Raw genomic sequence first — 221,668 nt, forward strand, 5'->3', positions numbered from 1 at the left:
GAGGTCCAGGAGGAAGTTCTGTCCCAGCGCCTTGCGGGCGTCGAGCCCGTGACGCTGGATGACGTCGCGAAGCGGCGGCAGGCCATCGAGTGCAGCCATCAGCGGCGGCTCTCGGCATTGCGGCCCAGCTGGGCACCGAGCTTCAGCGCGGCGACGAGGCTGTGCTCGCGGGCAATGCCCTTGCCGGCAATGCCGAAGGCCGTGCCGTGATCGGGCGACGTGCGCACGAAGGGCAGGCCAAGCGTGACATTGACGGAATCGTCGAAGCCGAGTGCCTTGGCCGGGATCAGTGCCTGGTCGTGATACATGCAGACGGCGACGTCGTAGCGGGCGCGGGCCTCGTCATGGAACATCGTATCGGCGGGCAGGGGGCCAATGGCATCGATGCCCTCGGCGCGCAACTGCTGCACCGCCGGATGGATAATGTCCTCGTCTTCGCGGCCCATCGTGCCGCTTTCGCCCGCATGTGGATTGAGACCGGCGACGGCGAGCCGAGGCTGGGCGATCCCGAAGCGCGCGATCAGGTCGGCATTGGCAATACGGCAGGTCTCGACGATCAGGGCACCAGTCAGCGCCTGCGGCACGTCCTTGATCGGGATATGGATGGTGACGGGAATGGCTCGCAGCTTCGGCCCGGCAAGCATCATGACCGGCGTCATGGCCTTACCCGTCGCGCGTGCTGCGAGATCGGCAAGAAACTCGGTATGTCCAGGGAATTTGAAGCCCGCCTCGTAAAGCACCGACTTCGCGATCGGGTTCGTCACGACCGCAAGCGCTTCGCCCTTGTGGGTCAGCGCGACCGCGGTCTCGATCGCGGCGATCGTTCCGGCGGCCGTCGCCACATGCGGTTCACCGGCAGCGACTTCAACGCCGGCCGCTATCGGCAGGACCGGCAGAGCTTCGGCAAAGATCTCGCTGGCCGTGTTGGCATCCGCGTGGCGGATCGGCACGGTAACATCGAGCTGACGGGCACGCACGGCGAGCACATCGGGATCGCCGATGAAGAAGAACGGCGCGAGACCGAGCTCGCGGCGGCGCAGCCACGCCATCAGCGTGATATCCGGGCCGACCCCTGCCGGGTCACCCTGCGTTAGCGCCAGTGGCCGCGAGAAGGGGACTGCCATGGCGATCAGCGATAGATGATCTGCGCCTTGGAGCGCAGTTCGTCGAGGTACTTCTTGGAATTCTCGTCGTTAGGCGCTTCCTTGTTGGCCTTCGCCTTGTCGATATCTTCCTGGCGGAACACCATCTCGGCGGCCGTATCGTCGGAAACCTGGCGCTGGCTGCAGATCGCCAGATACTCGACGCCCTTGTCAGTCACGCGGGTTGCTGTCGTGTTGCCCTTGGCCTGCTCGACCAGCGGCTTCCAGTCGGCCGGTAGCTGCGGCGCCAGCATGCGGCCGAGATCACGGATGGAAACGTCACGCATGGTCGCGGCAAAGACCTTCGCCTGATCACAGCCCGGATACTTCGACCGGGATGCTTCCGCTTCGCTCTTGCGCTTGGCGGTAATGCCCTTCTTCGACTGCGGCACCACGAAGATGACCTGTTGCAGCATATACTCGGTGGTCTCCGGCTTCTGCTTGTTGTTCTCCATCATGCGCGAGACGAGATCGCTGCTCGACATGCGGCCGGCGGAGCCGAAGCGCGCGTTGACGACGCGCGGCCAGCTCATCTGCACGGCGATGAACTGCTTGAAATGGTCGGCGCCAACGCCGGCGCGGGTCAGAATGTCGGTCAATTGCGCAACGGTCAGCTTGTTGCCCTGCGCAAAACGGGCGAAGGAAGCATCGACGTCGTCCTTGGAGACAGACATGCGCACGCGGGCGACTTCCTGGCGCTTCAGCGCTTCGTCGACCAGCGATTCCTGGGCACTCTTCGCATCTGCCTTTTGATGCTGAAGCTTCAGGAAGGCCACACGCTTGGCAACGTCACCGGAGGTGATCGCCGTGCCGTTGACAACGGCCTTGACCTCGCTTGCGGCAAAGGCCGGCTGAAACGCGGCAGCCGCGATGCACATCGCAGCGCCTGCAAGGATTGCCGTAACCGTTCTTCTGGCGCCAATCATCTATCGACCCTTCCCTAGACGACACAGTCTATGCGCGCCTATTTCCTTCCATCGAGACCACAGGACGTCATTTCCAGCGAAATGATGCTTTCCTATGCCTCAGATAATTGCTGACGGCAATGTCCTGCAAAAGTCTTGCGGCGAAAGAAAGGCTCTCTTTCTTTCGCCGCCGCTCTTCAAGCTTAGTTGTTGTAGATCTTCTTGTCCGGATCGTCGAAGTTGCCGACGTTGATGTCGCCCAGTGTGCGGAACGTCAACTTGGCGCCGATCGTCCAGTCGCTCGCCGACTCGTCGCTCAGGTCGCGCTTGTCGGTATAGGCGATCGTGAAGATCGTGCACTCATCCTCGTAGGAGAGGCCGATGCTCTTCCGGGCAATGACGTCGTTATTCAGATCCCAGGCGATGCCGCCGAAGATGGACCAGTAATCTTTGAACTTGACCGACGCCTTCGTCTGGATTTCGTCCGCATCCTCCGAGAGGCCGTAGTCCGGCTGTTTGCTGATATGGGTATATATCAGCTGGCTCTGGAAGGTATCATTCTGGAAGCCTGCGGTGAAATCACCGCGGCGGAACGACAGGTCCTTCTCGTCGAGACGGTAGGACGCTGCGAGAGCCAGGCCCTGAGGCGTCTCGATGCCGCCAAGGCCGACATAGTCGGAGCGCGACGTCTCAAGACCGGATTCGGCACCTGCATTGACGAGGTCGGCGGTTGCGAAGGAGTTGTCGCCGGCGAGCTGGAAGGACTGGCCGAAGATACCGTGCAGCTTGTAGCCGCTGTCGAATGTGCCCGTGTACTGGAAGCCGATATTGGCGCGCGTGCCACCCTCGATACGGTCATAACCAGAGAACTTGTCACGATCGAACAGGTTGGTCGCGTCGAAGACAAAGCTCTGCGCATCTTCGTTCGGCAAGGCGCCTGCGAGCGGCTCGTCGGGGCGCGCATAAACCTGCGCAATCGGTTCGATCACATGCGAGCTGTTCGAAGTCGTGATCAGGAACGGATAACGGACTTCGAGGCCAGCGGTCACCATGCCTCTAGTTGCTGCGTCGCCGTTGTCGAAGTCACCATTGTAGACAGACGTCCCGCTGATCGAGTTCGGGTCGTCGACATTGAGTGAGAAGGCATCACCGCGCGCAGCAAGCAGCGGCGTGATCAGCACACCCGCAGGCGTCACAAACGTTCGCTTCCATTCCAACTCGCCGCTGAGGCGCGTGGTCTGTCCCTTCAGCGAGAACCTGTCGTCACCAAGCGGATTGTCGAAGAAGCTGTCATGCGTCCGCGAGATATTGGTCAGATTGACGTCGAGTGACAGTTCACCACCTGCAAGCGGCTGCGGCGCGACATAGTGGTAGTCCATCGCCGGATAGACGATTGCCTGCTGCTTCTCGGACTCGCTCGTCGCGTCAGCATCTTGCACGTCAAAATAGAAAGACCGAAGATCAAAGTAGTTACGCTTACCCAATCCAGTTAAGTAAACTTGATTGGTGTGCGTCGTCTGATCGTAGCCCTTCAGCTCATAGGTGCGCGAGAAATTGTTGTCGGACTGGTACATGACGTCCCAGCCGAAGGTCCAACGCGGATTGATCTTGAACTCGGCCTGTGACGCGATCATGCCACGTTCGTCACGTTGGTCGCTTGTGTCCGCTGTGAACCGCTCGGGGTTCATCTGATTGATTCCGGCCATCCGAAGCGTATGCGTGCCGTTTTCGAACCGTTGGCGGAACTCGGCATCGAGCAAGAAGCCCTGCTCCGTATAACCGGTACCCGTCACCGTAGCATCCATGCTCGGGGAGAATACATAATAGTAGGGAACGGAAAGACCAAATCCGAGATTCTGCGACGTGCTCATCGTCGGGAACAGGAAACCCGACTTGCGCTTCACGGTGTTATCGGGGACTTCGATCCACGGAATGTAAGCGATCGGCGTGCCGAGCAGCTCGAAGCGAGCCTTCTCCAGGCGAATCGTATGCTTCTCGCCGTTCTGGATGACGCGCTCGGCCTTGACCTGCCAGAATGGCGGCTTTTCAGGGTTTTCGGCGCAGGGTAAGCAGGCCGTATAGACGCCCTTGTTCAGGATCATCTGCGTGCCGCCGACGCGCTCACCGCTTTCGGCGACGATGCGCGTATTGTCCGCTGTCTCGATACGGAGCGCGTTGATGAAGCCGTTCGCAAAATCGTCGGTAACGTCGAGCTTGTCGGAATACATCCGGTTGCCATCGGGACTGATCATCTCGATGTTGCCGAGCGCCATCATCCGGCCGGTCTTCTGATTGTATTCGACGCGCTGCGCCACCAGCTTGTAGCCGGCGTAATTGATCTGAACGCCACCCGTGACGGAAACGATCTGCTGGTCCTTGTTATAGACCAGTTCGTTTGCCGAAAGCACCAGCTTCTGGCCCTCTTGGACCTTCGGCTGCAGCTTCTGGATAGCTGGATTTTCCTGTGCAAAGACTTCTGGAATGCTGCCGGAATAGCTGAGCAGAGTCGCACCTGCGAGCAGGGCAACCAACTGTTTACTAAAAGTCTTGCGGTCGCCTGCCGCCACTAGCCATCCTCCTGATGAAGCAGAATCGTTGCGCCGAGTGCCAGCGCGACGACTACCGGAATCCAGGCCGCCACGAAAGGCGGCACAACTCCGCTGCTTCCAAATGCTTTTACAAGCACGGTCAGCACATAAAGCACGAAGCCTGAGAGGATGCCACCCAGAATCACGGACCTCGATTGGTTGAACCGGCTAAATTTCAGGGACACTGTTGCAGCAATGAGAGTCATCGCTACGAGAAGCAGCGGCTGCGACAGCAGTGAGTGGAATTGCGTCTCCAGCGCCTTGGTCGGAACACCGAAGGATTTCGCAATTTCAATTCGATTAGAAAGATCAAAAAAAGCAATGGTTTCAGGTGGAGTCAGGCGCTCCCTGACGAAATCCTGCTTCAAATTGGTACGCAGTTGTACCGTATCCTTGCGCTGGACGACTTCGCCGGGGCGGCGCTCCGTCACATCCTTAAGAAGCCAGTAACCATCTTCCAACTTTGCCGACTTCGCATCCTGGCGCAGGATCACCCGGCCATCCGAATCGAAGTGGATAAGCACCGCGTCCGTCAGCAGCGTGCCGTTCTCAAGGATCGTCTGCGCGCCAATGATAACGTCGTCCTGGCCGCTGATCTGACGAATCCACGGGATCTGCGATGCCTTGTTGGCAAGCTTGTCCTGGCCGCGCCAATCGGTCTCGACGAGCGCGGCCTGGCGCTGGCCCCAAGCGGCAATCGGGTTGATGACCGTGACCGTCAAAGCGCCGAGCAGCAAGGCGCCGACAACGAAGGGCGTCATGAACTGCCAGACGGAAATGCCTGCCGCGCGGGTGACGACCAGTTCGTATTTCCGGTTGAGCCCTATCAGCACGGTCATGCCAACAAAGAGGGCGATGAACGGGATCGTCTGCTGCAAAAGAAGTGGCAGACGAACCACCGTCATCAACAGGCCGCTCGCAACCGTGTAGCCGGGAAGGCCGGACATTCGGGTGGCAGTCTCGCTGAAGTCAATCAGGAAGACGATGCTGATGATTCCGAGGAAGAACCAGACCGTCGTCACCATGTAGCGGCGGAACAAGTAACGTCCAAGCGTGCCGAAGATCATGCGGCACCTCCGGATTTTCCATTTTTGCGTGGGCCGAGGTGGCTGCTCACAAAACGCGAAATCGCTGAAAGGCGATCGCCGATTGCCGTCGGAACGAGCTGCCGGTGGAAATTGAGAAGGACAATCGAAACCAGAGAAGCAACAACAGGGATGCCGTAAAGGAGCATAATGTAAACTGGACGGGTATCGATCTCATTGGCGACGTAGAAAGATGCCCAGCGAAGAGCAAAGGCGATCCCGAGCGCCGAAATCATCGGGTGGAGGCGCGCTTCGCGATGCGAGCGTGCGTCGCCGGCAATCACAAGTGAAATTAGAGCAAAGACGAAAGGCAGCGTCCAGTCCGTCAGGCGCCGATGCAGCTCGGCGGTGTAACTGCCTGGTTTCGCAATGTAATCCTTATCCGTCGGGTCGGGGTTCAAAAGGAACGCCAGATCGCGGTCGCTGGCACGCAGCGTCGCCTCGCCACGGTTTTCCGTCAGGTCCGACAGGTCGAAGGAATAGGAATCGAAGCGGATGATCGAGACGTTGCCGTCGCGCGTCTTTCTCTGAACTTCGCCATCCTTCATGAGCAGCGATGTGCCACTTTGATCGACCGCGCCTTCGCGCGCATAATAGATCATGTCGAAAGCCGGATCGCGCTCATCGACGACGAAGAGCCCGCGCAGCACGCGGCCTGCAAGACGTTCGGATATCTGAACGTAGAGGCCGTCGTCGATCTTGCGGAAGTTCTTTTCCTCGATGACGGTCGAGAGCAGGTCGGCATAGGTCGCGGCGACCATTGCGCGTACGCCAGTCTTTGCCTTCGGCTCCACGACGTTGTCGACCAAGAAGGAGAAGACGCTGATGACGGCCGCAAGCAGCAGGATCGGGCGCACCAGGATGCTGCGCTTGGCCCCGGCAGCGTCGATGACGGTCAGTTCGGAATCGTTGTTCATCGTCGTCAGCGTCTGAGTGATGCCGATGACGAGAGCGAAGGGCAGGACGATCGGAATGATCGACGGCAGGATCAGCGTTGCCAGCATCGCGAACGATCCGACGGATTGCCCGCTGTCGGTCACGAGATTGACGCGCTGCAGCACCTGAGTCGTCCAGATGATCGCAAGCACTGGCAGCAGCGCTACGAAAAACATCTGGCCGACGCGCCGCAATATGTAGATCTCGAGAAGTTTCATGCCTGCCCTTGAACGATCCGCCGGGCAAACGCCCCGCAGCGGATTCCATCTACGATGTTTGTTTCGCTTTTGCGACCGGTCCGGCTCAAAAATTCATTCAAATTTCAGAATTTTTTGGGCGGTGTGACGAATCTGTGAACGCGTAGAGACCGGCAAAGACGACGACCGCGAGCAGCCAGCCGAGGATGATGTCGGAAAGGAAATGGCCGCCGAAAGCGAGCCGCATCATGGGTGTCAGCAGCGACACCGCGACAACTGGCAGGAAAAGCCCGGTTCTCGCCGGCTGCGGAATGAATACCAGCAGACAGAGAAGCCAGCCGGCACTCGCCGCTTCGCCCGAGATGAACGAACAGTTGCTGACGCACTTGCCCGCGAAGGATCCGGCCTGGACGAAGTCCATCATGCCGCCGAATTCGGTGACGGAAACCGGGCGAGGGCGGCCCCAATGTTCCTTCAGGATCAGATTGACGATCAGGCCCGGGCCGATCAGCAGCGAGCCGAGCGCGACCTTAAGATTGCGTGCCCGGACCGCGTTGAACGTTGCTCCATGCTGCGTGTAGCAGGCGATCAGGAAGCCGAGCTGAACGATCGCCACCACGTAGGGCAGCCGGAAGAAGATGACGCGGAGATTTTTGAGGAACCAGTTGCCGGCCAGCGTGAAGGAGCCGCAGACATCGCCGGCAAGCGCGGTGGCGTCGCAGGTCGCGGGCGTGAAGAAGTAGTGCGAGGTCGCCAGATCGATCCCGGGAAAGGCGTAGAAGATGACGAGCAGCAGCCACCACAGGCAGAAGAGCCCGACGAAAATATCCGCAGCGGTCGGCGGAAAGCTGATTCTCCAGCCGGAAATATAGGTCTTGAGGGCTGCAATCACTGTCGATGTCTTCCGTTGGCCTGGCCTTCCCGCGGCGCGCTGGCTTTCTGCCCCGGCGGCGCGGATTTGTCCATGGCCCGGCGATCACGTCTTGTTTTCGGACATGAAACCCGGAATGATCGCCGCCGGAGAGGATTCCGCTGCGAATCCCAAGGAGAAGACATGTCTGTTAAATTTGATATTTCATTCGCGAAATCCGCCAAGATTAGCGGCGGCCTTACCGTTCTCTTGAAGGCCGGCGACGGCGAGCTTGCGGCTGGCGCAGAAATTGCCGACCCCGCGGGCGTCATTGCCAAGGCATCCAAGATCGCGAAGTTTTCCGCCAAGGCGATGTCGGCGCTCGATCTCGTCGCCCCCGAAGGCTCCCCCGCGGACCGCCTCTTCGTCATCGGTCTCGGCAAGCCGCAGGATTTGGTTGCGCATGACTGGCTGAAGCTCGGCGGTATCGCTGCCGGCAAGATCAAGGGCGCCGACAAGGCGACGATCTTCATCGATGCGCCGGGTGCGGCGATCGACGCTAAGGCTGCCTCCGGCTTTGCGCTCGGCATGCTGATGCGCGCCTACGCTTTCGATAATTACAAGACCAAGAAATCCGACGAGGACGACAAGGCGAATGGCAAGTCGGCCAAGGTGACGATCGTCACTGCCGATGCCTCCGGCGCCAAGAAGGCGCTGGCCGATGCCGAAGCCGTCGCCGAGGGCGTCAATCTCGCCCGCGATCTCGTCAACGAGCCGCCGAATGTGCTTGGCCCGGTCGAATTTGCCGCCAAGGCAAAGGAGCTTGAGAAGCTCGGCGTCGAAGTGGAAATCCTGACGGAACGCGAAATGAAGCGGCTCGGCATGGGGGCGCTGCTCGGTGTTGCCCAGGGTTCCGTCCGGCCGCCGCGTCTGGCTATCATGCATTGGAAGGGCGGCAAGGCGAAGGACCGGCCGATCGCCTTCATCGGCAAGGGCGTCGTCTTCGATACCGGCGGCATCTCGATCAAGCCGGCCGCCGGCATGGAAGACATGAAGGGCGATATGGGCGGCGCCGCAGCCGTGACCGGTCTCATGCATGTGCTCGCCGCCCGCAAGGCGGAGGTCAATGCCGTCGGCATCATCGGTCTTGTGGAAAACATGCCCGATGGCAACGCGCAGCGCCCCGGCGATATCGTCACCTCGATGTCCGGCCAGACGATCGAGATCATCAACACCGATGCCGAAGGCCGCCTCGTGCTCTGCGATGCGCTCTGGTATTGCAACGACCGCTTCAAGCCGCGCTTCATGATCAACCTGGCAACGCTGACCGGCGCCATCATGGTCGCGCTCGGCAATGTCCATGCCGGTCTGTTCTCGAACGACGACACGCTATCGGCGCAGCTGACGTCCGCCGGTCTCGCCACCAACGAGAAGCTCTGGCGCATGCCGCTCGGCCGCGATTACGACAAGATGATTGACTCGAAATTCGCCGACATGAAGAACACCGGCGGCCGCTATGCCGGTTCGATCACCGCGGCGCATTTCCTGAAGCGCTTCGTGCAGGAAACGCCCTGGGCGCATCTCGATATCGCCGGCACCGCGCTCGGCTCGCCGCAGGACGAGATCAACCAGTCCTGGGGCTCTGGTTTCGGCGTGCGCCTGCTTGATCAGCTCGTGCGCGACCATTACGAGGCCTGATCCCGGGCTGGAATGCAGGCATGACCGAAGTCCTTTTCTACCATCTGACGGAATCCAAGCTGGAGGACGCGTTGCCGCCGCTCGTCGACAAGAGCGTCGAACGCGGCTGGCGCGTTGCCATCCAGATGAAGGAGCCGGCAAGACGGGATGCGCTCGACACCCATCTCTGGACCTATAGGGACGACAGTTTCCTGCCGCACGGCACCGACGAGAGCGAACTGGCTGGCGATCAGCCGGTTCTGCTCACCGTCACCGGCGGTAACGCCAACCAGGCGACCGTCCGCTTCATCGTCGATGGCGCCGAACCACCGCAAGCCGATGCCTATGAGCGCATCGTCTTCATGTTCGACGGTTACGATCCGGAACAGCTGGAAGGCGCCCGCGCGCAATGGAAGAAGCTGAAGGGCGAGGGCCATAACCTCACCTATTGGCAGCAGACGCCCGAGGGGCGCTGGGAGAAGAAGGCCTAAGCCTTCAAACTAGGCACGTTCAGCCATCCCGCTTGAACGTCCACTTCACAACGTAGTCGCCGTTGCGCTTGAGTTTCGTCTTGGTCTTCAGCCGCACCGGGCCGCCGAGGGCGGCTTCGGCTTTTTCGAAGACCTGGCGGGCTTCGGCCATGGCAGCGTGGTAGGCGCTGTTGTCGCGCTTCGGGGTCTCGGCGACTTCCTTGAGGAGGGCGGTCAGTTCCGGTTTGTCTTCGGCCATCTCCGCCCTCGCTTCAGGTTGGGGATGCGGCGCCGGGCACCGCATCGTCCTTGTGATCAATCGTGGAAGGCTTCCACGAACTTGCGCTTGCCGAGCATGAAGGCATCGGCAACGTGGCGCAGCGGCGCCAGGTCAACGTCGGACTTGCCGGTCTTGATGATCTCGGCGAAGCGGCGGTAGAGCGACGGATATTCTTCTTCCGGTGCCGAGAACTTCAGCTCGCCGTTGACAGAAAGCTTGGAGCCGCCTTCGGCCAGTTCCATCGTGCCAGCTGCCGTCTCGGCGATGATGTCCCAGCTCTGTTTGCCGGTCTGGCGCCAGTCGAATTCGCCATGGACGGTCATTGCGCCGGCATCGCGGAAATGCAGGTCGGCCGCGATCGGGGCGTCGCGGTTCTCCGGGAATTCAAGCGTGGCACCGGTCAGGAAGATGGCGCGCGGCAGGATGTGGGTGACGATCGACAGGGCGTTGATGCCGGGATCGAAGACGCCGAGGCCGCCGGCCTGCCAGATCCAGTCCTGGTTCGGATGCCAGTGGCGCACGTCTTCCTTCCAGATGACGTGAACCTTCTTGATCTCGGTCTTCGAAAGGAAATCCCTGGCTGCCTCGACGGCCGCGGCATAGCGCGAATGCCAGCTGGCAAACAGCGAGACGCCCTTGGCGGCGGCCAGCGCTTCGAGATCGGCCACTTCGCTCAGCGTCGCGCCTGGCGGCTTTTCAAGAAACACGTGCTTGCCAGCCGAAAGGGCCTTGTAGGCGGCTTCATAGCGGTATTGCGGCGGCATGCAGAGCGAAACGGCGTTGATCTCGGGAACCGCTTCGAGCATCGCCTCGATCGTCGTGAAGCTCTGGATGCCCTCCACCGTGCCGTGGCGGCTCGCTGTTGCGACGAGCTTGTAATCGGCATTCTTGTCGATGGAAGGAAGATGCTGGTCGCGGACGATCTTGCCGACGCCGACGATGGCGAGGTTGATGGGGGACATGACGGGTGTTCGCTCCGGTGTGCTCAAAAGTATGATTTATTGGGCGCCTGTTTTAACAGAACTCTACAGCCGGGCAAGCCGTCATGTCACCTTCAGAGTGAGGCCATTTCGACGGCTTTGGCGTCCTTTTTGAACTTCAGCGTCACCACCTTGTAGCCCTCGGCTTCGAGACGGGCGAGGAGGGCGGGCAGCATGGCGGCGGTGCGCTTGTGGATGTCGTGCATCAGGATGATACCACGGCCGCGCTGGCGCAGCCGGTTCATGGCGCGATCGGCCACCTGGTCCGGCGTGGAGTTGAAATAGTCCTTGGTGTCGACATCGACATCCATGACGATCATCTCGCGCGCCGCGACGGCCGAGCGCAGCTTGCGGCTGTCGGCGAGGTAGGGGAAGCGGAAGAAGTTGACGTCGGTGCCGGTCGCCTTGGTCACGGCAGCTTCGCCGCGGGCGATCTCCGCTATCGCCATGTCGAAGGACAGGGTGTTCAGGTTCGGGTGCTTGTAGGTGTGGCTGCCGATCGTGTTGCCTTCCATGGCGACGCGCCGCGCCAGTTCCGGATGCAGCGCCGCCATTTCGCCGACCATCATGAAGGCGCCCTTGACGCCGAAGCGGTCGAGCGTTGCGAGCACCCGGTCGGTACGGCCGGGGATCGGGCCGTCGTCGAAGGAGAGCACGACTTCCTTCGGCTCCAGCTTCAAATCCTTGAGCGATGAAACGGTCAGCGCCCGGCCGGCAAGATGATGCGTCTCGCCGAAAGCGAGATTGGCGGGCTTGGGAAAGCCCGTGGTGCTCTCCTCGGTCTTGATCGAAGACGTCTTGATCGTCTTGTCGGGGGCAGGCTGCTTGGTTGTCTGGCAGCCGCAAAGGGCAAGCGCGAGAACGACACTCGAAAGAAGGGCGATACGGGACATGAAAGGGGCTCAACAAATCAGTAATGAATGTTGAGACAACCTTTCGAATTATGGTTAACGATCGGTTTAAATCGGATGTCCGGCCGTTAACTTGTGCCCTTCTGCCGCAGCCTTTTCCGGGCGCTTGTGGCTATCCTGCCATAGCCTCTTCGTATTCAGCCGAAAGCTCCAGCCATTGCTCTTCGGCAGCGGAAAGTTTTGCTGCCGCTTCGCCGCGCTGCTTGGCCTTCTCGGCTGCCTTGGCCGGCGCCTTCTCGTAGAGAACCGGATCTGCAAGTTCCGCATCAAGCGCCTGAATCTGTTTCTCCAGCTTGCCCGTCAAGGATTCGATTTCGTTGATCTTTTTCTTGAGCGGCGCCAGCGAGGCGCGCTTGTCGGCATTCAGCTTGCGCTGCTCGGCCTTGCTCGCCGGGTCGTCGGCACTCTGGACCTTCTCGTCCTTCTTCCTGCCCGAGGAAACGATCAGGTCACGATACTCGTCCATGTCGCCGTCGAAATTGGAGACCGTGCCGTTATTGACCAGCCACAGCCGGTCGACGGTCGCCTCGATCAGGTGACGGTCGTGCGAGATCAGGATGACGGCGCCGTCATAATCGTTCAGCGCCTCGATCAGCGCCCGGCGGCTGTCGATATCGAGATGGTTGGTCGGTTCGTCGAGGATCAGGAGGTTCGGCGCATGGAAGGCGGCAAGGCCCATCAGCAGGCGCGCCTTCTCGCCACCGGAAAGGTCCTTGGCGGCCGTCGCCATCTTTTCGGTCGCAAGGCCCATCTGAGCGACGCGGGCGCGCACCTTGGCCTCGGGTTCGGTCGGCATCAGGCGGCGCACATGCTCCACCGGGGTCTCGTTTGGCACGAGATCGTCGAGCTGATGCTGGGCGAAGAAGCCGATCTTCAGATTAGAGGCGATCCGCAAGTCGCCGCTCTCGGCGTTCAGGCGCCCGGCAATGAACTTCGCGAAGGTCGACTTGCCGTTGCCGTTGGAGCCGAGGAGGGCGATGCGGTCGTCATTGTCGATGCGCAGCGTGATGTTCTTCAAGATCGGCTTGCCCGGCTCATAGCCGACGGCGCCGCCCTGGATCGCGACGATCGGCGAGGCCGGTTGCTTCTCGGGTTCGGGGAAGGTGATCGGTTGGACGTGATCCTCGATGACGGCGGCAACAGTTCCCATGCGCTCCAGCGCCTTGACGCGCGACTGCGCCTGGCGGGCCTTGGAGGCCTTGGCCTTGAAGCGGTCGATGAAGCTCTGCAGGTGCTTGCGCGCCGCATCGTTCTTCGCCTTCGCCTTCATCTGCAATTCGTCGGCTTCGGCCTTCTGGCGCTCGAACTGGTCGTAGCCGCCGCGATAGAAGGTCAGCTTCTTCTGGTCGAGATGGACGATCGAATTGACCGCGTTGTTCAGCATGTCGCGGTCGTGGCTGATGACGATGACCGTATGCGGGTAGCGGCGCACGTAATCCTCGAGCCACATCGTGCCTTCGAGGTCGAGATAGTTGGTCGGCTCGTCGAGCAGCAGGAGATCAGGCTCGGCAAACAGCACCGAGGCGAGCGCCACGCGCATGCGCCAGCCACCCGAGAAGGAGGAGGCAGGCCGCAGCTGGGCTTCCTGGCTGAAGCCGAGGCCGGCGAGAATGCTGGCGGCGCGGGCTTCGGCCGAATGCGCATCGATATCGACGAGCCGCGTCTGGATCTCGGCGATGCGATGCGCATCGGTCGCCGTTTCCGCTTCCTTGAGAAGCGAAGCGCGCTCCTTGTCGGCCGAGAGCACGATTTCGATCAGCGACTGCTCCGTCGCCGGCGCTTCCTGCGCCACCTGGCCGATCCGCGCATTCTTCGGGATCGAGACGCTGCCGGTCTCGGCGCCGAGATCGCCGGTGATGATGCGGAAAAGCGTCGACTTGCCCGCGCCATTCCGCCCGACAAGGCCTGCCTTGGTACCCGCCGGAAGCGTCACGCTGGCATGGTCGAGGAGAAGGCGCCCGGCAATGCGGGCAGAGATTTCGGTAATCGTGATCATGCCCGGCGTTTTGGCCGAAACGGCGGATCAAGGCAAGGCCGTCGCGCGCTTTCGCAAATGCTCGGGCAGAAGTTGCAGTCGTTCGCCGAAATCGCCGCGTCTGCAACTTCTGAAGAGTATTTTCTAATAGTCTCTGCGTGATCGTAAGAACATGTTCGGTAATAAATGCTTAAATCTGAATGTATATATTTCGAATATTGAATTCATGACGTTTGAAGCTGCTATGCATTCTGATCAAGCAGAGATAAGCGGCGGAAAGATATTGATCTATTTCATCATATTTTTCTGCCTTTTCCTTTCCGTGGCTGCCATGCCATCGGGGCGTTTCGTCGTCGTGGTCACCGAACCCGGCGAGCCCGCCGGTCATGTCATCGATGTCATCGGCACGGCCGGTGGCTCCTTCGTCGCTCCGGGCGCATTTTCCTGGATCGCCATCGCCTATTCCGATGCCGATAATTTCCCCGCGCGCCTGAGACGTTCCGGTGCGCTCTTCGTACTCAACCATGCTCTGGCGGTGGGTTGCCTGCAAAAGGAGAGTTGAATGAATTCGCTTGAGAAATTGCGCAATATGGTCGGCCCCTATGTCGTCGGCCTGCTATGGGTGAATGCGCTTCTGACGGCGCTGCACCAGATCGTCGCCGCCGAACAATTCCAGGCGATGCCTGTGATCGCGCAGTTCCTCGTCGCTGCGCTGGCGACCGCCAACTGGGCGAAGGACCGTACCGGCGCCAATACCCGGATCATCAGCTCGATCGCCCATGCCGTCAGCGTCTCGATCCTCGTCTATGCCTTCGAAGGCTCGGGACTGCAGATCGACATCCACATGTATTTCTTCGCGTCGCTGGCGATCTGCGCGGCCTGGATCGATTGGAAGGCGGTCGTGGCCTACGCCGGCGTCGTCGCGCTGCATCACGTCTTGCTCTATGTCCTGGCGCCGCTCGCCGTCTTCCCGGGCGCCTCCGGTTTCGATCGCGTCATCCTCCACGCCGTCGTTCTCGTGCTTCAGGCCGGTGCATTGATCGGCCTGACGCGGGCTGTGACGCTTTCCTTCTCTTCCGCCGATGCCGGTATCGCTGCGGCTCAGGCCGCGCAGACCGCCGAACGCGACATGAGCGCCAAGGCGCGCGAGGCAGATCGGATGGCGGATCAGGAGCGCCATCAGCGCGAGGCCGAAAAGCAGCACGAGCGCGCCGCGATCGACTTCGCCGTCAAGACCTTGCATGGTGCGCTGAGCGAGCTTTCCTCCGGTAACCTGCAAGTTCGCATCGGCGAGCGGCTGGCCGGCGATCTCGACAATCTGCGCGCCCATTTCAACCAGTCGGTCGAAAACCTGCAGAGCGCCGTCGCCCAGGCAACCGATGCAACGGTGACCGTGCGCAGCGGCGCCGGTCAGATCAGTGATGCGGCGCGCGACCTCTCCGTCCGCACGGAGCGGCAGGCGGTAGCCATCCAGGAAACCGTCACGGCGCTGGAGAGCGTCGAGAATGCCGTGCGCCATTCGAGCGCGACGGCCGATCAGGTGGGCGTTCTCGTCTCCCGCGCCCGCAGCGGTGCGGAGCACTCCGGCGAGATCGTCACCAGCGCCGTCGATGCCATGGGCCGGATCGAAAACAGCGCCCGCGAGATCAACCAGATCATCGGCGTCATCGACGAGATCGCCTTCCAGACCAATCTCCTGGCGCTGAATGCCGGGGTCGAGGCTGCGCGCGCCGGCGAGGCAGGCAAGGGTTTTGCGGTGGTGGCGCAGGAAGTGCGCGAGCTCGCCCAGCGCTCTGCGACTGCCGCCAAGGAGATCAAGCAGCTCATCACCGCCTCGAGCGGCCACGTCCGCAGCGGCGTCACGCTCGTCGATCAGGCGGGCGAGGCATTGAACAAGATCGCTGCCGAGGTCACCGAGATCAGCTCGCATGTCACCACGATCGTCACCGGCGCCCGTGAACAGGCGACCGGCCTGCGCGACATCAGCTCCGCCATCGCGCAGATCGACAGCAGCACGCAGCAGAATTCGGCAATGGTCGAGGAGACCTCCGCAGCGACGGCAGCACTTTCCCGCGAAGCCGACACGCTTGAGCAGTTGATGTCCGGCTTCCGCACCGGCGGGGCGAGCTGGAGGGCGGGCGCGTCGCTGAAGGTCGCCTAAGGCCTCAGCGACCGAAAGCCTGGATCGGCTGGCGGCGGTTGGATTGGGCGGCGAGCAATGCAACGCGGGCATTGGCCTGGAGCTGCGTGCCGGTCGCCGCATCGCCGCTGAGCGCGATGCCGATCGAGATCGTCAGCTTGCCTGGATCGGATTTGTCCGACGTCGCAAAGACCATGTTCTCTTCGACCGACTGGCGCAGGCGGTCGGCGATGGCGATTGCATCGCGCATGCCGACATTGGCAAACAGGAAGGCGAATTCGTCGCCTTCGACACGCGAGACGAAGTCGTTCTTCTTGATCGATTTGCGGAACAGGTTGCCGAGCTTCTTCATCAGCTTGTTGCCGGCCTGCACGCCGTATTTGGCATTCAGCTGGCGGAAGTCGTCGATATCGATCATGAGAAGCGCACTGCCTGCGGCATCCTCGCCCTCGTAGAGATCGCCGATCGTCTTGGCGAGCGCGATGCGGTTCGGCAGGCCGGTCAGCGGGTCAGTGACGGAAGCGGCCTGGGCGGCGGCGACGCCGCGCTCCAGGGTCTCGATCCGCTCGACATCGGAAAGGAGCTTGGCTTCGAGTTCGGTCTCGGCGGCGAGCACCGATGCCAGCGACGAGGCGAGATATTCCATCTCGCTCATGAAGCCGTCGAGGTCTTGTTCGGAATTGCCGGAGAGCGACTGCAGCAGCGTTTCGGCGGCGCGTGCAAAGGCATATTTCTGCTTCAGCCCGTCCGAGAGACGATCGGCCGCCTCGCGCAGCAGCTTGCTGGCCTCGGTGCCGGCCGTTTCGGCGGCAAGGCCGCAATGGCTGACGAGCCGGTATTTGAGGCCGAGCTCATCGAGCCGGGCTTGCGCCGGATGGCTGCCAAGCGCGGAGATATCGGTGGCGAGTGCCGTGTTGCGGCCGCAGACGGCTTCATGCAGCAGCTCGTAGTTCCGCGGCAGGCCCGCAATGTTTAGCCGTGCCATATGCTCGGCGATCTTCTGGGCATCGTTCTGCGGGGCAGGGCGGGCGCCCTCGCGCTGTGCTGCATTCCTGGTTGTGTTCTGCATCACCGTTCCTCGCACCTTCGACACTGCTTTAGCCGCGGCTTATCTTCCCGCTATGCGCTGCAGATTTTAAAATAGCTTGAATTTTCAGTATCTCCGGCTTGGCGCGGCCTGAAAGGCGCAAATGCGGTTAATGCAACCTTGAAGCGGCGCTCACCAAAGACGATGGCGCCCATCAGATTTCGTCATTTGATTGCGGCGCCGCTTTGCCGTGAAATGCGCCCGTCATTCATGAGAGGATCGCCATGACGCTTGCGCTCTATTCGCTCTGCGGCGCCAATCCGCAGCACTTCTTTTCTCCGCATTGCTGGAAGGCGGTGATGGCGCTGGCGCATAAGGGCCTGGCTTTTGAGGAGATCCCGACGACCTATGCCGGTATCGCAAAAATCCGGCTTCTCGCCGACCCTGCCGGTGCTCGACGATAACGGCCACCTCGTCACCGACAGCTTCGCGATCGCCCTCTATCTGGAGGAAGCCTATCCCGATCGCCCCTCGCTGTTTGGCGGCGAGGGCGGCAAGGCGCTGTCACGCATGGTCGAGGGCTATTCGCAGATGGTGATCCACACGGCGATCATGCGCATGGCGCTGATGGATATCCATGGCGCGCTCGACGAGGGCGACAAGGCCTATTTCCGTGAAAGCCGCGAGCAGCGGCTCGGACGGACGCTGGAGGATGTGGTGGCGAACCGCGCCGCCGAAGAGGCAGCCTTCGCCGCCAAGCTGGAGCCGATGCGCCACATGCTGAAGTTCCAGCCGTTCATCGGCGGCGAGAGCCCGCTCTTTGCCGACTACATCGTCTTCGGCGCGCTGCAATGGCTCCGGGTCACCGCGGGGCTTTCGATGCTGGCAGCTGACGATCCGGTTGTCGCATGGCTCGATCGCTGCCTCGATCTTCACGAAAGCCGGGGGCGCACTGTGACAGCGGCGTGAAATTGCCTCATCCCCCTTGTTTTCGGGGCGGCGGGCGGGTAAAGACCGCCCACTTTTCCCGCTAAACCAGAGGATTTGACCCAATGGCGATTGAACGCACCTTTTCGATGATCAAGCCTGATGCAACGAAGCGCAACCTCACGGGCGCTATCACCAAGATGCTCGAAGACGCCGGCCTGCGCGTCGTCGCATCCAAGCGCGTCTGGATGAGCAAGCGCGAAGCTGAAGGCTTCTACGCCGTTCACAAGGAACGCCCCTTCTTCGGCGAACTCGTTGAAGGCATGACCTCGGGCCCGACCATCGTTCAGGTTCTGGAAGGCGAAGGCGCCATCCTGAAGAACCGCGAAATCATGGGCGCAACCAACCCGGCAAACGCTGACGAAGGCACGATCCGCAAGGTTCACGCTCTCTCGATCGGCGAAAACTCGGTTCACGGCTCGGACGCTCCTGAAACCGCTGCCCAGGAAATCAAGTACTGGTTCTCCGACACCGAAATCGTCGGCTGAATCGGAATGTCAGCCTGAGGGCTGAAGTGATTGAAATGACTCTTGAAGCCGGGGTTTTGCCCCGGCTTTTTGTTTGGGCGCTGTTAGGCGTTGGCGTGTGCGGCCCCCTCATCCGCCCTACGGGCACCTTTGTAACTTCCCTTTATCCGCTATCGAGGCTGTAATGCCTATCGCGGTGGCGGATGGAAGACCGATGCACCTTTGGGACACCAAGCCCGTGGGAGAGCCTGGGTCTCCGTCCGCCGTTCCATTGAACCCGAACAGTCGCCAGGGCCGCTTGCGCAGGCAAAGCCCGCTTAGGCAAGGATGGGATCCGATGGAGACGATAGTAGGCATCGATGTTTCGAAAGACCGGCTCGACGTGGCGGTGCTTCCGCAGGGCGAGGCTTTTGCGGTGGACAACGACGATGCCGGCATTGGCGAGCTGACCGGCCGACTGAAGGCGATCGGGGCCGATGCGATCGCGCTTGAGGCGACTGGCGGGTTCGAGACGCAAGCTGTGGCCGGACTGTCATCGGCAGGCCTGACGGTGCTCGTCGTCAATCCGGCGCAGGTGCGTGCCTATGCCAATGCCATTGGCCGCAAGGCCAAGACCGACCCGATCGATGCGGCCGTCATTGCCGCCTTCGTGCTGGCGACCAAGCCCGAGATCCGGCCTCTGCGCGATGCCGAGACGCAGGCTCTTTCGGAACTCGTCGCCCGCAGGCGCCAGATCGTGCAGATGATCGTTGCCGAGGAGAACCGGCTGCGTATGGTGTTGGCAAGACAGGCGCAGAAAAGCATCAAGCGCTTGCTTTCGGCCTTGCGGCGCGAACTCGAAAGCCTTGATGCCGATCTCGACGACCATATCCGCAAGTCGCCGATATGGCGGGTGCGCGAGAGCCTGCTGGTCTCCGTGCCGGGCGTCGGGTCGACAACGGCCCGTACGCTGCTGGCCGAACTGCCGGAGCTCGGCAGCCTCGACCGGCGCCAGATCGCCTCACTGGCAGGACTGGCGCCCTGGACGCGGCAGTCGGGCAAATGGAAGGGCAAGAGCTTCATCGGCGGCGGCAGAGGCAAGGTGCGCGCCGTTCTGTTCATGGCCGCCCTCGTCGCAAGCCGTCACAACCCAGGTCTCAAGGCCTTCCGCGACCGGCTCGTCGCCGCGGGCAAGCCGAAGATCGTCGCCATCGTCGCAACCATGCGAAAGCTCCTCACCATCCTCAACGCTATCATCCGGGACGCAAAACCATGGCAAAACGCTTGACGCCAAAGACAGTCGCTCTCCCCAAGGGGAGAAGGGAGGTGCCGCACCGTTTCGTTTCCCCTTCTCCCCAGCGGGGAGAAGGTGCCCGTAGGGCGGATGAGGGGGCTCCGAGCAGAGCGTTTGATATTTAACGTGGCTACTTACGCCGTCGGACACTTGTCCGTATTCGAATAATCCACCGTCCCGTCAGCCTTAAACACCTCGGGATTCTTATTGTAGAACGGCCCGACCACCAGCGGCTTGCTCGGCAGCATCGCCGCCTGGTCGACATCGGAGACGAATTGTGTCTGCAATTCCTGCAGTGTCTTGCCGTCGGCGGAGACCAGCTTGATCTTGGCGCTATAGGGCTTGTCCTTGCGCACGCAATGGATCGCCGGGCTCTGCAGGGTGATCTTGTCCCAGGCGGGGAAGATTTTCTCCTGCAGGGTGATCGGATCGCCGCCCGCCGGGTTTTCGAACTCGGCGATCGCCACGGCGCCATCGGGGATCGGCGAGGTCTTGCGCAGCGTCACCAGATAGGTGGCCGTCGCCACGCGGTAGTTGAAGACGAACATGTGGCCGGTCACTTCGACCATCTTTTCCATCTCGCGCTGGCAGCCTGCGATCAGCAGGGCCGAGAAGCCGAGCGCGGCAATCGCCTTGATCTTCATGGCATCTCCTCCTTCTTGCGCCGGTAATGGCGGTTGGCCTTTGCCCGGTTGCCGCAGACCGCCATATCGCACCAGGCGCGGCTCCTGTTCTTGCTGCGGTCGATGAACAGCCAGCCGCAGTTCCGGCATATCTTCATTCTGTCAGGATCCGGCATGGCGATCAGCCTCAGCGCCGAATGCGCCGTCGCCGCATCGAGGCCATCCGGCCGCGCCCCGCGCAGCGCCGATGCGATCCGCTCCAGAAGATCGGCCAGCATCGCATCATCGGCTTCGCCAAGCACCCGCTGGCGGAAATAGCGGTCAACAGCCTCGCGAAGGCCGAGAAAGGCCGGCCGGTTCTCTTGATGGACCGGCAGGACATCGCCGAACAGCGCCCGTTCGGCGCAGAATTCCGTCGCAGCAGCCGGAAAGGCGTCGAGTTGCGCTGTCGAGGCGAAACGGTCGATGCTGCGCTCGGCATCATGGCGCAGAATGACGCTGTTGGCGACATCGAGCGCCAGGGCGCCACCGGAAAAGCGATGCGGGGTCCAGGTAAAGCTCATCCTGAAAATATAACTGGTAAAACGTATTTTGCCAGTTATTATTTTAGGCGATATGGAGCATGTGAATGGGATATCTGCTGCAGCAACTGGCCAATGCCGTGCCGCTCGCCGCGCTCTATGCGGCGCTCGCCTTCGGCTATTCGCTGGCCTTCGGCGTCACCAAGCGGGCCGATATCACCTATGGCGCGATGTTCGCCTTCGCCGGCCAGATCCTGCTGCTCTTCACCGATTTCGCCTATAACAAGCTGTGGCTGGTGCTGCCCGCCGCATTGGCGATCGGCATCGGCCTGTCCTTCGTCTATTCGCTGCTCACAGGCTTCTGGATCGGCCGCAGCATCATGCGGCCGCTGGTGCGCCGCTCCGCCAACACGGTCATCGTCGCCGCACTCGGCGTCACCATCCTGTTGATGGAAACGGCAAGGCTCGCCTCGCAAACCCGCGAGCTCTGGCTGCCGCCCTTGCTGAACACCACGGTCGTGCTTTGGAGCGACGCCTCCTTCAAGGTGACGCTGACGCTGATGCAGCTCGTCAATGCCGGCCTGATGATCGCGCTGATCGGGGCGGGAGCACTGATCCTGCGCTATACCCGCCTCGGCCGCATCTGGCGGGCCGTCACCGACGATCCGCTGGCCGCCGAACTTTGCGGCACGAGCTCCGGCCGCGTCTTCCTGCTCGCCTATGTCGCATCGATCTTCTTCGCCACCTGCTGCGGCATCCTCACGACCTTCTATTACGGCACGATGGATTTCGGCGCCGGCCTGCTCTTCGGCCTGAAGGTGCTGATGATCTCGGCCGCCGGCGGCTATTCCGATCCGCTGAAATCAGCGGGCGGGGCGGCGGGTGTCGGCCTCGCGGAAACGCTCTGGACGGCCTACGGTTCGTTCCTCTGGCGCGACTTCGCGGTCTTCTCGCTGCTGGTCTTCTTGCTGGTGATGAGCCGGCGCGAACGGGCGATACCTTAAAAGGTTCTGCTCATTTCCACTTGTCGCGGGCGCTGTCGTCGCTGTCCTTGGCGGCGATCCAGTCGCCGCTCTTGCCGTCCTTGGCGTGTTCCTTCTTCCAGAAGGGCGCTGACGTTTTCAGGTAATCCATGACGAAATTGGCGCCGTCGAAGGCCGCCTGCCGATGCGGGGCGGCGGCGATCACCAGCACGATATTCTCGCCAGCGGCGATCTTGCCGTAGCGGTGGATGGCGGTGAGGCCCTTGAGCTTGAAGCGCTCGATGGCGAGATTGGCGATCCTGAGCATCTCGGCTTCCGCCATGCCCGGGTAGTGCTCGAGCTCCAGCGCCGAAAGCGTCCCGCCTTCGTCGCGGCAGAGGCCGGTGAAGGTGACGATGGCGCCGATGCCGGGTTTGCCCCTGGAGAGGAGGGCGGTTTCGGCCTGCAGGTCGAAGTCGTCGCACTGGACGCGGATGGTGAGGGTCATAGGCGGCACCTCGCGGAGGCGGAGAGGTTTTGCCGTGCTAGCCCCCCTCTGGCCTGCCGGCCATCTCCCCCACAGGTGGGGAGATCACAAGTGGCGTGCTCCCAGGACCACTCCGGCATTTGCGAATGTTGAGATTTTGTAGCGAAGCCGGTGCGCCCAGCCAATCTCCCCACCCGTGGGGGAGATGCCCGGCAGGCCAGAGGGGGGCGGACTGGCGCGGCGCTCACCGTCTCACCCACCCGTCATCGGCGGAAAAATCCCGATCTCGCGGGCGTTCCCGATCGGCTCGTCGTGCTCCACATGCTCCTGATCGAGCGCCACCCGAATGACGTTCTCATATTGAAGCGCTGTCTCATACTCTTCGCCCAAGCCCTTCAGATGACTCAGAAGATCGGAGACTGTGACGACGGAGGCGGGCAGCGAAATCTCTTCCTCGCTCTTGCCGATCCGCTCGCGCACCCAGGCGAAGTAGACGAGGCGTGTCATCACTCTTCGTCCACGATGTGCTTGAGGCCGGCGCGGAAATAGTCGTAGCCGGTATAGATCGTCAGCAGCGCGGCGATCCAGAGAAGGCCGATGCCGATCTGCGTTGTGTAGGGCAGGACGGCATCACCGGCGGGGCCGGCGAGCAGGAAGGCGATGGCGACGAGCTGCACCGTCGTCTTCCACTTGGCGATCCGCGTCACGGGAACGCTGACCTTCAGCGCCGCCAGATATTCGCGCAGGCCCGAGACCAGTATTTCACGGCAGAGGATGATGATCGCCGCCCAGATCGACCAGCCGGCAATCGTGCCGTCGGCGGCAACGAGCAGCAGGATCGAGGCGACCAGAAGCTTGTCGGCGATCGGATCGAGCATGCGGCCGATATTCGAGGTCTGGTTCCAGATGCGCGCCAGATAACCGTCGAGGAAGTCGGTCACCGAGGCGATCACGAAGATCCAGAAGGCGACCCAGCGGGCGAGGTCGGAGCTCTGCAGCCGCCCCTCGACGAAGAAGCAGAGCACGATCAGCGGCACCGCAAGAATGCGTCCGTAGGTCAGCAGGTTCGGGATATTGTATGCGCGCGATGCCATGAAACTGTTCTCTGAAACGATGTGCCCGTAGATGACGGCTTTGGTCCTCAACCGTCAATATTCTTTCTGCTTTTCGCTTCCTTTTGCGTGGAATTTGCGACCGCCGCCGCCTATTTCGCGGCGTCGTCGTGAAAATGATTATAGACCGTCTTCGCCACCGTCTCCGAAATGCCCTCGACGGCCATCAGATCGGAGAGAGCAGCGCGCGAGACGGCCTTCGCCGTGCCGAAATGCTGCAGAAGCGCGCGCTTGCGCGACGGCCCGATGCCGCCGATCTCGTCGAGCGGGTTCTTGACCATCTCCTTCTTGCGCCGCGCCCTATGCGAGCCGATCGCGAAGCGGTGTGCCTCGTCGCGCATCCGCTGGATGAAGTAGAGCACCGGATCGCGCGGCGGCAGCGTGAAGCTTTCCTTGCCGGGCGGGAAGAAGCGCTCGCGGCCTGCATCGCGGTCGACGCCCTTGGCGACGCCGATGGCGATGACGCTGTCGGTAATGCCGAGTTCGGCGAGAATGCCGCGCACCGCCGTCATCTGTCCCTGGCCGCCATCGATCAGGATGACGTCGGGCCAGGCCGGGAAGGGCATGTCGGCGGCATCCGTGTCGGCTGCGACAGCGGGCTGCGAGCGGTCGGGAATGCCTTCTTCCTTGATCAGCCGCTGGAACCGCCGCGTCATCACTTCCTTCATCATCCCGAAGTCGTCGCCGGGAGTGATGTCGGTCGATTTGATGTTGAACTTGCGGTACTGGCCCTTCACGAAGCCTTCCGGCCCTGCGACCACCATGCCGCCGACGGCATTGGTGCCCATGATGTGCGAGTTGTCGTAGATTTCGATGCGCTGCGGCGTGTAGGGCAGGGCGAACGTATCCTTGAAGCCGTCGAGCAGGCGCGACTGCGACGCCGTCTCGGCAAGCTTGCGGCCATGCGCCTCGCGAGCGTTGCCGACGACGTGATCGACGAGATCGCGCTTTTCGCCACGCTGCGGCACGAGGATCGACACCTTATGCCCGGCCTTTTCGCCGAGGGCCGCGGCCAGCAGCTCCATTTCCTCGACGGTCTCCGAGAGCATGATCTGCTTCGGCACGGGCTTGTCGTCGTAGAACTGCGCCAGGAAGGCATTCAGCACTTCGGCGCCCGTCAGCTGCGGATCGGCCTTCGGGAAATAGGCGCGGTTGCCCCAGTTCTGCCCGGTGCGGAAGAAGAACACCTGGATACAGGAAACGCCGCCCTCGTGATGGATGGCGAAAACGTCTGCCTCTTCGACACCTGCCGGATTGATGCCCTGATAGCTGGAGACATGCGACAGCGAGGCGAGGCGGTCGCGATAGACCGCGGCCCGCTCGAAATCGAGATCCTCTGCGGCGGCATTCATGGCTTCCGCCATATGCGCCTTCACCTTCTGGCTCTTGCCGGACAGGAAATCCTTGGCTTCCTGCACCAGCTCGCCATAGCCGGCGTCGCTGACCTCATGCGTGCACGGGCCGGAACAGCGCTTGATCTGGTAGAGCAGACAGGGGCGGGTGCGCGTCTCGAAGACGCTGTCGGTGCAGGTGCGGATCAGGAAGGCGCGCTGCAGCGAATTGATCGTGCGCCCGACGGCCCCGGCAGAGGCGAAGGGGCCAAAATAATCGCCCTTGCGGGCGCGGGCGCCGCGATGCTTGAAGATCGCGGGCGCCCGGTGGTCGTCGGTGATCAGGATATAGGGAAACGACTTGTCGTCGCGCAGCAGCACATTAAAGCGCGGCCGCAAGCGCTTGATCAGATTCGCTTCGAGCAGCAGCGCTTCCGTTTCGGTGCGCGTCGTGACGAATTCCATGTTGGCAGTCAGCCGCACCATCTGGGCGATGCGGTTCGAATGCACCCGGCCCATGGCATAGTTGCTGACGCGCTTCTTCAGGCTGCGCGCCTTGCCGACATAGAGTACGTCGCCATCGGCATTGAACATGCGATAGACGCCCGGACTGTTCGGCAGCCGCTTGACGAATTCGGCGATCAGATCCTGGCCAACCAGCCCTGTTTCGTTGACCCCGCCTTCGTTCCAGTCGATCCCGGCCGAAATCGGCGCGGCGGAAGCATCGCCTTCCACCTCGATATCGTCTTCATTCTCGTCGGCTTCATCATAAAGAACACCGCCATCCGGCAGCTTCTTGGCATTCATTCCTTGATCTCCAGCACATCCGGCGTCTGCCACGCGAGATGCTGGCCGCCGTCGAGTGCAATCATCTGACCCGTGATCGAAGGCGTTTCGAACAGAAAACGAATCGTTCGCCCAAATTCCTCCAATTCGGGGCCTCTCTTCAAGATAAGAGCTGCGACCTGCGCTTGGAAGTCTTCTTGCAGCTGCCTTTCGCTCGGCATCGAGGGGCCTGGCCCGATCGCGTTGACGCGGATGCGCGGCGCCAGCGCCTGCGCCATCGTCTGCGTCGCCGTCCACAGAGCCGATTTCGACAGCGTATAGGAATAGAAGCTCGGCCGCAGCGCCCAGACGCGCTGGTCGATGATGTTGACGATCAGCCCGTCGGCGCCATCCGGTAGCTGCTCGGCGAATTTGGCGGCGAGAATCGACGGCGCGCGGAGATGCACGGCGAAATGCTCGTCCCAGATTGCGGCGTCGAATTTGCGCAGCGAATCTTCGGCGAAAATCGAGGCATTGTTGACGAGCAGATCGAGCGATCCGAGCTCCGCAGAAGCCTTTTCGATCAGGCTTGCCGTCTCATTTATTTTTGTAAGATCGCCCTGGACCACAATCGCCCGCGCACCGCTCTGCCGCAATTCGGCCACAAAGCGATCGGCTTCAGCGAGCGAACCATTCGCATGGACTGCGACCGAAAAGCCGTTATCCGCCAAATCCTTGGCAATCGCCCGGCCTATTCTTCTGGCGGCACCGGTTACCAGTGCGGCCTTAAGTCTTTTCCCGCTCAAAAGCTTGCCTTCGTCATCAATGAATCTAAGTGCTTCCTATATAGGGGCGGGCGAAGAGTAGATAAATAGGTGAACGCAATTGCGTTCCAGGCCGATTTATTCTATGTATTATTTGAGAATAGATTTTCGTAAAATAAGTATTGTGAATTTAACCATTCATTATGGTTAACAAATAGTCTGTTGCGCTATAGCAACATCGAATTTCAGCCACCCCGCCGCCACAATCATTTCACAATTTGGCTCTTTCAAATCCGCAATTGGGCTCCACTTTCACCCTCGATCCGAGAGGGACATCTAGTAATTGCTCGCGAATGCTTCGGTGTAAAACAGTTGACGAAGAGCGCGGGACTGAAAGGAGACAAGTATGCGTACACTCATTGCTAGCCTGATGGCTTCTGCCTTCGTCGTAGCCGGCTTCACCGCTGCAAATGCTGCCGATGCAGTTGACCAGGTCCCGGAAGCTCCGGTAGCCCAGAACGAGCCGGTTACCCCGGCAGGTAACTGGGAAGGCTTCTACCTCGGCGGTGCAGGCACCTACAACATGGGTGACTTCAACAGCAGCCGCGACGGCTACGCCCTCGGTGGTCAGCTCTACACGGGCTACAACTGGCAGGCTGGTCAGATCGTTTACGGTGTTGAAGCCGACCTCGGTTATTCCGGCCTCGACCATTCGGCTGGCGGCGTTACCGAAAAGAACCGTTTCAACGGCTCCGTTCGCGGCCGCGTTGGCTACGACCTGAACCCCTTCCTGCTGTACGGCACGGCTGGTCTTGCTGCGACCAACAACAAGGTTAGCGCCGGCGGCGATTCTGACGACAAGACCTCCTACGGCTACACCGTCGGCGTCGGCGCAGAAGCTTTCGTCACGAACAACATCACCGCTCGCGTCGAATATCGCTTCAGCGATTACCAGAACAAGAACTACGACACCGGCATCGGCAGCGTTTCGCGCGGCTATGACGAGCAGAGCGTCAAGGTCGGTATCGGCGTGAAGTTCTGATCGGTTTCCGGTCAAAGAAAAAGCCCGGCTTCGAGCCGGGCTTTTTTTATTGTTGCGGTTTGAGATCGGGATAGGCGGGGAACTTCTTCTCGAAATCCCGGATCCAACCGATCAGCTCGGAATGATCCGCTTCCCACTGGCCCTTGAAGCGCAGGTCGAGATAGCCGATTGCGGCAGCGAGCGCGAAATGGCCGCCGTGCAGCTTCTTGCCGAGTTTCGGCGGATGGGCGCTGATATGGTTGAGGCCGCTGACGGCCTTCTTCCACTGCCGGTCGATCCAGGGCTGATGCACCTTTTCCTCGTCCCGGAAACGCCGTTCATAGACGATCGCCAGCAGGCAGTCGCAGATGCCGTCGCAAAGCGCTTCCAAAATCTCGGCCTCGGTGCGCTTGCCGTTCTTGTCGGGATAGAGCTTCTTTTTCTTCAGCCGGTGGAAATAGTGCATGATGGCGATGCTGTCGAAAACCGATGCGCCATCGTCGGTCAAAAGGGTAGGGATCTTGCCCAGCGGATTGTTGTCGACGAGGATCGCCGGGCCGGCATTGGTATCGACGCGGATTTCCGTGACATCGAGCTCGAGATAGCGCGCCGCCATGCGGACTTTGCTCGAATAGGGTGAGGTCGTTGCGCAGAGGAGCTTCATCATACACCTATGGAAATGCGTTGGCGCGGCGGACTATTCCGCACGCCGCCGTCATGGTCAATCGGGGCGATGGCCAGTCGTCGTTGGGCAGGCGTCAATCGTCCCGCGCGGCCTTCTCTTCGCCGCGCAGCCAGAAGGCCCGGTGCGATGCGTAGCGGTCCTGGGCCATGATGTCCTTGAGGGCAGGGAGCATCCGGTGCAACTCGTCCTTCAGCGTGAAGGGCGGGTTGACGATGATCAGCCCGGAGCCCGTCAGGCCGGTGATGCCCCGGTCGCTGCGCACGCTGAGTTCGGCGCAGAGGATCTTCGGAATGCCGGTCGCCTGCAGCGCCTCGTGGAATTCCTTGATGGGAGCCCCCTTCTTCAGCGGATACCACAGGCAATAGGTCCCGCCCGGAAAACGGCGGTAGCCCTTCACCAGTCCGTCCACGAGCCGCTCATATTCGCCATCCTCCTCGAATGGCGGGTCGACCAGCACCATCCCGCGCTTTTCCTTCGGCGGCAGATGCGCACCGAGCGACAGCCAGCCGTCGAGCTCGGTGACACGCACATGGTGGTCGCCTTCGAAGAGGCGATGCAGCCGCACGAAATCTTCCGGATGCAGCTCCATGGCCGATAGCCGGTCCTGCGGGCGGAAGAGCATCCGGGAAAGCTTCGGCGAACCCGGATAGTAGCGGATGCCGCCTTCAGGATTCAGTTCGCGAACCGCCGAGAGATAGGGCTCAAGCAGATCGGCCACCTGCGGATCGAGATCGGCCTCCATCAGCTTGCCGATGCCCGTCTGCCATTCGCCGGTCTTCTGCGCTTCCTCGGAGGAGAGGTCGTAGAGGCCGATGCCGCCATGCGTATCGAGCACGCGGAAGGCGGCGTCCTTCTTCTGCAGATAGCGGATCAGCCGTGCCTGCACCGCATGCTTCAGCACATCGGCAAAATTGCCCGCATGATAGATATGGCGGTAGTTCATCGTTGCTGATGCCTGTTATGAATTCGCCTGATCGGCGCAATTTCCGGCTTTTGGCCGCTTTCCGCTTCGCATATAGAAATCATATGAACATTGCGACCCCCATTCACGCGAAATCCCGGGTCGGGCACACCGCCTGTCCGCACGACTGTCCCTCCACCTGCGCGCTGGAGGTCGATATCACCGATGACGGCCGGATCGGCCGCGTGCGCGGGGCAGGCGACCACAGCTATACGTCGGGCGTCATCTGCGCCAAGGTCGCCCGCTACGCCGAGCGCCTCTATCACCCTGACAGACTGATGCATCCGCTGCGCCGCAAGGGCGCCAAGGGTGCGGGCAACTGGCAGCAGATTTCCTGGGACGACGCGCTGGATGAAATCGCCGAAGCTTTCGTCAAGGCGGAAGCCAAGGACGGCAGTGAAGCGATCTGGCCGTATTTCTACGCCGGCACCATGGGCTGGGTGCAACGCGACTCGATCGAGCGCCTGCGTCATGCCAAGCGCTATTCCGGCTTCTTCTCGTCGATCTGCACCAACCCGGCCTGGACCGGATTCACGATGGCGACCGGCACGCTGCGTGGCCCCGACCCGCGCGAGATGGCGCGCACAGATTGCGTCGTCATCTGGGGCACCAACGCCGTCGCCACGCAGGTCAATGTCATGACCCACGCGATCAAAGCCCGCAAGGAACGCGGCGCGAAGATCGTCGTCATCGATATCTACGACAACCCGACGATGAAGCAGGCAGACATGGCGCTGATCGTCAAGCCCGGCACCGATGCGGCACTTGCCTGCGCCGTCATGCACGTCGCCTTCCGCGACGGCTATGCCGACCGCGAATATATGGCGAAATTTGCCGACGATCCCGCCGGTCTCGAAGCGCATCTGAAGACCAGGACGCCGGAATGGGCGGCCGGGATCACCGGGCTTTCCGTCGCCGAGATCGAGGATTTCGCCAAACTCGTCGGCACCACGAAGAAGAGCTATTTCCGCCTCGGCTACGGCTTCACCCGCCAGCGCAACGGCGCGGTCGCCATGCATGCGGCCGCCTCGATCGCCACCGTTCTCGGCTCCTGGCAATATGAGGGCGGCGGGGCCTTCCATTCGAACAGCGATATCTTCCGCATGAACAATGCGGAGCTCACCGGCAAGTCGATGAAGGATCCTGACATCAGGATGATCGACCAGTCGCAGATCGGCCGGGCGCTGACCGGCGATGCAGTGGCGCTTCGCCATCGCGGTCCGGTTACTGCGATGCTGATCCAGAACACCAATCCGGTGAACATCGCCCCCGAGCAGCGGCTGGTGAAGCAGGGCTTTGCCCGCGACAACCTCTTCGTCGCCGTCCACGAACAGTTCATGACCGATACCGCCGAGATGGCCGATATCGTCATCCCGGCCACGATGTTCGTCGAGCACGACGATATCTACCGCGCCGGCGGGCAGAACCACATTCTGCTCGGCCCCAAGCTCGTCGAGCCGCCGGAAACCGTTCGTACCAATCTCTTCGTCATCGAAGAGCTCGCCAAGCGCCTCGGCGTCGCCGACCGACCGGGCTTTGGCTTTACGGCGCGCGAAATGGTCGACCGTGTCTTGAAGGACAGCAATCTGCCGGATTACGACTATTTCCTCGAAAACAAGTGGTTCGACCGCCAGCCGGAATTCGACGACGCGCATTTCCTGAACGGCTTTGCCCATGCCGACCGCAAGTTCCACTTCCGCCCGGACTGGGTGAACGGTGCCGCGCCCAACAAGCCACCTGAAGTCCTCGGCGCCTTCGGCCCGCATGAGCAGCTGCCTGCTTTCCCGGATCAGGTGGATGTCATCGAGCTCGCCGATGCCGACCATCCGTTCCGCCTCGCCACGTCTCCAGCCCGCAACTTCCTGAATTCGAGCTTCGCCGAGACGAAGACCTCGCGCCAGAAGGAGGGCCGCCCGGAACTGATGGTCAATCCGGCCGATGCCGAAGCGAACGGCATCGAGAGCGGCGATCTCGTCCACATCGGCAATACCAGAGGCGACCTGCGCATCCATGTGAAGATCACCGAGGAAGTGAAGCCCGGCGTTCTCATCGCCGAGGGCCTGTGGCCGAACAAGGCGCATGTCGACGGCGAGGGGATCAACGTGCTCACCGGCGCCGATCCCGTCGCGCCCTATGGCGGTGCCGCCGTCCACGACAACAAGGTCTGGCTACGCAAGGACGCCGCATGACGAAATTCGAGAAGGCTGGCGCCAAAATCGTCAGCGAAACCGTGCTCTCGCGAGGCTGGACCAAGCTCAGCGCCTACAAGATCGACTATACCGATTCCGAAGGCGTCACTCACCGGCTCGACCGCGAGGTATATCACCGGACCCCGGCCGCAACGATCCTGCTCTACGATGCCAAACGCGGCACCGTCGTGCTCGTGCGCCAATATCGCCTGCCGCCCGATCTGCACGGCGAGATGCCCTTCATGTTCGAGACGCCCGCCGGCCTGCTCGACGGCGACGAACCCGAAGCCGCCATCCGCCGCGAGGCGATGGAGGAAACCGGCTTCCGCATCCGCGACGTCCGCTTCCTGTTCAAGGCCTACAGCTCCCCCGGCTCCAACGCCGAAATCGTCCACTTCTTCGCCGCCGAGGTCGATACCGCGGATCGCGTTTCAAACGGCGGCGGACTGGCCGAGGAGCATGAGGATATCGAAGTGCTGGAGGTGGCGTTCGACGACGCGCTCGCCATGATCGGCAACGGCGACATCCGGGACATGAAGACGATCATCCTGCTGCAATGGGCGGCGATGAACAAAGGGATCTGGCGCTAACCCGAAAATAGCCGCGCGCCACGGTGTTTTCACGCGCTTGTCACGAATCCGGCCTATGCGCTGCGGTTTGTCTTCCCGCCTTGCCCCAACAGGAGAAAAATCATGTGGCTCAGTAATTTCACGCTCGTCCTTCCCGGTGAAATCGTGAGCCACGGCTCGGTGCGTGTCGAGGATGGCGTCATCGCCGAAATCCGTGACGCGCCGGTCGCCGGTGCGGCGATCGATGGCGGTGGGCGCTTCCTGATGCCGGGTTTCGTCGATCTGCATGGCGACATGATCGAGCGCGAGATTGCGCCGCGCCCAAATGCGATGATGCCGATCGATTTCGGTATTCACGAGCTCGACAAGAAGCTCGCCGCAGCCGGCGTGACGACAGCCTATGCGGCGATCTCCTTTGCGACCGAGAGCGTCTACGGCCATGTCCGTTCGCTGGCGACCACCTCTGCCGTCATCGAGGGCATCAACCGTCTGCGCAATTCGCTGCTGATCGATCACAAGGTTCATGCCCGCTATGAGATCACCAATGTCGGCGCCGCCGCCACGCTGGAAAAGCTGCTCGTTGCCGATCAGGTCGACATGGTCTCGCTGACCGACCACACGCCGGGGCAGGGCCAGTACAACAATATCGAAGCCTATGTCGCGAGCATTTCCGAGCGCCGCGCGATCACCAAGGACATGGCGTTGGAAATCGTCCAGAAGCGCATCGCCATGCGCGAGGATCCGGCGATCGACGCCAAGCTTCGCGAGATCGTCGCGCTGTCGCTGCAGCACAAGCTGTCGCTCGCCTCGCATGATGACGACAGCGCCGAGAAGGTTGCCGAGATGCATGATCTCGGCGTGACGATCAGCGAATTCCCGGTCACGCTGCCGGCCGCCGAAGAAGCCCGCCGCCGTGGCCTCTGGACGCTGATGGGCGCGCCGAACGCGCTGCGCGGCCAGTCGATGTCCGGCAATCTCAGCGCCCTCGATGCCGCCAAGGCCGGTCTTCTCTCCGTCATCGCCGCCGACTACCATCCGGCCGCCTTCGTCCCCGGCATCTTCAAGATCGCCGACGCGATGGACGGCAACCTGCCGGCCGCCGTTGCCATGGCGACGTCGAATGCCGCCCGCTCGGCCGGATTGCTGGACCGCGGCGAGATCGCCCTCGGTCAGCGCGCCGATCTGGTGGCGGTCGAGAAGGGCGACGTGCACCGCATCCGTGCGACGTTCCGGGCCGGGCGGTTCGTGTATAGCGACGGTACGCTTCACCCTTTTGAGGCGATCGCGGCCTGAGGGGTAGCAGGCCAGGGGGCAGCCACTTGCGAGGCTGATTAGTTTTGCCGAGCATGCCCCCCTCGCGCTCCCTCATTCCTGTGCTTGTCACAGGAATCCAGTGCACCCCAGTCCTGGGGCGCGGGAAACGTCTTCCTACATGCATGAGTCATTCACCGCACAGACGCGCGGTGGCTGGATTCCTGTGACAAGCACAGGAATGAGGGAGAGTGGGGGAGCCTCGGCGCAAACTGGCAGCCGTGCGTTAAAGGCGGGACAAAGCCTCCGCCAATCAAATCAGCGAAATAACCCGATCAGTCCCCGCCGCAGCGCCGGCACTGGTCCCGACTGCCTTGCCGCCTTCCATCCGCACCTTGCCCTCGGCAAATAGCCTGAGCGCCTGCGGATAGAGCTGATGCTCGACCGTGAGTACGCGTCCGGCCAGCGTATCGGCCGTATCGCCCGAGAGCACCGGTACTGCCGCCTGGCCGATGACCGGGCCTTCGTCCATGCCTTCGGTGACGAAATGCACGGTGCAGCCTGCGATCCGCATGCCGGCGTCGATGGCGCGCTGGTGGGTGTGCAGGCCGGGGAAGAGGGGGAGCAGCGAAGGGTGGATGTTGATCATCCGTCCCTCGTAGCGCTGGATGAAGGTCGCGCTCAGCAGGCGCATGTAGCCGGCGAGGCAGAGGATGTCGGGCGAGAGCGTATCGAGCGCTTCGAAGATCGCCGCCTCATGGGCTTCTTTGCTGGCATAGTCCTTGCGCACGAAGGCAAAGGCCGGGATGCCTTCGGCGGCCGCCTTGGCGAGGCCGCCGGCATCCGCCTTGTCCGAGATCACGCCGACGATCTCCGCCGGGAAGTCTGCGGCTTTCGCGGCGGCGACAAGCGCTAGCATGTTGGAGCCGCCGCCCGAGATGAAGACGACGACGCGTTTGCGCGGCGTGCTCATAGGGCGAGCGTACCCTGATACTGCGTGCCGGTCGCGCCTTCCGCGCGGGCGATCATCCGGCCGAGCACGACGATCTTCTCGCCTTCGGCCTCGAGCGCCTTGGTCACGGCTTCGACATTCTCGGCCGAAACGACGGCGATCATGCCGATGCCGCAGTTGAAGGTGCGCAGCATCTCCTTGGCTTCGACGCCGCCGGTCTTCGCAAGCCAGGAGAATACGGCCGGAACCTTGACGGCCGACAGGTCGATCTCGGCGGCCAGATGCTTCGGCAGCACGCGCGGAATGTTTTCAGGGAAACCACCGCCGGTGATGTGGGCGAGCGCCTTGATCGCCTTGGTCTCGCGGATCGCCTTCAGGAGCGGCTTCACATAGATGCGGGTCGGCGTCAGCAGCGCTTCGCCGAGTTTCTTGCCCTCTGCAAAGGGTGCCGGAGCATCCCAGCCGAGGCCGGAGAGTTCGACGATCTTGCGCACCAGCGAGAAACCGTTCGAGTGAACGCCGGAAGAAGCGAGGCCGAGAATGACGTCGCCTTCGGCAATGTCGCCGGCCGGAAGCAGTTCGCCGCGCTCGGCAGCGCCGACGGCAAAGCCCGCAAGGTCGTAGTCGCCGGAGGAATACATGCCGGGCATTTCAGCGGTCTCGCCGCCGATCAGCGCGCAACCCGCATCGCGGCAGCCCGCGGCAATGCCTTCGACGATCGCCGCGCCCTGGTTCGGGTCGAGCTTGCCGGTGGCGAAATAGTCGAGGAAGAACAGCGGTTCGGCGCCCTGGACAACGAGGTCGTTGACGCACATGGCAACGAGGTCGATGCCGACAGTATCGTGATAATCCGCGTCGATGGCGATCTTCAGCTTGGTGCCGACGCCGTCATTGGCGGCAACCAGAACCGGGTCCTTGAAGCCTGCTGCCTTGAGGTCGAAGAGGCCGCCGAAGCCGCCGATTTCGCCATCTGCGCCCGGGCGGCGCGTCGAACGCACGGCAGGCTTGATCTTCTCCACCATCAGGTTGCCGGCATCGATATCGACGCCTGCATCGCTATAGGTCAGGCCGTTTTTTCCAGACTGGCTCATGCTGCTCTCCGGTGGTTTTTGCACGTGCGGACAATATGGGGACAAGCGACCCCGTCACATGCCGGTCGCAATTGCATGAGAGTGCGCTTTATGCAAGGCGGTGCACAGAGAAAAGCCCCAATTTCCCGCTCTTTCAAGGTCTGCGAATGGGATTTCTCCAGGCAGGGTTGACCATCTTCCGGGCTGCATCCTATGTGCTTTGAATGCGTTCGCGGCCAAAATCGCGTCGCGGGCGGGACAACACGGGGTAATCGATGCCAAATCAGGTCAGCGGGACAAGTCTGAAGCGCCAGGTCTTCTTCTGGCTCGGCGTGCTCGCATTCTTCATCCTGTTCCTGCTCGTCTTCAGCTCCATCCTGCTGCCGTTCCTGGCCGGAATGGCGATTGCCTATTTCCTCGATCCGGTCGCCGACCGGCTGCAGCGTATCGGCCTCAGCCGGATGATGGCGACGATCGTCATTCTCGTCTGCTTCGTGCTGGTCATCGTCATCGCGCTGATGACGCTGATCCCGATTCTGGCGAGCCAGTTCACCGATTTCGCCGGCAAGTTCCCGGGCTATATCGATCAGCTGCAGCAGTTCATCACCACCTCGCAGAATTCGCTGCTGCCGGAATGGATCAAGAGCCAGCTCGGCACGATCAAGAACAACTTCTCGGAAATCCTCTCGCAGGGCGTCGGTTTCCTGACCGGCCTCTTCGCGCAGATCTGGAGCTCCGGCCTTGCCGTCGTCAACCTGATCTCGTTGCTGATCGTCACACCCGTCGTCGCCTTCTACATGCTGCTCGACTGGGACCGCATGGTGGCGCAGATCGACCGCTATATCCCGCGTGATTATGTTGCCAATGTTCACCAGATCGCCCGCGAGATCGATCAGGCGATCGCCGGCTTCATCCGCGGGCAGGGCTCGCTCTGCCTCATCCTCGGCATCTACTATGCCGCCGGTCTGTCGCTGGTCGGCCTCAATTTCGGGCTGCTGATCGGTCTCTTCGCCGGCATGATCAGCTTCATTCCCTATGTCGGCTCGATGCTCGGCCTGCTGATCGCCGTTGGCGTTGCCATCGTGCAGTTCTGGCCCGATTACATCTGGGTCGGCGCCGTGCTCGCGGTCTTCTTCAGCGGCCAGTTCCTCGAAGGCAATATTCTGCAGCCGAAGCTCGTTGGCCATAGCGTCGGCCTGCACCCGGTCTGGCTGATGTTCGCGCTCTTCGCGTTCGGCGCTCTCTTCGGCTTCGTCGGCCTGCTGATCGCGGTGCCTGCGGCCGCTGCCGTAGGCGTTCTTGTCCGCTTTGCCCTGTCGCGCTACCTTGAGAGCGATCTTTATGCGGGTCAGTCGAAATCCGTTGCCCGCAAGAGCAAAGCCGAATCCAAATGAACGATGCAAAGCGCAAGGCCGGAGAGCAGCTTCCGCTGGTCTTTACCCATGATGCCGCGACCGGCCGTGACGATCTCCTGATCTCCGACCGTCTGAGCGCTGCCGTCACCATCGTCGATGCCTGGCCGCAATGGCCGTCGCCGGTGGTGATCCTGGCGGGTCCAGTCGGCTCCGGCAAGTCGCATCTCGCCAGTATCTGGAAGGAGCATAGCGGCGCACAGAGCATCCATCCGAAGTCCGGCTCCAACGCCGCAGTCGCTGCCGCTGCCGGTCCCGTCCTCTTCGAGGATGTCGACCGCGAAGGCTTCGATGACACGGCGCTCTTTCACGTCATCAACAGCGTGCGCGAGAACGGCCACAGCCTGATGATGACGAGCCGCCTCTGGCCGATGTCCTGGCCGGTCGAGCTTCCCGACCTGCGCTCGCGCCTGAAAGCTGCCACCGTCGTCGAGATCGGCGAGCCGGACGAGGAGCTGTTGTCGCAGGTGATCGTCAAGCTCTTCTCTGACCGGCAGCTTAATATAGATGACAAACTGGTGTTCTATATCGTCAACCGGATGGAACGCTCGCTGAATGCCGCCCAGACGATCGTCGAGCGGCTCGACCGGCTCGCCTGGTCGCGCGGCACGAAGATCACCCGGGCAATGGCGGCCGAAGTATTGAATGAATTGGGAAATTCCGGCCCGGTCGATTGACTGTCACAGTTCTGTCGTGAAACTGATATAATTCGCGATGGCGAATAAATGGGGACGGATCGGCCTATGGACAGTGCAGTTGCGGAGCATCAGGAACCGAAGCCGGAAGCGTCCTCCGCCCTCCCTCCACTTGCAGAATTGCTGCAGAGCCCCGAGCGCTTCATCAACCGGGAATTTTCCTGGCTGCAGTTCAATCGCCGCGTTCTCGAGGAGACGCTGAACACAGAGCATCCGCTGCTTGAGCGTGTCCGCTTCCTGTCGATCTCGGCTGCCAACCTCGACGAATTCTTCATGGTGCGCGTCGCCGGCCTTGAGGCCCAGGTGCGCCAGAACATCGCCGTGCGCACGCCCGACGGCAAGACGCCGGCCGAGCAGCTCGATGCCATCCTGCAGGAGATCGACAATCTGCAGATGGAGCAGCAGGCATCGCTTGCCGTGCTCCAGCAGTATCTGGCCCGCGAGGACATCCTGATCGTCCGCCCGGGCGCATTGAGCGATACCGACCGCCAGTGGCTGGCGACCGAGTTCGAGCAGGCGATCTTCCCGGTCCTGACGCCGCTGTCGATCGACCCGGCCCATCCGTTCCCGTTCATCCCGAACCTCGGCTTCTCGATCGGCCTGCAGCTCGCCAGCAAGCATGGCCGCGAGCCGATGACGGCGCTCTTGCGCCTGCCGCCGGCGCTCGACCGTTTCGTGCGCCTGCCCGACGACGGCAACACGATCCGCTACATCACGCTCGAGGACGTCGCCAACATCTTCATCCACCGGCTCTATCCGGGCTATGAGGTGCAGGGTTCAGGTACGTTCCGCATCATCCGCGACAGCGATATCGAAGTCGAAGAAGAAGCCGAAGATCTCGTGCGCTTCTTCGAAACGGCGCTGAAGCGCCGCCGCCGCGGCAAGGTGATCCGCATCGAGACCGATTCCGAAATGCCGGCTTCGCTGCGCCATTTCGTCGTCCAGGCGCTCAGCGTTCCCGAAAACCGTATCGCCGTTCTACCGGGTCTGCTGGCGCTGAACACGCTGTCGGAGATCACCAAGGCGCCGCGCGACGATCTGCGGTTTCCGCCCTACAATGCGCGATTTCCCGAACGTGTCCGCGAGCATGCAGGCGACTGCTTCGCCGCCATCCGCGAAAAGGACATGGTGGTTCACCACCCCTATGAATCCTTCGACGTGGTGGTCCAGTTCCTTCTCCAGGCTGCGCGCGATCCTGACGTTCTGGCGATAAAGCAGACGCTTTACCGCACCTCCAACGACAGCCCGATCGTCCGTGCGCTGATCGATGCGGCCGAATCCGGCAAATCGGTGACGGCGCTGGTCGAGCTCAAGGCGCGTTTCGACGAAGAGGCGAACATCCGCTGGGCGCGCGATCTCGAGCGCGCCGGCGTGCAGGTCGTTTTCGGCTTCATCGAACTGAAGACCCATTCCAAGATGTCGCTGGTGGTGCGCCGCGAGGAGGGCAAGCTACGCAGCTACTGCCATCTCGGCACCGGCAACTATCACCCGATCACTGCGAAGATCTACACCGACCTGTCCTTCTTCACCTGCAACCCTGTCATCGCCCATGACATGGCGAATATCTTCAACTTCATCACCGGCTATGGCGAGCCGGAAGAAAGCATGAAGCTGGCGGTCTCGCCCTATACGCTGCGCTCGCGCATCCTGCGTCACATCGACGAAGAGATCATGCATGCGAAGAACGGCGCGCCGGCGGCGATCTGGATGAAGATGAACGCGCTCGTCGACCCCGAGATCATCGACGCGCTCTATACGGCGAGCCATGCCGGCGTGGAGATCGATCTGGTCGTGCGCGGCATCTGCTGCCTGCGCCCGCAGGTGCCTGGCCTGTCGGAGAATATCCGCGTCAAGTCGATCGTTGGCCGCTTCCTGGAACACAGCCGCATCTTCTGCTTCGGCAACGGTTATGGCCTGCCGTCGGACAAGGCGCTCGTCTATATCGGCTCGGCCGACATGATGCCGCGCAACCTCGACCGCCGCGTCGAGACGCTGGTGCCGCTGACCAATCCGACGGTCAAGGAGCAGGTTCTGTCCCAGATCATGCTGGGCAATATCATTGACAATCAGCAAAGCTACGAGATATTGCCCGACGGAACGTCCAGGCGCATGGAGGTGCGCAAGGGCGAGGAGCCGTTCAACGCGCAGCAGTATTTCATGACCAACCCCAGCCTTTCCGGCCGCGGTGAAGCCCTGAAATCCAGTGCGCCCAAGCTGATTGCCGGTCTGCTTTCCGGCCGGACCAAGAGATAACTGGACCTGCATGGTTGAATCAGAAGCCCAGGGGCGCCTGCCAGGGATTGCCCCGGTCTCCGTCGTCGATATCGGGTCGAACTCGATCCGCGTAGTCATCTATGAAGGTATGTCGCGCTCGCCTGCGATCCTTTTCAACGAAAAGGTTCTGTGTGGCCTCGGCAAGGGCATCGCGCTGACCGGCAAGATGGACGAGGACAGCGTCAACCGGGCGCTGACAGCTCTCCACCGTTTCAAGGCCCTGTCCGATCAGGCCCGCGCCGCGACCATGTATGTGCTCGCGACCGCTGCCGCACGCGAAGCCTCCAACGGCCCGGATTTCATCCACAAGGCCGAGACCATCCTGAAGCGCAAGGTGCGCGTGCTCTCGGGCGAGGAAGAAGCAAAGTTCTCTGCCCTCGGCATCGTCAGCGGCTTCTTCCATCCGGATGGTATCGCCGGCGACCTCGGCGGCGGCTCGCTCGAGCTCATCGATATCAGGGAGCGCGAGATCGGCACCGGCATCACGCTGCCGCTCGGCGGTCTGCGCCTGTCGGAGTATGCCGGCGGCTCGCTCGACAAGGCCCGCAGCTTTGCCCGCAAGCATGTACGCAGCGCCACGAAGATCCTGGGGAAGGGCACCGGCCGCACCTTCTATGCCGTCGGCGGCACCTGGCGAAACATCGCCAAGCTGCACATGGAGATGACCCAGTATCCGCTGCACATGATGCAGGGCTACGAGGTCACGCTCGACAGCATGATGCAGTTTCTCGATCAGGTCGAAGTCGCAAGAGACAGCAAAGACCCTGCCTTCCAGGCGGTCTCCAAGCATCGCCGCGCACTGCTTCCCTTCGGCGCTGTCGCCATGAAGGAAGTGCTGAGCGCCATGAAGCCCTCGATCATTTCCTTCTCGGCGCAGGGCGTTCGCGAAGGTTATCTCTATTCGCTGCTGTCGGAAGGCGAACGCCGCGCCGATCCGTTGCTGGCCGCGGCCGGTGAGCTGGCGATCCTGCGTGCCCGTTCGCCCGAGCATGCGCGCGAACTGGCCGAATGGACCGGCCGGATGATGCCCTGCTTCGGTATCGCCGAGACCGAGGAAGAATCCCGCTACCGCCAGGCTGCCTGCCTGCTCGCCGATATCAGCTGGCGCGCGCACCCCGATTACCGCGGCCTGCAGGCGCTGAACCTGATTGCCCACTCGTCCTTCGTCGGCATCAGCCACCCCGGCCGCGCCTTCATCGCGCTGACCAATTACTACCGCTTCGAGGGTCTGCATGACGACGGTTCCACGGCGCCGCTCGCGACCATCGCCGGCCCGCAATTCGTCGACCGCGCCAAGTTGCTGGGCGGCATGCTGCGCGTCGTCTACCTGTTCTCGGCATCGATGCCGGGCTTGGTGAAGAACCTGCATTTCCGCAAGTCGGCGCAGCCCGATATCGACATCGAGCTCGTCGTGCCGCACGAATACCACGACTTCACCGGCGAACGCCTCGACGGCCGCCTGCAGCAGCTTGCGAAGCTCACCAACAAGCGCCTCGCCTTCGTTTTCGAATAAGTCTCAGGGAATGCGGTCTTCCGGCCGCATTCCCATTTACCTCCGCTAGGCGGCGTTCTGCGGGAACAGCGCCTTGCGCGTTTCCTCGTCGAGCGTGTGCTTGAACGTATGCTCCTGCTTCAGCAGCAGGGCGCGCTGGACGGCGGGCCGCTCCGCCATCGTCTGCATGAAGCGGGCAACGTTGGGATAGTCGTCCAAGCCTTTTTCGCCGAAGACATAGCCGGCAGACGCCGCCCAGCCCCACAGCGCCATGTCGGCAATGCTGTATTCGGCTCCCGCCAGCCAGGCGGATGCGCCGAGGCGCTGGTCGAGCACCCGGTAGTGACGCTCCAGCTCCTTCACGTAGCGGTTCTTCGCATAGGGAATATCCTCCGGCGCATAGTGCAGGAAGTGGATCGCCTGTCCCGAGAACGGCGAGAGGCCGGTCGCCACCAGCTGCAGCCAGGACAGCATCGCCGCCTTCTCGACGGCTCCGACAGGGATGAAGCGCCCATGCTTCCCGGCGAGATAGAGCAGGATGGCGTGGGAATCGAAGACCGTCACGCCGTCATCGCGGAGGGCAGGGACCTTGCCATTGGGATTGATCTTCAGGAACTCGGGCGCGTGCTGCTCGCCCTTGAAGATATCGATCGGGTGAACCTTGAAGGCGAGGTCGAGTTCGTGCAGCAGCACCGCCACCTTCATCGAGTTCGGTGTCGCGTGAAAATAGAAATCAAGCATCGGCTATATCCTTTGTCGCGGCCTTCGCGAGGGGAAGGCGTGCCGAGACCATGCCGATGCGTGAGTATGTTGACCAATCGATCCTGTGGATCGCACCTAGCGCGCCGGTCGATATCTCCGCCCGTTGCTGCGTTCAGCTCTTGGCTGGCCGTGAGGCGCTCATCACCATCTTCCTGAGCCAGCTATGCGCCGGATCGGCGCGCATGCGCGGGTGCCAGAACAGATTGATGCTGAACGGCGAGAGCGCCACCGGCGGCTCGAACAGATCGAGCGTATCGGTGAAGCGCTTCAGGAAGCGAAGCGGCAATGTGCAGATGCAGTCGGTGCTCGCCAGCACCAGCGGCGCCATCGCATAGCTCTGCACCGATACGGACACTCGCCGCTCGCGGCCGGTCTCGGCCAGCGCATTGTCGATCATGCCGGTGAAATGCCCGCCGCTGGTGGAGATCAACAGGTGGTCGAGGGCACAGAATTCGTCGAGCGTCAGCTCCCGCATGCCCCTGGGATGACCGCGCCTCTGGGCGGTCATGAACTTCTCTTCGAAGAGCGTGCTCGATATCAGCTCATTCGATCCGTCTTCCGCCGCGCCGACGAAGAGATCGATTTCGCCCTGTTCCAGCAGCCCGGCGATCTTCGATTTGTCCGGCAGGGTGAAGGCGATCCTGACCTCGGGCGCATGCGCCTTGATCAGCGGAATGAAATCGGGCGCCAGGATGGCTGCGGGATTATCGGTCGCGGCGATCCGGAAAACCCGCTTGCTCGTTGCCGGATCGAAGAGATGGGCGGTGTTGACGAAATCCTCGAAGCGCTCCAGCAGCCGGGTGAGTTCCGGCTGAAGGGCGACGGCATGAGGCGTCGGCGTCATTCCGCGGCCGGAGACGGAGGGGATGAACAGCGGATCGTTGAGCAGATGCCGGAGCCGGTTCAGGCGGGCGGAGAGGGCGGACTGGCTGATGTTCAGCCGCGCCGCCGCCCGCGTGACATTCGGCTCCTTCAGAAGCATGTCGAATGTCATCAGCAGGCTGGCATCGAAATCGGAAATTCGCTGGCTCAACGGCGCTTTCCCCTATCTGGAGCTGAACTCATTACATGAGCTCGCCACTTGGTCATAGCGCTGTCTCGGCAACGGCGGCCTTGCGCAGCCGCTGCGACAGGAAGTCGATGCACAGCCGGACCTTCGCCGCCGCCAGACGGCTGTGAGGGAAGACGACGTGGATCGGCGCTGCCGCGAGCCTCGCCTCCGGCAGCACGATTTCGAGTTTGCCGCTATCGATATCGTCGCGCACGTCCCAGATCGATTTCAGCACCAGCCCGGCACCGGCCAGCGCCCAGCGATGCGCGAGCTCGCCATTGTTCGTCGTCAGCTTGGACCGGACATTGGCGCTGCGCCCGTCGGCGAAGACCCAGTGCGTGTTGGGCGGCTCGCCGAAGGCGATGACGTCATGGCCGGGCAGGTCGTCGATCGCGGTCGGTCGCCCGCGGCGGTCGAGATAGGTGGGGGAGGCGCAGATGACGCGGCGGTTCGGGGCGATCTGCCGGGCGATCAGGCTGGAATCCGAAAGCGCCCCAAAGCGGACGGCAAGATCGTAGCCTTCCTCGACGATATTGACGACGCCGTCATCGGTATCGAGATGCACCAGAAGCTCCGGATGCGCCTCCTGGAATTCCTTGAGGATCGGCGCCAGCCAGCGGCAGCCGAAGGCAAAGGTCGACGTGACCTTGAGAAGCCCGCTTGCCGTATCGCGGCCGCTCGACGCCTCCGTTTCGGCATCGTCGATCTCGGCGAGGATCTGCACGCAGCGTTCGTAGAAGCGCGCCCCTTCCTCCGTCAGCGCCAGCGAGCGGGTCGTCCGGTTGACCAGCCGCACGCCGAGCCTCTCCTCAAGCCGAGACAGCTTGCGGCTGACGACGGTCAGCGAAAAGTTCAGCTCGCGTGCCGCCGCGGAGAGGCTTCGCGCCTGCACGACGCGCACGAAGACCAGCATGTCGAGAAAATTGTCGCTCATATTCTTGCTAATATCGCAAGAGACAGTCGACGACAATCTCCGTTCCGGCAAGAGAGGCGCCGGACTATTGTCCCCTCATCGAAACGGCGGCACGGTTGCCGCAAAGAGGAGAGCAGCAGATGACATCCCTTGCAAATCAACGCGTTCTCGTGGTCGGCGGCAGTTCCGGTATCGGTCTGGCCGTTGCAGAGCAGGCGGCAGCCGCAGGTGCCGCAGTCACGATCGCATCCCGCTCGGCAGACAAGCTTGCCGAAGCCGCCAGCCGGATCGGGCAGGGCGTACGCACCGCCGCCATCAACACCGCCGATGAGGCTGGGATCGACGCCTTCTTCACGGCAAACGAAGCATGGGACCACATCGTCATCTCCGCGGCGCAGACGCCCTCCGGCCCGGTGCGCAAGCTTTCGCTCGACGACGCCAAGCGCGCCATGGAGAGCAAGTTCTGGGGCGCCTATCGCATCGCCCGGGCAGCAAAGCTTGCCGAACGCGGCTCGCTGACCTTCATTTCCGGCTTCCTGAGCGAGCGCCCCTCGGCATCTTCTGTGCTCCAGGGCGCCATCAATGCGGCGCTGGAATCGCTGGCTCGGGGCCTCGCGCTCGAACTCTCCCCGGCGCGTGTCAACACCGTCTCGCCAGGTCTGATCGATACGCCGCTCTGGTCGAAGATGGACGAGATGAACCGCAACGCGATGTTCGAGCGTGTCGCGGGCTCATTGCCGGCAAAGACGGTGGGCAAGCCTTCCGATATCGCCAATGCCGTCTTGTTCCTGATGACGACGCCTTTCGCAACCGGCTCGACCGTCCGCGTCGATGGCGGTGGCGTGATCGGGTGATGCCATGCTCATCGATCACGTTACGCTACGCACTGCCGATCTGGAGGCGACCAGGCGTTTTCTCGAAGACCTGCTCGGCCTGACCACGGGAAGCCGACCCGATTTCGGCTTCCCCGGCTACTGGCTCTATAGCGGCGGCGAACCTGTCGTTCACCTGATCCCCGGTGGCGGCGCCGCCGTTGGCCGCAATGCGGAGACGATCGACCATGTCGGCTTCCGGCTGGAAGGCTATGACGCCTATCGCCGGAAGCTCGACACCGCAGCCATACCCTATTCCACCATGGATCTGCCGGATCTCGGCGAGCGCCGGCTCTTCGTCCGCACGCCGGGCGGCATCCTCCTTGAGCTCGTCTTCCGCGAAGGCGAAGCGGTCAACTGAATGGAGCAGGGCTTGCCGCAGCCTGCGGCCGGGTGTACATCATCCCGGTCGCGAAAAGCGGCTGCTTCCCTTGATCCGCCATCGGCGTGAGTAAACAGGTGGACGAATTGTCGTCCAGGCGGCCGAGTACAAGTCAGCCATGCCCGCTATGCGCATGGTTCGGCCAGCGTTTCCCAAACCTGTAATGCCTGACCTCGTCAGGCCCCAATCGCAAGCTCCCGGCGTGCGCGCCGCGCGTTTGCGTCGATAGGATCGCGCCATGAACAAACCGCTTGTTGTCATACTCACTGCCATTGTCCTCGATGCCGTCGGCATTGGCCTCATCTTCCCCATTCTCCCCTCGCTGCTGCAGGAGGTCACCCATGCCGATAAGGTGGCCCAGTATATCGGCATCATGACCGCGCTTTATGCCGCCATGCAGTTCGTCTTTGCGCCCGTTCTCGGCGCGCTCAGCGACCGGCTCGGCCGCCGCCCCGTTCTGCTGATCTCGCTTGGCGGCGCGGCCATCAACTATCTGGTGCTCGCCTTCGCGCCCAATCTCTGGCTGCTGCTGATCGGCCGTGCCATTGCCGGGCTGACCAGCGCCAATGTTTCCGTCGCCACCGCCTACGTGACCGATATCTCGCCGCCCGAGATGCGCGCCAGACGCTTCGGCCTGCTGAACGCCATGTTCGGCATCGGTTTCATCATCGGCCCCGTCCTTGGCGGCGCGCTCGGGGACTATTGGCTGCGGCTGCCCTTCATCGCCGCGGCAGTGCTGAACGCTGCCAATCTCCTGCTGGCATTCGCCGTGCTGCCGGAAACGCGCAAGCCGAGCCGCGAGAGGATCGATCTTGCCGCGCTCAATCCGTTGCGGCCGCTGCGCTGGATCTTCTCGATGAAGAGCCTGTTGCCGGTGATCCTGATCTTCTTTGTCTTCAGCGGCACCGGCGAAGCCTACGGCACCTGCTGGGCGCTATGGGGCAGCGATGCCTTCCACTGGAACGGCCTCTGGATCGGGCTTTCGCTCGGCACCTTCGGCATCTGCCAGACCTTGTCGCAGGCTTTCCTGCCAGGGCCCGCCGTCAAGCTGCTCGGCGAGCGCACGGCCATCCTCACCGGCGTCGGCGCCGTCTGCATCGCGCTTGCCGTCATGGCCTTTGCGACCGAGGGCTGGATGATCTTTGCGATCATGCCGCTCTTTGCCCTCGGCGGCATCGGTGTTCCCGCGCTGCAGTCACTGGCGACCCGCCAGGTCGGCGAAGACCAGCAGGGCCAGTTCCAGGGCGTGCTCGCCTCCGTCGTCAGCCTTGCCTCGATCATCGCGCCGCTCGGCTTTTCGAGCTTCTATTTCGCCGTGCGCGATGCCTGGCCGGGCGCCGTCTGGCTCTCGGTTGTCGCGCTCTATGCGATCGGCATTCCGCTGGTTCTCGGCCTGAAGCTCGCCAAGCGCGAGCCGATGCCCGCCTGACACGGCCGGCAGAAGGCGGACAGAGAGCCCGCCTTCTGCTAGGCTCCTTCACTGAAACGGAAGGAGGACACCGTTGGAAAAGCCGAAACTGCTGGCGGGCGGCAACCCGCAGATACCGAAGGGGGAGGGCGACGCTCCGGTCCAGGCCTATATCGACGCCGTGCCCGGCTGGAAGCAGGAGGTCTGCCGCAATATCGATCGGCTGGTGCAGCAGGCCCTTCCCGGCGTGCGCAAGGCGGTCAAATGGAACTCGCCGCTTTATGGGGCAGGCGAGAAGACCTGGTTTCTCGGTCTCCACTGCTTCGAGAAATACGTGAAGGTCTCGTTCTTCCAGGGCGGCTTGCTCGATCCCATCCCGCCCGGACAATCGAAACAGGCCGAGGTCCGCTATCTCGATATCCGCGAGACAGACGCGATGGATGAGGCGCAGTTTGCCGCATGGATCAGGCAGGCGGCGGCATTGCCGGGCGTCAAGATGTGACGCCGCGCGATCACCGCCGCAGACCGCTTTTCCGCGTCCCGTCGTAGAAGCCCGGCGGCTTCTTGCGCACCCAGGCGACGAATTTCAGGATGGCCGGATGTTCCAACAGCTGCGGGATCGTCGGATAGGATTTCTCCAGCTCCGCTTCCGAGAACAGCGCATGGATCTGGCGGTGGCAGATGCGGTGCAGCACCTGCGTCTCACGCCCGCCGCGGCTCTTCGGCACCAGATGATGCTCGTCACGCTGATCCTCCGGCACGACGCGCCCGCAGAGCGGACAGATCGCCGGCGCCGGGGCCTCGTACCAGGACTTCACCTCGCGATCGCGCTTCCTTGCCATGAGGATACCCTTGAGCCGGCGGGCAAGGTATCGCCCGGGAGGGGCTCTGTCATCACATGGATCGCGTGGAGATGCGGGTTCGATACCCCAGACGCGCAAAGGGAGCGCCCGGCCGTGACCGGACGCTCCCCGTTTTTGCGACCCGGATCCGGCGCTTACTTGGCGTTCAGGAAGTCGCCGACTTCGAGCAGGCTGAACTCGTTGTTGTCAGCCTTGTCGACGGCGCGGCCTGCCGAGAAGGGCAGGTTGTTGTCGTTGCCGATGATGATATGCGTGGCATCGACGCGATCGACATTCTCGATCGTCACGAACGGCATGTCATAGACGCCATCCTTGCTGCCGGCCTTCTTCTTGTTGTCGGGGTCCTTGATGTTGAGCAGGTCGATGTAGCCGATCTTGCGGACGGCCTTGCCTGCGTTGGCATCGTTGAACTCGATCTTGTAGACGCGCTTCAGCTCGGCCGGAGCCTCGAAGCAATCCGGCTTCGGCTGCTTCGGATCGGCGCAGGCCTTGTCCTTCGTGCCGGCGCCGTTGTCGCGTTCGATGACGAGCGCGGTCGTTTCGTCCAGCATGTTGAAGTCGCCGATCGAGGCACCCTTGTCTTCGAACGGGTAGAACCAGCTGCGGCCGGTCCACTTCTTCGAGGCGACGTCGAACTCGATGACGCGGATCGCCGTGTGGCCGTCAACCGTCTCCATCTTGCCGTCGTCCTGATAGAGCGCGCCTTCGAGCAGGCCGTAAAGCTTGCTGCCATCCTTCGACATCGCCAGTCCCTCGAAGCCGCCGGAGCGCTTCAGGTTGAAGACCGGGTTCTTGCCGACCGGCGTGCCCGGCAGCTGGATCAGCGCGTTGTCGGGCGAGATGACCGGCTTGCCGTCGACGGTCGTCGGGATGACGTCGGTGAGCGCGCCCTTGGTGTCGAACTTCAGAAGGTAGGGGCCGAACTCGTCGCCGAGCCAGAAGCCGTCGGCGACCGGCTGCACGGATTCGATGTCGAAATCGGCGCCGGTCAGGTAGCGCTTGTCCGAGCCTTCCATGACGATCGGGAAGGGGGCGATCTTGTTGGGATCGGAGAGGAACAGGTTCTCGACGACGTCAGCCTTGTTCGTCGCCCAGTCGAACTTCATCCGGTGCAGGAAGAGCATCGAGTCCGGCGAGGTGAACTTCGAGCCGAAGCCGTTGTCCGAGAGGGTCCAGAAGGTGCCGTCGGGCATCGTCTTGATGCCGGAGAAGCCCTGGATCGGCTGGCCGTCGAACGGCAGCTTGATATCGGTCACGCGGGCGCCGTCCTTGCCCGGCACGGTGCCGAGCGCCTCGGTGCGCTTGCGATCCGGCGTGGTGAACTTGCCGGAATGCTTGAGAAATTCAGGGGCATCGGCAGGCGCCGGTGTCATCGTGTTGGCAGGCAGGATCGCCTGTCCAGCAAGAGTGGCGGTAAATTCCTGCTGGTCGGCCGAAGCGGACGTCGCAATCAAAAGAAACAAGGAAACGGAAGCGAAAAGAGCTTTTTTCATGGAGACCCCCAAAAAATGAAGTGGCGGTCCCGATTAGCAGCCGATCTATGTCGCCGAATTGACGGTTGAGTGAAGCTTTGGTGACTGTGCAGAGGCCGGAATGGCCTGGGCGAGCGCCATGACGCCAAGCCCCTGGCCGCGGCCCTTCAGCGCGTGCATGCCGAGATCCTCGGCATTGACGAAGTCGGGCAGCGTCATCCGGTTGGCGAGTTCGCTGGAAATGAGGATCGGCCGGTTCAGCGTCTTGCAGAGCGATTCAAGCCGTGAGGTCGTGTTCACCGTGTCGCCGAAATAGGTGATCTTGTGGTGATCGACGCCGATTTCCGCAGTGATGACGAAACCGCCGTGGAGCGCTGCGCGCAACCGCGGCACCTGCCCATACTGCTTCAGCCAGCTTGGCGCCTCTTTCTCGATCGCGTTCAGGATATCGAAGACGCAGCGCACGCAGCGGCCATTCTTCATGCCGCGCGCAAGCGGCCAGGTGATGATGGCGGAATCGCCGACGTAATCGTCGATCGTGCCCCTGTTGCGGCGCACCGGTTCGGCAAAGGCGGCAAACAGCGAATTCAACATCTGCTGGGCACGCAGGTCGCCATGCTTCTCGGCGAAGGGCGTGGAATCGACGAGATCGACGAACAGGAAGATGCGCTCCTCGCTGACCGGATTGCGGTAGCGGCTGGTCAGCATCGCCAGGAACACGTCTCGCCCAAGCAACTCGCGCACCCGCACGACGAAGATGATCGCCGCGCAGACGACGAGCGCATACATGAAGACGTTGAACGGCAGGATGGTGGCCTCGATCCACGAGGTCGGCTGGATGGCGCCAACGGCGCGCAGGAGAACGCCGGCAACGGCAAAGCCGGCGCTCATCAGCACTTCGTAGATGAAAAGCTGCGCCAGGAAATAGGTGAATGTCGGCAGCTTCTGGATACGCCGCGATAGCCCGCGCAGGATCGCCTTGCGCTCGAAAGCGAGGATCGGCATGCCTATGAACAGCGCAAAGGTGGCGCCGATGAACGGCCGGCTGTCACCGTAAAACAGGACGTCGTAGAGCACGCCGCTGCCAGCCATGACCAGCGTCAAAAGCAGCCAGTTCTGGACTGGAGAAATTTCCCGCATGCGCCATCGCCTTGATTTGCCTGATAGTGTCCGGCCATGTAGGCGCCGGTCAAGGCATTTCGAAGGCAGGTAATTTAGAGAAGGACGGTATCGACCTTCCGGCCTGCAAAGCGCAGCGCGATTTCGCCCTTGATGAGCTGCAGGGCAGGCTCGCCGAAGAGCTCCCGGCGCCAGCCATGCAGCGCCGAAACCTCGGCCTTCTCGCCTTCGGCAGCAATCTTGTCGAGGTCCTCGCTATTGGCGATGACCTTCGGCGCGACGCCATGCTTTTCGGAGATCAGCTTCAGCAGGACCTTCAGCAGTTCGACGGCAGCAGCGGCACCCTCAGGCGCCTGCGTGTGGCGCGGCACATGCGGCATGTCGGCCTTCGGCAGCGCCAGCGCTTCGTTGACGGCTTCGAGGACGGCCGCGCCCGAGGAGGATCGCTCCCAGCCCTTCGGGATGGTTCTCAAGCGGCCAAGCGCCTCGGTGTCCTTCGGTTGCTGCTGGGCGATCTCATAGATCGCGTCGTCCTTCAGCACACGCGAACGCGGCACGTTGCGGGCACGGGCCTCGCGTTCACGCCAGGCGGCAACATATTTCAGGATCGCCAGCTCCTGCGGCTTGCGCAGGCGCATCTTCAGGCGCTGCCAGGCATCGTCAGGGTGGAGATCATAGGTCTCGCGCGCTTCGAGGATATCCATTTCCTCGGAAAGCCAGGAGGAGCGTCCTTCGCGGGCGAGCTCGTCCTTGAGATAGAGATAGACATCGCGCAGATGCGTGACGTCGGCCAGCGCATAATCGAGCTGCTTTTCGGAGAGCGGCCGGCGGCTCCAGTCGGTGAAGCGCGACGACTTGTCGATCTGAACGCCCTTGGTGCGGCTGACGAGCTGGTCGTAGGAGACGCTGTCGCCGAAGCCGCAGACCATGGCGGCGACCTGCGTGTCGAAGATCGGATGCGGGATCAGCCCGCCACGGTTGAAGATGATTTCGATATCCTGCCGCGCGGCGTGAAAAACCTTGAGAACGGCGGTGTTCGCCATCAACTCGAAGAATGGCGTCAGATCGATGCCCTTCGCCAACGGATCGACGATGACTTCTGTCGTCGGGCTTGCCATCTGGATCAGGCAGAGCTCCGGCCAGAAGGTCGTTTCACGCAGAAACTCGGTGTCGATCGTGATGAAGTCAGACTTGGCCAGCTCTTTGCACGCGGCCGCCAAATCGGCGGTGGTTTCGATCATATCAATTCATTCACAAGGAAAAAGGTCGGTTAACCTTCCTTCTCCTTTCGAAGAGATATGTCAATACGTTGAACCGGTGCGTGTTGCGCAGAAGCCGCTATTTGCCGGGACGCATTTCATCCTTGCCGCGCTTGTTGCGCGTGGCATAGAGCGCAATGAGGCCGAAGATCAGCCCGCCTACAGGCATGATCAGAAAATTGATGAACTGATCAGTTGTCATTTCTCAATCCTCTCAGTGTGCCTCTTGCCGTCAAATGTAATGCACCCGAGGCCAGAAGACAAATAACGGCGATCATTCGGATGGTTGTCGAGGTCGTCCCGGTTGCGCCGAGGCTTGCAATCGTCGGAGCAAAGGAGCCGACCGCGAAGACGGCAATGGCAATGCCATTGAGGAAGGTCGCGGTAAGTTTGGTTCGCTCGTTTTCTACAAGGCTCATGCTGGATTGCTCGAAAGGTGTCTCTTACACCTTGATACAATCTATGCGCTCATCACGCAATCGCCCTAGGCAACCCTGACGTAGCTCGTCATCCCCGTCTTCTGATGCTCGATGATATGGCAATGCAGCAGCCAGTCGCCGGGATTATCGGCGACGAAGGCAAGCTGCACCTTTTCATCGGGCTGGATCAGGTAGGTGTCGGACACCACGGGCATGACCTCGCGCGTTGAGGACGAGATGACCTTGAAGCTCATGCCGTGCAGATGGATCGGGTGCAGGTGAGGGGTGACGTTTTCAAGCTGGAAGATATAGCTCTTGCCCTGCTTGAGTTCGGCGAGCGGCGCCGTCGGATCGGGGGTGTCGCCCGGCCACGGCACCTTGTTGATGGCCCAGAAGCTGTAGCCCAGCGTGCCGCAGATGCTGTCGACGGGTGCGTTCTCGGCGGTGGCGCTCAGCACCAGCGGGATCTTCTCCGCCGAGGAAAGATCGGCTTCCGGCACCGGATTGGCGGCGAGTGCTGCGAGATCGGCGACATCGCGCTTCAGCGACTGGCCGGTGGCGCGCAGCTTCGCGAGCGTCTTCGGCGTCGTGCCGCGGATGTCTTCGAGCGTCGCGACCGCGCCTTCGTTGTCGGGCATGCGCACGGCAAGGTCCAGACGCTGGCCGGGGCCAAGCTGTAGGAGATCGAGCGGGAAACGCTTTGGCACCGGATTGCCGTCAATGGCTATGACGGTGGCTTCGCCGCCGTCCATCTTCAAGGAATAGATGCGGGTGACATCGGTGATCGCGATGCGCAGCCGCACCAGCCCGCCGGCCGGCGCGTCATATTGCGGCTCCTGGTGCCAGTTGGCGGTGCGCACCGTGCCGTAGGTGCCGGTTTTCGCCGCATCGCGCGGCCGGAAGGGGGCGATGAACTGCCCGTCGCCGCCAAGCCGCCAGTCGCGCAGATTGAGCACCACTTCCGCATCGAAAGCAGGATCGGCCGCGTCCTCGACGACGATGACGCCGGTCATGCCGTGACCCATCTGCGTCAGCGTGTTGCAATGCGGGTGATACCAGAAGGTACCGGCATCCGGCGGCGTGAAATTATAGTCGAAGCTGTCGTTGGTGTAGACGTAGGGCTGCGTCATGAACGGCACGCCGTCCATCCTGTTGTCGATGCGCAGCCCGTGCCAGTGGATCGTCGTCGGTTCGTCGAGGGTGTTCGCCAGCTGCGCCGCATAGGGCTTGCCGCGCTGCATTCGCAGCACCGGCGGCACGCCCTGGTCGCCCCACGTCATGATATCCCGGGTCGGCCCGAATTCCGTCAGTACGGCCTCGGTCTTGACCGCCTTCAACAGCTGCGGCTCGGGTGCTGCTTCCGCAAAGCCGAACTTCCCGGCAACGCCGATCCCGACACCGTAAGCACCGGCAACGGCTGAGGCTTTGAGCAGATTTCGGCGGGTGAGGAGGGGCATGCGAGGCTCCGGCAGCTGATATGCGCCATCTTTAAAGTTGACTGGCGGTTTCATCAATAAGCAAATACCGGCCAAACTGCCGCAGTGGCGCGGGCATCGCCGGCCGTAATAAACCGCCGTGAAACGGGCCCGCTCTCGCGCCAAGTCTTGACAAATCAGACCGTCCATGCGCTTGTCCGCCCGATTTTCTTGTCGGCGCTTGAGGGTGGAAATTTGCCCTTGCAGCCGTCTCAGCAGACATCGGGAATAGAGATTATGCATCGCTACCGCAGCCACACCTGTGCCGCCCTCCGCAAGTCGGACGTCGGCTCGACCGTCCGGATTTCCGGTTGGGTTCACCGCGTTCGTGACCATGGCGGCGTTCTCTTCATCGATCTTCGCGACCATTACGGCATTACTCAGGTCGTCGCCGATCCGGATTCTCCGGCCTTCAAGACCGCCGAAGCCGTTCGCGGCGAGTGGGTCATCCGTATCGATGGTCTCGTCAAGGCCCGTACCGAAGACACCGTCAACAAGAACATGGCGACCGGCGAGATCGAACTCTACGCTCAGGAAATCGAAGTTCTGGCCGCTGCCAAGGAACTGCCGCTGCCGATCTTCGGCGAGCCCGATTATCCTGAAGACGTTCGCCTCAAGTACCGCTTCCTCGACCTGCGCCGCGATACGCTGCACAAGAACATCGTCAAGCGTACGCAGATCATCTCGGATATCCGCAACCGCATGGCATCGGCCGGCTTCGGCGAATACACGACGCCGATCCTGACGGCATCCTCGCCGGAAGGCGCGCGCGACTTCCTCGTGCCGTCGCGTATCCATCCCGGCACCTTCTTCGCGCTGCCGCAGGCGCCGCAGCAGTACAAGCAGCTCTTGATGGTCGCCGGTTTCGACCGCTACTTCCAGATCGCGCCGTGCTTCCGCGATGAAGATCCGCGTGCCGACCGCCTGCCGGGCGAATTCTACCAGCTCGACGTCGAGATGAGCTTCGTCACCCAGGAAGACGTCTGGGATACGATGGCTCCGATCATCACCAACGTGTTCGAGCAGTTTGCCGAAGGCAAGCCGGTCACCAAGGAATGGCCGCGCATTCCTTACGACGTTGCAATCCGCAAGTATGGTTCCGACAAGCCGGACCTGCGCAACCCGATCGAGATGCAGGCCGTCACCGAACATTTTGACGGCTCCGGCTTCAAGGTCTTCGCCGGCATGATCGCCGCAAACCCGAAGGTCGAAGTCTGGGCGATCCCGGCCAAAACCGGCGGTAGCCGCGCATTCTGCGACCGCATGAACGCCTGGGCGCAGTCGTTGGGACAGCCGGGTCTCGGCTACATCTTCTGGAAGGAAGAGGACGGCAAGGTTGCCGGTTCCGGCCCGCTCGCCAAGAATATCGGCGAAGAGCGCACCGAAGCCCTGCGCATTCAGCTCGGCCTTGAAGCAGGCGACGCCGCCTTCTTCGTCGCCGGCGAACCGGCAAAGTTCTACAAGTTCGCAGGCGAAGCCCGCACCAAGGCCGGTGAAGACCTTAACCTCGTCGATCGCGACCGGTTCGAGCTGTGCTGGATCATCGACTTCCCGTTCTACGAATGGAGCGAGGAAGACAAGAAGGTCGACTTCGCGCACAACCCCTTCTCGATGCCGCAGGGTGGTCTCGAGGCACTGCAGACCAAGGAGCCGCTGTCGCTCAAGGCCTACCAGTACGACGCCGTCTGCAACGGCTTCGAAATCGCCTCGGGCTCGATCCGTAACCAGTCGCCGGAAGCAATGGTCAAGGCCTTCGAACTGGTCGGTCTCAGCCAGGCGGATGTCGAAGAACGCTTCGGCGGCATGTACCGCGCCTTCCAGTACGGCGCGCCTCCGCATGGTGGTTGCGCATTCGGTATCGACCGCATCGTCATGCTGCTGCTCGGCGCCAAGAACCTGCGCGAAATCACGCTGTTCCCGATGAACCAGCAGGCGCAGGACCTCCTGATGAACGCCCCGTCGCCGGCAACGCCGAAGCAGCTGATGGAACTGTCGCTGCGCGTCATGCCGCAGCCGAAGAAAGACTGATCGATCTCAGAGAGACCCGCAAACAGCGAGCCTCTTGCCTTCAGCAAGTATCGACGCCGGCTGCCGCTTGCAGCCGGCGTTTTTCATGGGTATAGCTTGCCTATTCGCCCCGGACCCGGTGAAACTCCGGGTGGCTCTTCTGGCCGCCGATCCGCCAGACAACGCACAACATCTTCCAATATGTTGAACCGGACTTGCGTCCGGTCGCGCTGAACTCGTGAACAATCCGACATGAACAAACTCTCCGCTTACAAGCGCGAATGGTTTTCGAACATTCGTGGCGACATTCTTTCCGGCATCGTTGTGGCGCTCGCCTTGATCCCGGAGGCCATCGGCTTTTCGGTCATTGCCGGCGTTGACCCGAAGATCGGGCTTTTCGCCTCGGTTGCCATTGCCTGCGTCTCCGCCATTGCCGGCGGCCGGCCGGGCATGATTTCGGCGGCAACAGCCGCAACCGCGGTGCTGATGGGCTCGCTGGTGCGCGAGCATGGCCTGCAATATCTCTTCGCTGCCACGATCCTGATGGGCATCCTGCAGATGATTGCGGGCATGCTGAAACTCGGGCGGCTGATGCGCTTCGTGTCGCGCTCGGTGATGACCGGCTTCGTCAACTCGCTGGCGATCCTGATCTTCATGGCGCAGCTGCCGGAACTGATCGGCATGCCGCAGACGACCTATGTGATGATCGCGGCGGCCCTGCTGATCATTTACCTCTTCCCCTATGTCACCAAGGTCATCCCGTCGCCGCTGGTGGCGATCGCGGTGCTGACGGCGGCAACGGTCATGCTAGGGCTCGATGTCCGCACGGTCAGCGATCTCGGCGAGCTGCCGACCAGCCTGCCTGTTTTCACCATCCCGCAGGTGCCGCTGACATTCGAGACGCTGCAGATCATCTTCCCGTATTCGATCGGCCTTGCCGCCGTCGGTCTGCTGGAATCGCTGCTGACGGCGCAGATCGTCGATGATCTCACGGATACCCAGAGCAACAAGAACACGGAATGCTACGGGCAAGGGGCCGCCAATATCGCCTCCGCCCTGATCGGCGGCATGGGTGGTTGCGCGATGATCGGCCAGTCCGGCATCAATATCGCGTCGGGCGGCCGCGGCCGTCTGTCGACCTTCGTGGCTGGTGCCTTCCTGCTCATTCTGCTTCTGGTGCTGGACGATATCCTGCGCGTTGTACCGATGGCGGCACTGGTGGCGATCATGATCATGGTGTCGATCGGCACCTTCTCCTGGCGCTCGATCCTCGACATTCGCCGCAACCCGCCATCTTCGTCGCTGGTCATGCTGGCAACGGTCGTCACCGTCGTTGCGACCCATGATCTTTCGAAGGGCGTGCTGGTCGGCGTTCTCTTGTCGGGTGTGTTCTTCGCGGGCAAGGTCGCCAAGCTGTTCCATGTCCGCTCGTCGCTGGATGCGGAAGCCGGTATCCGGACCTATCTTGTCGATGGCCAGGTGTTCTTCGCCTCGGCGGAAAGCTTCTCCGCCGCCTTCGACTTCGAGGAGCAGGTGACGTCAGTCGTCATCGACGTCACCGCCGCGCATTTCTGGGACATCACCGCCGTCGGCGCGCTCGACAAGGTGGTCCTGAAATATCGCCGCCGCGACATCGCTGTCGATCTCCGCGGCCTGAACGAGGCGAGCGCCAGCATGCTCGACCGGTTCGCCCTGCATGACAAGGGTGATGCTGCACTGGCCTCCACCGGCTCGCACTGACAAACAAAAAAGCCCGGCATCGCTGCCGGGCTTTGCATTTCAGTGGGTCTGAACCTTACTGGTTCGCGTTGATCTTCACGCCGAGAACGTTCGGCAGGGTGTTCGGTGCGCCCATGGCGGCGCCCATGATCGTCGGGAACGGCACGGCCTGCGCCGGTGCAGCCGAGACAGCGAAGTTCTTCGGGTCGTCGAGATAGGTGTTGACGGCGGCCGAGATCGCGTTCTGCAGCTCGGGAACGTTGAGCTGTGCGACGGCGAGCGGCGCCATTGCCTTCAGCGCGTCGCCCATCTGCTTGCCGGTCATGTTCTGCTTCGAACCGGCATATTCAAGCGCGCGCTTGGTGATCGAGGCGTCGTCGAAGCGGACCTCGGCGCTGTTGAACGAAAGCTGCTGCAGCAGGCCGAGCATTGCGAGGCCGAGAGCCTGCTGTGCTTCTTCCTTGTTCGGGTTGGCTTCAGAGGCCTTGGCGGCTTCCTGCAGCGACTTCATGAAGGCAGGCGTGTAGCCGGAGATTTTGAAGGCGAGGTTCAGGCGGCCGACATTGGTGACGTCGAAGGCGAATTCGGAAATGTCGATCGTGCCGGGGCCGAGATCCCAGGCGCCCTTCATCGTGATGTCGCCGTTGACATGCTCGAGCGCCAGCTTCTCGATCCCTTCCTTGTACTGCGGATCGGGCGCATCGGTGAGGTCTGCCTTCATGTTCTTGAAGGCGCCGTCGAAGTCGAAGCCGGATTCGTCTTCGCGCAGCGTCAGGTTCATGTCGGTCTGGCCGAGCGAGAAGATGTCCTTGCCGTCCTTCGAAACCTTGAACGGGCCGGTATGGGCCGTCTCGTAGAGCAGCATGGAATCGACGCCGTCGCCGGTTGCATCGGCCGGGATCGAGATGCCGCCGAGTTTCATGTCGCTGGCGGAGATCGTCGTGCCTTCTTCGCTGACATTGATGTCGGGGAAGGCTGCTTCCTCGATGTAGTAGCCGCCGTCTTCGTCTTCCTCGACGCCGGTCATGGTGATGTCGCCGATCTTCAGCGCATCGCCGGCCGCAGGCTTGAAGCTTGCGTTCTTCAGCGTCACGGTCGTGTCGTCGACATCGACGCCGTCAGCGACGAGCGTGCCGCCCTGGGCGATATAGGCGGCGTTGAGCTTCTTCAGCAGATCCTGGCCATCAAGGGCGAATGCGCTGGTGGCGAGCGACAGGAATGCTGCGCCGGAAAGCATAAGCCGGGTGGTCCGGTAAAAGGTCATGACGAAATCCTCTAGTGGCGGTTAAGGCTAGTCTATTGCGAAGTCGACGCGCGTTATATTGATGCGAACTCTAAATTTTAGTTGATAGGCAAAGAAAACGAAGTCCAAATGACGTGCCGATGCTTGATGGCCACATGATGTCATTCTGGTACGTCATCCACAGGCGCAAGCCTCCCGATTCCTTGCCGTGGAGAGCCTTCTAGGCTAGTCAAGGCCTATGGGACAAGAGATTTTGCCGCCCTCTGGCGGAGACGACGACAGCATCCTTCCGGTCGACCTCAAGGCTGCGCTCGAAGAGCGTTACTTGGCATATGCACTGTCGACCATCATGCACCGCGCCCTTCCTGACGTGCGCGACGGCCTGAAGCCGGTCCACCGCCGCATCATCCACGCGATGAGCGAGATGGGCATCCGGCCGAACGCCGCCTTCAAGAAATGCGCCCGTATCGTCGGTGACGTCATCGGTAAATTCCACCCGCATGGCGACCAGTCGGTCTATGATGCGCTGGTGCGTCTGGCGCAGGATTTCTCGCAGCGTTATCCGCTGGTCGACGGGCAGGGAAACTTCGGCAATATCGACGGCGACAACGCCGCCGCCTATCGTTACACCGAAGCCCGCATGACCGAAGTCACGGCGCTGCTGCTCGATGGTATCGAGCAGGACGCCGTCGATTTCCGCCCGACCTATAACGAGGAAGACGAGGAGCCGGTGGTTCTGCCGGGCTCCTTCCCGAACCTTCTGGCGAACGGTTCTTCCGGCATCGCCGTCGGCATGGCGACCTCCATCCCGTCGCACAACGTCCACGAACTCTGCGATGCGGCCCTGCATCTCATCAAGCATCCGGACGCGACGGTCGAGACGCTGGTCGAATCCTTCATTCCCGGCCCGGATTTCCCGACCGGCGGCATCATCATCGACAGCCGCGCCAGCATCGTCGAGGCCTACAAGACCGGCCGCGGCGGCTTCCGCACCCGCGCCAAGTGGGAGACCGAAGATCTTGGCCGCGGCGGCTACCAGATCATCGTCACCGAAATTCCCTTCCAGGTGCAGAAGTCGCGCCTGATCGAAAAGATTGCCGAGTTGCTGCTTGCCCGCAAGCTGCCGCTGCTCGAAGACGTGCGCGATGAATCCGCCGAGGACGTCCGCATCGTTCTGGTGCCGAAGAACCGCACCGTCGATCCGACGATCCTGATGGAATCGATGTTCAAGCTGACGGAGCTCGAAAGCCGCTTCCCGCTGAACATGAACGTTCTCTCCATGGGCCGCATTCCGCGCGTCATGGCGCTGAACGAGGTTCTCAAGGAATGGCTCGACCACCGCCGCGACGTGCTGCAGCGTCGCTCGCGCTTCCGTCTCGCCGCGATCGAAAGACGTCTCGAAATTCTCGGCGGTCTGTTGATCGCTTATCTGAATATCGACGAAGTCATCCGCATCATCCGTGAGGAAGACGAGCCGAAGCCGGTGATGGTCGCCCGCTGGGATCTGACCGAAATCCAGGTCGAAGCCATCCTCAACATGCGCCTGCGCTCGCTGCGTAAGCTCGAGGAATTCGAAATCCGCAAGGAGTTCGACGAACTCACCGCCGAAAAGGCCGGCATCGAGGCGCTGCTCGCTTCCGACGAGAAGCAGTGGCAGACCGTTGCCTGGGAAATCGGCGAGGTGAAGAAGAAGTTTGCCAAGGCGACCGAACTCGGCCGCCGCCGCACCCAGTTTGCCGATGCGCCGGAAGCCGACGAAGAGGCGATCCAGCAGGCGATGATCGAGAAGGAACCGATCACCGTCGTCGTCTCCGAAAAGGGTTGGATCCGTGCTCTCAAGGGCCACATCTCCGACACGGCATCGCTGACCTTCAAGGAAGGCGACGCGCTGAAGGTGGCGTTCCCGGCGCAGACCACAGACAAGATCCTGATCGTCACCACCGGCGGCAAGGCATTCACCCTCGGCGGCGACAAGCTGCCCGGCGGGCGCGGCCATGGCGAGCCGCTGCGCATCATGATCGATATGGACAACGACCAGGACGTGCTCACCGCCTTCGTTCACGATCCCCAGCGCAAGCAGCTGATCGTTTCGACGGCCGGCAACGGCTTCGTCGTGGCGGAAGGCGAGATGGCTGCCAATACCCGCAAGGGCAAGCAGATCATGAACGTCTCGATGCCGGATGAAACCAAGCTGATCGTTCCGGTCAGCGGCGATCACGTCGCCGTCGTCGGCGAGAACCGCAAGATGCTGGTATTCCCGCTGGCGCAGGTGCCGGAAATGGCCCGCGGCAAGGGCGTTCGCCTGCAGCGCTACAAGGATGGCGGGATCTCCGACGTCCGCTGCTTTGCGATCGATGCCGGCCTCTCCTGGGAAGACAGCGCAGGCCGTATGTTCAACAAGAACAAGGACGAGCTGGCCGAATGGCTGGCCGACCGCGCAACGGCCGGACGCACCGTTCCGAAGGGTTTCCCGCGCAGCGGCAAGTTCGCCGGCTGACATTGGTAACAATTTGGCGATCCGCCCTTGGCGGGCGGCTCGCTTCCTCTATCTCAGTTCTGTCACCAAAAACTGGGAACGGCTCCATTCCGAAAGGCGGACGGAATGGCCCCGCAAGGCAATGCCTTGCGGTGTGCTCTGAGCCCAAAACACGGAGGAAAAAATCAATGTCTGCCGCCGAAAAGATCAAACTTACCGTTACGCATAGCTACAAGGCGCCGCCGTCCGTCGTCTATGACGCCTGGCTGAATCCTGCGATCGCCAAGCGCTTCCTTTTTGCTACCGATGACGGCCATGTCATCCGCGCCGAGATCGACGCCCATGTGGGCGGCTGCTTCCTCGTCGTCGACCGGCGCCCGACCGGCGATGCCTGCCACAGCGGCATCTTCCTCGACCTTCACCGCCCGAAACGCATGGTTTTCAGCTTCTCCGTCGAAGATCACGACCACTGCACCGACCGCGTCCAGATCGACCTCGAACCGCTCGGCAGCGGCTGCCGCCTGACGCTGACGCACGAAATGTGCTCCGAATGGTCCGCTCACGAGGAAAAGACCCGCCAGGGCTGGGCACATGTGATGGAAGGGTTGGAGCGGGAGGTCGACCAGGTCGATCGGCTGGCGAGCTAGCTTTTCGCCAAAGCTGGCGCGGCGTTGTCGTTATGCAGTGCCGCGCTGCTCACGCAGAGCAGGGGCCGCCTTACTCCCCGCCACTCTCTTCCAACACCGATGGATCGAAACGCTCCCATCCGCGTGGCGTCAGATGCTCCTGCGGCTGGTAGCGGGTCTTGTAGTCCATCTTCCGCGAACCCTGCACCCAGTAGCCGAGATAGACATGGGGGAGGCCGAGGGCCTTGGTGCGCTTGACGTGGTCGAGGATCATGAAGGTGCCGAGCGAGCGGCGGTCATATTCCGGATTGAAATAGGAATAGACCATGGAGAGGCCGTCGCTCATCGTATCGGTGAGCGCTGCCGCCACCAGTTCGCCGCGCGGCCGGGTTTCGAGGCCCGAGCCTTCCTCGCGCCGGCGGTATTCGACGATTCGGGTGTTGACGTGGGTGTCCTCGACCATGATCGCATAGTCGAGCACCGTCATGTCGGACATGCCGCCCTGCTGGTGGCGGTAGTCGAGATAGCGGCGGAAGAGGGAATATTGCTCGCTCGAAGGCTGGGCCGGAAATTCCGTGGCGATCAGGTCGCTGTTATTGGCCAGCACCCGCTTCATCGATTTCGTCGGCTGGAATTCCTGCGCCAGGATGCGCACGGAAACGCAGGCGCGGCAGGCTTCGCAGGCGGGACGGTAGGCGATGTTCTGCGAGCGGCGGAAACCGCCCTGCGTCAGGATATCGTTCATTTCGGCGGCGCGGGGGCCGACGAGATGGGTAAAAACCTTGCGCTCCATCTCCTGCGGCAGATACGGGCATGCAGCCGGTGCCGTCAGATAAAACTGAGGGGATGGCGTTGACTGCGTATTCATCTGACGCGGATGGTTCCTTCGGTGACCGTCAATCTTGACAGCATGACTTAAGAATAAAAAACGTCAACAGCGCGGCCGGGTTCTCCGCGCTATCATTTTGTCGTAGCTTTTTGATATGGCGCCCCGAACCGGCCCGCAAAGGCCAGCCGGGGACTTTATTTCCGCGGTCAGGCGGTGCGGACTGTGACGGTGCCGACCAGGAAGTCGTGGATCAGGCGGCTGCGCTCGGTAAACAGGCCGACCAGAAGAATCAGCGGCGTCAGCACCGAGTTCAGGATCCAGAACAGCGCCAGGTGAACGATCGCCGTCAGGAAATCGAGCGGGCGGCCGTCGACGCGCATCATCTGGATGCCCATGGCGCGCATGCCGAGCGAGGCCTGCGCCGGACCGCCGACCGTGAGGCCGAAATAGATGCCCGCCACCAGCACGAAGAGCGCCGGATAGAGGAAGAAGCCGAGGCCGAGCGTCACGATCGACAGGAAGAACAGCACCACCGCTGCCGGAATGCACAGCAGCAGGACGATGATGTAATCCAGGATGAACGCAAATACCCGCCGGCTGAGCGTCCCGCTATAGGCGCGCCAGTCTTCCGGTGCGGCATAGACAGGGTTGGGGTTCAGGCTCATCTAGGGTCTCCTTTGTGAAACGATGCCACTGATATGGTGTCGGCGGCCGGAGATGCAATGATGCGCGCTTTTCAGCGTTTGGCGAGCGCCCGGGCGACCTCGATCGCGAAATAGGTCAGGATGCCGTCGCAGCCGGCGCGCTTGAAGGCGAGCAGCGTTTCCATCATCGCGCGCTCGCCATCGATCCAGCCGTTCATCGCCGCAGCCTTGATCTGCGAATATTCGCCCGAGACCTGATAGGCGAAGGTCGGCAGGCCGAAGGCTTCCTTCATCCGCCAGCAGATGTCGAGATAGGGCAGGCCCGGCTTGACCATCAGCATGTCGGCGCCTTCCTCGACGTCGAGTGCCGCATCGCGGATCGCCTCGGTGCCGTTGGCCGGGTCGATATAATAGGTCTTCTTATCGCCTTTCAGCAGCCCGCCGGTCGAGATCGCCTCGCGGTAGGGGCCGTAGAAGGCGGAGGCGAATTTCGTCGCGTAGCTCATGATGCCGACATTCTGGTGGCCCGCGGCATCGAGCGCCCGGCGGATGGCGCCGATGCGGCCGTCCATCATTTCCGAGGGCGAGATAATATCGGAACCGGCATCGGCCTGCATGACGGCGGCGCGCGCCACCTGCTCGACGGTCTCGTCATTGACGATCTCGCCGCCGCGCAGGATCCCGTCGTGGCCGTGGCTGGTGAAGGGATCGAGCGCCACGTCGGTGATCACGCCGATAGTGGGCACATGCTTCTTCAGCGCCATCGTCGCCTGATTGATCAAGTTGTTGGCCTCGAGGCTGTTCGAACCCGTTTCGTCGCGCAGCTCCATCTCGATATTCGGGAAGGTGGCGATCGCGGGCACGCCGAGATCGGCGGCTTCCTTGGCGGCTTCGACGAGCTTGTCGACGCTCATGCGGTTGACGCCGGGCATGGCCGGGATCGGATCGACGATGCCGCTGCCGGGCACGACGAAGACGGGCCAGATCAGGTCATCCACCGTCAGCCGGTTTTCCTGCACCAGGCGGCGCGTCCAGTCCGCCTTGCGGTTGCGGCGCATGCGGCGGTGTCCGGTGATGTCGTCGACGAGGTGGGTCTTGTCCTGCATTGTCTTGTCCCTGGCCATTCCATTTGCTGGCGCGCTCATTATCATGCCATCTTCGAAAACCAAACCGGACGATTGGCCGCGCCGGCGCGCAACGTCTGGCGAATGACCGAACGGAACCATAAAGTCCGCCCCATGGAAAATGATTCTCCGGCCCTGCCGAAGCGCACGCTGACCGACCTGATGTTCATCCTCTTCCTGAGGCTGGTGGCGATCACCTGTTTCTGGTTCGGCCTGCAATATTGGGGCATGCTGGTCGGCTATTCGCTGTTCGGCGCCGGCCGCTTCGATCTGCTCAGCCTTCCCTGGAAAGTGGCAGCCACGACGCTCGCCGTCGTCTTCCCGGTCGCCTCGCTCGGCCTGTGGCTCACGGTCTCCTGGGGACCGGTCGTCTGGGTGCTTGCGGCGGGCCTGCAGGTGCTGATGCACGGCTTCCTGCCGGAGACCTTCGGCTCCAATCATCTGATCGTCATTACCCATGTTCTGGTGGCCGCAATGTACCTGGCATTCCGCTTGGCGCTCTGGTTCGAGCGCCGCCGCCAGCGGCGTCAGGTAAGCGTTGATTTACCCTGATACAACGGGAGGTTTTCGGTAAGGTGCTGTTAAGCCTGCAGTTTAAGTAGAATTTTATTTGTATTCGATAGGGTCTGTCTCAAGGCGGGAAGAAAACCAACACCGCCAAACAAACAGTGAGGCAGTCATCATGAACACGAAAATCAAGCCGCAGGCGGTATCGAACTTCCGTGACCAGCAGGATCAGGACATCCGTGATCTTTACATGGAATCCCTTCATCTTGTTGAACGTCTTCACCGCCGTCTGCTCGACGTCATCAAGGACGAATTCGACCGTCAGGGCCGCAGCGACGTCAACGCCATCCAGGCGCTCCTGCTCTTCAATATCGGCAACTCGGAACTGACCGCCGGCGAGCTCCGCTCCCGCGGTTACTACCTGGGCTCCAACGTCTCCTACAACGTCAAGAAGCTCGTCGACCTCGGCTTCATCAACCACCAGCGCTCGCGCATCGACCGCCGCTCCGTCCGCATCAGCCTGACGGAAACCGGCACCGAGATCGCCGAGACGGTCGCCAAGCTCTACGAACGCCACATCACCTCGATCGACAAGGTCGGCGGCATCGGCACCGACGAGTTCACCCAGATGAACAAGCTCCTGCAGCGCCTCGACCGCTTCTGGAACGACAGCATCATGTACCGCCTGTAATCCCATACGCCGTTATTCCCGATGGCGTATTAGGACCTCCTTACCGGCACGACAGGGCGCTACAGTGTGTGAGAAGGCACACGGTGGCGCCTGTTGCGCGTGGTGAAGATTTTAATTAGTTGCAACAAATGGTAGCATGCCTCGCAAACAGACAAGTGAGCGCGCTTGAAGCACCATTACATTCCCCAGTTCTATCTCGAACCTTGGGTCGATCGGAACCGCGACAATAAGCTGACCGAATATCGGCGCCTCAAATACCCGCACGAGGTCTTTCCGCGTCTTGAGATTAAGCGCCGCGGCAAGATGGAAACCGGGTTTGTGGAAAACCTCTACCGTATTCCCGGTGCAACGAAGGAAACTCAACAGAACGTCGAGCGCATATTTATGGGAGCGGTTGATAAACATGCCGCCACCGCCCGCGATATGATGCTGGCCGGGAATATTCCAACTGAAGCGCGTATCCGACACGCTTGGGCGCGATTCTTGCTTTCTCTTATGATACGCGCTCCGGAAGTTGTTCACGCGTTCAAGCGCAAAGTCCGTTCGGATTTCCTCACGCCAGATCCGGGGTTTCAGGAAAAGTATAACGAACTCAAAGAGGTAGGGTGGCCTCCCACTCTCGAAGAGTACATGCTCCAGCGGAGCCCCAAAATGCCTGAGCGTCAGGCAGTTATGGTAATAACGAGGCTGATCCAAAACGAAAATGTCCTACGTCTCATGATGCAGGCACGATGGCGGCTTCTGGATACGTCATCAAAGCAACGAAAACTCCTGACGTCCGACCACCCGCTGATTATGACGAACGGCCTCGGTCGACCCGATGGTCACTTTGCTTTGCCGATAAGTCCAACTTTGATTTTCATCGGCTTCATGAACAATCAGATCGCAGACCACATCCAGAAAATGGCGGTCGGTCGCCTAATTAGGCAGATCAATGAGGTCGTGATCGGACAGGGCAGGCGATCTGTATATGCGTTTGACGAAGAAAGTACGCGCGAGGTCAAGAGAACGATGGGCAAGCGGGACTACATGTCCCCGCTTCCGCGCAGTATGATGGGCGATGAGGTGAAGCCGTAGTTTGCCGAGCCCACTCACCGCCAGCGTGTCATCTTTGCAACGCATGCCTGCCAAGCGTAATCGCCTGTATTCAGGCCGTTTTTTAGCCGCTATTAACCAGCACCGTTTACGGATTGCTATGGTTTGATGCGTGCCGTCTCCTACCGCTGGTAGGTGCCCGGAAGGGCAGGCGACACGAATTGGCCATATTGGTATGGCAGCGGAAATGCACAGCAGACGGCGCCCTCGAACAGCAGTTCACGCATTCACGCTTCCGGCTCGCAATCTTGTGATGGCTGGACGCGGAAAATCGGTGATGCGCCGCAGAACGGAATGATAGTGGTCTGCGTTATCGCGCAGTGACTCGCAAAGCCCGCGGTTTTCCTCTCAGAGCTGCGGCATTCAGTGGTTGGGACTATGTCGAAGAAAAACGGAATTGAAGCTCTCTCGCGCCGCGCATTTCTTGCCTCCGCGGCAACGTTCGGCGTCAGCGCACTGGCCGCCCCGGCATTGGCGCAGACGGCCGTCGATGCGCTGATCAATGCGCCTCAACGCGGCGACTGGGACGATCAGTTCGATGCCAAGGCCGCATCGCGCACCGCAAACGCCATCGTTTCCAATACCCCGATCCTCGGACCGCAGTCCGTTTCCAGCATGCAGCAGGCGATCGCCCAGTATCAGCAGATCGCCTCTGCCGGCGGCTGGCCGACCGTCAATCCGCCGGCCGATCAGCGCCTGCAGATCGGCGTCAACGACCAGTCGGTCCAGGCGCTGCGCCAGCGTCTCTTCGCCACCGGCGATCTTCCGCAGGAAGCCGGCATGTCGTCCTCGTTCGACTCCTATGTCGACGGTGCGGTCAAGCGCTTCCAGGCCCGCCACGGCCTTCCGTCTGATGGCGTCATCGGCGAATTCACGCTGAAGGCGATGAACATCCCGGTCGATGTGCGCCTGCAGCAGCTGAACACCAACCTGATCCGCCTGCAGACCTTCCCCGAAGAGCTCGGCCGCCGTCACGTCATGGTCAACATTCCGGCCGCTTACGTCGAAGCCGTTCAGGATGGCAGCGTCGCGACCCGCCATAACGCGATCGTCGGCCGTCTGAGCCGCCCGACGCACCTCGTCAATTCGAAGATCTACGAAGTCATCCTCAATCCGTACTGGACGGCTCCGCGCTCGATCGTCGAAAAGGACATCGTGCCGCTGATGCGCAAGGACCCGACCTACCTGACGCGCAACAACATTCGCCTAATCGACGGCAAGGGCAGCGAAGTCGCGCCTGAAACCATCGACTGGAATGCCGAAAAGGCACCGAACCTGACCTTCCGCCAGGACCCGGGCAAGATCAACGCCATGGCGTCGACGAAGATCAACTTCTACAACAAGAACGGCGAGTACATGCACGACACGCCGCAGCAGGGCCTGTTCAACAAGCTCATGCGCTTCGAATCCTCGGGCTGCGTGCGCGTCCAGAACGTCCGCGACCTGACGACTTGGCTGCTCGGCGAGACCCCCGGCTGGCCGCGCCAGCAGATGGAACAGGTCATCGCCAGCCGCGTCAACACGCCGATCAAGCTCGCCGAAGAAGTGCCGGTCTATTTCGTCTACATCTCCGCCTGGGGCATGCCCGACGGCATCGTCCAGTTCCGCGACGACATCTACCAGATGGACGGCAATGCCGAACTGGCGCTGGATACCACGGCAACGACGGAGCAGCCGGTTCAGTAGGGGCTGGTTCTCTTTGAGTTTGGAAAGGCCGCGCGGATTGCGCGGCCTTTTTTGTTTGGCAAGACCTTTCCTCCCTCATCCCTGTGCTCTTAGGGCTACGCCCAAGGGATGTCACAGGGATCCAGCGCACCCAAGTCCTTGGGTGCAGAAGACACTTCCTCTTGGCTTATGAGTCATTCACCGCGCAGACGCGCGGTGGCCTGGATTCCTGTGACGAGCACAGGAATGAGGGAGGGAGGTCACCCCGCGCGTAGATTGCCCAGCAAATGTCGTTCTTCGTATTGCTCTGGCGCAAACGGAAGGCTAAAGCTGCGGCCATTCCAGTTGAGGAGCCCGCCCATGACCAATGCTTCCACTCAGACCTTCTTCAATCGCAATCTGGCCGATACCGATCCGGAGATCTTCGGCGCGATCGAAAAGGAGCTCGGCCGTCAGCGGCACGAGATCGAACTCATCGCCTCGGAAAACATCGTTTCGCGCGCGGTGCTGGAAGCCCAAGGCTCCATCATGACCAACAAGTATGCCGAAGGCTATCCGGGCAAGCGCTATTACGGCGGCTGCCAGTATGTCGATATCGCCGAAGAACTGGCAATCGAGCGTGCAAAGAAGCTCTTCGGCGTCAACTTCGCCAACGTTCAGCCGAACTCCGGTTCGCAGATGAACCAGGCCGTGTTCCTGGCGCTCTTGCAGCCGGGCGACACCTTCATGGGTCTCGACCTGAACTCGGGCGGTCACCTGACGCATGGTTCTCCTGTCAACATGTCCGGCAAGTGGTTCAACGTCGTTTCCTACGGCGTTCGCGAAGGCGATAACCTGCTCGATATGGACGACGTTGCCGAGAAGGCGCGCACCCACAAGCCGAAGCTGATCATCGCCGGCGGCACCGCTTACTCCCGTATCTGGGACTGGAAGCGCTTCCGCGAGATCGCCGATGAAGTCGGCGCCTACCTGATGGTCGACATGGCCCATATCGCCGGTCTCGTTGCCGGTGGCCAGCATCCGTCGCCGTTCCCGCACTGCCATGTCGCCACGACCACGACCCACAAGTCGCTCCGCGGCCCGCGCGGCGGCGTCATCCTGACGAACGAGGAAGATCTGGCGAAGAAGTTCAATTCGGCCGTCTTCCCGGGTCTCCAGGGCGGTCCGCTGATGCACATCATCGCTGCCAAGGCCGTTGCCTTCAAGGAAGCGCTGCAGCCGGAATTCAAGGATTACGCAGCCCAGATCGTCAAGAACGCCAAGGCGCTTGCCGAAACTCTGATCGCAGGCGGCCTCGACGTCGTCTCCGGCGGCACCGACAACCACCTGATGCTCGTCGACCTTCGCAAGAAGAACGCCACCGGCAAGCGCGCCGAAGCAGCCCTCGGCCGCGCCTACATCACCTGCAACAAGAACGGCATCCCGTTCGACCCTGAAAAGCCGTTCGTCACCTCGGGCGTCCGCCTCGGCGCGCCTGCCGGCACGACCCGCGGCTTCAAGGAAGCCGAGTTCAAGGAAATCGGCAACCTGATCGTCGAGGTTCTCGACGGCCTGAAGGCTGCCAATTCCGACGAGGGCAATGCCGCTGTCGAAGGCGCCGTGCGGGATAAGGTGGTGAACCTCACCAACCGCTTCCCAATGTACGACTACATCGGCTAAGGATAGCGCATGCGCTGCCCATTCTGCGGATCGGAAGACACACAGGTCAAGGATTCACGCCCGGCGGAGGACAACACGTCCATCCGCCGCAGGCGTATCTGTCCCGATTGCGGCGGCCGCTTCACGACCTTCGAGCGCGTGCAGCTGCGCGAGCTGATGGTCGTCAAGAAGACCGGCCGCAAGGTGCCCTTCGACCGCGACAAGCTGGTGCGCTCCTTCGAGATCGCATTGCGCAAACGCCCGGTCGATCGCGACCGCATCGAACGCGCCGTCTCCGGCATTGTCCGGCGTCTGGAAAGCTCCGGTGAGGTCGAGATCGGTTCGGAGGCCATCGGTCTTCAGGTTCTCGAAGCGCTGAAGAGCCTGGATGACGTCGGCTTCGTCCGCTATGCATCGGTCTATCGCGATTTCTCGCATGCCGAGGATTTCGAGAAGGTGATTTCCGAGATCAACGCCAAGATCGGCCGCGATACTTTGGACAGTTGAGCGATGACATCAGCATCAGACGATGAACGTTACATGGCCGAGGCTATCCGCCTCGGCCTTTTGCATCTTGGGCAAACCTCCACCAACCCCTCCGTCGGCTGCGTCGTCGTCAAGGATGGCGAGATCGTCGGCCGCGGCACGACGGCTGTTGGCGGCCGCCCGCATGCCGAGCCGCAGGCGCTGGCCGAGGCCGGCGCGAGGGCGGAGGGCGCCACCGCCTATGTGACGCTCGAGCCTTGCTCGCATTTCGGCAAGACGCCGCCCTGCGCCAACGCGCTGATCGCCGCGGGCGTCTCCCGCGTCGTCATCAGCGTCACCGATCCCGATGAGCGCGTCTCCGGCCGCGGCATCGGCATGCTGCGCGATGCCGGGATCGAGGTCGATACCGGCGTGCTCGAGGAAGAGGGCAGGCGCTCGCTCGCCGGCTATCTCACCCGGCAGACGAAGAAGCGGCCCTATGTGACTCTCAAACTTGCAGTTTCCGCCGACGGCATGATCGGCCGTGCGGGCGAGGGGCAGGTGGCGATCACCGGGCCCGCGGCGCGCGCCGAGGTGCAGAAATTGCGCGCGCAGTCGGATGCCATTCTCGTCGGCATCGGCACGGCGATTGCCGATGATCCGGAACTGACGGTGCGGATTGCGGGGCAGGAGGATCGCTCGCCGGTGCGGATTGTGCTCGATCCGGCATTGTCGCTGCCGGTGACGGGCAAGCTGGCGCAAACGGCGCGGCAGGTGCCGGTGATCGTTGTGGCGCGTGAGGATGTTTCGGATATGGGGGCTGTCGAGGGTTCACCCCCCTCGGCCGTGCCGGGCATCTCCTCGGAGATCGACCCGCGGACGGCATCTCCCCAAGCAACAGATGTTGTAACGAGCGGCTCCCCCCAGCCAATCTCCCCCCGTGTGGGGGAGATGGCCGGCAGGGCAGAGGGGGGTACCCCACCCACCAACGCCGAAGATGATCTCGACTCCCGCCGCACCGCCCTCGAAGCCCTCGGCGTCGAAGTCCTCTACTGCAATCCTTACCACCCGGAAGTCCTGCTCCCGGCACTCGCCTCCCGCGGCATTTCCTCGTTGATCGTCGAAGGTGGCGCCAGGACGGCAAAGCTCTTCCTCGATGCCGGTCTCGTCGATCGCATCCAGCTCTATCAGGGCGATGTGGTGATCGGCGCCGGTGGTATTGAATCGCCGGTCACGAAGACCGATATGCCATCCGGTTTCGCCCACAGGGGCACATTTTCATTCGGCTCCGACCGGATGGACGAATACGAAAGAGAGCTTTGATGTTCACCGGCATTGTCACTGATATGGGCACGATCGAATCCGTTTCCCCGATGAACGAGGGCGTCAAGCTGCGCGTTGCCACGAGCTACGATCCGGCGACCATCGATATGGGCGCCTCGATCTCGCATGCCGGCGTCTGCCTGACGGTCACCGGCCTGCCGGACGAAGGCAGCAACGGCCGCTGGTTCGAAGTCGAAGCCTGGGAGGAGGCGCTGCGGCTGACGACGATTGCCGGCTGGAAGGCCGGAAGCCGCATCAATCTCGAGCGCTCGCTGAAGATCGGCGACGAGCTCGGTGGCCATATCGTCTCCGGCCATGTCGACGGCAAGGCGGAAATCCTCTCGGTGACGGCCGAAGGCGACGCAACGCGCTATCGCCTGCGCGCGCCGGAACATCTGGCAAAATTCGTGGCGCCGAAGGGCTCGGTCGCTCTCGATGGCACCTCGCTGACGGTCAATGCCGTCGAAGGCACGGATTTCGACGTGCTGCTGATCCGCCACACGCTCGAGGTCACGACCTGGGGCGAGCGCAAGGCAGGCGACTTCGTCAATTTCGAAGTCGATACCATGGCCCGCTACGCGGCTAGGCTTGCCGAGTTCCCCGCCGCGAAAACAGAATGATCTCGCCGTTGTAATCGGTGCGGGTGACCTCGCGGAAACCGAGCTTTCCCGCAAGGCGGATCGACGGCGCGTTTACCGGCGAGATGATGCAGGTCATCTCCATCTCGGGAAAGCGCTGCTCGGCCCAGGCGAACATCGCTTGCAGCGCTTCGCTCGCATAGCCGCGGCCATGGAAAGACGGCGAGAGCGCCCAGCCGGTTTCCAGCGTCCCCTCGATCGACGGCGTCATCTCGCGTCGGGTTTCGAGAAAGCCGCATTCGCCGACGAAGCGGCCGCTTTCCTTTTCCTCGATTGCCAGAAAGCCGAAGCCCATATGGTGCCACATGCCGGTGGCGCGCAGCAGCCGCGCCCAGGTCTGTTCGCGCGTGCTCGGCACGCCGGTGATGTGACGCACCACGTCCTCGTCAGCCCAGAAGGTGACGTAGGCCTCGAAATCAGTCTTCCGGTGCGGGCGCAGGATCAGGCGCTCCGTCTCGATCGTTGGAATATTCAGCATTGAAAATCGCTTTCTGTCTTATGCGCCGGGTTCGTTGTGCCAGTAGTCGAGGCTCTCGTCCGAGCGGCCGATAACCCGGAAGCTCGGATAGCCGCCATCCTTGCGGGTCTTCGCCAGGAACTTGCCGGAATCGGGATATTCGACGATCTCCGTCGGCGACATGGTGGAGACGCCGATATAGATCAGCGGTTCCGTCCCCGTATTGAGGATCTGATGCGCGGTTTCGGGGCCTCCGGCCGGCGCGCCGAGAACCGATCCCTTCGCAATCGCATGCCGCTCGGTGCCGAAGCGGTATTCGCCGCTGCCCGAAAGCACGATGAACAGCTCGTCTTCGACATGATGATTGTGGAACGGACAGCCCGACTTGCCTGGAGGCACTTCATTATAGCTGACGCCGAGATTGGAAAGGCCGAGAAGCTTGCCGAAAGAAATGTCGGTGCCTTCGTAAAGCGTGCCCTGCGTCCAGTGCTCGAGTTCGAGCGTGGAGGGGTCAATCACCGGCTTGGTTGTTTCTGATGGCATGTCTCGTCTCCCTTTTGGGGCGCAACAGACCATCATTCGCATGCAATTTTCAAGAGTAGGGACGCGAGAAATGGACGGGCGGCGCGTGAGGAACGCGCCGCCCGTCTGCTGTTAATCGGTATAGATCGTGATGCTGCCATCCGCCGCCTGTTCGGCGTTGATGACATTGCTGACGCTGACGCCCTGATCCGCGAGCTTGCGGGTGAGGCTCTTGTTGGCGTCGATCGAGGCCTGGATCTGATGGACTTCCTGGGCGTCGCGTACCGGGGCCGAACGTGGGCCGAACTGGTCCATGCTGTCGATATTGCGCCAGTCCTGATATTGCTGGACGGCGAAGTCGTTGCCCTGGAACGTACGCAAGGTGTGCTCGATCCCGGAGGCGGAGTTCATACTCAGGTTTTCCGCACGGCTGACGCCGACGAAGGCGAGAGAGGAGAAAGCGGAAACGATGGCAATCTTAGCAACGCGGTTCATGGTAGTGTCCTTTCATCTGCTCTGACGGTCGGCTGTCGTGCAGGGGATCGTCTGCGTTACGAGAAAGGAATTGGGGCGCAAAACCTCTCCCTTCAATGGGCTAAGTCACTGAAATCGCGTTAATTATTCTTCACGTTTGCTGCCTTCTTTTCGCCATGATCGAGGCGGCCGGAGACCGTCCTTGATGCAGTGCAGCATAACCTGCCGCTATATGCTTGCAGTGATTTCAGGATTTGCATTTCAGCCATGATCGGAATTTGCTTGCCATTCGTGCGTAGGCGTGTTTTGACCGCGGCCTGCTGCACGGCTGAACTCTCTAAAACCGAAGGTGAACCATGGCCCGGGATGATGCTCCCCATATTTTGATCGTCGAAGCACGCTTCTACGATGACATGGCTGACGCCCTTCTCGATGGCGCGACCCACGCGCTGAAGGAAGCCGGTGCCACGTTCGACGTCGTCACCGTTCCCGGTGCGCTCGAAATTCCGCCGGCCATTGCCATGGCGCTCGACGGGGCAGACAATGGCGGCGTGCTGTATGACGGCTTTGTCGCCCTCGGCATGGTCATTCGCGGCGAGACCTATCATTTCGATATCGTCTCCAACGAATCCTCGCGTGCAATAATGGATCTGGCGGTCAGCGAGTCCCTTGCCATCGGCAACGGCATCCTGACGGTCGAAAATGACGAGCAGGCTTGGGCGCGCGCCCGCCGCTCGGACAAGGACAAGGGCGGCTTTGCTGCCCGCGCAGCTCTCACGATGATCGAGCTGAAGAAGAAACTGGGTGGGCTTGAATGACCAACGAAACTCCGGAGCGCCAGGTAAAGTCGGCAAATCAGCGGGGCGCTGCGCGTCTCGCTGCCGTACAGGCGCTCTATCAGATGGATATCGGCGGCACCGGCGTGCTGGAAATCGTCGCCGAATATGAGGCCCATCGCCTCGGCCAGGAAATTGACGGCGAGACCTATCTGAAGGCCGATCCGTCCTGGTTCCGCTCGATCGTATCGGGCGTCGTGCGCGAACAGCGCCGCCTCGATCCGCTGATCGCCTCTGCCCTGCAGGACGACTGGGCGCTGTCGCGTCTCGACAGCACGGTCCGCGCCATCCTGCGCGCCGGCGTCTTCGAACTGACCGATCGCAAGGACGTTCCCGTCGCCGTCATCGTCACGGAATATATGGAAATCGCCCAGGCCTTCTTCGAAGACGACGAGCCGAAGCTGGTGAATGCCGTTCTCGACCGCATTGCCAAGCAGGTACGCGGCGACACCAGGAAGTAAGCTTCCTCCGTCCTCCATCGGACCAAATCGCTCAATCCATTGTGCTGCAAGGGTTTTAGGCCCTTGCGGTCTTGACGTCGTGTTTTCCACCAAGCAATCTCCGCACGCAAAGCTAGAGCGTTTCTGAGGAGAGAAGACGATTCGGCTGCTTGCGTGGCCGGGCGGAGGAGTGTTCCGGCACTTTTGGAGGAAAGAGCGAAATGACCATTCTTTTATGCGTAATCGCATGCGGTCTGCTCTCGGTGGTCTATGCCATCTGGGCAACCCGTTCGGTGCTGGCCGCCGATCAGGGCAATAGCCGCATGCAGGAGATCGCGGGCTATATCCGCGAGGGCGCGCAGGCCTACCTCACGCGTCAGTACAAGACCATTGCCATTGTCGGCATCGTTGTTTTCATTGCAGCATGGCTGCTTCTCTCCGGCACGGCCGCGATCGGTTTCCTGATCGGCGCCGTACTTTCCGGTGCCGCCGGTTTCATCGGCATGCACGTTTCGGTCCGCGCCAATGTGCGCACGGCCCAGGCTGCTTCCCACAGCCTCTCGGCCGGTCTCGACATCGCCTTCAAGTCGGGCGCCATCACCGGCATGCTCGTTGCCGGTCTGGCGCTGCTCGGCGTCTCTATCTACTATTACATCCTGACCGGCGTGCTCGGTCATGACACCGGCTCGCGTGAAGTCATCGATGCGCTGGTCGCACTTGGCTTCGGCGCCTCGCTGATCTCGATCTTCGCCCGTCTCGGCGGCGGTATCTTCACCAAGGGCGCAGACGTCGGCGGCGACCTCGTCGGCAAGGTGGAAGCCGGTATTCCGGAAGACGATCCGCGCAACCCGGCAACCATCGCCGATAACGTCGGCGACAATGTCGGCGACTGCGCAGGCATGGCGGCCGACCTTTTCGAAACCTATGCGGTCTCGGTTGTCGCCACCATGGTTCTCGCGGCGATCTTCTTTGCCGGTGCACCGATCCTGCAATCGGCGATGATCTATCCGCTGGCGATCTGCGGCGTCTGCATCATCACCTCGATCATCGGCACCTTCTTCGTCAAGCTCGGCTCGAACGGCTCGATCATGGGCGCTCTCTACAAGGGCCTCATCGTCACCGGTCTGCTGTCGATCATCGGCCTTGGTGCAGCAACCTCGCTGACCGTCGGCTGGGGTTCGCTGGGCATGGTCGCCGGGCATGACATTACCGGCACGAACCTCTTCATCTGCGGTCTCGTCGGCCTCGTCGTCACCGCGCTGATCGTCGTCATCACTGAATACTATACCGGCACAGGCAAGCGCCCGGTCGTCTCGATCGCCCAGGCATCGGTCACCGGTCACGGCACCAACGTCATCCAGGGCCTCGCGGTCTCGCTGGAATCGACGGCGTTGCCGGCGGTCGTCATCGTCGGCGGTATTCTGGCTACCTTCCAGCTCGGCGGCCTGTTCGGCACCGGCATTGCGGTGACCGCAATGCTCGGCCTTGCCGGCATGATCGTCGCGCTCGATGCCTTCGGGCCGGTTACGGACAATGCCGGCGGTATCGCCGAAATGTCCCACCTGCCGCCGGAAGTGCGCAAGTCGACCGACGCGCTCGATGCCGTCGGCAACACGACGAAGGCCGTCACCAAGGGCTACGCGATCGGTTCTGCCGGTCTCGGTGCTCTGGTGCTCTTCGCCGCCTATTCGAACGACCTGCAGTATTTCGCGGCTCACGGCGACCAGTATCCGTACTTTGCGGGCATCGGCACGATCTCCTTCGATCTGTCGAACCCCTATGTCGTCGCCGGCCTGCTGTTCGGCGGTCTGATCCCGTATCTGTTCGGCGGTATCGCCATGACCGCCGTCGGCCGTGCGGCCGGCGCGATCGTCGAGGAAGTGCGCAAGCAGTTCCGCGAGAAGCCGGGCATCATGCAGGGAACCGAAAAGCCGGATTACGGCCGCGCCGTCGATCTGCTGACCAAGGCGGCGATCCGCGAGATGATCATCCCGTCGCTGCTGCCGGTGCTGGCGCCGATCGTCGTCTATTTCGGCGTGCTGCTGATCTCGGGCTCAAAGGCCTCGGCCTTCGCCGCCCTCGGTGCCTCGCTGCTCGGCGTGATCATCAACGGCCTCTTCGTCGCCATCTCGATGACCTCGGGCGGCGGTGCATGGGACAATGCCAAGAAGTCCTTCGAAGACGGCTTCGTCGACAAGGACGGCAATCGTCACATGAAGGGTTCGGAAGCCCACAAGGCATCCGTCACCGGCGATACCGTCGGCGATCCCTACAAGGATACCGCCGGTCCGGCCGTCAACCCGGCGATCAAGATCACCAATATCGTTGCTCTCCTGCTGCTCGCGGTTCTCGCCGGCATGTAAGGGAAGGGCAGGGCTGAAACGAAGAAACCCGCCGGATCGCTCCGGCGGGTTTCTTTATTGTCTGATGCGTTCCAGTGCTTACTGGATGCTGGCCGGGTTCTGCGGGTTGCCCTGCGGCGTGCCGAACAGGCTCTTTGCCGCGCTGCCCGCGCCGCCCTGGAGGACCTGCTGAAGGAAGGTCAGTTCGCGGCCGCCGGTCGGCGTTACGCGCGAGATCGTGTCGAACACCTTGCCGTCCTGCAGCGTGTAGTTGGCGCGGCGTGCCACGACACCGTCCTTGTCGAAATAGATGGCGAGAACGCTCTGATCGACCACCCTGAGCTTTTGGTAGGCGATCGAGCGCGTGCGCTTCTGCGAGATGTAATAGAAGACTTCGTTGTCGAAGGTCGCCGTCGTCGAGGGCGTGCCGAGCGACAGGAGAACCTGTTCGCGGCTCGAACCTTCGGGTACGAGGTTCAACGATTCCTGATCGACGACATAGCCGCCGTTCAGCACGGTGCCGGTCTGGCAACCGGTAAGTCCTGCTGAGGCAATCATGATGGCAATGGCCGCGCTGCTGAAGAACTTTACGTCAGACTTGAAATACCGTTTCTTCAACGACATCTACTCCCCTTGAGTATCGGTAGGCGGCTTTTGACCATGCGAAGCACCGCTGATGCAAAACCTTTGTGGCCTTTCCGGGGTCGAATTCTCCCAATTCGCCGCGTCGCTGCCCTGAAAGGGCGCTGTCCCGAAAGTGGCCACCTTCGGCATTGCAATTCGCGCCTGCTTCGGTAAACCAGCTTTCGAATTCATGCAACACGGCCCACGCAACTCCGCGTGAAGAATGAGGCATTTCCGGAAAAAACAATGATCTTCGGGCTCTTTCGTAAGAAAAACAACAATCAGGCGATCGTCGAACGGCAGTATTCGACGCTGACGTCGGCCGCCCGCACGCCCGGGTTCTACGAAAGCATGGATGTGCCCGACACCGTCATGGGCCGCTTCGAGATGCTTTCGCTGGTGATGATCCTGTTCTTCCGCCGCACGCGGGCCTCCGGCACCAGCGGCCAGGAGATCGCCCAGGAGATCGTCGATGCCTTCTTTCAGGATATCGACTATTCGATCCGCGAGCTCGGCATCGGCGACAACAGCGTGCCGAAGCGCATGAAGAAGCTTGCGGGCATGTTCTACGGCCGCCTCGAAGCCTATTCCAAGGCGATGGATGCCGGTGACAGCGAAGCACTGTCCACGGCGCTGTCGCGCAACATTCACCCGAAGGCGGAAGCTCCGGCCGACATGAGCGCGCTCGCCGGCTGGATGTTCAAGGCCGAAGCGGCACTCTCGGAGCAGTCCGAGGATCAGATAGCGACCGGCTCGGCGACGCTGCCGGACGCGGCCTGAGGAGGAAGACATGAAACATCAGGACGACGCCATTCCCTTTTCCTATCTGGTAAAGGTCGGCCATATCTCGGCCAATCCCGTCGAGGTGCGCCTAGAAGCCGACGAGAAGGAGCGCAAGGCGCTCGCCGAGAGCTGGAACATTCTCTCCGTCGATGAGCTGCGCGCCGAGCTACAGGTCAATCGCTGGAAGAAGGACGGCATCCGCGTCAAGGGCAGGGTGCATGCGCGTATCGTGCAGGCCTGTGTCGTGACGCTCGAGCCGGTCATCTCGGATATCGACGAGCCCTTCGAGCAGATCTTCGTGCCGGAAAATTCCAAGCTTGCCCGCCGCCCGGCCAATGATGCCGGCGAGATGGTGCTCGATCCCGATGGTCCGGATCTGCCGGAGCCCTTCACCGGCGACAGCATCGATGCCGGCGCCGTGGTGACCGAATTCGCCGCGATGGCGATCGATCCCTATCCGCGCAAACCCGGCATCGAATTCAACGGGCATATCGAGGACGATGGCCAGAACGACAAGAAGCCGTCGCCATTCGCTGCGCTCAAGGACTGGAAGAAGGACTGAATACCCGTTGGGTATTTGACACAATTCAGTTGTAAGCGATGGGAAAACCGGTATTTTGGCCGAAATTTCGCCTCCCCCGGCGAAAAAGAAGGATCAGGGACGCGTGATCAGAATTTCTCTCGACCTCATGGGCGGCGACTTTGGTCCCCAGGTTGTCATCCCAGGTGCCGCCAAGGCGTTGGAGCGGCATCCGGATATTTCCTTCGTTTTCTACGGGTTGAAGGAAGAGTGCGAGCCCGTTCTCGCCAAATTCCCCAAAGTCGCAGCCAAGTCGGTCTTCCATGACTGCGAGGTTGCCGTGCGCATGGATGAGAAGCCGAGCCAGGCACTTCGCCGCGGCCGCTACGTCTCCAGCATGTGGCGCACCATCGAAGCCGTGAAGTCCGGCGATGCCGACGTTGCGGTGTCGGCAGGCAATACCGGCGCGCTGATGGCGATGTCGAAATTCTGTCTGCGCACCATGGCCAATATCGAACGCCCGGCGATCGCCGGCATCTGGCCGACCCTGCGCGGCGAGAGCATCGTTCTCGATATCGGCGCGACGATCGGCGCGGATTCGCAGCAGCTGATGGATTTCGCCCTGATGGGCGGCGCCATGGCTCGCGCGCTTTTCGAGATCGAGCGCCCGACCATCGGCCTGCTCAATGTCGGCGTCGAAGAGATCAAGGGTCAGGAAGAGGTCAAGGAAGCGGGCCGCCTGCTTCGCGAAGCCAATCTTGATTCGCTCGAATATTCCGGCTTCGTCGAAGGCGACGATATCGGCAAGGGTACGGTCGACGTCGTTGTCACCGAAGGTTTCTCCGGTAATATCGCGCTGAAGGCCGCCGAAGGCACGGCAAAGCAGATCGGCACCTATCTGCGTGCCGCGATGTCGCGCACGCTGATGGCCAAGATCGGCTATCTGCTGGCGAAAAGCGCTTTCGACATGCTGCGCGAGAAGATGGACCCGAGCAAGGTCAATGGCGGCGTGTTCCTCGGCCTGAACGGCATCGTCATCAAGAGCCATGGCGGCGCCAATGCCGAAGGTATCGCAGCCGCGATCGAAGTCGGTTACGACATGGCCAAGAATGGCCTCAATCAGAAAATAGAAAACGATCTCAAGAAATATCATGCCAAGCGGCAGCCGCCCATCGGGCCGGAAGCTGCGTGAGCGACGGGGTTTAGCAAGAATGATCCGTTCAGTGGTTCGCGGGTTCGGAGCCGCACTTCCGAAACGCGTAATGACCAACCGCGACATGGAAGATGTCGTTGACACGTCGGACGAGTGGATCGTCCAGCGTACCGGCATCCGCCAGCGCTATGTCGCAGGCGAGGGCGAGACGACGTCGTCGCTCGGCGAGCAGGCCGCACGCGCAGCACTCGATAATGCCGGCCTGACGCCCGCCGATATCGATCTGATCATCTGTGCGACCTCGACGCCCGACAACACCTTCCCGGCAACGGCGGTGAACATCCAGAACCGTCTCGGCATGAGCCATGGCTTCGCCTTCGACGTTCAGGCCGTCTGCACCGGCTTCGTCTATGCCGTCACCACGGCTGACGCCTATATCCGCGGCGGTCTCGCCAAGCGCGTTCTCGTCATCGGCGCGGAGACCTTCTCGCGCATTCTCGACTGGAACGACCGCACCACCTGCGTGCTCTTCGGCGATGGCGCCGGCGCGCTGGTTCTCGAAGCCTCCGAAGGCGAGGGCAAGACCTCGGATCGCGGCGTTCTGACCGCGCATCTGCGCTCCGACGGCTCGCACAAGGACAAGCTCTTCGTCGATGGCGGCCCGTCGAGCACCGGCACCGTCGGCAAGCTGCGCATGGAAGGCCGCGAAGTCTTCAAATATGCGGTCGGCATGATCACGGACGTCATCCAGGCGGCTTTCGACGCCACCGGCACGACGTCTGACGATCTCGATTGGCTGGTCCCCCACCAGGCAAATCGACGCATCATCGACGGTTCGGCCAAGAAGCTGAACATCGCCCCAGAAAAGGTCGTCATCACCGTCGATCTGCATGGCAACACCTCGGCGGCTTCCATTCCGCTGGCGCTTGCCGTTGCAGCCGGTGACGGACGCATCAAGAAGGGCGACCTCGTCATGCTCGAGGCCATGGGCGGCGGCTTCACCTGGGGCGCCGTGCTGCTGCGCTGGTAGTGCTGCAAATCGCAAAAAACTGACGACGAACAAGAGCTTGACCGTAAGGCGCAAGACAAATAGTCTTTGCTCGCTTTCATAAGATATTTTGCAGCTTGGGCGGGGAAACCATGACCGGAAAGACAGTGACGCGAGCAGACCTGGCGGAATCAGTTTTCCGGAAGGTTGGTCTCTCTCGAACAGAGTCCGCCGAACTCGTCGAAACCGTCATTGACGAAATCTGCAACGCCATCGTCCGTGGAGAGACGGTCAAGCTTTCCTCCTTCGCGACCTTCCAGGTGCGCGACAAGAACGAGCGTATCGGCCGCAACCCGAAGACCGGCGAAGAAGTGCCGATCTCGCCGCGCCGCGTCATGACCTTCAAGGCGTCGAACGTCCTGAAGACCCGGATTCTCAAGGCTCACACGCTGCGCAAGGTCAAGCAGAAGCCCGCAAATCCGGCCTCCTGAGCCCGTTTCATCGGCTCTGCCTAATCGATAAATCATTGATGTCATTGCCCGCGAACTGTGGGAACCCGAAGACGTGACTTGAATTCGGCGGTTCAAACCGTTGAAATATGATGAGTCGCGGATTGGACCGCCACCGAGGTCGCGTAGGGAGTAGGACGTTGGACAAGAGCCCTGATGCTTTTCGAACCATCAGCGAAGTTGCGGATGATCTTGATCTGCCGCAGCACGTCTTGCGCTTCTGGGAAACTCGTTTTCCGCAGATAAAGCCGATGAAGCGTGGCGGCGGACGCCGTTATTATCGCCCTGAAGATGTGGATCTGCTGAAGGGCATCCGTCATCTGCTCTATGATCACGGCTACACGATCAAGGGCGTGCAGAAGCTGCTGAAGACCAACGGCAACAAGTTTGTCGTCTCCGTCGCCCATGGCGATCTCGCTAGCGTCGAGGCGCTGGCGGCGAGTTCCAAGGATGGCGGCGGCTCTTCGTCCTCCGAACCCCGTGTCAGCATGGCCGATGAAGACCAGCTCGTCGGCCGCGCCAAGGCGCCAATCACCCGCCGCTTCTTCAATTTCGTTGCCGGCGAGGATGAGCAGGGCGAAGTCTCGATCGGCAAGTCGAGCGTCGGCAAGGAAGACCGCGCGCTGCTCCAGGAAGCGCTCTACGACCTCCTGGAATGCAAGCGCCTGCTCGACCAGGTACGCTGACTGAAGTCGCTTTTGCCCTTGTTTCAGTGGCCCATGCTTCTAGCTAACTCCCCGTAAGCCATCCGGCACGGGGAATTCTGGATGATTATAGACGGCGCTGCCGGGGCATTGCCTTCATCTGACATATGCATCGTCGGTGCCGGTCCGGTCGGCCTTTCGCTGGCTTTCCGCTGCGCCGAACGCGGTCTTTCCGTAGCGATTGTCGAGGCAGGTTCCGCTGACGGCAGTGGGGGCGATATCGCACCCGGTCCCGTCCATTTCACCAACGGTCATCACGTCGAAAGCGCGGTCTCGGTCGCAAGCGGCATCGGCGGCACGTCGCGGCTTTGGGGCGGCCGCTGCGTGGCACTCGATCCGCTGGATTTCGGAAGGCGCGGCCACGTCCCGATGTCGGGCTGGCCGATCCCGGCTGACGCGCTGCAACCCTACTATCCCGATGCCCTGAATTTCCTCGGCTGTGATCCCGGGGCTTCGGTGATGAAGTCGCGAGCCGAAGGTGACGTGCGGATGGATTCGCTGGAGCATTGGGCGCCGGAGCCTGATCTCGGCGGCAGATATCGCGAGCGCCTGGTCGCCGCCGCCGGTATCACGGTGATCACCAATGCGCGCGTCAGCGCCATGATGGTCTCCGGCGATGGAGATATCGAGGGGCTGGAGCTGCTGACATCGGAGGGCCGGAGGGACCTGCAGGCCGGCCGCTACGCACTGGCGGCAGGCGGTCTCGAAAACACCCGGCTTCTGCTGGCCGCGCAGGAGAGACATCCGGAGAAATTCGGTGGACGGGAAGGACCGCTCGGCCGCTTCTATGCGGGGCATCTGACCGGCTATCTCGGGGTCGTCGAATTCAACAACGTCGAGACCGAGGACCTGCTCTGGTTTCGCAAGGCGAGCGGCGGCGATATCGTTCGCCAGCGCCTGATGATCGATCCCCCGGTGCAGGTGGCGAACGGGTTGCTCAATGCCGCCTATTGGCTGGAGAGCCTTTCGATCGCCGATCCCAGCCATGGCAGCGGCGCGCTGTCGCTGGTCTATCTGATCTTCGCGCTGACCGGCCTCTATCCGCGCATTGCCCGTGGCCTGGCGCCTGCAACATCGATCACGCCGCAACGCCTCTACCGCGCCCACTGGCGCAACATCCGCAATGATGTGGCCGTTATCCCGGGCGCGGCGTGCACGTTGTTCGACATGCTGCTGCGGCGCTTCAGGCGGACGGCGGGCGCGGTGTGCAATCCGCGGCGCCGCTATCTGCTGCGGTATCACGCCGAGCAGGCGCCGAATCCCGAAAGCATCGTCCGGCTACGGACGCAGGGCGAGGGGAAAGTGGCCGGTCTCGAAATAGACCTGCGGTTCGGCATGCAGGATTTCGATTCCATCGTCCGCTCCCATGAGATCATCGATCGGTGGCTGCGGCGCGAGAAGCTCGGTCATCTCGATTATATCCACCGCTGTGACGAGCGGCGCGATGCCGTCAGGGATCAGGCGCTCGACGGCTACCACCAGATCGGCTCGACCCGCATGTCGGATGATCCCGATAGCGGCGTGGTGAACAGCGATTGCCGTGTGCATGATGTCGGCAATCTCTATGTCGCGGGCAGTAGCGTCTTTCCGACGGGTGGACAGGCCAATCCGACGCTGCCGGCCATCGCTCTGGCGCTGAGGCTTGCCGATCATTTGGCCAGTTTGGCGAGTGACGAAACGCCGTTGAGCGAGCCGAAGGTCGAGGAAACAGTGTCCTCATGAACGAGGAAAGGGGCGGGACCTCCAGGTCTCGCCCCTTTCTCTCCGCGGTCTTGTGACGCGCGCCGGTCTATTCGAGAACCTGGATGACGCGGTGCGTCTGCGGTTCCACGATCACACGGCGGTCATTGACCACGGTATAGGCATAGCCATCCATATTGGGGACGGTATGGACTTCGACGGTATCGGGCAGTGTCGTGCCGACGACCACATCGCCGTCATAGACAACGGAAGGCGTCTGCTGCTCCATCACATAGGTGCGGACTTCGCCCGGAAGAACGATAGCACCGGTCGGAGCCGGATCGGTGACGATGACGGTGCTCTGCGCGAAGGCAGCAGAGCTAACCGTCAGCAGTGCGGCGGCCGTGGCCAGCATGATCTTGCGCATGGGATAAACTCCTTTTCCTACCCAGCCGTCATGGAAACGTGGCGGAAAGTTCGTTGTTCCCAAATCAGCCCGCCGATCTCAGCGGGCGGCGAGCTCCACGCGCATCATCGCGAGCAGCGTATCGTAATCCTGGATGCCGTCGAAATAGAAGCGAATGACACTGCGGGCGACATCCAGCGCCTCCACACTCTGCTTGTGAAGCTGGCGCTCGGCCGCTACCGTATCGAAGACGGCCTGAAGCACATCGACCTCTTCGGGCGCGACCGGATCGTGTATCCCGCGTTCTGTCACCGCGTTCATTCACTCCTCCACTCTTCCTCCTGCTATATGTCAATGTGCGAGCGGCAGGGGCGCATTTCAACCGCCAAGCGCAATGATAGTAATTGAGTCCTTACTAAAACGGATGGCGCATCCGCGGCTTAGCCTTTCCCGATGGTCGCTGCTGAGACTTTTTGCCCGCGATCTCTGCGTATCCCGTTAATAAGTGATTAACCATAAGCGGCGTTTATTCCATCCTGAATGCTGGCGGCTTGTTGATTCGAGAAACCGCTGGGCGAATTTTCCCGTTTTGGGGAACAGGAAAGACGATAACGGCGGCTCCCTGAATGCGTTTGCTGAATCTGATATCGATCGTTGCGGTAGCGGGCGTGATGGCCGGCTGCAGTACAACGAGCGGCAGCGTCAAGCAGCCGTCCGGCCCGGAAGCCATTGCCAGCGAAAAGGCGCTGGTCATGCCGCCGCCCGGCGGGCCGTCGATCGTCAGCGTCGTCGAGACCAAGCGCGGCAATGGCGTCGAGCAGACGCTGTCGCTGTTCACGTCGTCTTCGGTTCCCGGCCAGAATTTCATGAAGGTGCAGTTCCTGGGCGCCAGCGGCTCCAATCCTGATACCGGAAGTGCCGGCTACAGGATGTTCAGCGAAACCGGCATGTCGCGCGAAGCCTTCGCTTCCGTGCCCGGCGTTGCCATGGCGCGCAACACGACCTTCCTGCAGAATAGCTACGGCCCGTTCTCCTACGCCTCCGGCCGCAGCCGCGGTGGCGATACCTGCATCTATGGCTGGCAGCAGATCCGCTCCAGCCGCGCCGCGCATACGCAGACCCGCAATTTCGGCATGATCCAGGTGAAGCTCCGGCTTTGCGATGCCCGCGCCAGCGAGCGCCAGCTGCTCGCCGTCATGTACGGCTACACGATCACCGGCACGCTGAACGGCGAGATCTGGAATCCCTACGGCGACGTTCGCGGCGCCGACCCGACGCTCGGCCAGACCGGCACGCCGATCTATCCGGATGAGGGCGGTTATCGTCAGATGTCGATGCCGCTCGGCTATGAACCGGCGCCGCAGGCCGTCAGCCGCACCACGGTGCGCCGTGCCGTCGTCACGCGGCCACAGCCCGCCGTGGCACCGCAGCCGGTGGTGCAGCAGGCGCCGCCCGTCGGGCCGCGTGTGCCGCTGCCGGATGCGCCGCAACAGAGCTCGCAGATGGTTGCTCCGGGCAGTCCCGCGCAGCCGGCTGCTCCGGCACAACAATCCGCGCGGGCAGGCGGTGTCGCCGTGCCCTCGCCAGACTGCATAGGCGATGCGGCCATGACGGCCGCCTGCCGGAGATAGACTTGCATGCCCGGGCCTTCTGGCCCGGTTCTGTCATTTCGAAGGAACGTCGATGCATAAGGCCCGAAGCATCCTGATATGGGCGGTTGTCTCGCTCTGCACGATTGCGCTGATCACGCTGCCGGTGAACCTGCAGACCCAGCTCATCGCCAGCATCACCGTCGTCACCATCATGGCGATCATCAAGGTGATGAAGGGCGAGGGGACCTGGCGCCTGATCGCGCTCGCCTTCGGCACGGCCATCGTTCTTCGCTACGTCTACTGGCGCACGACCAACACGCTGCCGCCGGTCAATCAGCTGGAAAACTTCATCCCCGGCCTGCTGCTCTATCTCGCCGAAATGTATTCGGTGGCGATGCTGGCGCTCAGCCTTTTCATCGTCGCCACCCCGCTGCCGCCGCGCCCGTCGCGTGCTGCGCGCGAGGAGCGCTTCCCGCATGTCGACGTCTTCGTCCCCTCCTACAACGAAGACGCCCACCTGCTCGCCAACACGCTGGCCGCTGCCAAGGCGATGGACTATCCGAAAGAGAAGCTGCATGTCTGGCTGCTCGATGACGGCGGCACGCTGCAGAAGCGCAATTCCAACAAGCTCGTCGAGGCACAGGCTGCGGTCGCGCGCCATGCCGAGCTGAAGCAGCTCTGCGAAGATCTCGACGTCAAATACCTGACCCGCGACCGCAACGAGCATGCCAAGGCCGGTAACCTCAACAACGGCATGAAACACTCGACCGGCGAACTGATCGCCGTCTTCGACGCCGACCACGCGCCGGCCCGCGACTTCCTGCTGGAGACCGTCGGTTATTTCGACGACGACCCGAAGCTATTCCTGGTGCAGACGCCGCACTTCTTCATCAACCCGGATCCGCTTGAGCGCAACCTGCGCACCTTCGACAACATGCCGAGCGAGAACGAGATGTTCTACGGCATCATCCAGCGCGGTCTCGACAAGTGGAATGCCGCCTTCTTCTGCGGCTCCGCAGCCGTTCTCAGCCGCAAGGCGCTGGAGAGCCAGGGCGGCTTCTCCGGTATCAGCATCACCGAGGACTGCGAAACGGCGCTGGCGCTGCACGGCACCGGCTGGAACTCGATCTATGTCGACAAGCCGCTGATCGCCGGCCTGCAGCCCGCCACCTTCGCCAGCTTCATCGGCCAGCGCAGCCGCTGGGCGCAGGGCATGATGCAGATCCTGCGTTTCCGCTTCCCGCTCCTGAAGCGCGGCCTGACCATCCCGCAGCGTCTCTGCTACATGTCGTCGACGCTGTTCTGGCTCTTCCCGTTCCCGCGCACGATCTTCCTCTTCGCGCCGCTCTTCTACCTGTTTTTCGATCTCGAAATCTTCACCGCGTCGGGCGGCGAGTTCCTGGCCTATACGCTGGCCTACATGCTCGTGAACCTGATGATGCAGAACTATCTCTACGGCTCGTTCCGCTGGCCGTGGATCTCGGAGCTCTACGAATATGTGCAGACGGTCCACCTTCTGCCTGCCGTCGTTTCGGTCATGCTCAATCCGCGCAAGCCGACCTTCAAGGTGACGGCGAAGGACGAGTCGATCGCCGTCAGCCGGCTGTCGGAAATCAGCCGTCCGTTCTTCGTCATCTTCGCGGTGCAGATCATCGCCTTGATCATCACCATCTACCGCATCTATGCCGAGCCCTATAAGGCCGACGTGACGCTCGTCGTCGGCGGCTGGAACATCATCAACCTGATCATGGCCGGCTGTGCGTTGGGCGTGGTTTCCGAGCGCGGCGAGCGCTCCTCGTCGCGGCGTGTGCGCGTCAACCGCCGCTGCGAACTCGGGGTCAACGGCAAATGGTACACGGCCTCGATCGAGGACGTTTCCGTCCACGGCGCCCGCCTGCATGTCTTCAACAAGCAGCTCGACCAGATGACGGTCGGGGCCGAGGGCGAAATCCGCTTCCGCCCCTATAGCGGCGCCGATCTCGAAACCCTGCCGCTCATCGTCCGCAACATGGAGCCTTCGGGCGACATCACCATGGTCGGCTGCCAGTATGTTCCGAAGAATGCTCTCGACCACCGGCTGATCGCCGACCTGATGTTTGCGAACTCGGACCAGTGGACGCAATTCCAGCAGAGCCGCCGCCGCAACCCGGGCCTCATCCGCGGCACCATCTGGTTCCTCGGCCTGTCCTTCTACCAGACCAGCCGCGGCCTGGTGTATTTCTTCCGCAGCATGCGGCCGGAGCGCGAGGCGCAACAGCAGCAACAGCAACAGACGGCAAAGGCGAACGGCTGATGAAGAAGCTTGCCGCTGCCTCCGCTCTGCTTCTCAGTGCCTCGGCGATCGCCTATGCGCAGACCGCGCAGGCGCCCGCACCCTTCGACATGTCCGGCGAGCGTCCGGCCGGCCTGCAGCCGATGGTGCCGCGCATGACGGTTCCGGCCCAGCAGCCTGCTGCGGCCCCGGCTCAGCCGGCGCCGGCTCCCGCCGCACCTGTCCCGGCCGCACCCGTCGCTGCGCAGCCTGCACCCGTTCCTGCCGTTCCGGCAACGCCGCCGGTCCTGTCGCAGCCCGCGGCCGCTCCGGCACCTGTCCCGGCGTCCCCGGTTCCCGCGTCGCCCATCGCCGCACAGCAGCCCGCGGCGCAGCCGCAGCCGCAACAGACGCCTGCCGCGCCGGATGCTGCAGCCACGGCCCGTGCAGCCGGCAATGTCGTGCGCTATGTCGTGCCTGCCGCCAAGTTCGGCCTGGAAGGCGAGTATGACCGCAAGTCCTGGTCCGTCTATCTGACGCCCGAGCAGGCGGCTGCCCCGGCAAAGTTCAACTTCGCCTATCAGAACTCGATCGTCGTCGCCCCCGAGGCCTCGCAGATCACCGTGCTGATCAACAACCGGCCGGTCGGCCAGCAGCAGGTGGGCTCGCCCGACAGCCAGTCCTCCGTCAGCTTCGACGTGCCGCGCGGGCTGCTGCAGCCGGGCGCCAATCTGCTGACCTTCGAGACCAACCAGCGCCACCGCACCGATTGCAGCATCCAGTCCACCTATGAGCTGTGGTCGAATATCGATCCGTCGCAGACCTATTTCAGCTTTGCCGGGCAGGATGCTGCGCGCCTGTCGAGCACCGATGCGATCCGCGCGATCGGCGTCGATGGCGCGGGCAAGACCGAATTCGATCTGCTGGTCCCGGCGCTCGAGCAGCCGGGTACGACGAAGCCGCTGCTGCGCCTGACGCAGGGCCTCTCTGTCCTCAGCGGCATGCCGAACCAGACCTTCTCCTTCAGCGCCGATCGCCTGCCGACCGGTGGTGCCGGCAAGCTCACCGTTCTCGTCGGCACGCCGGCCGAGCTCGCGCCTTACTTCCCGGCGCTGCCTCCGGCCGTCCAGTCGGCCCCGCTCGCCACCTTCGCGACCGATCCTCGGACGGGCTCGACGGTACTCTTGATCAGCGGCCCGTCCTGGCCGGCGATTTCGCAGGCGATCGATACGATCGTTCAGCCCACCGACCGTTCGCCCGATGTACGCCGTGACGTGCTGACGACGCAGCGCTGGACGGCGCCGGATGCGCCGCTGCTTTTCGAGGACACGCGCCTCAGCTTCCAGAAGCTCGGCGTCAAGACCACCGAATTCTCCGGCCGCCGCTTCCGCACCGATTTCAACGTCGCCGTTCCCGCCGATTTCTATGCCAATGCCTATGGCGAAGCGACCGTGCTGCTCGATGCCGCCTATACGGAGAACGTGCTCCCCGGCAGCCATATCGACATCTATGTCAACGGCAACATCGCCTCGACCGTGCCGATCACTTCGACCGGCGGCGGCATCCTGCGCCATCTGCCGATCCGCGTCACGATGCGGCATTTCAAGCCGGGCCTGAACGAGCTGGCGCTCGAAGCGATCCTGCAAACCAAGGAAGACGCCGCCTGCGCGCCCGGCTCGACGGCCGGTGGCACGCCGCGTTTCGCGCTCTTCGATACGACCGAATTCCACATGCCGGATTTCGCCCGCGTCGGGCAGCGGCCGAACCTCGCGGCGATGGCCGGCACTGCCTATCCCTATGGGCGCCTGACCGCGCCGATGCCGCTGTTCCTGGACCGCGCCGATGCCGATACGCTCTCCGCTGCGGCAACGCTGCTAGGCCAGATGGCGAGCATGGCCGGTCACCCGATCGATATCGAAACCTCGGCCTCGCCGAGCACGATCGGCGACCGCGACGCGATGTTCATCGGCTCGATCTCGCAGCTTCCGGCAACGGCGCTGTCGCAGGTCAATGTCGCGACCGCCAGCCAGGCCTCGTGGCGTCCCGTGCCTGATACCGGCGCAGCAGCACCCGACACCAACGCCGCCTTCGACGAATGGCGTTCGAAGGTCAGCGGCGGCGCCTGGAAGGGGCAGGTCACCGCCTTCCAGGAATGGATGCGCCGCAACTTCGACATTTCGCTGAGCTCGCTGCAATTCGTGCCGGGCGCCGAAGAAGTCTTCGCCCCGTCGAATGTCGCAACGATGATGGTGGCGCAGGGCACGAGCCCTGAAGGCAACGGCACCTGGACGCTGGTCACCGCACCCTCGGCAAAGGATCTGCGCGAAGGCGCCGAAGCGCTGACCTCTCAGGCCAACTGGCCGCAGATATCGGGCCACATCACCACCTATTCGTCGAAGACGGGCAAGGTCGAAAGCGTCCCGGTGACGCGCTTCGATTTCGTGCCGTCGCAGACCTGGACGATCGCCAATTATCGCCTGATCGCCGCCAACTGGCTGTCGACCAACATTCTCTCCTACGCCTTCCTGCTGGTCGTCCTGTCGATGCTGATCGGCGTCGCGACATCGAGCATGCTCGGCAGATTGGGACGAGGAAAATGAGGGGGATCGCGACGCGGCTGATGGCGGGCGTCGTTGCCCTCAACCTGTTGTGGCAGCCAGCCGCGGCACAACAGGTTCTGGTCGCTCCGCAGGCCTGGGCGGCCTACAAGACGCAATTCCTCGATCAGACCGGCCGCGTCATCGACAACGGCAACGGCAATATCAGCCACAGCGAAGGGCAGGGCTATGGCCTGCTGCTTTCCTACCTCGCCAACAGCCCCTCCGATTTCGAGCAGATCTGGTACTTCACCCGCACCGAGCTCTTGTTGCGTAACGACGGGCTGGCCGTCTGGAAATGGGATCCGAATTCCAAACCGCACGTCACAGACATCAACAACGCCTCCGACGGCGACCTCTTGATCGCCTATGCGCTGGCGCTTGCCGGTGCTGCCTGGAAGAAGCCCGAATATATCGAGGCGGCGGCCAAGATGGCGCATTCGCTGCTGACCGAAGCCGTCGTTCAATCCGGCGGCCGCACGCTGCTGATGCCCGGCGTTGAAGGTTTCATGCCGCCCGGCCGCAAGGATGGTCCGGTCATCAACCCATCCTACTGGATCTACGAGGCGCTGCCGGTCATGGCGCTGCTGGCGCCCTCCGACCAATGGCAGAAGCTCAGCGACGATGGTCTGGCGCTGTTGCGCAGCATGCAGTTCGGCCCGCGCAAGCTGCCGGCCGAATGGGTGAGCCTGGCGCGCATGCCGGCACCGGCAGAGGGCTTCGATGCCGAGTTTGCCTATAACGCGATCCGCATCCCACTCTACCTTGCACGGGCCGGTGTAACCGATGCCGAGCTCTTCGGACGGCTGCAGCAGGGCATGACGGTGGACGGGGCTCCGGCCACCATTGATCTCACCACTGGTAAACCGAAGGCGGCGCTTTCGGATGCTGGTTATCGAATTGTTAACGATGTTGTGGCCTGTGTGGTGCATGGTACGAAACTGCCAGAATCAGCTCTGCAGTTCTCGCCAGCGCTCTACTATCCGTCCACCCTCCAGCTGCTCGGGCTGGCATTCGTTGGGGAGAAACATCCGGAGTGTCTGTGAAGTCCTCTCTCGTTGCAATTTCCGCGGCAGTCGTCGTGGCTGGTGTCATTACCGGCCTGAAGGATCGCGCGGCGCTACAGCAGCGCTTCGGGATTGGTGAAGAAGACAACGCTCCGAACCTGATGCTGATGGAGCGCATCAAGGGTCCGGATGCGCCGGCTGACCCGAAGATCGACGTTCAGGCGATCACCGACCGGCTGCAGGCTGCAGCGCCCGTTCTGACTGCGCAGACGCAGGCACAAGGACAGGGACAAGCGCCGGTTTCGGCCGTTCCGCCGATCACCGTGACACCGGCAGCACCGGTCAACGCCGATGCCGCTCCGGTCGAGACCGCACAGCAGACGCAGCCCACACCGGCAACCCCAGCTGCACAGCCGCAGAATCAGGCCCAGGGCCAGCCGAAGGTCGACGAAAGCGCGCTGCGCTATTTCGCCAGCCGCGGCGACAAGGTGCGCCTGCAGGCCGAAATCTCCCGTCTTCAGGCGCTCTATCCGAACTGGGTTCCCCCGGCCGATCCGCTAGCCGTGCCGCAGAGCGGCGACAAGCAGCTCGAGACCATGTGGCAGCTCTATTCCGAGGGCCGTTATGCCGAGCTGCGTTCGGCGATCGCCAACCGGCAGACCGCCGAGCCCGCCTGGCAGCCACCGGCCGACCTACTCGACCGCCTCGATGTCGCCGAAGCCCGCGCCCGGCTGATCAATGCATCCGATCTCAAGCAATATGCGACCGTCGTCGATATCGGCGCCGCAACGCCGAGCCTGCTGACCTGCAGCGATATCGATGTCCTCTGGCGCGTCGCCGAAGCCTTCGTCGATACCGAACGCCAGCAGCGTGGCATCGACGCCTATACCTATATCCTGAAGAACTGCACCAATCCGCAGGAGCGCCTGGCGACCATCCAGAAGGCCTCAGCCGTGCTGCCGTATCAGCCGATGCAGTCGCTGCTGGCGCTCGAACAGCCGGCCGTCAGCGGCGCGCGCGAATTCGACAGCATCCGTGACGACCTTGCCCGACGCTTCCTCGCCGAGGGCAATGCCGACGACAAGCTGACGATCGCTGCCGATTATATCTCGCGCGTCGAGCGCCTTGCCGGAGCGCAGGGCGAACCGGCCGATGCGCTGCTGCTCGGCTGGTACCAGCTGCGCCGCCAGAATGCGACCGATGCCGAAAAGTGGTTCCGTGCCGCCCGCACCAAGGAAGACAGCGCCTCGGCCTCCGAGGGCCTCGCGCTGGCGCTGGTCGATCGCAAGGCGCCGCAGGAAGCCGAAGAGGTCATGTTCAAGTGGCGCAACGATTCCAAGGACGCGATGGACACCTATCTGGCCGCCACCGCCAACCTGATGGCGCTGCAGCCCCCGGCCAACATCACCGAGGACGTGCTCGGCCGCATGGCGACCGAAATCATCGCCCAGAAATACGTGCCGACCGCCCAGCAATATGGCTGGTATGCCCGTTCGCTCAACCAGCCGCAGACGGCTGCACGCTGGTTCGAAACGGCGCTGCGCTGGAAGCCCGATGACGAGCCTTCCGCCTATGGTCTGGCGATCACCCGCGAGCAGCTGAACGACCGCAAGGGCGTTGCCGAAGTCCAGAGGCTCTGGGCCGGCCGCTCGCAGCGTATTGCCACGCTCGACGACACCTCGTCGCTGACACCGAACGTCTCCGCGCCGCTGCCCGGCCCGACCCAGGCGCCGCAGACCAATGCACCCGTCGCCGTGGCGCCCACGCCGCAGCCGGTGCAGCAGCAACAGTACCAGCAGGCGCCCCAGCAATATCAGCCGGCGCAGCAGTATCAGCCCGTGCAACAGCAGCAGGCCTACCAGCAGCCGGTTCAGCGCCAGCGCACGCAGGTTGCGAGCTACGATGCCGAGCCGTCCCGGCCCGCCGCCGCTCAGCAGACGAGCCGCGCCCCGCGCGGCTGCGCCACGACGATCGACGCCAGCATGCTGAGCCCCGGCGATGCGCTGACCCGCGGCTGGTGCCTGATGGATCTCAACCGTCCGATGGAGGCGATTGCCGCCTTCGAGACGGCGCTGAAGAGCCCGGCGCGCCAGAACCGCGAAGATGCTGCCTACGGCCAGAGCCTCGCCTATCTGCGCGCCGGCCTGTCGAACAACGCCGCCGTCTCCGCGACCCGCGCGCCGCAGAACCGCCAGCGCGCCGCCGAGCTGCAGGTCGCCATCCTCGCCGACCGTGCGCTCTCGGCCTACGGCGCCAAGCGCTATCGCGAAACGCTGATCTATCTCGACCAGCGCGCCCAGCTGAAGCAGGAAACCATCGATCTGATGGTGCTGCGTGGCTACTGCTACCTGAACCTCAAGATGTATGGCGATGCCACCCGCGTCTTCGAGGCGGCGGCCGCGACCGGCAGCAAGGACGCCAATCGCGGCCTCGCCAATGTTCGCGAGGCGACACACCCGGATGGCCGCTACTGACCTTGGCAAGCGCCGCTGCCACGGTTAGACAGGAGGCATGAAGAGGAGCTGGGGGCGATGAGAACATCCAAGGTCATCCATGTCGTTACCTGCCACGCCGAAGGCGAGGTGGGCGATGTGATCGTCGGCGGTGTCGCGCCGCCACCCGGTGACACGGTCTGGGATCAGTCCCGCTTCATCGCTACGGATGAGACGCTGCGCAATTTCGTGCTTAACGAACCGCGCGGCGGCGTCTTCCGCCATGTGAACCTGCTGGTGCCGCCGAAAAACCCGAAGGCGCAGATGGGCTGGATCATCATGGAGCCCGCCGACACCCCGCCGATGTCCGGCTCCAACTCGATCTGCGTTTCGACCGTGCTGCTCGATACCGGCATCATCCCGATGCAGGAGCCGGAAACGAATATGATCCTTGAGCCGCCCGCCGGTCTCATCGAGGTCACCGCCACCTGCCGCAACGGCAAGGCCGAGCGCATCAGCGTCAAGAACGTCGCCTCCTTCGCCGACAAGCTCGATGCCAAGCTGGAGGTCGAGGGGCTCGGCACGCTGACCGTCGATACCGCCTATGGCGGCGACAGCTTCGTCATCGTCGATGCCCATGCGCTCGGCTTCTCGATCGCCCCACACGAGGCCCGCGATCTCGCCGAACTCGGCATGAAGGTCACCAAAGCTGCCAACGAGCAGCTCGGCTTCGTCCACCCGGTCAACAGCGGCTGGGACCACATCTCCTTCTGCCAGTTCGCGGCCCCCGTCGCCGTCGAGAACGGCATCCTGACCGGCGCCAATGCCGTTGCCATCCGGCCGGGCAAGATCGACCGCTCGCCGACCGGCACCGGCTGCTCGGCGCGCATGGCCGTCCTGCATGCGAGGGGACAGATGAAGGTCGGCGACAAGTTCACCGGCCGCTCGATCATCGGCTCCGAGTTCCATTGCTCGATCGATTCCGAAGCCGATATCGGCGGCAGGCCGGGCATCGTGCCGATCATTTCCGGCCGCGCCTGGGTGACGGGAACGCAGCAACTGATGCTCGATCCCTCCGACCCCTATCCGGCGGGCTACCGCCTTTCGGACACCTGGCCGATGGAAAAGCAGACCGGCTGAACCGGACCATCGCCCGCCAATCACCTAGCAGACAAGGAATACGCAGTGCCCAACTCCAATATCTTCGGCAAAGACTACGACGCTTTCCTCTTCGACATGGACGGCACGCTGGTGAACTCGATCGCCGTCGTGGAGCGCGTCTGGGGCGCCTGGGCAAAGCGCCACGGCCTGGAGCCGGAGGTATTCATGAAGACGGTGCACGGCGTTCGCGCCTCCGATACCGTCCGCAATCTCGGCCTGCCGGGCGTCGATCCCTTCCACGAGGCAAAGCTGCTGCTCGAGGCCGAGATGGAGGATGTCGAGGGCATCATCGAAATCCCCGGCGCCATCGATTTCGTCGAGAGCCTGCCGGACGACCGTTGGGCGATCGTCACCTCGGCCCCCGCCGAACTCGCCTTCAAGCGCCTGAAGGCGGCCGGCATTCCGCTGCCGAAGGTCATGGTAACAGGCGAGGAAGTCTCGGCGGGCAAGCCGAGCCCGGAATGCTACATCCTCGGCGCCAAGCGCCTCGGCGTCGATCCGGCCCGTTGCCTGGTGTTCGAAGATGCCGTCGCCGGCATTCTCGCCGGTGAAGCCGCCGGCGCTGACGTCGTCGTCATCACCACGACCCACGCAACGCCCTTCGAAACACCCCATGCCGAAACTGACGGCTACACGGATTTCCGCGTCGAAACCAAGCCCGGCGCCGTCTCCATCGCCAGGGCTTAATCAACTGTCGGCTTTTTGAGCGGATAGATCCTTTTTCCGCTTGCATTCAAGCCGTCGAAAAACTAAACGATGCAAGCCGTTTAGGCAGGTCGGGGCGTAGCGCAGCCCGGTAGCGCACTTGACTGGGGGTCAAGGGGTCGCAGGTTCAAGTCCTGTCGCCCCGACCATTTAAACCCTTGAACATCAAGGGTTTTCGTTCTCTCCCCCGAGGGCCGAAATGGCCTAGAGGAGAACGAAGCGTTGGAGAAATTCCACCAAATTCCCACCGGATGATTTGGCCTTTTCGCGCATGGCGCAGCCGCGCCTCTCGAAAACCCCACCAAAATTGGACGTGATCTTTCCTGAATAGTCCTCGTCTTTTCGCCCTCCGCGCATCTATTCTATCGGCGCGCCAGATGGCGCGGCGGAGGGACAGCAATGACCGGTCGCAGGATGATGGACGGTTCGCGGGAGCGGCTGGTCGAGGCGTTTCAGGCGCTGACGGACGAGGCTGTCAGGGCCGGATGGGCAGAGGGTGATGTCGCGATGGCGCTGACGGAGCTTGCCGGGGAATATCTCATCGAACTTAGTGGCAGGGCGATCACCGAAGGTGCTCTGCATCCGCGGCTGGCCGAGGTCGTGCCGCTTCGAAAGCACTGACCCGGCAGATTCGACTTAGGCAAGCAGCCCGGCGATGCGGGCGGCGGTGATGAACGAGAGCCGCGCCTTGCTGGCGCTGATCAGGCCGTCGAGCGCGTCGAGGCAATGCTGCATGGCGATGCGGTATTCGCGGCCGCGGTTGCCCGGCCAGCGCTTCAGGAACTCGACGGCATCCCAGGCGGTGGAGATGATGAGGTCTGCGGTTGCGGATTTGACGCGGACGGGGGAGGGGAAACTTCTCTGACTCATGGTACGATCTTCGATACTGAATTGAACCTGCCATCGAACGCCGGGCGTACGGCTTTGTTCCCGGTAGATTTCTGACTGTTGCAAAGCGTGAAATCCCAGCGCATAGTACGGCCGTTCCCGTTCCATGGGTGCCGGCGCGGCTCTGTCCGCGTCAGGCCTGTCAGGAAGTGCCGCTTCGATGCTCGACACGCCCATACATCCGCGCGACCTCCCGTTATTTTCGGACGATCTCGACGTGATTTCCAATGTCCTGGATGAAGTCTGCGAACACCGCGGTGTCGGCCGCCGCACGCCGGAGGCAGAGCGCCTGGGCGCGGTGATGATCCAGCTTTACCGGCAGGGTGTCAGAGACGGCGCAAAGCTCGCCGCCCTGACCAAGGCGTATCTCTGAAGCTTACTTCTGCTCGACGGAAATTCCGTTCTGGCCGATGCTGAGCTCGACGCCTTCAGGCTTGCTTTCTTCACGGTAAATATAGGCGCCGAGGCCGATGACGACGACCACGAGCGCGCCGATGACGAAATAAAGACTGCTGTTACGATTCAAGATGTTTTCCCTCAACGCGTTGATTGCGCGCCGAAAACGCGCGAGGGGCGGTTTGGTTCCGGATTAATCGTCATTGGTGGCATTGAGTTCTTCCGGCCGCAGGCCGTCGTCGCCGTTGCCGCGTGCCTTGAGGCGCACGCCGGGGCCGCCTTCGTCATGATTGCCGCTGGCGATGAATATGATGCCGGCCGCTTCAAGCGCATGTTTGGCGGCCAGAAAGGCCTGCGGCTCGCCGCTGCCTTCGCCCTGTTCGAGCGCCGAGATGATTTTTGCGGAAAGGCCGGATGCCGCGGCCAGTTCCTCGATGCTCATGCCCGTCATGGCGCGGGCGCCGCGTATCTGTGTTCCCGTGATCATGAGGAGAAGTTTAGCGCGGACGGGCCGCTTCTCAAGTGGCGCTGACGCCGGTTTTGCGCATCTCGGCGAGCTGGTGGCGGTGCTCGAGTGCGGCGCAGCCCCAGACGATGCCGAACAGCAGATAGACGTGGCGCCAGTGGTCGATATCGATGACGTTGCCGATCGTCGCATGGCCGATGACGCAGATCCAGGCGATCATCAGGAAGGGCTGCCAGGGGCGGTCCTTGAGCAGGTTCTTGAAACCGAGATAGATGGTCCAGATCAGCATCGAGACATAGGTGACGAAGCCGAGCCAGCCGTAGGTCGTCAGGCATTTCAGCCAGATATTGTGCTCGTCCTCGGGGAAGATCGTGCCGAACACCATCGGGCCGATGCCGAGCGGCCGCTCCATCATCATCTGGAAGCCGATGCGGTGGCGGTCGAATCGGCCGAGATATTCGCCGTCATATTGCTGCACCAGCTGTGCGCGGGTGCTGAAGAGATCGGCGACCTGCGGGATCTGCAGGGCGATGACGAGTGCCGCGACCATCAGGATCACCGCCGTCATCGACATCAGCAGGATCTTCAGGCGGAAGGCGCCGGTGCGTTCTTTCAGGAGCATGACGAAGATCAGGATCACGATCGTCAGCAGGAAGAGGCCCCAGGCGGCGCGCGAGAAGGACAGGAAGACCCCGAGCGCCAGGATCAGCAGCGCAAGGGCGCGCACCGGCGAGCTCAGCAAGCTGCGCGTCAGCATGCCGTGCACGAGGTAGAGCGAGGGGGCGACGAGGAACGGACCGAAGACGTTCGGGTCCTGGAAGGCGCCCTTGGCGCGGTCGTAGAGCGTGAAGACTTCCGAGCCGGGGAAGGCGTGGAAATAGCCGAGAATGCCGAGCAGCGAGGTGATGACGGCGGCAAACACCCAGGCGTTGAAGATCAGCACGAGGCGCTTGGCATTGTCCTCGATGATCGCGGCATAGAAGACCGATGTCAGCGCCAGGAAGGTCGAGACGGCGATATACATCGGCCCGCCCGTCATGTCCTTCATCTGCGTCAGAGACAGCATGCCGCCGACATTGAAGGTGATCAGCAGTGCCAGCAGGATGCCGCTATAGCGGGAGATGCGCAGCCCGAGGATGAACCAGATGCCGGTCAGCCCCGCCATCCAGAGCTCGTAGGGCGCCGGCTCGTCGATGACGAAGCCGGAGAGAAACACGCCGAAGGCGACCAGCGCAGAGCCGATGATGCGCAGCGTCACGCGCTGCGGGTCGGCGACGCGTGGATATGTCGCCTCGATCGCGCTCAATAGGCATTTTCCGTATTGAGCAGCCGGATCGGTGTCAGGAACAGGATCTTCAGGTCGAACCAGAGCGACCAGTTCTCGATATAATAGAGATCGTAGGCCGTGCGGAACTTGATCTTGTCGTCATTGTCGACTTCGCCGCGCCAGCCGTTGATCTGCGCCCAGCCGGTGACACCCGGCTTGACGCGATGGCGGGCGAAATAGCCCTCGACGACATCGCCAAAGGCCCGGTTATGGGCCTGGGCAGCGACGGCATGCGGGCGCGGGCCGACCAGCGACAGCTCGCCGCGCAGCACGTTGAAGAGCTGCGGCAGCTCGTCGATCGACGATTTGCGGATGAAGCGGCCGAAGGGGGTGACGCGCGGGTCGCCCTTGGTCACGGCCGCCTTTGCGCTCGGGTCGCTCATGTTCGTGTACATCGAGCGGAACTTGAAGACGTTGATGACTTCGTTGTTGAAGCCGTGGCGCTTCTGCATGAAGAAGACCGGGCCCTTCGAGGTCAGCTTGATGGCAACAGCCGTTGCGATCATCACCGGCCAGAGCAGGAGCAGAGCGAGTGTCGCGAAGAAGATGTCGAAGCCGCGCTTGGCAACCGAATCCCAGTCCTGGATCGGCTTCTTGAAGATATCGAGCATCGGCACGGTGCCGACATGCGAATAGGCGCGCGGGCGGAACCGCAGGCGGTTGGCATGGGCGGCAAGGCGGATATCGACCGGCAGCACCCAGAGCTTCTTCAGAAGCTGCAGAATGCGGGCTTCGGCGCTGAGCGGCAGGGCGATGATCAGCATGTCGATGCGCGTCAGGCGGACGAACTCGACGAGTTCGGCAACGGTGCCGAGCTTCGGATAGCCGGCGACCATGATCGGCGAGCGCTTCTCGCCGCGATCGTCGAAAATGCCGCAGATGCGGATGTCGTTATCGGGCTGCAATTCGAGCAGACGGATCAGATCCTTGGCCGGATCGCCGCCGCCGACGATGACGGCGCGCCGCTCCATGACGCCGTTGCGCGCCCAGTTGCGGATGCCGTAGGCGACGAGGAAGCGCGTGCCGATGAGGAACAGGCCGGCGACCGAGAACCAGGCAAGATGCAGGTTGATCTTCGCCCAGGAGGTCTCGTTAAACAGCGCAAAGACCATTTCCGTCAGCAGGAAGGCGGCTGCCCAGGAGAGGAAGATCCGCGGCAAGAGCCGCACGCGCGAGCGCAGCGCCGGGATCGAATAGGTATCGCTGATCTGCAGGCTGACGACGGCGAAGGCTGCGATGAAGAAGGCGAGCGCGACGCGCGAGGCGAAGGTCTCAGTGCTGCCGTCGCCCGGCCAGATCAGGAAGGCAAGGAGACCAATGACGAATTGCGAGGCGAATTCGAAGAGCCGGAACTGGCCGATGATGATGGCGGGCGAATGCGTGCCTTCGCGAAACTGCTCGGCGATCTGCAGGGCGTAGGGGTTGATCGACCCTGCCTCATCCGCCTTCTCGGCGGTATCGCCACGCGCGTGGATGTCCGAGACCTGCTTGCGCAGCGTTTCGACGTCGAACTGACCGCTCTTTTCTGCCTTGTTCATGAGGCTTCCGCCGCTCGTTGATACAAACGGCATAGCAGGAAGCCCCTAAGAAAGGTTTACAGGATCTTATATATTTGAAGATGTCGGCGTCTGGCCGATGAGCTCGTAGTATAGTTTCAGCACATCTTTCGCCATCACCGGTGCTGAAAACACCGCCTTCACCGCTTCCGTCGAAGGCATGGTCTGATGCCCCCATTCGGGCTTGGCTAACGCCTCGGCCATGACCCGCGCGAGGTCGGTCGCGTCACCCGGCGTCACCAGTGCCGCGCTCTCCTTGCCGAGCGCTTCCGGGATGCCGCCGACGCGGCTGGCGATCACCGTCTTGCCGGCGCCGAGTGCCTCCAGAACGATATAAGGCATGGCCTCGGCGCGGGAGGGAACCACGACATTCTGCGACATCGTGAACGCCTCCTGCACGCGCATTGCAGGCAACATGCTGATGCGCTTGCCGAGGCCGCGCTCGACCATCATGTCGCGGTACTTGTCGCGATCCGGCCCGTCGCCGATCATCAGCGCGGAGAGCGGGCGTCCGGCCAGCCGTTCGGTCTTGGCGAAGGCGTCCACAAAAAGATCGGGACCCTTAAGGTCCCGAAGCATGCCGATATAGATGAAATGGACCGCATCGGATCGGGTGGGAATGACCTGGAAATCTCGTTCCCCGATGCCGTTATAGATCAGCCGCGTCTTGGTTTTCGGCTTGCCGACCTTCTTGGCATAGGTGTCGCGCTCGTATTCGCAGATGAAGACGAGCGCATCGGTCAGATATTCCTGCAGCCGTTCCATCTTGAGCACGAACTGCCCGAGGAGCGAGGTGCGGGAATAATGCAGGCTTCCGCCATGCGCAGTATAGAGGCGGGCTACGCGATACCTGTTCACCCGCAGGGCTGAGCCAACGAGCCGCGCGAGCACACCGCCTTTGGCGCCGTGTCCGTGCAGCACATCAGGCCGCAAACTTTTGATTGTCTTGTATGTATCCCAGATTACCGGAATATCGGAGATGCCAGGGGCGCGGCGGATTGGCACGCGCGTCAGCCCAAGCGAAAGATAGGGACGGATATCGTCGAACAGCCGGTCCTCATGCTCGCCACCTGTCGAGCTGTCGCAGAGAATGCCGATCTCGTGACCGGCCTTGCTGTGCTCTTCGACCAGATCGCGGACATGGCGGAAGATTCCGCCGATCGGCGACCTGAAGCAGTGAATGATGCGGAGAGGCCGTTGTTCGTCTGTCATGTCAGATCAGAACAGCCGTTCGCGTACATAGATCGTGTCGCCAGCGATGATGGCGGAAGAAATGTTGACGCGGCCGGTGATGACCTGACCGTTGATCTTGCGCGTCACGTCGACGCTGGCCTGATTGGCGCGCGAGGTGTAGCCGCCGGCAACGGCGATGGCATTCTGAACCGTCAGGCCGGGAACATAGGCGTATTGACCGGGCTGGCCGACTTCGCCCATGACGAAGATCGAGCGGTAGCGATCGACATCGATGGTGACATCGGGATCGCGAAGATAACCCTGGCGCAGCTTGCCAGCCAGTTGGCCGGAAAGCTGCTGCAGGGTGCGGCCACGGGCAGGGACCTGGCCGACAAGCGGGAATGCGATATAGCCGGCCTGATCGACAGTATAGCTGTTGGTCATGCTCGGCTGGTCGAAGACGGTGATGCGCAGGCGGTCGCCGCTATCCAGCGTATAGGGCTGGATCGTCGCCTGCTGAAAAGCCTTCGGCGCCGGCTTATAGGTGTTGCAGCCGCTCAGGACCGCAGTCATCGCGGCAAGGCCGAGGGCCAGAAACATCTTTGGCGTAGCGAGGGGCATCCGTGCAGGCTCACAGAAAACAAATTGGTCCCCGCCGTTATCGATCCGTTAGGGTTAATGGCTGGTAAAAATCCGCAGCTTTTTTTGTCCCCGGTGCATTCTTCCGCCTCTTACTTGAGGGCGGGGCAATTAACGCTTGGGTTACTATAGTCGTTTACGCTTCGCGGCACCTTTGTTCTTGGAGTGCGAGTATGTCCGGCGTATCGGGAAATCAGGATGTCGACATCGATCTTGGCCAGCTTGTCCGTGCCGTATGGGAACGGCGGCTCAAGGTCGTTGCGATCACGCTGATCGGGGCAGGGGTTGCCTTCGCCGGCGCCAAGATGATCGCGCCGAAATATCGCGGCGAGACGCGCCTGCTGATCGAGCAGCGTGCACCGGCCTTCGCCAATACCCAGACATCCGACGCCACGGCCGGCCCGCTGCTCGACGAGCTGAATATCGCGAGCCAGGTGCAGCTGCTGCAGTCTGCCGACCTTATCAAGAAGGTCATCAACAGCGAGAAGCTCTACGAGCTCCCGGAATTCGACGAGGCCGCTAACGGCTCGGCGCTGACGGATATCCTCGTTGCCCTGCATCTGAAGAAGAACCCGGCTGAAAACCCGCCTGAAGAGCGCGTCATCGATGCCTTCACCGAGCGCCTCCAGGTCTTCCAGGTCCCGGGCTCGCGCGTCATCGGCATCAACTTCACCTCCAAGGATCCGAAGCTCGCCGCCCGCATTCCGAATGCGATGGCATCGGTCTATCTCGCTACCCAGAGCGGCGCCAAGCTCGCCTCCAATTCGGAAGCGACCCGCTGGCTGGAGCCTGAAATCGAAAGCCTGCGCCAGAAGGTCAATGACGCCGAGCAGAAGGTCGCCGAATACCGCGCTCAGCACGGCCTGTTGCCGACCAATGGCGGCAGCAACTTCCCGACGCAGCAGCTGAACGACATTTCCGCCGAACTGACCCGGGTGCGCGGCGAGAAGGCCAATGCCGAAGCCCGCGCCCAGGCCGTGCGTAACGCGCTGTCCTCCGGCGAAGCCTCCGACACGCTGCCCGACATCATGAATTCGCAGTCGATGCAGCGCCTGAAGGGTACCGAGTCCGGCCTGCAGTCGCAGATCTCCGATCTCAGCACCTCGCTGCTCAACAACCATCCGCGCCTGCGCAGCCTCCGCGCCCAGCTCGCCGACATCAAGACGCAGATCCGCGCCGAAACGCAGAAAATCCTGACCAGCATCGAGAACGAGTCCAAGGTTGCCGATCTGCGCGCCACCGAGCTCGAGCGCCAGTCCGGCGCCCTGCAGCAGAACAGCGCCAAGGCCGGCGAAGACGAAGTCGGCCTGAACGCCCTGCAGCGCGAAGCCAATGCCCAGCGCCAGCTTCTCGAAACCTATCTGGTGCGCTACCGCGAAGCCGCATCGCGTGCCGACAGCAACTCCAGCCCGGCCGATGCCCGCGTCGTCTCCAAGGCGATCCAGCCGGTCGATCCCTATTTCCCGAAGGTCGTCCCGATCGTCATCGTCGCCGCTTTCGCAACGCTGATCATCACCTCGATCGTCATCATGCTCGCCGAGCTCTTCAGCGGCCGTGCGTTGCGTCCTGTTGGTCCCGCCCTGCCGGTTGCCCGTATCGAGGAAGAGGAAACGGTTATCGTTGCCGCTCCCGCAAAGACGAAACGCACCGTGGCCCCCAGCATGCTCTCTGCCCCGGCAGAAGAACCTGAAACCGAAGAGCCCGCCGTCGCCGTCGAAGCTGTCGAGGAGAATGAATTCTCGATCGGCTCCGTTGCCGATTATCTCACCGGTAGCCGTGCTCCGCTGGCGATCGCCATTTCACCGACCGGTGATGATGGTTCCGCGGCCACCGTTGCGCTTGCCCGCAGGCTCGCCGCCTCCGGACAGCGCGCCATCCTCGTTGACATGACCGGCTCCGGCTATCCGACGGCAATGATGGCCGAAGACCTGGAAGCGCCTGGCGTTACCGACCTGCTTTGCGGCGAAGCTGCCTTCGGCGACACGATCCACGGCGACCGCGCCTCCGATGCGCATCTCATCCCGCAGGGCACCAGCGATGTGCGCAAGGCGATGCGCGGTGCAGACCGCCTGTCGCTGCTGCTCGATGCCCTGATGTCGGCTTACGATATCGTCGTCGTCGAATGCGGCGCGGCCGATGTCGCCGGCGTGTCGCGGCTGACGCGCAGCAAGGATGTCGAGATCATCCTGTCGATGCCGGAAGTGCTGGAAGACGAGTTCGTGACCGCCATGACCGAGTTCGAAAAGGCCGGTTACCAGCGCGTCGTGCTGATGTCGGGCGGCGAAAGCGCCGAGCCCGATCTTACCCGCCGCGCCGCCTGAGGCGGTCAGATGCCGATCTTGGCGCGCAGGCGCTGGGCTGTTCTGTAAAAGCCCGGCCGCGCCTTGATATAGGCCTTGCTGCGGGTGATGGCGCGATGCGCCGTCCCTGCAATCCGGCCCTTCAGCGACAGCGGCAGAACCACGTCATGATGGTCGGTCTCGACGGGCGCCCAGGAGCGCTTGTAGGTCTGGTCGCCAAGGCCGAAATCGAAGAGCGCGACGCCCTTGTTCTGCAGGCCGGAGATCATCTGCCAATAGAGGAACTCGCCGGGGCTGGCATCCGGAACGAGGTTCTCGTCGATCGCGCCGAACTGGCAGATGACGTGATCGCCCTTGCGCGATATGCCCGAGACGGCCGCAATCTTGCCGTCGAATTCACCCTTCAGCCGCAGCGCATGCATTTCCAGGCCATAGTCGCTGCCATCGCGGATATCGATCAACCCGTGCAGGAACGCCTTGGTGGCGGCATCGGCAAAGACGTCGGGCAGACCGAGCGAACGGAAGCGCTCGGACTTCTGCCTGAAGAACAGGTCGAGCAGCGCATGCTGTTCGGCGGGCGAGCCGCCGTCGATATAGTCGAAGCCGCCGATTGCCTCCAGCCGCTTGGACTGCACGCGGAATTTCTTGCGGCGGCTCTTGGCGTTCAGCTGCTTCAGCGTCGCCTCGAAATTCTCGAGCAGCGGTAGCTGATAGGCGTGGTTCTGGTTCTGCACCATCGGCAGCAGCTTCAGCGGGTTTTCCCGCCCGCGCCATTCCAGCGGCATGTTTTGCAGCAGGAGGAGATCGGCCTTGCCATGCAGCGCCTCTCTGAGGATCGCCGCGAAACGACCGGCATCGAGACCGCCTGCGCCGTCGAGGAAGGCGGCCGAGAACAGGCCGGTATTGATATTGCTGTGATCGGCGCCGATGAACTTGGCGATCCGCACGCCCTGACGGCTTTCGATCTCGATCGGCAGGATGAAGGCGGCCTTGCCCTGCGCGGTGCCTTTGAGCACGGCAAGCGGCCTGTCATAGGCGCGCACCCAGGAGCGGCACCACTCGTAGCCCTGATGCAGCGAGGCGAGGGGATCTTTCTCAAGCGCCCGCCAGTCGCTCTCCAACGGCTCCAGTTTTGTATGGACGGTGATGTCCAGATCGGCGATCGCCAGCTGCGCGCCGACCGATCTCAGCCGGGAAATACCGGCATCGGCCTTGCCTGCATCGTCAAGCGGCTGGTGGTCGGCATCGAGCTTCTGCGTCCGCACGGGAGATCTCCGGTCAAGATTGCGTGCCGGAAGATATAGCGGCCAAGGCCTAGAGAGGGTTTAAACGCAAGCCAAACAGGCGGGTTTTCCGCAGATCAGGGTTATCTGCCTGTTAATGCCTATTGCTGCTTCGGGCCTGCCATCCACTTGATGATCAGCATGGCGGGCAGGATCCAGATCAGGCCGGTCAGCGCAAAATAGAGGAGATGGCCCCACCAGGGAGCTTCGCCGAGCGTCGCCACCGCGATCGTGTTCGCGATCAGCGCATAGCCGAGCACGAGGATGATGATCAGGATCGTGCCGATGAATTTGCGCAGGCGAACGGGCATCAGTCTTGGCTTCCGGATTGCAGGATGGAACCAGCGCGACGGCATGCCGCAAAGGTTCGGGGCTTGTTTTGCATGAGCCGCTAGGGCAAATCAACTGCCGATAACAAGGAGCAATCATGGCCGTCGCAGATATCACCACCGAGCATGCAATCCGGGGCGAAGTCCGCAAGCAGGACCGCAACCGCCGCGCCATTCGCATCTGGCTGGGTTTCGTGCTGCTCGCGCTCTTCTGTCTGGTGCTTGTCGGCGGCGCGACGCGTCTCACCAATTCGGGCCTGTCGATCACCGAATGGAAGCCGATCCACGGCGTCATCCCGCCGCTGAACGCGGCCGAATGGGATGAGGAATTCAAGCTCTACCAGCGTATTCCCGAGTTCCAGCAGTTAAACAGCGACATGACGGTCGAACAGTTCAAGGGCATCTTCTGGTGGGAATGGGCCCACCGCCTGATCGCCCGCGGCATCGGTGTCATCTTCGCGCTGCCGCTCCTCTATTTCTGGATCACGGGCAAGGTCGAGCGCCGTCTGCGCTGGCCGCTGGCGGGTATTCTGGCGCTCGGCGGTCTCCAGGGCTTCATTGGCTGGTGGATGGTCTCCTCGGGTCTTGCGGTGCGCACCGATGTCAGCCAGTACCGCCTGGCGACCCACCTCGTCATGGCCTGCCTGATCTTTGCCTCCTGCATGTGGATCATGCGCGGTCTCTCGCCGCATTCCAATGAAGCGGCGCCGGCCTCTAGCTCCAAGACCTGGGCCGCTGTTATCGCCATCTTCGCGCTGTTCCAGATCTATCTCGGCGCGCTCGTGGCCGGTCTCGATGCCGGTTTCACCTACAATACCTGGCCGCTGATGGATGGCTCTGTCGTTCCCGGCGACCTGCTGATCCAGCAGCCGGCCTGGATCAATTTCTTCGAGAACCCGAAGACCGTGCAGTTCATCCACCGCATCGGTGCCTACACGCTCTTCGCGCTGACGCTGATCAACATGATCATGGCGCTGCGCGCCGCGCCGCAGACCACCCATGCCCGCCGCGCCGTCGTGCTCTTCGCGCTGGTAACCATCCAGGCGGCGATCGGCATCACCACGCTGCTGCTGCATGTGCCGCTGCACTGGGGCCTGCTGCACCAGGGCGGCGCACTCGTCGTCTTCGGCTTCGCCATCGCCAACTGGCGGGGTTACTACGGCGAATTCACCCGCCAGACGGTGATTGCCGAGCGCAGCTGACGTGCCGAAGATTCCCGAACACTTCAAGCCGCGGTGCCATGCGCCGCGGCTCTTTTGATGCCGTGAGAAAAATATCGCCTCCCTGTCGGCAATGCTGTCGCCCACCCGTCCTTGTGGCATGGTTCCGCAATGGCTGCGGCCACGAAAGAGGGTAGGATAATGGCAAAGACAACAGCAATTCTCGCCGCAAGACTGATCTTCGGCGCGATGTTCCTGATGGCGACGAGCTTCAAGTTCATGGATATGGGCGCGACCGCGGGCTATATCGCCGCGGCAGGGTTTCCGTTCCCGCTGTTCCTCGCCTGGGTCGCGGCCTTCTTCGAAGTCGGCCTTGCGGTGGCGTTTCTGACCGGCGCCTTCTTCAGCGAAGCGGCGCTGCTTGCCGGCGTCTACGTGATCTTTCTTGCCTTCGCCTTCCACGGCCCGAACCGCTGGGAAGGCAATCAGGCCGAGTTCGGCTTCTTCGTCGATCACTTCACCTTCCTGGCTGGTCTGCTCTTCGCCTTCGCGCATGGCCCGGGCGAGAAGCTCAGCGTCAAGATGGGCCTGCTTCGCCAGCCCGCCTAGCGCAGGATACCGTCGAGGACGGGCAGACCGAATATCGCGGAGGCTCCGATCAGGAGATAGCAGATCAGGCGGAAGGTGCTTTCCTTCGCCAGCCCGAACAGCTTCGAGCCTCCGTAAAGTCCGACCGCATAGGCCGGAAGAATGACGATCGTCAGCGCGAAGACGGCCTGGACGAAAAGGCCGCCAAGATAATAGCTGATCGTGCTCAAGATCGTGGAGATCGAGAAGTAGAAGATGACATTGGCGCGCACGCGCTGAAAGTCGCTCTTGCCGCCGAGCCAATAGGCAACCACCGGCGGCCCACCGAGCTGGGCGGCCCCGCTGAAGAGCCCGGCCAGCAGGCCAACGCCTGAGCTCAGCGGCGCAGACGGCTCGCCGTGGTAGCGCCAGCCGGAAACCAGGAGCGCCAGCAGGCAGATCGCGACGGCACAGATCAGCCAGCGCAGCAGCAACGGGTCCATTAGCGTCAGCACTGCCGTTCCGGCGGGAACACCGAGTGCCGCCCCCGCAATCATCACGAAGACCTCACGCCGGTTCGAATTGCGCCAGGCATCCGGGATCATCCCGAGTGTCGCCAATCCATCGATGACCAGCAGCACCGGCGAGATCAGCTTCGGCCCGACGATCGCGCCGCCGAGCGGAATGAAGATCAGCGCGGCCCCGAAGCCCGAGAAGCCACGAGCGAGCCCGGCGATCAGCGCAAAGAAGATCAATGCGTAGACGCCGTGATCGGGAAGCGCTGACACCAGCCAGGACGAGAAACTGTCGAAGGAGAGGGAGGCGGACATGATTGCCTGCGGAAGTGGGCTGCCGGCGGCCGCATGGATGCAGCCACCGGAAATCAGGCGTGACGCTTAGGCGCCGATCATCAGGTCCATGTTCTGGACGGCGGCACCCGAGGCACCCTTGCCGAGATTGTCGTAGACGGCGACCAGCAGGGCCTGCGCATTCGCATCGTTGGCGAAGACGTGCAGGCGCATGCGGTTGGTGTCGTTGTAGATCTCGGGGTTGAGATCGGGGGTGCGCTCGGTGCTCTCGAACGGCGCGACTTCGACGACGCCCTTGATGCCGGCGAAATAGTCGGCGATCGCGGCGTGGATTTCAGCGCCGGTCGGCACCTTCGGCAGGTGCGACAGCTGCAGCGGCACGGTGACGACCATGCCCTGCGCGAAATTGCCGACGACAGGCTGGAAGAACGGCACGCGGCCGAGCTTGGCATAGTGCTGCAGCTCCGGCAGGTGCTTGTGCTTGAAGCCAAGGCCGTAGGGCATGTACTCCGGCGCGTCCTCGCCCTTCTCGACATAGTCTTCGATCATCGTGCGGCCGCCGCCGCTATAGCCCGAGATGCCGTTGACGGTCACCGGGAAATCGGCAGGCAGCAGGCCGCCTTCGATTAGCGGACGTAGCGTCGCGATCGGGCCCTGCGGCCAGCAGCCCGGATTGGCGACGCGCTTGGCCGAGGCGATGACGCCTGCCTGATCCTTGCTGAGTTCGGCAAAGCCATAGGCCCAGCCTTCGGCGACGCGATGCGCCGTCGAGGCGTCGATCACCTTGGTCGTGTCGTTCTCGATCAGGCTGACGCTTTCCTTGGCCGCATCGTCAGGCAGGCAGAGGATCGCGACGTCGGCCTTGTTCAGAAGTTCGGCGCGAACCGCTTTGTCCTTGCGGCTTTCGGTCGGGATCGACAGCAGCTCGATATCGCGGCGGCCAGCCAGGCGCTCACGGATCTGCAGACCCGTCGTACCAGCTTCGCCATCGATGAATATCTTCGCTGCCATGATAATCCTGCGCTTTCAATAGGTTCCGGGTTCTTTCGGAATCAGTTTGCCATGAAGTTGAATCAGTTTGATAACAGCCGTCACTTGGCGGCCGCGCGCCTTTCGGCGTGAAGGCCCAGCATATACATCGCGACCGTCGCCCCCGCAATGGCGGTGACGTCGGCGTGATCGTAGGGCGGCGAGACCTCGACGACGTCGGCGCCCCGGATATCGAGCTGATGCAGCCGCTGCAGCACCGACAGGATCTTGGCGCTCGACGGGCCGCCGGCGACCGGCGTGCCGGTACCTGGCGCAAAGGCCGGATCGAGGCAGTCGATGTCGAAGGTCAGGTAGGCCGGCGCCCCCTTCGTATGCGAGATGATCGTCGAGGCGATCTCGCCCGCACTCATCTCCTCGACCTGATGGCCGTAGAGGATCTGGATGCCGCAATCGTCAGGCGCATGCGTGCGGATACCGATCTGGATCGAGCGATCCGGGTCGATGATGCCGTCGCGCGCCGCGCGGGCAACGAAGGAACCGTGGTCGATGCGCCCGGCGTCGTCGAGCCAGGTATCCTGATGCGCATCGAACTGCACCAGCGCCAGCGGCCCGTGCTTGGCGGCATGCGCCTTGAGGATCGGCCAGGTGACGTAATGGTCGCCGCCGAGCGTCAGCATGAAGGCGCCACTGTCGAGGATCGTGGTCGCCTGACGCTCGATCGCCGCAGGGGTCTCCTGGTGATTGCCGTAGTCGAGCAGGCAGTCGCCGTAATCGATGACTGCCATGTCGGCGAAGAGATCGCGGTTGAACGGATATTGAGGATCGTTGTCGAAGATCGCCGACGCCCGGCGGATCGCCTGCGGCCCGAACCGCGTGCCCGGCCGATTGGAGACCGCGGCATCGAAGGGCACGCCCCATACGGCGACATCGACGCCCTTCAGATCCTTGGTGAAGCGGCGGCGCATGAAGGAGAGCGCGCCCGCAAATGTCGGGTCGCTGGCGGCAGAGGTCAGGCTCTTAGCCGTAAAGGCGTGGTCGATGGTCTTATTGGCCAAGTTAATCTCCCTTTGTCGCGGCAGTCTTGTCGAAGCCATAGGCGCGCTGCACCAGCGCGACGCGAATTTCATAGCGTGAATACCAGTCGGACCGGCCGCGGCGCTGCGCCTCGACATGGTCGACGACCGCTTTCCAGGCGAGAATGCTCGCCTCGTCCTTCCAGTAGGAATTGATGATGCCGAAGCCGCTGGCGGTCCGCGCGCTTTCGAAACCGAGATAGCCCGGCTGCTGCTGCGCGAGTTCCACCATCGCGCCGCCCGTTTCCAGATAGCCGCTTTCCTCGCCCGTGCGCTGCGACGAAAAGGTCACCACGTAATAGGGCGGTTCCGGAGTCTCTGCGAAGGGTGAGGGCTGGCTGGACATGGCAATTCCTCTTCGGAAGAAAGGCCTAGGCGAGGACGCCGCCGATTGCAAGCGAAGGCTCCGGGCGACGGCTGTCCGCCGATCTCAGGCTTGCTCGCCGTCATCAGAGGCGGTGAATTCATAGGCCCGTTCTACCCGCGCAATGCGAACTTTGTATTGCTTGTACCAGCGGTCGCGGCCGATGCGCTGGGCGGCAAGATGGCTCGCGACCTGCTTCCAGGCCTTCAGGCTCTCCTCATCGGCCCAATAGGAATTGGTGATGCCGAAGCCGCCGGCATCGCGGGCGCTCTCGGCGCCAAGACAACCCGGCTGCTGCAACGCAAGCTCGGCCATCCGGTCGGCCATGGCGCCATAGCCATGATCGCCCTCGGTTCGCGTCGATGAAAAGGTCACGACGTAATAGGGCGGCTCTGGCGTTTCGGCGAAGGGTGAGGGCTGGCTGGACATGGCAATTCCTCTTTTGCACAGAGGCCTAGGCCAGCATGTCGCTGATTGCAAGCGATGGCGGCAGGCGGGCCGCCGCCATCGCGTCGTCTCTTACTTGAGGCGCCGGAGCGCAAGCAGCGTCACCGCAGCCGAGACGGTGCAGAAGCCCGCAAGCGGCCAGGCCGTATCGCCGCTAAGAGCGAGCACGAAGACCGTCCCGGCGCAGGCAACGATCAGGCTCTGGATGCAGAAATAGAGCGCTACCGCCATTCCCGCCCTGTCGCCGAAATCGGCCAGCGCCCCATTCGCCGTCACCGCCGTCGTCAGGACGATGCCGAGCGAGATGATCCACATCGGCAGGATGAAGCTGACGAAGGACGGCGCGAGACAGAGTTCGCCGAAGCCGAGCAGCATCGCGCCGAGAATGAGCAGCCCCATGCCCCGCGCCAGGCTGCCCGCTGTTCCCCAGCGCTTGACGAAGCGCCCGGCAAAGCGGGCGGCAACGATCATCACCATCGCCGATGTCGCAAACGAGAGGCTGAAAGCCATCTGCGAGAAACCGGCCCTTTCGATCAGCACCCGGGCCGCGGTGGAGAAGAACACGAAGAACGACCCCATCGCCGCGCTGAAGCCGACCGTATAGGTCCAGAAGGCACCGCTTCTGAGGATCGTACCGATACCGATCGCGCCGGCTGCCGCCGTCTCCGGCCGGGTCTCGTGCCATCGTGCGAGGGCCGCGATCATCGCCGTCAGCATCAGCGCGCCAAGCAGCATGAAGATCGCCCGCCATCCGAAATGGCCGGCGATCAGCGCACCGGCAATCGGCCCGAGAGCCGGGACGAAGGAGAGGATGGCGCCGAGCAGGCTATAAATGACGGCGCCTTCAGGCCGCGCTGCATAGACGTCCCGCACAGTGGCGAATGTCGCGACCAGCGCCGCCGATGCCCCCACGGCCTGCAGCAGCCTGAAGACGACGAAGAGCGGCGCGGAGGAGGTGGCGGCCAGTATCAGCGACGAACCGGCAAAGAGCAGCGCGCCGCCGAGCAGCACTGGCCGTCTGCCGATACGGTCCGAGAGCGGGCCGAAGAGCAGCTGTCCGGCGCCGAGCATCAGCATGTAGAGGCTGAGCGTCAGCTGGATGACGGTGGCCGATGTGCCGAGCGCTGCCGGCATCTCCGGCACGACGGGCAGATAGATATCCATGGCAAGCGAAGCCAGGATATCGAAGGGCGCAAGCAGAAGCAGCGCCACGGGGAGGGGGTATGTCCAGTCTCTGTTTCGAAAAGGCATGTGTCTTCATCCGTTCGAACGTTCATTCGACGGCGATCTGCCTTCTCATCGGTCTGGATTGACGGGACAGACGCCGCAACAACATCAAGGGTCGCTGCGGCCTATCTGTCTGCGGACGGGGTGGCTCCCATGTCAGGTCCTGTCTTGTCCGGTTGAAAACCTCATCCCGGTTTAACAGCCGGTCCCTTATCGAGCAAGCCAAGGCTGCCGAATGCCGCGTTGACTTCGGCAATCGCTTCCATGAAGTTTGCGGAAACGGACAAGGAGGCGCACATGGGCATGTTCGATCACGTATCGATTGGGGTGAAGGATCTGGAGCGCTCGCGCCGCTTCTATGATGCGCTGCTTGCACCGCTCGGCTATGAGCGGCTGTCGAATTTCGACGGAACGGTCGGCTACGGTGCCGATGGCCCGGCCTTCTGGGTGAGCCAGGTCGAGCGCCCGGTCCCGGCCGACCGCCGATCCGGTCTGCACTTCTGCTTCACCGCGCCCAGCGAGGAATCCGTCAACGCCTTCCACGCCGCCGGCATTGCCAATGGCGGCGAAGACAACGGTGCTCCCGGCATCCGCCCGGATTACGGCCAGTTCTACTACGCCGCCTTCATCATCGACCCCGATGGCTACCGGCTAGAGGCGTTCTTTCACAAGGAGGAATAGGGGCCAATAAGAAAAGGCCGGGTTTGCACCCGGCCTTTCCAAAAAGCATATCCAGAAAAGCGATTAGCGCTTCGAGAACTGGAACGAACGGCGGGCCTTGGCCTTACCGTACTTCTTACGCTCGACGACGCGGCTGTCGCGGGTCAGGAAGCCACCCTTCTTCAGGACCGAGCGCAGGCCCGGTTCGAAGTAGGTGAGAGCCTTGGACAGACCGTGACGAACGGCACCGGCCTGGCCGGAAAGACCGCCGCCTGCAACCGTTGCGATGATGTCGAACTGGCCGTCACGGGCAGCAGCGACGATCGGCTGACGCAGGATCATCTGCAGAACCGGACGGGCGAAGTATGCCGTGAAGTCCTTGCCGTTGACGATGATCTTGCCGGAGCCGGCCTTGACCCAAACGCGGGCTACGGCGTCCTTACGCTTGCCGGTCGCGTAGGAACGGCCAAGCGAGTCGACCTTGCGGACGTGAACCGGAGCAGCTGCTTCAGCGGACGTGCCGAGATCCTTCAGGGAGGAGAGGTCAGCCATTCTTAGGCGCTCCTTACGTTCTTCTTGTTCAGCTTGGATACGTCGAGGACGGTCGGCTGCTGTGCTTCATGGGGATGGTTGGAACCAGCGTAAACGCGGAGGTTCTTCATCTGGCGACGGCCGAGCGGGCCACGCGGAACCATGCGCTCAACGGCCTTCTCGAGAACGCGCTCCGGGAAGCGGCCTTCGATGATCTGGCGAGCGGTACGCTCCTTGATGCCGCCGGCGTAACCCGTGTGCCAGTAGTAAACCTTGTCGGAATACTTCTTGCCGGTGAATACGACCTTGTCGGCATTGATGACGATGACGTTGTCGCCGTCGTCAACGTGGGGCGTGAAGGTTGCCTTGTGCTTGCCGCGCAGGCGCATAGCGATGATGGAAGCGAGACGGCCAACGACAAGCCCTTCGGCGTCGATGATGACCCACTTCTTCTCCACCTCTGCAGGCTTCTGGGAGAAAGTTGCCATAGTAGTTACTCTCTTTTGGATCCCTTGTGCCCGAAGGCGAAGGGCGTTTCTTGTTGCTTGGTTTAGTGGTCCTGGGACGCACCAAAAAGAAAGCAGCCCGGAAAGGCTGCGTTTCTGGCGGTGTGTATAGAGGCAATGCCTTCTGCGGTCAATATCGCGAAACTGGGAGATCGAAAAAATAGATAAGCAAAATCAATACGATAAGTATATGGTATTATGATACCTCATATTTATCGCGGCGGAATCGAGTAGGTGGCGGTGGCCTGCGCGATCAATTCGCTCTCATCGCGCTGAAAGATCGAAGCGTCGATCACCGCCAGACGCTTGCCGAGCTTGAGAATCCGGCAGGTGCAGAAGGTCGGCTCCGGCTTCGGCAATCGGAGGAAATTGATGTTGAGATTTGTGGTGACGGCAAGCGCCACCGGGCCGATATGCGCGAGCACGGCGACATAGGCGGTGACATCCGCCAGCGTGAAAAGCGCCGGGCCGGAAACCGTGCCGCCCGGCCGCAGATGCCGTTCTGAGGGATCGAGCCGCATCGAGGCCCTGCCGGGCGCGATATCGACCACCTCCAGCACGCGTCCGTCCGTGTGGATCTGCGGAAAGTCCGTCTCCAGAAAACGGTGGACCTCGTCGATCGTCATGACTGGTTGCATCGCTTCTCCTCGAAATTGCCGGCTGGCTGTGGCAGAACATCTAGCACGAAAGACACATGCAGGGAGTTAGACCAATGGCCGAAGTCGTTTCCTTCCGGAAAGATCCAGACAAGGCGGGCGAGGGCGCGCTGGTGCTGCGCCAGTTGAATGACGGCGTTCTCAGGCTGACCTTGAACAATCCGCCAGCCAACGCCCTGTCGATCGCCGTCATGGAAACGCTGATGGGCGAACTCCAGGCCGCTGGCGAAGACTCCGCCGTCCGCGTCGTCATTATCGCCTCGACCGGCAACGTCTTCTCTGCCGGGCATGACCTGAAGGAACTGACCGCGCACCGCGCCGATACCGACGATGGCGTCGCCTTTTTCGAGGAGAGCTTTGCGCTGGCGGCCGACCTGATGCTGGAGATCGCCCGTCTGCCGAAGCCCGTCATCGCCGAGATCGACGGCCTGGCGACGGCCGCAGGCTGCCAGCTGGTCGCTTCCTGCGATCTGGCGATCTGCACCGACACCGCGACCTTCTGCACGCCCGGCGTCAATATCGGCTTGTTCTGCTCGACGCCGATGGTTGCCGTATCGCGCGCCGCGCATCGCAAGCAGGCGATGGAAATGCTGTTGACCGGCGAAACCATCGACGCCTCGACCGCCAAGGATTTCGGCCTCGTCAACCGCATCGTGCCGAAGCAGTATCTGACGCAGGTGGTGACGAAATACGCCTCCGTCATCGCCTCGAAATCACCGGAAGCCATCCGCATCGGCAAGGAAGCCTTCTATCGCCAGCTCGAAATGCCGATCGAGGAAGCCTACACCTTCGCCGCCGAAACCATGGTCGACAGCATGCTGACGGCCGATGCCGAAGAGGGGATCGGCGCATTCCTCGGCAAGCGCATGCCGGTCTGGCCGGAGGAGTGATCAGCCAAGTTTCAATATCAACCCGCCCGCGGCGATGATGACGCCTGCGAGGTAGCGCCAGGGGCTGGCGCGCTCTTTCAGCACCAGCACTGAGATGATCAGCGCGAAGAGGATCGAGGTTTCGCGCAGTGCCGCGACGGTGGCGACCGGCGCCTTGGTCATCGCCCAGAGTGCGAAACCGTAGGAAGCGATCGAGCCTGCGCCGCCGATCAAACCTCGCCACCAGTGCACCCGGACATGGATGGCGACGACGCGGGCGCCGCGGCGCGAGATCGCCCAGGCAAACAGCAGCACCGGCGGCAGCAGCGACATCCACAGCGTATAGGAAATCGCATTGCCGGAAAGCCGGGCGCCGATTCCGTCGACATAGGTATAGGTGGCAATAACGCAGGCATTGATCAGCGCCAGCATGATCGCGTGGCGGCTGCCGTGCCGGGCCTCGAAGGCGAGTGTCAGAATGCCGGCGCAGATCGTCATCGTGCCGATCAAGGCGCCACCGGTCAGCGTTTCGCCAAGCACGAAACTGCTGGTCGCGGCAATCAGGAGCGGCGCGCAGCCGCGCATCAAGGGATAGACGAGCCCGATATCACCCGCCCTGTAGGCGCCGGCCACCAGCTGGAAATAAGCGAACTGCAGGATCGCCGAGCAGCCGATGAACGGCCATGCCGCCGCATTGGGCAGCGGCAGGAAGGCGAGGAAGGGAAGGGCCGAGACCGCGCCGCCCGCCGATACCAGTGCCGCATCCAGCGACTTGTCGACGCCGGCCTTGATGATGGCGTTCCATGTCGCGTGGAGAAGAGCGCCGAAGAGAACCAGAAGAATGACGTCGAGGGGCACGATCGAGACCGGAAACGGTGGGGCGAGACTGCTGCAGCGGTATGAGCCCCGGCCGGGCAAAAAGCAATGCGCCTGTCATATTTTGCAACCTGACGGCACGTTTATCGGTTGTTTGAGCCTCGCGGAATCGAAAGACGGGACTTTGCATGGACCCGTTTTGCGAGCACTCCTAATGCGTTTATTCCGATTCGCCGAACTCAACTGTGAGGTGTTTCTAATATATGCGTGAACGAAGCTGGCTTAAAGATGAAACGGAAGTGGAACATCTGCATCCCGATCTATTCACCAACTGGTTATCCTGCTGAAATATAGAGATTATTCTATTACTCTGGCATCGTGAAAATTGTGCTCCTATAGGCTGCATTTCGTCGCAATCGCCTCGCAAATGCGCGAAATGCAGCGCCCGGCATTCCCGGGTGAGAGCGGTTTCTCACACGCCCCGATACGTCACAATGAATTGTCTGGAATCAGGAAATTCCCGTCCAGATTGTCTATGTTCTGGCAATTGAGCACCGGGCAGGAGCGATCGTCGCGAGTCGGTATGTTTTTCCACTCGGCATATTGGTTGGCGTCACAATAGCGGCTGTTGCGCACGAAACGGTCGTAGAGTGGCAGGCCGCGCGGCGAGGTCCAGCGGAAGATCACCGCGCCCTGGTTATGCACCGCCGCCCGGGCACTGGCGCAGCTCATCGCCAGCGGGTTGAGACGGGAGATCGCGAAAGACGGAGATGCCACCAGAACGATGGCGAGCGTGAGCGCAAGTTTTTTCATGGGCCATTCCTCCTTGGGAACCCTATGGCTATATATACGCTCCAAATAACTGCAGGTTTCAACTGGGTGGAAAAATGCCGACGGGGGACGGGCCAATGGATCACGATCACTACAGCGACAGCTATATTGCCGACATTCTGAATTCGGTGCGGACGATCGCTCTCACCGGCGCCTCGCCAAACCCGGCGCGGCCAAGCAATGGCGTGATGGGATATCTGCTCTCGCGCGGCTACCAGGTGATCCCGGTCAATCCCGGCCAGGCGGGCAAGCAGATTCACGGCCAGCTGGTCTACGGCAAACTGGAGGACATACCGGTGCCGGTCGATATGATCGATGTGTTCCGCGCTTCGGAATATCTGCAGGAAGTGGTGACCGAGACGCTGGCGCTCGCCGTCCGTCCGCGGGTCATCTGGGCGCAACTTGGCGTGCGTGATGACGATGCGGCCCGGCGCGCCGAAGCCGGCGGCATCAAGGTGGTCATGGACCGCTGCCCGGCAATCGAAATTCCGCGGCTTGCGGGATAGCGAACGGATTTTCCACGTTTCTTCCGTTGGTTGAAACGGCAGGCGATTAACATTTGCTGCGCCTTGGTTATGCTGCGGCCATCGACAACGATGGGAGGGCCTCATGGCAAGCAATAATCCTGGCTTCAATACACTGGCAGTTCACGCGGGCGCGCAGCCCGATCCGGCGACCGGCGCCCGCGCGACGCCGATCTACCAGACGACGGCTTACGTCTTCAACGACGCGGACCACGCCGCCTCGCTCTTCGGTCTGCAGGCCTTCGGCAATATCTACACCCGCATCATGAACCCGACGCAGGCCGTGCTCGAAGAGCGCGTTGCCGCACTCGAAGGCGGTACGGCCGCGCTCGCCGTCGCCTCCGGCCATGCGGCGCAGATGATCGTCTTCCACACCATCATGCGCCCGGGCGACAATTTCGTCGCCGCCAAGCGCCTCTATGGCGGCTCGATCAACCAGTTCGGTCACGCCTTCGACAATTTCGGCTGGCAGGTGCGCTGGGGCGATGTGGCTGATCCCAAGAGCTTCGAAAGCCAGATCGACGGCAAAACCCGGGCGATCTTCATTGAAAGCCTCGCTAATCCGGGCGGCACCTTCGTCGATATCGCAGCGATCGCCGAGGTTGCCCACAAGCACGGCCTGCCGCTGATCGTCGATAACACGATGGCTTCGCCCTATCTCATCCGCCCGATCGAACACGGCGCCGATATCGTGATCCATTCGCTGACCAAGTTCCTCGGCGGCCACGGTAATTCGATGGGCGGCATCATCGTCGATGGCGGCACCTTCGACTGGTCGAAATCCGGCAATTACCCGATGCTGTCGAGCCCGCGCCCGGAATATAACGGCGTGGTGCTGCACTCGACTTTCGGCAACTTCGCCTTTGCGATCGCCTGCCGCGTTCTCGGCCTGCGTGACCTCGGCCCGGCAATCTCGCCCTTCAATGCCTTCCTGATCCTGACCGGCATCGAAACGCTGCCGCTGCGTATGCAGCGCCACAGCGAGAACTCCCTTGCCGTCGCCAAATGGCTGAGGGCGCACAGCAAGGTCGCCTGGGTCAACTATGCCGGCCTGGAAGACGATCCGAACCATGCGCTGCAGCAGCGTTATTCGCCGAAGGGCGCCGGCTCGGTCTTCACCTTCGGCGTCAAGGGCGGCTATGAGGCCGGCAAGACCTTCGTCGAAGGCCTCGAGCTCTTCTCACACCTCGCCAATATCGGCGACACCCGCTCGCTGGTCATCCACCCGGCCTCGACGACGCACCGCCAGCTGACCGACGAGCAGCGCATCGCCGCCGGCGCCGGCCCTGATGTCGTGCGCCTGTCGATCGGCATCGAAGACGTCAAGGACATCATCGCCGACCTCGAGCAGTCGCTGGCGAAGATCTGATGTAGTTCGTCACATACCTCTGACATCGACGTCAGCAGGTTTTATCCGGCCGCCGAGAACCCCTGAAAACAGGGCGTTTTCGGCGGCCGGGCCACAGGCAGACATTCAACTCGGGACATTCGCCCTAAAGAAATCGAGCAGGCTTTGGGGCGCATCTGCTCCAAACAGTACGTCCATCATGCCGGTGGCATCCACTGCCGCAGCCGCGCTGCGAGCGAAGAGTTCCCGTTCATATACAGAAAGCGCTATTTCGATATCGTTCTCATGGGCGGCGATCGCCTTCCCGAGTTCCGCGCCATCGTACATTGCCAGATTGGCCCCTTCGCCTGAGGGGATCATCAGATGCGCCGCGTCGCCGACAAGCGTCATGCCGGGAACGCGATCCCAACGATGGTCGGCGGGCAGAGTGTGCAGCATGCGCAGAACCGGCACTGTGTCGGCGCTCGCGATCAGGGCGGTGAGTTCGGGAGCCCAACCGTCGAACTCTCCGGCGATAGCGGCGCATGCGGCCGCACGATCGGAGAAGTCAATGCGTTCGAACCATTCTTCCAAGCGCTTCAGGGCGATGTAGGCATGCAATACCTGGTCCGGTTCGCGGTGGGCCTGGATGCCCTTGCCTGGAGCGACGGCGAACAGCGAACCGCCGCCGACGGCATCTGCGGTCGGCTTGTGATTGGCGTCGGCATCGTGAAGATAGGTCTCGATGAACGAAATACCGGAGTAAGCCGGCTTGGCGCTTGAAATGAGCGGACGCACTTTCGACCACGCCCCGTCCGCACCCACGAGAAGATCGGCGGCCGCTGTCGTACCGTTCGCGAACTTCACCAGATGTTGCCCGCTGCCCAGCGCGCTGACCGACGTCACCTTGTGATCCCAGCGGATCGCACCGTCAGGAAGCGACTCGATCAGAATACGGCGAAGCTCGCCTCTCGGAACTTCCGGCCGGCCGCCGGTGCCATCGTCCGGATGATCGAACAGGACCTTGCCTTGCATGTCGAGGACCCGGCTCTGCTGGCCGCCAGGGTGGACGAGCTTGGTGAACTCGTCGAACAACCCGGCGTCCTTGAGTGCCCGCTGTCCGTTCTCCTCGTGGATATCCAGCATGCCACCTTGGCCGCGTGCGGTTGGAGACGCCTCTGCTTCGTAGATGGTCGATGTGATGCCGTGGACGCGGAGGACCCTGGCGAGCATGAGCCCTCCAAGACCGGCACCGATGATCGTTACTGATTTCTGCATGACAAACTGCCTCGCAATTCTAATGGAATGTCATTCCATAGTTGGAATGCCGTTCCATTCATGTCAAGGATGTTCCATGAAAGAACGGAACGACACACGATCGAGGCGGCAGCGGTCCCTCACCAGAGAACAGATTATCGACGCCTCTATCCGGCTGTTGGATGAAGGCGGAGAAGGCGGCCTGACCTTCCAGGCCTTGTCGAAGCTGCTCGCGACGGGGCCGGGTGCCATCTATTGGCACGTCGCTGATAAAAGCGATCTTGTGACGGCAGCCTGTGACGAGATCATCGCCCGGACAATGGAAGCAAAGCCGGCGGGCGCATCGCCGCAGGAAACGATCCGCGCCCTGGCACTGGATCTATTCGATGCCATCGACGCCCATCCATGGGTCGGCGCGGCGTTGATGTCGGCGCCCGGGCAGTTGCCGATGGTGCGCATTTTCGAGCGCATCGGTCAGCAGGTCCGCTCTCTCGGCGTTTCTGCCGAACACGAATGGTCTGCCGTTTCTGCCTTGCTCAATTACATTCTGGGCGTGGCGGGCCAAAACGCGGCAAACGCCAAACTTGCAGCTGTCCAGGGGCTTGAACGAGCAAGTTTTCTCGGGGAAGTCTCGGCAGCCTGGTCGGCACTCGATCCCGAGAGCTATCCGTTTACGCGCAGCGTGGCGGCTCAGTTGCCCGCCCACGACGACCGAAAGGACTATCTGGATGGCATCGACCTGCTCTTGCGCGGCATCGTCGCGTCGTCATGACGGCCGGCCCGTCAATCGTATGTGACGAGCCACATCCGAGCGAACACCCGTGCCGCTATTTCGACTGGCAGATGCCGGTCAGGCAGATGGCGGCGCGGCTGTCGATCACCATGTCGAGTGTGCGCATCATGTCGGCCGCCATCAGCAGCGCCCGTGCGAGATCGCCGGGCGTCTGCCTTGTGGCCGATGTGGCGATCTTCAGGAGATCGAAGACGGCGTCGTGATTGCTGTTGGCCGGAATGCCGACCAGCGCGCGCATCGTGCGTATCTCGGTGACCGACCGGAGGATCAGATGGTGAGCCTCATCCTGTCCAAGCGTCTGGAGCTGATGGGCGGCCTTCGTCACCTCGGAGATGAATTCGTTCGTCTCGGACATGATATGCCTCGTGAAAATTGTCTCGCGGCATGCAGCGGACGGTTTCGCCCGCTGCATGCCTGCGCCCCCTCTAGTGCCGAGTGATGACCACTTCGAGATAGTCGCTCGGCACCACGATCGTTCCGTCCTCGGCCCGGTTGAAACGGGTCATCAGTTCGGTCAGCTCGCCGGCAAGTGCCATCTGGCCAGCCGTGTCCAGCGCGCCGAAGGCCTTGAGCACCGGACCGTAGAAGGTCCGGAACACCTCAAGCCAATGCGCCGGCGACTTGTAACGAAACACGAACTGGCGCGGCGTCGCGGCAATCGACGCGACATGGGCCGGAAACAGCTCCTCGAGCCTGGCGCGCGTGCCCCAGAGGGCCGGCGAGCGGGCGCCTGCCGGTGGCGGCACATGCTTGCCGATCGTCTTGAACAGCTGGCCGATGAAGCCATCCGGCGTCCAGTTCGACAAGCCGATCGACCCGCCGCGCTTGCAGACCCGCATGAGCTCGGCGGCGGCGCGCTCCTGGTCGGGCGTGAACATCACGCCGAAGATCGACATGACATAGTCGAAGCTCTGATCCTTGAACGGCAGGTTCTCCGCATCGGCCTCCATGAATTCCATTGCCAGCCGGTCGGCATTCGCCCGCTCCATTGCCTTGTCGAGAAGGGCAGGGACGTAATCGGTGGCGGTCACCTCGCACCAGCGGCGGGCGGCGGCGAGTGCGCCATTGCCATTGCCGGCCGCAACATCGAGAACCTTCGAACCGGCACGCAGATCGAGCGCTTCGCAGAGGCTTTCGCCGACGATCTGCAGCGTCGTTCCAACGACGGCGTAATCGCCCGATGACCAGGCGCCCTGCTGGCGGGCTTTCAGCGCTGCAAGATCGGTTACAGGTTGAGCGGGCATGCCGGCAAGGGCCGCGGAAGTAGACATTTGGACCTCCCTGGGTCACATTGGTTGAGCGTGAAAGAGCGGCCGCCCGGTGAACAGATGCTGCCGCTTCGAACGGCTCTGGTATAGGCGCAGGCCATGGGGGGCGCCGTGTCATCAGGCGTGGGAACGACCGTGGAAACGGCGGACCAGCAGCGGCCGCCGCTCGAAATCTGCCTCCTCGGGCCGATGGTCATCCGCCGTGAGGGAGCGGAACTGAAGCTGCCGGGATCGCGCAAGGTGCGGGCGCTGCTCGCCTATCTGATCCTCTCTCCCTATCCGCAGGGCAGGGCGCAGCTCTGCGATCTCCTCTGGGACGTGGCAGACGATCCGCGCGGCGAATTGCGCTGGTGCCTCAGCCGGATCCGCTCGCTGATCGGCGAGCGCATCATCGCCCATGGCGATACCGTCGCACTCGATCTTGCCGGTTGCGCCATCGATGCCGTCGAGGCCACTGCCGCTTGCCGCGAGGGACTGGGCGGCCTGCCGCAGGAGCGGCTGCGCCGACTTGCGGACCGGTCATCCGGCGAGTTCCTCGATGGCCTCGTCATCGAGCGCCATCCGGCCTTCGAGACATGGCTGGTTTCCCAACGCCGCCGCTTCCGTGAAATCCAGGCGGAAATCCTCGCAGCCATCGCCGATCGGCTCGATGCCAGCGAACGGCTTCCCTATCTCGACCGCTGGATCGAGATCGCCCCTTTCGATCTGAAACCGCATGAACTGCTGCTGGCGACACTCGCCTCGGAGGGCCGCGTCCGCGAGGCGGAGGAGCATATGAAGGCTGCGGCCAGAGCCTTCGCCGCTGAAGGGCTCGATGCCGGTTCGCTGCGCCGGACCTGGGAAGGCGCCCGAAGTGCGAGAACTTCAGCAGCTGCACAGCCCGCCGAGCCGCAACCGCCGGAGCCGGCCAAGAGCGGCGCCCGCCGCGCCTCGATCGCCGTCATGCCCTTCAACGACATGTCGGCCCTGGCGATCCCCGGCGGCACGGCGGATGCGCTGGTCTACGACATCATCACCCGGCTCTCGAAGCTGCGCACGCTGAGGGTGATCGCCCAGGGCACGATGTTTGCGCTGAGGGAGCGGCCGCGCTCTCCCGGCGAGATCGCCGCCGCACTCGATGTCGATTATGTCGTCAACGGCACCTTCGAGCGCATCGCAACCCGCCTTATCGTCCGGCTGGAGCTGACCGAGGCGCGGACCAACACCATCGTCTGGGCCGACAGCCTCGATCAGAACGCGGCGGAAACGCTGACCTTGCTGGAAGAGATCGGCACCCGCGTCGTCGCCTCGATCGAGCGCGAGGTGGAGACGCTGGAACGCAACCGCGCCATCCTGAAGCCGCCCAATTCGCTCGATGCCTGGGAGGCGCATCACCGCGGTCTCTGGCACATGTTCCGCTTCACCAAGGGTGATAACGACCAGGCACGGCATTTCTTCGAAACGGCGATCAGCCTCGATCCGACTTTCGCACGCGCCTATGCCGGGCTGTCCTTCACGCATTTCCAGAGCGCCTTTCAGCACTGGGCGGACCGTGACACGGAAACCGAGCTCGCCTATCGCGCCGCCAATCAGGGGCTGATGGCCGACGACCGCGATCCGGCCGCCCATCTTTCCCTCGGCCGGGCACATTTCCTGCGCAAGCAGCATGACCAGTCGGTCGCCGAGCTGCAGCAGGCCGTCGATCTCAGCCCGAGCTTTGCGATCGCGCATTATTCGCTGGCCTTCGTTCAATGCCAATCCGGCGATCCGCTGTCGGCGCTGGCCGCAGCCGACCAGTCGCAATCGCTCAGCCCCTTCGATCCGATGCTCTTCGGCATATTGGCCAGCCGGGCGATCGCGCTGGTGCGCCTCGGCCGTTTCGACGAGGCCGCCGACTGGGCGGCGAGGGCGGCGGCCCGCCCGAACGCGCATGCCCATATCATGGCGATTGCCGCGTTCTGCCTTGCGATCGCCGGCCGGCTCGATGAAGGGCGGGCGCATGTCACGGCGCTGAACCAGCGATATCCCGGCTATCGCATGGACGATTTCTTCATTGCCTTCCATCTGGCCCTGGCCGATCAGGCACCCTTTCGAGATGGAGCAAAGCGCGTCGGGCTGGAATAGCGCCGCCACGGCCTTGGCCGCCGGATGCAAAGCCTCTAAGCTCGCGCTCGAAATCCATTCTTGCGAGTCCGCAGCCCCATGTTTCTTCTCTCCGTTGCCGCCATCTGGGCCGTTGCCGCCATCACGCCCGGCCCGAATTTCTTCCTCGTGGTGCGGACGGCGCTCGAAGGCTCTGCGCGCGCTGCGGTCGCGGTGATCGCGGGCGTCATTCTCGGCACCTTCTGCTGGGGACTGGCGGGCTGGCTCGGGATCAGCGCGCTATTTGCGGCCGCCCCCTTCGCCTATCTCTTCCTGAAGATCGCCGGTGGCGCCTATCTTCTCTGGCTCGGGGCCAAGCTGCTCTGGCGCACCTACCGCCACGCTGCGCTGCCGGGCGAACCCGTGCTGCGCCCCGCAATCAGCCCGAAGCAGGCTTTCTGGTCCGGCCTCGCCACCAATCTCGCCAATCCGAAATCCGCCTTCTTCGTCGCCAGTCTCTTCGCCGCGACGTTGCCTGCCGATCATTCCTGGATGCATGGCGCGCTCGCCGTCGCCACCATGGTCCTGGTCTCGTCGCTCTGGTACACGCTGGTGCTGACGATCCTGCGCAATCCGGCCGTTGCCGGTGCCTATGCCCGCGGCCGCCGCGTCATCGATGCCATGGCCGGCGTCATCTTCATGGGCTTCGGCATGAAGCTCCTCACATCCGCCCGCTAGGAGGCCCTATGCCGAACCAGTTCGTTTTCGATATCGACGCCGTCGAACCGGAGGCCGGCGCTCCAGATGCGGACCGCATCCTCTCCGGCGATCCGCAGTTCCGCACCTGGAATTTCGAGGAAGCCGAAGGCGGCCTCTACGCCGGCATCTGGGAGGCGACACCCGGCAAGTGGCGCATTTCCTACGACGAATGGGAATATTTCAACGTCCTCTCCGGCCACTCGATCGTCACCGAAGACGGCGGCGCCGCCGTTCACCTCAAGGCCGGTGACCGCATGATCCTCAGACCCGGCTTCAAGGGAACCTGGGAAGTCATTGAAACGACTCGCAAGGATTACGTGATCCGGCTGTAGGCGTCGTTGCGGATGATTGCGGTCCTTGCCTTCTCCCTGATCGTCACAGTCGTGCCTTTGGCGGCGCTGGGATGGCTCGCCCTACGCCTCGATCGCCATTGGGAGAAGGTCTTCTGGCTGCTGGCTGTCGTTCTTGCCTGCGTGAACTACCGGGTCTGGACAGCCTCGCGTTTCGATGACCGGATGGGCCTCGATGTCGCGTTGGCGATTGTTCTGACATCCGCATCGCTGCTGGTGTTTTCCGTCCCGCTCGCTGTCCGTGCTGTCGCCGCCCGCAAAACCCGGTCCGGTTCCGTGGGGTCTGCTTACTCTGCAGGCGATGCCGCGCTCACCCGGTATTCCAATGCAAGCGATTGGCTGGCGGCCATTCTCTTTGCTGCGATGTTGCCGGCGATATTCCTGATCTGGTTCGGCCTGCTGGCGCGCATGTCAGGTATGATCGCCATCATTGTGGTTGCCGCGATAGCGCTGGCCTGCGCTGCCGCTCATCGAAGGCTCGCGTGGCCGGATGCGTTTCTCAAACGGATCTGCGCCGTCGGCTTTCTGGCTTTCGTGACGATCGGCCTCGTTACCGCGGGCACCGCCGCCGCAGTGCACCGGTCAGCGGTCGAAATTGCCGCAGGCCGTCCTTACTGCATTCAGTCCGGCGTGGAGCCTGTCCGCAATACTCTTGACCTGTCGATACTGACATTGCGCGAACAGCCGGTAACGCAGCATGGTGGGGGAGCGCTATATCTTCGCAACCATGCCATTCTGGTCATCGATGATCCCGACGGGCGCAGGGTCCTCAACTGGTCCTACGGCAGCTGGACCTTCAAGGGGGAGAGCCGCTTCAGCAGTCCGGACATATCCTCCCGTCCGGAGATCACTTGCAGTCCCCAGAGCCGGGGCGGCTACACCTGGCTCTAACCCTCACTGCCGGAAACTGTCCGCGAAAGTATCGGACGAGATCAGATTGAGGGCGTTGCGCAGTTCCTGGGCAGCTTCGGGGCCAAAGTTATGGTCGAAGCGCTGGCGGGCGTCCTGCCAGAGGCGGTGGGCTTCTTCCCATTTTGCGAGGCCAGAAGCGGTCAGCGTCACGCGCTTGACGCGCCGGTCCTTCGTGTCGGGCACGAGTTCCACCAGGCCGTCGCGGATCAGCGGCTTCAGCGTATGGCCGAGCGCCGAAAGGTCCATGACCATGCTGTCGGCCAGGAATTTCAGCGAGGGATTGCCGCTCATATGGATCTGCGTCAGCAGCGTATGCTGCGTACCCTTCAGGCCGCTCGGCGCCAGCACCTCGTCGAAGAGCTGGCCGAGCTGGCGCGTGGCACGGCGGATCGCGCTGTTGCTGCAGACCTGCCAGCTCTCGAAACGCGTGTTCTGGTCACTCATCGCCATTCTCCTTGCGCCGGTATCCGCGCTTCGGCCCTCTGCCGTCAACATCGGCGTTAAAAAATCTCGCGGCTGCTCTTGCGGATAATCCGTCTCGTCTCAATATAGTGGCATATACCACTAAATCCAATGATGGAAAGGATTGCCTCATGTCCCGCTCTTCTCTCGGTACCGCTCTCATCACGGGAGCGTCTTCTGGCATCGGCGCCACTTATGCCGATCGCCTCGCCAAGCGCGGCTATGATCTGCTGCTCGTCGCCCGCGATGCCGGCCGGCTCTCCGCGCTTGCCGGGAAGCTGAAGGCGGAGCATGGGATCGAGGCCGAAGTGCTTGCTGCCGACCTGACCAGCCGCGACGATGTCCGCAAGGTCGAGAAGCGGTTGCGCGAGGATGCGTCGATCACTCTCCTGGTCAACAATGCCGGGATCGGCGCACGGGGAACGCTGCTCGAAGATGACATCGACTATCTCGAGACGATGATCGAGCTCAATGTCGTCGCCGTGAACCGTCTCGGCATTGCCGCAGCCCAGACCTTCGCGGCGCGGGGCAGGGGCGGCATCATCAACATCGCATCGGTCGTGGCCTTGCTCGCCGAGCGCTTCAACGGCGTCTACAGCGGCACCAAGGCCTTCGTTCTCAATCTGACGCAGGCGATCAATGCCGAGGTTGCGGGCAAGGGCGTCAAGGTGCAGGCGGTTCTGCCCGGCTTGACGCGCACCGAAATCTTCGAGCGCAGCGGCCGCTCGCTTGAGCAGCTGCCGCCGTCGATGGTGATGGATGCCGGCGATATGGTCGAGGCATCGCTTGCCGGCTTCGACCGGGGTGAGCTCGTCACCATCCCGTCGCTGCCCGATGCCGCCGACTGGAATGCCTTTGACGCGGCGCGCGCAGCACTTGCTCCGAACCTCTCTCATGACAAGCCGGCAGCCCGTTACGGCGTCGCCTGACGGCATCCGATATGTCCGGCTGCGTCAAACCAACGTAGCCGGACATTAACTTTTTGTAATGTTTACATGGCTTTAACGGCTAAATCCTTGATTTAGTGATCGAACATCTTTGCACGCCGTGTGTGTCCTGACAGGCTGACTCCGAACTGTCGCAGAACTGTCATCAAACTGTAATGTGCAGCGCCTAGCCCGCCTTTGCGACGGGAAATTTCAGCGCCCTTGCCAATGGATACCCCCTCCATGGCGCCGGTCTCGTCGATTGTTCGTTCCATTCAGGGAAGAGACCATAATGCTCACCAAGAAACTTCTTTCGGCCTGCCTCGGCGCCGGCCTGGCTGCGGCTTTCGCAGTCTCCGCTTCCGCCGCCGACATCACCGGCGCTGGTTCGACCTTCGTCTATCCGGTTCTGTCCAAGTGGTCTGCGGACTACAACAAGCAGACCGGTGACAAGCTGAACTACCAGTCGATCGGCTCGGGCGGCGGTATCGCCCAGATCAAGGCCGCAACGGTCGATTTCGGCGCGTCCGACGCTCCGATGAAGCCTGAAGACCTTTCGGCCGGTGGCTTCGGCCAGTTCCCGGTCGTCGTCGGCGGCATCGTTCCCGTCATCAACGTCAAGGGTATCAAGTCCGGCGAACTCAAGCTCTCGGGCAAGGTTCTCGCCGACATCTACCTTGGCAACGTCACCAAGTGGAACGACAAGGCCATCGCCGACCTGAACCCGGGCCTCAAGCTGCCCGACAGCCAGATCGCCGTCGTTCACCGTTCGGACGGCTCGGGCACCTCGTTCAACTGGACGAACTTCTTCTCCAAGGTCAATCCGGACTGGAAGTCCAAGGTCGGTGAAGGCACTGCCGTCAACTGGCCGGTCGGTATCGGCGGCAAGGGCAACGAAGGCGTTGCCGCTTACGTCACCCGCGTCAAGGATTCGATCGGTTACGTCGAATACGCCTACGCCCTGCAGAACAAGCTGCCCTACGTTCTCGTGGAGAACGCTGCCGGCCAGTATCCGAAGCCGAATGCAGACAGCTTCTCGGCTGCGGCTGCCAGCGCCGAATGGGGCAAGGCTCAGGACTTCTACCTGATCATGACCAACGCTCCGGGCGAAAAGGCCTGGCCGATCACCGCAACCACCTGGGCGATCATGTACAAGCAGCCGAAGGACGCTGAGCGCTCCAAGGCCGCCTTCGCCTTCTTCAAGTGGGCGCTGGAAAAGGGCCAGAAGGAAGCCTCGTCGCTCGATTACGTCCCGCTGCCGGACACGCTGGTCAAGCAGATCGAAGACTACTGGACCGCGTCCTTCAAGGGCTAAGTCCTCCGTGAATGCCGGGGCAGGGAGCGTTTCTCTCTGCCCCGATTGCTTTGAAGCCCCCTCAAAAGCAAGTCGAGTATAGATATGAGCGAAGCACTGGCATCGCTGCCGGCCGTCGGGCCGGAGGTGAAGCGCCGCGATGGCGCCACCGGCGACCGCATTTTCTTCTGGATCGTGATGGGCTGCGGCCTGTTAGTCCTCGCAGCCCTTCTGGCCGCTGCAATCTCCATGGCATGGGGCGGGCTTCTGGCATTCCGCACCTTCGGCTTCGGTTTCGTCACCGGCACCGAATGGGATCCCGTCGCCCAGCATTTTGCCGGTCTGGTGCCGATCTACGGCACGCTGGTGACCTCGGCGCTGGCGATGCTGATCGGCGTTCCCATCAGCCTCGGCATTGCCGTCTTCGTGACCGAAGTCGCGCCGCGCTGGCTGCGCGGACCGATCGGCGGCGCCATCGAGCTGCTCGCCGGCATTCCCTCGATCATCTACGGCATGTGGGGCCTCTTCACCTTCGCCCCCTTCATGTCCGATTACGTCCAGCCGGCGCTGATCGACTGGCTGGGGCCCATCCCCGGCATCGGTCTGCTGTTCTCCGGCGCCCCGATGGGTATCGGCATGCTGACGTCGGGAATCGTGCTGGCGATCATGATTATCCCCTACATCTCCTCGGTCATGCGCGACGTCTTCCTCGTCGTTCCCGCGCAGCTGAAGGAATCGGCCTATGCGCTGGGTTCGACCCGCTGGGAAGTGGTGCGCGATATCGTCATCCCGCACACCCGCACCGCCGTCGTCGGCGGCATCTTTCTTGGCCTCGGCCGTGCGCTCGGCGAAACCATGGCCGTCACCTTCGTGCTCGGCAACACGCACAATATCGCGATCTCGCTGATGGAGCCCGGCAACTCGATTGCCGCCGCCATCGCCAACGAATTCACCGAAGCCGATACCGACATCTATCTGTCGTCGCTGATCGCTCTCGGCTTCATCCTCTTTGTCGTCACCTTCATCGTCCTTGCGGCCGCAAAGCTGATGCTGTTGCGCATGGCAAAGCAGAGAGGCGAGTAACATGAGCGTTTCCTCCTCCCTCTACCGCAGCCGCCAGATCAAGAGCGCCATCGCGCTGACGCTTTGCGTCGCCGCCACCGGCCTCGGCCTCATCTTCCTGATCTGGATCCTCTGGACGACGCTGATCAACGGCCTTTCGGCGCTGAGCCCGAAGCTCATCACCGAAATGACCCCGCCGCCCGGTGAAGACGGCGGCCTTGCCAACGCCTTCATGGGCAGCCTGATGATGGTGGTTCTCGCCGTCGTCATCGGTACGCCGGTCGGCGTGCTGGCCGGCACTTATCTCGCCGAATTCAGCCGCGGCAAGAAGATCGGCGATATCATCCGCTTCATGAACGACATCCTGCTCTCGGCGCCGTCGATCATCATCGGCCTGTTCGTCTATGAGCTCGTGGTACGCCAGACCGGCCATTTCTCGGGCTATGCCGGCGGCATCGCGCTCGCCTTCATCTTCCTGCCGGTGGTCGTGCGCACCACCGACGAGATGCTGCGGCTGGTGCCCGATGTCATGCGCGAGGCGGCACTCTCGCTCGGCATTCCGCGCTGGAAGGTTACCGTCGCCGTGCTCTATCGCGCAGCGTCCGCCGGTATTCTCACCGGCATCCTGCTCGCCGTCGCCCGCATCTCCGGCGAGACGGCTCCGCTGCTCTTCACCGCGCTCAACAACCAGTATTGGAGCACGGACATGTCCGAGCCGATGGCCAACATCCCGGTCGTCATCTTCCAATATGCGATGAGCCCCTATGACGAATGGCATGTGCTCGCCTGGGCCGGCGCCTTCGTCATGACCGCAATCGTGCTGCTGCTCAGCGTGGGTTCCCGCGCCGTTCTGAACCGCAAAGGTGGCAAATGATGCTGCAATCTTCCTCCACATTAGACACCCGCAGGACCGCGACGCCGATGGCTAACGACAAGCTCACCCTTGAAGACGTCAACTTCTACTATGGCGATGCCCATGCCATCCGTAGCGTCAGCCTCAATTTCCCCGAACGTCAGGTCTCGGCGCTGATCGGTCCCTCCGGCTGCGGCAAGTCCACGCTGTTGCGCATTCTCAACCGCATCTACATGCTCTATCCGAAGATGCGCGCCACCGGCACCGTCAAGCTCGACGGCCAGAACATCCTCGACCCGCGCTATTCGATGAACGAGCTGCGCGCCCGCGTCGGCATGGTGTTCCAGAAGCCGGTGCCGTTCCCGATGTCGATCTACGACAACATCGCCTACGGCATCCGCCACCACGAACGTCTCGGCAAGGCCGACATGGACGTCCGCGTCGAGCAGGCGCTGCGTCAGGCAGCTCTCTGGGACGAAGTGAAGGACAAGCTGAAAGGGAGCGGCCTCGGCCTTTCCGGTGGCCAGCAGCAGCGTCTCTGCATCGCCCGCGCCGTAGCCCTTCGCCCCGAAGTCCTGCTACTCGACGAACCGACCTCGGCGCTCGACCCGATCTCGACGGCCAAGGTGGAAGAGCTCGTCTCGCAGCTGAAGACCGATTTCACCATCGTGATCGTCACGCACAACATGCAGCAGGCGAGCCGCATCTCCGACAACACGGCCTTCATGTATCTCGGCGAGCTCGTCGAATACGGCCCGACCTCGCAGATATTCCAGGCACCGCAGAACAAGCGCACCGAGGACTATATCACCGGTCGTTACGGCTGACGCCGCAACTGCTCGGCTATATCCATACAGGTGTATCCCAATGTGCTAATGTACAGCCGATGGTGCTTTCGATAAGACGGCTGCATCGCTAGCGGCATGCCGCGCGGGGGGCACCATGGTTCGGACAATGATGCGCCGATGGCTTCTGCATGGAGCCGTCGCAGGAGTTCTGCTTTCGATCTGCATGACATCGGACGCCGCTGCCAGCGAAAGGATCGATCTGGCGCTGGTGATCGCCGCCGACGTCTCGACGTCGATGGATCCGCGCGAAAAGGCGATGCAGCAGGAGGGCTTCGTCGCCGCCTTCCGCCAGCCCGAGATCATCGACGCGATCGGCCGCGGGAAATACGGCCGCATCGCTGTTGCCTATTTCGAATGGGGCGGCGACCACGGCCAGCGCATGATCATCCCATGGACGCTGCTGAAGGACGAGGCCGATTGCTGGATGTTCTCGCTGCGGCTTGCGGAGAATTCCCCGACGAAACTGCGCCGCGGCACCTCGATCAGCGAGGCGCTTTCCTATTCGGCGTCTCTCTTGCGCCAGAGCGGCTACGCGCCCGAGCGCCTCGTCGTCAACATCTCCAGCGACGGCGTCAACAGCATCGGCCGCGATGTCGAGCCGGTGCGCAGAGAACTGATCGCCGGCGGCATGACCATCAACGCCCTCGTCATCAGCGCCCGCGGCGAGCACGACGATGACGAGCCGCCGCTCTCGCCGGAAGCCCTGTTCTCCTATTTCCACCGCGAGGTCATCGGCGGCCCGGGTGCCTTTGCCATGCCGGTCCGCTCAGCCGCCGACTACCCGAGCGCCATCTACCGCAAGCTCCTGCGCGAAATCGGCGGCTTCGGGGAGATTGCGGATAAGCGGTAGGGGGCTCGTCAGGCTGCTTGGATTTCCGGCAGAAGTTCGGGATGCTTGTCGAGAAGCTTCAGGAGTTTGACGAGGGCGACGGGCGGCCTGGTCTTGCCGTTCTCATAACGCGAGAAGGCGTTGACGCCGCCGCCGAAGAGATCGCCGGCTTCCTTCTGGTCGAGGTTCAGCTTCTTGCGAACGGAAACGATGAAGGCGGGATCGACGCTGGCGGCGTTGACCCGCTTGTTGAATTCCAGCATCGCCGCGTTGACGCGCCGCGCTTCCGTATCGTCGAGCACCAGCTCGCCGCATGAAGTGCATCCGCGGCCGGTGACATCGGCGATGATCGTCTCCTCGCCCTTATAACTATATGGCAGGTCCTGGATCCGCTGCGCGAGGCCATCGGCTCCACAAGAGGGGCATTTCATCTGTCCAGCTCCTCTAACGCCTGAGATTCTCGCTTAAAATAACCTATTAGGTTAATTCCTCAAGCACCCCAATCACCAAGCCAGATCGAGCCGCTCCAGCCCGTGGAAGTGATAGACGTCCTTGATCTCCGGCACCTTCGCCATCCTGAGCCCCGGCAGGCGCTTGAAGAGGATCGGCAGGACGATGTTGAGCTCGAGACGCGCCAGCGGCGCGCCGATGCAGAAATGGATGCCGGCGCCGAAGGAGAGGTTGGGGGCTTCGTTGCGGTCCGGCTTGAAGGTGAGGGGATCGGTGAACTTGGCCGGGTCGAGATTGGCGGCCGCCAGGATGAGGCTCACCTTGTCGCCGCGCTTGAAGGAGATGCCGTCGATTTCGACGGGCTCGAGCGCCCAGCGCTGGAAGATGTGAACGGGCGCGCAGATGCGCAGCGTCTCCTCGACGGTCCGCTCCGTCGTCGGCTCGTCCTTGAAGAGGAGGGCGGGATCGCAGCCGTTATCGAGGATGACGCGCACCGAGTTGCCGATCTGGTGAACGGTCGCCTCGTGACCGGCATTGAGCAGCACTATGGTCGTCGAGATCAGCTCGTCTTCGGTCAGGAACTGACCCTTATGCTCCGTATGGATCATGTGGCTGAGCAGATCGTCGCGCGGATTGGCGCGGCGCTCGGCGATCACCGTCTTCACGTAATCGGAAAATTCCTTGGCGGCCTTCTCGGCGCCGTCCTCGTCTTCGCGGGTGCGGCCGAAGAGATACATGCGGATATAGGCATGCGACCAGTCGAGAAGCTGCGGCCCCATCTCCTCGGGGATGCCGATCATCCGGGCGATCATCGTCACCGGAATGATGTCGGCGAAGGCCGAGAGCAGCTCGACTTCGCCCTTGTCCTGGAAGTCGTCGATCAGCCGGTTGGCGAGCTCTTCCAGCTCCGGTTTCATCCGCTCGACATGGCGGGAAACGAAAGCGCGGTTGACCAGCGTGCGCAGCCGCGTGTGCTCCGGCGGCTCGAGTTCGAGTAGCGAATAGCGCTCCGCCAGATCGAAATTCGCCACATGCTGGTCGGGCTCCGGCAGGCCGAGCTCTTCGCGGCTGGCGATATGCAGGATCTGGCGGCCAAAGCGGCGGTCGCGCAGCAGGCTGTTCACATGGTCGTAGCCAGTGAAGAACCACTGCTTCTGCTGTTCCCAGTAGAAAGTCGGGCAATGCTGGTGGAGCGCCGAATAGACGGCGTTCGGGTTGCCGTAGAAAGCAGGATCGCTGCTGTCGAGAGAGACGCGGCGGGTATCGGAATCGATCGAAAGGAAGGGTGCTATCATCATGCTTCGAGGCTTAGCGGATTTGCCAAGCCTCGAAAAGACGTGAGGGAAGCTCGCGCATCAACCGGCGCGGGAAAGCGATCCCATGCGGCGCAGCGCCTCGACCTGATCGTCGACGGTCGGAACGAGTTCGCCGGCATTCTGGTCCATCTGCGCCGGGGCAGGGGCTGCGGTTTCCTGTTCGCCGAAGATGACGCTGCAATTGCGCCCGGCGCCCTTGGCGGCATAGAGCGCCCGGTCGGCGGCGGAGATCATCTTGTCGACATTTGCTTCGATTGCCGAAGAAATGGCAACGCCGATGCTGACCGTCGCAGGCACGATCGCCTCGCCGGTGGCGATCGGCAGGCGGCAGAATTCGGCCCGGATCGATTCCGCCAGCGCTTCCGCTTCGGTCTGGTCGGCAACGGTCGCAAAGGCCGCGAACTCCTCGCCGCCCATGCGGCCGAAGACATTGTGCGGCACGAACTGGCGCGCCGTCAGCGCAAAGGCGGAGAGTACGGCGTCGCCCGCCTGATGGCCGAAGCGGTCGTTGACCCGCTTGAAATGGTCGAGGTCGAACAGCAGGACAGCGACCTGGCGCTTCTCGTCGAATGCCTTTTCCTGGATGGCATCGAAGCGGGCAAAGAGGCCGCGGCGGTTCCAGACGCCGGTCAGTGAATCCGTGAGGCTCAACACGCGCAAATGCCTTTCAGAGCGTTCCATGATCATGCGGCAGGTGAGTGCAAAGGCGATCGTCAGCAGGAAAGCGCTCGCCATGGCTGCCGCACCGCCGTAATTGGTCGCTTGCGCATCGGTTGGCAAGGTCAGCGCCATCATCAGCGCCACGGAGAAGCAGAGGACGCCCTGGACGACAAAGATCGCGGCAAGCTTGCTGCGCGTGCGCTCGCCCCTGACATTGCCTGTAGCAACCGCCATGGCAAGGCCGGTCGCGCCCGTTGCCGAGGCGAGGTTATAGAGAATGACGCGGTTGCCGTAGTCGGATGCGACCCAGGGCAGGAACACGCCGGCGAGCCAAACGGCCGGCGGCAGCAGCGCCCACCACTCGATCTTGCGGCGGTCGAGCACCATGAAACCGGCGACCCAGGCGCTCTGGCCGGCAAGCGCCACGGCATTTCCGGCTTCGATCGACAGAATGTTGGGGATTTGTCCGCGCAGCGCCACCATGGCAAAGCCCGCGCCGTTCAACAGGAAGCCGAGCGCCCAGATGAGATAGGCACGATTGCGCGTGTTGTGGCGCCAGGCCATGAACAGCAGCAACGCGAGCGTCATCGCTTCCGAGCACCAGATCGCCAATCCTGTAGCAATATTAAACACGGCAATACCCCATCAAAATCCGGGGCATAGTCATTCGCCAAAGCTCGCCAGTTGATTAATTCGATGCGGGCCTGCCGGCGATATTCTCGGTTAGCGTTTCCAAAGCGTGAACGTCCGAAAGCACCTGCCGATGGATTAAGCTTTGCTTCATCCTGTCGCCGAGAAAAGCTGTGCTGGCGGCCGACAGTCTCTCGCCGTTAAGAGGCAATTCGGAGATAGGAGCTACATCGCAGGGGAAAGCCTTATCCACCGCCCGCTTGCTTCTTAACGTTATCCTTATGCGTGTCTTGAAGTAGAGGGCAGGGACACTCTATGTAGGGGTAAGGCATTTTCTTTGATTCCCGGCCCTGCCGGCAAGACGTTGACAAAGGACGCACATGAGAAATCCAGTCGATACCGCTATGGCCCTCGTGCCGATGGTTGTAGAACAGACCAATCGCGGTGAACGCTCCTACGACATCTATTCCCGCCTGCTCAAGGAACGCATCATCTTCCTGACGGGTCCTGTCGAGGATCACATGGCGACGCTCGTCTGCGCCCAGCTTCTCTTCCTCGAGGCTGAAAATCCGAAGAAGGAAATCGCGCTTTACATCAATTCGCCGGGTGGCGTCGTCACCGCCGGCATGGCGATCTACGATACGATGCAGTTCATCAAGCCTGCCGTCTCGACGCTTTGCATCGGTCAGGCCGCTTCCATGGGCTCGCTGCTGCTCTGTGCCGGCGACAAGGACATGCGCTTCGCAACGCCGAACTCCCGCATCATGGTTCACCAGCCGTCCGGCGGCTTCCAGGGCCAGGCATCGGATATCGAGCGTCACGCCCGCGACATCCTGAAGATGAAGCGTCGCCTGAACGAGGTATACGTCAAGCATACCGGCCGTACCTACGACGAAGTTGAAAAGACCCTCGACCGTGACCATTTCATGACTGCCGACGAAGCCCGTGACTGGGGTGTCGTCGACAAGGTCCTGACCTCGCGCAGCGAGATGGAAGGCGATGCGGCCTAGTGAATAATTGGGATGGTGTTTTCGCTGCCACAGTTCTATCCCAATTGTGATTGAACAAGGGGTTTAATCGCGGAGCGAACACGCTAAGAATAAGTATTAATGCTATGTTGAATTTTTATGACATAGCATTCGGCATTCGAAGGGGAATTCGTTGCCGCCGGAACTTGAGCGTGTTGGGTTAGGTTCCGGTTCTTACCCCTTTAAAGCTTGGCCGGCTGACGCTCCGGTGGCGGAGCGGGCTGGCGGGCCATTGAGTGGACCGCGATTTCACCTTGAAATGCGGCGTGCTGGAAGGAAAGTGATATGAGCAAGGTCAGCGGCAGCAACGGCGGCGACTCTAAAAACACCCTGTACTGCTCCTTCTGCGGAAAGAGCCAGCACGAAGTCCGGAAGCTGATTGCCGGACCGACGGTTTTCATCTGCGATGAATGCGTCGAACTGTGCATGGACATCATTCGCGAAGAGAACAAGTCCTCGATGGTCAAGTCCCGTGACGGCGTTCCCACGCCCCAGGACATCATCAAGGTTCTCGACGAATACGTCATCGGCCAGCGTCAGGCGAAGAAGATCCTGTCGGTTGCCGTTCACAACCATTACAAGCGCCTCGCGCATGCGACCAAGAACGGCGAAATCGAGCTGGCGAAGTCGAACATCATGCTGGTCGGCCCGACCGGCTGCGGCAAGACCTATCTTGCCCAGACGCTCGCCCGCATCATCGACGTGCCCTTCACGATGGCCGATGCGACGACGCTGACGGAAGCCGGCTATGTCGGTGAAGACGTTGAAAACATCATCCTGAAGCTGCTGCAGGCTGCCGACTACAATGTCGAGCGCGCCCAGCGCGGCATCGTCTATATCGACGAAGTGGACAAGATCTCCCGCAAGTCCGACAACCCGTCCATCACCCGCGACGTGTCGGGCGAGGGCGTGCAGCAGGCACTGCTGAAGATCATGGAAGGCACGGTTGCCTCGGTACCGCCGCAGGGCGGCCGCAAGCATCCGCAGCAGGAATTCCTGCAGGTCGATACGACGAACATCCTGTTCATCTGCGGCGGCGCTTTCGCCGGCCTCGACAAGATCATCTCCGCCCGTGGCGAGAAGACCTCGATCGGCTTCGGCGCGACCGTCAAGGCTCCTGATGACCGTCGCGTCGGCGAAGTCCTGCGCGAGCTTGAGCCGGAAGATCTGGTCAAGTTCGGCCTGATCCCGGAATTCATCGGCCGTCTGCCGGTTCTGGCGACGCTGGAAGATCTTGACGAGGACGCACTGATCCAGATCCTGTCCGAGCCGAAGAACGCGCTCAGCAAGCAGTATCAGCGCCTGTTCGAGATGGAAGACGTCGAACTGACCTTCCACGAGGACGCTCTTCGCGAAATCGCCCGCAAGGCGATTGTCCGCAAGACCGGCGCCCGCGGCCTTCGCTCGATCATGGAAAAGATCCTGCTCGACACGATGTTCGAACTGCCGGCGCTGGAAGGTGTCCGCGAAGTGGTCATCTCGGAAGAGGTTGCCCGCGGCTCTGCCCGTCCGCTCTACATCTACGCTGACCGTCAGGATGAGAAGGCCAACGCCTCTGCCTGATAGTCGTAGACAGCATGGTTAGATTTAGGGGCTTGCCGTCGGCAGGCCCCTTTCTATTTTGAGAACCGGGACCGGGCCTGTTAATTGTTGCAGAAGAAGCTTGAAAACGCTGTTCCTGACGTTGCGGAAAGCCGCGTCCTTGGCAATGATGGAATGATTCCGTAGCGTGTTTTCCGGCCTTGTGTTTTAGCCGGTCCGGAATTGGTAAGCGCCACTACAGTTACGCGCGTCATAGTGTTGGCGTTCCATTGTAATAAGTCTGTCACAAGCAGGGAGCGCGGGCGTTAGCGTGGCTTGAAAAGCGTAAGAAGAACCTCCACTTGTATAGGCAAGTGAGAGTGCCGGCCGGGTCCCAAGCGGCCGCGCCAGAGAGCCCGGAAACGGGACGACGGAAAGGAATAAGAAATGACGAAGAAAACGTCTGTAGCGAGCAGTGTTGCCTATCCTGTTTTGCCCCTGCGCGACATCGTAGTCTTCCCTCACATGATCGTGCCGCTGTTCGTCGGCCGCGAAAAGTCGATCCGTGCGCTTGAAGAAGTCATGGGTTCCGACAAGCAGATCATGCTCGTTACCCAGATCAACGCCAGCGATGACGATCCGGATCCGTCCGCGATCCACAATGTCGGCACCGTGGCCAACGTCCTGCAGCTCCTGAAGCTGCCCGACGGCACCGTGAAGGTTCTGGTCGAAGGCCGCGCCCGCGCCGAGATCGACGCCTATACCAGCCGCGAAGATTTCTACGAAGCCCTCGGCCATGTGCTCGAAGAGCCGCATGACGATCCGGTCGAGCTGGAAGCGCTGTCGCGCTCCGTCGTCTCGGAATTCGAGAGCTACGTGAAGCTCAACAAAAAGATCTCTCCGGAAGTTGTCGGCGCTGCCAGCCAGATCGACGACTACTCGAAGCTCGCCGATACGGTCGCATCGCATCTGTCGATCAAGATCACCGAGAAGCAGGAAATGCTGGAAACCACCAGCGTCAAGGCTCGTCTCGAAAAGGCGCTCGGCTTCATGGAAGGCGAGATCTCGGTTCTGCAGGTCGAAAAGCGCATCCGCTCGCGCGTCAAGCGCCAGATGGAGAAGACCCAGCGCGAATACTACCTGAATGAGCAGATGAAGGCGATCCAGAAGGAGCTCGGCGACGGCGAGGAAGGCCGCGACGAGATGGCCGAACTGGAAGAGCGCATCTCCAAGACGAAGCTGTCCAAGGAAGCCCGTGAAAAGGCTGATGCGGAGCTGAAGAAGCTGCGCCAGATGAGCCCGATGTCGGCTGAAGCCACCGTCGTGCGCAACTATCTGGACTGGCTGCTCGGTATTCCGTGGGGCAAGAAGTCCAAGATCAAGAGCGATCTCAACAATGCCGAGAAGATCCTCGAGGCCGATCACTTCGGTCTGGAGAAGGTCAAGGAACGCATCGTCGAGTATCTGGCCGTCCAGGCCCGTTCGACCAAGATCAAGGGCCCGATCCTGTGCCTCGTCGGCCCTCCGGGCGTCGGCAAGACCTCGCTCGCCCAGTCGATCGCCAAGGCGACCGGCCGCGAGTACGTCCGCATGGCTCTCGGCGGCGTTCGTGACGAAGCTGAAATCCGCGGTCACCGCCGTACCTATATCGGCTCGATGCCCGGCAAGGTCATCCAGTCGATGAAGAAGGCGAAGAAGTCCAACCCGCTCTTCTTGCTCGACGAAATCGACAAGATGGGCCAGGACTTCCGCGGCGATCCGTCTTCGGCTCTGCTCGAAGTGTTGGACCCGGCGCAGAACTCGACCTTCATGGACCACTACCTGGAAGTCGAATACGACCTGTCCGACGTTATGTTCATCACGACGGCGAATACGCTGAACATTCCGGCTCCGCTGATGGACCGCATGGAAGTCATCCGTATCGCCGGCTACACCGAAGATGAAAAGCGCGAGATCGCCAAGCGGCACCTGCTGCCGAAGGCCATCAAGGAACATGCGCTGCAGCCGAACGAGTTCTCGGTCAGCGACGATGCCCTGATGGCGATCAGCCAGCAGTACACCCGCGAAGCCGGCGTCCGTTCCTTCGAGCGCGAGCTGATGAAGCTCGCCCGCAAGGCGGTCACCGAGATCATCAAGGGCAAGACCAAGTCGGTTCATGTCACGGCCGAGAACATCGACACCTATCTGGGCGTTCCGCGCTTCCGCCATGGCGAAGCCGAACGCGAAGATCAGGTCGGCGTTGTCACCGGTCTCGCATGGACTGAGGTTGGCGGCGAACTGCTGACGATCGAAGGCGTGATGATGCCGGGCAAGGGCCGCATGACGGTCACCGGCAACCTGAAGGACGTGATGAAGGAGTCGATCTCGGCTGCAGCATCCTACGTTCGCTCGCGCGCCGTCGATTTCGGTATCGAGCCTCCGCGCTTCGACAAGTCCGACATCCACGTCCACGTGCCGGAAGGCGCAACGCCGAAGGATGGTCCGTCTGCTGGTGTGGCAATGGCAACCGCGATCGTCTCGATCATGACCGGCATCCCGGTCGACAAGAACGTGGCGATGACGGGTGAAATCACCCTGCGCGGCCGCGTGCTGCCGATCGGTGGTCTGAAGGAAAAGCTGCTTGCGGCGCTTCGCGGCGGCATCAAGAAGGTGCTGATCCCGGAAGAGAACGCCAAGGATCTGGCGGAGATTCCGGATAACGTGAAGAACAACATGGAGATCATCCCGGTATCCCGCATGGGCGAGGTGATCAAGCATGCTCTGATCCGCAGACCGGAGCCGATCGAATGGGATGGAACGGTTGAAACGCCGGTCATCGCAACGGTCGAAGGCCTTGATGACACGGGTGCCGGCATCGCTCACTGAGCGATATCCGCCGCATTTATGTCAAATTGCTGCAAATCCTGAAAAAGGCTGGCGTAAATCGCCAGCCTTTTTTGTGAAAACCTGCCGGAGGTGCTTGCTTTTCCTTGATTTGCAGGGCTTTTGGGTTGCGGCGGGCCTGATGAAACCTATTCTGTGCCTGGCTTACAGATTTGAGTCGTTTCAAACCATTGAAAGGGGTGGAAACATGAACAAGAATGAACTCGTGTCCGCAGTTGCTGAAAAGGCTGGCCTCACCAAGGCTGATGCCGCTTCTGCTGTCGACGCTGTTTTCGACGTTGTCCAGGGCGAACTGAAGAAGAAGGGCGACGTACGCCTCGCCGGTTTCGGCAGCTTCACCGTTTCTCATCGCGCAGCTACCAAGGGCCGTAACCCGTCCACCGGCGCTGAAGTCGATATTCCGGCTCGCAACGTGCCGAAGTTCACGCCCGGCAAGGGCCTGAAGGATGCCGTCAACGGCTAATCCGGTTTAACTTGGCCGCCGGATAACGAGACCGGCAGGTAAAGTTTCGAAGGGTTCGGCGAAAGCCGGACCCTTTTCGCATTTCAGGGCTTTGCTTCATCGCGCAAAAGCGCGCAGTTCTCTGGCAATAGCTGCCGTGCATCGTTCACATTCGATTAAATATTGATCCATACGATCCGCCCCCAACGGTCGTCCTTCATTGCTCTCCGATCGTATCCGGTCGGCATGACGCCGCTTTCTCCTTTTTCTGTTGCTTGATTTTGGCGCCGGTAGCGGCGTGTTTTTCATGAGGTCTTTCGATGAAGCGTCCTGATATTAAAACGGCAATGATCAGTATTTTCGCCGTTCTCACCATAATGTTCGGAGCCACCGGCTATATCGCCGTCACCGGCCTGCGCGATTCCAACAAGAACAACGAACTGTTCGCGACCAGCATGCATCCCGGCATTTCCAAGGCCAAGGATATCCAGCTTGCGCGCTATTCGCTGCGCGGCTCCTACGGCGATCTGGCGATGGGCCGCACCTCGGGCGACGAGGCGGCACTGGAAAAGAAGATCGGCGAGCGCGAAGCCAAGCTCCGCAAGACGGTCCTCGCCTATCAGGACCTCGTTGATACCGATGTCGAGCGCGGCATCTATCAGGAAATGGACAGCTCCTCGCAGAAATATATCGAAGAGGGCCAGAAGATGATCGCGCTGGCGAAGGCCGGCAAGCAGCAGGACGCGATCAATGCCTTCGACGCAAACCTCGGCCCGGTCGCCGATATCCTGGCAGACAACGTCGACAAGCTCGTCGCCTTCAACGAGGACGCAGCTGCTGCCGGTCTCGCCGAAAGCCGCAGCCAGTATTCCACGACCCTGACGCTGATCTCCGCCGTTCTCGGCCTCAGCGCCCTGATCGTCTTCGCCGCGATCTATTTCGGAATTTCGGGCATCGCGAGCCCCATCGTCCGCATCACCAAGTCGATGCGCGGTCTGGCCGCCGGCGACACCGCATCGGAAATTCCGGGTAAGGGCAGGGAGGACGAGATCGGCCAGATGGCCAATGCCGTCGAGATCTTCCGTGTTGCCGCGATCGACAATCAGCGCCTTCAGGCCGACGCCGAGATGACCCGCGCCAAGACCGAGGCCGACAGGGCTCGCCTTGCTTCCGAAGCGGAAGCAGCCGCCCAGCAGCGCCTCGAGCAGGCGACCGCCGGCCTCGCCGGTGGCCTGCGCCGCCTCGCAGCCGGCGAGCTCGACTTCCAGCTCAACGATGCCTTCGCCCCTGATTTCGAGGCGCTCCGCCACGACCTGAACGGTGCGATCTCGCAGCTCGGCGGCACGCTCCGCGCCGTCGCCCAGTCGGCGGTCTCGATCACCGGCGGTACCCGCGAGATCAGCCAGGGCGCCGAGGATCTCTCCAAGCGCACCGAACAGCAGGCCGCTTCGCTCGAAGAGACCGCAGCCGCTCTCGATGAGATCACAGTGAATGTCTCGAACTCCTCCAAGCGCGCCGACGAGGCCCGCCAGGTGGCGATCCAGGCAAACCGCAGCGCCACGGCTTCCGGCACGGTTGTCGCCAATGCCGTCGATGCGATGGAGCGGATCGAACAGTCGTCCAACCAGATCTCCAGCATCATCGGCGTCATCGACGAGATTGCCTTCCAGACTAACCTCCTGGCGCTGAACGCCGGTGTCGAGGCGGCGCGCGCCGGTGAAGCCGGTAAGGGTTTCGCCGTCGTTGCCCAGGAAGTCCGTGAACTCGCACAGCGTTCCGCCCAGGCCGCAAAGCAGATCAAGGACCTGATCCGCAACTCGTCGGTCGAAGTCGAAGGCGGCGTCAAGCTGGTGCGCGAAACCGGCGAGGCGCTGAAGACCATCGAGCAGCTGGTCGTCACCATCAACCAGCACATGGACGCCATCGCCACGTCGTCGCGCGAACAGTCGACCGGTCTTTCCGAAGTTAACAGCGCCGTCAACCAGATGGATCAGGTGACCCAGCAGAACGCCGCGATGGTCGAAGAGACCAATGCCGCGAGCGCCACGCTGGCCGCCGAAGCCGATCGCATGAACCAGCTGATCGGCCAGTTCCAGCTCGGCGGCAGCCGCGCCGAGACCAACGCTGCGTCCCTGCGCCAGACGGCGGCCGCCATGGCCCGCCCGCAGCGCAGTGCTGCATCGGCCCCGGTCTATGCCAGCCACGGCAATGCCGCGGTGAAGCAGGAATGGTCCGAGTTCTGAGACCGGCTACCGGTAGAAGAGCATCACTTCGAAGGGTTCGGCGAAAGCCGGACCCTTTTCGCATTTCCGTGGTCTTGCGGAGCGCAGGCCTTTGATCTACGGATCGGCCGTTCTCAGGGCGGGGTGAAAGTCCCCACCGGCGGTAAAGGGTCTCGGCCCAAGCCCGCGAGCGCTTCGGCCGTCAGTGGCCGGGGGTCAGCAGATCCGGTGCAATTCCGGAGCCGACGGTATAGTCCGGATGAAAGAGAATGATCGCAAGCTGTGAGCGGGGCAGGGGTCTTTCCGGCTGCCGTCCTGCGCTCATGCGTCCTGATTTGTGTTGGTCCCTTTCTGGATGAGAGACATGAATCAGACTTCCCTTGCTTTTTCCTCGTCGCGTGCGATGGCCGGTGCCGCTTTCATGGTGCTGGCGGGTATCGCCTTTTCCGTTCTCAATGTCGTCACCCAATGGCTGACGATGAAGCTCGGCTTCGCAGCCGCTTCCGCCGCCTTCTGGCAATATGCCTTCGCGCTCCTCTTCTCGCTTCCCTTCCTGCGCCGCGCCGGCCTCTCGGCAATGCGCACCTCTTATCCCTGGCGCCATATCGTTCGCGTGGCGCTCGCCGCCCTCGGGGTCGAAGCCTGGGTGTCCGGTCTGGCCTCGGTGCCGATCTGGCAGGCGATCGCGTTGGTCATGACCTCGCCCTTCTTCATCATCCTCGGCGCCCGCCTGTTTCTCGGCGAACGCGTCGGCCCGGCGCGCTGGGCAGCGACGGCGGTCGGCTTTGCCGGTGCGATGATCATCCTGCAGCCATGGTCGGACGCCTTCACCTGGGCGGCACTCCTTCCGATTATCTCGGCGCTCTTCTGGGGCGCGTCGTCGCTGATCACCAAGAGCCTGACCGGCATCGAGAAGCCGGAGACCATCACCGTCTGGCTGCTGGTGCTGCTGACGCCGATCAACGGCGCGCTGGCGGGTGTGGCCGGTTTCGAGGTGCCTCAGGGCATGACCCTGGCGCTCTTCGTCTTCGCCGGTCTGCTGACGGTCTTTGCGCAATATCTGCTGACCCTGGCCTACACCGTCGCCGACGCTGCCTATGTCCAGCCCTTCGATGATCTGAAACTGCCGCTCAATGTTCTCGCCGGATGGCTGTTCTTCGGCTATGCGCCGGCGGGCTATCTCTGGCTCGGCGCCGCACTGATCCTGATGGCGTCGCTCTTCATCATGCGCAACGAGATGCGCCGGGAGAAAAATGCGGCCTGATGCAAAGCGGTGCAAAATTGCGCCCGTTGTCATCTGCCTGTCATCCGCTTCCCTCAAAACCCCCATGTTTCGATTTTTCGACGCATGGGGGATTTCATGACTATTTCATCGCGCAAGGCAGCGCTCGCTGCCGTGCTCCTGGCTTCTGTTGCCTTTCCGGCAGTTGCCGAGCCTGTTTTCAATCGCATCGCATCTTTTCCGGTCGCTTCGAACCTGCCTGAAGGCAAGGACAAGCTTTCGACGACCTCTGCAGAAATCATCACCGCAACCGACGACGGCAACACGCTGATCTATAGCGACAGCCCGCTCGGCGCGATCGGCTTCGTCGACATCACCGACGCCAAGGCCCCGAAGGCCCTCGGCGCACTGATGATGGACGGTGAACCGACATCGGTCACCTCGACCTCGGGCAAGGCGCTCGTCGCCGTCAACACCAGCGAAAGCAAGGTCAAGCCGTCGGGCCGCCTGGCCATCGTCGATGTTGCCACCAAGAAGATCGAGAATACCTGCGATCTCGGCGGCCAGCCGGATTCGATCGCTCTCAACAAGGACAAGACGCTCGGCACGATCGCCATCGAGAACGAGCGTGACGAAGAGATCAACGACGGCAAGATCCCGCAGATGCCGGCTGGCGATCTCGTGCTCTTCCAGGTCAAGAACGGCACCGTCGATTGCGGCACCATCAAGCACGTCACGCTGACGGGTCTCGCCGGCATCGCGCCTGAAGATCCGGAGCCCGAATTCGTCTCCTTCAACGGCCAGGACGAAATCGCCCTGACGCTGCAGGAAAACAACGAGATCGTCATCATCGACGGCAAGACCGGTACGGTGAAGACGCATTTCACCGCTGGCAGCACCGATCTCTCCGGCATCGACACTAAGAAGGATGGCCAGCTGAAGTTCACCGGCGAAGCCAAGGGCGTTCTTCGCGAGCCCGACGCCGTAAAGTGGCTGGACGACAACCGCCTCGTCGTCGCCAACGAAGGCGACTATGAAGGTGGCTCGCGCGGCTTCACCATCTTCGACAAGACCGGCAAGGTTCTCTACGAATCGGGCTCGTCCTTCGAGCGCGCCGTTGCCCATCTCGGCCACTATCCGGAAGGTCGCTCGTCCTCGAAGGGCGTCGAGCCTGAAGGTCTGGAAGCCGCTAAGTTCGGCGACGACCAGCTGTTCTTCCTGCTCGCCGAGCGCGCTTCGGTCGTCGGCGTCTTCAAGGACACCGGCGCGGACCCGGAACTGCTGCAGATCCTGCCGTCGGGCGTCTCGCCGGAAGGCGCGATCGCCATCCCGAGCCGCAATCTCTTCGCCACGGCCAACGAAGCCGATCTCGGCGAAGATGGCGGCCCACGCTCGCATGTCATGATCTATGAGCGCAGCGAAGGCGAAAAGGCCTATCCGCAGATCGTCTCGGCAGAGAAGGACGGCAATCCGATCGGCTTCGCAGCGCTTTCGGGCCTTGCCGCCGTTCCTGAAAAGGCCGGCCAGCTCTTCGCCGTGTCCGACAGCGTTCTCGGCAATCAGCCGACGATCTACACGATCGACGCCACCAAGAAGCCTGCCGTCATCACCGACGCCATGACCGTCAAGCGCGATGGCGCCGCTGCACAGAAGCTCGACATCGAAGGCATCGCCGTCGACGCCAAGGGCTGGTTCTGGCTGGCTTCGGAAGGCAATAGCGAAAAGTTGCTGCCGCACGCTCTCTACCACGTCAACCCGAAGGGCGAGATCAAGGAAGAGATCGCGCTGCCGAAGGAACTGACGGATAACGAGATCCGCTACGGCTTCGAAGGCGTGACGATCGTCGGCTCCGGCGAAGACGCAACGCTGTGGATGGCCGTACAGCGCGAGTGGAAGGACGACGAGAAGGGCTTCGTGAAGCTCGTCTCCTACAACCCGAAGAGCAAGGAATGGGGCGCCGTGCGCTACCCGCTCGACAAGTCTGAAAACGGCTGGGTCGGTCTCTCGGAAATCTCCGCCCATGGCGACAGCGTCTACATCATCGAGCGAGACAACCTCGTCGGCGATGCTGCCAAGCTGAAGAAGCTCTACAAGGTCGCCATCTCCGACCTGAAGCCCGCCAAGCTCGGCGGCGAACTTCCGGTGGTCAAGAAGGCGGAAGCCCATGACTTCCTCGACGAACTGAAGACGGCAACCAACGGCTACGTCCTCGACAAGCTCGAAGGCTTCGCCTTCGACGCCTCGGGCAAGCCCTACGCCGTCACCGACAACGACGGCGTCAGCGACTCCTCCGGCGAGACCCTGTTCTTCCCGGTCAACATGGTTGGCACGAACTGAGCTGTTCAGGCAGCATGAGATTAGGAAGGCCGGGCGCAAGCCCGGCCTTTTTGTCTCAGTGGACGTTGGCGGAATGTGAGGCGCCCATTCCAACCACCTCCCTCATTCCTGTGCTTGTCACAGGAATCCAGCCTGCCCAAGTCCTTGGGCAGAAGAGACTCTTTCCCGCCGCGCAGACGCGTGGCGACTGGATTCCTGTGACAAGCACAGGAATGAGGGGAGAGGAGGAGAGGTTCCCGCAAATAGGAACGGCCGGGCAATACCCGGCCGTTCCTCACTAAACTCTCGCCAAACCCTACCAGCGATGATGCACATGCGGCGCAATCAGACGCTCGTAGATTTCACGCGTCGCCGCCATCACGTCCTGGGAAAGCGGTGCAAGGCTGGCAGCCTCGGCATTCGCCTTCGCCTGTTCGCCATTGCGCGCGCCCGGGATGACCACGGTAACGGCCTCGTGCATCAGGATCCAGCGCAGCGCGAAGGCGGCCATCGTGGCGCCCGTAGGCACCAGCTTGCGCACTTCCTCGACCGCCTGCAGGCCGACCTCGAAGGGCACGCCGGCAAAGGTTTCGCCGACATCGAAGGCTTCGCCGTTGCGGTTGAAGCTGCGGTGGTCGTCGGTCGCGAATTTCGTGTCGCGGGTGATCTTGCCGGAGAGCAAGCCGCTGGCGAGCGGCACGCGGGCGATCACCGCGACGTTCTTGCGACGCGCTTCCTGGAAGAACAGGTGATCGGGGCGTTGGCGGAAGATGTTGTAGATGATCTGGATGCTCTCGACGCCCGGGAATTCGATCGCCTTCAGGGCTTCCTCGACCTTCTCGACGCTGACGCCGTAGCCCTTGATCTTGCCGGCCTTCTGTAGCTCGTTCAGGCCTTCGAAGACCTCCGCGCGGTAAAGCACTTCCGTCGGCGGGCAGTGCAGCTGCACGAGGTCGAGGCTCTCGACCTCGAGATTTTTCAGGCTGCGGTCGATGAAGCCCTCGAGATTGGCCTTGGTATAGCCGTCCGCGACATGCGGGTTGAGGCGGCGTCCGGCCTTGGTGGCGACCATCGGCCGCTTGCCGCCGCGGCTCTTCAGGACGTCGGCGACGATCTTTTCCGAGCGGCCGTCGCCATAGACGTCGGCGGTGTCGATGAAGGTCATGCCGGCGTCGAGCGCGGCGTTGAGCGCGGCGCGGCCATCGGCCTCGCTGACGTCACCCCAGGAGCCACCGATCTGCCAGGCGCCGAAGCCGACATTAGTGACCGAAAACGGCATGCGGCCGAAACTATGCTCTTTCATGGAAAATCTCCCTCGTGATGAAACTGCATCGCACCTAGCAGCCGCCGCAGAGGGCGGCAAGCGCGCGACCGCAAGGGAGATAGGGCAGGGCCTCACTTCTTCGAGAAGACGACCCGCACGGTGGCAACCGGGAAGCCGAATTTGCTGACCCAGGCGGTATTCAGCAGGGTCCCATCAGGCTGGCGCCGGATCGTATCGTGGAAGCGCACGATATTCTGCTTCGGCCCGGGCGCGATATCGACGAGATAGCTGTAGCGCGCCACATCGCCCTTGATGGTCACTTCCGCCGGACCGACCACATCCTCGCGGGTACCGCTGTAACGGCCGGGCGCCGTCTTGATGAAGCGCCAGGTCTTCCGCTCGCGCTGACCGTCGGCATAGACGAAATCCTCGCGCAGCGTCAGTTGCCTGCCGTTCCAGCGGCCGGTCAGCGCCACGCGAAACTTGCGGTCGACGCCGTTGATTGCCTTGAACTCTCCCTGGGCCACGCTGCGCCCGGCAAAGAAATCCTCGAGTGCAAAATCGCGCGCACTCGCCAGATGCGGCAGGGCGATCATGACGAGAATCGCCGCGATGATGATGAGACCGGTGCGTCGCATGGTCTTCCTCCACTTCAAATCATCCTGTCACTGACCTACGTTTGCGCTGACGCACCGGATCAATCGCAGGAGAATCACAATGGACATCAAGCAGGCCGGATCACGGCCCTCGACCAGACCATCCGCCGACTATTTCACCGGCACCGTCCGCCTCGACCCGATCGTCGAAGGTCCGGATCCGGCACGCGTACGCGCCGCCACCGTCACCTTCGAGCCCGGCGCCCGCACCGCATGGCACACCCATCCCCTGGGGCAGACGCTGATCGTGACGTCAGGCAAAGGGCTCGTGCAGGTCTGGGGTCAGGACATCCGCGAGATCCGCTCCGGCGACGTCGTCTGGTTCGAGGCCGGCGAAAAGCACTGGCATGGTGCAGCACCCGACACGGCAATGAGCCACATCGCCATCCAGGAAGCGCTGAACGGCTCTCCGGTCGACTGGATGGAGCATGTCAGCGACGATCAATATGCAGGAAAGAGCTGGAGCGTTTCGCGTCAGGCGTAAGCATCAGGCAGAACAGGCGACCGGCATCCGTGCCGGCCGCCACAGCGGCGTCAGAGCCGCTTCAGGCAGTAGGAAAAATGCGCATGTGATTCGACCGTCAGGAACTCGAACTGCCAGCCATAGTCCTTGCAGAACTTGGTGACGGCCTCGACCACGCCATAGACGATCGGCTTCACCGTATTGCCGGTGCAGAAGTCATGCCCGGCAATCCGCCCCGTCCGCTTCACCTTCCTGTCGCAGAGCAGGAGCTCCTGCCAGGTGAGCTCGAAGGAATGGTCGGTATCGATATAGGCCCAGTCGAGAAACCCGTCCTCGAATTCCTCGAGCTTCTCCAGCGACGTGCCCTGCATCAGCGTCACCTGTCCGGAGGCGATCTGCGCCTCGAACTTGGTGTGCACGTCGTGCAGCCCGGAGCTGTAACGGTCCATCCCCCAGGGATCGATGAGGAAAAGCTGCGAGGGGCGGTTCTTCTCGATGATCTCGGCCGTATACTCGCCGAAGGCCACCCCGACCTCGACGCCCACGCCGCCATTCGGAATACGGTAGAGCAACTCTCCCCGATCCGGCAGGAGCTTGGCATTCTCCATATGATGAGCCGAAAGCTGTGTCCGCGGCATCGCCGCGCGCTGCGCCTGCCGTTCTTCGCGTGTTTTCATCGTCGTCTGGTCTCGCTACCTGAGCGGCTAGCGGCCGCCCTTAAAGTTGTAGTATAAGCAGCTCAGGGTTCGCGCAATGGTGACCCGTCAGCCTCGCGCGCCGGCATCGATGACGATGCCGCGGCGCCGGCAGGTGAATGGTAGGAATGCAGCAAGCGCAAGGCCATACCCCCGGATATTATCTCGGCTCACATTTGCGTGTCGTCGCCGCGCTGCTGATTCGCGAAATGGCGACGCGCTTCGGCAGTAGGCCTGGCGGCTATGTCTGGGCCATTCTCGATCCGGCCGCCTATATCATCTTCCTGACCGTCATCTTTGGCGCCATTTCGCACAAACCGGCGCTCGGCACCAGTTTCCCGCTGTTCTTCGCCACCGGCTATATCTGTTTTCAGTTCTATACGGCTGTCGTCACCTATGTGAACGGCGCGGTCAAATCCAACAAGGCGCTGCTGAGCTACCCCAACGTCGCGCCTGTTGATCCGGTTTTCGCGCGGTTTCTGCTCCAGCTTGGAACCACGTCGGCCGTCGCCGTGCTGATTCTCGGCACGATCTCGCTGTTCCTGAAGACGCCGCTCGTGCTCGACTGGCTGGCGATTATCGAGGCGGCGGCGCTTGCCTGTCTAATCGGCCTTGGCGCGGCGTTGTTCAACAACGTGATCTTCCCGCGGCTGCCGATCTGCGAGCAGATTTTCGGCATTCTCAATAGGCCGCTGTTCATGGTCTCCGGCGTCTTCTTTCTGCCAGAACTGATTCCGCCGCCCTATCGCGACATGCTGCTGATCAATCCTCTTTGCCACGCGCTGATGCGGTTCCGCTCCGGATTCTATTCCGAATATGACCCCGGTCTGCTGGATATGCGCTATCTCTATATCTTCACGGCCTGCTGGCTGTTCGTCGGCATGCTGACATTCACCGGCTACAAGCATTTTCTGAGAAAAGAATGATCAGACTGGAAGATGCCACCAAATACGCGCGGGCGAAGGGGATCAACAAGACGATTCTCGATCGGGTCAATCTCGTCATGCCGCGCGGCAAGAGCGTCGGACTGCTGGGACGCAACGGCGCCGGCAAGTCGACGCTACTGCGCCTCATCGCCGGTACGATCCAGCTAGATGGCGGCCGTATTGTCAGGCGCGCCAAGGTCTCCTGGCCGCTCGGCTTTGCCGGAAGCTTCCAGGGCAGTATGACGGGCGAGCAGAATGTCCGTTTCGTCGCGCGCATCTATGGCGTCGATACAGAACAGCTTGTCGACTACGTTGCCGATTTTGCCGATCTCGGCCCGTTTTTCAGAGCGCCGACATCGACCTATTCTTCGGGCATGAAGGCCCGTCTGGCCTTCGGGCTATCGATGGGCGTCAATTTCGACTACTACTTGGTCGACGAGATTACCGCCGTCGGAGATGCGAATTTCAAGGCCAAGTGCAAGGCGGTCTTCGAGGATCGCCTCCAGGATTCCGATGTGGTCATGGTATCGCATTCGACATCGACCATTCGCGACTACTGCGACACAGGCATCGTGCTGGAAGATGGCAAACTGACTTATTACGAAGATGTCGAGCATGCGATCGAAGCGCATGACCGCAATATGAGAATGAAATGAGGGGCGAGGACAGGTGAGCGAAAATCCAGGACGTCCGGCTGCGGACAAGACACCTGCACGGATCGATGGTGCCGAGGGCCAACCGGTAAGAGTTGATCCACCTGTTGCCGCAAAGCCGAAGGTGCCCGCGAAGGCCCCCCCGAATCTGCATCTGCTGCTTGGCACGGATGACGGATCGGCCCGCAAGGGCGTCAAGGGCAAGGCAAAGCCGGGTCTCATCAAACGTCTGCTCAAGCCCGTCAAATGGCGCCATGCGATCATTGCCGCCACCTTCGCGCTCTGCGTCGTCGTGCCGGCATCGACGGCGAGCTTCTACATGGCCTTCATCGCCGCCGACCAGTATCACAGCTCGGCCTCCTTCTCGGTGCGCAGCATCGAGGCGGCCTCGGCAGGCGACATTCTCGGCATCTTCTCGCAGGCTTCCGGATCGAGCACCGTCTCGGATGGCTTCATTCTGATTGACTACATCAGAAGCGAAGAGATGCTCGCCGATGTCTCGAAGAATTTCGATCTGGAAAAGATGTTCGCGCGGCGGGGAGGGGATTTCTTCTTCTCGCTGACGCCGGGCCTGCCGATCGAGGACAAGCTTGAATATTGGCGCAACATGGTTGCCGTCAGCTTTGACCACGCCTCCGGCATCATGACACTCGATCTTCGGGCTTTCGATCCCAACGATGCCCAGAACCTCACCAATTTCATCATCGGCAGGAGCGAAGCGTTGATCAACACGCTGTCCGACAGGGCTCGCGAAGAGATCATGCGCGGCGCCCAGCAGGAGGTGAAGTTCGCCGAGGACCGGCTACTGAAGGCGCGCACCGAAGTGCGCCAGTACCGTGACGTCTCTCAGGAAGTCGATCCTGTCGAGGGCGCTAAGGTTGCCTCGCAGATCATCGGTGAACTCGAAGGCAAGCTTGCCAGCCTGAACACGACGCTGACCACGGCGCGGACCCAGATGGCGGAAGAATCACCGCGTATCAAGGTTTTGAAGGCGCAGATGAGCAGCATCCGCGAACAGATCGCGACCGAGAAGGAGCGGCTGGGCAGCGGCGCCGGCAACAACGTCGCATCGTCTGATGTCGCCGGACGTATCGAAAAATTCCAGAATCTCGCTACCGAAGAGGAATTCGCCGAGAAGGCCTACACGGCCGCCATGGCGAGCCTGGAGAAGGCGAGAATCGATGCGAATGGCAAGGAGCGCTATCTCGCGACCTTCATTCGCCCGACGCTGTCGGAGGAGGCGCAATACCCGAAGCGCCTTCTTGATTCGATTCTGGTCCTGCTCGGCTGCCTCTTCGCCTGGAGCGTCGGCGTGATGATCTATTACAACATCCGCGACCGCGCCTGAGCTCGTCAGGCAGCGGGAATCATCGAAAGCGCGGCAAATGCCGCGCTTTTTCGTTGTGCGCGTGAGCAAAGCCGCGAAATGCGCCTGAGGTGCAGATATCTGACAACATAAGGAAAAGAATGGTGGGCGATGAGAGACTCGAACTCCCGACATCCTCGGTGTAAACGAGGCGCTCTACCAACTGAGCTAATCGCCCTCGCGTCACGAAGCCTGTTCGGCCCGCCGCGTCGGTGGCCGTGATCTATGCGGATCGGGAAAAAACCGCAAGAGTGTTTGTGAAGAATTTTTGATTTTTTTGGAAGGCGGCTGCGGTAAGCCCTGATTTCCGCGGGCCGGTTACCTGTGGAAAAAGGGGAGGGGAGGCGCGCTGCTCGGCGGTGGCGCTGTACCCCTCATGTGTGTGGGCGTGTGTGTGCCGGGGTGCCATTGGAGGCTGTCCCGGGGGTGGCCCAAAACAATTTCTGTGCTGTCATCGTTTTGTCTCCAAACCTGCTTGACACTCAAATGCGAACCCCTTAGTTAGCCGCTCATCGAAGCGGCCAGCCCGCCTCGGTGAAGGAAGCGAAAGCCTCCGGATTGCTTGAAATGAAGTGCGGGTGTAGCTCAGTCGGTTAGAGTGCCGGCCTGTCACGCCGGAGGTCGCGGGTTCGAGCCCCGTCACTCGCGCCATTTTCAAGAGGTGCCGAAAGGTGCTTGTCCGGTCTTTCCTTCGCAATGCGCGGGTGTAGCTCAGTCGGTTAGAGTGCCGGCCTGTCACGCCGGAGGTCGCGGGTTCGAGCCCCGTCACTCGCGCCATTTCTTCTCCAAGCCATGCAGATTTTGGTGGGCTGCCATGCAGCCTCTCGCAACTTACGCGGATTTGTCGCGACATCGTTGCAGCTGCTTGATAATGTCGCATCATCGCAGTTGGAATTGGTCTTCTAAAAGTCTTGCGCCGTGGCTCAGCCTGCGCTAACCACGGCTTGTTGCAACGCACGTTCGCTTGCCGGGCATTTGCCCATTGCGCCGCCCGGCGCAGCCGGCAAGCAGGGATGAACATGATGACTGAACTGCTCGGTAATTACATTCCGATCGCTATTTTCATTGGTATCGCTCTCGTTATCGGCCTGGCGCTTCTGATTGCGCCGTTTGCCGTTGCCTTCAAGGCGCCTGATTCGGAAAAGCTCTCCGCTTACGAATGCGGTTTCAATGCCTTCGACGATGCCCGTATGAAGTTCGATATCCGCTTCTATCTCGTGTCGATTCTCTTCATCATCTTCGACCTCGAAGTCGCCTTCCTCTTCCCCTGGGCCGTTTCCTTCGGCGCCATCGGCTGGTTCGGCTTCTGGTCCATGATGGTCTTCCTTGGTGTGCTGACCATCGGCTTTATCTATGAATGGAAGAAGGGAGCCCTGGAATGGGAGTGACCCCCGCCGGCAATCAGCCGCTCGTTTCGCAGGCTCCGAAGGGGATTATCGATCCCTCGACCGGCAAGCCGATCGGCGCCAATGACGCATTCTTCGGCGAAATCAACAATGAGCTCGCCGACAAGGGCTTTCTGGTCACCTCGACCGACGAGCTGATCAACTGGGCCCGTACCGGCTCGCTGATGTGGATGACCTTCGGTCTCGCCTGCTGCGCCGTCGAAATGATGCAGCTGTCGATGCCGCGCTACGACGTCGAGCGCTTCGGCTTCGCGCCGCGCGCTTCACCGCGCCAGTCCGACGTCATGATCGTCGCCGGCACGCTGACCAACAAGATGGCCCCCGCGCTCCGCAAGGTCTACGACCAGATGCCCGAGCCGCGCTACGTCATCTCGATGGGCTCCTGCGCCAACGGCGGCGGCTACTATCACTATTCCTATTCGGTTGTTCGCGGCTGCGACCGCGTCGTGCCGATCGACATCTACGTGCCGGGCTGTCCCCCCACGGCGGAAGCGCTGCTTTACGGCGTGCTCCTGCTGCAGAAGAAGATCCGGCGCACCGGCACGATCGAGCGGTAAGGGTTAAGGACAAGACATATGAGCGAAGCCCTCACTGAGCTGTCGTCCTATATCTCGGAAGCGCGTGGCAACCTGGTTGCCGCGTCGCAGCTGAAGTTCGGCGAATTGACCCTGACGACGACGGGTGAAAACCTGATCGCGCTGCTGACGTTCCTGCGTGACGACGCCAAGTGCGGCTTCGTCAACATGATCGACATCTGCGGCGTCGACTGGCCGCAGCGCGAGCTGCGCTTCGATGTCGTCTATCATCTCCTGTCTCCGAAGCAGAACCTGCGCATCCGCATCAAGGTCGCGACCGACGAAGACACGCCGGTGCCGTCCGCCTGCGCCGTCTATCCGGGCGCCGACTGGTTCGAGCGCGAGACCTGGGACATGTACGGCGTCCTCTTCACCGGTCACCCCGATCTGCGCCGCATCCTCACCGACTACGGTTTCGAGGGGCACCCCCTGCGCAAGGATTTCCCGACGACCGGTTTCGTCGAAGTCCGCTACGACGACGCCGCCAAGCGCGTCGTCTACGAGCCGGTGGAACTGAAGCAGGAATTCCGCAACTTCGACTTCATGTCGCCCTGGGAAGGCACGGATTATGTGCTGCCTGGCGATGAGAAGGCGAAACAGTAAGAAGCGAATAGTGAGTAGCGAATAGCGAATAGTTGGAAAGGGTGCGCAGACGATAAGCTCCTACAAAGATCTCAAGGTGTGGCAGGCGGCCATCGACTTGGCTGTCGATTGCTACGAGTTAACCAAGGGATTTCCAAGGGAGGAGGCTTACGGTCTGACTGCTCAAATCCGCAGGGCTGCGACATCAATCGCAGCCAACATTGCTGAAGGTCACGGCCGTGAAGTCACGGGAAGTTTCGTTTAGTTCTTGCGGATTGCCCAGGGTTCGCTGAAGGAATTGGAAACGCATATGCTCATCTCGCAAAGGGTCGGACTGACCGCGAGGTCGAGTTCAGGAAGATGACGGACAGATGCGACGAAATCGGCAGGATGCTGCGCGCGCTGATACGAAATCTTCAGGAGAAGCAATGAAACGGAATGCAACTATTCGCTATTCGCTATTCGCCATTCGCTTAGCTGACAGCGCATCTGGCCCGGAGCAGGCAGCATGACAGAACATAACGTCCGCAACTTCAACATCAATTTCGGACCGCAGCATCCGGCGGCGCACGGCGTTCTTCGTCTTGTCCTGGAGCTTGACGGCGAAATTGTGGAGCGTGTTGACCCGCATATCGGCCTGCTGCATCGCGGCACCGAGAAGCTGATCGAAACCAAGACCTATCTGCAGGCGGTCCCTTATTTCGACCGTCTCGATTACGTCGCACCGATGAACCAGGAGCATGCCTATGCCCTGGCCGTCGAAAAGCTGCTCGGCATCGACATCCCGATCCGCGGCCAGCTGATCCGCGTTCTCTATTCGGAAATCGGCCGTATCCTCTCGCATCTTCTGAACGTCACGACGCAGGCTATGGACGTCGGTGCGCTGACGCCGCCGCTCTGGGGCTTCGAAGAGCGCGAAAAGCTGATGGTGTTCTACGAGCGCGCCTGTGGCGCCCGTATGCACGCCGCCTATTTCCGTCCGGGCGGCGTTCACCAGGACCTCCCGGAAGATCTGGTCCAGGATATCGGCAAGTGGTGCGACGAATTCCCGTCCAAGCTCGACGATATCGACGACCTCCTGACCGGCAACCGCATCTTCAAGCAGCGTAACGTCGATATCGGCGTCGTCTCGCTGGAAGACTGCTGGGCCTGGGGCTTCTCGGGCGTCATGGTTCGCGGTTCGGGCGCTGCCTGGGACCTGCGCCGCTCGCAGCCTTACGAGTGCTACTCGGATCTCGAATTCGACATTCCGATCGGCAAGAATGGCGACTGCTACGACCGTTACCTGATCCGCATGATCGAGATGCGCGAATCCTGCAAGATCATGAAGCAGTGCGTCAATCGCCTGCTGTCGGATGCCAAGACCGGCCCGTTCTCGTCTGTTGACGGCAAAGTCGTACCGCCGAAGCGTGGTCAGATGAAGCGCTCGATGGAAGCGCTGATCCACCACTTCAAGCTCTATACCGAAGGCTACCACGTTCCGGCCGGCGAAGTTTACGCCGCCGTCGAAGCGCCGAAGGGCGAATTCGGCGTCTACGTCGTTTCCGACGGCAGCAACAAGCCGTACCGCTGCAAGATCCGCGCCCCGGGCTATGCCCACCTTCAGGCGATGGATTTCATGTGCCGTGGTCACCAGCTGGCCGACGTCGCCGCCGTTCTCGGTTCGCTCGACATCGTCTTCGGTGAGGTTGATCGCTGATGAAGCTCACCGCGCTCTCGGCCGCTGCATTCCTCGTTGCCGCCTCGGCTTTCGCCCAGGACAACAACACGCAGGGATTCGGCCCTAAGCTCGGTTCTGATGAAGTAACGCCGCCAAGCGGTCGGGCCACGATGGGGGAGCTCTTGTCCAAGGGTTACCAGATCAAGGCCGCCGTACCGAATGGCAAGAAATTCGTAGTGTTTTTGCAGAAAGACCAGTCGGCCTACGCATGCGAGATGCAGTCATTGACAGCTTCGCAGTGTGGGACCCTAAACTGACAAGGCGTGAGGAAGAATGTCCGTTCGTCGACTAGCCGAAGATCAATTCCAGCCTGCCGCATTCGCCTTCAATGACGAAAACGCGGTCTGGGCGGATAAGACGATCCAGAAATATCCCGCAGGCCGTCAGCAGTCCGCGGTCATTCCGCTGCTGATGCGAGCGCAGGAGCAGGACGGTTGGGTCACGCGCGCCGCGATCGAAAAGGTCGCCGACATGCTGGATATGGCCTATATCCGCGTGCTCGAGGTGGCGACCTTCTACACCCAGTTCCAGCTCGGTCCGGTCGGCACGCGCGCCCACGTTCAGGTCTGCGGTACCACGCCCTGCATGCTGCGCGGTTCGGAAAAGCTGATGGGCGTCTGCCGCAGCAAGATCCACCAGCATCCGTTCGAGCGTAACGCCGAAGGCACGCTGTCCTGGGAAGAAGTCGAATGTCTCGGGGCTTGCGTCAACGCACCGATGATCATGATCGGCAAGGACACCTACGAGGATCTGACGCCTGAGCGTCTCGAAGAGATCATCGACACGTTCAACGCCGGCAACGGCGCGAGCATCACGCCCGGCCCGCAGATCGACCGTCACTTCTCGTCGCCGGAAGGCGGCCCGACGTCGCTTCTGAGCGAAGAGCCGAAGGCAAAGGCAAAGACTTCCGCGAAGAAGGCCGACGCCGACGCCGTCAGCGTTCCGCCGTCGGAAGCGGCTCGCCCGAAGAGCACGGACGCAGAAACCAATCCGACGCTGAAGACGCCGCACACGGCGCCGAAGGCTGCTGCCAAGAACGCTGCCGCTGAAGCTGCTCCGGCTGTTGCCGAGAAGCCTGCCAAGGCTGCTGCCGCTCCGGCCGCCGCAAAGCCCTCGCTGGAGGACAAGAACCGTCCTGCAGGGATTGAGAAGCCGGCAGCCCCCGACGATCTCAAGCTGATCTCCGGCGTCGGTCCGAAGATCGAAGGTATTTTGAACGAACTCGGCATCTTCACCTTCGCGCAAGTCGCGGCGTGGAAGAAGGCTGAACGCGAATGGGTCGATGGATACTTGAATTTCAAGGGCCGCATCGAACGCGACGACTGGGTCAAGCAGGCCAAGGCGCTCGCCAAGGGCGGTGAAGCGGAATATATCAAGGTCTTCGGCAAGAAGCCGCGGTAAGAGGTGAAGCATGTTACAAGATAAAGACCGCATCTTTACCAATATCTACGGCCTCAAGGACAAGTCCCTGAAGGGCGCGATGAGCCGCGGCCACTGGGATGGCACCAAGCAGATCCTCGAGAAGGGCCGCGACTGGATCATCAACGAGATGAAGGCTTCCGGCCTTCGCGGGCGTGGCGGTGCAGGCTTCCCGACCGGTCTCAAGTGGTCCTTCATGCCGAAGGAATCCGACGGCCGTCCGCACTACCTCGTCGTCAATGCCGACGAATCGGAACCGGGCACCTGCAAAGACCGCGACATCATGCGCCACGATCCGCATACGCTGATCGAAGGCTGCGTTATCGCCAGCTTCGCCATGGGCGCCAATGCTGCCTATATCTACGTCCGCGGCGAATATATCCGCGAGCGTGAAGCGCTGCAGGCGGCGATCGACGAGTGCTACGACTACGGCCTGCTCGGCAAGAGCAACAAGCTCGGCTACCCGATGGACATCTACGTCCATCATGGCGCCGGCGCCTACATCTGCGGCGAAGAAACCGCACTGCTCGAAAGCCTCGAAGGCAAGAAGGGCCAGCCGCGCCTGAAGCCGCCGTTCCCGGCCAACATGGGTCTCTACGGCTGCCCGACGACCGTCAACAACGTCGAATCGATCGCCGTTGCTCCGACCATCCTGCGCCGCGGCGCCGGCTGGTTCTCGTCGATCGGCCGTCCGAACAATGTCGGCACCAAGCTGTTCATGCTGTCGGGTCACGTCAACAAGCCGTGCACCGTCGAAGAAGAGATGGGCATCACTTTCCGTGAGCTGGTCGATCGTCACGCCGGTGGTATCCGCGGCGGCTGGGACAACCTGCTCGCCGTCATTCCGGGCGGCGCATCGTGCCCGATCGTTCCGGCCAAGGACATTATCGATTGCCCGATGGACTTCGACGGCCTGCGCGCTGTCGGCTCGTCCTTCGGTACGGCAGCCGCGATCGTGATGGACAAGTCCACCGACGTCATCAAGGCGATCGCCCGTATCTCGGCCTTCTTCAAGCACGAGAGCTGCGGCCAGTGCACGCCGTGCCGCGAAGGCACCGGCTGGATGTGGCGCGTGATGGAGCGCATGGCCAAGGGCAACGCCCAGAAGCGCGAAATCGACATGCTGTTCCAGGTCACCAAGCAGATCGAAGGTCACACCATCTGTGCGCTCGGTGATGCTGCTGCATGGCCGGTCCAGGGTCTGATCCGCAATTTCCGTCCGGAAATCGAAGCGCGTATCGACCAGTACACGGCCAGCGCCATGGATCATGGCGCGGTTCTGGAAGCTGCGGAGTAAGCGATGACGAAGGCGTCGGGCAGCAAGGACAAGCAGGGAGCGGCCGATTTCTCGGCTGACTTCGGCCGTCTTGCTGCCGAGATGCTGGAGAATGCCCGCTCGATGCCGATCCATCCGATGATGGCCCATCCGGCCGCAGCGATGGCAGCGGCAACCGCCGTCGGCATAGGTTTCTCGACGCAGATGGCCGGCGCTTTCTTCGGTGCGCTGCAAGGCGCCTTCGAAGCGACGAGCCGGATCGCCGAAGCACTCGACGAGACGCCGCCGCAAGCGGCAAAGCCTGAGGTTCGCATCAAGCCGGAGAACATCCGGCCGGCTGCTGCGAAGAAGGCGGCCTTGTCGATCGTCGCAACGCCGGAGCCGAAGGCGGCTCCTGTCGCTGCGAAGAAGCCGGCGAGCCGTGCCAGAAAGGCTGACGACCTGAAGCTGATTTCCGGCATCGGTCCGAAGCTGGAGCAGGTGCTGAACGCCAAGGGTATCCGCACCTTCGCTGCGATCGCAGCCTGGAGCGATGCGGAAGTGGCAGGCATCGACGCCGATCTCGGCTTCGACGGCCGGATCGCCCGCGACGACTGGCGCGGTCAGGCCACGGCTCTCGCGGCGAAGCGCCGCAAGCGGGTTTGAGTTTTTCCGGCTGACCCAAGCGGCCGGAGGGAATAAGGCAGGCATGACGGGGCAGGGGCCTCGCTCAGGCAAGCCGATCGGGTCTCGGGTTCCCCGGGGCCGGGGAAAGACAATTTGGGCGACACCGGTGCTTGCGGGGACGAAATCCCGCCTGGCAGCGGTCATGTTGCAGAATAAGGTTTGTTTGCCGCCATCCGGCGAACGGGAAACAGGACTGAGTGACGATGGCAAAACTGAAGATTGACGGTAACGAGATCGAGGTCCCGGATCACTACACGCTCATCCAGGCGTGTGAGGAAGCCGGCGCTGAAGTTCCGCGTTTCTGCTTCCATGAGCGGTTGTCGGTCGCCGGCAATTGCCGCATGTGCCTTGTCGAAGTGAAGGGTGGCCCGCCGAAGCCGCAGGCTTCCTGCGCCATGGGCGTGCGCGATATCCGCGGCGGCCCGAACGGTGAACTGCCCGAAGTCTTCACCAACACGCCGATGGTCAAGAAGGCCCGCGAAGGCGTGATGGAATTCCTGCTGATCAACCATCCGCTGGATTGCCCGATCTGCGACCAGGGCGGCGAGTGCGACCTGCAGGACCAGGCGATGACCTTCGGCATCGACACCTCGCGCTACCAGGAAGACAAGCGCGCCGTCGAGGACAAGTATATCGGACCGCTCGTCAAGACGGTTATGAACCGCTGCATTCACTGCACGCGCTGCGTCCGCTTCACCACCGAAGTGGCCGGCATCTCCGAGCTCGGCCTGATCGGCCGCGGCGAGGATGCCGAAATCACCACCTATCTCGAGCAGGCGATGACGTCCGAGCTGCAGGGCAACGTCGTTGACCTCTGCCCGGTCGGCGCGCTGACCTCCAAGCCTTTCGCCTTCACGGCCCGTCCGTGGGAACTGAACAAGACGGAATCGATCGACGTCATGGACGCGCTCGGCTCTGCGATCCGCGTCGATACGCGTGGCCGCGAAGTCATGCGCGTCATGCCGCGCGTCAACGAGCAGATCAATGAAGAGTGGATCTCCGACAAGAGCCGCTTCATCTGGGACGGCCTGAAGACGCAGCGCCTCGATCGTCCTTACGTCCGCAAGGGCGGCCGCCTGCAGGCGGCAACCTGGGCCGACGCCTTCGGCGCCATCAAGACGGCAGTCGCCGGCACGACGGGCGAGAAGATCGGCGCAATCGCCGGCGACCTCGCAACCGTCGAGGAAATGTACGCATTGCAGGAACTGGTGAAGTCGCTCGGTTCCGAGAACCTCGACTGTCGCCAGGATGGGACGGCACTTGATCCGTCGCTCGGCCGCGCAAGCTACCTCTTCAACCCGACGATCCAGGGCATCGAAGAAGCAGACGCGCTCCTCATCATCGGCGCCAACCCGCGCTTTGAAGCCGCCGTTCTCAACGCCCGCATCCGCAAGCGCTGGCGCCGCGGCGGTTTCCCGATCGGTGTGATCGGCGAAGCCGGCGAACTGCGCTACGACTACGAATATCTCGGCGCCGGTCCGGATACGCTGAAGGATCTCGTCGACGGCAACCATGCCTTCGCCAAGGTTCTCGCTGACGCCAAGAAGCCGCTGATCATCATCGGCCAGGGCGCCCTCTCGCGCGCTGATGGCGCAGGCGTCCTCGCCAGCGCCGCCAAGCTCGCAGGCGCAGTCGGCGCTGTTGCTGAAGGCTGGAACGGCTTTGCCGTCCTGCACACGGCAGCCGCGCGCGTCGGTGGCCTCGACCTCGGCTTCGTTCCGGGCGCCAAGGGCGTCGATGCCGCAGAGATGCTGTCCTCCATGGACGTGCTCTTCCTGCTCGGCGCCGACGAACTCGATTTCACCAAGAAGGCTGCGAAGTTCGTGGTCTATATCGGCTCGCACGGCGACCAGGGCGCGCATAACGCCGACGTCATCCTTCCGGCTGCTGCCTATACCGAAAAGTCCGGTACCTGGGTCAACACCGAAGGCCGCGTTCAGATGGGCAACCGCGCCGGCTTCGCACCGGGCGACGCTCGCGAAGACTGGGCGATCCTGCGTGCTCTCTCCGACGTGCTCGGCAAGAAGCTTCCCTTTGATTCGCTTGGCGAATTGCGCGGCAAGCTCTATGCGGCATTCCCGCATTTCGCAGCCATCGACGAGATCGCCGAAAGCGACAGCGCCAAAATTGCCGCAGTTGCGAAAAAAGCCGGGAAGATGAACAAATCCGGGTTTGCTTCACCGGTCAAAGACTTCTATTTGACGAACCCGATAGCGCGCGCCTCGGCTGTCATGGCCGAGTGCTCGGCATTGGCCCGCAACAACTTCAAAGTCGCGGCAGAGTAAGGGCAGGGGACTATGGAATCGTTTGTTTCAACTTATGTCTTGCCTGGCCTTCTAATGGTCGGTCAGTCGCTGCTGCTCCTGGTCTGCCTGCTGGTCTTCATCGCATACATTCTGCTTGCCGACCGTAAGATCTGGGCAGCCGTTCAGCTGCGCCGTGGACCCAATGTGGTTGGTCCCTTCGGCCTTTTCCAGTCGTTTGCCGACCTTTTGAAGTTCGTCTTCAAGGAACCGGTCATTCCGGCCGGCGCCAACAAGGTCGTCTTCCTGCTGGCACCGCTGGTGACCGTGCTTCTGGCACTGTCCACCTGGGCCGTAATCCCGTTCTCCAACGGCTGGGTGATCGCCAACATCAATGTCGGCATTCTCTACATCTTCGCGATCTCGTCGCTCGAAGTGTACGGCATCATCATGGGCGGCTGGGCTTCGAACTCGAAGTATCCGTTCCTCGGCGCGCTCCGCTCTGCTGCGCAGATGGTGTCCTACGAAGTCTCGATCGGCTTCGTCATCGTCACCGTTCTTCTCTGCGTGGGTTCGCTGAACCTGACGGATATCGTCATGGCGCAGCAGACCGGTCTCGGCACCAAGCTCGGCCTGCCCAGCTCGTTCCTCGACTGGCACTGGCTGTCGCTGTTCCCGATGTTCATCATCTTCTTCATCTCGGCGCTCGCTGAAACCAACCGTCCGCCCTTCGACCTTCCGGAAGCGGAATCGGAACTGGTTGCCGGCTTCATGGTCGAATACGGTTCCTCGCCGTACATGATGTTCATGCTCGGCGAATATGCGGCCGTCTGCCTGATGTGCTCGCTGACGACGATCCTCTTCCTCGGCGGCTGGCTGCCTCCGGTTGATTTCTGGCTCATCAATTGGGTCCCGGGCATCATCTGGTTCATGCTCAAGTCGTGCCTGGTGTTCTTCATGTTCGCGATGGTCAAGGCATTCGTGCCGCGCTACCGCTACGACCAGCTGATGCGCCTCGGCTGGAAGGTCTTCCTTCCGCTGTCGCTCGCCATGGTCATTATCGTTGCATTCGTGCTGAAACTGACGGGATGGGCATGATCATGACATCCCTCGTTTCCGGCAAATTTGGAGGTTGAAGATGGCAAGCTTGTCAAACACCGTCAGCTCGCTGTTCCTCAAGGAATTCGTCGGCGCATTCTTTCTGTCGATGCGCTACTTCTTCAAGCAGAAGGCGACGATCAACTACCCGTTCGAAAAGGGTCCGGTTTCTCCGCGCTTCCGCGGCGAACACGCGCTGCGCCGTTATCCGAACGGCGAAGAGCGCTGCATCGCCTGCAAGCTCTGCGAAGCGATCTGTCCCGCTCAGGCGATCACCATCGAAGCTGGCCCGCGACGCAATGACGGCACCCGCCGTACGGTGCGTTACGACATCGACATGGTGAAGTGCATCTACTGCGGCTTCTGCCAGGAAGCCTGCCCGGTCGATGCGATCGTCGAAGGCCCGAATTTCGAATTCGCCACGGAAACCCGCGAAGAGCTTTACTTCGACAAGCAGCGGCTTCTCGACAATGGCGACCGGTGGGAACGCGAAATCGCGCGCAATATCGCGATCGACGCGCCGTACCGCTGATTGAAATTTGAAATGCCGCAGGGCAGGCGACAGCCGCCCGCGGTCAACATGCACCGGAGCTTTGCCGGCCCTTCAGGGTAGACGGAGCTTCATCGGGCAGGGAAACTCCCGGCTGCCCGGGGGAAGATGAAAAAGGCACCAACATGGGTCTGCAGGCTCTATTTTTCTATCTTTTTGCCTTCGTCGCGGTCGCGTCGGCGTTCATGGTCATCTGGGCAAAGAACCCGGTTCACTCGGTTCTGTTCCTCATCCTGACCTTCTTCAATGCCGCGGGCCTCTTCCTGCTGCTTGGCGCCGAGTTCCTGGCGATGATCCTGCTGGTCGTTTATGTCGGCGCGGTCGCGGTTCTCTTCCTCTTCGTAGTCATGATGCTCGACATCGACTTCACGGAGCTGCGCGCAGGCGTTCTCGAATATGCGCCGATCGGCGCGCTGATCGGCATCATCCTAGCCGCTGAGCTGATCATCGTCATCGGCGGCAGCGTGATCTCGCCCGAGATCGCCAAGACCGTCGCCATGCCGATCCCGGCTCTGACGGAGCGCACCAACACGGCGGCGCTCGGTGACGTGCTCTATACGAACTACGTCTACTTCTTCCAGATCGCCGGTCTGGTCCTTCTCGTCGCGATGATCGGTGCGATCGTGCTGACGCTGAGGCACCGCACCAACATTCGCCGTCAGAATATTTCCCAGCAGGTTGCCCGTACGCCGGCGACCGCCGTCGAGGTGGTCACCGTCAAGCCGGGGCAGGGCCTCTAAGCGCAGGGACAAGGAACAAGAACATGGTCATCGGTCTTTCCCATTACCTGACGGTCAGCGCCATCCTCTTCACGCTCGGCGTCTTCGGCATCTTCCTGAACCGCAAGAACATCATCGTCATTCTCATGTCGATCGAGCTGATCCTGCTTGCGGTCAATATCAACATGGTCGCCTTCTCGTCGTTCCTCAACGACATCGTCGGCCAGGTCTTCGCACTTTTCATTCTGACCGTCGCGGCTGCGGAAGCGGCCATCGGTCTTGCAATTCTCGTTGTCTTCTACCGCAACCGCGGTTCGATCGCGGTCGAAGACGTCAATATGATGAAGGGCTGAGCGGCTCATGTTCCTCTATAAGGCTATCGTCTTTCTTCCCTTGATCGGCGCAATCATCGCCGGCCTTTTCGGCCGCGCGATCGGCGCCAAGGCATCGGAATATGTCACCAGCGGCCTGATGATCATCGCCGCCGCTCTCTCCTGGTACGTCTTCTTCACGGTGGCCCTCGGCCATCCGGAAGGCGCGATCAAGGTTGAAGTCCTGCGCTGGATCCAGTCCGGCGGCATCGACGTCTCCTGGTCCCTGCGCATCGACACGCTGACCTCGGTCATGCTGATCGTCGTCAACACGGTCTCGACGCTCGTGCACATCTACTCGATCGGGTACATGCACCACGACCCGCATCGTCCGCGCTTCTTCGCCTATCTGTCGCTCTTTACCTTCGCCATGCTGATGCTGGTGACCTCCGACAACCTGCTGCAGATGTTCTTCGGCTGGGAAGGCGTTGGTCTGGCGTCCTATCTGCTGATCGGCTTCTGGTTCAAGAAGCCGTCGGCTTCGGCTGCGGCGATGAAGGCCTTCATCGTCAACCGCGTCGGCGACTTCGGCTTCGTGCTCGGTATCGCAGGCGTCTTCGTTCTCTTCGGCGCCATCAACTTCGACACGATCTTCGCCAACGCTGCGAACTTCGCGCCGCATGAAGGTGCAGAAGCTGCCAGCGAAGTCGTTCTCAACCTCTTCGGCATGCAGCTCGACAAGACGCATGCGCTGACCGCCGTCTGCCTGCTGCTCTTCATGGGTGCCATGGGTAAGTCGGCTCAGTTCCTGCTGCACACCTGGCTGCCGGACGCCATGGAAGGCCCGACGCCGGTTTCGGCGCTCATTCATGCCGCGACCATGGTTACCGCCGGTGTCTTCCTCGTCGCCCGCATGTCGCCGCTCTTCGAACTGTCGCATGATGCGCTGACCTTCGTCACCATCATCGGCGCGATCACTGCCTTCTTCGCGGCAACGGTCGGTCTCGTTCAGAACGACATCAAGCGCGTCATCGCCTATTCCACCTGCTCGCAGCTCGGCTACATGTTCGTGGCGCTCGGAGTAGGGGCCTATGGTGCCGCGATCTTCCATCTCTTTACGCACGCCTTCTTCAAGGCACTGCTCTTCCTCTGCGCCGGTTCGGTTATCCACGCCGTCGATGGCGAGCAGGACATGCGTTACATGGGCGGCCTGCGTCCGCACATCAAGGTCACGTTCTGGATGATGATGATCGGTACGCTCGCCATCACTGGCGTCGGCATTCCGTTCACTCCGATCGGTTTTGCGGGCTTCTTCTCGAAGGACGTGATCATCGAGGCTACCTACGCGTCGCACTCGCCGGCTGCAGGCTTCGCCTTCACGCTGCTCGTCATCGCCGCTCTGTTCACCAGCTTCTATTCCTGGCGCCTGATCTTCCTGACCTTCTTCGGCAAGCCGCGCGCTTCCCACGAAGTCATGCATCACGTCCATGAATCGCCGCAGGTCATGCTGGTGCCGCTCTACATCCTGGCAATCGGCGCAGTCTTCGCCGGCTTCCTCTTCGAGGGCCGCTTCTATGGCGAAGAATATGCCGAATTCTGGAAGGGCGCGCTGTTTACCTCCAAGGAAAACGAACTGCTGGAGCACTTCCATCACGTTCCGGCCCTGGTCGCGCTCAGCCCGTTCATTGCGATGGTCATCGGCTTCGTGACCGCCTGGTACATGTACATCAAGTCGCCGTCGACGCCGCGCGTTCTCGCGCAGCAGCACCGCGTCCTCTACCAGTTCCTGCTCAACAAGTGGTACTTCGACGAACTCTACGACTTCCTCTTCGTCCGCTCCGCCAAGGCTCTTGGCAACTTCCTGTGGAAGAAGGGTGACGTCGGCGTCATCGATACCTACGGCCCGAACGGCATTGCCGCCCGCGTCGTCGATGTCACGAACCGCGTGGTCCGCCTGCAGACCGGTTACCTCTATCACTACGCCTTCGCGATGCTGATCGGCATTGCAGCGCTCGTTACCTGGATGATGCTCGGGAGTTCCTTCTGATGACCGATTGGCCTATTCTTACAACGGTCACCTTCCTGCCGCTCGTCGGCGTGGTGCTTCTGCTGCTGATGAATGAAAGCGGCCCGAACGGCCGCCGCAACGTGCTCAACATCTCGTTGATCACGACGATCGTCACGTTCCTGCTGTCGCTCCTCATCTGGACTGGCTTCGATAACGCCAATCCGGGCTTCCAGATGGTCGAGAAGCACGCCTGGCTCGGTACCGGCATCGGCTACCATGTCGGCGTCGACGGCATCTCGATGCTGTTCGTCATCCTGTCGACCTTCCTCATGCCCTTCTGCGTGCTGGCAAGCTGGCTCTCGATCGAGAAGCGCCTGAAGGAATACATGATCGCCTTCCTCATCCTCGAAGTGATGATGGTCGGTGTCTTCGTGTCGCTTGATATCGTGCTCTTCTACGTCTTCTTCGAAGCCGGCCTCATCCCGATGTTCCTGATCATCGGTGTCTGGGGAGGCGCGAACCGCGTCTATGCGAGCTACAAGTTCTTCCTCTACACGCTGCTCGGCTCGGTGCTGATGCTGCTCGCCATCATGGCGATGTACTGGCAGGCCGGCACGACCGATATCTCGGCGCTGCTCGCCTACAAGTTCCCGCCGCAGATGCAGACATGGCTATGGCTGGCCTTCTTCGCCTCCTTCGCTGTCAAGATGCCGATGTGGCCGGTTCACACCTGGCTTCCCGACGCGCACGTTCAGGCGCCGACGGCCGGGTCCGTCATCCTGGCAGGCGTGCTCCTGAAGCTCGGCGGCTACGGCCTGATCCGCTTTTCGCTCGGCATGTTCCCTGTTGCCTCCGACTTCTTTGCGCCGATGGTCTTCGCACTGTCCGTCATCGCCATCATCTACACCTCGCTGGTGGCGATGATGCAGGACGACATCAAGAAGCTGATCGCCTACTCGTCGGTAGCGCACATGGGCTACGTGACCATGGGCATCTTCGCCGCCAACATGCAGGGCGTTCAAGGCTCGATCTTCCAGATGCTGTCGCACGGCATCGTCTCTGGCGCGCTCTTCCTCTGCGTCGGCGTCGTTTACGACCGAACCCATACCCGCGAGATCGCGGCTTACGGTGGTCTGGTCAACAACATGCCGAAATACGCAGTGGCGATGATGGTGTTCACCATGGCCAATGTCGGTCTGCCGGGCACCTCGGGCTTCATCGGCGAATTCCTGACCCTGATCGGCGTCTTCCGCGCCAATACCTGGGTTGCACTCTTCGCTGCCACCGGCGTCATTCTGTCGGCTGCCTATGCTCTGTGGCTCTATCGCCGCGTGATCTTCGGTGCGCTTGAAAAGGAAAAGCTGAAGGCTCTGCTCGATCTTTCGCCGCGTGAGCAGATGCTGCTCTACCCGCTGATCGCGCTGACCATCTTCTTCGGTGTCTATCCGGCTCCGGTCTTCGATGCGACGGCCGCTTCGGTTGACATGCTGGTGAACAATTATACGGCCGCCGTACACGCAGCGCAGAACGTTGCGCTGTCGATGAACTGATGACGGGACTTTTTGGACATGACCGCTGAAACCATTCTTGCAAGCCTGCATCTCACCGCGCCGGAGCTGATCCTCGCGGTAGGCGCCCTTGTCCTGCTGATGATCGGTGTCTTCACGGGCGAGCGGTCCGGGCGTCTGGTGAGCGTGCTCGCCATGATCCTGTTCGCGGCTGCGGCTCTCTGGCTGATCTTCATCCCGTCCAACGGCCTCGCCTTTGGCGGCGTCTACAAGGCGGACGGCTTCTCCCGCTTCATGAAGGTGACGGCGCTGACCGGCTCCTTCGTGGCGCTCTTCATGTCGCTCGGCCACGCCAAGGAAAACCAGCTCGACAAGTTCGAGTTCCCGGTTCTCCTCGTGCTCTGCACCCTCGGCATCATGCTGATGATCTCGGCAAACGACCTGATCGCGCTCTATCTCGGCCTCGAGCTGCAGTCGTTGGCGATCTACGTCGTCGCTGCGATCAACCGCGATAGCGTCAAGTCGACGGAAGCCGGCCTGAAGTATTTCGTGCTCGGCGCGCTGTCCTCGGGCATGCTGCTTTACGGCATGTCGCTGGTCTATGGCTTCACCGGCCATACGCACTTCGCCGATATCGCCCAGGCGCTCAATGTCGAAGGCGCGCGTTCGCTCGGCCTGATCTTCGGCCTGGTCTTCATCCTCGCCGGTATCGCCTTCAAGATCTCGGCCGTGCCGTTCCACATGTGGACGCCCGACGTTTACGAAGGTGCGCCGACCCCGGTCACCGCCTTCCTGGCGAGCGCTCCGAAGGTTGCCGCCATGGCCATGATGACCCGTATCGTCATCACCGCCTTCCAGCCGATCATGGCTGACTGGCAGCAGGTCGTGGTCTTCATCTCGATCGCCTCGATGCTGCTCGGCTCCTTCGCCGCTATCGGCCAGAAGAACATCAAGCGACTGATGGCCTATTCGTCGATCGGTCACATGGGTTATGCGCTGGTCGGTCTTGCAGCCGGCAACCAGACGGGCGTCTCCGGCGTCATGCTCTACATGGTCATCTACATGGTCATGACACTCGGCTCCTTCGCGATCATCATGTCGATGCGCCGCAAGGATGGCACCGTCGTCGAAGCGATCGACGATTTGGCTGGTCTCTCGAGCACCAACCCATTCATGGCGACGGTTCTCACCATCCTGATGTTCTCGCTTGCCGGTATCCCGCCGCTCGCTGGCTTCTTCGCGAAGTACTTCGTCTTCGTCGCAGCCATCGAAGCCAAGCTCTATGCGCTCGCCATCATCGGCGTTCTCGCATCGGTCGTCGGCGCCTACTACTACCTGCGCGTCATCAAGCTGATGTGGTTCGATGAAGCCAAGGGTGAGTTTGCCCGCGTCTCCGGCGCCCTCAAGCTGGTTTACGGTCTCTCCGGCCTGTTCGTTCTCGCCTATGTTCTCATCGGCGGTCCGATCGGCGGCGCGGCTGAGCTGGCGGCAGCGACGCTGTTCTGATGATGTCTCCAGCGCGGCGCCGGATATCGCTCGGCGATATCAGGCACGAAGCCCTGACGGAGACACCTTCGACCAACACAGAATGCCTTGCCCGGGCCCGGGCAGGGGACCCCGGCCTCCTCTGGGTGACCGCGGTCAGGCAGACCGGCGGCCGCGGCCGCCGCGGACGCCCCTGGGTCTCCGAACCCGGCAATCTCTATTCTTCCCTTCTCCTGATCGATCCTGCTCCGATGGAGCGCATGGGATCCCTGCCGCTGGCGATTGCTGTCGCCGTCCATCAGGCGATCCGCCAGGTTTTGTCGCCCGGCGCAGAGCCGCTCGAGGTCAAATGGCCGAACGACATCCTGATCGGACGCAAGAAGACCTGCGGCATCCTCGTCGAAGGCGAGCAGCTGCCGGACGGGCGCTATGCGCTGGTGATCGGCATCGGCATCAATGTCTCGGTCATGCCTGACAACCCGATGTATCCGGTGACATGTCTGCGCGAGCAGGGCAGCTCGGCCTCGCCCGAGGAGCTCTTCGCCCATCTCTTTGCCTCGATGGCCGAAGTGCTGGATGTCTGGAACGCCGGGCGCGGCATCAAGGAAATCACCGCGCGCTGGCGCGAGGTAGCCTGCGGCGTCGGCGAGAAGATTACCGTGAATTTACCGGACAGGTCGATTTCCGGCCATTTCGCTGGAATTGATGATAATGGGCTGTTGATGCTCGATACCGGCGCAGGCAGGATGATGCGGATCGCCGCCGGCGACGTTTTCTTTGGATAGTAGGACCTAATGGCGAAACAAGACGAACTGGTATTTCTTCCGCTGGGCGGCGTCGGCGAGATCGGCATGAATCTCGCTCTGTACGGCTATGGCCCTGCGGATCACCGCCAGTGGATCATGGTCGATTGCGGCGTGACCTTCCCGGGTCCAGACCTGCCGGGCGTCGATCTCGTGCTGCCCGACATCCGCTATCTCGCCACCGAGCGCAAAAGCCTGAAGGCGATCATCATTACCCACGCGCACGAAGATCACTACGGCGCGCTAGCCGATCTCTGGCCGGGCCTCAATGTTCCCGTCTATGCCTCGCCCTTTACCGCGGGCCTGCTCGAAGCCAAGCGCAATTTCGAGAAGGACGCGATCGGCGAAGTGCCGGTGACGATCTTCAAGGCCGGCGACACGATCAATGTCGGCCCCTTCAGCATCGAAGGCGTGGCCGTCAACCACTCGATCCCCGAGCCGATGTCGCTGATGATCCGCACGCCGCTCGGCAATGTCATTCACACCGGCGACTGGAAGATCGACCACGAGCCGTCGCTCGGGCCGCTGACCGACGAGAACCGCTTCCGCCAACTCGGCGACGAAGGCGTTCTGGCGCTGATGTGCGATTCCACCAACGCCCTGCGCGACGGCGTCTCGCCCTCGGAGAAGGACGTCTCGGAAAGCCTGCGCAAGATCATCGAGAATGCCGAGGGACGCGTGGCGATCACCACCTTCTCCTCGAATGTCGGCCGTATCCGCACCGTCGCCGAGGCCGCCGAAGCCGCCGGCCGCGAAGTGCTGCTGCTCGGCAGCTCGCTGAAGCGCGTCGTCGACGTCTCGCGCGACATCGGCATCATGGAAGGCATCAAGCCCTTCATCTCCGAAGACGAATACGGCTACATCCCGCGCGACAAGGTCGTGGTGATCCTGACCGGCAGCCAGGGCGAACCGCGCGCCGCACTCGCCAAGCTCTCGCGCGACGAGATGCGCAATGTGGCGCTCGCCGCCGGCGATATCGTCGTCTTCTCCTCGCGCGCCATCCCGGGCAACGAGAAGGCGATCCAGGACATCAAGAACGGCCTCGTCGAGCAGGGTGTCCACATCATCACCGACGGTGAAGCGCTGGTCCACGTTTCCGGCCATCCGCGCCGTAACGAGCTGCAAAAGATGTATCAGCTGGTTCGCCCGAGGATCGTCGTGCCTGTCCACGGCGAGGCGACGCATCTGACGGCGCACAAGGAACTGGCGGAGCAGTCCGGCATCGCAAGCGTGCCGCGCGTGCGCAACGGCGACATCCTGCGTCTGGCACCTGGTCCGGCCGAAGTCATCGACGAAGCCCCGCATGGCCGCATCTACAAGGACGGCTCGCTGATCGGTGATTTCGACGAGATGGGTATCGGCGAGCGCAAGAAGCTCGCCTATGTCGGTCATGTCGCCGTCAACGTTGTGCTCGACAGCCGCTACGACATCATCGGCGAGCCGGATCTCGTCGCCATCGGTCTACCCGTCTATGACGATGAAGGCGACGAGATGGAAGACACGCTGTTCGACGCCGTCATCGGCGCCGTCGAGAGCATTCCGCGTGCCCGCCGCAAGGATCTCGACATGGTGCAGGAAGCGATCCGCCGCGCGGTTCGCGCCGCCGCCAACCACGCCTGGGGCAAGAAGCCCGTCGTCACAGCTTTCCTGACCAAGGTCTGATCATGCTCGGCCGCGTCAATCACATCGCGATTGCCGTCCCCGATCTCGCCGCCGCGACGGCAAGCTACCGCGATACGCTCGGCGCCAGCGTATCGGCGCCGCAGCCTCTGCCGGAGCACGGCGTCACCGTCGTCTTCGTCGAGCTCGACAATACCAAGGTCGAGCTCTTGGAACCGCTCGGCGAAAACTCGCCGATCGCCGCCTTCCTCGAAAAGAGCCCGTCGGGCGGCATGCACCACATCTGCTACGAAGTCGCCGACATCACCGCCGCACGCGATCACCTGATCACCTCAGGGGCGAGGGTGCTCGGCAACGGCGAACCGAAGACCGGCGCCCACGGCAAGCCGGTGCTCTTCCTGCATCCCAAGGATTTCTTCGGCACGCTGATCGAGCTGGAGCAGGTCTGACGGCCGCCTCTGCGGCAGAGTGACCTAGTCCCCAGCATTGGTCGCGGCGTGATTTGAGCTTTGCGCCATTCCACTCTATAAGCGCGGCGTTGCGATGGTCGTAACGCGATTTGGGACCCGCCATGCTGCAGATTTTCCTACAGGGCTTCGCCGTCTATTTCATCGTCTGGTGGCTCACGCTATTCGCCGTTCTGCCGATCGGTCTGCGCACCCAGGCGGAAGACAACGAGGTGGTGCTCGGCACGGTTCCGAGCGCTCCGGCGCGCTTCCGGCCGCTCTTCGTCTTCTCGCTGACGACGGTGATTTCGGCGATCATCTATGGCACCTGGTACGTGTCTTCGACCTATTTCGGCTGGGGCTTCGATGCCCTGCCGCAGATCGGCCCGAGCTTCAATATCGAATAGGGCTTTTGCTCAATCTTTGAGCATATGTGTTAGCGCCAGCGAAAATGCCGTCATACGGCTGTCATCAACATGATGCAAAGAGCTCACGCGGCGGCAGCGATGTCTGCCGTTACGTCAATTCTCTGATGTTCACGTTAGGGAAGGGGCCGAAAAACCAAAAAAAAACAAGGCTAAAAGCCTTGTTTTAAGTATCGCGTGATCTGTAACCGTTGCCGGGGCTGCGACGAGCGCGCCTAAGATCTGATCCTCCCAAGACTTGACCGCGAATTGGCAAGAATTTATCTCCTTGCCTGTTTTGTGAGCTGAAACTAGCTCAAAGATTGGGCTTTGTCACCAGCTTTTTTTGCATTTTTGCTACAGTCGGGCAAAAAATTCCTGTTGACAAGATTTTGATGCAAGCCCTTATAAATGCGCGATTTTTTCTACATTTGCGTTTTCCGGACGCCAACTTGCGTCTGCGGAAGGCTGCTTGCGCTGCTCGCGGGTTTCTTTCCGGCTGCGAAGCAGCTATGAACGCTCCCACCATTAACGAACGCCGTCGATTCCGCGATTGAAGTGGAATCCCAACTGCTCTGGAATCCGCCATGCGTCTGTCCCGCTACTTCCTGCCCATCCTGAAGGAAAACCCCAAGGAGGCGGAAATCGTCTCCCACCGGCTGATGCTGCGCGCCGGCATGATCCGCCAGCAGTCGCAGGGCATCTATTCCTGGCTGCCGCTCGGCAAGCGTGTTCTCGACAAGGTGAACAACATCATCCGCGAAGAGCAGAACCGCGCCGGCGCCATCGAGCTGTCGATGCCGACGCTGCAGTCCGCCGAGCTCTGGCAGGAAAGCGGCCGCTACGACGCCTACGGCAAGGAAATGCTGCGCATCAAGGACCGCCAGGACCGTCCGATGCTCTACGGCCCGACCAACGAGGAAATGGTCACCGACATCTTCCGGGCCTACGTCAAGTCCTACAAGGACCTGCCGCTCAACCTCTACCACATCCAGCTGAAGTTCCGCGACGAGATCCGTCCGCGCTTCGGCACCATGCGCTCGCGCGAGTTCATGATGAAGGATGCCTATTCCTTCGATCTGACGAAGGAGGGGGCGATCCACTCCTATAACAAGATGTTCGTGGCCTACCTGCGCACCTTCGACCGTCTCGGCCTGCGCGCCATCCCGATGCGCGCCGATACCGGACCGATCGGCGGCAACCACAGCCACGAATTAATCATTCTTGCCGACACCGGCGAGTCCGAAGTGTTCTGCCACAAGGATTTCGTCAATTTCGACATCCCGGAAGCCGACACCGATTTCGACAGCGTCAAGGGTCTGGAAAGCGTCTTCGACAAGTGGACGTCGCTCTATGCCGCGACCTCCGAAATGCACGATGAGGCTGCCTTCGACGCGATCCCCGAAGGCGAACGCCTGTCGGCCCGCGGTATCGAAGTCGGCCACATCTTCTATTTTGGCACGAAATATTCCGAGCCGATGGGCGCCAAGGTCCAGGGTCCCGACGGCAAGGAACACAATGTTCACATGGGTTCCTACGGCATCGGCCCGACACGCCTTGTTCCCGCCATCATCGAAGCATCGCATGATGAGAACGGAATCATCTGGCCGGCCTCCGTCGCGCCGTTCGATGCGATCGTGATCAACATGAAGGCCGGCGACGCCGCCTGCGACAGTGCCTGCGAGAAGATCTACGCAGCGCTCTCCAAGGGTGGCAAGGACGTCCTCTATGACGACACCGACGATCGCGCCGGAACGAAGTTTGCGACGGCTGACCTGATCGGCGTTCCCGTTCAGATCATTGCCGGCCCGCGCGCGGTCGCGAACGGCGAAGTGGAAGTCAAGGACCGCAAGACGGGCGCCCGCGAGACGATGACCATCGACGCGGCAATCAATAAGCTCTTGGGCTGATAACGGAGGCGAAATGGCAGAGGCAGCAGTGGACAAGCGGGGTTCGAAATCCGGCTTCGGTCCGGCGAGCAAGCCATTTTCCACCTTCGAACGTATGGTCGCCTGGCGCTATCTGCGCGCCCGGCGCAAGGAAGCCTTCATTTCGGTCATCGCCGGCTTCTCCTTCGTCGGCATCATGCTCGGCGTTGCGACGCTGATCATCGTCATGGCGGTGATGAACGGCTTCCGCACTGAGCTGATCTCCCGCATCCTCGGCATCAACGGCCACATGATCGTCCAGCCGGTCGATGCGCCCTTCACCGATTATGCGGCGCTGACGGAAAAGTTCGCCGCCGTTCCCGGCATTCGCATGGCCCTGCCGCTTGTCGAGGGACAGACGCTGGCCTCCGGTCAGGGCGGTGCTGGCACCGGCGCGCTGGTGCGCGGCATTCGCCCTGAAGATCTGACCAAGCTGAAGACCGTTTCCGACAACATCAAGTCGGGCGACCTCGTCGGTTTCATGTCCGGGCAGGGCGTGCTGATCGGCTCCGGCATGGCCAACCAGCTCGGCCTGCAGGCGGGTGATACGATCACGCTGATCTCGCCCGAAGGTGACGTCACGCCGATGGGCATCAATCCGCGGGTCAAGTCATATACGGTCTCCGGCATCTTCGAGATCGGCATGTCAGAATATGATTCCGCCATCATCTACATGCCGCTCGAGGAATCGCAGCTCTATTTCAATTCCGAAGGGCTGGTGCAATCGATCGAACTCTTCGCCAGCAATCCAGATGACATCGACAATCTGAGGCCGAAGGTGGAGGCTGCCGCCGGCCGCCAGATCGCCATCACCGACTGGCGCCAGCGCAACCAGACCTTCTTCTCGGCCCTCCAAGTCGAGCGCAACGTCATGTTCATGATCCTGACGCTGATCGTTCTCGTCGCGGCGCTGAACATCATCTCCGGCCTGATTATGCTGGTGAAGGACAAGGGCAGCGACATCGCCATCCTGCGCACCATGGGGGCGAGCTCCGGCGCCATCATGCGCATCTTCTTTATGACCGGGGCTGCGATCGGCATCGTCGGCACGCTCGCCGGCGTGCTGCTCGGCGTCGTCGTCTGCATCAATATTGAGTCGATCCGCCAGTTCTTCTCCTGGGTCACCGGAACGATACTCTTCAATCCGCAGCTCTACTTCCTGAGCCAGCTGCCGGCGCAGATGAGCGTCAGCGAGACGACTTCGGTCGTCATCATGGCTCTGACGCTGTCTTTTCTTGCGACCATCTTCCCGGCCTGGAGGGCTTCACGGCTCGATCCGGTGCAGGCGCTGCGCTACGAATAAGGAATGCTGAACTCCATGAAACGCAATGTCGTTCTCAAGCTTTCCGGCGTCGAGCGTCACTACGGGCAGGGCGATACGGTGCTCTCCATCCTGAAGGGGGCCGACTTCACGCTGCACAGCGGCGAGATCGTCGCTCTCGTCGCGCCGTCGGGCACCGGCAAGTCGACGCTGCTCCATCTGGCGGGCCTCCTGGAACATCCTGATGACGGTGAGGTCAGCATCAACGGCCATGCCTGCAACGGACTGTCCGACGATAAGCGCACGGCGATCCGCCGTAGCGAGATCGGCTTCGTCTATCAGTTTCATCACCTGCTGCCGGAATTCTCGGCCCAGGAAAACATCATGATGCCGCAGATGATATCGGGCCTTGCGCGCAAGGAAGCCGCCGTCCGCGCCCAGCAGCTGCTCGAATACATGCGCATCGGCCATCGCGGCGCCCATCGCCCGGGCGAGCTCTCCGGCGGCGAGCAACAGCGCGTGGCGATCGCCCGCGCCGTTGCCAATGCGCCAAGCCTGCTGCTCGCCGACGAACCGACCGGCAATCTCGATCCGGAAACCGCCAACTACGTCTTCGATGCTCTGGAGGCGCTGGTGCGCCAGTCCGGTTTGGCGGCCCTGATCGCCACGCATAATCACGAGCTCGCCAGCCGCATGGACCGCCGGGTGACGATCAGCGACGGCAAGGTCGTCGACTTCTGAGCCTCAGAGCCGGATCAGGCCGCCGCGGTAGTCGAGTTCATAGGCGCGCCGTTCCTCGACGATGATCATTTCCATGCCGCGGAAATGTGCGCAGTCGCCCTCGCTGCTGTCGATATAGAGGCCGAAGGCGTGGTCGAATTCCATGCCGCCGAGAAAGCGCTTCTTGTCGGAATACATCGACGACAGGGCCGCCTTGATGACGGCGCCGGCGCGGCTGCCGTCGATCAGCCCGGGCTCGATGATGTGGCCGAAATAGTTCATCGCCCAGATGGGCTCGCCATTCAGCCAAACCGTTTCCTGGCCGCAAAAATCCGTTCCGCCGAAATAGCTGTCGAGATAGCGCCATTCGCCACGCTCGTAGCCGATGTCATGCGACCCCAGACGGCAGGATGGACGCGGACTGCCGCCACCCACGTAGGTCCTCGATTTCGCCTCGACGATGAAGTCATTGAGCAGGGTGAGATACATGGCGCGCCTCCTGCGAGCGTTGTCGCAGATGCGTGACCTTCTGTAAAGAACAAATAGAGAACAGAGCGATTGCCGCCGGCTGGGATAGGTGGGCGAACGCCCCCGGACGCGCGTTAACCAAACGGAAAAGATTCCTGTTGACGAAAGAACAAGAGTGGAACAAAATAAAAACATAACGAGTAAAGGAGAGCCAAATGACTGACATGATCCGTGACGTCGCAGCATTCACCTCCATCGCAATGTTCGTTGCCAGCTTCTCGCTGATCCTGATGGCAATGTAATTTTTCAGGGGATCGCATGGCTGCCATGCGGTTCAAGACGGGGTCTTCTTCTGGACATCTCCACGGCCACGACCGACAATGGCGCCGATTCATACGGGCGATTGAAGGGACGTGTCATGGCGGAAGCAGAGAGCGGATTTATCGGCGGGACGCCGGGCTTCGTTCATCTGCGCGTGCACTCGGCCTATTCACTGCTCGAGGGCGCGCTGCCGCTGAAGAAGGTTCTCTACAAAGCTGCGGGCGATAGCCAACCGGCGATCGCCATCACCGATACGAACAACCTGTTCGTCGCGCTCGAATTCTCGCAGAAAGCCATGGACGAGGGCCTGCAGCCGATCATCGGCTGCCAGCTGTCGATCGACATGGAAGACGGCCTGGAGATCGAGAAGCGCGGCGGCCAGCAGATGATGGGCAAGCTCCCGTCGATCGTCGTGCTTGCCACCAGCGATGACGGTTATGAGCGCCTCGTCGATCTCGTCAGCCGCGCCTATCTCGGCGGCGAGGACGGGCAGGCGATCCACATTCGCTCGTCCTGGCTGGAAGAGGCGGGCACCGAAGGCCTGATCGCCTTGACGGGTTCGCTCAGCGGCCCGGTCGATATGGCCCTCAAGCAGGGGCACCTGGCGCCGGCCGTATCGCGGCTGCTGACGCTGAAGTCACTGTTCGGTGACCGGCTCTATGTCGAGCTGCAGCGCCACGGCACTTACGACAAGCGCCATGAACAGAAGATCATCGGTCTCGCCTATGAGCACGACCTGCCGCTGGTCGCCACCAACGAGGCCTTCTTCCCGACGCGCGACGATTACGACGCGCATGATGCGCTGATGGCGGTGGCCCATAACGCCATCGTTTCCGACGACAGCCGCTTCCGCTTGACGCCGGACCATTACCTGAAGAGTCGCGCCGAAATGGCGAAGCTCTTTGCCGATTTGCCGGAGGCGCTTGAGAATACGATCGAGATCGCCCGGCGTTGCTCCTTCGTCCTGAAAACCCGCAAACCGATCCTGCCGCGCTTCACCGGCGCCACCGCCGATCCCGAGGAAGCCGAGCGCGCCGAGGCGCTGGAGCTTCGCCGCCAGGCGGAGGAGGGGCTCGACATGCGCCTCGCGACACTCGGCATGTCGGCTGGCTACGAAGAGAAGGATTACCGCGAGCGGTTGGAATTCGAGCTCAGCGTCATCGAGCGCATGAAGTTCCCCGGCTACTTCCTGATCGTTGCGGACTTCATCAAATGGGCCAAGCAGCATGACATCCCCGTCGGCCCCGGCCGCGGTTCGGGTGCGGGCTCGCTCGTCGCTTATGCGCTGACGATCACCGACGTTGATCCCCTGCGCTTCTCGCTGCTCTTCGAACGCTTCCTCAATCCGGAACGCGTCTCGATGCCCGACTTCGATATCGACTTCTGCCAGGATCGCCGCGAAGAGGTGATCCGCTACGTGCAGAAGAAATACGGCCGCGAGCAGGTGGCGCAGATCATCACCTTCGGTTCGCTGCAGGCCCGCGCTGCACTGCGCGACGTCGGCCGCGTGCTCGAAATGCCCTATGGCCAGGTCGACAAGATCTGCAAGATGGTGCCCAACAACCCGGCCAATCCGACGCCCCTGCACAAGGCGATCGAAGAAGATCCGAAGTTCCAGGAAGAGGCCGACAAGGAGCCCGTTGTCGCCCGCCTGCTCGATATCGCCCAGAAGATCGAAGGTCTCTACCGCCACGCCTCGACGCACGCCGCCGGTATCGTCATCGGCGACCGTCCGCTGTCGAAGCTGGTGCCGATGTATCGGGACCCGCGTTCCGACATGCCGGTCACCCAGTTCAACATGAAATGGGTCGAACAGGCCGGCCTCGTGAAGTTCGACTTCCTCGGCCTGAAGACGCTGACAGTGCTCAAGGTCGCCGTCGATTTCTGCAAGAAGCGCGGCATCGAAGTCGATCTCGCCTCCATTCCGCTCGACGACAAGCGGACCTACGAGATGCTGTCGCGCGGCGAAACGGTCGGTGTGTTCCAGGTGGAAAGTGCCGGCATGCGCAAGGCGCTGATCGGCATGAAGCCCGACTGTATCGAGGACATCATCGCGCTGGTGGCGCTGTACCGTCCGGGACCGATGGAAAACATCCCGACCTACAATGCTCGCAAGCACGGCGAGGAAGAGGTCGAGTCTATCCATCCGACGATCGACTATCTGCTGAAGGAAACCCAGGGCGTTATCGTCTACCAGGAACAGGTCATGCAGATCGCCCAGGTGCTCTCGGGCTATTCGCTCGGCGAGGCCGACCTACTGCGCCGCGCCATGGGTAAGAAGATCAAGGCCGAGATGGACCAGCAGCGCGAGCGCTTCGTCGACGGCGCCGTCAAGAACGGCGTATCGAAGCCGCAGGCCGATAACATCTTCGAGCTGCTCGCCAAGTTCGCGAACTACGGCTTCAACAAGTCGCACGCCGCCGCCTACGCCATCGTTTCCTACCAGACCGCCTATATGAAGGCGCATTATCCGGTCGAGTTCCTGGCCGCCTCGATGACGCTCGATATGTCGAATACCGACAAGGTCAACGACTTCCGCCAGGATTCCAAGCGTCTCGGCATCGAGGTCATCGCGCCCTCGGTGCAGACCTCCTTCCGCCATTTCGAAACCGGCGACCAGCGGATCTACTACGCGCTGGCGGCGATCAAGGGCGTCGGCGAAAACGCCGTCGAGCACATCGTTCAGGTCCGCGGCGACAAGCCCTTCGCCAGCATCGAGGATTTCTGCCTGCGCATCGATCCGCGCCAGGTGAACCGCCGCGTGCTGGAAAGCCTGATCTATGCCGGTGCCTTCGATTGCTTCAATATCGATCGTGCCCAGCTTTCGGCCGGTCTCGACCGCGTTCTCGGCTATGCGCAGCGCGCCCAGGAAAACAAGCTGAGCGGCCAGTCGGACATCTTCGGCGGCGCTCTCTCGTCAGGCCCCGAGAAGATCGCGCTGCCGCCATTCTCGCCCTGGCTTGCTTCGGAGCGCCTGCTCAAGGAATTCCAGGTTCTCGGCTTCTACCTGACGGCTCATCCGCTCGACACCTACAACAGCCTGTTGCAGAAGATGCGCGTTCAGACCTTTGCGGATTTTTCGGCGGCGGTGAAGCAGGGGGCTGCCAATGGCCGCCTCGCCGGCACAGTCATCTCCAAGCAGGAGCGCAAGACGAAGACCGGCAACAAGATGGGCATCATCGTCTTCTCGGATTCATCCGGCCAGTTCGAATCCGTGCTGTTCTCGGAAATGCTGAACCAGTATCGCGATATCCTGGAGCCCGGAAAATCCTTCGTGATCACGGCAACCGGCGAAGAGCGCCCGGAAGGCGTCAGCCTGCGCCTGCAGACCGTCCAGTCGCTGGAAGAGAAATCGCTGCAGATGCAGAAGGCACTGCGCGTCTATGTCCGCGATTCCGGCCCGCTGAAGGCGGTCGCTGCGCACCTGAATGCCAAGGGCGACGGCCTCGTGTCCTTCATCGTCATCAAGGAAGACGGCAAGCGCGAGGTCGAGGTGGCGCTGCCGCAGAAATACCGGATCACGCCCGAAATCGCGGCCGCCTTGCGGGCCGCGCCGGGGATTATCGATGTCGAGCTTGTCTAGCGCGTCACGGTGATGAAATCGGTGCCGGCGCCGGTTTCCGGGCCAATGCCGGTATCGGATATGGTCATCGTCGAACCGGCGGCAAGCAGCGCGTCGACGCGCTTGCGCGTCTCGTCCGGGATCTGGATGCGCGACAGCGCGTTACTGATCGGGCTGCCCATGATGATCGAGCCCTCCTGCGTCTTGATGCCGAGCCGCTTCATCGTCTGCGAAGGCAGATTGTTGTCGAGCGTCAGGCCTAGCCAGTCGGCCGTGCCGTTTTCCTGATCCACCTTATGCAGCGTGAAGAAATGCGTGCCGAGCGCCAGCTGCGGATTGTCGATGATCACAGGCGCCTCGAACAGCGGCTTGAAATCCTGGCGGATCATCAGCACGCCGTTCGGCGGTTCGCCCTTGCCGACGGCTGCGTAAACTTCCCTCAGGAGAGTATCGCTGGTCAGCGCCCGGTCGCCCTTGAACTGCGCGGGGCGCAAGGCCTTGAAAGCGTTGATCGCCTGCACCGTCGAGGGGCCGAGCAGGCCATCGGGATTGCCGGCGTTGAAGCCAAGCTGGTTCAGGTAGGTCTGGATGTCGATGATCGCCTCGCGCTGGGCGCGCCGCGTGATCAGGATGCGGATCGGTTCGACATTTTCAGGCGCTGCCGCAGCCGGCGGGATCAGCGAGGCTGAGACCGTATTCATCGCCAGCTGCACCGGCTCGCCATCGCTGCTGCCGATTGCCGGGCGAAGCTGCACGTCGGAAAGCAGGAGCGCCGGTTCCGGCGCATTCGGGCGGAACAGCGAAGGATGATCGATCGGCTCGGGCACCACCGCCGCATCGCTGATGATGACGGGAACGCTGAGGTCCGTCATCTTGTAAAGTTCCTTGGCGAAGGCGGCGGGCATGCGCACGCAGCCATGCGAGGCCGGATAGCGCGGCACGGAATTCGACTCGTGCAGCGCAATGCCGGACCATGTCAGCCGCTGCATCCAGGGCATGGGTGCAGCCGAATAGAGATTGGATTCGTGATATTTCTTCTTCTCGAGCACCGAGAAGATGCCGCTCGGCGTCGTATGGCCGGGCTTGCCGGTCGAGACTTTCGAGGTCGCCACGACCTCCGTGCCGTCATAGACGGCAAGCGACTGCTTGTCCTTGGAGACGATGATTTGCAGCGTCCGGGCGTCTGCCGCAAGAGCAGGGTTCACCAAGGCGGTCGCCGACAGCAAGCCGAGGCCGAAAACAATACGCGAGAACATGTTACCCAACCAATACGAAATACTTGGCTGGGACAATATTCAACGAAGTTTAAGGAAGGCTTGACCCGCGCCACCCGGCTTCGCGTCTCACGCATTAGTGATCAAGTGGCCGCTTATTGTAGGGTGATCGAATATATGCAAATCTGCGGGGGCTAAGCGGTTGGGAGACCCGCCATGTACGTCGATATTGTATCCGCGTTCGACGAGCTCGGCAGACTGCGCCCGGATTGGGAAGCGGTCTACGAGGCCGATCCGGAATCGCACTATTTCATGTCCTGGAACTGGATACGGCGCTATCTGGAAACGCGCGGCAACTGGCACGTTCTCGCGGCGAGACCTGCCGAGGGCGCGGCCTATGTCGCCTTCCTGCCGCTGCAGATCCGCCTGGATTTCGAGCCCGGCCACGGCTTCTACAATGCCATTCACATGGCCGGCATGCCGTTCTCGGTCTATAGCGGCATCCTCTCGCTGCCGGAGCAGATGGACGATGCGATGGCCGCTTTCGCCGCCAGTCTTCAGACCTTCAACTGGCGCCGCTTCAATCTCGATGAAATCTATCTCTCGGACGAGCGCCTGCAGGCGCTGATCGGCAGCTTCCCGCGCGCCGATTTCGTCCCGGTCAAGGTGGTCCGCGCCAGCCATATCACCGATGCCGGCGAAGACATCGATCACGACGCCTATGTCTATATTCCGCTGGAGGCTGATTTCGAGACCTTCCTCAGCACCCGTCTCAGCCCCAAGACGCGCCGCAATGCGCGATGGGCGCTGCGCGACCTTGCGAACGGCAAGCACGGGATGCACATCACCCACACGACATCAGAGACATTCGAGCAGAACCTCGAAACCTTCTACGCCATGTGGAATGCGCAATGGGGTGCGCGCCAGCCGGAATATGCGGCGGGCATCATCGATGGTTGCCGCAAGATGCTGCGTGGCTCCTTCGATGACGGATCGCTCTTCGTGCCGGTTCTCTGGGAGGAGGACAGGGCGGTTGCCGCGCAGATCCTCTATCTCGACCACAAGAAGAAGACGATGCACTGCTTCATCGGCGGCCGGGATAGCGAGGCGCAGTCTCACAGTCCGGGCTTTGCGCTGCATTGCTACTGCCTGCGCTGGGGGATCGAAAACGGCTTCCGTGTCTATGACTTCGGCACCGGGGATTACTCCTACAAGTTCACTTTCGGTGCCGAGCAGCACCAGGTCGAGCGCCGCCGGGTGATGACGGTCTCGGAGCGCAATATCGGCGATCGCCTCGATCCGCGATCGCTGGATGCCGTCTGCACCCGTGCCTCGCATATGGCGGCCAGGGGCGATCTGGAGAATGCAGCGCTCTGCTGCCGGCAGATCCTTGCGGCCGATCCGGATCATGTGCGCGGCCGCGCCCTCTGGGCCAATCTCGAAGCCGCACGCCGCCGCCCGGCCAATGCGGGCGAGCTCGACACATTGATGCAGACCGCGGTCAACGATCACCGCCAGGGCGCGCTCGATCGGGCAGCCTCAGGCTATCGCCGCGTTATCGAGGCGGAGCCCGCTCATTTCGCCGCCCATCATCAGCTGGCGCTGGTCCTGCTGCAGCAGGGCAGGTTCGAGGCCGCGCAGACAGAGGTGGCCCAGGCACTGGCGTTACGGCCGGAGGATGCGGCCGCCCATTGCACTTGCGGCAATATCCTGGCGGCCCTGAAGCGCGATGAGGCGGCGCTGGCGAGCTATGACCGGGCGATCGCCCTGTCGCCCGGCTATGCCACGGCCTTCAACAATCGCGGCAATGTCCTGCGCCGCATGAGCCGTCTCGACGAAGCCGTTGAGAGCTATTCGCATGCTCTTGAAAAGGCACCGGATTACGCGCAGGCGGCATTGAACAAGGCAGCCGTTCTCGCCGAACTGCACGCGGTGGAACCCGTCTAGCGCTCGCGCTTGCCGCCGCCGAATGTATAGCCGGTCTCGACCGTGCCCTTGCCGAACTTGTCGCGCAGCTTGTCCATCGCCGCTTCCGCCGCCGCCCGCCGTGTAGATTGCTGGTCGATCAAATCGGGCGGATCGGCGCGGCCGGGATCGCAGAGATCGCTGACACCGATGCCGATCAGGCGGAATTTCGTGCCGTCGGTCTCCTTCTCCAGAAGCTCGATGCCGGTGCGAAATATGCGGTCGGCAAGCTGGGTGGGGTCTTCGAGGCGCCGGTTGCGTGTCCGGAGCTTGAAGTCCGCGGTCTTCATCTTCAGCACCACGGTATGCCCGGCGATGTCATCCTTCTTCAGCCGCCAGGAGACCTTCTCGGAGAGATTGCGCAGGATCGGCACCAGATCGTCGTACCGCGAGATGTCCTCGAAGAATGTCGTCTCCGCCGAGACGCTCTTTGCCGCCTCGTTCAGATGCACCTCACGGTCGTCGACGCCGCGCGAGAGACGGGCGAGGCGCTGGCCCATGCTGCCGTAGCGGCGCATCAGGTCGGTCTCTTCCATCTGCTGCAGCTGCCCGATCGTGCGGATGCCGTCGGATTCAAGCGTGGCGGCGAATGCCTTGCCGACGCCCCAGATCGTGGTGACGGGGCGAGGCGCCAGAAATTCGACCGCTTCCTCGCGGCCGATCACCGAAAACCCCCGCGGCTTCTGCAGGTCGGAGGCGACCTTCGCCAGGAATTTGCAATAGGAGAGACCGACGGAAACGGTGATGCCGACCTCCTTTTCGACGCGCCGGGCGAATTTCGCCAGCGTGCGGGCAGGGGGATCGTGGTGCAGGCGCTCGGTACCGCCAAGCTCCAGGAAGGCCTCGTCGATCGACAGCGGCTGCACCAGCGGCGTCAGCTCCTGCATCATGCTGCGAACCTCGCGGCCGACCCTGCCGTATTTTTCCATGTCGGGCCGGATGACGACCGCCTGCGGGCAGGCCTCGAGCGCCTTGAACATCGGCATGGCCGAACGCACACCATGGATACGGGCGATATAGCAGGCGGTGGAGACGACACCGCGCTTGCCGCCGCCGATGATCACGGGCTTGTCGGCAAGCTCCGGATTGTCGCGTTTCTCGACAGCCGCGTAGAAGGCGTCGCAGTCGATATGCGCCAGCGTCAGCCCGTAGAGCTCCTTGTGACGCACCACGCGCGGGCTGCCGCAGGCCGTGCAACGGCGCGCTTCGCCCTTCTGCTCGGCAAGGCAGTCGCGACAGAAGCCGTGTGTCTTGTCAGGCGCAGGGTGAGTCATCGCTGGAACAAATGTTGAACACGGCGACTTTACGCTCTAAGCTTTCGAGTCTCAAGACAAGAGGAGCAGCCAGGCGTTGGATATCAGACGGCATTTTGAGGCCGTTTCATCGATGGGGGTAGACAGTCAGCCGCGGGCAGGCGCCGGCGGCAGCGACAGATGTTCGCCGATATGGGCGGCGGCCTCTTCCCATCCCGCAACCTTGGCAATGCCATCCATGGCGGAGGGCGCGAAGCGATGAATCTCCGATACCGGCATCAGATGCAGCAGCAGGCAGCTATCGACATGCTCTTGCACGGAATGCAGGTTGCGTACCATGTCGTCGATGAAGACGACGGGCAGGTCGCGGGCGCCATGCAGGGCCTTGACGATCGGCCCCTTCGGCTGCAGCGAGGCGAGCAACGGATAGTCGAGCTCGAACCGGTCGAGCAGCCGGCGGCGCTGGTCGCGGTAGACGGGCGGCATGGCTGTGAGCAGAACGATATCGGCTGTCGCAGACAGCGCGGCGAGGCTCTCCCCCGCAAGCGCCAACGGCGCCTGCCAGTCTTCCTGCCGCTCGAAAAAGGTCTCGATCAAGCGGCTGACTGTCACGTCATCGGCTGGCGCGCCATCCGCCGTCTCGATATTCCCATGCAGCTTGAAGGAGCGCGGCACCAGCCGGTAGCCCTCGCTGACCAGAAAGCGCTCGAACGGCACGATGAACTGCAAGACGACGTCGTCGACATCGCAGACGATCAGCGGCCTGTCGCCGAGGCGTACATGGGATGTGTCGAGACCGTCGATCAGCATCGGTTTCAATACTGCCCGGAATCGAGGCCTGGCGACGAGAAGTGCTGCCAGGCAGCCGTCAGCGCTTCCGGCGGTGTCTCGGTGGCCTGGCAGAATGCCATGGCGGTCGGCTCGTGCTGCATGACGAAATCGAGCATGCCCGAGAGGAAGCCCGGATCGTTGATGGCGTTGCGTACCTGCACCGGCTCGACGCCTGTCAGCGCCAGGAATCGCGAGAACATGTCGGGTTCGTTGGCGAGCCAGCCAAGTACGGCAATCGCCGTTTCATGCGGATCTCTGGCGAGTTGTTTCGAAGTCTTGAAGTTGCTTTGCATTTCGCTGGGTAAGTTACCTTTTTTTCAACCAAATACCGGTAGCTTGCCGCTATCGGTTTCGTCGAGCCGCGCGTTCGCATGTCGCTTCACGTCAGGCGGACATTTGCAGGGACGGAACATAGGAACGAGCTTGCCATGCCCAAACAGGTGATGATTGTAGAAGATAACGAGCTCAACATGAAGCTCTTTCGCGACCTGATCGAGGCATCCGGATACTCGACGATCCAGACCCGAAATGGCATGGAAGCGCTTGATCTTGCTCGCAAACATCGTCCGGACCTGATCCTGATGGACATCCAGCTGCCGGAAGTTTCCGGGCTTGAGGTGACCAAGTGGCTGAAGGAAGACGACGAGCTGCACGTCATTCCCGTCATCGCCGTCACCGCCTTTGCGATGAAGGGCGATGAGGAGCGTATCCGCCAGGGCGGTTGCGAGGCCTATGTCTCAAAACCGATCTCCGTCCCGAAATTCATCGAAACGATCAAGACCTATCTCGGCGATGCCTAGCGCATCGGAAAGAAGCCTATGACTGCGCGCATTCTGGTTGTTGACGATATTCCGGCAAACGTGAAGCTGCTCGAAGCGCGGCTGGTCGCGGAGTATTTCGATGTCCTGACGGCTGCCGACGGCTATGAGGCGCTGGCGATCTGCGAGCGCAATCAGGTCGATATCATCCTGCTGGACGTGATGATGCCGGGCCTCAACGGCTTCGAGGTCTGCGAGCGGCTGAAGGCCAACCAGAAGACCTCGCATATTCCTGTCGTCATGGTCACCGCGCTCGATCAGCCGGCCGACCGCGTACGCGGCCTGAAGGCCGGTGCCGACGACTTCCTGACCAAGCCGGTCAACGACCTGCAGCTGATCTCGCGGGTGAAGAGCCTGCTGCGCCTGAAGACGCTGAGCGATGAACTGCGCATCCGCGCCGAGACGGCGCAGACCATGGGTATCGACGATCTCTTGCGGACGGGTGAGGGGCGTGCCGAAGATGCAGGGCAGGTCCTGCTCGTCGATGGCCGCGCTAATTCCCAGGAACGCATCATCAGGACGCTGAAACCGATCGCCGACATTACGGCAATCTCGGATCCGCAGGCGGCGCTCTTCGAAGCCGCGGAAAACGCCTTCGAGCTCGTCATCGTCAATACCAACTTCGACGACTACGATCCGCTGCGCCTCTGCTCGCAGTTCCGTTCGCTGGAGCGCACGCGCTTCCTGCCGATCCTGATCGTCACCGATCAGGGCGATGACGAGATGGTCATCCGGGCGCTCGATCTCGGCGTCAACGATTATATCGTCCGCCCGCTGGACCCGAACGAGCTGGTCGCCCGCAGCCTGACGCAGATCCGCCGCAAGCGCTTCAACGACCGCCTGCGCGCAAGCGTCAAGCAGACGATCGAGCTCGCCGTCACCGATGCGCTGACCGGCCTCAACAATCGCCGCTATCTCGATAATCACCTGAACGTGCTGTTCAACCGCTCGATGGCGCGCGGCAAGCCGCTCTCTGTGCTGATCACCGATATCGACCGCTTCAAGCAGGTGAACGACACCTACGGTCACGATGCCGGCGACGAGGTGCTCAAGGAATTCGCCAACCGCATCCGCTCGACGGTGCGCGGCGCCGATCTCGCCTGCCGCTACGGCGGCGAAGAATTTGTCATCATCATGCCCGATACCTCGCCGGAGGTGGCTGCTGCCGTTGCCGAGCGCCTGCGTGCATCGGTCGAGACCAGCGGCTTCACGCTGAAGTCAACCGGCGAAGAGTTGAAAGTCACCGCGTCCTTCGGTATCGCCTCTCGTCTGTCGAGCGTACTGACGCCCGATCAGCTGATGAAGCAGGCCGATCTCGCGCTTTATGAAGCGAAGAATACTGGCCGCAACCGAGTCGTTGCTGCAGCGGCCTGACGCCGGAGCGCCTTTGCCGCGTAGGTTATCCTCAGTTTCCACTGGTGGCGGCGAAAGATTAACAAATTTTAATGATGCCGCTGCCAAAGCGCCGGGCGTTTTTCAACCAAATACCCCAAAAATGGAGAGGGCGCTCGATCGTCCAATTTGAGGGTAATTTGTGCTCATTTTCACGAATAGAATCAATCTAAGTATCGCGTGTAAAGCATAGCTGCCGCAATTTATAGAGTTATCGTGGTATTACTATTCGGCGAGATGTAACGCGTTCGCCTGACGTAACGGAAGATCGCCATAATTGTACTGATGTATATTTATGGTTATATTCAATCGCGTTTTTCTTCATCAAGTAAAGAAACGTGATTCGTTGTTTTCGGGCCTGCCCCAAAATTGGACTTTTAACCATAGAAGCAAGCTAAGAAATCTAATCATTAAGAATTTGTTGATTTTCTTTCATTTTCGGGCAAATTATCGAGCCATAAGAAAAGCGCTCCCGGAACCGGGAGGCCGAGATACCCCATGATGCTCAGGTCCGCCGCATCTCCTGGGTCGTGGGGTCGGTCGGCTAGTTCGCAACCTTAAGCGGTTCCTCGTGCCGCGTTGCTTGCTGGCCGACCCCCTTTCGTAAAAACGCCGCCCTTGCCGATAGATCGGTAGGGCGGCGTTTTTGTTTGCGCTAACATTCCCGCGATGAGAGACCTTAAAACGAAAAAGGCGCGCAGCCGTTGGGCGCGCGCCTTTTTAAAACCCAGGGATCAAGGATTACTTGATCTTGGTTTCCTTGAACTCGACGTGCTTCTTAGCAATCGGGTCGTACTTGGTCTTCGTCATCTTGTCCGTCATCGTACGGCTGTTCTTCGTCGTGACGTAGAAGAAACCGGTGTCGGCCGTCGACAGCAGCTTGATCTTGATTGTGGTAGCCTTGGCCATGGTCGTCCTGCCTTTAATAAAATGAAAGCCGTGGCAAGCCGGATGGGCTCCACGGCAAATTCTGGCGCGAAACTACGAATCCCGCCCGAAAAGTCAACCCCGCTTTCTAATGAAAAGCAGTCTTATGCTTGAAAGCACCGCATATATCCCGAAGAAACCGGCAATTGCCCAGGCAAAACCGTTATTCCCGGCGACATCGATGGCCGCGCCGATAACCTGTGGACCGGCAACGGTGCCGACGGCGTAACAGAAGACGAAGGCGGCATTGGCGGCGGCAAGGTCGGAACCCGTCAGGCGCGAGCCCAGGTGGCTGAGACCAACCGTATAGAGACCGGCCACACAGCCGCCCCAGAAGAGCAGCACGCCCGCCATCATCGCCCAGCTATGGACGAGCAGGGGCAGCATCAGCGAGCCGATCAGGCCCATTGTGGCCATGGCCGCCAGCAGCGGCCGCTTGTCCTTCATGCGGTCGGAAAGGAGCCCGACGGGGATCTGGAAGATGACGTTGCCGATTCCCATGACGGTCAGCAGCAGGGCGGCCTGCGATTCGGTAAAGGCGGCGCGCGTCGCATAGATCGGGAAAAGCGCCAGGCCACCGGCCTCGACCGCGCCGAAGATGAAGACGGCAGCCGTCGCGCTCGGCACCAGGAAGACGTAGCGCATGAAATGCAGCTCCGGCTTCTCTTCGAGCACCGGGCTCTCGTTGCGGGCGACGAAGATCGGGATGGCGGCAAGCAGGATGGCCACGGCCCCAACGGCAAAGGGCAAGACGCCGTCGCTGCCGAGGATCGAGAAGAGCAGGGGCCCGGCGGCAAACCCCAGCGACAGCACGGTCGCGTAGATACCGAGCACGAAGCCGCGCTTCGTCGGTGGCGAGGCGGCGTTGATCCAGAACTCGGAGAGGATGAAGAGCGTCGTCGTCGCGCCATGGAAGGCAAAGCGCAGCGGGAACCACATCCAGAATTCCTGGGCATAGTAGAAGCCGATGGCGCTGAGCGCCGAGATCACCACCGCCCAGAGCATGGTGGAGGCGACGCCGTATTTATGGGCGAGCTTGGTGGTCACAGGCGCCGCAGCCATGGCGGCCACGCCGGCCATCGCCGTGTTGAGCCCGATAAGAGTGGAGGCAACGCCGCGCTTCTCGAGAATGATGGAGAGCAGCGGCAGTCCGAGTCCGATCGCTATGCCGACAGCAGAGATCGACGAGACGGCGGCAACCAGCGACGGCCAATGGATTTCTTCAACATCGCCCGGCGTGCCGTTTCTCGGCTGAGACATATATCCATCCTTGAATGACTGAAACGAATCGCCCGTCTCGTGCCACATAGAAGGGCACAGAGATGCCAAAACCAGGTGACGGGCAGAGCTTTACGGGAAGTCCGGCGCAGAATGCAATAGATCGAATAGTCGAACGTCAGATCGGTCAAGAAAACGCGCACCATTTTATTCGCCGGAGAACATATGCGCGCAGCAAAAGCCGCCCGCACAGTTCGTGAGCGTTGCCCAATACAAGCGAATTATGTCTGGACGGTGAAGGTCGCCGCGATGCCGCTTACGGCTGGTCGCGGCCGGGGATCTCGTAGACGTCGTGATCGTCGCTATGGCCGCCGAAACCATGCAGGCGCAGCGCCCATTGCAGGCCGATGACGCCGCCCTTGATCGGCTGGATGATCAGGAGGGCGGAAAGCAGCGTCACCGGCGCCCAGATGGCGAACGTGAGCCACATCGGCAGCGGCCAGACGAGATCGGTCAGCATGTAGCCGCCGAGAACGACGTGGCCGATCACGAAGATCGTCAGGTAGGGCGGCAGGTCGTCGGAGCGGTGATGATGCATCGCTTCGCCGCAGGCCGCGCAATTGTCGACCGGCTTCAGGAAGGCGCGGAACAGCTTGCCGCTGCCGCAATGCGGGCACTTGTTAAGCATGCCGCGCATGATCGAGCGGCCAAGCGGACGCTCGGAAGCGTCGCTTCCGCCGTATTGGATCGGCTGTTCCTGTGCAGGCGTCGTCATGGCTCTTTCCTCTGGCGTTTCTAGCGCCGGCCTCTCGGCGGTCTCGTGCCGACCTTCTTGCGGGCGGCCATGCGGTTGTCGCGGCGGCCGGCCTTGTGGAAGGAGCGCACCGCCGTCGGCATGGCGCGGCCTTCGCTGACCATCTCGAAGCGCAGCGCGCCTGCAAGCGGAATGGCTTCCGCAAGCTTCACCGTCACGCTGTCGCCAAGCCGGTATCCGAGCCCAGTCTTCTCGCCCGACAGCGCCTGATGCGCCTCGTCGTAGATGAAATAGTCCTGGCCCAGCGTAGATATAGGGATGAAGCCGTCTGCTCCATACTCCGGCAGGGCGACAAATAGTCCCGACTTGGTGACGCCGGAGACGCGCCCGGCGAACTCCTCGCCGACACGGCCGGCAAGATGGTGGGCGATCAGACGGTCGACGGTCTCGCGCTCGGCGGCCATGGCGCGGCGCTCGAAGGTCGAGATTTCGGCGGCGATATCGTCGAGAGAGGCCTCTTCCTCGGGCGTGATGCCGCCTTCGCCGAGCCCCAGCGACCCCACCAGCGCGCGATGCACGATCAGGTCGGCATAGCGGCGGATCGGCGAGGTGAAATGCGCGTATTTCATCAGGTTCAGGCCGAAATGCCCGATATTCTCGGGGCTGTAGATCGCCTGGCTCTGCGAGCGCAGCACCATCTCGTTGACCATCGTCTGATGCGGCGTGCCGTCGGCTTTCGCTAGGATGCCGTTGAAGTTGTTGGCGCGCATGTTGCCGCCCTTGGCAAGCGAGATGCCGAGTGTCGCCAGGAACTCGCGCAGGATTTCCTGCTTGGCCAGCGTCGGGCCGTCGTGGACGCGGTAGATCAGCACCTGGCGCTTCTTCTCCAGCGTCTCGGCAGCCGAGACGTTCGCCTGGATCATCATTTCTTCGATGAGCTTGTGCGCATCGAGGCGGGGCGGCACGACGACGCGGTCAACGGTGCCGTCGCCCTTCAGCAGGATCTTGCGCTCGGGCATGTCGAGCTCGAGCGGCTGGCGCCGGTCGCGGCCGCGCGTCATAACGGCATAGGCGTTCCACAGCGGTTTCAGGATCGGCTCCAGCATCGGCCCGGTCTTGTCGTCGGGCTTGCCGTCGATCGCCGCCTGCGCCTGCTGGTAGGAGAGCTTTGCAGCACTCTTCATCATGATGCGGTGGAAGGTGTGGCCGATCTTGCGGCCTTCCTTCGAGAACACCATGCGCACGGCAAGCGCCGGCCGGTCGACGCCTTCGCGCAGCGAGCAGAGGTCGTTGGAGATCCGCTCCGGCAGCATCGGCACGACGCGATCCGGGAAATAGACCGAGTTGCCGCGCTTCAGCGCTTCACGATCGAGCTGCGATTTCGGCCGGACGTAATAGGAGACGTCGGCAATGGCCACGGTGACGATCACGCCGTCGGCATTGTCGGGCGAGGGGTCGGCTTCGGCGTAGACGGCGTCGTCATGGTCCTTGGCATCCGCCGGATCGATGGTGATCAGCGGCACGTCGCGCCAGTCCTCGCGATGCGACATCGAGGCGGGCTTGGCAGCCTCCGCCTCGTCGATGACAGCCTGCGGGAAGACATTCGGGATGCCATGGGCATGGATCGCGATCATCGAGATCGCCTTTTCGGAGCCGACCGAACCGACGACGGAGAGCACCTTGGCGCGCGGCAGGCCGAAACGGCCGAGCCTTGCGATCTCGACCTCGACCAGGTCGCCGTCCTTGGCGCCGCCGGTATAATCGGGGTCGATCACCATTTCCTCGCCGCGCCGTTCGATCGGCAGCAGACGTCCGGCACCACCGGGGGCCGTGCGGAACACGCCCATGCTGGCGCCGCGGCGCTTGTCGAGAACCTTGATGATGCGGGCGGTATAGGCGGGACCGCCGCGGTCGGCAGCCGGGAAGATCTTCGCAAGAACGCGGTCGCCCATGCCGGCGACGGGCGCCTTGCCTTTGCCCTGGCGTCCCGCAGGCGAAGTCTGGCGGATCGCGACGGCGGGTGCCACGCCCTGATCCTCCGGCCATTCGGCCGGGCGGCCGATCAGCTCGCCGTCCTTGTCGCGGGTGGTGATGTCGAGCACGGTGACCGGGGGCAGGGCGCCCGGACGGATCAGCGACTTGCGGGTCTTCTGCAGCATTCCCTCTTGCTCGAGGTCACGCAGCAGATGCTTGAGCTCGACCCGCGTATCGCCCTTCAGGCCGAATGCCTTGGCGATTTCGCGCTTCGAGGCCTTTTGCGGATGGTCGGCGATGAAACGCAGGATCACCTCGCGCGACGGCATGGCGCCGGGCGTGATCTTTGCTTCTTCGGCGGGGGCATCGTTGCCCGCGCGGCCGATCTTGCCCGGACGCTTGCCCGTGCCCCTAGTCTTCTCGCGCGGTATCTTGCTCACACTCAGCTCTTTTTCGTTTTCGCCGGCGCCTTGGCCTTCGTCGTCTTGGCGGCAGCCTTCGGCTTTGCTGCGGCCTTGGGCTTCGCAGCAGCCTTCGGTTTGGCGGCAGTCTTGGTCGCCTTGCCTTCGGCGGCGGCCGTCTTCGCCTTGGCCTTGCCCTTCGCAGCCGGTGCCTTGCCGGCCTTGGCTGTGATCAGCTCCAGGGCTTCCTCGACGGTGATCGCCTGCGGATCCTTGCCCTTCGGCAGCGTCGCGTTGACCTTGCCCCAGTTGACGTAGGGGCCGTATTTGCCGTCGCGAACGGTGATCGGGCCGCCATCCGGGTGATCGCCGAGCTCCTTCAGTGCAGCCGGTGTACCGCGTGTACGCCCGCCCGGGCCCTTGCTCGCCTTCTCGGCGATCACGGTGACAGCGCGGTTGAGACCGACCGAGAACACGTCCTCGACCGTCTCGAGATTGGCGTAGTTGCCGTCATGCAGCAGGAACGGTCCGTAGCGGCCGATGCCCGACGAGATCATCTTGCCGGTCTCGGGATGCTTGCCGATATCGCGCGGCAGCGAGATCAGCGCCATGGCCTTCTCGTAATCGATATCCTCAGGCTTCCAGCCCTTCGGCAGCGAGGAGCGCTTGGCATCCTTGCCGTCGCCGCGTTGGATATAGGGTCCGAAACGGCCCGAACGCAGCGTCAGCTCTTCGCCCGTCGTCGGGTCGGTGCCGAGGTTCTTCGGTTCGTTCAGTGCGGTGCCTTCGCCCTCGCCATTGTTCTCCGAGGAGAGCTGGCGGGTATAGTTGCACTCCGGATAGTTCGAGCAGCCGACGAAGGCGCCGTACTTGCCGAGCTTCAGCGACAGGTTGCCCGTGCCGCAAACCTGGCAGATGCGCGGATCGCTGCCGTCCTCGCGCTTCGGAAACACCAGCGGCGCCAGCGATTCATTCAGCGAGTCCAGCACGTTGGTAACGCGCAGTTCCTTGGTGTCTTCGATCTGCGAGAAGAAGTCCTGCCAGAAATCGCGCAGAACCTGCTTCCAGTTCAGTTCGCCGGCAGAGATCCGGTCGAGCTTCTCTTCGAGATCGGCGGTGAAATCGTATTCGACATACTTGGTGAAGAAGCTTTCGAGGAAAGCGGTCACCAGCCGGCCCTTGGAATGCGGGATCAGCTTGCGCTTGTCGATCGTCACATATTCGCGGTCGCGAAGGGTGGCGAGCGTTGCCGCATAGGTGGATGGACGGCCGATGCCGAGCTCTTCCATCTTCTTGATCAGCGAGGCTTCCGAATAACGCGGCGGCGGCTCGGTGAAATGCTGGGTCGAGTTGATCTTCTGCTTCGCGAGGTTTTCGCGGGCATTGATCTCCGGCAGGCGGCCATCTTCGTCGTCGTTGTCGTCGCTCTGTTCGCCGTCTTCCTTCTGATCGGTATAAGCAGCGATGAAGCCGTCGAAACGGATGACGGAGCCGACAGCGCGCAGACCGGCCCTCTGGCCGCCGTTTTCTGCGGTGATTTCGGCGGTGGTACGCTCGATTTCGGCCGAGGCCATCTGGCTGGCGATGCCGCGCTTCCAGATCAGGTCGTAAAGACGGATCTGGTCAGCATCCAGATACTTGCGCACTTGGTCGGGCGAGCGGTTGAAGTCGGTCGGGCGGATCGCTTCGTGGGCTTCCTGGGCGTTTTTCGCCTTGGTGGAATAGAAGCGGGCCTTGTCGGGAACGTAACGGCCGCCGAACTGGTCGAGGATCGCGGCGCGTGCCGCATCGATCGCCTCGGGCGCCATCTGCACGCCGTCGGTACGCATATAGGTAATGAGACCGACGGTCTCGCCGCCGATATCGACACCTTCATAGAGCTTCTGCGCCACCTGCATGGTGCGCGATGCCGAGAAGCCGAGCTTCGAGGATGCGGCCTGCTGCAGGGTCGAGGTTGTGAAAGGTGGTGACGGGTTGCGCTTGACGGGCTTCGCTTCGACGCTGTCGACGACATAGGAGGCGCCGTCGAGCAGGGCCTTCAGCCTGCCGGCGTCTTCGCCGTTGCCGATCGAGCGGGCCTGCAGGCGCTTGCCGTCCGCAGCGACCAGCCTGGCTTCGAACTCGTCGCCGCGCGGCGTCTTCAGGAGCGCCGAGATGTTCCAGTATTCTTCCGAGATGAAGCGTTCGATCTCGGATTCACGATCGCACACGAGGCGCAGCGCAACCGATTGCACGCGGCCGGCCGAACGGGCGCCCGGCAGCTTGCGCCACAGCACCGGCGACAGGTTGAAGCCGACGAGATAATCGAGAGCGCGGCGCGCCAGATAGGCGTCGACCAGCGGCACGTCGATATCGCGCGGCTCGGCCATCGCATCGAGCACGGCCTTCTTGGTGATGGCGTTGAAGACGACGCGCTTGACGGTCTTGCCGCCGAGCACCTTCTTCTTGTTGAGCATGTCGAGGACATGCCAGGAAATCGCTTCGCCTTCGCGATCAGGGTCGGTCGCCAGGAACAGGCCGTCGGAGGATTTCACCGCATCGGCAATATCCTTCATACGCTTGGCCGAGGCCCCATCGACCTCCCACAGCATCTCGAAATCCTGATCGGGCAGAACCGATCCGTCCTTTGCAGGCAGGTCGCGGACGTGACCGAAGGAGGCGAGCACCTTGTATCCGGAGCCCAGATACTTGTTGATCGTCTTTGCCTTCGCAGGCGATTCTACCACGACTACATTCATGATGATTCTCTAAAAACTACCGCGCCCGGCGGGAAGATGAGCGCTATACGTGCCGCTTGCGGATTGCCGGTTCTCCGACATGGACAGGGAAATGGCTTCGGTCAAGGGGTTTGCTTCAATTTTACGCTTTGCAACGCGATGCAACCATGAGGGGATTATAAACGTGTTGCAATTTAAGATAATTGGATTATCGTTTTTGAAGTGTGGTCAGGGCTTCTCCCAAAGCTGCCGCCCGTCATCTTCAGAGACTGTCCATGTCGCCCAAGGGTTTCAACAAAAGAACCGATAAGTCAGCGTCGCGCGAAAACATTGCTTTCGTCCGGCAGATGCTTGCCGAGCTTCGCCAGGTTGCCGAAAAGGAAGACGCCAGCATGCTCTACTATCTGATCGAGATGGCTTATGTCGAGGCGGGCGAGCTTCACAACCGCATGTAGTGCGCTCAATCTCCCATCGCAAGGGAGACGGTGCCGCCGGGGTGCCGGTGCAGCCGCCCGGCAATATCCAGCTCCAAAAGAACGAGATAGACGGACGCCGCCGGAAGTCCGGTATGCCGGATGATGTCGTCGATCTCGACAGGCGTCGGCCCGAGCGCATCGGCAATCCTGGCGCGATCGGAATCATCAGGAGGCGTGAGATCGCTGCCGTTGCACGCAGGCTCCTCGGCAACCGGTGCCGAAAACAGGTCGAGCTGCGAGAGCGGCGCCAGCGCCTCGATGACGTCTTCGGGCGAGGTGATGATCATCGCCCCGTCCTTCAGCAGTCCGTTGGTGCCCTGGCAGCGCGGATCGAGCGGCGAGCCGGGAACGGCAAAGACCAGCCGTCCGAATTCGGCGGCAAGACGTGCCGTGATCAGCGATCCCGAGCGCGTCGCCGCCTCGACCACAGCAAGGCCGAGCGACATGCCGGCAATCAGTCGGTTGCGGCGCGGGAAATCACGGGCGCGGGGTTCCCAGCCGAATGGCATTTCACTGATCGCCAGTCCGCGCCCTTCGCAGATTTCCTCCAGCAGCGGCACGTTCTCGGGCGGGTAGGGCTGGTCGAGACCGCCTGCGAGCGCAGCGACGGTGCCGGTATCGAGGCTGGCGCGATGGGCGGCCGTATCGATGCCGCGCGCCAGGCCGGAGACCACGGCATATCCGGCCCGTCCGCAATCCCTGGCGATCATCGCCGCAAACTTCGCACCACTGATCGAGGCATTGCGGGAGCCGACGACGCCGACAGCCGGGCGATGGAGAACGGAGACATCGCCCTTGACCGCAATCAGCGGCGGGGCGCCATCGATCTGGCGCAGGGCCTGGGGGTAATCGGGTTCGCCGATGCCGATGAATCGGGCGCCGAAACGGCGGGCGATCTCGAGTTCGCGATGGGCTTCGTGTTCGGTTGCAATTTTGATGGCGCGCGTTGCGCCGCCGCGGGCCGAGAGTTCGGGGAGGGCGGCCAGCGCCGCCTCGGCAGATCCGAAATGATTGATGAGATCGCGGAAGGTGGCAGGGCCGACATTGTCGGAGCGAATGAGACGCAGCCAGGCGATCCGTTGCCGGTCTGAAAGCGCAATTCCCTTTGGCCTTGCGCTTTCGGCGCTCATCTTATCCCTTCGCCCCGATCTTGCTTTCCGTCCCGCTGATGAGCCGGGAGATGTTGGCCTTGTGCTTGTAATAGGAGATGACCGACATGATCGCCATGACGGCTGCAACCTTTTCGGCTCCAAATATCCACAATGCAACCGGAATGACAAGCATGGCCGTCAGCGCCGCCAGCGACGAGTAACGGAAGATGAAGGCCATCGCGAGCCAGATGGCCGCGAAGACGAGGACGAAAAGCGGCGCGATGCCGAGCAGCGTGCCGATATAGGTGGCGACGCCCTTGCCGCCCTTGAAGCCGAGCCAGACCGGGAACAAGTGGCCGAGGAAGGCAAAGAGACCGGCGATCGCACCGGCTTCCGGGCCTGCCACATAGGCCATGATCCAGGCGGCGACCGTTGCCTTGAAAGCATCGAGCAGCAGCGTTGCGGCAGCAAGCTTCTTGTTGCCGGTGCGCAGCACGTTGGTGGCGCCGATATTGCCGGAGCCGATATTGCGGACGTCACCGAGACCGGCGGCCCGCGTCAGGATCAGGCCGAAGGGGATCGAGCCGAGCAGGTAGCCGACGACGGCTGCCACAAGCGCCATCGGCAAGGCGATCTGCCAGTTGGTGAGTTCCGAAATCATGCCCCTCTACCTTTTCCTTCGCAGCATTGTCCCGATGCCGCTTGCCTTAGCCGTTTTCGATCATCCAGATTTCAGCGCCGCCGAGCAGGGTGGCGATCAGCGTGCAGAGCGCCACGAACATCGTGCCGAGCACGACGGTCGACGAGTAGCGCCGCGACGCCTGCTTCTTCGAAAGCACGGGGAAGGCGTTCTTGTGTGCCTCCGCCATGTCCTTGTCGAGATTGCGCTGCTGGAAATGCCGTTCGGTTTCGTTCTGATTCATGCGCGGCCTCCTCAGTCCAGCGAATGTACCTTCGTTCCACCCACGTAAGTCGCGACCGCCCGGCCCGAGAAACGGGCGTCCTCGAAAGGCGTGTTCTTCGAGCGCGACAGAAGCATGTCCTTGGCGACAAGCCAAGGCTCTTCGAGATCGATCAGCGCGATGTCGGCCTTGGCGCCGGGCTTCAGCGTTCCGGCATCGAGGCCGAAGATCTGTGCCGGACGGGTCGACATCGCATCGATCAGCCGCATCAGGCTGACGTGACCGCTGTGATGCAGCCGAAGGGCTGCGGCAAGCAGGGTCTCGAGGCCGACCGCGCCATCGGCCGCTTCGCCGAAGGGCAGGCGCTTCGTGTCGACATCCTGCGGATCGTGCGAGGAAACGATGATATCGATCTCGCCCTTGGCGAGCGCCTCGACCATCGCCACGCGATCGTCTTCGGTGCGCAGCGGCGGGTAGAGCTTGAAGAAGGTGCGGTACTCGCCGATGTCGTTTTCGTTGAGCGCCAGATTGTTGATCGAGATGCCGCAGGTCACCTTGGCGCCGCGGCTCTTGGCAAGCTTGATCGCGTCGACCGATTCCGGCACCGAGATCATTGCCGCGTGATAGTTGCCGCGCGTCAGCTGCGCGACGCGCAGATCACGCTCCAGCGGGATAAGTTCGGCTTCTTTCGGAATGCCGCCGAGACCGAGCCAGCTGGCAAACAGCCCTTCGTTCATGACGCCGGTGGCGCCGAGATATTTGTCGCGGGTCTCGCAGGACATGACGGCGCCGAATTCGCGCGCATAGGTCATCACCCGGCGCAGCACCTGCGTGTCATGGATGCTCGAACGGCCATCGGTAAAGGCAACCGCGCCGGCTTCCATCAGCAGGCCGATCTCGGTCATTTCCTCGCCGGCCAGATGCTTGGTGATCGCCGCTGCCGGATAGACATTGACGAGCGCCTTGTCCTTGGCGGTCTTCTGGACGAATTCGACGAGCGCGATGTCGTCGATCACAGGATCGGTATCCGGCATCATGATGATCGAGGTCACGCCGCCCGCTGCCGCAGCACGGCTGGCGGATGCGATGGTCTCGCGGTGCTCGGCACCGGGTTCGCCGATATGCACGCGGGCATCGACGAGGCCGGGGACCGCGACGAGGCCATTGCAATCGCGCACTTCGGCGCCATCGGGCACGCCCTGGTTCTGCGCATCCTTGCCCGATGCGACGATCACGCCGTCCTTGACGACGATGGTGCCTGTTTCATCGAGATTGCGCGAGGGATCGATGATGCGGACGTTCTTGAGGACGAGGTTGCTCATGCGCCCGCTCCTTCAGTGCGAGGACCCTGGTTCTGGGAAACAAGCAGGGTCTCCATCACCGCCATGCGCACCGCAACACCCATCTCGACCTGCTCGGCGATCACGCTCTGCGGGCCATCGGCCACTTCGGATGCGATTTCGACGCCGCGGTTCATCGGTCCCGGATGCATGACGAGCGCATCTTCCTTCGCCGCCTTCAGCGTTTCCGCGTCAAGGCCGTAGAAGTGGTAATATTCACGCACCGACGGCACGAAGGCGCCGGACATGCGCTCGCGCTGCAGGCGCAGCATCATCACGACATCGGCGTCCTTCAAGCCTTCCTTCATCGAATGGAAGACCTCGACGCCCATGTCGGCGATCCCGGCCGGCAGCAGCGTCGCCGGAGCGACGACGCGCACCCGGGCGCCCATGGCGTTCAGCAGCAGGATGTTGGAGCGCGCGACGCGCGAATGCAGCACGTCGCCGCAGATCGCCACGATGATGCGCGAGAGCTTGCCCTTGGCGCGGCGGATCGTCAGCGCGTCGAGCAGTGCCTGGGTCGGATGTTCATGCTGCCCGTCGCCGGCATTGACGACCGAGCAGGAGACTTTCTGTGCGAGGAGGGCGGCCGCACCGGCGCTCGAATGGCGGATAACCAGCACATCGGGGCGCATCGCGTTCAGTGTCATCGCGGTATCGATCAGCGTCTCGCCCTTCTTTACCGAAGAGTTGCCGACCGACATGTTCATGACGTCGGCGCCGAGCCGCTTTCCGGCAAGTTCGAAGGATGCCTGCGTGCGCGTCGAAGCTTCGAAGAAGAGGTTGATCTGTGTCAGCCCTCTGAGCGTCGACGTCTTCTTTTCTCTCTGACGGCTGATCTTGACGGCCTCGTCGGCCTTGTCGAGGAGATAGGTAATATCCTGCTCGGTGAGACCCTTGATGCCGATGAGGTGGCGGTGGGGAAAAAAGACCATGGACCTGCCTCTTGCTATACCGGTGGGGTCTATAATGAGTGCTGCCCGCCGCCGCAAGCTTGCGCTGTGGGCAAAGGCTTATGTCCCCATGCAATTTTGCCGTAAATCCGCTAGAGCTGAGGTTGAAATCGTCAAGTTCCGGTTTCCCTTTGTCTGGCTCATGCAATAGAAGCGACTCATGACTCCCGCTGAAGAAAAACTCGCCGAGCTGAACCAGCCAAGCCTCTGGTCAGGTATCAATGCCTACCGCTCCGATCCGCTGATCGTCGACCTGACGGCAGGGCTGCCGCGCGGCACGCGTGAAGACCTGGAAAACATGGGCCGCTACGTCACCTCTCCGGAGGCGCAGGAGCTGGCGCGCATGGCAAACCAGGGCACGCCGCAGCTGCGCACGCACGGCCCGCGCGGCGAGCGTCTGGATGTCGTCGAGTTCCATCCGGCCTGGCACGCGCTGATGCGCCGCTCGATGTCCGTCGGCCTGCATTCCTCCGTCTGGGATCCGCAGGCCGATGCCGATGCCAAGGACCAGTCGCACAAGATCCGCGCCGCGCGCTTCTATCTCACGGCGCAGCTGGAATCCGGCCATCTCTGCCCGCTGACAATGACGAGTGCTTCCGTCGCGGCCCTCTCGGCTTCGCCGGCTGTCCAGAAGGACTGGGCGCCGAAGATCCTGTCGCGCAAATACGATTCCTCGAACAAGCCGGCCATGCAGAAGACTGCCGTAACGATCGGCATGGGCATGACCGAAAAGCAGGGCGGCACCGACGTCCGTTCCAACAAGAGCACGGCTGAAAAGGTCAGCGAAGGCATCTATCGTCTCTCGGGTCACAAGTGGTTCATGTCGGCGCCGATGAGCGACGCCTTCATCATGCTGGCGCAGACGAAGGAGGGCATGGGCTGCTTCCTCGTTCCGCGCCTGCTCGAAGACGGTTCCGCCAACGGACTTCAGTTCCAGCGCCTGAAGGACAAAATCGGCAACCGCTCGAATGCTTCCTCCGAGGTCGAGTTCAACGACACCTTCGGCTTCCTGCTCGGCGGCCCCGATGCCGGTATCCGCACCATCCTCGACATGGTGACACTGACGCGGCTCGATTGCGCACTGGCCTCGTCAGGCATCATGCGCGCGTCGCTGGCGGAAGCCGTCCATCACACCCGCGGGCGCAGCGTCTTCGGCAAGATGCTCGTCCATCAGCCGATCATGACGCGCGTGCTCGCCGACATGGCGCTCGACGTAGCTGCTGCAACGGCGCTGTCGTTCCGTCTTGCCGATGCCTTCGACAAGGCCCGCAACAATGCCGAGGAGGCGGCCTACGCCCGCGTCATGACGCCGGTTGCCAAATACTGGTGCTGCAAGATCGCGCCGGCGCTGATCTATGAGGCGATGGAGTGCATTGGCGGCAGCGGCTACATCGAGGAACGCCCGATCGCCCGTCATTATAGAGAGGCCCCGGTCAACGCGATCTGGGAAGGCTCCGGTAATGTGATGGCGCTCGATCTGCTGCGGGTTCTCGCGCGCGGCAAGGATCTGTTCGAGACGGTCTTTGCCGGTCTCGCGCGCGATCTCGGCCCGGCCGGCAAGAAGACCATCGACGTGCTGCGCGCCGCCATGGCGCTTTGTGAGCGCGACGAGGGCGCTGCCCGCCTGCTGATCGAACAGCTGGCGCTCGCCGCCGGTGCCGCCGAGCTTTACCGCCTCGGAGCCGGACGCATCGCCGATGCCTTCATCGAAACCCGTCTCGCCGGCGGCTGGCGCGCCACCTACGGCATGCTCGATGCCCGTTTCGATGCGAGCTACATCGTCGATCTTCTCTACCCGCCAGCCAGCTGACGCATGAGCGAAATCCGCAAGGCCCATCTTGGCGATCTCGACCAGATCTACGCCATCTCTTTGCTGACAGGCGATGCCGGCAAGGATGCTACCCGTCTTTACAAAGACGGCCAGCTGATCGGCCACATCTACTCGGCGCCCTACATCGTGCTGAGCCCCGAGACCTCATTCGTCGTCGAGGACGAAGAGGGCGTCGCCGGCTATATCGTCGGCCCCCATGATACGGCGGATTTCGAAGCGAGACTCGAGCGTGAATGGTGGCCGGCCCTGCGCACCCGCTACGCGGAGCCGCAAGGTGATCCCGCGGCATGGAACGCCGACGAGCGCCGCATCCACACGATCCACCATCCCGAAGCCGCTTTCGCGCCTAGGGTCGCAGCCTTTCCCGCTCATATCCACATGAACCTGCTGCCGCGCCTGCAGGGGCAGGGGCTCGGCACCAGGCTTCTCGATCTCTGGATATCGACGGCGCGCGAGGCCGGAGTGAAGGGCGTCTATCTCGGCGCCAATGCCGAGAATGTCAGTGGCCAGCGCTTCTGGGCTTCCCGCGGCTTCGAACGCCTGGCGCCGCCGCTGGTGGCACCCGCGGACCGCTCCGTCTGGTTCGGCCAGTATCTCTAGGTGTCTCCGCAAGGAGACATCTGTGGAGCGCGCCGTCTATCCACAAGCTTTCAAGGGCTTGAACGTTGCCCGGCCGGAAGGCCGTTGTTACTCACCTTGTAGTGACACGAACGGAATCGGCCTCGATATGCTGAACGACACCATGGTTATGGCGCCCGTCGCCCCCGGCGAACCGGAAAAGCGCATCCGCGACCGCAGCGCCACCGAGAAGGCGATCTTGAACGCCGCCAAGGCACTGCTCGCCGAGGAAGGCTTCCAGAATTTCGGCATCAACGCCGTCGCCCGCCGCGCCGGTTGCGACAAGCAGCTGATCTATCGCTATTACGGCGGCCTCAACGGTCTGGTCGAGGCGATCGGCGCCGATCTCGGCACCTGGGTCAAGGATCGCATCCCGGAGGATACGGGCGGCATGTTCCTGCTGACCTATGGCGACCTGATGGAGCGGCTGTCGCTGCTCTTCCTCGAGGCGCTGCGCGACGATCCGCTGATGCGCCGCATCGTTGCCTGGGAAGTCTCCGAAAATACCGAGCAGGTGAGGCGGCTCTCCGAGGCGCGCTCCAAGGCGCTGTCGGTATGGCTGGATCGCATGCGCGGCTCGCTGACGCCGCCGAAGGGCGTTGATACTGCTGCCATCAACGCGATTCTCTTCGCCGCGATCCAGCATCTGGTGCTCTCGGCCGCTGCCGGCGGCCAATGCGCCGGACTGCCGCTGAAGAATGCCAAGGACTGGGAGAAGGCGGCACTGGCCGTCAAGCGCATCGTCCGCGGCGTCTACGGCTGATCGCCCGTCCGGTCATCCACAGGCGCCCGCCCGGCCGTTAACCTTAACAAATGGTTTACGTTGCACCGTCGGCGTTAAGGCGACAGGGTACCGGCAGTTAAATTCTTAGCTGTCAGGACCCATGATGGGAACCAGAGCCGCCAAAGCTGCGTTGCTTGTCGCCGCGATGATGTTTTTCGCGGTGCTCGCCCTCGATATCACCGTCCCGGCGGTCGTCCTGAGCGTCATGGCATTGTCGACCTGGGCTGTCGGTCTCGAAAGTCCGGCGGCCTGGCGTTATAGAAACACCTGGCGTCACCGAGGGGAGGCCGCATGAAGTGGTTCCTGATCTTCTGGTTAGGCCCGATCGTTTTCCTGAGCGGCTGGTACTGGCTTTCCTATTACGACATCAATTTCGGCATCTTCATGCTGAGCCGTCAGGTCCATGACCTGACATTTGAGGTCTATGGCAAGATCCTCGGCGTTCCGCCGGAAACCATTCCGCCGCTCGTCGCCCGCGCCATCGCCGTCGACAGCCTCGTCGTCATCGCCATCATCGCCTTCCGCCGCCGCAAGAAGATCGCGGCCTGGTGGGCAGCGCGTCAGTCGTCGAAATCGGCAGATCTCGAAAGCGCCGACAGCCTGTCCAGAGCGCCCTGAAGAATGAAGCTCGCCGCAGCGGAATCGATCCGCTCGGCCCGCTTTGCGCGCGACACATCCATCTCAAGCAAGGCCCGTTCGGCCGCCACCGTCGACAGCCGCTCGTCCCAATAGACGAAGGGCAGGGCGGTCTTCTGTTCCATGTTGCGCACGAAGGCGCGCGTCGCCTGAACGCGGGGGCCGGCAGAGCCGTCCATATTCATCGGCAGGCCGATGACGAAACCGGCGACCTTTTCCTTCTCCGCGAAAGCCAGCAGCGCCTCGGCGTCGAGCGTGAACTTTTCGCGCTTCAGAACCGGCCGGGGTGTGGCGAAGCGGCGGCCGAGATCGGACATCGCAAGGCCGATCGTCTTGGTGCCGAGATCGAGGCCCGCGATCGCCTGTCCGGGCTGCAGGGCGGCAGCCATCTCCTCGATCGTCATCACTGTCATCGGCGTTTCATCCCGTCAAAACAAATTGAAGCTCGCGGCGCTTTTCTTTGCAGCCATATCGGCTATGTCCATAACAAGCGAAATCCGCTTTTGCATCCGATAATAAGGAACCCATTTCATGAAGATCACCTGGCTCGGTCATTCCGCCTTCCGCATCGAAACCGGCAAGGCAACCATCCTCCTTGACCCCTTCCTGACCTATAACTCTTCCTTCGAGGGACAGGACATCAAGGATGTATCGGCGGGCGTCACCCATATTCTCCTCACCCACGGCCATGGCGACCATGTCGGCGACACCATTGCACTTGCCAAAGAGACGGGCGCCACCGTTCTCGCCAATGCCGATCTCGGCTCCTGGCTTGCCGCCAAGGGCGTCTCGAAGATCGAAATGGGCAATACCGGCGGCACGATTTCGCTCGGCAGCTTCTCGGCGACCTTTACGAATGCGCTGCATTCCTCCGCACAGGTCACCGAAGACGGCATCGCGCACGCGCTCGGCAACGCCAACGGCCTGATGCTGCATTTCGACGACGAAGCCTCGATCCTCGCCATGGGCGACACCGATATCTTCTCCGACATGGCGCTGATCAACGAGCTGCACCAGCCCGATATCGGCCTCGTTCCCGTCGGCGACCGCTTCACCATGGGCGGCGCGGTGGCGGCTCTCGCCTGCCAGCGCTACTTCAACTTCAAGACCGCGATCCCCTGCCACTACGGCACCTTCCCGATCATCGACCAGACCGCCGACAAGTTCGTCTCTGGCATGGAAGGTTCGAAGACCGAAGTGAAGGCAATCAAGCCTTCCGAGAGCGTCTCGATCTAACGAAAGCCCGTTGCACAAGGCGGACATGGTCTTTATAGCGAGTGGGAAATTTCCCTTTCGGAGTATGCCATGTCCGTCGATCTTGCCACCGTTAAGCGCGTCGCGCGCCTTGCCCGTATTGCCGTCTCCGAAGACGAGGCAAATCGCATGGTGGGCGAGCTCAATGGCATTCTCGGCTTCGTCGAGCAGCTCTCCGAAGTCAATGTCGAAGGCGTAGAGGCCATGACCTCCGTTACTCCGATGGCGATGAAGAAGCGGACCGACCAGGTGACCGACGGCAACAAGGCCGACGACGTCGTCGCCAACGCCCCCGTCACCGACCACAATTTCTTCCTGGTGCCGAAAGTCGTCGAATAAGCGCTGCCGCTTTTTCCGACACCCGTTACCAACAGAGATATCCGAGTAGAGACCATGAGCGAACTCACCAGCCTGACCATTGCCGAAGCCCGCGAGAAGCTGCGCGGCAAAGAGATCACCGCGACCGAACTGACCGAAGCCTATATCTCGGCGATCGACGCGGCCAATGGCCAGCTGAACGCCTATATCAAGACCACCCCCGATCTCGCCCGCGTCATGGCCAAGAAGTCGGATGAGCGTATCGCTGCCGGCAAGGCTGGTGATCTCGAAGGCATTCCGCTCGGCATCAAGGATCTGTTCGCCACCGTCGGCGTCCACACCCAGGCCTGCAGCCACATCCTCGACGGCTTCGAGCCGCGTTACGAATCGACCGTCACCCAGAACCTCTGGGACGATGGCGCCGTCATGCTCGGCAAGCTGAACATGGACGAATTCGCCATGGGCTCGTCGAACGAGACCTCGCATTACGGTGCGGTGATCAACCCCTGGCGCGCGTCCGGCTCCAACCAGCAGCTCGTTCCGGGTGGCTCCTCGGGCGGTTCGGCCGCTGCCGTTGCAGCCCATCTCTGCGCCGGCGCCACTGCGACCGATACCGGCGGTTCGATCCGCCAGCCCGCAGCCTTCACTGGCACCGTCGGCATCAAGCCAACCTATGGCCGCTGCTCGCGCTGGGGCACCGTCGCCTTCGCATCCTCGCTCGACCAGGCAGGCCCGATCGCCCGCGACGTGCGCGATGCCGCAATCCTCCTGAAGTCGATGGCTTCTGTCGATGCCAAGGACACGACTTCGGTCGATCTGCCCGTTCCGGATTATGAAGCCGCACTCGGCAAGTCGCTGAAGGGCATGAAGATCGGCATCCCGAACGAATACCGCGTCGATGGCATGCCGGAAGAGATCGAAACTCTCTGGCAGCAGGGCATTGCCTGGCTGAAGGATGCCGGTGCCGAGATCGTCAACATCTCGCTGCCGCACACGAAATACGCCCTTCCGGCCTATTACATCGTCGCTCCCGCCGAAGCGTCCTCGAACCTCGCCCGCTACGACGGCGTCCGCTACGGCCTGCGCGTCGACGGCAAGGACATTGCCGACATGTACGAGAAGACCCGCGCCGCGGGCTTCGGCAAGGAAGTCAAGCGCCGCATCATGATCGGCACCTACGTCCTGTCGGCCGGTTACTACGACGCCTACTACATCAAGGCCCAGAAGGTCCGCACGCTGATCAAGCGCGACTTCGAAATCGCTTTCGATGCCGGTGTCGATGCCATCCTGACGCCCGCCACGCCATCCTCGGCCTTTGGCGTCGCTGACGAAAATCTGGCTGCCGATCCTGTTGCCATGTACCTGAACGACATCTTCACGGTGACCGTCAACATGGCCGGTCTCCCGGGCATCGCCGTTCCCGCCGGTCTCGACCACAAAGGCCTGCCGCTCGGTCTCCAGCTGATCGGCAAGCCCTTCGACGAGGAAACCCTCTTCAAGACCGCGCATGTCATCGAACAGGCCGCCGGCAAGTTCTCGCCTGCCAAGTGGTGGTAGGCGGACTGACAATTCGGAAAATGACACTCGCCGACCACATCGTGGTCGGCGAAGTCAATTCTACTGCCGGAGTGTCGAGGGAGAGGTGGAGTTTTCCGATGCCGGCGCGAGCCTCGGAATAGACCTTGAAAAGGTGAACCTCGACATGCATCTGGAATTGGCAACGCTGGGAGGGGCAATGTCCAAAACTGATCTTGAAAATCTGATAGCGTCCCTCGACAGCCTCGCGGCCGCCGGTTTCGTCATGGGCGCGGAATGGACCGCCGTTCACAGTATCTGCCAGGCGCACGAAGGGCAGCGCCCCTTCGACTGGGGCCACGCCCTTTGCCACCGCATCGAAGGCGACGACTGGAACGCCGATTATTGGTACCGCCGCGCTGGACGCTCTCGTGGAGCTGGGACGCTCGCTGAGGAATGGGTGGCGATGAAGGCTGAGCTATCGGCCTGACTTCAATCCCGCTGTGGCGGATAAAGCTTGCGTTGGTGGACAATGGTCAGGATATCGAGATCGACGGCCGAGATGATGCGATAGACGATCGTATAGGGCAGTCCGGAAATTGCGAATTCTCGCGTGCCGTTGATGCTGCCCTCCCGGCCGAGCAGAGGGAAATTCTCGAATATCTCGATGACTTGCCGGATGCGCGAGAGAATCCTATCGGCGGCACTCGGGTCGAATTCCCTGATATAGCTATGAATTTCGCTGAGGTCGGCGATGGCCTGTGGCGTGAAACTAACGTTCAAACCCGAAACGCTCCCAGACCTTTTTTGCCGGGACCATTGAGGAGCGATCATCCGCCTGCTTCAGTGCGGCTCGGATCTTCTTTTCCTTCCACGCATCATAGCCCGCGTCGGCAGCCGCAGTGGGCTGCACTTCGGTCAGGTCTTCGACAGGGATGGTGTCTCGCAGATCGCTCATAACACTAAGATAGCGCGAAGAAGGTTTTGCGCCAACCCTGTCGATTTAGAGGTGGGCCAGCTCATCAGCGAGCTGACCCACAATCGTCACCTATTATCCTGCTCCGCCCGCACCAGCACCAACCCCCGCTCGGTGATCCGGTAGGGCTTGCCGCCCTGTGAGCGGATCGCCCGTTTCTGCTTGAGCTTGCGGAAGGTGAGGATGTCGAGGCCGGAGAAGACCCAGCCTTCTCTCGTGAAGAGTTGCAGCTTTTCGATCGTGCGGTTTTCGCCGCGGGTGAGTTCGATCCTGCCGCCCTGGGCGAGCAGGTGCAGGATGCGCTGTTCGGCGCGTGAAATGTCCATTGTTGTGTTGATCCGGTCGCAGCGCTCGAAAGCGCAAGAAAAACGATCCGTCGTTCAAGGCGAACGGCGGGGCTTCGTTTTTTTCTGGCCCATGCGCGCAAAGAGATTTGCGGGCAGGGCCCTTAGCGGGTCTCAGACGAATTCAACATAAGGTTTGCCTAACCCACGCACAGGTTGCCGTCAAGCGCGCCGGATTCGCCACGGGCCTGCAAAAACGGTGCGCAAGCCGCGCAAACCGATGGAAAAGCTGGCGATTCGGTGTTCTACTTTGATCATTGAACGGGGGTTCCATGATCCACATTCGCAATGCCCGCGAGGGCGAGGCGGACCTTTTGAGTGAGATCGGCCTCAGAGCCTGGCAAAAGGCGATGGCGGCCATGGGCGAGACGGACGCGCTGCTCGATGCCGCGCGCAGTGCCTTTTCGAACTTCACCCATAACAGCTGGCTGACGATCACCGTTGCCGAGCTCAACGGCCAGATTGTCGGCTGGGGCGCGCGGGAAAAATTCGACGAGACGATCTCGGATTTCTGGATCGATCCTGCCTTCACCCGTCAGGGCGTCGGCGCCGCGCTGCTTTCGCAGATCGAGGCGGATATCGCCGATCAGGGCTTTTCCAGCGCCGGCATGCAGACGCATTCGGGAAACAACGAGGCGATCAATTTCTTCCAGAAGCATGGCTATTCCATCCACTGGCTGTCGATCGTCTATAATCCGAAGCTCGACCGCGACGTCCCCTCGGTCGGCCTGACCAAGCCACTGGAAAGCGCCGGTGACGGCACCTATGGGCCGGATTTCTAGACGAGCCCCAATCGGCATGCGGTGAAAAACGCAACAGCGCCGCCAATCAGCGCGACATGAAGTGCGGCGATTCCCACGAGAAGCGTGCGGAACGGCTCCTTCTGCGTCTTGTGACGCAGCAGACGCTGTGCGGTGATGGCGCCCGGGCTGCCGGCGAACAATGCCAGCGTCAGCAAGGTCCGCTCGCTGACGCGCCGATGTCCCAGCCGCGCGGCGCGCTTGTCGATGAAATAGGTGGCGAAGACGAAGAAATTGTAGCCGAGAAGCAGGATGGCGAGTTGAAGCGGATGGGAGGCGATCATAGATCAATGCTAGCGCGCCGCTGTTAACAGTCCGAAAACGGGAGCCGATAGCTCAAGCGCGCCGAAAGCCTTGCACCCGCAAGCCATTTCCTTTACCTCACCAGATGAAAAGAACAGCCTTCCAAAGAGCATCAAATGACCCTTGTCGACGTTCGCACGCCTGATCCGAAACGCTTCATTCCCGGCGCCACCGGCGATTGGGAAGTCATCATCGGCATGGAAGTCCATGCACAGGTGCTGTCGAATTCGAAGCTCTTCTCCGGCGCTTCGACCGAATTCGGCAAGCCGCAGAATTCCAACGTCTCGCTCGTCGATGCGGCCATGCCCGGCATGCTGCCCGTCATCAACGAGGAATGCGTCAAGCAGGCGGTACGCACCGGTCTCGGCCTGAAGGCGCAGATCAACAAGCGCTCGCTCTTCGACCGCAAGAACTATTTCTATCCCGACCTGCCGCAGGGCTATCAGATCTCGCAGTTCAAGGATCCGATCGTCGGCGAGGGCCAGATCGTCATCTCGCTCGGTCCGGATCGCCAGGGCCAGTTCGAGGATATCGAGATCGGCATCGAACGCCTTCACCTGGAACAGGACGCCGGTAAGTCGCTGCACGACCAACATGCGACCATGTCCTATGTCGACCTGAACCGCTCGGGCGTCGCCCTGATGGAGATCGTCTCGAAGCCCGACATGCGCTCGTCCGATGAGGCCAAGGCCTACATGACGAAGCTGCGCTCGATCGTTCGCTACCTCGGCACCTGCGACGGCAACATGGACGAAGGCTCGATGCGCGCCGACGTCAACGTCTCCGTGCGCCGCCCCGGTGAAGGCTTCGGCACGCGCTGCGAAATCAAGAACGTCAACTCCATCCGCTTCATCGGCCAGGCGATCGAATACGAGGCACGCCGCCAGATCGGCATCCTCGAAGACGGCGGTTCGATCGATCAGGAAACCCGCCTTTTCGATCCGAACAAGGGCGAGACGCGCTCCATGCGCTCCAAGGAAGATGCGCACGACTATCGCTACTTCCCCGATCCGGACCTGCTGCCGCTCGAATTCGACGACGCCTTCATCAAGGCGCTCGAAGCCGATCTGCCGGAACTCCCGGACGACAAGAAGGAGCGCTTCGTGCGCGAACTCGGCCTGTCGATCTACGACGCCTCGGTTCTCGTTTCGGAAAAGGCGATTGCCGATTATTTCGAAGCCGTTGCCGCTGGTCGCGATGGCAAGATGGCTGCCAACTGGGTCATCAACGACCTGCTCGGCGCCTTGAACAAACTCGGCAAAGACATTGAATCGACTCCGGTTTCCCCGGCCCAGCTCGGCGGTATCATCGACCTGATCAAGGCCGAGACCATTTCCGGCAAGATCGCCAAGGACGTCTTCGAGATCATTCTCAATGAGGGCGGCGATCCGGCCGAAATCGTCGAAAGCCGCGGCATGAAGCAGGTGACCGACACCGGCGCCATCGAAAAGGCCGTCGACGAGATCATCGCCGCCAACCCGGATCAGGTCGCCAAGGTTCTCGCCAAGCCGACACTCGCCGGCTGGTTCGTCGGTCAGGTCATGAAGGCAACCGGTGGCAAGGCCAATCCGCAGGCCGTCCAGGCGCTGGTCAAGGCCAAGCTCGGCATCGTCGAGGAATAACCTCGGCGGGCGGCAGCACAGCGCTGCCGCCCGCCACAGGAAAGCGACAATGGTCTATTTCGTCCGCACCGCCGGTGAGCGTGATCTGGAAAAGGTCCGCACTCTCCTGGTCGAGAGCTTTCATGCCGCCTACGATCGCTTTTATGGCGAGCCGAAGGTCAACGAACTCATCGCCCATCTGTTTTCTCCGGCAGCCCTGAAAGAGCGGCTGGCGAAGAAGAACGCCGAATTCGTCGTTGCCGATAGCGGCAAGGATATCGGCGGCGTCGGCTATGCCGTGATGTCCACGGACATGGCGAAGACCGCAGTGCTGCATCTTCTCTATGTTCGTCCGGCGCTGCAGCGTCAGGGCATCGGCCGCGACATGTTCGCCGAGCTCGAAACCTGCTTCCCCGATGCCGAGATCATGCGCCTCGAGGTGGAGCCGAAGAACGCCGAAGCGATCAGCTTCTACACCAGGCTCGGCTTCGCCGAAGTCGGCCGCAACGAGAATGTCGGCCCCGGCCAGTCGGGCATCGCCACGCTCGTGCTCGAAAAGCATCTCCCCACCCATTGAGAGCCTCATGACCGGCCAGCTCATTATCCGTGAAGCCCGGGAAGCCGACCTTGCCGCCTTGATCGCGCTGTTTGCCGCCGACGATATCGGCGGCCATGGCGATACGGCTGACGAGGCTGCCTTTCCCGACTATTTGCGGGCCTTCTCCGCGATTGCCGCATCACCGGATCAGACGCTCTATGTTGCCGAACTGTCCGGCGAAGTTGCCGGCACGTTTCAGACCTCGATAGCGACGACGCTGACCGGCCGCGGCGCCTCCTTCATGATCATCGAAGCGGTGCAGACGCGCGATGATTTGCGCGGGCAGGGCATCGGCAGGCAGATGATCGAGTTCTGCATCGCAGAGGCAAAAAGCCGCGGTTTCTCCCGCGTTCAGCTGATCTCCAATGGCAAGCGCAAGGATGCACACCGCTTCTACGAGCGCCTGGGCTTTGAGCCGTCGCATCTCGGCTTCAAGATGGCCCTGAAATGAGCCCGTGCCGATCTGGAATCACTGGACAATCGGGTCTTCCGGCGGCATAAGCGAGTGAACGAATTCCAGTCCCGCTTGACCTCCCTCAAGCACAAGGAACAGACATGAAGAACTTCCTGCTGCACATTTTCACCTGGTGGAACCACTACACGCTGGGAACACTGTTTGCGCTTCGCGGCTTCAAGCGTGTTGGCGAAGATGAGCTTGGCAATGTCTATTACGAAGGCGGCCTGTCTTCCTACGGTCTGCCGAAGCGTTGGGTGATCTATAGCGGCTATGCCGAAGCCTCCGCCATTCCTCCGGGCTGGCACGGCTGGATGCACCACCGCACCGATACCCCGCCGTCCAAGGAAAACTACGCGGCCAAGGAATGGGAAAAGGCGCATCGCGCCAACCCGACCGGTTCACCGCAGGCTTACCGTCCGCCGGGTTCGTTGGCCGCAACCGGCGAGCGTCCGCGCGTCACCGGCGACTACGACGCCTGGACGCCGGGCAACTGAGTTTCTCGACCGCGAAGCGGGCCATCCGGCCCCGCTTTTGGCCACAATTGACCTTTACCCGCAGATTGGCCGCAGAAGCTGCGGCCATTATCTTGAGATGCGGTGGAGACGGGTAGATATGCAGCTTTTCACGCGGAACCATGTCCTGCGTGCCGCCGGGATCGCCCTGGCGCTTGGCTCCTCTTTCCTGCCGCAGGCGGCCTCCGCCGCGCGCATCGAAAATCCTGTCGCCGTCTTCTCTGGCCTCGACAAGATCACCGGCCGCATCACCACCTTCGACGTCTATGTCAACGAGACCGTCCAGTTCGGCGCCCTGCAGGTCACGCCGAAGGCCTGCTATTCGCGCGACCAGTCGGAAGCGCAGAAGATCGACGGTTTCGTCGAAGTCGACGAGATCACCCTCGACCGCAAGATCCGCCGCATCTTCACTGGCTGGATGTTTGCCGACAGCCCCGGTTTGAATGCCGTCGAGCATCCGATCTATGACGTCTGGCTGAAGGACTGCAAGGCGCAGTCCGACGTGCCGGCGCCGGATGGCGCGGCAAAGGCCAAATAAATTTCTGATTGGTTTGGCTGTTGCGGCCGACCCTCCTCCTTCGAGGCCCTTCGGGCACCTCAGGATGAGGGCGGAGTATATGCCGTCGTGTGGGAAGCTGCATTCGAGATAGAGAAGCCCTCACCCTGAGGTCCGAGCAAAGCGACCCTCGAAGGGCGAGGGCGGGCGCACCGACCGCAACCACACGATAAGCGCAACGACCCAAGAGAGCCCTCATCCTGAGGTGCCCAAAGGGCCTCGAAGGAGGAGGGCGGGCGCTCTACCCCTAAAACTGCAGATGAGGCGAATCCATCGCCGCATCAAGCATCACGGCATACTCTTCCTTCGGAACATCAATCGCCCCGAACGTCTTCAGGTGTTCGGTAGTAAACTGCGTATCGAGCAGCTTGAATTCCTTCTCCCGAAGCCGCTCGACCAGATGCACGAGGCAGATCTTCGAGGCATCGGTGCGTCGCGAGAACATGCTCTCGCCGAAGAACGCCGCTCCCAGCGAAACGCCATAGAGGCCGCCGACCAGCTCGTCGCCGTCCCAGGCCTCGACCGAATGCGCGTGACCGATGCGATGGAGCGTTGAATAGAGTTGCCGGATGGTACCGTTGATCCAGGTGCTCGGCCGCCCTGATGTCTCCTCGGCGCAGGCCGAGATCACCGCGTCGAAATCCGAGTTGAAGCGGATGTCGAACGGCTTTCGGCGAATGGTCTTCGCCAGGCTTTTCGAAATGTGGAAGTCGTCGAGCGGGATCACCCCGCGAAGCTCCGGCTCGACCCAGAAGATTTCCGGATCGTCAGCCGATTCGGCCATCGGGAAGAGGCCGATGGAGTAGGCGCGCAGGAGGATCTCCGGGGTAATACCTGGGGACTTCCTGCGCGACCCTGCCATTCCGGATCAGGCCGGTTTGGTGCTGGCCAGATATTGCTCCAGCCAGTGAATGTCGTAGTCGCCATTCGCGATGTCCTGGTTGGAAACCAGGTCCTGGAACAGCGGCAGCGTGGTCTTGATGCCATCGACGACGAATTCGTCCAGCGCGCGGCGCAAACGCATCATGCATTCGACGCGGGTGCGGCCGTGCACGATGAGCTTGCCGATGAGGCTGTCGTAATAGGGCGGGATCTTGTAGCCCTGATACGCGCCGCTATCGATGCGCACGCCGAGACCGCCGGGCGCATGGAAATGCGTGATCGTGCCGGGCGAGGGCACGAAGGTGCGCGCGTCCTCGGCATTGATGCGGCATTCGATGGCATGGCCTTCGAATGTGATCTGGTCCTGCGTGACCGAGAGACCGCCGCCGGAGGCAACGCGGATCTGTTCGTGCACAAGGTCGATACCGGTGATCGCTTCGGTGACCGGATGCTCGACCTGAAGACGGGTGTTCATTTCGATGAAATAGAACTCGCCGTTCTCGTAGAGGAACTCGATCGTGCCGGCGCCGCGATACTTCAGCTTCTTCATGGCGTCGGCGCAGACCTGGCCGATCTTCATGCGCTGCTCGACGTTGAGGGCAGGGGAATTGGCTTCTTCCCAGACCTTCTGGTGGCGGCGCTGCAGCGAGCAGTCGCGTTCGCCGAGATGGATCGCATTGCCTTCGCCGTCACCGAATACCTGAACTTCGATGTGGCGCGGCTTGCCGAGATACTTTTCCATGTAAACGGCTTCGTTGCCGAAAGCGGCAGCCGCTTCGGTACGGGCCGTCGACCATGCCTCGATCAGGTCGGCTTCGGACTTGGCAACCTTCATGCCGCGTCCGCCGCCGCCGGCGGTTGCCTTGATCAGAACCGGATAGCCGATTTCGGCCGCCGTCTTCAGCGCATCTTCTTCGGTCTTCACTTCGCCGTCGGAGCCCGGAACAACGGGGATGCCGAGTTCCTGCGCCGTCGTCTTGGCGGTGATCTTGTCGCCCATGATGCGGATATGCTCCGCCGTCGGGCCGATGAAGGTGATGCCGTGGGCTTCGAGGATTTCCGCAAACTTGGCGTTCTCGGAGAGGAAGCCGTAGCCCGGGTGAACCGCGTCGGCGCCGGTGATTTCGCAGGCGGCAACGATCTGATGAATGTTCAGATAGCTGTCACGCGAAGGCGGCGGGCCGATGCAGACGCTCTCGTCGGCGAGGCGCACATGCATGGCGTCGGCATCTGCCGTGGAGTGAACCACGACGCAGGGAATGCCGAGCTCTTTGCAGGCACGCAAGACGCGCAGCGCAATTTCACCGCGGTTTGCAATGAGGATTTTGGAGACCATGACGCCCGCCTTATTCGATGACGACCAGGGCCTGGCCGTATTCGACGGGGCTTCCGTCCTCGACGAGGATTTCCGTGACCTTGCCCGACTTCGGCGACGGGATCTGGTTCATGGTCTTCATCGCTTCGATGATGAGCAGCGTCTGGCCTTCCTTGACGGTCGAGCCGACTTCGATGAAGGCGCGCGCGCCCGGAGCCGGTGCCATATAGGCGGTGCCGACCATCGGAGCGCTGACGGTGTTGGCCGGGTTGCGCGCCGGAGCGGCTGCTGCGGCCGGTGCCGCCGCAGCGGCGGGTGCTGCAGCTGCCGGAGCAGCAGCGTATGCCGGGGCCATCGGCGCCTGGACGTACTGCATGTTGCCGCCGCGCGAAACGCGGATGCGCAGATCGTCCTGCTCGACTTCGATTTCCGTCAGGTCCGTGTCGTTGAGGATGTTCGCGAGGTCACGGATCAGTGCCTGGTCGATACCGGATTTCTTTTCAGCCATGAGTGTTTGCCCTGTCTTCTTCTTATGCCGTGAGGTTCTTCAGCGCCTGGAGCGCCAGAATGTAGCTGTGGGGGCCGAAGCCGGCGATTACACCCTTGCAGGCAGGGGCAATCATCGACTTGTGCCTGAATTCTTCGCGTGCATGCACGTTCGAGATATGGAGCTCGATCACCGGAATGGAAATAGCCTTGATCGCATCATGCAGTGCAATGGATGTATGCGTGTAGGCGCCGGCATTGATGGCAACGCCTGCCGCCTTGTCGTTGGCTTCATGGAACCAGTCGATCAGCGTGCCTTCATGGTTGCTCTGGCGGAAGTCGATCTCGAAACCGAGTTCCTTGCCCGCAGCCCGGCAATCCGCCTCGATGTCCTGAAGCGTCTTGCCACCGTAGATGCCGGGTTCTCTTTTGCCCAGCATGTTCAGGTTTGGCCCGTTCAGGACGAAAATCGTTTGCGTCATCGAGTGTTCCATTGAATGCACGAGGGCAACCTATAGACTCCCCATGGCCTTAATGAAAGCCCTTTGGGATAGGCATCCCGAATCGTGCCATATTTGTCCACATGGCTGAAACGCTTGGATTTTGGCGATTTGATGGGCGAGAGCCTCAGCAGCTCGTCTTGCCGCAGGTCCGCATGTTCTTGACCTTGGCTTCCAGGTCGTCGAAGCCAACTGCGCCCTGCACCAACTCGTTGCCGATCACATAGGACGGCGTGCCTGAAATGCCGAGTTTCTGCGCCAGGTCATAGGCGTTCTGCACCGAGCCGGTATCCGGGCTCTTCGCCATTTCGTCGCGGATCTGCTTTTCGTTGACGCCGAGCGAGGAGGCGACTTCCATGGCGCTGTCTTCATCCGCACGGCCTTCGCCGCCGAGCAGCGCCAGGTGGAACTGCTCGTATTTCTCCGGCGCCAGCTTGCGGAAAGCGTCCGAAACCTTGTGGGCGGCAACCGATTCCGGTCCGAGGATCGGGAATTCCTTCAGCACGAAGCGGACATTCTTGTCCTTCTTCAGCATCGTCTGCATGTCGGAGAGCGCGTGGCGGCAGTAGCCGCAATTATAGTCGAAGAACTCGACGATGGTGACGTCGCCCTTCGGATTGCCGATCGAGATATCGTCCTTGGCGTCGAAGATGCTCTTGCTGTTCTCGCTGATCACCTGGTTGGCTTTGACGAGGCGTGCTTCTTCCTGCTTCTTCTGCAGGGCGTCCTGAACGTCGAGCATGATCTCGGGGTTCTGGATCAGGTATTCCTTGATGAACTCGCCGAATTCTTTCTTCTGCGCATCGTCGAGTGCAAGCGCTGGAAGCGGCATGGCAAAGCTGGCAGCGAGCGCAAGGGCGGTGAAGGTTTTCGGAAAGAGAGCCATTGTGTCCTCGTCGGCTGATCGAATGCGATGCCGCTTCATAACATCGCCCGGTTAATGGGCTTGAATGCGAAGCATCAAATTACGGTGTGCGGCCCGGCCATCAAACAGGATTTTTCTGGATCGCCGCGCAATCGCGGGATTGTGATGAACCTGATAATGCGGCAATTGTCTGGCCGCAATTGAATATCCGGAGTTATCAGACCTTGTTTTCCGTATCGAAGCGCAGCGAAGTCGAGCCTTTCCACGCCATGGATGTTCTGGCCGAGGCGACCAAACGGCGCGCCGCCGGCCACCCGGTCATCTCCATGGCGGTCGGCCAGCCCTCGCATCCGGCCCCGCAGGCAGCGCTCGAGGCAGCCCGCGCGGCACTTGCGGAAGGCAAGATCGGCTATACCGATGCGCTGGGGACAGCGCGGCTGAAACATGCGCTCGCCTGGCACTACCGCGACCGTCATGGTTTGGAGATCGATCCGGCGCGGATCGCCATCACCACGGGCTCGTCTGCCGGTTTCAATCTCGCTTTCCTGTCGCTCTTCGATGCCGGTGACGCCGTGGCGATCGCTCGGCCCGGCTATCCGGCCTATCGCAACATCCTCGGCGCCCTCGGACTGAAGGTGATCGAAGTTGCCGTGACGGCTGAGACGCATTTCACGCTGACGCCGGAAAGCCTGGAAGCCGCACAGCGCGAGAATGGCGTGAAGCTGAAGGGCATCCTGCTCGCAAGCCCGGCAAACCCGACCGGAACCGTGACGGGCAGGGCGGCGCTGAAGGCGCTTGCGGACTATTGCGCCGCCAATTCGATCGCCTTCATCTCCGACGAAATCTATCACGGCCTGACATTCGCCGGCGAGGAGACCAGCGCGCTGGAGCTGACCGATGAGGCGATCGTCATCAATTCCTTCTCGAAGTACTATTGCATGACCGGCTGGCGGATCGGCTGGATGGTGCTGCCGGAGCGGCTTGTCCGGCCGATCGAGCGCGTCGCCCAGAGCCTCTACATCTCGCCGCCGGAGCTCTCGCAGATCGCCGCCACGGCAGCGCTTGGCGCTGCTGCCGAGCTCGACGTCTACAAGGCGAGCTATGCCGCAAACCGCGATTTCCTGCTTCGGCGCTTACCCGAAATCGGTCTGCCGGTGGCATCGCCGATGGACGGCGCCTTCTACGCCTATGTCGACG

At 61.9% G+C, this 221,668-nt stretch carries 220 protein-coding genes, 4 tRNA genes, 3 pseudogenes, 1 riboswitch and 1 other annotated feature (2 of these 229 running past the window's edge); of the genes and pseudogenes, 128 read left to right on the top strand and 99 right to left on the bottom strand.

The window, feature by feature from the left end:
• The 7 genes from rsmA to ACEN84_RS15595 form a co-directional block, all read right to left on the bottom strand.
• On the bottom strand, window positions 1-99 hold the start of the coding sequence (gene rsmA / locus ACEN84_RS15565) for a 16S rRNA (adenine(1518)-N(6)/adenine(1519)-N(6))-dimethyltransferase RsmA (RefSeq protein WP_413709187.1). It extends 729 nt beyond the left edge of the window; only the first 99 of its 828 coding nucleotides appear in the window; the start codon lies at window positions 97-99; its stop codon lies beyond the left edge, outside the window.
• Window positions 99-1,124 (bottom strand): 4-hydroxythreonine-4-phosphate dehydrogenase PdxA, encoded by a 1,026-nt coding sequence (pdxA, locus tag ACEN84_RS15570; protein ID WP_413709188.1) that lies wholly within the window; start codon window positions 1,122-1,124, stop codon window positions 99-101. The genes rsmA and pdxA overlap by 1 nt, the downstream gene beginning before the upstream one ends.
• A 5-nt stretch (window positions 1,125-1,129) precedes the next feature.
• A complete protein-coding gene (locus ACEN84_RS15575; RefSeq protein WP_413709189.1) occupies window positions 1,130-2,068 on the bottom strand; it encodes a peptidylprolyl isomerase in 939 nt (312 codons plus the stop codon).
• A 182-nt stretch (window positions 2,069-2,250) separates the two neighbouring features.
• Window positions 2,251-4,614, bottom strand: a complete 2,364-nt coding sequence (locus tag ACEN84_RS15580; RefSeq protein WP_413709190.1) for an LPS-assembly protein LptD — start codon at window positions 4,612-4,614, stop codon at window positions 2,251-2,253.
• Window positions 4,614-5,702, bottom strand: a complete 1,089-nt coding sequence (lptG, locus tag ACEN84_RS15585; RefSeq protein WP_413709191.1) for an LPS export ABC transporter permease LptG — start codon at window positions 5,700-5,702, stop codon at window positions 4,614-4,616. The genes ACEN84_RS15580 and lptG overlap by 1 nt, the downstream gene beginning before the upstream one ends.
• Complete coding sequence (locus ACEN84_RS15590; RefSeq protein ID WP_413709192.1) at window positions 5,699-6,874, bottom strand: LptF/LptG family permease; 1,176 nt, start codon at window positions 6,872-6,874, stop codon at window positions 5,699-5,701. The genes lptG and ACEN84_RS15590 overlap by 4 nt, the downstream gene beginning before the upstream one ends.
• 97 nt (window positions 6,875-6,971) lie before the next feature.
• The gene (locus tag ACEN84_RS15595) at window positions 6,972-7,721 is read right to left on the bottom strand and encodes a phosphatase PAP2 family protein (RefSeq protein ID WP_413711314.1); all 750 of its coding nucleotides are present in this window, start codon (window positions 7,719-7,721) and stop codon (window positions 6,972-6,974) included.
• 186 nt (window positions 7,722-7,907) lie between these two features.
• On the opposite strand from ACEN84_RS15595, the gene ACEN84_RS15600 reads away from it, so the two are divergent.
• Window positions 7,908-9,401 carry a leucyl aminopeptidase gene (locus tag ACEN84_RS15600; RefSeq protein WP_112718816.1) on the top strand — a complete coding sequence of 498 codons (1,494 nt, stop codon included), beginning with the start codon at window positions 7,908-7,910 and terminating at the stop codon, window positions 9,399-9,401.
• A 20-nt stretch (window positions 9,402-9,421) separates the two neighbouring features.
• Entirely contained in the window at window positions 9,422-9,871 is a 450-nt protein-coding gene (locus ACEN84_RS15605; protein ID WP_413709193.1) for a DNA polymerase III subunit chi, read from the top strand.
• Between the two features lie 19 nt (window positions 9,872-9,890).
• Here ACEN84_RS15605 and ACEN84_RS15610 read toward each other — a convergent pair whose 3' ends face one another.
• The 4 genes from ACEN84_RS15610 to ACEN84_RS15625 all read right to left on the bottom strand — a co-directional run bounded on the left by ACEN84_RS15610 (window position 9,891) and on the right by ACEN84_RS15625 (window position 14,017).
• Complete coding sequence (locus ACEN84_RS15610; protein ID WP_413709194.1) at window positions 9,891-10,109, bottom strand: hypothetical protein; 219 nt, start codon at window positions 10,107-10,109, stop codon at window positions 9,891-9,893.
• A gap of 56 nt (window positions 10,110-10,165) precedes the next feature.
• Window positions 10,166-11,092, bottom strand: a complete 927-nt coding sequence (locus tag ACEN84_RS15615) for a Gfo/Idh/MocA family protein (RefSeq protein WP_413709195.1) — start codon at window positions 11,090-11,092, stop codon at window positions 10,166-10,168.
• A 92-nt stretch (window positions 11,093-11,184) separates the two neighbouring features.
• Complete coding sequence (locus ACEN84_RS15620) at window positions 11,185-12,003, bottom strand: polysaccharide deacetylase family protein (protein WP_413709196.1); 819 nt, start codon at window positions 12,001-12,003, stop codon at window positions 11,185-11,187.
• A 130-nt stretch (window positions 12,004-12,133) separates the two neighbouring features.
• Window positions 12,134-14,017 carry an ABC-F family ATP-binding cassette domain-containing protein gene (locus tag ACEN84_RS15625; RefSeq protein WP_413709197.1) on the bottom strand — a complete coding sequence of 628 codons (1,884 nt, stop codon included), beginning with the start codon at window positions 14,015-14,017 and terminating at the stop codon, window positions 12,134-12,136.
• Window positions 14,018-14,222: 205 nt separating this feature from the next.
• Between ACEN84_RS15625 and ACEN84_RS15630 the strand changes: the two genes are divergently transcribed.
• Both ACEN84_RS15630 and ACEN84_RS15635 read left to right on the top strand, forming a co-directional pair.
• Window positions 14,223-14,558, top strand: a complete 336-nt coding sequence (locus ACEN84_RS15630) for a hypothetical protein (protein WP_413709198.1) — start codon at window positions 14,223-14,225, stop codon at window positions 14,556-14,558.
• A complete protein-coding gene (locus tag ACEN84_RS15635) occupies window positions 14,559-16,157 on the top strand; it encodes a methyl-accepting chemotaxis protein (RefSeq protein WP_413709199.1) in 1,599 nt (532 codons plus the stop codon).
• 4 nt (window positions 16,158-16,161) lie between these two features.
• On the opposite strand, the gene ACEN84_RS15640 is transcribed toward ACEN84_RS15635, so the two are convergent.
• Window positions 16,162-17,205 carry a GGDEF domain-containing protein gene (locus tag ACEN84_RS15640; protein WP_413709200.1) on the bottom strand — a complete coding sequence of 348 codons (1,044 nt, stop codon included), beginning with the start codon at window positions 17,203-17,205 and terminating at the stop codon, window positions 16,162-16,164.
• 242 nt (window positions 17,206-17,447) lie between these two features.
• Here ACEN84_RS15640 and ACEN84_RS15645 point away from each other — a divergent pair.
• The 3 genes and pseudogenes from ACEN84_RS15645 to ACEN84_RS15655 all read left to right on the top strand — a co-directional run bounded on the left by ACEN84_RS15645 (window position 17,448) and on the right by ACEN84_RS15655 (window position 19,884).
• Window positions 17,448-18,132 (top strand): annotated as a pseudogene (locus ACEN84_RS15645) (glutathione S-transferase family protein).
• Between the two features lie 83 nt (window positions 18,133-18,215).
• Window positions 18,216-18,638: a nucleoside-diphosphate kinase gene (ndk, locus tag ACEN84_RS15650; RefSeq protein ID WP_016553456.1), complete on the top strand. Its 423-nt coding sequence runs from the start codon at window positions 18,216-18,218 to the stop codon at window positions 18,636-18,638.
• A 316-nt stretch (window positions 18,639-18,954) separates the two neighbouring features.
• On the top strand, window positions 18,955-19,884 hold the full coding sequence (locus ACEN84_RS15655) for an IS110 family transposase (protein WP_413709201.1): 930 nt from the start codon (window positions 18,955-18,957) through the stop codon (window positions 19,882-19,884).
• 140 nt (window positions 19,885-20,024) lie between these two features.
• On the opposite strand, the gene ACEN84_RS15660 is transcribed toward ACEN84_RS15655, so the two are convergent.
• Together ACEN84_RS15660 and ACEN84_RS15665 are read right to left on the bottom strand one after the other, a co-directional pair.
• A complete protein-coding gene (locus tag ACEN84_RS15660) occupies window positions 20,025-20,534 on the bottom strand; it encodes a hypothetical protein (protein WP_413709202.1) in 510 nt (169 codons plus the stop codon).
• Window positions 20,531-21,076, bottom strand: a complete 546-nt coding sequence (locus ACEN84_RS15665) for a CGNR zinc finger domain-containing protein (RefSeq protein WP_130282780.1) — start codon at window positions 21,074-21,076, stop codon at window positions 20,531-20,533. The genes ACEN84_RS15660 and ACEN84_RS15665 overlap by 4 nt, the downstream gene beginning before the upstream one ends.
• 65 nt (window positions 21,077-21,141) lie before the next feature.
• Here ACEN84_RS15665 and ACEN84_RS15670 point away from each other — a divergent pair, with 65 nt between their 5' ends.
• Window positions 21,142-22,038 (top strand): branched-chain amino acid ABC transporter permease, encoded by an 897-nt coding sequence (locus tag ACEN84_RS15670; RefSeq protein WP_413709203.1) that lies wholly within the window; start codon window positions 21,142-21,144, stop codon window positions 22,036-22,038.
• 10 nt (window positions 22,039-22,048) lie between these two features.
• On the opposite strand, the gene ACEN84_RS15675 is transcribed toward ACEN84_RS15670, so the two are convergent.
• The 5 genes from ACEN84_RS15675 to ACEN84_RS15695 all read right to left on the bottom strand — a co-directional run bounded on the left by ACEN84_RS15675 (window position 22,049) and on the right by ACEN84_RS15695 (window position 26,497).
• Window positions 22,049-22,504: a molybdenum cofactor biosynthesis protein MoaE gene (locus ACEN84_RS15675; RefSeq protein WP_413709204.1), complete on the bottom strand. Its 456-nt coding sequence runs from the start codon at window positions 22,502-22,504 to the stop codon at window positions 22,049-22,051.
• Window positions 22,505-22,735: 231 nt separating this feature from the next.
• Window positions 22,736-22,990, bottom strand: a complete 255-nt coding sequence (gene moaD / locus ACEN84_RS15680; protein ID WP_199628821.1) for a molybdopterin converting factor subunit 1 — start codon at window positions 22,988-22,990, stop codon at window positions 22,736-22,738.
• Window positions 22,990-23,577 (bottom strand): CDP-diacylglycerol--glycerol-3-phosphate 3-phosphatidyltransferase, encoded by a 588-nt coding sequence (gene pgsA, locus ACEN84_RS15685; RefSeq protein WP_112718834.1) that lies wholly within the window; start codon window positions 23,575-23,577, stop codon window positions 22,990-22,992. Before pgsA ends, moaD begins: the two co-directional genes overlap by 1 nt.
• 110 nt (window positions 23,578-23,687) lie before the next feature.
• Window positions 23,688-25,733 carry an excinuclease ABC subunit UvrC gene (uvrC, locus tag ACEN84_RS15690; RefSeq protein WP_413709205.1) on the bottom strand — a complete coding sequence of 682 codons (2,046 nt, stop codon included), beginning with the start codon at window positions 25,731-25,733 and terminating at the stop codon, window positions 23,688-23,690.
• Window positions 25,730-26,497 (bottom strand): SDR family oxidoreductase, encoded by a 768-nt coding sequence (locus ACEN84_RS15695; protein ID WP_413709206.1) that lies wholly within the window; start codon window positions 26,495-26,497, stop codon window positions 25,730-25,732. Before ACEN84_RS15695 ends, uvrC begins: the two co-directional genes overlap by 4 nt.
• A 364-nt stretch (window positions 26,498-26,861) precedes the next feature.
• Between ACEN84_RS15695 and ACEN84_RS15700 the strand changes: the two genes are divergently transcribed.
• Window positions 26,862-27,497, top strand: a complete 636-nt coding sequence (locus ACEN84_RS15700) for an outer membrane protein (RefSeq protein WP_112718799.1) — start codon at window positions 26,862-26,864, stop codon at window positions 27,495-27,497.
• A gap of 46 nt (window positions 27,498-27,543) precedes the next feature.
• On the opposite strand, the gene ACEN84_RS15705 is transcribed toward ACEN84_RS15700, so the two are convergent.
• Together ACEN84_RS15705 and ACEN84_RS15710 are read right to left on the bottom strand one after the other, a co-directional pair.
• Complete coding sequence (locus ACEN84_RS15705; protein WP_130282768.1) at window positions 27,544-28,140, bottom strand: glutathione S-transferase; 597 nt, start codon at window positions 28,138-28,140, stop codon at window positions 27,544-27,546.
• A 94-nt stretch (window positions 28,141-28,234) separates the two neighbouring features.
• The gene (locus tag ACEN84_RS15710; protein ID WP_413709207.1) at window positions 28,235-29,104 is read right to left on the bottom strand and encodes a 23S rRNA (adenine(2030)-N(6))-methyltransferase RlmJ; all 870 of its coding nucleotides are present in this window, start codon (window positions 29,102-29,104) and stop codon (window positions 28,235-28,237) included.
• Between the two features lie 83 nt (window positions 29,105-29,187).
• On the opposite strand from ACEN84_RS15710, the gene ACEN84_RS15715 reads away from it, so the two are divergent.
• The 3 genes from ACEN84_RS15715 (at window position 29,188) to ACEN84_RS15725 (ending at window position 33,173) form a co-directional block, all read left to right on the top strand.
• A complete protein-coding gene (locus ACEN84_RS15715) occupies window positions 29,188-31,311 on the top strand; it encodes a molybdopterin oxidoreductase family protein (protein ID WP_413709208.1) in 2,124 nt (707 codons plus the stop codon).
• Window positions 31,308-31,901 carry an NUDIX domain-containing protein gene (locus tag ACEN84_RS15720; RefSeq protein WP_203429150.1) on the top strand — a complete coding sequence of 198 codons (594 nt, stop codon included), beginning with the start codon at window positions 31,308-31,310 and terminating at the stop codon, window positions 31,899-31,901. Before ACEN84_RS15715 ends, ACEN84_RS15720 begins: the two co-directional genes overlap by 4 nt.
• 102 nt (window positions 31,902-32,003) lie before the next feature.
• A complete protein-coding gene (locus tag ACEN84_RS15725; protein ID WP_413709209.1) occupies window positions 32,004-33,173 on the top strand; it encodes an alpha-D-ribose 1-methylphosphonate 5-triphosphate diphosphatase in 1,170 nt (389 codons plus the stop codon).
• Window positions 33,174-33,444: 271 nt separating this feature from the next.
• On the opposite strand, the gene purN is transcribed toward ACEN84_RS15725, so the two are convergent.
• Window positions 33,445-34,104, bottom strand: coding sequence for a phosphoribosylglycinamide formyltransferase (gene purN / locus ACEN84_RS15730; RefSeq protein WP_413709210.1), 660 nt, complete (start codon window positions 34,102-34,104; stop codon window positions 33,445-33,447).
• A complete protein-coding gene (gene purM, locus ACEN84_RS15735) occupies window positions 34,101-35,174 on the bottom strand; it encodes a phosphoribosylformylglycinamidine cyclo-ligase (RefSeq protein WP_112718791.1) in 1,074 nt (357 codons plus the stop codon). The genes purN and purM overlap by 4 nt, the downstream gene beginning before the upstream one ends.
• Before the next feature lie 254 nt (window positions 35,175-35,428).
• Between purM and ACEN84_RS15740 the strand changes: the two genes are divergently transcribed.
• The 4 genes from ACEN84_RS15740 (at window position 35,429) to ppx (ending at window position 41,047) form a co-directional block, all read left to right on the top strand.
• On the top strand, window positions 35,429-36,547 hold the full coding sequence (locus tag ACEN84_RS15740) for an AI-2E family transporter (protein WP_112718790.1): 1,119 nt from the start codon (window positions 35,429-35,431) through the stop codon (window positions 36,545-36,547).
• Window positions 36,544-37,242 carry a DnaA regulatory inactivator HdaA gene (hdaA, locus tag ACEN84_RS15745; RefSeq protein ID WP_413709211.1) on the top strand — a complete coding sequence of 233 codons (699 nt, stop codon included), beginning with the start codon at window positions 36,544-36,546 and terminating at the stop codon, window positions 37,240-37,242. Before ACEN84_RS15740 ends, hdaA begins: the two co-directional genes overlap by 4 nt.
• A gap of 66 nt (window positions 37,243-37,308) precedes the next feature.
• Window positions 37,309-39,513 (top strand): RNA degradosome polyphosphate kinase, encoded by a 2,205-nt coding sequence (locus tag ACEN84_RS15750; protein ID WP_413709212.1) that lies wholly within the window; start codon window positions 37,309-37,311, stop codon window positions 39,511-39,513.
• Between the two features lie 10 nt (window positions 39,514-39,523).
• Window positions 39,524-41,047 carry an exopolyphosphatase gene (ppx, locus tag ACEN84_RS15755; protein ID WP_413709213.1) on the top strand — a complete coding sequence of 508 codons (1,524 nt, stop codon included), beginning with the start codon at window positions 39,524-39,526 and terminating at the stop codon, window positions 41,045-41,047.
• A gap of 45 nt (window positions 41,048-41,092) precedes the next feature.
• Here ppx and ACEN84_RS15760 read toward each other — a convergent pair whose 3' ends face one another.
• The 3 genes from ACEN84_RS15760 to ACEN84_RS15770 form a co-directional block, all read right to left on the bottom strand.
• Window positions 41,093-41,767, bottom strand: a complete 675-nt coding sequence (locus ACEN84_RS15760) for a glutathione S-transferase family protein (protein ID WP_413709214.1) — start codon at window positions 41,765-41,767, stop codon at window positions 41,093-41,095.
• Between the two features lie 133 nt (window positions 41,768-41,900).
• The gene (locus tag ACEN84_RS15765; protein WP_413709215.1) at window positions 41,901-42,821 is read right to left on the bottom strand and encodes a LysR family transcriptional regulator; all 921 of its coding nucleotides are present in this window, start codon (window positions 42,819-42,821) and stop codon (window positions 41,901-41,903) included.
• 52 nt (window positions 42,822-42,873) lie between these two features.
• Entirely contained in the window at window positions 42,874-43,773 is a 900-nt protein-coding gene (locus ACEN84_RS15770; protein WP_413709216.1) for a LysR family transcriptional regulator, read from the bottom strand.
• A 119-nt stretch (window positions 43,774-43,892) separates the two neighbouring features.
• Between ACEN84_RS15770 and ACEN84_RS15775 the strand changes: the two genes are divergently transcribed.
• The 4 genes from ACEN84_RS15775 to ACEN84_RS15790 all read left to right on the top strand — a co-directional run bounded on the left by ACEN84_RS15775 (window position 43,893) and on the right by ACEN84_RS15790 (window position 46,916).
• Window positions 43,893-44,606 (top strand): SDR family oxidoreductase, encoded by a 714-nt coding sequence (locus tag ACEN84_RS15775; RefSeq protein ID WP_413709217.1) that lies wholly within the window; start codon window positions 43,893-43,895, stop codon window positions 44,604-44,606.
• A 4-nt stretch (window positions 44,607-44,610) separates the two neighbouring features.
• Window positions 44,611-44,985, top strand: a complete 375-nt coding sequence (locus ACEN84_RS15780) for a VOC family protein (RefSeq protein ID WP_130282742.1) — start codon at window positions 44,611-44,613, stop codon at window positions 44,983-44,985.
• A gap of 259 nt (window positions 44,986-45,244) precedes the next feature.
• The gene (locus tag ACEN84_RS15785; protein WP_413709218.1) at window positions 45,245-46,435 is read left to right on the top strand and encodes a TCR/Tet family MFS transporter; all 1,191 of its coding nucleotides are present in this window, start codon (window positions 45,245-45,247) and stop codon (window positions 46,433-46,435) included.
• A 73-nt stretch (window positions 46,436-46,508) separates the two neighbouring features.
• Window positions 46,509-46,916 (top strand): DUF1801 domain-containing protein, encoded by a 408-nt coding sequence (locus ACEN84_RS15790; RefSeq protein ID WP_413709219.1) that lies wholly within the window; start codon window positions 46,509-46,511, stop codon window positions 46,914-46,916.
• Window positions 46,917-46,926: 10 nt separating this feature from the next.
• Here ACEN84_RS15790 and ACEN84_RS15795 read toward each other — a convergent pair whose 3' ends face one another.
• From ACEN84_RS15795 to ACEN84_RS15825, 7 genes are all read right to left on the bottom strand, one after another.
• Window positions 46,927-47,256, bottom strand: coding sequence for an HNH endonuclease (locus ACEN84_RS15795; RefSeq protein ID WP_413709220.1), 330 nt, complete (start codon window positions 47,254-47,256; stop codon window positions 46,927-46,929).
• Between the two features lie 155 nt (window positions 47,257-47,411).
• Window positions 47,412-48,770 carry an esterase-like activity of phytase family protein gene (locus tag ACEN84_RS15800; RefSeq protein ID WP_413709221.1) on the bottom strand — a complete coding sequence of 453 codons (1,359 nt, stop codon included), beginning with the start codon at window positions 48,768-48,770 and terminating at the stop codon, window positions 47,412-47,414.
• A gap of 45 nt (window positions 48,771-48,815) precedes the next feature.
• Window positions 48,816-49,889 carry an adenylate/guanylate cyclase domain-containing protein gene (locus ACEN84_RS15805; protein WP_112718778.1) on the bottom strand — a complete coding sequence of 358 codons (1,074 nt, stop codon included), beginning with the start codon at window positions 49,887-49,889 and terminating at the stop codon, window positions 48,816-48,818.
• Between the two features lie 74 nt (window positions 49,890-49,963).
• Window positions 49,964-51,109, bottom strand: a complete 1,146-nt coding sequence (rnd, locus tag ACEN84_RS15810; protein WP_112718777.1) for a ribonuclease D — start codon at window positions 51,107-51,109, stop codon at window positions 49,964-49,966.
• Window positions 51,110-51,206: 97 nt separating this feature from the next.
• Window positions 51,207-51,329 (bottom strand): hypothetical protein, encoded by a 123-nt coding sequence (locus ACEN84_RS15815; protein WP_281438208.1) that lies wholly within the window; start codon window positions 51,327-51,329, stop codon window positions 51,207-51,209.
• The gene (locus tag ACEN84_RS15820) at window positions 51,319-51,546 is read right to left on the bottom strand and encodes an amino acid transporter (RefSeq protein WP_112718776.1); all 228 of its coding nucleotides are present in this window, start codon (window positions 51,544-51,546) and stop codon (window positions 51,319-51,321) included. The genes ACEN84_RS15815 and ACEN84_RS15820 overlap by 11 nt, the downstream gene beginning before the upstream one ends.
• 65 nt (window positions 51,547-51,611) lie before the next feature.
• On the bottom strand, window positions 51,612-53,003 hold the full coding sequence (locus ACEN84_RS15825) for a multicopper oxidase family protein (RefSeq protein ID WP_413709222.1): 1,392 nt from the start codon (window positions 53,001-53,003) through the stop codon (window positions 51,612-51,614).
• A gap of 255 nt (window positions 53,004-53,258) precedes the next feature.
• On the opposite strand from ACEN84_RS15825, the gene aspS reads away from it, so the two are divergent.
• Window positions 53,259-55,049, top strand: a complete 1,791-nt coding sequence (gene aspS, locus ACEN84_RS15830) for an aspartate--tRNA ligase (protein WP_413709223.1) — start codon at window positions 53,259-53,261, stop codon at window positions 55,047-55,049.
• Window positions 55,050-55,157: 108 nt separating this feature from the next.
• Window positions 55,158-55,213 (top strand) — a sequence feature (sul1 is cis-regulatory element that is thought to sense ions involved in sulfur or methionine metabolism; They are found in Alphaproteobacteria).
• A gap of 67 nt (window positions 55,214-55,280) precedes the next feature.
• Complete coding sequence (locus ACEN84_RS15835) at window positions 55,281-56,768, top strand: SulP family inorganic anion transporter (protein WP_413709224.1); 1,488 nt, start codon at window positions 55,281-55,283, stop codon at window positions 56,766-56,768.
• Window positions 56,769-56,823: 55 nt separating this feature from the next.
• On the opposite strand, the gene ACEN84_RS15840 is transcribed toward ACEN84_RS15835, so the two are convergent.
• Window positions 56,824-58,011 carry a hypothetical protein gene (locus ACEN84_RS15840; RefSeq protein WP_413709225.1) on the bottom strand — a complete coding sequence of 396 codons (1,188 nt, stop codon included), beginning with the start codon at window positions 58,009-58,011 and terminating at the stop codon, window positions 56,824-56,826.
• 217 nt (window positions 58,012-58,228) lie between these two features.
• Here ACEN84_RS15840 and parC point away from each other — a divergent pair, with 217 nt between their 5' ends.
• Complete coding sequence (gene parC / locus ACEN84_RS15845; protein ID WP_112718771.1) at window positions 58,229-60,487, top strand: DNA topoisomerase IV subunit A; 2,259 nt, start codon at window positions 58,229-58,231, stop codon at window positions 60,485-60,487.
• A gap of 167 nt (window positions 60,488-60,654) precedes the next feature.
• A complete protein-coding gene (locus ACEN84_RS15850) occupies window positions 60,655-61,113 on the top strand; it encodes an SRPBCC family protein (protein WP_413709226.1) in 459 nt (152 codons plus the stop codon).
• Window positions 61,114-61,183: 70 nt separating this feature from the next.
• Here the strand turns inward: ACEN84_RS15850 and ACEN84_RS15855 are convergent, their stop codons facing one another.
• The 3 genes from ACEN84_RS15855 to hemB form a co-directional block, all read right to left on the bottom strand.
• The gene (locus ACEN84_RS15855) at window positions 61,184-61,960 is read right to left on the bottom strand and encodes an arginyltransferase (RefSeq protein ID WP_413709227.1); all 777 of its coding nucleotides are present in this window, start codon (window positions 61,958-61,960) and stop codon (window positions 61,184-61,186) included.
• 167 nt (window positions 61,961-62,127) lie between these two features.
• Window positions 62,128-62,586: an RDD family protein gene (locus tag ACEN84_RS15860; RefSeq protein ID WP_199628801.1), complete on the bottom strand. Its 459-nt coding sequence runs from the start codon at window positions 62,584-62,586 to the stop codon at window positions 62,128-62,130.
• A 71-nt stretch (window positions 62,587-62,657) separates the two neighbouring features.
• Entirely contained in the window at window positions 62,658-63,671 is a 1,014-nt protein-coding gene (hemB, locus tag ACEN84_RS15865) for a porphobilinogen synthase (protein ID WP_413709228.1), read from the bottom strand.
• Window positions 63,672-63,803: 132 nt separating this feature from the next.
• On the opposite strand from hemB, the gene ACEN84_RS15870 reads away from it, so the two are divergent.
• From ACEN84_RS15870 to ACEN84_RS15905, 8 genes are all read left to right on the top strand, one after another.
• Entirely contained in the window at window positions 63,804-64,241 is a 438-nt protein-coding gene (locus tag ACEN84_RS15870) for a DUF6163 family protein (RefSeq protein WP_413709229.1), read from the top strand.
• Between the two features lie 130 nt (window positions 64,242-64,371).
• The gene (gene ldtR / locus ACEN84_RS15875; protein ID WP_112389587.1) at window positions 64,372-64,887 is read left to right on the top strand and encodes a transcriptional regulator LdtR; all 516 of its coding nucleotides are present in this window, start codon (window positions 64,372-64,374) and stop codon (window positions 64,885-64,887) included.
• Window positions 64,888-65,052: 165 nt separating this feature from the next.
• The gene (locus tag ACEN84_RS15880) at window positions 65,053-65,964 is read left to right on the top strand and encodes a DUF4238 domain-containing protein (RefSeq protein WP_413709230.1); all 912 of its coding nucleotides are present in this window, start codon (window positions 65,053-65,055) and stop codon (window positions 65,962-65,964) included.
• A 396-nt stretch (window positions 65,965-66,360) separates the two neighbouring features.
• The gene (locus tag ACEN84_RS15885; protein ID WP_413709231.1) at window positions 66,361-67,668 is read left to right on the top strand and encodes a L,D-transpeptidase family protein; all 1,308 of its coding nucleotides are present in this window, start codon (window positions 66,361-66,363) and stop codon (window positions 67,666-67,668) included.
• 339 nt (window positions 67,669-68,007) lie between these two features.
• Window positions 68,008-69,306 carry a serine hydroxymethyltransferase gene (glyA, locus tag ACEN84_RS15890; RefSeq protein ID WP_112718762.1) on the top strand — a complete coding sequence of 433 codons (1,299 nt, stop codon included), beginning with the start codon at window positions 68,008-68,010 and terminating at the stop codon, window positions 69,304-69,306.
• Window positions 69,307-69,315: 9 nt separating this feature from the next.
• Window positions 69,316-69,792, top strand: coding sequence for a transcriptional regulator NrdR (nrdR, locus tag ACEN84_RS15895; protein ID WP_112718761.1), 477 nt, complete (start codon window positions 69,316-69,318; stop codon window positions 69,790-69,792).
• Between the two features lie 3 nt (window positions 69,793-69,795).
• Complete coding sequence (gene ribD, locus ACEN84_RS15900) at window positions 69,796-71,073, top strand: bifunctional diaminohydroxyphosphoribosylaminopyrimidine deaminase/5-amino-6-(5-phosphoribosylamino)uracil reductase RibD (protein WP_413709232.1); 1,278 nt, start codon at window positions 69,796-69,798, stop codon at window positions 71,071-71,073.
• Window positions 71,073-71,693 carry a riboflavin synthase gene (locus ACEN84_RS15905; protein ID WP_130282716.1) on the top strand — a complete coding sequence of 207 codons (621 nt, stop codon included), beginning with the start codon at window positions 71,073-71,075 and terminating at the stop codon, window positions 71,691-71,693. The genes ribD and ACEN84_RS15905 overlap by 1 nt, the downstream gene beginning before the upstream one ends.
• Here ACEN84_RS15905 and ACEN84_RS15910 read toward each other — a convergent pair.
• The 3 genes from ACEN84_RS15910 to ACEN84_RS15920 all read right to left on the bottom strand — a co-directional run bounded on the left by ACEN84_RS15910 (window position 71,656) and on the right by ACEN84_RS15920 (window position 73,185).
• Window positions 71,656-72,189: a GNAT family N-acetyltransferase gene (locus tag ACEN84_RS15910; RefSeq protein WP_413709233.1), complete on the bottom strand. Its 534-nt coding sequence runs from the start codon at window positions 72,187-72,189 to the stop codon at window positions 71,656-71,658. The two genes, ACEN84_RS15905 and ACEN84_RS15910, sit on opposite strands and share 38 nt — an antisense overlap.
• 18 nt (window positions 72,190-72,207) lie before the next feature.
• Window positions 72,208-72,711, bottom strand: a complete 504-nt coding sequence (locus ACEN84_RS15915) for a cupin domain-containing protein (protein WP_413709234.1) — start codon at window positions 72,709-72,711, stop codon at window positions 72,208-72,210.
• A 111-nt stretch (window positions 72,712-72,822) separates the two neighbouring features.
• Window positions 72,823-73,185, bottom strand: a complete 363-nt coding sequence (locus ACEN84_RS15920) for a hypothetical protein (protein WP_112718756.1) — start codon at window positions 73,183-73,185, stop codon at window positions 72,823-72,825.
• Window positions 73,186-73,520: 335 nt separating this feature from the next.
• Between ACEN84_RS15920 and ribH the strand changes: the two genes are divergently transcribed.
• From ribH to ACEN84_RS15935, 3 genes are all read left to right on the top strand, one after another.
• A complete protein-coding gene (gene ribH / locus ACEN84_RS15925; protein ID WP_112718755.1) occupies window positions 73,521-73,982 on the top strand; it encodes a 6,7-dimethyl-8-ribityllumazine synthase in 462 nt (153 codons plus the stop codon).
• The gene (gene nusB, locus ACEN84_RS15930) at window positions 73,979-74,461 is read left to right on the top strand and encodes a transcription antitermination factor NusB (protein WP_112718754.1); all 483 of its coding nucleotides are present in this window, start codon (window positions 73,979-73,981) and stop codon (window positions 74,459-74,461) included. The genes ribH and nusB overlap by 4 nt, the downstream gene beginning before the upstream one ends.
• Window positions 74,462-74,661: 200 nt before the next feature.
• Complete coding sequence (locus ACEN84_RS15935) at window positions 74,662-76,803, top strand: sodium-translocating pyrophosphatase (RefSeq protein ID WP_199628792.1); 2,142 nt, start codon at window positions 74,662-74,664, stop codon at window positions 76,801-76,803.
• 78 nt (window positions 76,804-76,881) lie between these two features.
• Here the strand turns inward: ACEN84_RS15935 and ACEN84_RS15940 are convergent, their stop codons facing one another.
• Window positions 76,882-77,406 (bottom strand): outer membrane protein assembly factor BamE, encoded by a 525-nt coding sequence (locus ACEN84_RS15940; protein ID WP_112718752.1) that lies wholly within the window; start codon window positions 77,404-77,406, stop codon window positions 76,882-76,884.
• A 190-nt stretch (window positions 77,407-77,596) separates the two neighbouring features.
• On the opposite strand from ACEN84_RS15940, the pseudogene ACEN84_RS15945 reads away from it, so the two are divergent.
• The 7 genes and pseudogenes from ACEN84_RS15945 to ACEN84_RS15975 all read left to right on the top strand — a co-directional run bounded on the left by ACEN84_RS15945 (window position 77,597) and on the right by ACEN84_RS15975 (window position 83,785).
• Window positions 77,597-78,186 (top strand): annotated as a pseudogene (locus tag ACEN84_RS15945) (ubiquinol-cytochrome C chaperone family protein).
• A gap of 10 nt (window positions 78,187-78,196) precedes the next feature.
• On the top strand, window positions 78,197-78,751 hold the full coding sequence (locus ACEN84_RS15950; protein ID WP_112718750.1) for a YceD family protein: 555 nt from the start codon (window positions 78,197-78,199) through the stop codon (window positions 78,749-78,751).
• Window positions 78,752-78,854: 103 nt separating this feature from the next.
• Window positions 78,855-79,901 (top strand): phosphate acyltransferase PlsX, encoded by a 1,047-nt coding sequence (gene plsX / locus ACEN84_RS15955; RefSeq protein WP_112718828.1) that lies wholly within the window; start codon window positions 78,855-78,857, stop codon window positions 79,899-79,901.
• A gap of 19 nt (window positions 79,902-79,920) precedes the next feature.
• On the top strand, window positions 79,921-80,892 hold the full coding sequence (locus ACEN84_RS15960; RefSeq protein WP_112718749.1) for a beta-ketoacyl-ACP synthase III: 972 nt from the start codon (window positions 79,921-79,923) through the stop codon (window positions 80,890-80,892).
• A 110-nt stretch (window positions 80,893-81,002) separates the two neighbouring features.
• Window positions 81,003-81,341, top strand: a complete 339-nt coding sequence (locus ACEN84_RS15965) for an integration host factor subunit alpha (protein ID WP_112718748.1) — start codon at window positions 81,003-81,005, stop codon at window positions 81,339-81,341.
• 110 nt (window positions 81,342-81,451) lie between these two features.
• On the top strand, window positions 81,452-82,045 hold the full coding sequence (locus ACEN84_RS15970) for a MerR family transcriptional regulator (protein WP_112718747.1): 594 nt from the start codon (window positions 81,452-81,454) through the stop codon (window positions 82,043-82,045).
• A gap of 81 nt (window positions 82,046-82,126) precedes the next feature.
• Window positions 82,127-83,785, top strand: a complete 1,659-nt coding sequence (locus tag ACEN84_RS15975; protein WP_413709235.1) for a GMC oxidoreductase — start codon at window positions 82,127-82,129, stop codon at window positions 83,783-83,785.
• Window positions 83,786-83,852: 67 nt separating this feature from the next.
• On the opposite strand, the gene ACEN84_RS15980 is transcribed toward ACEN84_RS15975, so the two are convergent.
• Entirely contained in the window at window positions 83,853-84,170 is a 318-nt protein-coding gene (locus ACEN84_RS15980; RefSeq protein ID WP_112718745.1) for a DUF1236 domain-containing protein, read from the bottom strand.
• Between the two features lie 78 nt (window positions 84,171-84,248).
• On the bottom strand, window positions 84,249-84,470 hold the full coding sequence (locus ACEN84_RS15985; protein ID WP_112718744.1) for a hypothetical protein: 222 nt from the start codon (window positions 84,468-84,470) through the stop codon (window positions 84,249-84,251).
• A gap of 305 nt (window positions 84,471-84,775) precedes the next feature.
• Here ACEN84_RS15985 and bcsN point away from each other — a divergent pair, with 305 nt between their 5' ends.
• The 9 genes from bcsN to ACEN84_RS16030 all read left to right on the top strand — a co-directional run bounded on the left by bcsN (window position 84,776) and on the right by ACEN84_RS16030 (window position 96,515).
• Window positions 84,776-85,780, top strand: a complete 1,005-nt coding sequence (bcsN, locus tag ACEN84_RS15990) for a cellulose biosynthesis protein BcsN (RefSeq protein WP_413709236.1) — start codon at window positions 84,776-84,778, stop codon at window positions 85,778-85,780.
• Between the two features lie 52 nt (window positions 85,781-85,832).
• On the top strand, window positions 85,833-88,034 hold the full coding sequence (gene bcsA, locus ACEN84_RS15995; protein ID WP_112718827.1) for a UDP-forming cellulose synthase catalytic subunit: 2,202 nt from the start codon (window positions 85,833-85,835) through the stop codon (window positions 88,032-88,034).
• A complete protein-coding gene (locus ACEN84_RS16000) occupies window positions 88,034-90,592 on the top strand; it encodes a cellulose biosynthesis cyclic di-GMP-binding regulatory protein BcsB (RefSeq protein ID WP_413709237.1) in 2,559 nt (852 codons plus the stop codon). Before bcsA ends, ACEN84_RS16000 begins: the two co-directional genes overlap by 1 nt.
• On the top strand, window positions 90,589-91,635 hold the full coding sequence (locus tag ACEN84_RS16005) for a glycosyl hydrolase family 8 (RefSeq protein ID WP_413709238.1): 1,047 nt from the start codon (window positions 90,589-90,591) through the stop codon (window positions 91,633-91,635). Before ACEN84_RS16000 ends, ACEN84_RS16005 begins: the two co-directional genes overlap by 4 nt.
• Window positions 91,632-94,070 carry a cellulose synthase gene (locus ACEN84_RS16010; RefSeq protein WP_413711315.1) on the top strand — a complete coding sequence of 813 codons (2,439 nt, stop codon included), beginning with the start codon at window positions 91,632-91,634 and terminating at the stop codon, window positions 94,068-94,070. Before ACEN84_RS16005 ends, ACEN84_RS16010 begins: the two co-directional genes overlap by 4 nt.
• A gap of 57 nt (window positions 94,071-94,127) precedes the next feature.
• Entirely contained in the window at window positions 94,128-95,168 is a 1,041-nt protein-coding gene (locus ACEN84_RS16015; protein ID WP_413709239.1) for a trans-3-hydroxy-L-proline dehydratase, read from the top strand.
• 96 nt (window positions 95,169-95,264) lie between these two features.
• On the top strand, window positions 95,265-95,876 hold the full coding sequence (locus tag ACEN84_RS16020) for an HAD family hydrolase (RefSeq protein ID WP_413711316.1): 612 nt from the start codon (window positions 95,265-95,267) through the stop codon (window positions 95,874-95,876).
• Window positions 95,877-95,966: 90 nt separating this feature from the next.
• Window positions 95,967-96,043, top strand: a tRNA-Pro gene (locus ACEN84_RS16025).
• Between the two features lie 250 nt (window positions 96,044-96,293).
• Window positions 96,294-96,515 (top strand): hypothetical protein, encoded by a 222-nt coding sequence (locus ACEN84_RS16030; protein ID WP_112718738.1) that lies wholly within the window; start codon window positions 96,294-96,296, stop codon window positions 96,513-96,515.
• A 15-nt stretch (window positions 96,516-96,530) separates the two neighbouring features.
• On the opposite strand, the gene ACEN84_RS16035 is transcribed toward ACEN84_RS16030, so the two are convergent.
• A complete protein-coding gene (locus tag ACEN84_RS16035) occupies window positions 96,531-96,764 on the bottom strand; it encodes a DUF982 domain-containing protein (RefSeq protein ID WP_199628785.1) in 234 nt (77 codons plus the stop codon).
• Between the two features lie 178 nt (window positions 96,765-96,942).
• Between ACEN84_RS16035 and ACEN84_RS16040 the strand changes: the two genes are divergently transcribed.
• Window positions 96,943-97,155 (top strand): hypothetical protein, encoded by a 213-nt coding sequence (locus ACEN84_RS16040; RefSeq protein WP_413709240.1) that lies wholly within the window; start codon window positions 96,943-96,945, stop codon window positions 97,153-97,155.
• Between the two features lie 3 nt (window positions 97,156-97,158).
• Here the strand turns inward: ACEN84_RS16040 and ACEN84_RS16045 are convergent, their stop codons facing one another.
• The 6 genes from ACEN84_RS16045 to ACEN84_RS16070 all read right to left on the bottom strand — a co-directional run bounded on the left by ACEN84_RS16045 (window position 97,159) and on the right by ACEN84_RS16070 (window position 102,321).
• Window positions 97,159-97,308 carry a hypothetical protein gene (locus ACEN84_RS16045; protein WP_165402739.1) on the bottom strand — a complete coding sequence of 50 codons (150 nt, stop codon included), beginning with the start codon at window positions 97,306-97,308 and terminating at the stop codon, window positions 97,159-97,161.
• 63 nt (window positions 97,309-97,371) lie between these two features.
• Window positions 97,372-97,665, bottom strand: a complete 294-nt coding sequence (locus tag ACEN84_RS16050; protein ID WP_112718735.1) for a helix-turn-helix domain-containing protein — start codon at window positions 97,663-97,665, stop codon at window positions 97,372-97,374.
• A 31-nt stretch (window positions 97,666-97,696) separates the two neighbouring features.
• Entirely contained in the window at window positions 97,697-98,950 is a 1,254-nt protein-coding gene (locus tag ACEN84_RS16055) for an O-antigen ligase family protein (protein WP_112718734.1), read from the bottom strand.
• Entirely contained in the window at window positions 98,947-100,509 is a 1,563-nt protein-coding gene (locus ACEN84_RS16060; RefSeq protein ID WP_413709241.1) for an undecaprenyl-phosphate glucose phosphotransferase, read from the bottom strand. The genes ACEN84_RS16055 and ACEN84_RS16060 overlap by 4 nt, the downstream gene beginning before the upstream one ends.
• Window positions 100,510-100,575: 66 nt before the next feature.
• Complete coding sequence (locus ACEN84_RS16065) at window positions 100,576-101,739, bottom strand: glycosyltransferase family 4 protein (protein ID WP_112718732.1); 1,164 nt, start codon at window positions 101,737-101,739, stop codon at window positions 100,576-100,578.
• Between the two features lie 6 nt (window positions 101,740-101,745).
• Window positions 101,746-102,321, bottom strand: a complete 576-nt coding sequence (locus ACEN84_RS16070) for a polysaccharide biosynthesis/export family protein (RefSeq protein WP_112718731.1) — start codon at window positions 102,319-102,321, stop codon at window positions 101,746-101,748.
• Between the two features lie 191 nt (window positions 102,322-102,512).
• On the opposite strand from ACEN84_RS16070, the gene ACEN84_RS16075 reads away from it, so the two are divergent.
• Entirely contained in the window at window positions 102,513-104,660 is a 2,148-nt protein-coding gene (locus ACEN84_RS16075) for a GumC family protein (RefSeq protein ID WP_413709242.1), read from the top strand.
• A 5-nt stretch (window positions 104,661-104,665) separates the two neighbouring features.
• Here ACEN84_RS16075 and ACEN84_RS16080 read toward each other — a convergent pair whose 3' ends face one another.
• Both ACEN84_RS16080 and ACEN84_RS16085 read right to left on the bottom strand, forming a co-directional pair.
• Complete coding sequence (locus ACEN84_RS16080; RefSeq protein WP_413709243.1) at window positions 104,666-105,904, bottom strand: GNAT family N-acetyltransferase; 1,239 nt, start codon at window positions 105,902-105,904, stop codon at window positions 104,666-104,668.
• Window positions 105,905-106,023: 119 nt separating this feature from the next.
• Window positions 106,024-106,233 (bottom strand): DUF2842 domain-containing protein, encoded by a 210-nt coding sequence (locus ACEN84_RS16085; RefSeq protein ID WP_112718728.1) that lies wholly within the window; start codon window positions 106,231-106,233, stop codon window positions 106,024-106,026.
• A gap of 116 nt (window positions 106,234-106,349) precedes the next feature.
• Here ACEN84_RS16085 and ACEN84_RS16090 point away from each other — a divergent pair, with 116 nt between their 5' ends.
• Complete coding sequence (locus ACEN84_RS16090) at window positions 106,350-107,453, top strand: COX15/CtaA family protein (RefSeq protein WP_413709244.1); 1,104 nt, start codon at window positions 106,350-106,352, stop codon at window positions 107,451-107,453.
• A 159-nt stretch (window positions 107,454-107,612) separates the two neighbouring features.
• Window positions 107,613-108,020: a DoxX family protein gene (locus tag ACEN84_RS16095; protein WP_413709245.1), complete on the top strand. Its 408-nt coding sequence runs from the start codon at window positions 107,613-107,615 to the stop codon at window positions 108,018-108,020.
• Here ACEN84_RS16095 and ACEN84_RS16100 read toward each other — a convergent pair.
• The 6 genes from ACEN84_RS16100 to cml form a co-directional block, all read right to left on the bottom strand.
• Entirely contained in the window at window positions 108,017-108,808 is a 792-nt protein-coding gene (locus tag ACEN84_RS16100; RefSeq protein ID WP_199628776.1) for a sulfite exporter TauE/SafE family protein, read from the bottom strand. The two genes, ACEN84_RS16095 and ACEN84_RS16100, sit on opposite strands and share 4 nt — an antisense overlap.
• 66 nt (window positions 108,809-108,874) lie before the next feature.
• Window positions 108,875-109,798: an N-acetyl-gamma-glutamyl-phosphate reductase gene (argC, locus tag ACEN84_RS16105; protein WP_413709246.1), complete on the bottom strand. Its 924-nt coding sequence runs from the start codon at window positions 109,796-109,798 to the stop codon at window positions 108,875-108,877.
• A gap of 80 nt (window positions 109,799-109,878) precedes the next feature.
• A complete protein-coding gene (speB, locus tag ACEN84_RS16110; protein WP_112718723.1) occupies window positions 109,879-110,832 on the bottom strand; it encodes an agmatinase in 954 nt (317 codons plus the stop codon).
• 1 nt (window position 110,833) lies between these two features.
• A complete protein-coding gene (locus tag ACEN84_RS16115; RefSeq protein ID WP_413709247.1) occupies window positions 110,834-111,196 on the bottom strand; it encodes an antibiotic biosynthesis monooxygenase family protein in 363 nt (120 codons plus the stop codon).
• 84 nt (window positions 111,197-111,280) lie between these two features.
• Window positions 111,281-111,643: an antibiotic biosynthesis monooxygenase family protein gene (locus ACEN84_RS16120; protein WP_413709248.1), complete on the bottom strand. Its 363-nt coding sequence runs from the start codon at window positions 111,641-111,643 to the stop codon at window positions 111,281-111,283.
• Window positions 111,644-111,733: 90 nt separating this feature from the next.
• Window positions 111,734-112,912 (bottom strand): CmlA/FloR family chloramphenicol efflux MFS transporter, encoded by a 1,179-nt coding sequence (gene cml, locus ACEN84_RS16125; RefSeq protein ID WP_413709249.1) that lies wholly within the window; start codon window positions 112,910-112,912, stop codon window positions 111,734-111,736.
• A gap of 279 nt (window positions 112,913-113,191) precedes the next feature.
• On the opposite strand from cml, the gene ACEN84_RS16130 reads away from it, so the two are divergent.
• Entirely contained in the window at window positions 113,192-113,569 is a 378-nt protein-coding gene (locus tag ACEN84_RS16130; RefSeq protein ID WP_413711317.1) for a VOC family protein, read from the top strand.
• Window positions 113,570-113,632: 63 nt separating this feature from the next.
• On the opposite strand, the gene rpsI is transcribed toward ACEN84_RS16130, so the two are convergent.
• From rpsI to ACEN84_RS16145, 3 genes are all read right to left on the bottom strand, one after another.
• The gene (gene rpsI, locus ACEN84_RS16135; RefSeq protein ID WP_112718719.1) at window positions 113,633-114,100 is read right to left on the bottom strand and encodes a 30S ribosomal protein S9; all 468 of its coding nucleotides are present in this window, start codon (window positions 114,098-114,100) and stop codon (window positions 113,633-113,635) included.
• Between the two features lie 2 nt (window positions 114,101-114,102).
• The gene (rplM, locus tag ACEN84_RS16140) at window positions 114,103-114,567 is read right to left on the bottom strand and encodes a 50S ribosomal protein L13 (protein WP_112718718.1); all 465 of its coding nucleotides are present in this window, start codon (window positions 114,565-114,567) and stop codon (window positions 114,103-114,105) included.
• A 230-nt stretch (window positions 114,568-114,797) separates the two neighbouring features.
• Window positions 114,798-115,223, bottom strand: a complete 426-nt coding sequence (locus ACEN84_RS16145) for a PaaI family thioesterase (RefSeq protein WP_413709250.1) — start codon at window positions 115,221-115,223, stop codon at window positions 114,798-114,800.
• Window positions 115,224-115,297: 74 nt separating this feature from the next.
• Between ACEN84_RS16145 and ACEN84_RS16150 the strand changes: the two genes are divergently transcribed.
• On the top strand, window positions 115,298-116,131 hold the full coding sequence (locus ACEN84_RS16150) for an enoyl-CoA hydratase (protein WP_413709251.1): 834 nt from the start codon (window positions 115,298-115,300) through the stop codon (window positions 116,129-116,131).
• On the opposite strand, the gene ACEN84_RS16155 is transcribed toward ACEN84_RS16150, so the two are convergent.
• Together ACEN84_RS16155 and ACEN84_RS16160 are read right to left on the bottom strand one after the other, a co-directional pair.
• Window positions 116,132-116,968, bottom strand: coding sequence for an EamA family transporter (locus tag ACEN84_RS16155; protein WP_112718713.1), 837 nt, complete (start codon window positions 116,966-116,968; stop codon window positions 116,132-116,134).
• A gap of 447 nt (window positions 116,969-117,415) precedes the next feature.
• Window positions 117,416-117,739 carry a hypothetical protein gene (locus ACEN84_RS16160; protein WP_112718711.1) on the bottom strand — a complete coding sequence of 108 codons (324 nt, stop codon included), beginning with the start codon at window positions 117,737-117,739 and terminating at the stop codon, window positions 117,416-117,418.
• A 95-nt stretch (window positions 117,740-117,834) separates the two neighbouring features.
• On the opposite strand from ACEN84_RS16160, the gene ACEN84_RS16165 reads away from it, so the two are divergent.
• Together ACEN84_RS16165 and ACEN84_RS16170 are read left to right on the top strand one after the other, a co-directional pair.
• Window positions 117,835-118,263 carry a CoA-binding protein gene (locus tag ACEN84_RS16165; RefSeq protein ID WP_112718710.1) on the top strand — a complete coding sequence of 143 codons (429 nt, stop codon included), beginning with the start codon at window positions 117,835-117,837 and terminating at the stop codon, window positions 118,261-118,263.
• Window positions 118,264-118,366: 103 nt separating this feature from the next.
• Window positions 118,367-119,650: an O-acetylhomoserine aminocarboxypropyltransferase gene (locus ACEN84_RS16170; protein WP_413709252.1), complete on the top strand. Its 1,284-nt coding sequence runs from the start codon at window positions 118,367-118,369 to the stop codon at window positions 119,648-119,650.
• A gap of 105 nt (window positions 119,651-119,755) precedes the next feature.
• Here the strand turns inward: ACEN84_RS16170 and ACEN84_RS16175 are convergent, their stop codons facing one another.
• Window positions 119,756-120,886, bottom strand: coding sequence for an FAD-dependent oxidoreductase (locus tag ACEN84_RS16175; protein ID WP_413709253.1), 1,131 nt, complete (start codon window positions 120,884-120,886; stop codon window positions 119,756-119,758).
• A 76-nt stretch (window positions 120,887-120,962) separates the two neighbouring features.
• Here ACEN84_RS16175 and ACEN84_RS16180 point away from each other — a divergent pair, with 76 nt between their 5' ends.
• Window positions 120,963-121,637: a TetR/AcrR family transcriptional regulator gene (locus tag ACEN84_RS16180; RefSeq protein WP_413709254.1), complete on the top strand. Its 675-nt coding sequence runs from the start codon at window positions 120,963-120,965 to the stop codon at window positions 121,635-121,637.
• A gap of 55 nt (window positions 121,638-121,692) precedes the next feature.
• Here ACEN84_RS16180 and ACEN84_RS16185 read toward each other — a convergent pair whose 3' ends face one another.
• Window positions 121,693-122,013, bottom strand: a complete 321-nt coding sequence (locus ACEN84_RS16185) for a hypothetical protein (protein ID WP_130282646.1) — start codon at window positions 122,011-122,013, stop codon at window positions 121,693-121,695.
• 70 nt (window positions 122,014-122,083) lie between these two features.
• A complete protein-coding gene (locus tag ACEN84_RS16190; protein WP_413709255.1) occupies window positions 122,084-122,929 on the bottom strand; it encodes a class I SAM-dependent methyltransferase in 846 nt (281 codons plus the stop codon).
• A 108-nt stretch (window positions 122,930-123,037) separates the two neighbouring features.
• Between ACEN84_RS16190 and ACEN84_RS16195 the strand changes: the two genes are divergently transcribed.
• The 4 genes from ACEN84_RS16195 to ACEN84_RS16210 all read left to right on the top strand — a co-directional run bounded on the left by ACEN84_RS16195 (window position 123,038) and on the right by ACEN84_RS16210 (window position 126,987).
• On the top strand, window positions 123,038-125,029 hold the full coding sequence (locus tag ACEN84_RS16195; RefSeq protein WP_413709256.1) for a tetratricopeptide repeat protein: 1,992 nt from the start codon (window positions 123,038-123,040) through the stop codon (window positions 125,027-125,029).
• A gap of 78 nt (window positions 125,030-125,107) precedes the next feature.
• Window positions 125,108-125,725: a LysE family transporter gene (locus tag ACEN84_RS16200; RefSeq protein WP_199628762.1), complete on the top strand. Its 618-nt coding sequence runs from the start codon at window positions 125,108-125,110 to the stop codon at window positions 125,723-125,725.
• An 8-nt stretch (window positions 125,726-125,733) separates the two neighbouring features.
• Window positions 125,734-126,078: a cupin domain-containing protein gene (locus tag ACEN84_RS16205; RefSeq protein WP_112718699.1), complete on the top strand. Its 345-nt coding sequence runs from the start codon at window positions 125,734-125,736 to the stop codon at window positions 126,076-126,078.
• A 12-nt stretch (window positions 126,079-126,090) separates the two neighbouring features.
• Entirely contained in the window at window positions 126,091-126,987 is an 897-nt protein-coding gene (locus ACEN84_RS16210; protein WP_413709257.1) for a hypothetical protein, read from the top strand.
• Between the two features lie 3 nt (window positions 126,988-126,990).
• Here ACEN84_RS16210 and ACEN84_RS16215 read toward each other — a convergent pair whose 3' ends face one another.
• Window positions 126,991-127,452 carry a MarR family winged helix-turn-helix transcriptional regulator gene (locus ACEN84_RS16215; RefSeq protein ID WP_203429093.1) on the bottom strand — a complete coding sequence of 154 codons (462 nt, stop codon included), beginning with the start codon at window positions 127,450-127,452 and terminating at the stop codon, window positions 126,991-126,993.
• A 149-nt stretch (window positions 127,453-127,601) separates the two neighbouring features.
• On the opposite strand from ACEN84_RS16215, the gene ACEN84_RS16220 reads away from it, so the two are divergent.
• The 6 genes from ACEN84_RS16220 to ACEN84_RS16245 all read left to right on the top strand — a co-directional run bounded on the left by ACEN84_RS16220 (window position 127,602) and on the right by ACEN84_RS16245 (window position 133,303).
• Window positions 127,602-128,399: an SDR family NAD(P)-dependent oxidoreductase gene (locus ACEN84_RS16220; RefSeq protein WP_413709258.1), complete on the top strand. Its 798-nt coding sequence runs from the start codon at window positions 127,602-127,604 to the stop codon at window positions 128,397-128,399.
• Between the two features lie 289 nt (window positions 128,400-128,688).
• Window positions 128,689-129,711: a phosphate ABC transporter substrate-binding protein PstS gene (pstS, locus tag ACEN84_RS16225; protein WP_413709259.1), complete on the top strand. Its 1,023-nt coding sequence runs from the start codon at window positions 128,689-128,691 to the stop codon at window positions 129,709-129,711.
• 84 nt (window positions 129,712-129,795) lie between these two features.
• Window positions 129,796-130,773 carry a phosphate ABC transporter permease subunit PstC gene (gene pstC / locus ACEN84_RS16230; RefSeq protein ID WP_413709260.1) on the top strand — a complete coding sequence of 326 codons (978 nt, stop codon included), beginning with the start codon at window positions 129,796-129,798 and terminating at the stop codon, window positions 130,771-130,773.
• A gap of 1 nt (window position 130,774) precedes the next feature.
• A complete protein-coding gene (gene pstA / locus ACEN84_RS16235; protein ID WP_413709261.1) occupies window positions 130,775-131,626 on the top strand; it encodes a phosphate ABC transporter permease PstA in 852 nt (283 codons plus the stop codon).
• Complete coding sequence (gene pstB / locus ACEN84_RS16240; RefSeq protein WP_413709262.1) at window positions 131,626-132,432, top strand: phosphate ABC transporter ATP-binding protein PstB; 807 nt, start codon at window positions 131,626-131,628, stop codon at window positions 132,430-132,432. The genes pstA and pstB overlap by 1 nt, the downstream gene beginning before the upstream one ends.
• Window positions 132,433-132,547: 115 nt before the next feature.
• Entirely contained in the window at window positions 132,548-133,303 is a 756-nt protein-coding gene (locus ACEN84_RS16245; protein ID WP_203429089.1) for a DUF1194 domain-containing protein, read from the top strand.
• Window positions 133,304-133,311: 8 nt separating this feature from the next.
• Here the strand turns inward: ACEN84_RS16245 and ACEN84_RS16250 are convergent, their stop codons facing one another.
• From ACEN84_RS16250 to ACEN84_RS16260, 3 genes are all read right to left on the bottom strand, one after another.
• Window positions 133,312-133,713: a type II TA system antitoxin MqsA family protein gene (locus ACEN84_RS16250; RefSeq protein ID WP_130282630.1), complete on the bottom strand. Its 402-nt coding sequence runs from the start codon at window positions 133,711-133,713 to the stop codon at window positions 133,312-133,314.
• Window positions 133,714-133,785: 72 nt separating this feature from the next.
• The gene (locus ACEN84_RS16255; protein ID WP_413709263.1) at window positions 133,786-135,030 is read right to left on the bottom strand and encodes a cytochrome P450; all 1,245 of its coding nucleotides are present in this window, start codon (window positions 135,028-135,030) and stop codon (window positions 133,786-133,788) included.
• 57 nt (window positions 135,031-135,087) lie between these two features.
• Window positions 135,088-136,341 (bottom strand): sensor domain-containing diguanylate cyclase, encoded by a 1,254-nt coding sequence (locus tag ACEN84_RS16260; RefSeq protein WP_112718674.1) that lies wholly within the window; start codon window positions 136,339-136,341, stop codon window positions 135,088-135,090.
• 377 nt (window positions 136,342-136,718) lie between these two features.
• Here ACEN84_RS16260 and clpP point away from each other — a divergent pair, with 377 nt between their 5' ends.
• From clpP to ACEN84_RS16295, 7 genes are all read left to right on the top strand, one after another.
• Entirely contained in the window at window positions 136,719-137,348 is a 630-nt protein-coding gene (gene clpP, locus ACEN84_RS16265) for an ATP-dependent Clp endopeptidase proteolytic subunit ClpP (RefSeq protein WP_112718670.1), read from the top strand.
• A 303-nt stretch (window positions 137,349-137,651) separates the two neighbouring features.
• Window positions 137,652-138,929 (top strand): ATP-dependent Clp protease ATP-binding subunit ClpX, encoded by a 1,278-nt coding sequence (gene clpX / locus ACEN84_RS16270; RefSeq protein WP_112718668.1) that lies wholly within the window; start codon window positions 137,652-137,654, stop codon window positions 138,927-138,929.
• Window positions 138,930-139,334: 405 nt separating this feature from the next.
• Window positions 139,335-141,752: an endopeptidase La gene (gene lon / locus ACEN84_RS16275; protein WP_112718666.1), complete on the top strand. Its 2,418-nt coding sequence runs from the start codon at window positions 139,335-139,337 to the stop codon at window positions 141,750-141,752.
• Window positions 141,753-141,957: 205 nt separating this feature from the next.
• On the top strand, window positions 141,958-142,233 hold the full coding sequence (hupB, locus tag ACEN84_RS16280) for a DNA-binding protein HupB (RefSeq protein ID WP_112718664.1): 276 nt from the start codon (window positions 141,958-141,960) through the stop codon (window positions 142,231-142,233).
• A gap of 299 nt (window positions 142,234-142,532) precedes the next feature.
• The gene (locus tag ACEN84_RS16285) at window positions 142,533-144,455 is read left to right on the top strand and encodes a methyl-accepting chemotaxis protein (protein ID WP_413709264.1); all 1,923 of its coding nucleotides are present in this window, start codon (window positions 142,533-142,535) and stop codon (window positions 144,453-144,455) included.
• A gap of 105 nt (window positions 144,456-144,560) precedes the next feature.
• Window positions 144,561-144,709, top strand: a riboswitch (FMN riboswitch).
• A gap of 89 nt (window positions 144,710-144,798) precedes the next feature.
• The gene (locus tag ACEN84_RS16290; RefSeq protein ID WP_413709265.1) at window positions 144,799-145,698 is read left to right on the top strand and encodes a DMT family transporter; all 900 of its coding nucleotides are present in this window, start codon (window positions 144,799-144,801) and stop codon (window positions 145,696-145,698) included.
• A gap of 96 nt (window positions 145,699-145,794) precedes the next feature.
• Entirely contained in the window at window positions 145,795-147,993 is a 2,199-nt protein-coding gene (locus ACEN84_RS16295) for an esterase-like activity of phytase family protein (protein ID WP_413709266.1), read from the top strand.
• A 295-nt stretch (window positions 147,994-148,288) separates the two neighbouring features.
• Here ACEN84_RS16295 and ACEN84_RS16300 read toward each other — a convergent pair whose 3' ends face one another.
• A complete protein-coding gene (locus ACEN84_RS16300; protein ID WP_413709267.1) occupies window positions 148,289-149,275 on the bottom strand; it encodes an aldo/keto reductase in 987 nt (328 codons plus the stop codon).
• A 92-nt stretch (window positions 149,276-149,367) separates the two neighbouring features.
• A complete protein-coding gene (locus ACEN84_RS16305) occupies window positions 149,368-149,874 on the bottom strand; it encodes a DUF3833 family protein (RefSeq protein ID WP_413709268.1) in 507 nt (168 codons plus the stop codon).
• Between the two features lie 79 nt (window positions 149,875-149,953).
• Between ACEN84_RS16305 and ACEN84_RS16310 the strand changes: the two genes are divergently transcribed.
• Window positions 149,954-150,376, top strand: a complete 423-nt coding sequence (locus ACEN84_RS16310; protein ID WP_413709269.1) for a cupin domain-containing protein — start codon at window positions 149,954-149,956, stop codon at window positions 150,374-150,376.
• Window positions 150,377-150,426: 50 nt separating this feature from the next.
• On the opposite strand, the gene ACEN84_RS16315 is transcribed toward ACEN84_RS16310, so the two are convergent.
• Window positions 150,427-151,032 (bottom strand): class I SAM-dependent methyltransferase, encoded by a 606-nt coding sequence (locus ACEN84_RS16315; protein WP_413709270.1) that lies wholly within the window; start codon window positions 151,030-151,032, stop codon window positions 150,427-150,429.
• 146 nt (window positions 151,033-151,178) lie between these two features.
• On the opposite strand from ACEN84_RS16315, the gene ACEN84_RS16320 reads away from it, so the two are divergent.
• From ACEN84_RS16320 to ACEN84_RS16330, 3 genes are read left to right on the top strand one after another with little or no spacing between them, the layout of a single operon-like run.
• Complete coding sequence (locus ACEN84_RS16320; protein ID WP_413709271.1) at window positions 151,179-151,976, top strand: ABC transporter permease; 798 nt, start codon at window positions 151,179-151,181, stop codon at window positions 151,974-151,976.
• The gene (locus tag ACEN84_RS16325) at window positions 151,973-152,632 is read left to right on the top strand and encodes an ABC transporter ATP-binding protein (protein ID WP_112720482.1); all 660 of its coding nucleotides are present in this window, start codon (window positions 151,973-151,975) and stop codon (window positions 152,630-152,632) included. Before ACEN84_RS16320 ends, ACEN84_RS16325 begins: the two co-directional genes overlap by 4 nt.
• Before the next feature lie 13 nt (window positions 152,633-152,645).
• Window positions 152,646-153,977 (top strand): RkpR, polysaccharide export protein, encoded by a 1,332-nt coding sequence (locus tag ACEN84_RS16330; RefSeq protein ID WP_413709272.1) that lies wholly within the window; start codon window positions 152,646-152,648, stop codon window positions 153,975-153,977.
• A 120-nt stretch (window positions 153,978-154,097) separates the two neighbouring features.
• On the opposite strand, the gene ACEN84_RS16335 is transcribed toward ACEN84_RS16330, so the two are convergent.
• Window positions 154,098-154,173 (bottom strand) — tRNA-Val (locus ACEN84_RS16335).
• A gap of 396 nt (window positions 154,174-154,569) precedes the next feature.
• Here ACEN84_RS16335 and ACEN84_RS16340 point away from each other — a divergent pair.
• The 26 genes and pseudogenes from ACEN84_RS16340 to ACEN84_RS16465 all read left to right on the top strand — a co-directional run bounded on the left by ACEN84_RS16340 (window position 154,570) and on the right by ACEN84_RS16465 (window position 178,764).
• Window positions 154,570-154,646, top strand: a tRNA-Asp gene (locus ACEN84_RS16340).
• A gap of 49 nt (window positions 154,647-154,695) precedes the next feature.
• Window positions 154,696-154,772: transfer RNA gene (locus ACEN84_RS16345), tRNA-Asp, on the top strand.
• A 245-nt stretch (window positions 154,773-155,017) separates the two neighbouring features.
• Entirely contained in the window at window positions 155,018-155,383 is a 366-nt protein-coding gene (locus tag ACEN84_RS16350) for an NADH-quinone oxidoreductase subunit A (protein ID WP_112720492.1), read from the top strand.
• Window positions 155,374-155,958: a NuoB/complex I 20 kDa subunit family protein gene (locus tag ACEN84_RS16355; RefSeq protein WP_112389670.1), complete on the top strand. Its 585-nt coding sequence runs from the start codon at window positions 155,374-155,376 to the stop codon at window positions 155,956-155,958. Before ACEN84_RS16350 ends, ACEN84_RS16355 begins: the two co-directional genes overlap by 10 nt.
• Window positions 155,959-155,976: 18 nt before the next feature.
• Window positions 155,977-156,579 carry an NADH-quinone oxidoreductase subunit C gene (locus tag ACEN84_RS16360; protein WP_112389671.1) on the top strand — a complete coding sequence of 201 codons (603 nt, stop codon included), beginning with the start codon at window positions 155,977-155,979 and terminating at the stop codon, window positions 156,577-156,579.
• 91 nt (window positions 156,580-156,670) lie between these two features.
• A pseudogene (locus ACEN84_RS16365) lies at window positions 156,671-156,990 on the top strand (four helix bundle protein).
• A gap of 76 nt (window positions 156,991-157,066) precedes the next feature.
• Window positions 157,067-158,257 carry an NADH-quinone oxidoreductase subunit D gene (locus ACEN84_RS16370; protein ID WP_413709273.1) on the top strand — a complete coding sequence of 397 codons (1,191 nt, stop codon included), beginning with the start codon at window positions 157,067-157,069 and terminating at the stop codon, window positions 158,255-158,257.
• Window positions 158,257-158,535, top strand: coding sequence for a hypothetical protein (locus tag ACEN84_RS16375; RefSeq protein WP_413709274.1), 279 nt, complete (start codon window positions 158,257-158,259; stop codon window positions 158,533-158,535). The genes ACEN84_RS16370 and ACEN84_RS16375 overlap by 1 nt, the downstream gene beginning before the upstream one ends.
• A gap of 16 nt (window positions 158,536-158,551) precedes the next feature.
• On the top strand, window positions 158,552-159,679 hold the full coding sequence (locus tag ACEN84_RS16380) for an NADH-quinone oxidoreductase subunit E (protein WP_413709275.1): 1,128 nt from the start codon (window positions 158,552-158,554) through the stop codon (window positions 159,677-159,679).
• A 10-nt stretch (window positions 159,680-159,689) separates the two neighbouring features.
• The gene (gene nuoF, locus ACEN84_RS16385) at window positions 159,690-160,994 is read left to right on the top strand and encodes an NADH-quinone oxidoreductase subunit NuoF (protein ID WP_112720476.1); all 1,305 of its coding nucleotides are present in this window, start codon (window positions 159,690-159,692) and stop codon (window positions 160,992-160,994) included.
• A gap of 3 nt (window positions 160,995-160,997) precedes the next feature.
• Window positions 160,998-161,618 (top strand): 5' DNA nuclease, encoded by a 621-nt coding sequence (locus tag ACEN84_RS16390; protein WP_413709276.1) that lies wholly within the window; start codon window positions 160,998-161,000, stop codon window positions 161,616-161,618.
• Between the two features lie 224 nt (window positions 161,619-161,842).
• Window positions 161,843-163,924: an NADH-quinone oxidoreductase subunit NuoG gene (nuoG, locus tag ACEN84_RS16395; RefSeq protein WP_413709277.1), complete on the top strand. Its 2,082-nt coding sequence runs from the start codon at window positions 161,843-161,845 to the stop codon at window positions 163,922-163,924.
• A 12-nt stretch (window positions 163,925-163,936) separates the two neighbouring features.
• On the top strand, window positions 163,937-164,980 hold the full coding sequence (nuoH, locus tag ACEN84_RS16400) for an NADH-quinone oxidoreductase subunit NuoH (protein ID WP_112720473.1): 1,044 nt from the start codon (window positions 163,937-163,939) through the stop codon (window positions 164,978-164,980).
• 40 nt (window positions 164,981-165,020) lie between these two features.
• The gene (gene nuoI / locus ACEN84_RS16405) at window positions 165,021-165,512 is read left to right on the top strand and encodes an NADH-quinone oxidoreductase subunit NuoI (RefSeq protein ID WP_112720472.1); all 492 of its coding nucleotides are present in this window, start codon (window positions 165,021-165,023) and stop codon (window positions 165,510-165,512) included.
• Window positions 165,513-165,655: 143 nt separating this feature from the next.
• Window positions 165,656-166,270 (top strand): NADH-quinone oxidoreductase subunit J, encoded by a 615-nt coding sequence (locus tag ACEN84_RS16410; protein WP_112720471.1) that lies wholly within the window; start codon window positions 165,656-165,658, stop codon window positions 166,268-166,270.
• Between the two features lie 23 nt (window positions 166,271-166,293).
• A complete protein-coding gene (gene nuoK / locus ACEN84_RS16415) occupies window positions 166,294-166,602 on the top strand; it encodes an NADH-quinone oxidoreductase subunit NuoK (protein WP_018900202.1) in 309 nt (102 codons plus the stop codon).
• A 7-nt stretch (window positions 166,603-166,609) separates the two neighbouring features.
• The gene (nuoL, locus tag ACEN84_RS16420; RefSeq protein WP_112720470.1) at window positions 166,610-168,607 is read left to right on the top strand and encodes an NADH-quinone oxidoreductase subunit L; all 1,998 of its coding nucleotides are present in this window, start codon (window positions 166,610-166,612) and stop codon (window positions 168,605-168,607) included.
• A complete protein-coding gene (locus tag ACEN84_RS16425) occupies window positions 168,607-170,118 on the top strand; it encodes an NADH-quinone oxidoreductase subunit M (protein ID WP_199628740.1) in 1,512 nt (503 codons plus the stop codon). Before nuoL ends, ACEN84_RS16425 begins: the two co-directional genes overlap by 1 nt.
• Before the next feature lie 18 nt (window positions 170,119-170,136).
• Window positions 170,137-171,582 carry an NADH-quinone oxidoreductase subunit NuoN gene (nuoN, locus tag ACEN84_RS16430; protein ID WP_112720491.1) on the top strand — a complete coding sequence of 482 codons (1,446 nt, stop codon included), beginning with the start codon at window positions 170,137-170,139 and terminating at the stop codon, window positions 171,580-171,582.
• Complete coding sequence (locus ACEN84_RS16435) at window positions 171,582-172,346, top strand: biotin--[acetyl-CoA-carboxylase] ligase (protein WP_413709278.1); 765 nt, start codon at window positions 171,582-171,584, stop codon at window positions 172,344-172,346. The genes nuoN and ACEN84_RS16435 overlap by 1 nt, the downstream gene beginning before the upstream one ends.
• A 9-nt stretch (window positions 172,347-172,355) precedes the next feature.
• The gene (locus tag ACEN84_RS16440) at window positions 172,356-174,026 is read left to right on the top strand and encodes a ribonuclease J (protein WP_413709279.1); all 1,671 of its coding nucleotides are present in this window, start codon (window positions 172,356-172,358) and stop codon (window positions 174,024-174,026) included.
• 2 nt (window positions 174,027-174,028) lie between these two features.
• A complete protein-coding gene (mce, locus tag ACEN84_RS16445) occupies window positions 174,029-174,433 on the top strand; it encodes a methylmalonyl-CoA epimerase (RefSeq protein WP_413709280.1) in 405 nt (134 codons plus the stop codon).
• A gap of 122 nt (window positions 174,434-174,555) precedes the next feature.
• Window positions 174,556-174,837 (top strand): DUF1467 family protein, encoded by a 282-nt coding sequence (locus tag ACEN84_RS16450; protein WP_199628736.1) that lies wholly within the window; start codon window positions 174,556-174,558, stop codon window positions 174,835-174,837.
• A gap of 584 nt (window positions 174,838-175,421) precedes the next feature.
• Window positions 175,422-176,744 (top strand): proline--tRNA ligase, encoded by a 1,323-nt coding sequence (gene proS / locus ACEN84_RS16455; protein WP_413709281.1) that lies wholly within the window; start codon window positions 175,422-175,424, stop codon window positions 176,742-176,744.
• Between the two features lie 13 nt (window positions 176,745-176,757).
• A complete protein-coding gene (locus tag ACEN84_RS16460; RefSeq protein WP_199628735.1) occupies window positions 176,758-178,065 on the top strand; it encodes a lipoprotein-releasing ABC transporter permease subunit in 1,308 nt (435 codons plus the stop codon).
• A 15-nt stretch (window positions 178,066-178,080) separates the two neighbouring features.
• Window positions 178,081-178,764, top strand: coding sequence for an ABC transporter ATP-binding protein (locus ACEN84_RS16465; protein WP_413709282.1), 684 nt, complete (start codon window positions 178,081-178,083; stop codon window positions 178,762-178,764).
• A gap of 3 nt (window positions 178,765-178,767) precedes the next feature.
• Here the strand turns inward: ACEN84_RS16465 and ACEN84_RS16470 are convergent, their stop codons facing one another.
• Window positions 178,768-179,232 (bottom strand): DUF5680 domain-containing protein, encoded by a 465-nt coding sequence (locus tag ACEN84_RS16470; protein WP_413709283.1) that lies wholly within the window; start codon window positions 179,230-179,232, stop codon window positions 178,768-178,770.
• A 397-nt stretch (window positions 179,233-179,629) separates the two neighbouring features.
• On the opposite strand from ACEN84_RS16470, the gene dnaE reads away from it, so the two are divergent.
• On the top strand, window positions 179,630-183,115 hold the full coding sequence (gene dnaE / locus ACEN84_RS16475) for a DNA polymerase III subunit alpha (RefSeq protein WP_413709284.1): 3,486 nt from the start codon (window positions 179,630-179,632) through the stop codon (window positions 183,113-183,115).
• Here the strand turns inward: dnaE and ACEN84_RS16480 are convergent.
• Window positions 183,112-184,350: a L,D-transpeptidase family protein gene (locus ACEN84_RS16480; RefSeq protein ID WP_413709285.1), complete on the bottom strand. Its 1,239-nt coding sequence runs from the start codon at window positions 184,348-184,350 to the stop codon at window positions 183,112-183,114. The two genes, dnaE and ACEN84_RS16480, sit on opposite strands and share 4 nt — an antisense overlap.
• Window positions 184,351-184,524: 174 nt before the next feature.
• On the opposite strand from ACEN84_RS16480, the gene ACEN84_RS16485 reads away from it, so the two are divergent.
• Complete coding sequence (locus tag ACEN84_RS16485) at window positions 184,525-186,255, top strand: GNAT family N-acetyltransferase (protein ID WP_413709286.1); 1,731 nt, start codon at window positions 184,525-184,527, stop codon at window positions 186,253-186,255.
• On the opposite strand, the gene ACEN84_RS16490 is transcribed toward ACEN84_RS16485, so the two are convergent.
• The 3 genes from ACEN84_RS16490 to ACEN84_RS16500 all read right to left on the bottom strand — a co-directional run bounded on the left by ACEN84_RS16490 (window position 186,252) and on the right by ACEN84_RS16500 (window position 188,650).
• Complete coding sequence (locus ACEN84_RS16490) at window positions 186,252-187,547, bottom strand: DNA polymerase IV (RefSeq protein ID WP_413709287.1); 1,296 nt, start codon at window positions 187,545-187,547, stop codon at window positions 186,252-186,254. The genes ACEN84_RS16485 and ACEN84_RS16490 overlap by 4 nt on opposite strands.
• Window positions 187,548-187,673: 126 nt before the next feature.
• A complete protein-coding gene (locus ACEN84_RS16495) occupies window positions 187,674-188,336 on the bottom strand; it encodes a hypothetical protein (RefSeq protein ID WP_413709288.1) in 663 nt (220 codons plus the stop codon).
• A gap of 5 nt (window positions 188,337-188,341) precedes the next feature.
• Window positions 188,342-188,650 carry a DUF3572 domain-containing protein gene (locus ACEN84_RS16500; RefSeq protein ID WP_112720455.1) on the bottom strand — a complete coding sequence of 103 codons (309 nt, stop codon included), beginning with the start codon at window positions 188,648-188,650 and terminating at the stop codon, window positions 188,342-188,344.
• Between the two features lie 135 nt (window positions 188,651-188,785).
• Between ACEN84_RS16500 and ACEN84_RS16505 the strand changes: the two genes are divergently transcribed.
• Both ACEN84_RS16505 and ACEN84_RS16510 read left to right on the top strand, forming a co-directional pair.
• On the top strand, window positions 188,786-189,157 hold the full coding sequence (locus ACEN84_RS16505; RefSeq protein WP_413709289.1) for a response regulator: 372 nt from the start codon (window positions 188,786-188,788) through the stop codon (window positions 189,155-189,157).
• Window positions 189,158-189,175: 18 nt separating this feature from the next.
• On the top strand, window positions 189,176-190,549 hold the full coding sequence (locus tag ACEN84_RS16510; RefSeq protein WP_130282576.1) for a PleD family two-component system response regulator: 1,374 nt from the start codon (window positions 189,176-189,178) through the stop codon (window positions 190,547-190,549).
• Window positions 190,550-191,308: 759 nt separating this feature from the next.
• Here ACEN84_RS16510 and rpmG read toward each other — a convergent pair.
• The 5 genes from rpmG to topA all read right to left on the bottom strand — a co-directional run bounded on the left by rpmG (window position 191,309) and on the right by topA (window position 198,579).
• The gene (gene rpmG / locus ACEN84_RS16515) at window positions 191,309-191,476 is read right to left on the bottom strand and encodes a 50S ribosomal protein L33 (RefSeq protein ID WP_003587245.1); all 168 of its coding nucleotides are present in this window, start codon (window positions 191,474-191,476) and stop codon (window positions 191,309-191,311) included.
• Window positions 191,477-191,569: 93 nt separating this feature from the next.
• Entirely contained in the window at window positions 191,570-192,754 is a 1,185-nt protein-coding gene (locus ACEN84_RS16520) for an MFS transporter (protein WP_112720489.1), read from the bottom strand.
• Between the two features lie 274 nt (window positions 192,755-193,028).
• Entirely contained in the window at window positions 193,029-193,487 is a 459-nt protein-coding gene (locus ACEN84_RS16525; RefSeq protein ID WP_112720453.1) for a DUF983 domain-containing protein, read from the bottom strand.
• Between the two features lie 20 nt (window positions 193,488-193,507).
• Complete coding sequence (rnr, locus tag ACEN84_RS16530) at window positions 193,508-195,880, bottom strand: ribonuclease R (RefSeq protein ID WP_413709290.1); 2,373 nt, start codon at window positions 195,878-195,880, stop codon at window positions 193,508-193,510.
• A gap of 2 nt (window positions 195,881-195,882) precedes the next feature.
• Window positions 195,883-198,579 (bottom strand): type I DNA topoisomerase, encoded by a 2,697-nt coding sequence (gene topA, locus ACEN84_RS16535; protein WP_413709291.1) that lies wholly within the window; start codon window positions 198,577-198,579, stop codon window positions 195,883-195,885.
• A gap of 254 nt (window positions 198,580-198,833) precedes the next feature.
• Here topA and ACEN84_RS16540 point away from each other — a divergent pair, with 254 nt between their 5' ends.
• Window positions 198,834-199,013 (top strand): hypothetical protein, encoded by a 180-nt coding sequence (locus tag ACEN84_RS16540; protein ID WP_413709292.1) that lies wholly within the window; start codon window positions 198,834-198,836, stop codon window positions 199,011-199,013.
• Between the two features lie 5 nt (window positions 199,014-199,018).
• Here the strand turns inward: ACEN84_RS16540 and dprA are convergent, their stop codons facing one another.
• Genes dprA through ACEN84_RS16565 form a run of 5 tightly spaced genes read right to left on the bottom strand, consistent with a single transcriptional unit; the run spans window position 199,019 to window position 203,302 of the window.
• Entirely contained in the window at window positions 199,019-200,164 is a 1,146-nt protein-coding gene (gene dprA / locus ACEN84_RS16545) for a DNA-processing protein DprA (RefSeq protein WP_413709293.1), read from the bottom strand.
• Window position 200,165: 1 nt separating this feature from the next.
• The gene (gene plsY, locus ACEN84_RS16550; RefSeq protein WP_413709294.1) at window positions 200,166-200,786 is read right to left on the bottom strand and encodes a glycerol-3-phosphate 1-O-acyltransferase PlsY; all 621 of its coding nucleotides are present in this window, start codon (window positions 200,784-200,786) and stop codon (window positions 200,166-200,168) included.
• Window positions 200,787-200,832: 46 nt separating this feature from the next.
• A complete protein-coding gene (locus tag ACEN84_RS16555) occupies window positions 200,833-201,048 on the bottom strand; it encodes a hypothetical protein (RefSeq protein WP_413709295.1) in 216 nt (71 codons plus the stop codon).
• An 11-nt stretch (window positions 201,049-201,059) separates the two neighbouring features.
• The gene (locus ACEN84_RS16560; RefSeq protein WP_413709296.1) at window positions 201,060-202,349 is read right to left on the bottom strand and encodes a dihydroorotase; all 1,290 of its coding nucleotides are present in this window, start codon (window positions 202,347-202,349) and stop codon (window positions 201,060-201,062) included.
• On the bottom strand, window positions 202,346-203,302 hold the full coding sequence (locus tag ACEN84_RS16565) for an aspartate carbamoyltransferase catalytic subunit (protein ID WP_007692028.1): 957 nt from the start codon (window positions 203,300-203,302) through the stop codon (window positions 202,346-202,348). Before ACEN84_RS16565 ends, ACEN84_RS16560 begins: the two co-directional genes overlap by 4 nt.
• Before the next feature lie 178 nt (window positions 203,303-203,480).
• Here ACEN84_RS16565 and ACEN84_RS16570 point away from each other — a divergent pair, with 178 nt between their 5' ends.
• The 5 genes from ACEN84_RS16570 to ACEN84_RS16590 all read left to right on the top strand — a co-directional run bounded on the left by ACEN84_RS16570 (window position 203,481) and on the right by ACEN84_RS16590 (window position 207,171).
• Complete coding sequence (locus tag ACEN84_RS16570) at window positions 203,481-205,130, top strand: acyl-CoA dehydrogenase family protein (RefSeq protein ID WP_413709297.1); 1,650 nt, start codon at window positions 203,481-203,483, stop codon at window positions 205,128-205,130.
• Window positions 205,131-205,133: 3 nt separating this feature from the next.
• A complete protein-coding gene (locus tag ACEN84_RS16575) occupies window positions 205,134-205,751 on the top strand; it encodes a GNAT family N-acetyltransferase (protein WP_413709298.1) in 618 nt (205 codons plus the stop codon).
• A 127-nt stretch (window positions 205,752-205,878) separates the two neighbouring features.
• Window positions 205,879-206,532: a TetR/AcrR family transcriptional regulator gene (locus tag ACEN84_RS16580; protein ID WP_413709299.1), complete on the top strand. Its 654-nt coding sequence runs from the start codon at window positions 205,879-205,881 to the stop codon at window positions 206,530-206,532.
• A 124-nt stretch (window positions 206,533-206,656) separates the two neighbouring features.
• The gene (locus tag ACEN84_RS16585) at window positions 206,657-206,848 is read left to right on the top strand and encodes a hypothetical protein (protein ID WP_413709300.1); all 192 of its coding nucleotides are present in this window, start codon (window positions 206,657-206,659) and stop codon (window positions 206,846-206,848) included.
• The gene (locus tag ACEN84_RS16590; RefSeq protein WP_112720441.1) at window positions 206,845-207,171 is read left to right on the top strand and encodes a DUF6105 family protein; all 327 of its coding nucleotides are present in this window, start codon (window positions 206,845-206,847) and stop codon (window positions 207,169-207,171) included. The genes ACEN84_RS16585 and ACEN84_RS16590 overlap by 4 nt, the downstream gene beginning before the upstream one ends.
• On the opposite strand, the gene ruvX is transcribed toward ACEN84_RS16590, so the two are convergent.
• Window positions 207,114-207,602, bottom strand: a complete 489-nt coding sequence (gene ruvX / locus ACEN84_RS16595) for a Holliday junction resolvase RuvX (RefSeq protein ID WP_199628720.1) — start codon at window positions 207,600-207,602, stop codon at window positions 207,114-207,116. The two genes, ACEN84_RS16590 and ruvX, sit on opposite strands and share 58 nt — an antisense overlap.
• 118 nt (window positions 207,603-207,720) lie before the next feature.
• Here ruvX and ACEN84_RS16600 point away from each other — a divergent pair, with 118 nt between their 5' ends.
• From ACEN84_RS16600 to ACEN84_RS16615, 4 genes are all read left to right on the top strand, one after another.
• The gene (locus tag ACEN84_RS16600) at window positions 207,721-208,425 is read left to right on the top strand and encodes a metal-dependent hydrolase (RefSeq protein WP_130282553.1); all 705 of its coding nucleotides are present in this window, start codon (window positions 207,721-207,723) and stop codon (window positions 208,423-208,425) included.
• A 69-nt stretch (window positions 208,426-208,494) separates the two neighbouring features.
• Complete coding sequence (gatC, locus tag ACEN84_RS16605) at window positions 208,495-208,782, top strand: Asp-tRNA(Asn)/Glu-tRNA(Gln) amidotransferase subunit GatC (RefSeq protein WP_112389713.1); 288 nt, start codon at window positions 208,495-208,497, stop codon at window positions 208,780-208,782.
• A gap of 54 nt (window positions 208,783-208,836) precedes the next feature.
• Complete coding sequence (gatA, locus tag ACEN84_RS16610) at window positions 208,837-210,318, top strand: Asp-tRNA(Asn)/Glu-tRNA(Gln) amidotransferase subunit GatA (RefSeq protein ID WP_413709301.1); 1,482 nt, start codon at window positions 208,837-208,839, stop codon at window positions 210,316-210,318.
• Between the two features lie 178 nt (window positions 210,319-210,496).
• Window positions 210,497-210,766, top strand: a complete 270-nt coding sequence (locus ACEN84_RS16615) for a hypothetical protein (RefSeq protein WP_413711318.1) — start codon at window positions 210,497-210,499, stop codon at window positions 210,764-210,766.
• Between the two features lie 2 nt (window positions 210,767-210,768).
• Here the strand turns inward: ACEN84_RS16615 and ACEN84_RS16620 are convergent, their stop codons facing one another.
• The 3 genes from ACEN84_RS16620 to ACEN84_RS16630 form a co-directional block, all read right to left on the bottom strand.
• Window positions 210,769-211,059: a type II toxin-antitoxin system RelE/ParE family toxin gene (locus ACEN84_RS16620; RefSeq protein ID WP_130282547.1), complete on the bottom strand. Its 291-nt coding sequence runs from the start codon at window positions 211,057-211,059 to the stop codon at window positions 210,769-210,771.
• Window positions 211,049-211,234, bottom strand: a complete 186-nt coding sequence (locus ACEN84_RS16625; protein WP_130282545.1) for a hypothetical protein — start codon at window positions 211,232-211,234, stop codon at window positions 211,049-211,051. Before ACEN84_RS16625 ends, ACEN84_RS16620 begins: the two co-directional genes overlap by 11 nt.
• A gap of 86 nt (window positions 211,235-211,320) precedes the next feature.
• Entirely contained in the window at window positions 211,321-211,578 is a 258-nt protein-coding gene (locus ACEN84_RS16630) for a YjhX family toxin (protein ID WP_130282543.1), read from the bottom strand.
• Window positions 211,579-211,868: 290 nt separating this feature from the next.
• On the opposite strand from ACEN84_RS16630, the gene ACEN84_RS16635 reads away from it, so the two are divergent.
• Window positions 211,869-212,378, top strand: a complete 510-nt coding sequence (locus ACEN84_RS16635; RefSeq protein WP_130282541.1) for a GNAT family N-acetyltransferase — start codon at window positions 211,869-211,871, stop codon at window positions 212,376-212,378.
• Here the strand turns inward: ACEN84_RS16635 and ACEN84_RS16640 are convergent.
• Window positions 212,375-212,680, bottom strand: a complete 306-nt coding sequence (locus ACEN84_RS16640; protein WP_413709302.1) for a DUF1294 domain-containing protein — start codon at window positions 212,678-212,680, stop codon at window positions 212,375-212,377. The two genes, ACEN84_RS16635 and ACEN84_RS16640, sit on opposite strands and share 4 nt — an antisense overlap.
• Before the next feature lie 135 nt (window positions 212,681-212,815).
• Between ACEN84_RS16640 and gatB the strand changes: the two genes are divergently transcribed.
• From gatB to ACEN84_RS16665, 5 genes are all read left to right on the top strand, one after another.
• A complete protein-coding gene (gene gatB / locus ACEN84_RS16645) occupies window positions 212,816-214,321 on the top strand; it encodes an Asp-tRNA(Asn)/Glu-tRNA(Gln) amidotransferase subunit GatB (protein WP_413709303.1) in 1,506 nt (501 codons plus the stop codon).
• Between the two features lie 49 nt (window positions 214,322-214,370).
• On the top strand, window positions 214,371-214,877 hold the full coding sequence (locus tag ACEN84_RS16650; protein ID WP_199628713.1) for a GNAT family N-acetyltransferase: 507 nt from the start codon (window positions 214,371-214,373) through the stop codon (window positions 214,875-214,877).
• Window positions 214,878-214,884: 7 nt separating this feature from the next.
• Window positions 214,885-215,349, top strand: coding sequence for a GNAT family N-acetyltransferase (locus ACEN84_RS16655; protein WP_413709304.1), 465 nt, complete (start codon window positions 214,885-214,887; stop codon window positions 215,347-215,349).
• 104 nt (window positions 215,350-215,453) lie between these two features.
• A complete protein-coding gene (locus tag ACEN84_RS16660) occupies window positions 215,454-215,849 on the top strand; it encodes an NADH:ubiquinone oxidoreductase subunit NDUFA12 (RefSeq protein ID WP_112720428.1) in 396 nt (131 codons plus the stop codon).
• Window positions 215,850-215,967: 118 nt separating this feature from the next.
• A complete protein-coding gene (locus ACEN84_RS16665) occupies window positions 215,968-216,405 on the top strand; it encodes a DUF2155 domain-containing protein (RefSeq protein WP_130282532.1) in 438 nt (145 codons plus the stop codon).
• Window positions 216,406-216,670: 265 nt separating this feature from the next.
• Here ACEN84_RS16665 and aat read toward each other — a convergent pair whose 3' ends face one another.
• From aat to ACEN84_RS16690, 5 genes are all read right to left on the bottom strand, one after another.
• The gene (aat, locus tag ACEN84_RS16670; RefSeq protein WP_203429048.1) at window positions 216,671-217,285 is read right to left on the bottom strand and encodes a leucyl/phenylalanyl-tRNA--protein transferase; all 615 of its coding nucleotides are present in this window, start codon (window positions 217,283-217,285) and stop codon (window positions 216,671-216,673) included.
• Between the two features lie 6 nt (window positions 217,286-217,291).
• Window positions 217,292-218,641 carry an acetyl-CoA carboxylase biotin carboxylase subunit gene (gene accC, locus ACEN84_RS16675; protein ID WP_130282528.1) on the bottom strand — a complete coding sequence of 450 codons (1,350 nt, stop codon included), beginning with the start codon at window positions 218,639-218,641 and terminating at the stop codon, window positions 217,292-217,294.
• A gap of 10 nt (window positions 218,642-218,651) precedes the next feature.
• On the bottom strand, window positions 218,652-219,128 hold the full coding sequence (accB, locus tag ACEN84_RS16680) for an acetyl-CoA carboxylase biotin carboxyl carrier protein (protein ID WP_413709305.1): 477 nt from the start codon (window positions 219,126-219,128) through the stop codon (window positions 218,652-218,654).
• 22 nt (window positions 219,129-219,150) lie between these two features.
• A complete protein-coding gene (gene aroQ, locus ACEN84_RS16685; protein WP_112720423.1) occupies window positions 219,151-219,588 on the bottom strand; it encodes a type II 3-dehydroquinate dehydratase in 438 nt (145 codons plus the stop codon).
• A gap of 145 nt (window positions 219,589-219,733) precedes the next feature.
• On the bottom strand, window positions 219,734-220,492 hold the full coding sequence (locus ACEN84_RS16690) for a DsbA family protein (protein ID WP_130282526.1): 759 nt from the start codon (window positions 220,490-220,492) through the stop codon (window positions 219,734-219,736).
• Between the two features lie 203 nt (window positions 220,493-220,695).
• Between ACEN84_RS16690 and ACEN84_RS16695 the strand changes: the two genes are divergently transcribed.
• A protein-coding gene (locus ACEN84_RS16695) for an aminotransferase class I/II-fold pyridoxal phosphate-dependent enzyme (RefSeq protein ID WP_112720421.1) crosses the window boundary here: on the top strand, window positions 220,696-221,668 show its 5' portion. It continues 185 nt past the right edge of the window; only the first 973 of its 1,158 coding nucleotides appear in the window; it begins with the start codon at window positions 220,696-220,698; its stop codon lies off the right edge, out of view.

This window comes from Rhizobium sp. Rhizsp82, from assembly GCF_047325115.1.
GTDB lineage: Bacteria > Pseudomonadota > Alphaproteobacteria > Rhizobiales > Rhizobiaceae > Rhizobium.

Coding starts and splice junctions, on each gene's coding strand:
- pdxA (WP_413709188.1), bottom strand. CDS start 1,124: ATGGCAGTCCCCTTCTCGCGGCCACTGGCGCTAACGCAGGGTGACCCG.
- ACEN84_RS15575 (WP_413709189.1), bottom strand. CDS start 2,068: ATGATTGGCGCCAGAAGAACGGTTACGGCAATCCTTGCAGGCGCTGCG.
- lptG (WP_413709191.1), bottom strand. CDS start 5,702: ATGATCTTCGGCACGCTTGGACGTTACTTGTTCCGCCGCTACATGGTG.
- ACEN84_RS15590 (WP_413709192.1), bottom strand. CDS start 6,874: ATGAAACTTCTCGAGATCTACATATTGCGGCGCGTCGGCCAGATGTTT.
- ACEN84_RS15600 (WP_112718816.1), top strand. CDS start 7,908: ATGTCTGTTAAATTTGATATTTCATTCGCGAAATCCGCCAAGATTAGC.
- ACEN84_RS15605 (WP_413709193.1), top strand. CDS start 9,422: ATGACCGAAGTCCTTTTCTACCATCTGACGGAATCCAAGCTGGAGGAC.
- ACEN84_RS15610 (WP_413709194.1), bottom strand. CDS start 10,109: ATGGCCGAAGACAAACCGGAACTGACCGCCCTCCTCAAGGAAGTCGCC.
- ACEN84_RS15615 (WP_413709195.1), bottom strand. CDS start 11,092: ATGTCCCCCATCAACCTCGCCATCGTCGGCGTCGGCAAGATCGTCCGC.
- ACEN84_RS15620 (WP_413709196.1), bottom strand. CDS start 12,003: ATGTCCCGTATCGCCCTTCTTTCGAGTGTCGTTCTCGCGCTTGCCCTT.
- ACEN84_RS15625 (WP_413709197.1), bottom strand. CDS start 14,017: ATGATCACGATTACCGAAATCTCTGCCCGCATTGCCGGGCGCCTTCTC.
- ACEN84_RS15630 (WP_413709198.1), top strand. CDS start 14,223: ATGACGTTTGAAGCTGCTATGCATTCTGATCAAGCAGAGATAAGCGGC.
- ACEN84_RS15635 (WP_413709199.1), top strand. CDS start 14,559: ATGAATTCGCTTGAGAAATTGCGCAATATGGTCGGCCCCTATGTCGTC.
- ACEN84_RS15640 (WP_413709200.1), bottom strand. CDS start 17,205: ATGCAGAACACAACCAGGAATGCAGCACAGCGCGAGGGCGCCCGCCCT.
- ndk (WP_016553456.1), top strand. CDS start 18,216: ATGGCGATTGAACGCACCTTTTCGATGATCAAGCCTGATGCAACGAAG.
- ACEN84_RS15655 (WP_413709201.1), top strand. CDS start 18,955: ATGGAGACGATAGTAGGCATCGATGTTTCGAAAGACCGGCTCGACGTG.
- ACEN84_RS15660 (WP_413709202.1), bottom strand. CDS start 20,534: ATGAAGATCAAGGCGATTGCCGCGCTCGGCTTCTCGGCCCTGCTGATC.
- ACEN84_RS15665 (WP_130282780.1), bottom strand. CDS start 21,076: ATGAGCTTTACCTGGACCCCGCATCGCTTTTCCGGTGGCGCCCTGGCG.
- ACEN84_RS15670 (WP_413709203.1), top strand. CDS start 21,142: ATGGGATATCTGCTGCAGCAACTGGCCAATGCCGTGCCGCTCGCCGCG.
- ACEN84_RS15675 (WP_413709204.1), bottom strand. CDS start 22,504: ATGACCCTCACCATCCGCGTCCAGTGCGACGACTTCGACCTGCAGGCC.
- moaD (WP_199628821.1), bottom strand. CDS start 22,990: ATGACACGCCTCGTCTACTTCGCCTGGGTGCGCGAGCGGATCGGCAAG.
- pgsA (WP_112718834.1), bottom strand. CDS start 23,577: ATGGCATCGCGCGCATACAATATCCCGAACCTGCTGACCTACGGACGC.
- uvrC (WP_413709205.1), bottom strand. CDS start 25,733: ATGAATGCCAAGAAGCTGCCGGATGGCGGTGTTCTTTATGATGAAGCC.
- ACEN84_RS15700 (WP_112718799.1), top strand. CDS start 26,862: ATGCGTACACTCATTGCTAGCCTGATGGCTTCTGCCTTCGTCGTAGCC.
- ACEN84_RS15705 (WP_130282768.1), bottom strand. CDS start 28,140: ATGAAGCTCCTCTGCGCAACGACCTCACCCTATTCGAGCAAAGTCCGC.
- ACEN84_RS15710 (WP_413709207.1), bottom strand. CDS start 29,104: ATGAACTACCGCCATATCTATCATGCGGGCAATTTTGCCGATGTGCTG.
- ACEN84_RS15715 (WP_413709208.1), top strand. CDS start 29,188: ATGAACATTGCGACCCCCATTCACGCGAAATCCCGGGTCGGGCACACC.
- ACEN84_RS15720 (WP_203429150.1), top strand. CDS start 31,308: ATGACGAAATTCGAGAAGGCTGGCGCCAAAATCGTCAGCGAAACCGTG.
- ACEN84_RS15725 (WP_413709209.1), top strand. CDS start 32,004: ATGTGGCTCAGTAATTTCACGCTCGTCCTTCCCGGTGAAATCGTGAGC.
- purN (WP_413709210.1), bottom strand. CDS start 34,104: ATGAGCACGCCGCGCAAACGCGTCGTCGTCTTCATCTCGGGCGGCGGC.
- purM (WP_112718791.1), bottom strand. CDS start 35,174: ATGAGCCAGTCTGGAAAAAACGGCCTGACCTATAGCGATGCAGGCGTC.
- ACEN84_RS15740 (WP_112718790.1), top strand. CDS start 35,429: ATGCCAAATCAGGTCAGCGGGACAAGTCTGAAGCGCCAGGTCTTCTTC.
- hdaA (WP_413709211.1), top strand. CDS start 36,544: ATGAACGATGCAAAGCGCAAGGCCGGAGAGCAGCTTCCGCTGGTCTTT.
- ACEN84_RS15750 (WP_413709212.1), top strand. CDS start 37,309: ATGGACAGTGCAGTTGCGGAGCATCAGGAACCGAAGCCGGAAGCGTCC.
- ppx (WP_413709213.1), top strand. CDS start 39,524: ATGGTTGAATCAGAAGCCCAGGGGCGCCTGCCAGGGATTGCCCCGGTC.
- ACEN84_RS15760 (WP_413709214.1), bottom strand. CDS start 41,767: ATGCTTGATTTCTATTTTCACGCGACACCGAACTCGATGAAGGTGGCG.
- ACEN84_RS15770 (WP_413709216.1), bottom strand. CDS start 43,773: ATGAGCGACAATTTTCTCGACATGCTGGTCTTCGTGCGCGTCGTGCAG.
- ACEN84_RS15775 (WP_413709217.1), top strand. CDS start 43,893: ATGACATCCCTTGCAAATCAACGCGTTCTCGTGGTCGGCGGCAGTTCC.
- ACEN84_RS15780 (WP_130282742.1), top strand. CDS start 44,611: ATGCTCATCGATCACGTTACGCTACGCACTGCCGATCTGGAGGCGACC.
- ACEN84_RS15785 (WP_413709218.1), top strand. CDS start 45,245: ATGAACAAACCGCTTGTTGTCATACTCACTGCCATTGTCCTCGATGCC.
- ACEN84_RS15795 (WP_413709220.1), bottom strand. CDS start 47,256: ATGGCAAGGAAGCGCGATCGCGAGGTGAAGTCCTGGTACGAGGCCCCG.
- ACEN84_RS15800 (WP_413709221.1), bottom strand. CDS start 48,770: ATGAAAAAAGCTCTTTTCGCTTCCGTTTCCTTGTTTCTTTTGATTGCG.
- ACEN84_RS15805 (WP_112718778.1), bottom strand. CDS start 49,889: ATGCGGGAAATTTCTCCAGTCCAGAACTGGCTGCTTTTGACGCTGGTC.
- rnd (WP_112718777.1), bottom strand. CDS start 51,109: ATGATCGAAACCACCGCCGATTTGGCGGCCGCGTGCAAAGAGCTGGCC.
- ACEN84_RS15815 (WP_281438208.1), bottom strand. CDS start 51,329: ATGACAACTGATCAGTTCATCAATTTTCTGATCATGCCTGTAGGCGGG.
- ACEN84_RS15820 (WP_112718776.1), bottom strand. CDS start 51,546: ATGAGCCTTGTAGAAAACGAGCGAACCAAACTTACCGCGACCTTCCTC.
- ACEN84_RS15825 (WP_413709222.1), bottom strand. CDS start 53,003: ATGCCCCTCCTCACCCGCCGAAATCTGCTCAAAGCCTCAGCCGTTGCC.
- aspS (WP_413709223.1), top strand. CDS start 53,259: ATGCATCGCTACCGCAGCCACACCTGTGCCGCCCTCCGCAAGTCGGAC.
- ACEN84_RS15835 (WP_413709224.1), top strand. CDS start 55,281: ATGAACAAACTCTCCGCTTACAAGCGCGAATGGTTTTCGAACATTCGT.
- ACEN84_RS15840 (WP_413709225.1), bottom strand. CDS start 58,011: ATGACCTTTTACCGGACCACCCGGCTTATGCTTTCCGGCGCAGCATTC.
- parC (WP_112718771.1), top strand. CDS start 58,229: ATGGGACAAGAGATTTTGCCGCCCTCTGGCGGAGACGACGACAGCATC.
- ACEN84_RS15850 (WP_413709226.1), top strand. CDS start 60,655: ATGTCTGCCGCCGAAAAGATCAAACTTACCGTTACGCATAGCTACAAG.
- ACEN84_RS15855 (WP_413709227.1), bottom strand. CDS start 61,960: ATGAATACGCAGTCAACGCCATCCCCTCAGTTTTATCTGACGGCACCG.
- ACEN84_RS15860 (WP_199628801.1), bottom strand. CDS start 62,586: ATGAGCCTGAACCCCAACCCTGTCTATGCCGCACCGGAAGACTGGCGC.
- hemB (WP_413709228.1), bottom strand. CDS start 63,671: ATGCAGGACAAGACCCACCTCGTCGACGACATCACCGGACACCGCCGC.
- ACEN84_RS15870 (WP_413709229.1), top strand. CDS start 63,804: ATGGAAAATGATTCTCCGGCCCTGCCGAAGCGCACGCTGACCGACCTG.
- ldtR (WP_112389587.1), top strand. CDS start 64,372: ATGAACACGAAAATCAAGCCGCAGGCGGTATCGAACTTCCGTGACCAG.
- ACEN84_RS15885 (WP_413709231.1), top strand. CDS start 66,361: ATGTCGAAGAAAAACGGAATTGAAGCTCTCTCGCGCCGCGCATTTCTT.
- glyA (WP_112718762.1), top strand. CDS start 68,008: ATGACCAATGCTTCCACTCAGACCTTCTTCAATCGCAATCTGGCCGAT.
- nrdR (WP_112718761.1), top strand. CDS start 69,316: ATGCGCTGCCCATTCTGCGGATCGGAAGACACACAGGTCAAGGATTCA.
- ribD (WP_413709232.1), top strand. CDS start 69,796: ATGACATCAGCATCAGACGATGAACGTTACATGGCCGAGGCTATCCGC.
- ACEN84_RS15905 (WP_130282716.1), top strand. CDS start 71,073: ATGTTCACCGGCATTGTCACTGATATGGGCACGATCGAATCCGTTTCC.
- ACEN84_RS15910 (WP_413709233.1), bottom strand. CDS start 72,189: ATGCTGAATATTCCAACGATCGAGACGGAGCGCCTGATCCTGCGCCCG.
- ACEN84_RS15915 (WP_413709234.1), bottom strand. CDS start 72,711: ATGCCATCAGAAACAACCAAGCCGGTGATTGACCCCTCCACGCTCGAA.
- ACEN84_RS15920 (WP_112718756.1), bottom strand. CDS start 73,185: ATGAACCGCGTTGCTAAGATTGCCATCGTTTCCGCTTTCTCCTCTCTC.
- ribH (WP_112718755.1), top strand. CDS start 73,521: ATGGCCCGGGATGATGCTCCCCATATTTTGATCGTCGAAGCACGCTTC.
- nusB (WP_112718754.1), top strand. CDS start 73,979: ATGACCAACGAAACTCCGGAGCGCCAGGTAAAGTCGGCAAATCAGCGG.
- ACEN84_RS15935 (WP_199628792.1), top strand. CDS start 74,662: ATGACCATTCTTTTATGCGTAATCGCATGCGGTCTGCTCTCGGTGGTC.
- ACEN84_RS15940 (WP_112718752.1), bottom strand. CDS start 77,406: ATGTCGTTGAAGAAACGGTATTTCAAGTCTGACGTAAAGTTCTTCAGC.
- ACEN84_RS15950 (WP_112718750.1), top strand. CDS start 78,197: ATGAAACATCAGGACGACGCCATTCCCTTTTCCTATCTGGTAAAGGTC.
- ACEN84_RS15960 (WP_112718749.1), top strand. CDS start 79,921: ATGATCCGTTCAGTGGTTCGCGGGTTCGGAGCCGCACTTCCGAAACGC.
- ACEN84_RS15965 (WP_112718748.1), top strand. CDS start 81,003: ATGACCGGAAAGACAGTGACGCGAGCAGACCTGGCGGAATCAGTTTTC.
- ACEN84_RS15970 (WP_112718747.1), top strand. CDS start 81,452: ATGAGTCGCGGATTGGACCGCCACCGAGGTCGCGTAGGGAGTAGGACG.
- ACEN84_RS15975 (WP_413709235.1), top strand. CDS start 82,127: ATGATTATAGACGGCGCTGCCGGGGCATTGCCTTCATCTGACATATGC.
- ACEN84_RS15980 (WP_112718745.1), bottom strand. CDS start 84,170: ATGCGCAAGATCATGCTGGCCACGGCCGCCGCACTGCTGACGGTTAGC.
- ACEN84_RS15985 (WP_112718744.1), bottom strand. CDS start 84,470: ATGAACGCGGTGACAGAACGCGGGATACACGATCCGGTCGCGCCCGAA.
- bcsN (WP_413709236.1), top strand. CDS start 84,776: ATGCGTTTGCTGAATCTGATATCGATCGTTGCGGTAGCGGGCGTGATG.
- bcsA (WP_112718827.1), top strand. CDS start 85,833: ATGCATAAGGCCCGAAGCATCCTGATATGGGCGGTTGTCTCGCTCTGC.
- ACEN84_RS16000 (WP_413709237.1), top strand. CDS start 88,034: ATGAAGAAGCTTGCCGCTGCCTCCGCTCTGCTTCTCAGTGCCTCGGCG.
- ACEN84_RS16005 (WP_413709238.1), top strand. CDS start 90,589: ATGAGGGGGATCGCGACGCGGCTGATGGCGGGCGTCGTTGCCCTCAAC.
- ACEN84_RS16015 (WP_413709239.1), top strand. CDS start 94,128: ATGAGAACATCCAAGGTCATCCATGTCGTTACCTGCCACGCCGAAGGC.
- ACEN84_RS16020 (WP_413711316.1), top strand. CDS start 95,265: ATGGACGGCACGCTGGTGAACTCGATCGCCGTCGTGGAGCGCGTCTGG.
- ACEN84_RS16030 (WP_112718738.1), top strand. CDS start 96,294: ATGACCGGTCGCAGGATGATGGACGGTTCGCGGGAGCGGCTGGTCGAG.
- ACEN84_RS16035 (WP_199628785.1), bottom strand. CDS start 96,764: ATGAGTCAGAGAAGTTTCCCCTCCCCCGTCCGCGTCAAATCCGCAACC.
- ACEN84_RS16040 (WP_413709240.1), top strand. CDS start 96,943: ATGCTCGACACGCCCATACATCCGCGCGACCTCCCGTTATTTTCGGAC.
- ACEN84_RS16050 (WP_112718735.1), bottom strand. CDS start 97,665: ATGATCACGGGAACACAGATACGCGGCGCCCGCGCCATGACGGGCATG.
- ACEN84_RS16060 (WP_413709241.1), bottom strand. CDS start 100,509: ATGAACAAGGCAGAAAAGAGCGGTCAGTTCGACGTCGAAACGCTGCGC.
- ACEN84_RS16065 (WP_112718732.1), bottom strand. CDS start 101,739: ATGACAGACGAACAACGGCCTCTCCGCATCATTCACTGCTTCAGGTCG.
- ACEN84_RS16070 (WP_112718731.1), bottom strand. CDS start 102,321: ATGCCCCTCGCTACGCCAAAGATGTTTCTGGCCCTCGGCCTTGCCGCG.
- ACEN84_RS16075 (WP_413709242.1), top strand. CDS start 102,513: ATGTCCGGCGTATCGGGAAATCAGGATGTCGACATCGATCTTGGCCAG.
- ACEN84_RS16085 (WP_112718728.1), bottom strand. CDS start 106,233: ATGCCCGTTCGCCTGCGCAAATTCATCGGCACGATCCTGATCATCATC.
- ACEN84_RS16090 (WP_413709244.1), top strand. CDS start 106,350: ATGGCCGTCGCAGATATCACCACCGAGCATGCAATCCGGGGCGAAGTC.
- ACEN84_RS16095 (WP_413709245.1), top strand. CDS start 107,613: ATGGCAAAGACAACAGCAATTCTCGCCGCAAGACTGATCTTCGGCGCG.
- ACEN84_RS16100 (WP_199628776.1), bottom strand. CDS start 108,808: ATGTCCGCCTCCCTCTCCTTCGACAGTTTCTCGTCCTGGCTGGTGTCA.
- argC (WP_413709246.1), bottom strand. CDS start 109,798: ATGGCAGCGAAGATATTCATCGATGGCGAAGCTGGTACGACGGGTCTG.
- ACEN84_RS16115 (WP_413709247.1), bottom strand. CDS start 111,196: ATGTCCAGCCAGCCCTCACCCTTCGCAGAGACTCCGGAACCGCCCTAT.
- ACEN84_RS16120 (WP_413709248.1), bottom strand. CDS start 111,643: ATGTCCAGCCAGCCCTCACCCTTCGCCGAAACGCCAGAGCCGCCCTAT.
- cml (WP_413709249.1), bottom strand. CDS start 112,912: ATGCCTTTTCGAAACAGAGACTGGACATACCCCCTCCCCGTGGCGCTG.
- ACEN84_RS16130 (WP_413711317.1), top strand. CDS start 113,192: ATGTTCGATCACGTATCGATTGGGGTGAAGGATCTGGAGCGCTCGCGC.
- rpsI (WP_112718719.1), bottom strand. CDS start 114,100: ATGGCTGACCTCTCCTCCCTGAAGGATCTCGGCACGTCCGCTGAAGCA.
- rplM (WP_112718718.1), bottom strand. CDS start 114,567: ATGGCAACTTTCTCCCAGAAGCCTGCAGAGGTGGAGAAGAAGTGGGTC.
- ACEN84_RS16145 (WP_413709250.1), bottom strand. CDS start 115,223: ATGCAACCAGTCATGACGATCGACGAGGTCCACCGTTTTCTGGAGACG.
- ACEN84_RS16150 (WP_413709251.1), top strand. CDS start 115,298: ATGGCCGAAGTCGTTTCCTTCCGGAAAGATCCAGACAAGGCGGGCGAG.
- ACEN84_RS16160 (WP_112718711.1), bottom strand. CDS start 117,739: ATGAAAAAACTTGCGCTCACGCTCGCCATCGTTCTGGTGGCATCTCCG.
- ACEN84_RS16165 (WP_112718710.1), top strand. CDS start 117,835: ATGGATCACGATCACTACAGCGACAGCTATATTGCCGACATTCTGAAT.
- ACEN84_RS16170 (WP_413709252.1), top strand. CDS start 118,367: ATGGCAAGCAATAATCCTGGCTTCAATACACTGGCAGTTCACGCGGGC.
- ACEN84_RS16175 (WP_413709253.1), bottom strand. CDS start 120,886: ATGCAGAAATCAGTAACGATCATCGGTGCCGGTCTTGGAGGGCTCATG.
- ACEN84_RS16180 (WP_413709254.1), top strand. CDS start 120,963: ATGAAAGAACGGAACGACACACGATCGAGGCGGCAGCGGTCCCTCACC.
- ACEN84_RS16185 (WP_130282646.1), bottom strand. CDS start 122,013: ATGTCCGAGACGAACGAATTCATCTCCGAGGTGACGAAGGCCGCCCAT.
- ACEN84_RS16190 (WP_413709255.1), bottom strand. CDS start 122,929: ATGTCTACTTCCGCGGCCCTTGCCGGCATGCCCGCTCAACCTGTAACC.
- ACEN84_RS16200 (WP_199628762.1), top strand. CDS start 125,108: ATGTTTCTTCTCTCCGTTGCCGCCATCTGGGCCGTTGCCGCCATCACG.
- ACEN84_RS16205 (WP_112718699.1), top strand. CDS start 125,734: ATGCCGAACCAGTTCGTTTTCGATATCGACGCCGTCGAACCGGAGGCC.
- ACEN84_RS16210 (WP_413709257.1), top strand. CDS start 126,091: ATGATTGCGGTCCTTGCCTTCTCCCTGATCGTCACAGTCGTGCCTTTG.
- ACEN84_RS16215 (WP_203429093.1), bottom strand. CDS start 127,452: ATGAGTGACCAGAACACGCGTTTCGAGAGCTGGCAGGTCTGCAGCAAC.
- ACEN84_RS16220 (WP_413709258.1), top strand. CDS start 127,602: ATGTCCCGCTCTTCTCTCGGTACCGCTCTCATCACGGGAGCGTCTTCT.
- pstS (WP_413709259.1), top strand. CDS start 128,689: ATGCTCACCAAGAAACTTCTTTCGGCCTGCCTCGGCGCCGGCCTGGCT.
- pstC (WP_413709260.1), top strand. CDS start 129,796: ATGAGCGAAGCACTGGCATCGCTGCCGGCCGTCGGGCCGGAGGTGAAG.
- pstA (WP_413709261.1), top strand. CDS start 130,775: ATGAGCGTTTCCTCCTCCCTCTACCGCAGCCGCCAGATCAAGAGCGCC.
- pstB (WP_413709262.1), top strand. CDS start 131,626: ATGCTGCAATCTTCCTCCACATTAGACACCCGCAGGACCGCGACGCCG.
- ACEN84_RS16245 (WP_203429089.1), top strand. CDS start 132,548: ATGGTTCGGACAATGATGCGCCGATGGCTTCTGCATGGAGCCGTCGCA.
- ACEN84_RS16250 (WP_130282630.1), bottom strand. CDS start 133,713: ATGAAATGCCCCTCTTGTGGAGCCGATGGCCTCGCGCAGCGGATCCAG.
- ACEN84_RS16255 (WP_413709263.1), bottom strand. CDS start 135,030: ATGATGATAGCACCCTTCCTTTCGATCGATTCCGATACCCGCCGCGTC.
- clpP (WP_112718670.1), top strand. CDS start 136,719: ATGAGAAATCCAGTCGATACCGCTATGGCCCTCGTGCCGATGGTTGTA.
- clpX (WP_112718668.1), top strand. CDS start 137,652: ATGAGCAAGGTCAGCGGCAGCAACGGCGGCGACTCTAAAAACACCCTG.
- lon (WP_112718666.1), top strand. CDS start 139,335: ATGACGAAGAAAACGTCTGTAGCGAGCAGTGTTGCCTATCCTGTTTTG.
- hupB (WP_112718664.1), top strand. CDS start 141,958: ATGAACAAGAATGAACTCGTGTCCGCAGTTGCTGAAAAGGCTGGCCTC.
- ACEN84_RS16285 (WP_413709264.1), top strand. CDS start 142,533: ATGAAGCGTCCTGATATTAAAACGGCAATGATCAGTATTTTCGCCGTT.
- ACEN84_RS16290 (WP_413709265.1), top strand. CDS start 144,799: ATGAATCAGACTTCCCTTGCTTTTTCCTCGTCGCGTGCGATGGCCGGT.
- ACEN84_RS16295 (WP_413709266.1), top strand. CDS start 145,795: ATGACTATTTCATCGCGCAAGGCAGCGCTCGCTGCCGTGCTCCTGGCT.
- ACEN84_RS16300 (WP_413709267.1), bottom strand. CDS start 149,275: ATGAAAGAGCATAGTTTCGGCCGCATGCCGTTTTCGGTCACTAATGTC.
- ACEN84_RS16305 (WP_413709268.1), bottom strand. CDS start 149,874: ATGCGACGCACCGGTCTCATCATCATCGCGGCGATTCTCGTCATGATC.
- ACEN84_RS16310 (WP_413709269.1), top strand. CDS start 149,954: ATGGACATCAAGCAGGCCGGATCACGGCCCTCGACCAGACCATCCGCC.
- ACEN84_RS16315 (WP_413709270.1), bottom strand. CDS start 151,032: ATGAAAACACGCGAAGAACGGCAGGCGCAGCGCGCGGCGATGCCGCGG.
- ACEN84_RS16320 (WP_413709271.1), top strand. CDS start 151,179: ATGCAGCAAGCGCAAGGCCATACCCCCGGATATTATCTCGGCTCACAT.
- ACEN84_RS16325 (WP_112720482.1), top strand. CDS start 151,973: ATGATCAGACTGGAAGATGCCACCAAATACGCGCGGGCGAAGGGGATC.
- ACEN84_RS16350 (WP_112720492.1), top strand. CDS start 155,018: ATGACTGAACTGCTCGGTAATTACATTCCGATCGCTATTTTCATTGGT.
- ACEN84_RS16355 (WP_112389670.1), top strand. CDS start 155,374: ATGGGAGTGACCCCCGCCGGCAATCAGCCGCTCGTTTCGCAGGCTCCG.
- ACEN84_RS16360 (WP_112389671.1), top strand. CDS start 155,977: ATGAGCGAAGCCCTCACTGAGCTGTCGTCCTATATCTCGGAAGCGCGT.
- ACEN84_RS16370 (WP_413709273.1), top strand. CDS start 157,067: ATGACAGAACATAACGTCCGCAACTTCAACATCAATTTCGGACCGCAG.
- ACEN84_RS16375 (WP_413709274.1), top strand. CDS start 158,257: ATGAAGCTCACCGCGCTCTCGGCCGCTGCATTCCTCGTTGCCGCCTCG.
- ACEN84_RS16380 (WP_413709275.1), top strand. CDS start 158,552: ATGTCCGTTCGTCGACTAGCCGAAGATCAATTCCAGCCTGCCGCATTC.
- nuoF (WP_112720476.1), top strand. CDS start 159,690: ATGTTACAAGATAAAGACCGCATCTTTACCAATATCTACGGCCTCAAG.
- ACEN84_RS16390 (WP_413709276.1), top strand. CDS start 160,998: ATGACGAAGGCGTCGGGCAGCAAGGACAAGCAGGGAGCGGCCGATTTC.
- nuoG (WP_413709277.1), top strand. CDS start 161,843: ATGGCAAAACTGAAGATTGACGGTAACGAGATCGAGGTCCCGGATCAC.
- nuoH (WP_112720473.1), top strand. CDS start 163,937: ATGGAATCGTTTGTTTCAACTTATGTCTTGCCTGGCCTTCTAATGGTC.
- nuoI (WP_112720472.1), top strand. CDS start 165,021: ATGGCAAGCTTGTCAAACACCGTCAGCTCGCTGTTCCTCAAGGAATTC.
- ACEN84_RS16410 (WP_112720471.1), top strand. CDS start 165,656: ATGGGTCTGCAGGCTCTATTTTTCTATCTTTTTGCCTTCGTCGCGGTC.
- nuoK (WP_018900202.1), top strand. CDS start 166,294: ATGGTCATCGGTCTTTCCCATTACCTGACGGTCAGCGCCATCCTCTTC.
- nuoL (WP_112720470.1), top strand. CDS start 166,610: ATGTTCCTCTATAAGGCTATCGTCTTTCTTCCCTTGATCGGCGCAATC.
- ACEN84_RS16425 (WP_199628740.1), top strand. CDS start 168,607: ATGACCGATTGGCCTATTCTTACAACGGTCACCTTCCTGCCGCTCGTC.
- nuoN (WP_112720491.1), top strand. CDS start 170,137: ATGACCGCTGAAACCATTCTTGCAAGCCTGCATCTCACCGCGCCGGAG.
- ACEN84_RS16435 (WP_413709278.1), top strand. CDS start 171,582: ATGATGTCTCCAGCGCGGCGCCGGATATCGCTCGGCGATATCAGGCAC.
- ACEN84_RS16440 (WP_413709279.1), top strand. CDS start 172,356: ATGGCGAAACAAGACGAACTGGTATTTCTTCCGCTGGGCGGCGTCGGC.
- mce (WP_413709280.1), top strand. CDS start 174,029: ATGCTCGGCCGCGTCAATCACATCGCGATTGCCGTCCCCGATCTCGCC.
- ACEN84_RS16450 (WP_199628736.1), top strand. CDS start 174,556: ATGCTGCAGATTTTCCTACAGGGCTTCGCCGTCTATTTCATCGTCTGG.
- proS (WP_413709281.1), top strand. CDS start 175,422: ATGCGTCTGTCCCGCTACTTCCTGCCCATCCTGAAGGAAAACCCCAAG.
- ACEN84_RS16460 (WP_199628735.1), top strand. CDS start 176,758: ATGGCAGAGGCAGCAGTGGACAAGCGGGGTTCGAAATCCGGCTTCGGT.
- ACEN84_RS16465 (WP_413709282.1), top strand. CDS start 178,081: ATGAAACGCAATGTCGTTCTCAAGCTTTCCGGCGTCGAGCGTCACTAC.
- ACEN84_RS16470 (WP_413709283.1), bottom strand. CDS start 179,232: ATGTATCTCACCCTGCTCAATGACTTCATCGTCGAGGCGAAATCGAGG.
- dnaE (WP_413709284.1), top strand. CDS start 179,630: ATGGCGGAAGCAGAGAGCGGATTTATCGGCGGGACGCCGGGCTTCGTT.
- ACEN84_RS16480 (WP_413709285.1), bottom strand. CDS start 184,350: ATGTTCTCGCGTATTGTTTTCGGCCTCGGCTTGCTGTCGGCGACCGCC.
- ACEN84_RS16485 (WP_413709286.1), top strand. CDS start 184,525: ATGTACGTCGATATTGTATCCGCGTTCGACGAGCTCGGCAGACTGCGC.
- ACEN84_RS16490 (WP_413709287.1), bottom strand. CDS start 187,547: ATGACTCACCCTGCGCCTGACAAGACACACGGCTTCTGTCGCGACTGC.
- ACEN84_RS16495 (WP_413709288.1), bottom strand. CDS start 188,336: ATGCTGATCGACGGTCTCGACACATCCCATGTACGCCTCGGCGACAGG.
- ACEN84_RS16500 (WP_112720455.1), bottom strand. CDS start 188,650: ATGCAAAGCAACTTCAAGACTTCGAAACAACTCGCCAGAGATCCGCAT.
- ACEN84_RS16505 (WP_413709289.1), top strand. CDS start 188,786: ATGCCCAAACAGGTGATGATTGTAGAAGATAACGAGCTCAACATGAAG.
- ACEN84_RS16510 (WP_130282576.1), top strand. CDS start 189,176: ATGACTGCGCGCATTCTGGTTGTTGACGATATTCCGGCAAACGTGAAG.
- rpmG (WP_003587245.1), bottom strand. CDS start 191,476: ATGGCCAAGGCTACCACAATCAAGATCAAGCTGCTGTCGACGGCCGAC.
- ACEN84_RS16520 (WP_112720489.1), bottom strand. CDS start 192,754: ATGTCTCAGCCGAGAAACGGCACGCCGGGCGATGTTGAAGAAATCCAT.
- ACEN84_RS16525 (WP_112720453.1), bottom strand. CDS start 193,487: ATGACGACGCCTGCACAGGAACAGCCGATCCAATACGGCGGAAGCGAC.
- topA (WP_413709291.1), bottom strand. CDS start 198,579: ATGAATGTAGTCGTGGTAGAATCGCCTGCGAAGGCAAAGACGATCAAC.
- ACEN84_RS16540 (WP_413709292.1), top strand. CDS start 198,834: ATGTCGCCCAAGGGTTTCAACAAAAGAACCGATAAGTCAGCGTCGCGC.
- dprA (WP_413709293.1), bottom strand. CDS start 200,164: ATGAGCGCCGAAAGCGCAAGGCCAAAGGGAATTGCGCTTTCAGACCGG.
- plsY (WP_413709294.1), bottom strand. CDS start 200,786: ATGATTTCGGAACTCACCAACTGGCAGATCGCCTTGCCGATGGCGCTT.
- ACEN84_RS16555 (WP_413709295.1), bottom strand. CDS start 201,048: ATGAATCAGAACGAAACCGAACGGCATTTCCAGCAGCGCAATCTCGAC.
- ACEN84_RS16560 (WP_413709296.1), bottom strand. CDS start 202,349: ATGAGCAACCTCGTCCTCAAGAACGTCCGCATCATCGATCCCTCGCGC.
- ACEN84_RS16565 (WP_007692028.1), bottom strand. CDS start 203,302: ATGGTCTTTTTTCCCCACCGCCACCTCATCGGCATCAAGGGTCTCACC.
- ACEN84_RS16570 (WP_413709297.1), top strand. CDS start 203,481: ATGACTCCCGCTGAAGAAAAACTCGCCGAGCTGAACCAGCCAAGCCTC.
- ACEN84_RS16575 (WP_413709298.1), top strand. CDS start 205,134: ATGAGCGAAATCCGCAAGGCCCATCTTGGCGATCTCGACCAGATCTAC.
- ACEN84_RS16580 (WP_413709299.1), top strand. CDS start 205,879: ATGCTGAACGACACCATGGTTATGGCGCCCGTCGCCCCCGGCGAACCG.
- ACEN84_RS16585 (WP_413709300.1), top strand. CDS start 206,657: ATGGGAACCAGAGCCGCCAAAGCTGCGTTGCTTGTCGCCGCGATGATG.
- ACEN84_RS16590 (WP_112720441.1), top strand. CDS start 206,845: ATGAAGTGGTTCCTGATCTTCTGGTTAGGCCCGATCGTTTTCCTGAGC.
- ruvX (WP_199628720.1), bottom strand. CDS start 207,602: ATGACAGTGATGACGATCGAGGAGATGGCTGCCGCCCTGCAGCCCGGA.
- ACEN84_RS16600 (WP_130282553.1), top strand. CDS start 207,721: ATGAAGATCACCTGGCTCGGTCATTCCGCCTTCCGCATCGAAACCGGC.
- gatC (WP_112389713.1), top strand. CDS start 208,495: ATGTCCGTCGATCTTGCCACCGTTAAGCGCGTCGCGCGCCTTGCCCGT.
- gatA (WP_413709301.1), top strand. CDS start 208,837: ATGAGCGAACTCACCAGCCTGACCATTGCCGAAGCCCGCGAGAAGCTG.
- ACEN84_RS16615 (WP_413711318.1), top strand. CDS start 210,497: ATGTCCAAAACTGATCTTGAAAATCTGATAGCGTCCCTCGACAGCCTC.
- ACEN84_RS16625 (WP_130282545.1), bottom strand. CDS start 211,234: ATGAGCGATCTGCGAGACACCATCCCTGTCGAAGACCTGACCGAAGTG.
- ACEN84_RS16630 (WP_130282543.1), bottom strand. CDS start 211,578: ATGGACATTTCACGCGCCGAACAGCGCATCCTGCACCTGCTCGCCCAG.
- ACEN84_RS16635 (WP_130282541.1), top strand. CDS start 211,869: ATGATCCACATTCGCAATGCCCGCGAGGGCGAGGCGGACCTTTTGAGT.
- ACEN84_RS16640 (WP_413709302.1), bottom strand. CDS start 212,680: ATGATCGCCTCCCATCCGCTTCAACTCGCCATCCTGCTTCTCGGCTAC.
- gatB (WP_413709303.1), top strand. CDS start 212,816: ATGACCCTTGTCGACGTTCGCACGCCTGATCCGAAACGCTTCATTCCC.
- ACEN84_RS16650 (WP_199628713.1), top strand. CDS start 214,371: ATGGTCTATTTCGTCCGCACCGCCGGTGAGCGTGATCTGGAAAAGGTC.
- ACEN84_RS16655 (WP_413709304.1), top strand. CDS start 214,885: ATGACCGGCCAGCTCATTATCCGTGAAGCCCGGGAAGCCGACCTTGCC.
- ACEN84_RS16660 (WP_112720428.1), top strand. CDS start 215,454: ATGAAGAACTTCCTGCTGCACATTTTCACCTGGTGGAACCACTACACG.
- ACEN84_RS16665 (WP_130282532.1), top strand. CDS start 215,968: ATGCAGCTTTTCACGCGGAACCATGTCCTGCGTGCCGCCGGGATCGCC.
- aat (WP_203429048.1), bottom strand. CDS start 217,285: ATGGCAGGGTCGCGCAGGAAGTCCCCAGGTATTACCCCGGAGATCCTC.
- accC (WP_130282528.1), bottom strand. CDS start 218,641: ATGGTCTCCAAAATCCTCATTGCAAACCGCGGTGAAATTGCGCTGCGC.
- accB (WP_413709305.1), bottom strand. CDS start 219,128: ATGGCTGAAAAGAAATCCGGTATCGACCAGGCACTGATCCGTGACCTC.
- aroQ (WP_112720423.1), bottom strand. CDS start 219,588: ATGACGCAAACGATTTTCGTCCTGAACGGGCCAAACCTGAACATGCTG.
- ACEN84_RS16690 (WP_130282526.1), bottom strand. CDS start 220,492: ATGGCTCTCTTTCCGAAAACCTTCACCGCCCTTGCGCTCGCTGCCAGC.